Here is a 229,076-nt window from a genome sequence, read left to right as displayed (position 1 = left end):
TATTAAAATGTTTCCAGCCAGCCCATGGACTTTCCGCGATTCCTTTGAAAATGTTGTAATCCTTAAACGCCATTATAATTCCGTACATCGGAATGTAGCTAAAGATGAAAATGAAGATAATGGCAGGAATAACCATTAATTGGAGTTCCCACTGACGCGATAGTCTAAAGAAAAGCGATTTCTTTTTTGGCATGATTACAATATCTTTATTTACAACTGCCTTTTCCATTTCATCCCCCCATTTACCCCTTAATTTACAAATTTTTATCTATATAACAATTTAACATTATCAAAACGGGGGTAACTTACCTCCCGTACTCTCACTTTGCAAGATAAGGCAACTTTTCTTTTAAGTAGTTAATACTAATTTCCACGCTTTCAAAAGGGGTTTTTCGGCTTGCATCTTGCTCAACGATCCACCACTGAACATTAGCGCCGTCTCCGATATTTAATACTGCTTCTATATCGACACCGCCTGTACCTAGCTCAGCAAAAAACTTTTCATCATCAGTAGTCATATCTTTTAAATGTACGAGTGGTGTTCTATTATGATATTTTTTAATCCATTCAACCGGACTTTCTCCAGCTTTTGTTAGCCAATAAATATCAAACTCTGTTTCTAAATTTTCTGGGCTCACATCATCGAAAATACTTTCAAGTGCCGTTCTGCCATCTGATAAGCGGTCAAGCTCGAAATCATGATTATGATAACAAAGTGTAATGCCTTCCTTGCGACATTCCTCGCCTGCTTTTTCTAGAAATGGAATAAGTTTTTTGTAATCTTCTTCGCTTCTTTGGTCTGGCATAAGGAAAGGGCATACAATAAACTTACTGCCAAGTACTTTTTGTTCTTCAATTACTTTTGCTAAATCACTTTGTAATGCATCGAGTGAAACATGGCTTGAAGCTGCTTTAAGACCGTATTCTTCAAGTAAAGCTTTTACTTCTTTTACATCTAGGCCACCATACCCCGCAAATTCAACACCATCAAAGCCCAGCTCAGCAACTTTTTTCAGTGTACCTGCAAAATCTTCGGCACTTTCGTCTCGCAAAGTGTACATTTGAACTGCTACTGGAATCGTTCTCATCATACATCCCCATTTCTAATGTTTTTCAAAACGCAGATTTTCCGAATCTTGTAAGTCCAGGAATATTAACAGAAGATTTACTATTCTAAAATATTTATTATTAGTAGTTATGTAAATAGTATCTTACCTTCTAATAATATTTGCACTTAAGATTTGTTGAAAGAGTTTACTATTAAACGTTTACATATTTAGGTGTTTATTACTAGTTAATCGTTTCAACTGATGTAATTGTATTACAATTTTTTCTTTCTTTCAATACATTTTTACAATTTATTATATTTTTTGTTATAACCATTTAAAGTTCTTACTATTATCATACACATTTTTCGACGTAAATCTACATTTTTAAAAAATTTCTTTTAAACGATTAACTTTTTTCTGTTATTATAGTACAATAGCGAATATATGAAAGCGGTATCAAACTTTAATCCTATTTGGAGGTGGAATCATGGTAAGTATGAAGGATATTGCTAGAAAAGCGGGGGTCTCAATTGCAACGGTTTCTTATGCATTAAATGGAAGTTCTAAAATACCCGAATCGACGCGGAAAAGAATCATGGAAATTGCAAATGAATTAAATTATGTCCCAAATGCTGCAGCACGATCATTAAAAAAGCAAGAAACAAAAATTATAGGTATATTTTTCATTCTTGATTATAGCGGAAGTTTTTTTGGACCCATTTTGCAAGGAATATATGAAACACTTGCCGATACTGAATATGAAGTAATTGTTTGCTACGGCGAAAATTCACATCGCTTTTTACCTGAGCAGGTTATTGACGGTGCCATCATACTAGATGCCGGATTTTCTAGTGAAGAATTGATTAAGAATGCCAATCAAGGACATAAAATAGTAGTTTTGGATAGGGAGATTGATCATCCAAATATCAATCAAATTTTACTAGATAATCGAAGCGGTGCTGAATTGGCTATTAAGCATTTATTAGAAAAAGGGCACAGAAAGATATATATAGTAAAAGGACATGCCGATGCCTATGATGCAAACGAACGCCTATTTGCCGTTAGGGAGGCCATTAAACAATATAAAGATATCGAATATCAAGAAATTGAAGGATTTTTTGACAAAGAGTCCGGGGAACTAGCTGCAGAAAAAATGGTTCAGGAATACAGTGGACCAGTTGCTGTTTTTTGTTTAAATGACATGATGGCAATAGGAATGTATGATTATCTCGCAAAAACAAACTATCGTGTAGGAAAACATTTTCATATTATTGGGTTTGATCATACTGAGCTTTCTCAATATGTGACTCCGAAATTAGCAACCATAGATTATTCAAAACGTAAGTGGGGGGCTTTAGCTGCTCAGAATTTATTAAAATTACTTTCCGATCAACAAGTTTCAAATGATGTCATTCAAGTTTCCCTTATTAAAGGTGAATCGGTTCAAAATGCAAAAAATGAAATATTAAATTAAAAAGATGGACAGGGTCTTTTTTCAAAACCTTGTCCATCATTCTATTACTTTATTATTTTTGTCGAATCAACGTATTTTCTCGCCAAAGCTGTCAAACCTTTAAAATCCTTCTTCCCAAGCATATCCTTGTCAATTATATTACTTCCAATCCCTACACCGATAACACCATGTTTAAAATAATCTTGTATATTGCCTAGATCTACTCCGCCGGTTGCAATGATTTTCACATCAGATAAAGTCGCTCTAATTTCCTTTAAATAGTTTAAACCGAGGGCCCCCATTGGAAATAATTTAACAGCTTTTGCTCCCGCTTTTATTGCTTTCATAATTTCCGTTGGAGTCATGACCCCAGGAAATATTTCTATCCCTTCCCTGCAAGCTAGTTCCACTACATCCTCATCTAAATTAGGAGTAACAAGATATTGAGCCCCGGCACGAATCGCCGAAGAAGCCATCTCTACATCTAATACTGTTCCCGCACCAATAAAGACATCATCATGTTTAAAATGGGTCCTCCATTCGCTAATAATTTCTAATGCTCCTTCTGTATTCATCGTAACCTCTATAAAGCGAATGCCTCCCTCAACTAACGCTTCTGCAAGTGGGATACTGTCCTTATGATTTATTCCTCTAACGATGACAATAATTTTTTCTTTTTCTAACCTTTTTATAATATTCACTGGATGCCCTACCATTCTGCTACACTACCATCTCGATGTCGCCAAACGGGATTTTTCCAATCATGTCCTACTTCTGCCATTTTGCGGACAATATCCTCATCGACTTCAATCCCAAGACCATGACCTGTTGGAATATCAACATGGCCGTCACTATACGAAAATACAGAAGGATCTTTTAAATAATCAAGCAAATCATTTCCTTGATTATAATGAATTCCTAAGCTTTGCTCTTGAATAAATGCATTGTGTGCTGTCGCATCTACCTGTAAACAAGCTGCTAGTGCAATGGGTCCAAGTGGGCAATGAGGTGCAACGGCTACATCATAGGCTTCTGCCATAGAAAAGATTTTCTTGCATTCTGTTATTCCACCGGCATGTGATAGATCTGGCTGAATAATATCTACATATCCATCCTGGAATAAATTCTTAAAGTCCCAACGCGAAAACATTCTTTCACCTGTTGCGATTGGAATATTTGTCGAATTAGCAATTTCTCTTAATGCTTCATTATTTTCAGGTAGTACAGGTTCTTCGATAAACATTGGACGAAAAGGCTCTAATTCCTTTGCCAGTATTTTTGCCATCGGTTTATGTACACGACCATGAAAATCAATCCCGATCCCTAAATAATCTCCAACCGCTTCACGTACCGCTGCGATTCGCTCGACAGCCTCGTCAATTTTTTTATACGAATCAATATATTGCAATTCCTCTGTCCCATTCATTTTTACGGCTGTAAAACCATTATCAACTGCTGCTTTTGCAGCCAAACCAACATCAATGGGCCTGTCTCCCCCTATCCATGAATATACACGTATCGATTCCCGGCAAGCTCCACCCAATAATTGATATATAGGCGTTTGCAGGAACTTCCCTTTAATGTCCCAAAGTGCTTGGTCAATTCCAGCAATTGCACTCATAATGATTGGACCACCACGGTAAAATCCAGATCTATACATGACATTCCAATGATCTTCAATTCTTAAAGGATCTTTCCCTATTAAATAGGCCATTAATTCTTCAACACATGTTTTAACCGTGGCCGCTTTTCCTTCAACAATCGGTTCACCCCAACCAACAATCCCTTCATCCGTTTCAACTTTAAGAAAAAGCCATCTAGGAGGAACTTGAAATAGTTCAAAACTAGTAATCTTCATTTTACTCACCTTTTTCCTCGAAGATAAAAAGAGATGATGGCAAAGCCATTATCTCTTCCTAATAATAAATAGACTCTCGGGATTCACCGAGTCTGATGGTACAAGGTCTTCTTGTACTATTTTTATTTCTTCCCTACATTTAATAGGTAATATTTCACTTTTTATAAGTAGAATTGCCCGTTCTATATTGAACGAGATAATTATCTACATACTACGTACGAGCTAGCCACCGTTGATTTCCGTTCCAGGCGGGCGCTTTCCGGGGGGCGTACGGTGAGCCTCCTCGGTCGCTTCGCGCCCTGCGGGGTCTCCCCTTTCACGCAGATCCCCCTGGAGTCGCCGCCTTCCACTCCAATCAACTAGGATATTCTTTTGAATATGGGAAGGCCCCCGATTATACCTTGTTCTACATCCAAATACGGAAGAACATTCCATACTTTTGGGAAAGATAGTCCTAGACTTTTTTACTAAGATTACTGGAACATTCAAACAAACGAGAAAAAGTCGATTATTACATGAAATCTGTTCAAAATCAGTCTACAAAATGTGCTACAACCGCACTTATGCCATCATGACGTGTCATCACATTGACGCTTGGTATACTCATTAAAAAGATGAACTGTAGTTATCGTCAATCGCTTCATCTTGTTAAAGGGTCTTTCTTAATGGTTTGTTGCTTTTTAAACAAAATCTATTGAAGGTTGATTGTAGCGAAAGTGCGAGACTCCTGCGGGATCAGCGGGACAGGTGAGACCCCGCAGGCGTTTACGCCGAGGAGGCTTATAGAAATGCGTAAGCGCCTTGATTAGCCCCGACAAGCATAAGACAGATTAGGCAGTGGCTTGCCTTTTAGCCACGTAGTAATATGACTTATGACCTCGAGGGGCTAGGCGCTGCAGCTAGACAAACCGCCCGCCCCGCGGAAAGCGAGCAACTGTAGCGGAAATCAACCAAGCACTATCTTGGTAAGCACAGTATCTACAAAACTTTTAAAAAATTAATATGTCTTCAGCATGTCTTTTTTTGAAAAAGTTTTGAAAAAGCATACCAAACCTTCAATAAGGTTCAAGTTCTATTTATTTAACTGCAACTTTTTCTTCCTTGGCAAATTGTTGCATGTTTTCTCTGTAATGCATCCATATATCTACCATTGGTGCTTTCCAATCATTTTTAACATCTACATGATTGATTCTGAAAAACGTAGCATACCGGATATTTGGTGAAATATTCGGTCCTATACCATGTGCTAACTGGTAATGACACAGTATAACATCACCTGCTTTTCCTTTTATTTGAATAGGTTCCGGCATATCAATTGGCGGTATACCTTCTAACAAAGCCTCTGGACCGTGTTCCCTAAAATATTGTTCATACTTTAGATGAGTACCTGGCCAAACTGTGAAATTTCCTGAATCATCTTCCGGTAAATCACTTAGTAACATCCCAACTAAAGCAGTAAAATTCTGAATCGTACCTTCAGTAACACCGTTATTTGGTGAATACATTCCATCGATATGCGGGCTAGCAGGTGCAATCGGGTCCTCCATTCTTGGAAAACGGAGTGCGATTTGCGCTCCATTAATAGGATATGTTTTTTCCAAGTCTATGACCGAATTAACAAGGTCAAATACAGGTGTTTTGTTAAAAAGATCCGAGATGACAGACGAATATTGTATTTCAGGGCAGTACGACTGAGAGCGAAGAATGGGCAGATTCTCCTTATTCATCCCTTCTTCACCAAGCGAATGGTTTATTGCTTTTTTCACTTCGTCCAGCATAACTTGCGGGATAACCCCTGGGATCACTACAAAACCATTATCATATAACTCTTTTCTTTGATTATAAGATAATTTCACTTCCATCACCTCTCCAATTTGATTGCGCTTTCATTATAGTACAAGCCAAAGCATGTTGCAATAAAATTCAATTAATTCAAAAGAGTAAGTTTAAATTTAGAAAAACTATTTCATTTCTTTTTTTCATATTCTGACTTTGCTAAATGTACTGATCCAATCAGTCCTGCGGAATCTCCAAGACTGCCAATCGTAATGTTAGGAAATTCATTATTCGAATAGTGTTTTTTGAAAACCTTCTGTATTGGTTCTAAAATAAATTTACCTGCCGCCGCTGCTCCTCCTCCAATCACAATAGTTTCTGGATTCAATAAAAACGTAACAGTCAAGAGTTTATATGCTAACGTCTTACCAACATAATTAAATATCCCAATCGCTGCTTCATCATCCTGTAAACAAGCTAAATACACATCCTTAGAACTAATTGTTCCATCAGCCAACTTTAAAATTGTTTGTTCTCCAGATTGGATTGCTTCACTCGCTAATCGGCTGATACCACTTGCCGAAGCTATCGTTTCAAGACAGCCTGTTTTTCCACAATTACAAAGGTAATTTACCCCTTCGACCGGATCATGTCCTAATTCTCCAGCATAAAAATCGGACCCTGTTACCATTTGACCGTTTATCATAACTCCAGCGGCCATTCCTGTCCCCAACGTTAAACATATTAAATTTTTTGAGCCCTTACCGCTTCCAGCCAATGCTTCACCTCTCGTATAAACACGAACATCATTGTCAATAAACACAGGAACACCTAATCTCTTTTCCATTTCAGACGCAAACGGAACATCTTCATAACCTAAATTGACTGCTCTAATAACAATACCGATATTCGGATTCACTTTACCGGGAACGCCCATTCCGATACAGCTTATATTATTTTTATAGCCATTTCTTTCTGCCAATATATTAATCTCACTTGCAATTAAATTGAAAAATTCTTTTGGATTACTCGTCTTTTCTGGAAAATTAGGCTTCAAGGTTGGGATGCTTACTTTTTCTAGTAATTCTAAATCATGATTAAAGATTCCTATAACCGTGTTCGTCCCTCCGATATCTACCCCAATTACTCCCTTTTCCATAACATCGCCCCTTCTCTTAATTTTCTTATTAAGTTGAATTTTATCATGGTACTTCATCATTGAGCAATTTTTCAAAAAATATTTAAAGGTTTTTACCCATTATCCTGTTCAAACCATAAAATAGAAAAAGTATATTTAACTTTATTACCTTAAAAAAGGAGTGAAAATATCTTTGGAAACCATTATTTTTATTGGCTGCTACAAAACTGGAACAAGCGCGGAAGCACTATTCATTGCAAAAGAATTAGGCTATTTTATTGTTTTATTTACTAACAAAAAAACAATTAGCTTCTCCCCCATTGACCACCAAATTTATTCGAATAATATATTTGATGAAGATTTCATATTAAATGAGATTGATACTTTAATAGAGCAAGGATACCAAATTCGAGCATGTTTAAGTTTTATTGACCCCTTTGTTTCCTATGCCGCAAGCCTTTCGAATAAGTTAGGACTAACAAACTTATCAGTTGACTCCCTCTCCTTAATGGAAAATAAGCTCTTTGTCAGAAACAGATTAAAAGACCACCCCGGTACTCCTTTCTATACAGCTATCGATGAAGCGTGTTCACTAGAAAAATTGCTTAAGAATGGTAACCTCCCGCTCCCTTTCATTCTAAAAAACCCAATATCAACTGGAGCAAAGGATGTTATGTTCGTTGAAAGTTTAGAAACATTTAATAATGCAATTCATTATTTACAAAAATTCAAAAATCCTATGTTACTAGAAGAATACATTCCTGGGCCCCAATACTTAATTGAAATCATTGTACTTAATAGCAAGATTTTCGTCATAGCCGTTATTGAGCAGGAAGTTGTATACGAGGGGATTTTTCTAGTTGAAGGATATCACTATCCCGCTCAATTGGAGAATAAGGAATACGAAAGCTTGATTGAGTCGATAAAGGGTATTGTCGAAAGACTTGAATTAACAAATGGATCATGCCATGTCGAGATGAGAAATACGCAGGTCGGGTGGAAGTTAATTGAAATAAACCCAAGAATGTCCGGTGGAAATATGAACAGAATTATTGAAGAAGGAACGGGAATCAATCTTATTAAAGAAATTATTAAAATGTATGCAGGAGAACAACCTGCCATCATTCCTAAAAAAGCTAAATATGTATATGCCCGCTATTTAACCGTAAAATCTACAGGCATTCTTGTGAAAATACATGGAAAGGATGAAGCGTTGAAACACACCGGAGTAAAATTGGTAGACATTAAGGCAGATGAAGGAGATCTGCTTTCCATACCGTACTCTATGGGCAATCGATATGGTAGTGTGATTGCAGTCGGAAATTCTAAGGAAGAAGCAAAAGCAAATGCCAACAGAGCAGTAAAGGAAATAAGATTTTATATTGAACCTCTTGAGAAAATGGGATTATGAAATTGGGTAGTCTAATTAAGTCCATATTGTCACTTTATTTACACCATCCCTTCCCACCGCAATATAATAGTTAATAAAGGAACAACGAGGGGGACTGACATCTAATTGCCTAGTCAAAACGAAAAGCACACTATATACAACGCGTTAGTTGAACTAAAAGGATTGCAGGATTTATTAACAGAATCATCATCAAAATATTTCGGTAGTAAGCTCGCAGATTTAGTAGGAGTAGATACAATCCCTTTCATAATGTATACACATAACGGCTTATTACATCGAATCGGAAGGGATGCGATTTATAATAATGAAACATTTGTAACCAACTATTTTCGCATTGAATCGATCGATGATGAAAGCGGAAGAGCCAATATTTCTTTGCTTCGGCCATTCGATATCCACGGAAAAAATACCCTTTCAATCGACGAACTAATCGTATTAAAAAAAACATCCTCATCAACTATCATTGATTTATCACAAATAAACGGTATTCAGCCCTTAGATACAGATTATATAAAAAGAAAGATTATTATTGAACAAAAGTGGTAATACAGCAAATTCACTCTAGAAATATGTAGGGTGATTTTTTTATAGCTGCGATCACACTAAAACTACACGTCTGTCAGTTACAAAAGAAAAAGAAAATGAATCTAATATACAAGGATTTAAGAAATGAAAAAGGAGATTATGCAATGACATTGATAGGAATGTTACATCATCGGAAAGATCCAAAAACGGTCATTAAATCATATGCTTATGCCGCAGTGGCTAAAGCGGAAGGTGCAACATTTTTCTACTTTTCCCCCGGTAAAGTGAATTTTGCCAACAGTACAATTAAAGGTCAGGTGTACGAAAACGGAAAATGGGTAGAAAAGACAATGCCTTTCCCTGATGTTATTTATAATGCAGGGAGCCCAGAAAAGCTAAACAAGTCTAAAGATATCATACAAAAATTAAAAGATAAAATTCCTTTTACTACTCACTCAATCGGGAATAAATGGAATGTCCAAAAAAGATTGAATGATGCAAAGGAATTTTCGAATTATCTCATTCCATCGGAAATCATTAAATCCAGCGATAGTTTTTTTAAATATATTGCGGCCTTTGATAAAGTGGTTTTTAAACCAATAGATGGACGAAAAGGTAAAGGAATTTATTTCATTACTAAAAAATCAAATGGGTTCCAAGTACAAACAGATTCAAACAGCAGATTTTATACAACTCAACAATTAACTAATCTCATTAAGGATAAGGTAAAAACCGGTATATATATTTTACAACCATATATAACTTCGGTAACTGAGTCTGGGCAAGTTTTTGATTTTAGACTCCACGTTCAAAAAAATGGAGAAGGAAATTGGGTAATCACGACTATATATCCACGGATAGCTCCGATGGGATCCATAATTGCAAACATTAATAATGGTGGATATACGATTTATTTAGAGCCGTTCTTGGAACAGGAATTTAAAGATGAAGCATTTAATATTAAACGAACACTAGAGCATTTTGCTTTATCACTTGCTAAACACTTAGATGAGCTGCAAATGGTACTTTACGATGAAATCATCGATGAAATTGGCATAGATGTCGGGTTGGATAAAAATCATAAAATATGGATTTATGAAGTAAACTGGCGACCAGGTTGTCCTCCTGCTTTTTACTTAGAATTAGATGTTGTGACGAATTCTATTCGATACGCTATGTACTTAGCTAAAAATCAACAAACCATAAAAGCCAAAATTAGACAACTAAAAAGAGAAAAGAATAAAGAGCAAAGAGAACTTCCGATCATTGCGATTACAGGAAGTGCAGGTAAAACAACTTCAAAGGCTTTTCTTGCATCCATTCTTTCAAAAAAATGGAATGTTTTTGAATCGAAGGATTACTGGAATACAACTGATCATACGAAAAAGCATAAGGAACTAATCGACTCATCACATGAAGCAGTAGTATTAGAGTATGGAATGGCCTACCCAGGTATCATTACCGAACATTGTAAAATCATTAAACCTAATATAAGTATTGTAACAAATATCGGTCTAGCACATGTTGGAAACTTCAATAGTGATATTAGAGGAGTGGCCCATGCCAAGTCAGAGTTAATCCACGGAATGGATCAGCAAGGCTTGCTCATCGTGAATAAAGATGATGCTAATTCTAGGTATTTGGAGACTGATAGATTCAATGGGAAAATCTTAACGGTTGGAATTAAGTCAGCCGCGGATTATAGGGCCTATGATGTAAAATATGCTCAAGAAGGCATGGAATTTAAAATGAGATTGCAAGGTAAAGTAATCCAACTATATATTCCTATCCTAGGTGAACATCATGTTTATAATGCTCTTAATGCAATTGCAGTTGCAGACCAGCTAGGATTTTCCCCGATGGATATTAAAGCAGGATTAATCTTTAAAAAGCCACCAAGAAGATTAACCATTTACAATTTGAAAAATAACATTACCGTCATTGATGATACGGTTCACTCTCATCCCCAAGGGGTTCGTGCAGCGATTGATGTTCTATCCAATATTGGAAGGAACCGGTCAATTGCGATTATTGGACAAATGAGAGAACTCGGTGACTTAAGAGAAGCAGAATACCGGAAAGTTGCCGAGTATGTATTAAGCAAAAAAGTTGACTATCTAATCACATATGGTTTTAGAACAGATGAAATAAGCAATCACGCAAAAGCAAAAGGATTTTCTTCGCAAAGAGTGCATCATTTTACAGATAAGAATAAATTACATGATTTACTCTCAAAAATCGTTCGAAATAATGATACAATTTTAGTAAAAGGTGCAAGCAAAACAAATATGTTTGAAACCGTAAAGTTTTTAGAGAAAAAATACGGTTAATTAAGGAAAGGACACCGTTACTCGGTGTCCTCTTTTAAATGGAATGTAATTTCTTTTGCTGCTTTTTTGGCGTGTCTTTTTGCTTCAGCCAAATTGTTCCCTGTCGCAATGACATATGCGTATCGATGCCCTAAAGATAATGGAGGAGTTAGTCGAGTCCCTTTTTTCGGCTTAATATATACTTCAACCACACCTGGTGACTTTTTTGCTTTTCCTCTTCCTGTTACCCTTTCTAAAATACCTTTTTTTGTTAGAATCACATATTGTGTAAATATATGATTTTTTTCTTTACGTTCTATTAAAGGTGTATCTCCCAAATATAACTTTAATGTTTCCTCGACAAGACTAAAACCAAACGCTGCTTTTAGCATGTTGTTCATAGCCCCGCCAGAAATTCTAGGGTTAATTTCAATTATTTTTAATCCACGACCTGTACTTCTTAGTTCGAGATGGAGAACCCCATTTTTAATATTGAATTCCGAGACAACCGAATTCAATACCTTTTCAATTCCAGACTTTAAAAACCCTGGAGGATCTACTAGAACTCCATATCCTGTTATGATAAATCTTTTACCTCGAATAATTTCTTGCTCGATAATCCCTGCAATCATAATATTATTATTGTGAACCATTGCTTCAACTAAGTATTGTTTTCCTTCAATGTATTCCTCGACAATCATTGTTTCATTCTGGTTTTTTTCTTGCAAAATTTTGACATGTCTCATATATTCATTTTTATTCGCAGCATATAACACATCTTTAGATCCTGTTGATTTAGGAGACTTAACAATTACTGGAAAGGTCATTTTTTCAATAACGGAATCTAAAGAGTCACCTGGATTAATGATAGCGAATTTTGGCGTATAGCTTTGATCCTTTAAAAACGATCGAGTTTCTTCTTTATTTTCCATCATTTCTATTGCCCTCGTTGATGTATAATTTTTACAAAATTCATCACAAAGTTTGGAAGCAATATGAACATAGGAATCTAGAAAACTAACAACCGAGAGAATTTCATTCCCTCTTTGCTTTAATTTAATTATTTCATTTTTCATTTTAACAAAGTTATTTGTATCCACCAAAATCATTTCATGAACATCTTTATATTCTTCCCTTTGTTGAATCTGTCTTTCATTTTTCGTAAAAAGAATGATAAAGTAACCTAATTGTTCTGCAGCCTTAATTGCCTCCCTGCTTGATCCAGATTTATTTGTACCTATAAAGATTATCGTTTTCAACCGGCCCACTCCCTAATAAACTTCAATAAAAACAACTCGATATATATTTATGAAACAAACCGTTTTATGTATAGTTACCTATCATAAAGGACCGATTAATACGAAAATTAGTCTTTTTACGCAGTAATATTTATATGTTGATTTCTACTCAACCTTAGCATTGTAAAGATTAAGTATTTCGCAGCCATAAATTATAAAGGATGAATAAGGATATTCGTACAACCAAGATATTAATTCATTCATATTATGTCTAACGTGAAAGGGAGTGTATTTTCATTATGAAGCCCTTAGAGGTTAGACAGATCAGAACCATCCTTTCTGGAAATTTACTTTTCGGATCCGATGAGACCAAAGTTCATCATGGCGCATATCGCTTAAAACATATAAATAAGAAGCATACAATTTTTTTTTCAAAAAAGAGAATTGTTAATTTCAATCATATAAAAGAATTTTTTCCTTTAGTGATTGTCACGCATCGGAATATTAATCGGAGTATGCAAACTGATGGAGTAACGATCATACAGGTTGACGATACGGATAAAGCGTATTGGAAATTCGTCCGTTACTATCGCAGTCTTTTTAATTTGCCAGTTGTTGCAGTTACAGGTACTTCAGGAAAAACAACGACGAAAGAAATGATAAAGCACATATTGTCTTTTGATAAAAGTATTACAGCAACAGGCATAACTAGTAACTCCCGTACGGCACATTTACAATACTTATTAAGCATTGATGATAATACGGAAGCGGGGGTTTTTGAAACGGCTGTCGGTTCCCCGGGGGATGTTTTACGTGCTTGTGAATACTTCAAACCTACTATAGGCATTATTACAAATATAGGTGAACATCATTTAAATAAATGCAAATCCCCTGCAGAATACATTAAAGCAAAAGGCGAAATGCTGGATGCACTCGATAATAAAGGGGTACTTATCATCAACTCGGAAGATGAAAATAGTAAAAAAATTGATTTTACACATTTTCGCGGTCAAATAATCAAAGTTGGAAAATCAGCTTCTAGCCATTTTATCGCTAAAAATATTCAATATAGTAATAATGGGATGAAATTCACATTGGAGTTTAAACAAAAAGATTATCCGATTTATGTTCCTGGATATGGTGAGCACCAGGTATATAATGCTCTTGCCGCCCTTGCAGCCGTCAACGAAATTGGAATCAATCCTTCAGAAGCAGCTCTTCGCCTAAAAACATACCGTAAATTCAACAAACAATTACAAGTTGTAGATGGTATAAATGACTCTACAATCATAGATGATACATGGAGTATTACAACAACATCTCTAGAAGCAGCTCTCAAAGTATTAGATGAAATTGGGACAGGAAAAAAAAAGGTAGCCATCATTGGAACGATTACAGATGTAGGATCTTGGGGATTTTATATTCATGAGAAGGCCGGGGAAATTGTAAATAATCATAATATAGATGTACTTATAACAATTGGTATGCATGCAAAAATAATCGCAGACCATGCAGTAAAATGTGGTTTTAAATCAAAAGTTTATACATTTAACAATAAAATACTCGTTTACAATTTATTAAGAAAAATGGTAAATAAAAATACTATTATACTAATTAAAGGTGATATGTATAGTAACGCTATCATTGAACTTGCAGGGAGAATCAGGAAAAACCAATCAAAGAAAAATGTACAATCAACTAGGGACAAAGACATTGTCGAATAACGTTCCCCTGTAATATATTGTAATATCCTTTTAGAAAGGGGGTATCGTTTATGGGTGTAGTATGTAATTGTGGTGTTTTAGTAAATGCATTCTCCGCAAATAATAATGTAAAGTTTACTAGTCAAACGGGAACAACAAAAGGAGATCTAACCTACACTGCCGATGTGTGCGCAAACTCGCTCGAAACTTCAACACTAACATTGAGTTTCCATGAAGCGGAAGTTGGAATTAACAATTTCTTATTTACAGCAAATGCCATTACATCTGTGACATGTAAACAAGAAGGTCAAAACTGTGTTATTACAGTACAAGGAACAGGGCTGGTCAATGATCAACAATATTCCTTTGAAGCAGTATTTAGAGATGAAGTAGCATCAGCAGCTAATGACAATGTTCAGAGCTTTGTCATCACAGGTTTCTTTGACCAAAACGGCGCAGCTCCTGTACCTCAAGGGTCGATTGTAGCCCTCGGTTGTAACGAAGAAGCTTAATTAATTTTTAACCCCTCAGTAATCGACTGAGGGGTTTTCCATTTATGCTCTCCCCCCTTCTTTTTGCCAAAATATCCAAGAAATTTACGCTGAAACCGAATAAAGTAATATACACATATGTTAGGGGATGAATATTTTGCATATTAGTAGAGGGAGGTTTGGCCAATATAAGATCTTATCTTCTGAGAAATCTATACGGAAGTATCTATTAGAAACAATGATTTTTACAAGAAATTCATTGTTTACTTTTTTAGAAAAATATAAAGCTGTTGAGATTAGACCAACATATGGTCCTGGTGAAATATTGATAACAACTGAAAATAATGCATTTACAATACAAACGCAAACTAATACTTTGAAGTGTTTAGACAAAGAGAAGCTGTACCAAAACCTAAAAACTAGGACAATAAATCAAAAACATTATATTATTCAACCCAAAAAACTTCCTTCTCGCTTCTTTCAAAGCCCTTTTCAATATTATGTAACAGTCCATCGTGATTCAGCAAATTCAGATTGGAAATACATTTCAAAGACAGAAATGTATAGCTCGGTATTTGGTCGTTTTTTTTATATGTATTTTCTTCAAAAGATTGAACAGCTATCAATATTAACAGCAAAAAAACTGGGTGAGCACTTCCCAGATTGCAATACGATGGTAATAGAGATTCTGTACGATTTAAAAGGCGGAATTTGGATACGGGATGTGATCTTTCATTATTCCAATAGTAAATGGGACCAGAAGAATATTTTATCAAGTGTTGACACACTTTTTCCTTTAATTCCAAAAACAGATTTATTAACGAAAGTAACGTTCTATGATTATATAAAAAAGTACAATCAAGTAATCTTGAAACCATATAACGGACAAGAAGGAAAAGGAATCGTCAAAATCACCGCAAACGACAGTGAAACGTTTGAACTCCATTCTGGCAGAAAAAAGATAATTAGAACATCCATGGAAGAAATGTTTGACTATCTTCAAAGTCATTTTTTAACTAAAAAATATTATTTAATCCAAGAAAAACTACCATTGGCAACTATTAATGATTGCCCATTGGATGTTAGGGTTATTGTACAAAAAAGTAATGACTTATGGAAAGTAACCGGAAAAGCAGTAAAAGTAGCCAGCAAAGAATTCTTTATTACAAATGTAGCCGAAAAGGTGCTAATACTACATGATGCTATTCCTGCTTCAAATATTTCCCATTTAAATTCTTTTATCCTTGAAAGAAAAATTGGTGAGATCTGTATTTCTGCAGCTAGAAAACTGTATACAGGAAATACAAAAATTAAAATTATTGGCTTTGATATAGGTCTAACCAGTCAAGGCGACATTATGATAATTGAAGCAAATTTTGCTCCTGATTTAGCTATGTTTTACATGTTAGAGGATAAAACAATGTATCGCAATATATATCAATTTATAAAGGACGAGAGGCTTCTTGAACATTAATCGTATTCCTGCCCTATTCAGACAAAGATACAAGCAAAGCACCGAAGCAATGCATAAGGTGAAAAAGACAGATATGATTACTTAAAGAGGTGAACCTGATGAATGAAATTGGGTTGTTATACCCGAAAGGAATGCTTTTGAAGGATGATCTTTATCAATTATACGGCCAAGAGGCCAGAAACCTTGGGATAGAACTTATTTTTTTTACAGAGGAGACAATCAATTGGAGTACTAAGACCGTAAAAGGTCATATTTTTATTGATGAAGGATGGCGTAAGAAAAATTCTTCACTGCCCAAATTGCTGATTGTAGCGAATAACAATCTTATAAAAGAAGAGGATTCACGTTGGAGACAATTAATAGTGCCATTCCCGGCATTGGGTTACTTAGGAAAACATAGATGGACAATCTATGAAAAACTTCAAAATGATGGCTTTCAAAATGACTTAATACCTTGTGTAAAAATAAGATCATCTGGACAATTACTTAGAGTTCTTAAGGAATTTAGGAAAGTAGTAGTAAAGCCTACATTTGAATCTTATAACTACTTAATCGAACAGAAAGGGGATCACTATTTTATTACTGGCAAAGGTGAAACAAGGGAAGAAAGCCGGGAAAAATTAAGGGATTTTATTAAGGAATTACAAAGACAGGAAGAAAACATTGTCCAGCCTTATCTTCTTTTTCAAACGAAAGATGGAGGAGATTTTGATATTGAAGTAAATCTAAAAAAAGATGCGGATAAAAACTGGTCAATTAATTATATTGTTCCAAGATTTTATTTAAGAAATGTTCAGAAGTTTATAGCATATAAGGATATCAACAATTTTTTGAAACTCCAATACCCTTATAAATCCACGTTAATTTATCGAAACATTCGGGACTACTCCCTTGATTTTATCCATAGGCTTGAGAATGTATACAAGGATACAAATGAGCTTTCCTTATATGTAAAAGTGGATGATCTTCAGAAAATCTGGGTAGATGAACTTCAATGGAAGATAGAAGAAGTTGATATTGTACAAAGACATCTAAAGGATGCTCTCTCTTTGCAAAGAAGAAAGGAAGGGCTTAAATGACAATCGATTTTATGAAAGAAAAACCAATAATTGCTGTAACAGGCAGCGCTGGAAAAACGACCGTGAAAACAATGATAAGTTCCATCTTAAGAGAAAAATGGATTACGTATGAATCAAGTGACTACCATAATACAACAGAAAACACAATTCAACACAAAGAAAAGATAGGCCCTATTCACCGAGCTGTTGTACTGGAATATGGAATGGGTTTCCCTGGACAAATAACGGAACATTGCTCAATCCTTCAGCCTGATATTTCGGTTATTACGAATGTTGGATTAGCACATATCGGCAATTTTGATAGTAAACTAGAAAACTTAGTTGCAGCAAAATCCGAGATTATTAAAGGTATGAAACAAGATGGTGTGTTGTTCATTAATAGGGATGATCAAAATTCACAAATGCTTCATACATCTAGATTTAAAGGTAAAATTGTAACGGTAGGAATTCAAAAGGTTGGGACATATAGGGCTCAAAATATTCGTTTCGGCAAGGATGGAATGGAATTTACCGTAAAATTAAAAAGAAACAACTATACATTTAAAATCCCTGTATTTGGGCAACACAATATCTACAATGCTTTATTTGCAATTGCAGTAACAGATTTATTAGGATTCTCACCGAAAGACATGCAAAATGGTCTTAATTTCATCACCAAACCGGAACATCGATTATATTTTTACCATTTAAAAGATAATATTACTGTAATCGATGATACTGTTCACGCGCATCCACCTGCCATGAAAGCGGCAATTGATGTATTAAAACAGGCAGGGCGAAGAAAAAGAATTGCTGTTCTAGGAAGTATGAGTGAACTAGGCGATAGGAATGAAGCGGATCATCTTGATATTGGCAGATATGCAGCAATAAACGGAGTTCATCAATTATTTACGTTTGGAAACTATTCTAGAGATATTACTGAAGGTGCTTTGTCCGCAGGAATGACAAAGGATAAAGCAAAGCACTATACAGGATTATATAGAAAAAAACTTCATGAGGATCTTTTAGACGCAATTGAACCCGGAACAACCGTTCTTGTTAAAGGTGCAAGTAAACAGAATTTATTCGAAACAGTAGAATTATTACTTCAATATTATAGTGAAGAGACTAAGTAAGTTTTCAAACTTTTTTAGCGTTTGCCAAAGTATAAAAGGGCATTTATTATTATTGGTTCAGGGGAAAATCACATTAACACAAAGGTTAAAACTAAATTTTATCATTGTAAAAAGCAACTGAAATGGTATCAGTTGCTTTACTTTTTATTTGGAAAAGTATTAGTCGTACAGCCAATTATAATACTCTTCTCGCCGTAACATAATTTTTCTTTGCCCAATCAGAATTTAAGTTATCCTTCAATACAGCTCTTTCTCGCGATGATAAGTATATAAATTCATTGTTTCCTAAATAAATACCGACCTCCACAACTGTCTTTCCGCCGTTTGTGAAGTATAGCAAGTCCCCTTTTAGTAGGTTCGTCTTATTAACTTCTGTACCAACGCTTAATTGGCCACTTGCAAGTGTTGATTTTAGGTCAACTCCCTCATTTTTGTACAGATAATGTACAAATCCAGCACCTGTAAACGTCAAAGCATCTTTATCATAAGCGTATCCAAACTTAGCTTTATCGGCGACACTTAAAGCATAGTCTATAATTTTATCAGCTTTTGTTGATTTTTCATCAACTGCTATTGGATCTGATTTATCTTCTGTAGAAATAAATCTTCTTGCAGTTACGAAATTACCCGCTTCTTCTGAGTAATATTGATCAAACAACATTCTCTTCGATGTTTTTCCAGTATCAGCAACAATTATTCTATGCTCGCCAATGTATATTGCGGGAATAAGTCGCGTTCCGCTTGTCTTGTATAGGATAAGATCTCCTTCTTGCAATTTATCTCTTGTTACTGAATCCCCTTTTGTAAGGTAGTCTGTACTATTAGTTGCGTTTAAATCAATCCCATTTTGTTTGTATATCTTATTGATCAGTTCCATATTCTTCAAGTTACTATCCATCAACTCATAACTTGTCGTAACTATGTCATTTTTATTCGCTTCTAACAAGCTAGGGATTACTCTTCTTGATTCGATATAACTATCTGTATAATAAGATTTATTTGTCATGTCTGTTACTGTGATGCCGAGTTCCTTATTCGCTGCATGAACAACTTTATTGTCTCCAATATACATGGCTACATGATTAGGCAGTCCATCTTTTCGAGTTGTAAAAAATAGCAGATCACCCTTTTGTAAATCCTTGCGATCAACGTGTATCCCCTGTTTGATCATTTGTTTTTCATCCGCATTATGCAATTCTAATCCATTTTGCCCAAAAACATAATCGATAAAAGAAGCACAACGGAATTTTAATTCTTGATAATCCACTTGACCAAGATCAACATAAGTTGCTTTATCGACCAGATTGATAGCTGTCTTAATCAAACTATCTACCTTTTGTTCTACTTCTGATTGATTATTTTGTTGTACTGTTTTTGCGTCAACTTGAATTGAAGATAATGGTAATACACTTAGTGCCAGTCCTGCCGTTAGTACTATATTTCCAAGTCCTTTTTTCATTTTATTCGCCTCTCTTATGTAGTATTATGTGTTAACTATGCAATAGACTTATGTGAGTTTTACCTTTTATTTTCCAAGTAATCTTACAAATAGTAAAAAATATTAAAAACGAGTTCGGTCTCCTCCTCGTCAACCGAACCCGTTGCCTTGACTTGGTTGTTTTCTTTATTTTAAAGTACACGACGTGCAGTCACATAATTATTAACTGCCCATGTAGAGCTTAAGCTTTCTTTTACAACTTGTCCATTTGTCGATAGCGCAATATATTGGTTTGCACCGATATAAATCCCGCTTTGAGTTATATTTTTACCTTTGTTATCTGTTGAGAAAAAGATTAGGTCGCCTTTTTGTAAATTAGCTTTTGATACTGCCTTACCTGCTAGGGCCTGTCTGCTTGCTAATTTATATTTTAAATCAATTCCATTTTGTTGAAACACATAGTACGTAAACCCAGCACCAGTAAATGTTAATGTTTTTTCATTGTAGGAATAACCAAATTTTGCTTTACCCATTAGTCCAGATGCAAAATTAACAACCTTATCTGCTTTTGTAGAGCTTGTGCTAGTTGTCGTGCTTGTATTAGTTGTCGAGTTTGAAACTAGCTTTTCCGTAAAAACACGTTTTGCTGTAATGTAATGATCTTTGTAATATTGTACAAATAATACCCTAGTCAGTATGCCCGAGCTATTTGGAACAATAATTCTATGATCACCTGCATAAATTCCAACCATGTTCGGAGTTTTCGTTCCTTGTACACTATTAAAGAAGATTAAATCACCTTTCTTTAAGTTTGCTTTAGATACAGTCGTTCCTTTATTCATCATTTGTTTAATATCTGTTGTTCCGAGACTTACACCATTATTCTTATACACATAGTTCACAAACCCAGGACCTGTAAATCTTTTCGTTTGCTCATTATTTGTGCTGCCCATCGTCACTTTATTCATTAAATTATAAGCTTGAGAGACGATATTATCTCCTTTTGATGCAGGATTAGCAGACATAATGCTTGGTAATACTCTTCTTGCTGAAAAATACTTTTCGGTATAGTATGGTTTGCTGCTCATATCAGTAATAACAATATTTTGTTTGGAATCTGCCATATGAATAATTTTATTATCACCGATATACATTCCTACGTGATCCGGATCTGTTCCTGTTGTCTTATTTTTAAAGAATACAAGATCCCCTTTTTGCAATTCACTTCTTGGTACGTAATACCCTTGCTTTACCATATAATCCTCATTATAAGTAGCAAGGTCTACCCCTCCCTGTTTAAACACAAAGTCTATAAAACTAGCACATGCAAATTTATATGGATAAGTAGTTTTATATTCCTCTTGACTATAAGTAGCTTTCCCTATTAACCCTTTTGCAATATTAATTAATTGATTTGCTTTGGCATTCACCGCCGCTTGATTGTTATAAGGATTTACCGTTGCCGCTGATACAGTGTTTGGCTGAATTGTCGGTACTGCAATGGAGCTTAATCCTAGGGTAAGTGTTAAAGTAGTTGAAATTAATACTTTCTTCATAAGTAGCCTCCTGCTGTTCATTATTTTCCCTTGCAAAATGAATTCTATCATATTGAGTGTTTACAACTAGTGGAAAAACCTTACAATAGCTTGTGCTATATGCCATCAGCCTAAGTGCCCATTGGTTTTTGAAGCCATCTTTACAGTTTGGTAACAGCCGTTACTTAAAATTAATAATGGACATTAATACGTTGATTATTTAGGAGGGTGTTTGTAGACATTGTTGCATACTAAGATAGTGCTAGGTTGATTTCCGCTACAGTTGCTCGCTTTCCGCGGGGCGTCCGCCTGGAACGGAAATTATCGGTGGCTGGCTCTCGCGTTGTAGATTATTATCTCAGGTGTAACTTTACTAATAAAAAGTCATCTTTCCCCTATTAAATGTATGAGCAGGCTTGTCCATTATTTGATTTAGATATAAAGACCAACAAAACCGGCTCCCAAATGGATAGCCGGTTTTGTTTTTATAACTTTAATTCTCCCATGCGCAAGAGTTCCACGACAGCTTGGGATCGGCCCTTTACTCCGAGCTTTTGCATGGCGTTGGATATATGGTTTCGAACCGTTTTCTCACTGATAAATAGGTCTTTTGCTATCTCTTTAGTTGTTTTATCTTGAACCAACAGTTCGAAGACTTCTCTTTCTCTTTTTGTCAGCAGCGGTTTGTGTGTGAATTCATTCTCCTTCAACTATTGTAACCCTCCTTGCCTTCGCCAGCTTTAAACCGCGGGGATGGGTATTTTTTGATTGTCACCATATCATATGTGAAGCAAATAATGTGAGTGACATGATGAAGGCAAGAAATAGCGAAATAGGCGAAAAAAACACCCATTTTTTATTGACTTCATAATGGATGTCTGACGTATTATAAGCATGAAAGTGATAATCCATGCTCTTCATTATTACTGCCTACTCCATATAATGCAAACGTCTGGAAGTTGTGCTGAAAATTAAACAAGGATTACCCTCAAAAGGGTAATCCCAAATATTTTAATCTACCATATGGTCGCTTCCGAAGAAGTTTTTGAACATTTGAATGTTTGTAGCACGGTTCATTGCTGCAATGGATGTCGTAAGAGGAATTCCTTTTGGACAAACTTCTACACAGTTTTGTGAGTTGCCGCATTGGGATATACCGCCCTCATCCATTAACGCCTCAAGACGTTCGTCTTTATTCATTGCTCCTGTTGGATGAGCATTATATAGACGAACGAGCGAAAGAAATGCAGGTCCAATAAAACTTGTTTTACTATTTACGTTTGGACATGCTTCCAAGCAAACACCGCAAGTCATACATTTTGATAATTCATATGCCCACTGGCGTCTGCGCTCAGGCATCCTTGGTCCAGGTCCAAGATCATATGTTCCATCAATTGGAATCCATGCTTTAATTTTCTTTAATGAATCAAACATCCTGCTTCTGTCGATGACGAGGTCACGAACGACTGGGAAAGTATTCATAGGTGCTAAACGAATCGGGTGTTCAAGCTTATCGACAAGTGCTGTACACGATTGTCGAGGCTGCCCATTAATCACCATTGAACAAGCTCCGCACACCTCTTCCAAACAGTTCATATCCCAAGCGATAGGAGTTGTTTTCTTCCCTTCAGCATTAACTGGGTTTCGTCTTATTTCCATTAAAGCCGATATTACATTCATATTTGGACGATAATCCAACACAAACTTTTCTTCATAAGGCTGTGATTCAGGATTATCTTGACGAGTTATGATAAAGGTGACCTTTTTATTTTCACTCATCATTAATTCACTTCTTTCTGTTTTGAATAGTCGCGTTTACGAGGTGTAATGAGAGAAACATCCACATCCTCATAGCTAAATTCAGGGTTATTTGTACTTTGATTGTAATTCGCAATCGTTGTTTTTAGCCATTCTTCATCGTTACGATCAGGGAAGTCAGGCTTGTAGTGTGCTCCACGGCTTTCATTACGGTTTAGAGCACCAATTGTAATAACACGTGAAAGCTGAAGCATGTTCCACAATTGTCTTGTGAATAATGCACCTTGATTACTCCAGTTTGTTGTATCGTTAATATTAATATTTTTCCAACGTTCCATCAGTTCAACAATTTTATTGTCGGTATCTTGCAATTTATCATTGTAACGAACGACCGTCACATTGTTTGTCATCCATTCTCCAAGCTCTTTATGAAGGACATAAGCATTTTCTGTACCATCCATGGACAGAATATTAGCATATTTCTCTTGCTCATGTTTTGCAGCACCTTCATATAAAGAAGATGAAAAAGCATCAGAGCTTTTTTCCAACCCTTTAATATACTTAACCGCTTCCGGGCCAGCTACCATTCCACCGTATACTGCTGATAACAGGGAGTTTGCACCGAGACGGTTTGCTCCGTGTTGTGAGTAATCACATTCACCTGCAGCAAATAACCCTTGAATATTCGTATGCTGCTCATAATCAACCCAAAGACCACCCATTGAGTAATGGACAGCAGGGAAAATTTTCATAGGTACTTTATGTGGATCTTCTCCAGTGAATTTCTCATATATTTCAATAATACCACCGAGTTTCACATCAAGTTCATGTGGGTCTTTATGAGAAAGATCAAGATATACCATGTTTTCACCGTTAATTCCGAGCTTCATATCTACGCAAACATGGAAAATTTCTCGTGTAGCAATATCACGAGGAACAAGGTTACCATATGCAGGATATTTTTCCTCTAAGAAATACCATGGTTTACCGTCTTTATATGTCCAAATTCGTCCACCTTCCCCGCGTGCAGACTCACTCATTAAACGAAGCTTATCATCTCCAGGTATTGCGGTTGGATGAATTTGAATGAATTCAGCATTTGCATATGCAGCTCCTTGCTGGTATACAATAGAAGCAGCTGACCCAGTATTGATAACAGAGTTTGTTGATTTGCCAAAAATAATTCCAGGTCCACCAGTAGCCATAATAACAGCATCTGCAGGGAATGATTGAATTTCCATTGACGTCATGTTTTGTGCTACAATTCCACGACAAACTCCTGCGTCATCTTGAATAATTCCTAAAAAGTCCCAGCCTTCATATTTATTTACGAGGCCCGCGACTTCATGGCGCCTAACCTGCTCGTCCAATGCATATAATAATTGCTGACCAGTTGTTGCCCCCGCAAATGCTGTACGATGATGCTGAGTCCCACCAAAACGACGGAAATCGAGCAACCCCTCTGGTGTCCGGTTAAACATAACACCCATTCTATCGAATAAGTTAATGATCCCAGGAGCCGCTTCACACATTGCTTTAACAGGCGGTTGGTTAGCTAAAAAGTCTCCACCATAAACTGTATCATCAAAATGGATTAACGGGGAGTCCCCTTCTCCTTTTGTATTTACTGCACCATTAATACCACCCTGTGCACATACAGAGTGAGATCGCTTTACTGGTACAAGTGAGAATAAATCCACTTGACTTCCTTCTTCTGCTATTTTTATTGTTGCCATCAGGCCAGCTAATCCACCACCGACCACGATGATTTTCCCATTACTCATCGTATGACTCACTCCTTCTCACCGTTGTTGATTATCTTTCAGCCTGTTTATCCTATGAATAGATCCGGATAAGCGAATGCTAACGCCGCGCGAATTCCAATGACAGAAATAACTACAAATAACACTCCCATTACCCATGAAGAAATTCGTTGGGAGGTAGGGGATTGCGTAATTCCCCATCTAACGAGAAACGACCATAAACCATTGGATAAATGGAATGTAGCTGAAAGAATACCAATAAAGTATAAAATCAGTGCAACTGGATTAGATAAAATATTTGCCATCATATCAAAATTCACTTCAACATCAAAAAACGCCTTCTGAATCCGAGTTTCCCACACGTGCCAAGCGATAAAAGCCAATAAAATAACCCCTGTGATCCGCTGGATAGTGAACATCCAATTACGGAAAAAGCTTAGCCTAGCAGGATTATTGTTTGCCGTAAACGCAATATAAAGCCCAAGAATTCCATGAAAAAGAATTGGTATGTAAATAACTGCGAATTCTAGGAAAATGACAAATGGAAGATTCCCCATAAATCCTGATGCTTTATTAAATGCATCTTCGCCACGAGTAGCGAAATGGTTAACAATTAAATGCTGCACTACAAAAATGCCTACTGGGATAACACCCAACAAGGAATGCAGCCTACGCCAAAAAAACTCATTTTTACCTGCCACAATTTACCCCCCTTAGTGTTTAAGACTCTGTGCTGCAGACAAAGTGTGTTCGAAATGACTGCATGTCAAACAACACAAAATGTATTATAACAATTATGTGACATATCCATTCTACTCCCGACTTTCGGAAGCGTCAAGGCAACGGTTTCACCTTTTTAATACTAAAAAACAATATGGTTTCACAAATTTATTCTGTCCCATTGTAAAATATTTTTTCAATAACAACTCTTTTTGTATATAATAGGTCATAGAGAAAGAGGGGATTTTAGTGCAAACATCATTGAAACAAGGACTTCATAATTCACCTGAATCAGATACCCAAATGGACATTCCTGTATTCGGATATGAATTACTTAGGGATATATTAATTCCGGGAATTCTTGGCAAGGATACTAATGAAATCTCTTATTGGGCAGGAAAACATATAGCTCGCAAATTTCCACTGCTTTCTACTGAAGAAGTTAGTTCCTTCTTTCAAGAAGCATCGTGGGGGATGCTGAAGCTTGTTGAGGAAAGCAAAAACGAGATAAAGTTTGAGCTTAATGGAAAATTAGTGGATAGAAGAATTCAAATGAATTCGGACCCTTGCTTTACGTTAGAAGCTGGTTTTATTGCTGAACAAATTCAAAATCAAAAACAATTTATATGTGAAGCATATGCCGAATTAAATAAAAAGAAAAACCATGTTTTCTTTACAGTTCGTTGGGATAGGAAGGAGCCTATAAAATAACTTAAGCTGTTCAATCATTGTTATGATTGAACAGCTTATTATTTTACTGCACTTCCCCTACTACTTCACCTAACTGAAAAGCTTCATGAAGAATTTGGGCTGCCTCTTTCATCTTATCTTCGTTAATGACTACTGATACTTTAATTTCAGATGTACTAACCATTTTAATTTGAATATCTTTGTCAGCAAGTACTTGGAACATCTGAGCTGCAACTCCTGGATTTGAGATCATTCCTGAACCAACAATGGAAACTTTAGCGAGCCCAGCTTCATATTCGATGCTATCAAACCCGATTTTGTCTTTTTGATTTTCAAGCACTTGTACTGCTGCTTGGCGATCTTTATTTTTTATTGAAAAAGATAAATTGGTTTTATTTCCATCTGTTTGACTTTGGATAATGATATCTACGTCAATTTGATTGTTGGCTAGTTCCGAAAAAACAGCGGATAAGCCAGTCATTTCATTTTTCAATCCAAAAATAGTTAATCTTGTCATATCTTTTTCAAATGCTACGCCTCTTACTATGAGGTTATTTTCCATTGATACTTCCTCCTCGATGATTGTACCTTCTTTATTTTCTGTGCTTGATCTAACTTCAAGCGGCACACGGTGATTTTTAGCAAATTCAACTGCACGTGGATGTAGAACCCCGGCCCCTAGATTTGCAAGTTCAAGCATTTCATCATAAGAAATAGATGGAAGTTTTCTTGCTTGTGGGACGTAGCGAGGGTCGGAAGTAAATACGCCGGTTACATCTGTACAGATGAGGCAACGTTCCGCACCTAGTGCTGCTGCTAAAGCGACAGCTGTTGTGTCGGATCCCCCTCTACCTAATGTTGTAATCTCTCCATCCTCCGTAACTCCTTGAAAACCCGCAGCAACTATGATTTTTCCTTCATTTAATTTTTCTTTAATATGATCGGTTTTCACGTCAACAATGCGTGCATTGGAATGAACCTTTTCAGTAACGATCCCGGCTTGCCAACCCGTAAAGGATACAGCCGGAGCCCCCATTTCCGATAAAGCCATAGATAAAAGCGATATTGAAACTTGTTCTCCAGTAGCCAAAAGCATATCCATTTCACGTTTGGCAGGGTTATCTGTTATTTGACCTGCAAGCTCAAGAAGCTGGTCAGTCGTTTTTCCCATTGCAGAAACTACCACAACGACCTCTTTGCCTCCTTTTTTCAGTGAATGAATCCTTTGTGCTGCATTTTTGATTCTTTCGGTAGTGCTCAGTGATGAGCCTCCAAACTTGATGACTATTAAGCCCATGATTCTGCCTTCCTTCCAAATAAAATAAAAGCGTAAGCGCCTTGCCCATCGACGTACAGGCCCACAGGATGTGGGTCCGTCGACGTCGTCACAGGAAGTGACGGTTTTAGTCGACGTTCCTTATTTGACCTTCGACTGAGATAAAGGAAACACGATAAGCCTGCAAGGCGAATCTGGCTTCCTTATCGTAGGGAGAAGGCAAGAAGTTTGCTAGTCGATAGGCGCTGTAGCTAGAAAATAAAAAAAGCAATGAGCTTAAAACTCATTGCTTGTGAAACGCACATTAAAATGATCACAACATGAGATAGCTCTCCAAAAGGATTTAAATCCATTTTGACAATCCTACATTTCTTAAACGCAGGACCAGCGGAAAAGGAAAAGGAGCTCTTTATCCACTTCGGCAAACCAACCCTTTCAAAACCAATCATTGAAGCCCTTCTTCTCATGGTTTTTACTATTGAAAGTTTGCAACCTCTATCGAAATAATGAAATTGGAACAATTATAACATTGAGTTGTCATTTACTCAATAGCTATTTGTCCAATTGATCCTTTAATCCTTCAGCAATATTTCTTGGAATTCCCAAATTTATAATCTCTTCAACAGTCGCTTCTTTCATTTTTTTCAAAGATCCGAAATGACGGAGTAAGGCTTTTTTCCGGACAGGACCGATTCCTTCTACTTCATCAAGGGCTGATTGAAAAGCGGATTTTCCGCGTAATTGTCTATGAAAAGTTATGGCAAATCGGTGAACTTCATCTTGAATTCTTTGAAGCAAATAAAATTCCTGACTATTTCGTTCCAATGGAACAATTTCAAGTGGATTACCGAATAATAATTGTGAAGTTCGATGTTTTTCATCCTTTGCCAACCCGGCAATCGGTACATGCAAATTAAGTTCATTTTCCAAAATATCCTTCGCTGCATCAATTTGACCTTTGCCTCCATCAATAATAATCAAATCAGGCAATGGTAGATTTTCTCGCAGTACTCTCGTATATCTCCTTCTTACCACTTCGCGCATTGATTCATAATCATCTGGCCCTTTTACAGTCTTAATCTTATATTTCCTATACTCTTTCTTATCGGGTTTTCCATCCACAAATACGACAAGTGCTGAAACTGGGTCGGAACCTTGAATATTAGAATTATCAAATGCTTCAATTCGGTAGGGCGTATATATTTGCATGGCCACGCCTAATCTGTCTACCGCATGGATCGTTCGCTCTTCGTCCCTTTCAATTAAAGCAAATTTTTCTTTCAATGCAATTTGAGCATTTTTTGTAGCCAATTTAACAAGGTCTTTTTTCTGCCCTCTTTTTGGCTGAATGACCTTTACTTCTAGTAATTGCTCCGCCAACACTTGATTGACAGACTCAGGTAAAAGGATTTCTTTCGGTTTAAAATGGTTGGTTTGGGCATAAAACTGACCGAGAAAGGTTAGAAATTCTTCTTCATGTTCACTGTACACAGGAAAAAGCGAAACATCCCTTTCGATTAATTTACCTTGACGAATAAAAAATACTTGAACACACATCCAGCCTTTGTCTAATGCAAATCCAAATACATCGCGGTCTGTAAAGTCGGCTGACATCATTATTTGCTTCTCCATGGTAGTCTCGATGTGCGTAATTTGATCACGAAATTCTTTAGCTCTTTCAAACTCAAGACTTTCAGCTGCCTCATGCATCTTTTTTTGCAAATCTATTTTTATAGACGTAAAGCCTCCATTTAAAAATTTCGTTATTTCATCCGTCATTTGTTTATATGTCTCGGAGGCAATTTCATTCACACATGGAGCTAAGCATTGACCAAGATGGTAATAAAGGCAAACTCGATCAGGCAGGGTTTGACATTTTCTAAGAGGATAGAGGCGGTCAAGAAGCTTTTTCGTTTCATTTGCAGCCTGTGCATTCGGATATGGGCCAAAGTATTTACCTTTATCCTTTTTTACCTTCCTAGTGATGATCAGGCGCGGATGTCTTTCATTCGTTAATTTAATATATGGATAGCTCTTATCATCCTTGAGCATAATATTGTATTTTGGACTATGCTTTTTAATCAAATTCATTTCCAAAATAAGTGCTTCGATATTAGACCCCGTCACAATATATTCAAAGTCTTCAATTTCATTAACAAGACGCTGTGTTTTCGTATCATGTGTACCGGAAAAATAGGAACGAACCCTATTTTTTAAAACTTTTGCTTTACCAATATAAATAATCGTATCTTGGCGATCTTTCATCACATAACATCCTGGCTGATCAGGTAAAATCTCCAATTTATGTTTAATTATCTCGTTCATAAAAATCACCTCAATCTATCACAAACATATATCTTATTATATTGAAAAAAATCCGAGCCATAAAGCCCGGATTTTTACAATTCTTATTTCTTATAGATGTTTATTTACCAATTCTGCTAGTGCCTCTTTTGGTTGAAAGCCAACAGTTTTATCGACTAGTTCACCATTTTTTAGGACTACCAATGTTGGAATACTCATAATGCCGAATTTACTTGCAGTTTCTTGGTTATCATCAACGTCTACTTTAACGATTTTTGCTTTTTCACCAAGTTCTACATCTAATTCCTCCAAAACAGGAGCAATCATTTTACAAGGGCCACACCAAGGTGCCCAAAAGTCCACTAATACGACACCTTCACTCGTTTCAGCGGAAAAGCTTTCATCAGTTGCATGAGTAATTGCCATATGTCATACCTCCTAATTATACATTCGAATCTAGCGCAAGTATAACATCATCCATTCGTTCACGCTAATCATTTGCTCAATTTGAAGAACCTGCTTTCATTTTGCGAAATTCCTCTGTCAATAGTGGAACAACTTCAAATAGATCACCTACAATGCCATAGTCCGCAACATTAAAGATATTAGCTTCAGGATCCTTATTAATGGCAACAATCACTTTGGAATTGGACATGCCAGCTAAATGTTGAATAGCGCCTGATATTCCACATGCGATGTACAAATCTGGTGTCACAACTTTACCAGTTTGCCCTATTTGCAATGAATAATCACAATAGTCCGCATCACACGCACCCCTGGAAGCACCAACAGCCCCTCCAAGTACATTAGCTAATTCTTGGAGCGGTTCAAACCCCTCAGCACTTTTCACACCACGCCCACCTGCAATAATGACTTTTGCCTCTGATAAATCAACACCTTCACTTGCCTTCTTAACAACTTCTTTAATGATTGTTCGTAAATCCTTTATTTCTACAGATACGGATTGTATGTCTCCCGCTTTGTTTTCATCTTTGCTTAATGGATCGATATTATTTGGACGGATTGTAATAAAAACAATTCCTTCGATTATTTTTTTCTTTTCGAATGCCTTCCCAGAATAGATAGGTCTTATAAAAGTATAACCATCGTCCTTTACTTCAAGTGAGGTAACATCAGAAATCAGACCAATATTGAGTTTGCTTGCAATTTTTGGAGAAAGATCTTTCCCAAGAGCAGTGTGTCCGAACACAATGCCTTCGGGATTTTCTTTTTCTATAATTGTAAGGAGAGCCTGGGAATAACCATCCGAAGTGTAATGTTTTAATTTCTCATCTTCGACAGTTAAGACACGGTCCGCTCCATATTGAATCATCTCTTTCCCAAGGCTTCCTATTTGATCTCCAACTAAAACGGCAACCACTTCGCCGCCATTAGCGATTTGTTTTCCGGCTGCAATCGCTTCAAATGACACGTTTCTTAAAGAGCCTTCTCGAAGTTCACCAAGAACAAGTACCTTTTTGCCCATGTTTATTCCCTCCTTAAACTTTTCTTTTTAACAAACCTGCAAGTTCTTTCACTTGTGCTTCAATATCGCCTTCCAAAATTCTCCCAGCATCTTTTGCTGGAGGAAGAAAAATTTCAATCGTTTCTGTTTTCGCCTCTACATCCTCTTCCTCTAAATTCAGATCATCAAGTTCAAGTTCTTCCAATGGTTTCTTTCGGGCTTTCATAATTCCCGGAAGAGAAGGATAGCGCGGATCATTTAAACCTTGCTGTGCTGTGACAAGCAAAGGTAAGGATGTTTCAATAATTTCTGAATCACCTTCTACATCTCTAGTCAGCAATACCTTTTCTCCGCTAATTTCTAGCTTCGTAATCGTCGTAACATGTGGAATTCCCAGTATATCTGCAACCCGTGGACCTATTTGACCGGAGCCGCCATCAATTGCAACATTTCCAGCTAGAATTAAATCTGGCTCTTTATCTTTTAAATATTCTCCAATAATAGTAGATATCGTAAACTGATCGCTTTCTTCAATATCATCCTCTATATTAATTAATACAGCTTTATCCGTACCCATTGCGAGTGCAGTTCTAAGTTGCTTTTCTGCATCTTCCCCGCCTACGGTGACAACGGTTACCTCCCCGCCATGTTCATCACGGACTTGAATTGCTTCTTCTATAGCATATTCATCGTAAGGATTAATAATAAATTCTGCACCATCTTCATTAATTTTACCGCCGGAAATAGAAATTCTTTCTTCCGTATCGAAAGTTCTTTTCATGATTACAAAAATATTCATAAACCGCCCCTCCTAATATTGGAATCTTTTAATCACTTACCTGTAAATCTAGGATGACGTTTTTCAAGAAAAGCACGAATTCCTTCTTTGCTATCCTCTGAGTCAAATACGAAACCGAATTTATTGGCTTCTTGCTTAACTCCTTCATAAAACTCATCAGTCTTACAATATTGAAGTAAATCAATTGCAGCCTTTAACGCAATAGGACTTTTAGCTGCAATTTTTTGCACCATATCCTTTGCTTTGTCTAAAAGCTGATCCTCAGGAAATGAATGATTGGCTAAGCCCCATCTAACAGCATCAATCCCTGATAAAGGCTCACTTGTAAACAACATTTCCGCAGCTTTTGCTGTTCCAACTAAACGCGGAAGGCGCTGTGTACCTGCAAACCCAGGAATTAAACCTAATTGTAATTCAGGTAAACCAAGTTTGGCATTTTCACTAACAAGTCTAATATGACATGCCATCGCAAGTTCCAGTCCACCCCCTAGAGCTGCTCCATGGATCGCCGCAATAATTGGTTTTGGAAAATTTTCGATTTGTTCAAAGATTTCTTGACCATTTACTGCAAGTTTTGAAAATTCTTCTCCGTTTGCAATACCTGTAAACTCTTTTATATCAGCTCCTGCAGAAAAAAATCGACCTTCTCCATGAAGTAAAATCGCCCGTACTTCTGAGTCCTCTTTCAATTGATCAAGCAAATTACCAATCTCTTGTATTAATCCGGATGATAAAGCATTTGCGGGGGGGCGATTAATTGTAATAATTGCAGCGTTTCCGTCTTTAATAAGGGATAGATATGACATTTCATTTCACTCCTTGACCATATTATCTTGCCGCGCATCCATGTAAAAGTAGACTGTGAACAGAAGGCGCCAACGAAACCAAGTCATATTTTTGATCATTAATAACCCATGTTGTTACGGTTTCATCCATTGTCCCAAAAATCATTTGTCGTGCAAGACGTATATCCAGATTCTTATCAAATTCATTCCTCTTTTGTCCAAAACGTAAAATATCATCGACTACATGCAAATATTCTTTCAATACTTCATTAATTTCCATTCTAAGCTCTTTGTTTGATTGCCTTAATTCAAGTTGGGTAACAATCGCCAAATGTCTATCCTCTGAAAGTATCGTAAAATGATTTTCTATCATTACTAATAATTTCTCCGCAGCCGTTTCTTTTCCTGCAATAACTTCTTTCATTTTTTCTACGAAGTAACCCATTCTTTCACGGAAAACTGATATTAAAATATCTTCTTTACTTTCAAAATATAGATAAATTGTACCGTCCGCTACCCCCGCTTGCTTGGCAATTTTTGAAACTTGCGCTTGATGATAGCCATTTTCAGCAATGGCGATTACTGCGGCATCGATAATTTGTTTGTATTTAGGTTTATTTCTTTTCATTAACTTTCACCTGCTCACTGCTCATTACGAGCTAAATGAAAAAATGAATGATTATTCATTCATACTTTCATCATAAAGAGTGGCTTTTTTTATGTCAAGTATCGCCACTAAAAAAAGAGCCCCCTTCGGCTCATAATGTTCATTTTTTATTAACCGAGTTTTTCATCATGATGTAATTTATTTCTTTCTTCATCAACCAAAACACGGCGTAGTATTTTACCTACAGCTGTTTTGGGCAATTCTTTACGGAATTCGTAGATCTTTGGTACTTTATAAGCTGCTAAATATTTTCGTGCATATTCATCGAGTTCTTCTTCAGTAACTTTTGCCCCTTCCTTCAATACAATATATGCTTTTACCGTTTCGCCACGATAAGCATCAGGGACTCCAGCGACAACTAATTCTTGAATAGCCGGATGCTCATAAAGGACTTCTTCAATTTCCCTTGGATAAATATTGTACCCTCCAGCGATAATCATATCTTTCTTTCTATCCACTACATAAAAAAAACCTTCTTCATCCATATAACCCATATCACCCGTTAATAACCATCCATCCTTAAATGTAGCAGCGGTATCTTCAGGTCTATTCCAGTATCCTTTCATAATTTGAGGGCCTTTAACAGCTATTTCACCAATTTCGCGAGGTGCCGCGGGTTCTCCAGTTTCAGCGGAAATAATCGCAGCATCTGTATCAGGCCATGGAACTCCGATACTTCCTTTCACGCTTTTTTGTCCATAAATAAAATTAGCATGAGTTACTGGAGAGGATTCAGTTAATCCATATCCTTCAACTAACTTTCCTCCAGTGATTTCCTCAAATTTTTGCTGGACTTCAACAGGGAGAGGAGCGGAGCCGCTTAAGCATGATTCAATAGATGAAAGATCATATTTGTGTAATTCTGGGTGATTTAATATCCCGATATAAATGGTGGGAGCGCCAGGGAAAATAGTTGGTCGTTGTTTATGAATGGTTTTCAGCGCAGTGTCAACATCGAATTTTGGCAAAAGAATCATTTTATAACCTTGCATGACCGCTAAAATTAATACCGTAGTCATTCCGTATACGTGAAAGAAAGGTAATAATCCTAAAATGATTTCTTCACCTTTTTTCGCTTCATAGAGCCAAGCATCACACGCAGTAGCGTTGGCAATTAAGTTCTTATGGGTTAGCATGACCCCTTTCGGATATCCTGTTGTGCCTCCAGTATATTGCAGCAAAGCTAAATCGTTGTCAAAGTCAAAATCATATTCATATAAATCAGGCTTAGCTTCTACCATAATATTTTTGAATAAATGTTGATTCCCCTCATGTTTAACATTAACAACGATCCCGGTATTTCTTTTTTGAATAAACGGATAAATGATGTTTTTTGGAAAAGGCAAATAGTCTTTGATAGCGGTTACAACAATATGTTCAAGCTTTGTACGTTTCATTACTTTCGATATACGGGGATATAGAATATCGAGAGAAATAATCGCTTTTGCTCGGGAATCTTTCATTTGATACTCAAGTTCCCTCTCTGTATAAAGAGGATTAGTCTGTACGACAACCCCACCTGCATATAAAATTCCATAATAGCTAATAACACCTTGCGGACAATTTGGGAGCATTATAGCAACCCGATCACCTTTTTTGATGCCAATTCCTCGAAGATAATTAGACATCTTTAGGGAACATTCATATAATTCCTTATAAGTCATTTCCTTCCCCATAAAATGGATAGCAACTTTATCAGGGTATGATTTGGCTGCTTGAGTTAAATAAGATTGGACAGTTTTCGGTTCATATTCTAACGTTGTCGGTATTGATTCAGGATACAGTTTCAACCACGGCTTCTTTTCCATACAATCCCCCCTCGTTTTAAAATGAACAGTTTGAAAATTAGAACTTCTCTCCTATATTATATGATAAGAGTATCCTTCATTCAATTTATTCATGAAGGAATATTACATTCATTATATAATTATGAATAGAGCAATCAAAATACTCATATAAAGGTGATAAAAATGAAACTAGGGATGATTGGGATAGGAGATATCGCAAAAAAAGCTTATTTACCTATATTATCGCAAACGAAAGGTATTGAGCTACATATATGTACTCGGAATGAAGAAACACTAGCCAATGTTGCTTCTACATATCGAATAAATCAAGCTTATCATCACTTGGATGCGCTACTCTCAAGTGGCATTGAAGCAGCATTTGTTCATAGCTCCACGGAATCACACGAAGCGATTATTGATCAACTTCTGGATAACGGAATCCACGTATATGTTGATAAGCCAATCACTTATTTTAGTGAGTCCTCAAAAAGGCTTATTGAAAAAGCTAAAAGGAAAGGCCTCATACTCATGGTTGGTTTTAATCGAAGATATGCACCGCCATACAGAAAACTAAAGGAATTATCGACCCCAAATATGATTCTCATGCAGAAAAATCGTGGCCATCATCCTGCGGACACAAGAACGTTTATTTTTGATGATTTTATTCATGTTATTGATACATTACTGTATTTATTTCCCTATACAATTGAGGAAATAATCATACGTGGAAAACAAAAAGACGGGAAGCTGCATCATGTAACGTTGCAACTTGAATCAAATAAAGGTACGGCAATTGGAATCATGAATCGCGACGCGGGAACAACAGAAGAGATCGTAGAGGTAATGAGCTCGGATGAGACGCTAAAAGTAATGAATGTTAGGGATATTACTTCACATAAAGATAAAAAGATTCTTGACTATGGAAGTGATGATTGGCAGCCTACACTAGAAAAAAGAGGCTTCTATCATATTATTACTCATTTCTTAGATTTAGTGCGAAATGACGCACAACCATACAATGGATATGAAAGGGATTTAGAGACTCATTTACTTGCAGAAAAAATTGTTCAACATTTTATGAAATGACAAAAGAGGGGGAGTCTTTAATGAGGGCACTGAAAAAGTCCCCTTAAAATGAATGACAATTTTAAACGTAGTTGTTGATTTGCGCTTCAGGCGCTTCGCTTTCCGCGGGCGGTACGGGAAGCCTCCTCGGCGCAAGCGCCTGTGGGGTCTCCCCTGTTCCGTACTCCCGCAGGAGTCTACGCGCCTTCTGCTCCAATCAACAGTGTTAATAATCAGGGATGGCTTTTAACATAGCCAAAGAAAAAAAGGTATCAAACCTCTTAATTAAAGGGAATTATACCTTTTTTGCTGTATATTTTAGTATCAAATGTTAACGGGTGGTTGCTATGATTCAAAAACAACAATCAATGATTTTGAGTCCCTATATGGCTATTTACGATTTAGTTGTTCCAAAGGATAATATGATGCGTAAAATTAACTATCCGATAGATTTTTCATTTGTTTATGATGAACTTGAAGATAAATATTGCCATGGACAATGGTCGAAACGCTATCGATCCTATTCGTATGTTCAAATATTTATTGTTAAAGACGATTTATACACTTTCCAATGCTGATATAGTTGACCGGTCAAAATACGATATGTCATTAAAGGAAAAGCAAGCATTCTTAGACGGATAAACGGGTCATAGTATCCCAAAAAGTGGATACTATGGACCTTTTTTTTAAGGAGATATTCATTCTATCTATAAAACGAAAGAATTTCAGTACCCTCGTCTTTAATAGCCCCTCTTCATTTATACATTAATTAAATAAATAATACCTACAAGAATAAAAACGCCGCATAAAACAAGCAGCACTTTTGCAAGTTTTTCCACTAAATCCTACTCCTTATGGAATACCCGCGCCAATAACATAGGAAAGTCCAACTGAAATAACGAGGGAAATAAAACCTACAGCGCGGTTATCCTTTTCGATTTCTTTATCAATGTTAAATTTTGGAGTTAAAAATTCAAAAATAAAATATCCCGTCAACAGAAGGAAAAAACCAAATATCCCCCAACCAATCATGACGAACAGAGTGTCATGATGGAGGATTGAATGCCTAAAAACATTAGCTATTCCAAAAATTTTTCCTCCTGTAGCCATCGCAACAGAAATATTCCCTTTTTTGATTTCCTCCCAGTTTTTATACTTCGTAACTAACTCGAAAACAAATAAAAATAAGACGATGCATAGGACAGTTACGCTATAATATCCTGCTGTCTGAATAAATGCATTTTCCCAAAAAGAGTCCATTCGTTTTCCCCCTTTGTGTTTGGGAGGGTATGGCAATAGTAGAATTACTTAAATTCTACTATTGTCACACCGCTTCCACCCTCACCTGCTTCACCTAATCTTATACGTTTAACAGAGCGATGATGTTTCAAATATTCTGTAACTCCCGTCCTAAGCGCACCGGTTCCTTTCCCATGGATAATTGATACACGTGGATAATTCGCCAATAAAGCATCATCAATATATTTTTCTACCATAAAAAGTGCATCTTCATAGCGCTCTCCACGCAAATCCAATTCCAGTTTCACATGATAGTCTCTTCCTTTTACAGTTGCAAGCGGCTTTGTTTCTTTTTTCTCTTCCGCTTTAATAAATACTAGATCTTTCTCTTGTACTTTCATTTTCAAAATCCCTATTTGAACTTGCCATTCATCCTGACCCATTTTTTCAATCAGATGACCCTTTTGACCAAATGTTGTTACAGTCACTTCATCACCAGCTTGAAACTCACGCTTTTGTTTCTTACCTTTTAGGTTTTCGGTGCCTTTATCCAATTTTGGTAAGGCAGCATCTAGCTTCCTTCGTGCTTCGATCAATTCATGCTCTTTTATTTGTGTTCCGCCTTCAAGCCTCATTTGACGAAGTTCGCTCATTACTCCTTCAGCTTCAGCCTTTGCCTTTTCAATTACTTTCCCAGCTTTCGCTTCCGCTTCTTCATACATTTTTTCCTTACGCTCGTAAAATTCTATCATTTGCTTTTGAAGATCTTGAAAAAGCTTTTCAGCATTTCTTAAATAATCATGGGCTTCTTCATAATCATGCTCCGCTTCCCTTCGACTTTTTTCAAGCGAAGCAATCATATTCTCAACTTCATTACTTTCTGTATCTATTAATAAGCGAGCAGATGAAATAACAGATTCTGAAAGTCCAAGCCTTTTAGAAATCTCGAAGGCATTACTCCTACCAGGGACCCCTATTAGTAACCTATACGTTGGACGTAATGTCTCTACATCAAATTCTACACTTGCATTTATTACGCCAGGTCGATTATAGCCGTAGGCTTTTAGTTCGGGGTAATGTGTTGTTGCAACAACATGTGCTCCCCGCTGATATACATCATCCAAAATAGAAATGGCAAGGGCTGCACCTTCCTGTGGGTCAGTACCTGCACCAAGTTCATCAAACAGCACAAGACTGTCACGATCAACCTTTTTTAAAATATCAACTATATTAACCATATGGGATGAGAATGTACTTAAAGATTGTTCTATCGATTGTTCATCACCAATATCCGCAAATACCTTTCCAAAAACAGCAATTTCAGACCCTTCAGAGGCGGGAATTTGCAGTCCGGCCTGTCCCATAAGCGTCAACAAGCCAACTGTCTTCAAGGTAATGGTTTTCCCACCCGTATTCGGTCCAGTGATGACCATGGACGTATACTCTTCACCAAGAGTTATATCATTAGCAACCGCCTCTTCAATTGGCAGTAAAGGATGACGGGCCTTTAACAAGCGAATGATTCCATCTTGATTTATTTTAGGTTTCGTCGCCTTCATTTCTTTTCCAAAACGCGCTTTTGCAAATATAAAATCAAGCTCACCCAAAACATCTACTAAATGATATAAATCATCAGCTGATTCAGCTACTTTAGCTGAAAGTTCTGCAAGAATCCGATCTATTTCCTGCTTTTCCTTTAACTGCAATTCCCTTAATGCGTTGTTTAATTCAACAATAACTTGCGGCTCAATAAAAAGGGTTTGGCCGGAGGAAGATTGGTCATGGACAATTCCACCGTAATGCCCTCGATATTCCTGTTTAACTGGAATGACATACCTTTCATTTCTAATCGTAATGATCGAATCGGACAACATTTTTTGAGCATTCCGATTTCGAATTAAGCCTTCAAGCCTTTCCCTAATTTTCCCTTCGCTTCGTCTTGTTTGTTGCCTAATGCTTCTCAATGCTTCACTTGCAGAGTCAAGGACTTCTCCGCTTTCATCAATGGCATTTTTTATTTTCTTTTCAAGGTCAGTCAACAAAACAATTTGATCAGCTTTACTCTCAAGGATAGGAATGTCCACTTCATTTTCAAGCAATCCTTCAATGAACCGCTTCATGGAACGCCCAGCATAAATAGTGCTTGCCGTCTGCATGAGCTCAAGTGCGTTTAACATTCCGCCTATTTCCGCTCTTTTCACGTGAGGTTTAATATTATGAATTCCACTTAGTGGTGCATGTCCCTTTAGTCTAAGTACGTGGGCAGCTTCATCCGTTTCGTTTTGCATCACTACAACTTCATCCAATGTTACCGATGGCTTTAAACTTCTTATTTTCTCAGCGCCCAACACCGATGAAGCATATTCTTCTAATTGAACAAGGATTTTATTAAATTCAAGGGTTTTAAGTATTTTTGTATTCATCGTAAAACTCCGTCCCTAATCGTTTCTCTTTAAAAAATGCAGCAATTCATCTATTTCCATCGCATTGATGACAGATGCTCTTTTTACCCAACCTTTTATCGCGGCAGAAACACCGATTTCCATAAAATCTAGGCTGCGAATATTATGGGCATCCGTATTAATGGCTACCTTGACACCAGCTTCAATTGCTTTATTTATATGTTTGGCGCTTAAATCAAGTCTTTCTGGATTTGCATTCAGTTCAAGCGCAGTATTCGTCTCTTTCGCCCATTTAATTAATAAGTCAATATCAACATCGTATCCGTCCCGCCTTCCAATTATCCGGCCAGTTGGATGGGCAATCATATCCACATGTGGATTTTGAAAAGCATTATTTAGCCGCTCCATAATTTTCTCTTGCGGCTGCGAGAAACTGGAATGGATAGAAGCGATGACAAAATCGAGTTCTGCTAGCACATCATCTGCGTAATTTAAGCTCCCATCTGGAAGGATATCCATTTCAATTCCTGATAAAATGACAATATCATCATATTTTTCATTTAATGCGCGAATTTCTTCATTTTGCTGTTTAATTCGTTCCACTGACAAACCATTAGCAACCCGCAAAAATTCCGAATGATCGGTGATCGCTATATACTTATAACCTTTTTTCCTACACGCTTCTACCATTTCTTCCAAAGAATAGGCTCCATCTGACCATGTCGTATGCATATGGAGATCCCCTTTAATATCTTCTAACTTGATCAAATCAGTTTGAGCATTGTAAATTTCGATTTCCTGCCCATCTTCCCTTATTTCTGGTGGAATATAAGGTAAGTCAAAGTGGCGGAAAAAATCAAGTTCACTTTTAAACGTTAAAACCTCACCTGATTCTATATTTCCTACCCCATACTCACTGATTTTCTCTCCTCTTTCTTTTGCAAGCTGACGCATTCTTACATTATGATCTTTTGAACCTGTAAAGTGGTGTAAAGCTGTAGCATATTCTTCCTCTGCCACTATTCTAAAATCAACTGAGACTTCGTATCTTCCATTCATTACAATTGTCACTTTCGTTTCTCCAGCTGCAGTCGCTTCCTTTATTCCGTCCAGATTAAGAATTTTTTCCTTAACGGAAGCAGGTTTCTTTGTTGCAATAATAAAATCTAGGTCTTTAATAGTTTCTCTAGTTCGCCGTAAACTTCCTGCTCTAGAAAAAGCAGTAATTTCTTTTATTTCCTTAAGATGATTTTCAATATGCATGGCAAGAGGTAACATGTAAGCAATCGGCAGGCGGCTTGGCTGAGTACCGATTTGAGCAATTGATGAAAGAATGTTTTCTTGCGTTTTCTTCCCAAATCCTTTTAAACCTGCCACCCGATTAGACTCACAAGCTTCTTTTAATGATTGGATATCTTCTACGCCGAGTTCCTGATATAATTTAGAAATTTTCTTTCCGCCAAGCCCCGGCAACTGTAATAAAGGGATAAGTCCTTTCGGCACTTCTTCTTTTAGTTCTTGCAATACAGAAGAAGACCCTTCTTTTATAAATTCCTCAATAACTGCTCCAGTCCCTTTTCCAATACCTGGTATATCTGTAAAAATCGTCATTTCAGAGAGGCTCCGATCATCCGTTTCCAGTGCACCTGCGGCTTTTCTAAATGCCGCAATTTTAAACGGATTTTCCCCTTTGAGTTCCATATATACTGCGATTTGTTCAAGTAAACGTATGATGTCTTTTTTATTAATTTCCATTTTTTCACCAGCCGTTCTAATATTTCTCCTTTAAAACACATGATAACAAAAGAGGCCACCCTATAAAAGTTTAGACCCCTTTATGTAGAAGGGATCCCCACTCTTCCTAGGGACAGCCACTTATTGTTGAATATAATCAAGCCACCACTTTTGAACTTCTTCTGAGAAATACGGCGTATTTTTTAAGATTGCATCCGCTATAGTTGAATCGATTAAGGCGGTTTGAATCATAGCAATCGGAACTAATGCGGCAATGTATAAAAGAATGAATACTAATAAATACATTTCTATTAATCCGAGGATGCCTCCTGCCCAAACATTAATTACTTTAATGATTGGAAGACTGGCAACAATATCAAGCGCCGATCCAATTATCCCTAATACAATTCGTACAGCAAAGAAAATAATGGCAAAGGCAATTACTCGGTAAAAAGCTATATCAAAACTTACCCCGTCCAACACCATTTTTATAGTCTCATTACCGCCTAAATCCGGATATGGGATCCACAGCTTAAGCAATGGAGCAAGATCTTCATAATATTTGTACGCAATAATCAAGGAAACAATAAATCCTACCATGTGTATAAGTTGAAGGATGAAGCCTCTTCGTAATCCAATTAGAAAGCCAAAAACAAGAATAATCACTAAAATAAGGTCTAGCATAAAAAGTTCAGTCCTTTAATCGTTTAAATTCTTCTACTAATTCTTCATACTTTTCTTGTAGTTTAATATATTCATGAATGGTATTGACGGCTGTCAATACTGCAAGTGAGCTCGTATTAAGATTAGGATTTACTGAATTTATCTCACGCATTTTCTTATCAACAATCGCTGCCACTTGCTGCATATGCTCTGTCGTTTCAGTTCCGGAAATGGTATACTGTTGTCCATAAATCATGACCATGGCCCGAATCTTTTCATTTTCCGTCAAACCATTAGCCTCCAATCGATAGAATCCTATTACATATCATATCATGAATAAAAAAAGATGGGAATATATTGTCTAAACATGCGGGACTGATAATAGAGGAAGGATATAAAGTTTGTTTGAAATTTTCTTTAAAATAGAAAGGAAGTGTTCTTTTGGCAAATATCGTTATTCAAGTGACAACAGCTACTATAAAAAATATGGAATCCTTTTACGAAAAAAATAAAACAGATAAAACTCCTCCAGGAGCTATTTTTGCTGCCAAAAAAAATGGTTGCACAATTACCGCGTATCGTTCGGGAAAAGTGATGTTTCAAGGAACTAGAAATGAAGAGGAAGCGAAGCAATGGGGTCAATCCTTGAATCAGTTAACTAAACCAGTTCAGACAAAAACCTCTGGGGCGCCCCTCCCAGCTAACATCTCTTCTATGTCTGCAATCGGATCTGATGAGGTAGGGAAAGGCGACTATTTCGGACCAATGACCGTTGTTGCAGCATATGTAAAAAATGATCAGATGTTACTCTTAAAGGAGTTAGGTGTCAAAGATTCAAAGAATTTAACGGATTCACAGATTATTAAAATTGCCAAGGATTTACTTACATTTCTTCCGTATAGCCTATTAACATTATCGAATGAAAAATATAATAAATTACAGTCTTCTGGAATGACCCAAGGTAAAATTACAGCTCTTCTGCATAACCAAGCCTTAAATCATTTACTAAAAAAAATTGATCCTGAAAAGCCTGAAGCAATTCTCATTGATCAATTTGCAGAGGCGCCAATATATTTCCGCCATCTTCAAGGCCAGAAAGAAATCTTGCGTGAAAATGTTTATTTTAGTACAAAAGCCGAAAGCATACACCTATCTGTTGCTGCCGCTTCCATATTAGCTCGCTATGCCTTTTTAAAAGCATTTGATGAATTAAGTAAAAAAGCCGGTTTTTCTTTAACAAAAGGAGCAGGAGCTAAAGTCGATCAAGATGCAGCGAGATTAATAAAGGCAAAAGGAATATCAGCGTTGAATCAATTTACAAAGCTTCATTTTGCAAATACGAACAAGGCGAAAAAAATAGCGGGTATTACAAAAGCGTAAGCGCCTGTTCATTGACGTACAGGCCCGCAGGACGCGGGTCCGTTGACGTTGCCACAGGACGTGGCGATTTTAGTGACGTTCCTTTTTCGGCCCAAGACTTACGATAAAGGAAACACGGCGAGGAACGAGCAAGTGAAATTGGCATTTCAAATTTCACCTAATGTTGACTACGCAAGCGAAAAGGACAGGATGTTTGCTAGTCGATAGGCGCTGAAGCTAGACGAAAACTTAATAAGGTAAAGCTAATAAGCTCTACCTTATTTTAAATCTATTTTCATTAATCGATCATCATTTTCTGCGGGTGTGCCTCTTCCATCTGTATTATTTGTGATGAAATAGAGTGATTCGTCCTCGATGAAAACATCTCGTATTCGTCCGTATCCTTCGATTAAAATACTAGCTTTGTTTTGTTCAAGATCATAGACTCTAACGGCCTCTCCTCTTAAAGAGGCAATATATAACTTTCCATTAAAATACTCCGTTCCACTTGGTGCCCAAGTATTCCCATTTGTATGAAAGATAGGCGATTCCATCCCCGCTTTTTGCTCATCACCTTGAATATTAGGCCATCCGTAGTTTTTCCCTAAAGCAATCTTATTGATCTCATCATGAGCATTTTGGCCGTGTTCCGTTTCGAACAACTGGCCATTTTCAGACCATGCAAGTCCTTGCGGATTGCGATGGCCATATGAGTATATGGGCGAGCCTTTAAATGGATTATTCGCAGGAATCGAACCATCAAACTCTATTCTTAATATTTTTCCCGATAAACTCTCAGTATTTTGTGCTGATTCAGGAACAGCAGCATCTCCCGCCGTTATATATAATTTCTGATCTGGACCGATTTTGATTCTGCCCCCATTATGAATTTGTGCACCTGGTATTTTTTCTAAAAGAACTTCTTTTTCATTCCATATATTATTTTCTTTTACGATTCGAATGACACGGTTCCATACGTCTCCAGCTTCTTCGTAAGTATGATAGGCGAATGCTTCTAAATCCGTATTAGGAATAAGCTCTATTCCTAAAAACCCGCCTTCTCCTCCAGTGAAAAGTTTTTTTTGCAATTTGACCTGTAATCGTTGAGTCTCCCCAGTTGGTTCATGAACAGTAGTAATAGTTCCATGTCTTTCACTAACATAAAAAGTATCGTTCATTTTAGTTATGGCCCAAGGTACATTTAGGTTATCAGTAATCTGTAATTCACTTTCATTTCCTATTGCATGCAGATCTTCTTCTTTTGGAAGCGAATCAATTCTACCTTCATTTCCCGAACATCCCGCTAGAAATAAAAGCATGAAAAAAGGCCAAAAGCTACGACAAGAAAGACACTTCGGCAAGGGATTCATGATTTTCACTCACTTCCTCCAATTTAAGTAAAATCTTATCCAAATCCTTATCGTATAAATCAAGCTGGTAAAGATCCCATAAATACTTGTATAACTCCTCGATTGCATTCATTTGTGTTTCAGTTAATATGATACCGCCACTAGAAACTGTTTTTAACTCTTGGAGTGATAAATGAACCTGGTTTAATATGAATTCTGTTTTTGTATCTTGCTCCTCCATATAGCCAAACGTGGTCGCCATTGTTTTTAATTCAATATAACTTGAATAAACACGTTCGATTCCACCAAGAAGATGATCTAGCTGTGCTTCGGAAATTGTGTTATTCTCCCTAATATCATTGATAGGCACTTTTTTGTATAAATCTTGTATTCCCATACGAAGACCATTTATATAACTTGTGACCTTTTCAGGGTGGTATTCTTGGGATGAAGTTTTTTGGTAAATCGTCATAATACCAACCGCTAGAATAAATCCAACTAAATATAATAATAAACGTCTTTTCTTCATATTTTCCGTCCTCTAGAAGTTATTTTAATAATGATTGTATAGAATTTATTCTCAATTGTTAAGTACAATGCAAAAACGCGAGCATTTGGCTCGCGTTTTTTGTCTAGGTCCAGCGCCTATCGAATAGCGAACTTCCTGCCCTTCTCCCTTCGATAATTAAACATCGGCACGTTCCTCACCGTGTTTCCTTTGTCTCAGTCGAAGGCCCTGAAGTTCGCACGTCGATAAACAGGCGTTTCCGCTTTTCTTATTACCCTCTTAGTTCGGCACTTGCTTTTTCCTTAAGTTCGGCAAGTACTTTGTTATGCGCTTTTACAACTTCTTCATCTGTAAGGGTTCTTTCAGGATCTGAATAGGTTAAAGAAAAGGCGATTGATTTTTTTCCTTCTTCCATATGTTCGCCTTCATATAAATCAAACACATGGACTGATTTTAATAATTTTTTACCAGCTTCCTTAATAATCGCAGCTAGTGTTCCGGCACTTACATCCTTATCAACCACTAAAGCGATATCCCTGGTAATAGATGGGAAACGTGGAATCGGAACGTAAGCGAGCGGTGGAAGGTCATAATTGAATAAAGCACCAGCCTTAACCTCAAATACGAATGTGTTTTTTAAATCTAATTCTTTTTGTACGTTAGGATGAACTTGCCCGACAAAGCCAATCACTTCACCGGATAATAGTATTTCCGCTGTTCTTCCTGGATGCATACCTTCTATCTCTGCTCTCTGCCATTCAATATTCGCTGAAACTCCCAGTTTCGTAAACAAACCTTCTAAAATTCCTTTTGCTACATAAAAATCTACTGGTTTTTTTTCTCCTTGCCATTCGTTCTCCACCCAAAGACCGGTGATGGCACCCGCAATATGTTCACGTTCATCTGGTTGAACATCCCCGCCATTGCTTAAAAAGACGGAGCCAATTTCATATAATGCGATAGAATCATGTTGGCGAGCTAAGTTGTAAGAAACAGATTCTAAAAGCTGCGGTATAATGCTCAGTCTCAGCCTACTCCGTTCTTCACTCATCGGCATTGCAAGCTTTACCGGTTCACGTGTTTCAATGGCAAAACTTGTTGCCTTTTCCTCGCTTGTCAATGAATACGTAATAGCTTGGTACAGTCCAACCCCTTCAAGAAATCCTTTCGCCGCTCTCCTTCTTTCTTGTACCTGGCTTAACCCCCCAGGTACTGAAGCACCTTTTGGCAAGGTTTTAGGGATATGATCATAGCCGTATAATCTAGCCACCTCTTCTACTAAATCTTCTTCAATCGTGATATCACCGCGGCGTGTCGGAACTGTAACGATAAAAGTATCATCTTCAACCGTTGCTTCGAACTTTAAGCGACTGAAAATTTCGCTGACAGCTTCTCTACTCATATCTGTTCCAAGTACACGATTTATTTTTTCTAATGAAATCGAAACGACTGCAGGTTCAATTCGTAAATGATTAGCTTCTACTATCCCTTCAAGAACCTCGCCATTAGCAAGCTCTGCAATAAGCTGCGCTGCCCGTTCAGCTGCTGGGTGCACCCTTTCCGGGTCTACTCCTTTTTCATAACGGCTGCTAGCTTCACTGCGTAATCCGTGATGCTTTGATGTATTTCGAATCGACTGACCTGTAAAATAGGCAGATTCAAGCAGAATCGTTGTCGTATCATTTCCGACCTCAGAGTTTGCTCCTCCCATAACACCTGCAAGAGCAACTGGTTCTTTCCCGTTCGTAATGACAAGCTGTTCAGTAGTTAAAGTACGTTCCGCATTATCAAGAGTGAAGATTTTTTCTCCTTCATTTGCAAGTCGTACAACCACTTCTTTTGAAGCAAAGCGATCATAGTCGAATGCATGAAGCGGCTGTCCATACTCAAGTAAAATATAGTTCGTGACATCGACTACATTATTATGCGGTCTGATTCCAGCCGACATGAGTCGAGTTTGCAGCCATAAAGGTGATGGCCCAATTTTTACATTTTTAATAATTTTAGCTGTGTATAATGGATTTTCTTCGGTCGCATCTATTCTAACTGATATATAGTCTTCAGCTTTTTCGTTCGATTCTTTAGTCGTGATTTCAGGTAATTTAACTTCTTGATTTAAAATAGCGGCCGTTTCATATGCAACACCTATCATACTGAGGGCGTCTGCACGATTTGGAGTTAAATCAAGCTCTAAGATTTCATCGTCCAAATTTAATAGCTGTAAAGCATCCGAACCGACTTCCGTGTTTTCTGGAAATACGTAAATTCCTTCTGCGAATTCTTTTGCTACTAACTTTCCTTCAATTCCCAACTCCTGAAGCGAACAGATCATTCCATTTGATTCTTCACCGCGAAGCTTTGCCTTTTTAATTTTGAAATTTCCTGGGAGGACTGCTCCTACCTTTGCGACAGCAACCTTTTGTCCTTTAGCCACATTCGGTGCTCCGCAAATGATTTGAACAGGTGCCTCTTCGCCAATATCAACAAGACACTTATTCAGCTTATCAGCCTCAGGATGTTTTTCACATTCAAGGACATGACCAACAACAACATCTTTCATCCCAGCACTTAATTGTTCAACTCCATCTACTTCTATACCACTTCTTGTAATTTTTTCGGCTAACTCAAGCGCTGTTACATTGCTAAGATCAACGTAATCTTGCAGCCATTTATATGAAACAAGCATGTATTTTCCCTCCTAATCTTATTCCTGCACCGCAAATTGTTGTAAAAAGCGGATATCATTCGTGTAGAAATGACGAATATCCTCTACGCCATATTTCAACATTGCAATTCTTTCCGGACCCATTCCGAATGCAAATCCGGTATATTTTTTTGAATCAAATCCTGCCATTTCAAGGACGTTTGGATGAACCATGCCCGCTCCGAGTATTTCAATCCATCCCGTTTGTTTACATACACGGCAGCCATCTCCACCACATATTTTACAAGAGATGTCCATTTCAACTGACGGTTCTGTGAACGGGAAGAAACTTGGACGCAAACGAATTTCGCGATCTTCGCCAAACATTTTTTTGGCAAATACTTCAAGTGTTCCTTTCAAATCACCCATTGTTATATTCTCATCAACTACTAACCCTTCGATTTGTGTAAATTGATGTGAATGTGTTGCATCATCATTATCCCGACGATAAACCTTTCCAGGACAAATGATTTTTACTGGACCCTTGCCTTCATGCTTTTTCATTGTTCGCGCTTGAACAGGAGATGTATGGGTACGCAGCAAGATTTCTTCTGTAATGTAAAAAGAATCTTGCATGTCGCGAGCAGGATGCCCTTTTGGCAAATTTAAAGCTTCAAAATTATAATAATCTTTTTCCACTTCCGGACCTTCAGCCACTTTATATCCCATGCCAATGAAAAGATCTTCTATTTCTTCAATAATCTTTGTAAGTGGATGACGGCTTCCAGTTTTAGCTGGTCTTCCTGGAAGAGTAATATCAATTGTTTCTGATTCTAACTGTTTACGTACGGCAGCTTCTTCTAATTCTTGTTGTTTTTTCCCAATTTCAGCTGTAATCGTTTCTCGCACTACATTGACGAGAGCTCCCATTTTTGGCCGTTCTTCTGTAGATAATTTTCCCATACCCCGCAGAACTTCCGTAATCGGACCTTTTTTTCCTAAATAGGCAACCCGAACTTCATTCAATGCCTTTAAATCATGAGCGTCATTAATTTTAGCCAATGCCTCAGATTCCAATTGTTTTAACTTTTCTTCCACAAAAATTTCCTCCTTCGAATTTTTGAAATACAAAAAAGCCCCAATCCCAAAAAGGGACGAGGCTTTGGTCGCGGTACCACCCTTATAAACATGTGTCTAGCTCTATGCAAAGCACATTAGCTTTTCGTTTCATGCTCACTTCATTGTCATAACGGCAAGCGCCGGGGTATCTTTACGTTTAAACGGTCCCGATACCGACTCAGGAGGCGAACTTCACCTAGATTCCACTGAAAATGCTCACAGTCAAGGCATCTTCTTCCTGATAGCTTTCTCTTGGTTACTTTTCTCCATCACAGTCATTAACATTATTTAGATATACACAACATTATAGAGCTTATAAACAGCAATTTCAAATCTATTTTCGTAAATGATATAAAAGAATTCCCGCAGCAACGGCAACATTTAATGATTCACTGTTCCCATAGATTGGAATATAGAGGTTTTGATCAGTATTTTGCAGGATGGTTGAATCTACACCCGCCCCTTCATTTCCTACGATTAAGGCGTATGAATCAGTTGGCCTGACTTCCTTATAAGATACTGCGCCTTCAAGTGCGGTACCATAGACCGGCACATGAGATGCTTTAAAAGTTTCAATCCATGTATGCAAATTACCTATAATAATCGGCACATGGAAGTGGCTGCCTTGGGCAGATCTAATGACTTTAGGATTATATACATCACCTGATCCTTCTCCCATTATGACAACATCAATGCCTGCCGCATCTGCTGTTCGAATCATCGTCCCGATGTTGCCCGGATCTTGAACACCGTCAAGTAACAAAAATCGTTTATGTTTTTTCAAATCGATTGTGGAGTCACTTTTACGGCAAACTGCAAATACTCCTTGTGGTGTTTTCGTTGCTGAAATTACTTTGCTAATATCAGCTGTTATCTTTGTTACGGGAGGTATATCTTTAAAAAGCCATAAGTCTGGAACTTCATTGTTTTCTTGAAGCATTAGTTCCATCACATCATCAGTTTTCAATGCCTCTTCAATTAGATGTTCACCTTCAATGATGTATCTACCCGTCAAATCTCTATCCTTTTTCGATAAAAGTTTCTTCCACTCTTTTACACGTGAATTTTTTGGCGATTGAATATATTCCATCCGTTCATGTCCTTTCAAATTCATTCTTATTCTATTATACATATTCCTCGTAATTTGCGAAAAACTAAGATGAACTACATAGAAAGGAGTTTAAAATCCATGAATTTAAATTTACGCAATGCCGTTATTCACAATGTTTCTGGCAATAACCAATCACAATTGAAGGATACGATTGTAGATGCGATCCAACGTGGCGAAGAAAAAATGCTTCCCGGCTTAGGAGTACTCTTTGAAGTTATCTGGCAAAATGCCGATGAACAAGAGAAAACCATGATGCTTGAAACATTGGAGCAGGGCTTGAAATAAAAAGAAGGCGCATGATTTTTATGCGCCTTCAAACATTTATTGTTTTTCAAGCCGTTTTAAATAATCCAATACTTTTTTATGGTCAGAAAAAAGCGGATATTCTAATTTATTAGCGACAACTTCACATAAATCTTCAAAAAGTGAGCACATCGCGTAAAGCCCCCTCCAAATATCTTGATAATCTCCAGTAGAATAAGTGGAAACGAATTTGCCCCACACCTTCTTATCTAAATACCTTTCAAGCCATTTTCCGTCTTTTCCAGTGTTAACTTTAAATAAGTGCTTGCTTCCTATATACCAATCGAGCATAAGAACTAGCATACTACGAACTGGCCCCTCAATCATCGATTTAGCATAAGGTAGCTCAGAACGCTTTAACCCTTTGGCAACATATGTCGCGACCCACCAAAATTCATTTTGACAATCCATAAATTCTTCCGGTGTTGGCTTTTTCGTAATATAGTCAGATTCGTTAGGCTTCGGCAAATGGGGAAGTTTTTTGTCTTTATCAAGCAGTACAACACTTAAACTATCAAATTTTGATTGATTCTTAATCTCTTCTACTGGTAGTAATGTTAAATCAATCCGATTACCGTCAGCAAATTGCATTAAATAACTAAAACCCGGCCAGTCAGATGGGAAAAGGGACATCGCATCCGGCATTTGCATAATAATACGTTCACCGAATGCATTTACCCATGAATGATCGGCCAAAAAAGAATTTAATTCATGTACATAATAAACAATATCATAATCTTGATAACGATCTTTCTTTACATTTGAATTTACCCGAGAACCATTCATCATGACGGCTCTAATTCTTTCATCCTTTTCAGCAATCGAAAGGATGAGCGCTATCATGGTCTGCTCAGTTCGCATAATAACCCCTCCAAATTATTTAATTTTGCTTAACACTTAATGAGGAGGGGAACGCACTTTTGGCCAACGTTATAACTTGCAAAACAGCTTTTTCATGATTCCCTCCTTATTCAAACGTAATTGTATCAACCGTTTTTCGATCCAAACGCTTTACAACCTCTGTAATAAGCTTAACTGCATTTTCAAAGTCATCACGATGAAGAATTCCGGCGTGACTATGGATATAGCGAGTTGCGATTGTAATAGCTAAAGAAGGGGCTCCTTCGGCTGCTAGATGGATGGAACCCGCATCTGTTCCCCCACCCGGGATCGCCTCAAACTGATAAGGAATCCCAAGTTCATCTGCAGTATTTGTTACAAGATCACGCAGTCCTTTATGGGATACCATCGATGCATCATATAAAATGATTTGTGGTCCGTCTCCGATCTTACTCATAGCTTCCTTTTCACTGATTCCCGGTGTATCGCCCGCTATTCCTACATCAACCGCAATGGAAATGTCCGGCTGTACTTTATTCCCTGCCGTCTTTGCGCCTCTTAGGCCAACTTCTTCTTGTACTGTTCCTACCCCATAAACGATATTTGGATGGTTTTCACCTTTTAAGTTTTTCAATACGTCAATGGCAATCGCACATCCGATTCGATTATCCCACGCTTTTGCAAGTAAATGTTTTTCATTATTCATAACTGTAAAGTCAAAATAAGGAACAGCCATGTCTCCAGGACGGACTCCCCAATCCATCGCTTCCTCTCGGCTTGAAGCACCGATATCAATGAACATTTCCTTTATGTCGACTGGTTTTTTCCGTGCCTCGGGAGATAAAATATGTGGAGGTTTTGATCCAATCACACCTGTAATATCACCTTTTGCCGTAACAATTGTCACCCTTTGCGCGAGCATGACTTGAGACCACCAGCCGCCAACTGTTTGGAAACGTAAAAATCCTTTCTTATCAATTTGGGTGATCATAAATCCGACTTCATCCAAATGACCAGCAATCATGATTTTAGGGCCATTTGCATCACCCGTCTTTTTAGCAATCAAACTCCCTAGACCATCTGTTTCGATTTTGTCCGCATAAGGAGCGATATACTTTTTCATCACTTCACGCGGTTCATGTTCATTTCCTGGAATCCCCTTGGCATCCGTTAAATCCTTTAACATTGTTAATGTTTCATCTAGTTTTTGCATTTTGCAACCTCCATAATAAAATTAATTAATACCCCTCTTGCTGTCTTTTGTAGTTAACTTCGTTTTTAGCTTTATACGCATTGTGAACATCGTCAATCGAAAAACCTAAAGATTGCCCTAGAATAAAATATTGACGCATTAATTCTTCATAGCTATCGAACGTTCTTTTTTCCCTCAGATCATCTACAAGGGAAAATATTTTTAAAAAGCTTCGGACTAAATCTTCATTTCCTTCCGATGAAACAATTGAAATCGGCTCTTTGGAAAATCCGAGTTCTAATCCAATTGAGAGTATAAAATGAATTCCATCGACAAATTCTTCTAGTATGACATGACTTTCTGAAGCAGGTTTTTTACTCCAAAATTTAAAACATCTTGTTTCATTTGCCAGTTCACCAATTTCAACGAGCAAGGCTAATACTTTTTCTTCTAATAATTGATTATTTTCTAGCCCATGTTCGTTCTCTATGTATTTATCTAACTGAGCTTGCATGGAAAACATTTCTTCTAAAGTCATAATTTTATCCCTCCAAAAAAATTATAGCAGAAATTGAAACCTTTTCACTCTTTAAACGTATACCTGTTTAAGATTACTCGATTGGAGGCCTCTTCATGATTTACGTGCTGAGACTCGTAATTTTTGCATTTATTATTTACCTCATTTATAAAACTGTCAAGTTTATAATCGATCCAAAGAGAAAACTTGAAAGTGCCCACGAACAAAAAAAGTACTTTTTCTATGATAATCCTGAAAATATTAGAAAGAACTTCCTTGTTACGTATAATGGTGTTATGTTTGAGGGTGAAAAATACTTAGGAACGACAGAACGCTCATTTGAAGTAGTATCCATTTTCATATGGCCACATAATGCAGATCTGCTTAAAGGCTTGTCCTATGAGGACTTTGTCTATATTGAAAATGAGGTTAAACTGCGATATCCAGATAGCGAAATAGACTGGAAAAGTCCAATTAAAGAATTATTGGCGAAAAAGAGGTCCTAATGAAAACCCCTGTTTTTTAGCAGGGGTTTTTGCCTTGTTTAGGATGATTAAAAAAGTCCTCCCAGGAAACTGTAGCGATTTTTTCACGAAGAATGTAAAACAGGAGCAAAAGTGAACATATAATGATCACCGCAATAGTAGGTGTAAAATGAGTGATGAATTCACCGAAAACTGTGTAAAAAAATGCGAGCGGTAAGTTAGTAGCAAATGCCCCTTTCATGAAACCTTTAAAATCTGGTCTTCTCTCAAGCAGACATAAATTGAGTAAATGATAGTGAAAAAAAGGAATGAGTCTTAATACCGCAATTTGGCCAACCGTCATTTTAGTGTAACGTCCAAACCATTTATATTTAATCGTCATTAATTTAGCATGCGTTCCTGGCATTCTTCTTATACAGAAATAAAATAGTGCGGAAAGAAGCAGCAACCCCGCCATGGAATACACAGTCCCGAGAAAACTTCCGAAAAGAATTCCTCCTGCCATACAGAGGATAACGACAGGAATAAATAAAAATTGCCTAAGTACGTGAAAAAAGACAAAAATGAAAGGAGCGAGAATTCCGGTCCCTTCCATAAATGCAAGCATGATCAGTAGCTGTTCATCCATCATGATCACCTGCTTTCTTACCACTATTTTATTTTTCCTGCTCGTCTGTTATGACACGAGGCTAAATAAGTAAAAATAAATCAATAAATCGATGATTGCAAGAATCGGCAATCCATATTTAAACTGAAAATGCTTCGTTTTATGACGATACACCTTCATGCCAACAAAAGCCCCAGGCGCCCCTCCGATAAGTGCAACAATCCAAAGATTATTTTCACTGATCCTTCTTTGTTTATGTATTGCGCGATTTTTATCACTTCTCATTATTTGTACTCCGAAAACATTGATAATGATAAAATACCAAATTAATAAAAACCTCATATCTCCATTCCCCTTTCGTGATCCTATCTCGAATGTACATGGGATTCGAAAGGATATCCAGCTTTTTTAGTATTTGTTTCTATTAATCTGACTAAAACCAAGCAATTTATCAATTTCCGCTTCTATTGTAGAATGATCGCAACGCAAAACCAACTTTTGATGATTTTCCGTTGCGATTGAAGACGATTCGAAACGCAAAACTACCTTTTAAGCATTTTTCGTTGCGATTCACCTCGGGGTATGTAAAACTCTTTATTTTGTTTTCTAATCCCTTTATGCATGAATGAAACAAGCTAAAAGCCTATCTTTCTCCATATAATTTCAAACAGCAAAAAGCCATTCTCCAACTCGGAGAATGGCTTATGATAAGATTTCCGTCTAGCTTCAGCGCATGCCTAGCCCCTCGAGGTCAAATAACCTGATCCAATAAAAGTCAAGACCGGACTTTTGTTGGCTCAGAACATTTGCTTGTCGGGGCTGTCCGAGGCGCTTACGCTTTTGGATTATAGCGAAGCTTTTGCTTTGTTTGCTAATTCTGCAAATGCTTGTTGGTCTGATACTGCAAGATCTGCAAGCATTTTGCGGTTCACTTCAATGCCAGCTACTTTCAAGCCGTGCATTAAACGGCTGTAAGATAGTCCGTTCATACGTGCTGCAGCATTAATACGTGTAATCCATAGTTTACGGAAATCACGCTTTTTGTTGCGGCGATCGCGATAAGCGTACATGTATGATTTCATTACTTGCTGGTTTGCTACTTTAAATAATCTATGTTTGGAACCATAATAACCTTTTGCTAACTTTAATACCTTTTTACGACGTCTGCGGGTAACTGTTCCGCCTTTTACACGTGGCATATTATTTCCCTCCTATTGAATCTTAATAATTACTTCATGTTGTCAAGCATATGGCGGATACGGCGGAAATCACCTTTTGATACCATTGCGGCTTTACGAAGTTTACGTTTTTGTTTAGTTGTTTTATTTGCAAACAAGTGGCTTGTATAAGCTTGTGAACGTTTAAGTTTTCCAGATCCTGTTCTTTTGAAACGTTTTGCAGAGCCACGGTGAGTCTTCATTTTTGGCATAGAGCTTTCCTCCTCAAAACATTACTTTTCGATTTTTGGTGCTAAAACTAAGAACATGCTACGACCGTCCATTTTCGGCTTCGATTCAACTGTCGCTACATCGCTGCATTCTTCAGCGAAACGATTTAATACACGTTGTCCAATTTCTTTATGTGTAATCGCACGACCTCTAAAACGGATAGACGCCTTCACTTTATCGCCTTTTCCCAAGAATTTTCGGCCATTACGAAGTTTCGTATTAAAATCATGTTCATCAATTGTAGGACTCAAACGAACTTCCTTCACGTTGATCACTTTTTGATTTTTACGTGCTTCTTTTTCCTTTTTCTGCTGTTCGAAACGGAATTTCCCGTAGTCCATAATACGAGCAACGGGAGGTTTTGCGTTAGGAGCAACAAGAACAAGGTCAAGATTTACACGAGCAGCGATTTCAAGTGCTTCATTGCGGGATTTCACTCCCAGCTGTTCACCATTATGGTCGACGAGACGAAGTTCACGGGCACGAATGCCTTCATTTACCAACATATCTTTGCTAATAATTAGCCACCTCCAAGGTTTTTTCAAAGAATACGATGTTTGTTTCCAAGATAACAGAATGCTGCCCAAAAATGAGCATTAAAAAAGCACGGGCACAAAGCAACCCGCACTGTATTCACGCACAATAGTCGTTATGAATAACAATCAAACCATTAACCTGTCAACAGCAATGTTGCGTCAATCAGGCGAGAAGCGGGCAGCTCCTTCTTCTACAAACGAGTATTCAGTTCACCTTAGTTACTTTATCATAAACATAGATTTTAGTCAATGATGAATCCTTATAATCAACGTATTTCATCATAACAAAAGCATATTCATTTTGCAATGATTTTTTTGAAAATGTTTAAATTGGCTCTATAGGGAAAAACTTTTGATAATACGTTAAATGGAGGCATAAGAATGAAAAAAATTTTTTCTTCCCTACTTGTACTCACAGTCATTTTTGGTCTGGCGGCTTGTTCAAACGATCCATCTGTCGATAATAACCCAAAGGAACAAGTTACTCCCACTAAAACGAGTCAAAATGCTAATACCCCAGATGATGAAAGTAAGGACAATAGTGGAAATAAATCAGTTGGAACTGTAGCCGATGATCAAGATGCTGCAAAAAAAATGCAGGAGCTAAACTTTACAAAATTTGACTTAGATGTTGAGTATGACAATGACCAAGACTTTGAATTTGATTATGAGCAAGGTAGTCAAAATGGTGATTACGAAGCTAAAATGGAAGATACAATTAATAATAGAAGGCTAAAAGGAATGGAAGCATTTAATACGATCTATACACAATTAAAAGACTTAGGCATTGAGGCAAATACTCCAAAAGATGAAGTTATTCGAGAAGTCCTTCAAAGATTCAATCTAAGTGATAATTACCATTCATTTGAATTGGAATACATTTTTAAAGATGGTACGAAAATGGAGATAAAGGATCAATAAAAAAAAGCACCTTTTTCAATGAAGGTGCTTTTTTTATTAATTGTTTACTTCATTCTTTAATATGGAGATAAAATCGTTAAACGGAATTGTTTCAGAGTTCTGCTCCCCGTATTTCCTTACATTCACAGACTTAGTTTCAATTTCATTATCACCGACAACAAGCATATAAGGAATCTTTTGCATTTGTGCTTCCCTTATTTTATAGCCAATTTTTTCATCGCGCTTATCCAACTCCACACGGAATCCGGATGATTTCAATTGGTCCACAACTTGTTTTGCATAGTCAAAATGAGCATCAGGTGAAACAGGAATCACTTGTACTTGAACCGGTGCTAGCCATGTTGGGAACGCCCCTTTGTATTCTTCAATTAAAAAGGCTACAAAGCGTTCCATTGTGGATACAACCCCACGGTGGATAACGACTGGACGATGTTGCTTCCCATCCTCTCCGACATAAGTTAAGTCGAATTTTTCAGGAAGTAAGAAGTCAAGTTGAACAGTTGAAAGGGTTTCTTCTTTTCCTAAAGCTGTTTTCACTTGAACATCGAGCTTCGGTCCGTAAAAAGCCGCTTCACCTTCTGCTTCGAAATATTCAACGCCAAGGTCATCCATCGCTTCTTTTAACATCGATTGAGCTTTATTCCACATCTCATCGTCATCAAAATATTTCTCTTTATCCTCAGGGTCGCGATAGGAGAGACGGAATGAATAATCGTTAATGTCAAAGTCTTTATAAACTTCATTTACAAGCTGAACAACACGAATGAATTCATCTTTAATTTGATCTGGTCGAACAAATATATGTGCATCATTCAAAGTCATTCCACGGACGCGCTGTAATCCTGATAATGCACCTGACATTTCATAACGATGCATAGTTCCTAACTCTGCAATTCGAATCGGCAGCTCACGATAGCTGTGAATATCATTTTTATACACCATCATATGATGTGGGCAGTTCATAGGACGTAATACGAGCTGTTCATTATCCATATCCATGACTGGAAACATATCTTCACGATAATGATCCCAGTGCCCACTTGTTTTATAGAGCTCTACACTTCCCATAATTGGAGTGTAAACATGGTCATAGCCGAGCGCCACTTCTTTATCAACTATATAACGTTCGATGATTCTGCGGATAGTCGCACCTTTTGGCAGCCAGAGTGGAAGTCCTTGGCCGACCTTTTGTGAATTAGTAAATAAACTGAGCTCTTTCCCAAGCTTACGATGATCACGTTCTTTTGCTTCTTCTAACATTTTCAAATGGTACTTGAGATCTTCTTTCTTGAAAAAGGCTGTTCCGTAAATACGCTGCAGCATCTTATTATTGCTATCGCCGCGCCAATAGGCTCCAGCAATACTTAACAATTTAAATTCTTTAATTTTACCTGTTGAAGGTACGTGAACACCACGGCAAAGGTCTGCAAAATCTCCTTGCTCATAAATTGTTACTTTTTCGTCGGCGGGAATTGCATCAATCAATTCCTGTTTATATTCATCGTGAGCAAACATTTGCTTAGCTTCGTCACGGGATACTTCATTTCGAACAATTTCGATGTTCTCATTAATGATTTTTTTCATTTCTTTTTCAATAAGAGGCAAATCTTCCGGAGTAATGGAATGGTCTAAATCCATATCATAATAAAAACCATTTTCAATGACTGGACCTACTCCAAGCTTTACATTGGGAAACAATCTTCTTACAGCTTGTGCCATTAAATGAGCAGTACTATGGCGCAAAACTTCAAGCGCCCCGTCACTTTCAGGTGTAATAATTTCGATTGAACCATCTTGATTAATCGCTGTTTTAAGATCTATCAATTGTCCATTAATTTTACCTGCCAATGCTTTTTTACGTAAGCCCGGGCTAATGGAAGCTGCAATGTCTTCAGTTGTCGTAGTACTTGCAAACTCCTTAATTGTTCCGTCTGGGAAAGTAATTTTTACTTGTTCTGACATGACATTACACTCCTTTTTAAATTAAATTAAAATATAAAAAAACTCATCCCCGGAAAGGGACGAGTTTTATACACGTGGTTCCACCCTAATTTTCATTATGTGAAAATACATAATGACTTTGGATTGATCATAACGGAGTCTACCGCCAATCAATACTACACGCCTATGGCGGATTCATGATTGGAGTTCAAAGGTGGTAAGCATTTAGTTCGTGTTGGAAAGTTCGCAGCATTCCTTTCCTCTCTGGAAACCGTAACAAAATACTCATGTCCTTATCAATACTTGTAAAAGTTAAGATTATGTACGCTATTATATCCGTTTTAAAAAACAAAATCAAGTATCAGAATAGATATTTAACAAACTATTTAAATGTGTTATAGATAAGATCGACAAACGCTCCTCAAATATATTTTTCAATGTTCTAATAAGAGGTTGATCTTCTTCATCCGTGTACAAAAAAATTTTTTTTGGAGCCATCGATAAAAGGGGTGCTATAACAGATGAATCTACATATACAGGGTGGTTAGAAAGCAAACGGCGATCCATGATCTCTTTAATTTCTTCCTTCCCCATTTCTTTTAAGATTTCATTGAAAAATAAAATGGGCTTTTCCAGCAATACATGAACGATATCTAGCCTCGGACCACGATTTTTCAAGTAATCCCTCAACATATTTACAAACATCTGATATTCCTGTTCCATTTTATATTCATCTATTGCCACATTTAAATAGGCTAATACACGCTCAAAATACTTCTTTAAGCGGAATCGTAAAAAAGATTCAAAAAGAACTGCGCCATTATAATCCAATAAATCAGTTACAGCTTCCCGAATTACATCTTCTTCATCCAATTTCCCGACTAATGAAACCAACTCTATTCGCTCACCCATAAACATTTGATTCATAATGTTCAAAATTTCAATCCGTTCATCTTCAATATTATACTTATAAGTGTCGCGTAATACATTGTTCACCCATTCGTCCCTTTTAACATCTTGAATGAATTGTATTAAAGATTGAATATACTTCTCTTTTTTGACAAAGATAAAGTTAAAAGAATATATAAATTGGCTTTGCCTTTCCATAAAGGAGTCTTGCAAGCCATTGGCAGATAAAAAAGCTTTAAAACGTATAGCATCTTGAATGGATTTAAACATTAACTCCAAGCCTGCTCCCCCTTTTTCCTGCATTGTTACATATATATGAGAGCAAGCTTGGACTAGACCTGATAATATGATCAAGCAACAAAAAAAAACACCTGCTAAAAATTGCAGATGCTTAACCTTGTCTTCTATTTGGTCCATCTAGTCTTACAGGTATTGAAAGATATTTTATTCTCTCCATAATTCTTGCTGCTTTCATTTTTTCCTCTTCCCCTCTTTGGGAATAGGTCAAATGATGTTCGAGACCATTTAAATCAAAATTAGAAGAAAAAAAGGTAGGGAGCTGTTCATGCATTCTAAATTGTAAGATCGAACCGAGAATTTCATCTCTTGTCCAGCTCGACATTGCCTCTGCTCCTATATCGTCAAGCATAAGAATCTTTGCGTTCTTTACGGCCTCCAACTTTTCATTGAGCGTCTGATCGCTTAATGATTGTTTCATCTCACGCAAAAATTCTGGAACATATACAATTAAAGTTGAAATTTCTTTTTCAGCCAATTGATTTGCAATAGCTCCTAGTAAATAGGACTTGCCGACCCCAAAGCTCCCATGTAAAAATAATCCTTTCATCATTCCCTTTCCAGGTTCAAAGGAGGAAGCGAACTTCTCTGCATATTCAAAAGCATCGATTCGCCCGGGGCTGTTTAAAGAGAATTCAGCAAAAGATGCTTTAAGAATTTCTTTCGGTACATATATACTATTTATGAGTCTTTCCGCTTTTCTACGTTCATCATGAATCACTTTTGTTGGACAAGGACGATAATATAATCCGATTGATTCTCGCTCAATGAAAATTTCGGGTTCGTATCCAGGCATCATATTGCAACAATTTTCCAAACTAGTGCAGTTTGAGCATTTTTTTGTTTGCGACACGTACTCATAAAGTTTCATCATGTTTTTCTCAATCATATCATTTGTAAGCTGGTCGCGGTTTTCTTCTAGAAATGCCATAACTTCGGGATTTTGTAATACTTCTATTTTCATATCCTCATAGCGTTGCCTAAAACTCGGGTGTTGTGAGAGTTTCCCTATCGTATCATCAATTCTCTCCACCTTTTTCACCTCCTTTATTTTGATACTTTCTTTGAATGGCCTCAAGCCTGCGACGTCTTTCTTCCATTTCTTCTGTTTGAATTTGCTTAGTACTCTGGGCAGAATCATCTTGTGATACAAACCAATCCGGAAGTTTCTCTGTTCGAATTGGTTTATTTCTCCTTTGTGACGTTTCTTTCTTCCCACTCGCCCATTCTTGATATTGCCTATGTTCGTTTATCGCTAAATCCATGGCTGATTTAACGGTCTTTACTTTTTTCCTTGACCAATGTGATGCGATTTTTTCTAAATAGCTTTTCGAAAGCTTCATATCAGTTTTTAGCATGACATAATGAATAAGGACATTCGTTACCCCAGGCAATAGCTTTTGTTGAAACATTACATCTTCCACAGCTTGAAGATCGGATTTTGCTGGTTCTCCCCCATCAGAGAGATCGATTAAAAGCTGTCTCGGGGAAACTGTTTCTAAATATGAAATGAGCTTATCCTCTTTTGTTTCTAATCTTGCCTCTTTTTCAAGATGGGGCATTGGTTGTATTTTATCAACTAATTGAGGCAAACGGGCGTCGTTTTCCATTTGATACCAATCACGAGCATTTTTCCGAAGATCATCAATACTTATTTTTTGATCAGCAGTAAGACTTTGCAGAACGATGTTTTTCATGTCAACTGCGTTGATGGAATAAAGGAAGGACAGTTTGGCGATTGCTTCCTTAATAGCAGAAGTGAATAATTTTCGGGGCACCATGACCTCTGACAACCCGACAAAAAACAGATCAAAATCAAAATGGCTTATGTCTGTTGTAATGGGCTGTGATTTTTGTCTATGAAAATATTTTCCCCCATCATCTGGAATGCTTGCTGTATGGCCTTCACTATGTGCTAAAGTATTTGCTCCTAATGAGGTAAATACATCCTGAAAGCCCCTCGTTACTTCATTGAAATCCACCATATCCATATTTTTTTCCGTGAAGGATTTTTTTAATTTCAAAAAATGAGTTTGCCCTAGTTTTTGAAATAAATAAATATTTAACATTCCATCAGTAAAAAACTGCTCCGCGGAAAGAGGAGGCTGAAGTTCGTATATAAAGGATCGTTGATTGTCATTCGTTTTGGAATATGTTTTCAATAAACCGATGCCTTCAAGCTTTAGTCTGGCATGATATATTTCTTCTAGATTAAGATCAAATAAATTCATTAAATGATAGTGATTCCATTCTTCCGACAAGGTCCTGCCTTCATCAACCATTTCCACAAGCGTATTATATAAACTTGCGCAAACAGGTCCTATAAGAGGTTGATATAATAAAGAAATGATTTTTTTATCGTGATCATGCAAAATACCATTCATGACAATAGTAAATGCATCTATTGGCTGAACCTCATTCCAATATTGCTTCATTCCATACACACTTTCATTCCTTTTTAATTAAATCTTTCAGTTCATCTAAAAATACATTTAAATCTTTAAATTGACGATAAACAGAGGCAAATCTTACATAGGCCACCTCATCAATTTTAGCTAATTTGTCCATGACCATTTCACCGATCATTTCCGATTTCACTTCGGCTTGTCCAAGATTTCGCAAATCCCTTTCAATATCATGTGTGATTTTTTCAAGCTGCTCTAATGCAACAGGCCGCTTTTCACAAGCACGAATTAAACCGCGTAAAATTTTATCTCTACTAAATTCCTCTCGAATTCCTTCTTTTTTAACTACAATAAGAGGTGTTTCCTCTACTCTCTCAAACGTCGTAAAACGATATGAGCATTTTTCACACTCTCGTCTTCTTCTAATGGATCTTACTTCATCAGCTGGTCTTGAATCGACTACTCGCGTGCCATTATGTTGGCAAGACGGGCATTTCATGCTATCAGCTCCGATCAAAATACTTCTTTTCGTATATTATAACGTTTTTCGTCATAATTAAAAAGGAGTGTAAGTTTCCCATCACCCCTTTTTAACTAGTGTCCTTGTAGAATTTTGTTTATGGCTCTAATTTCCAATTTATGATCAATTCATTTATTTGCCTTTCCGTATCATCTATTGTCCTATTATTATTTATTATTGCATCTGCTCGATTTACTTTTTCTTGAAGAGGAAGCTGGGAATTTATTCTTGCTTTTGCTTCTTCCTCTGTTAATCCATTTCGTTTAAGCAACCTTTGCAGCTGCATATCGGGATCAACAAATACAACAATTACCTTTTCCACTAAATAAGTAAGATTACTTTCATATAAAAGGGGGATATCATATATGATTGTATTCTTTCCTTCTTCTAATGCCTGCATTTTCCAATCATTCAAACATTCTCTTACTGCCGGGTGGACAATGCTATTCAATATTTTACGTTTTTCATCATCATTAAAAATAATCGATCCCAATTTTGAGCGATTGATCGACTCATCGTCATTTAAAATACTTTGGCCGAATGTTTCGATGATTTGTCCATATGCATTTTGGCCAGGTTCCACGACTACTCGGGCAGCTATATCAGCATCGAGAATGGTAAATCCTCGCTTTTTCAACATATTGGAGACCGTACTTTTACCGCTCGCAATTCCTCCTGTGAGTCCGATCATTATTGTCATAAGCAACCTCTTTCATAATTTTAATATTCCTATTAGTATTAACAGGATCCCTGGGATAAAAGCAAATTTCTGCATCCAATTCAAATGGGAAAAAATTCGCCCCAGCTGTAGTCCTCCTAGAAGGAATATACAACTCATTAAAGCGGCTACCCCCGCCAGTAATAGAGGGGAAAATCCTAGCATTGCAGCACCTATACCCGCTCCAAACGCATCCAATGATAAAGCTGTTCCAAGAATTAGAGCTTCAAGACCCGTAATGGTACCCGAACCATCAAAATCTGCTCTTGTCGGCTTTTTTAATATATTAATGACAATTCCCAATGACTTGATTTCCCAATTAAGTACAATCTTTTCATGGACCAAAGTATGTTCTTTTTCTGTTTTAAAAAACTGATAAATGACCCAAGCACCAATCAGGATCAATATAGTTCCGCCAATACGGCTTGCCATCACAGGCGAAAGCATATTTAAAATCAACTGACCACCAAACATTGCAAGCCCTAAAGAAACTGCTGTGCAAGATGCAATAATTAAAATTGATTTTAAAGGAATCTTCATTTTTCTAAGTCCATACGCAAGACCAGTACTAAAGCTATCTAAGCTGATAGCCATCGCAAGTAATATAAGTGAAAACGAAAAATCCATCTTGAAGCCCCTTCCCCACCTGATATAGATAACCCAGTATATGAGGAAGGCTAGTTGATTGTTAAAAAGCTGAAACTCTGTTTAATCTCCACTTATTAACTATTTATTTGGCAATTTGGACAAAAATGTGTGCCCCTGCCCGTCACTTTCGTCTTTTGCACTAAGGAACCGCAGCGATAGCACTCTTGCTCTTTTCTGCCGTACACCTTTAATTGATTTTGATATGTTCCACTTTGCCCATGGGAATTCATATATGTGTTGACAGAACTTCCGCCTGCATTGATGGATTCCTTTAAAGTGGCGGCAGCTTGTTCTCTCAATGTCAAAACTTCTTCATTAGTCAATGTTTTGGCCTTCCGCTCAGGATGAACACCTGATCTGAATAAAACTTCATCTACATAAATATTTCCAAGACCTGAAACAATCGATTGATCTAGTAAGACAGCTTTAATTACCCTATCTGTATTCATGAGTTTTCCTTTAAAATATTCAAATGAAAATTCGTCAGCAAAAGGTTCCGGTCCCAGCTTTGAAAGTGGCGGTACGGTCCATTCCGAACCTTTTGCAAATAAATGCATCGTACCGAATTTACGAACGTCGCGATACCTTAATTCTTTTCCACCTGTAAAACGGAAGATCACATGTGTATGTTTATCAATGGGATCATCCTTCATATGCAAACTATAATTTCCTTCCATTCTTAAATGAGAAACAAGAGCATAATCGTCTAATAGAAAAATTAAAAACTTCCCTTTCCTATTGACATCATGGATTGTTTGTCCTTTTAGTGCATCTTGAAATTGCTCATATTGTTCGGGACTTTTTATTATTTTTGGCCAGCCAACTGTAACATCTAAAATCTTGTGCCCAGCTACAAGCTCTACAAGCGATCTTCTGACTGCTTCTACTTCAGGTAATTCAGGCATAATTATCAACTCTTTTCTTGCTTAATTCTATGATGATTACTTCGCGTCAAACCACGTTGGTCCATATGAATATTCAACTTTAAGCGGGACTGATAGAGGCAGAGCATTTTCCATTACGTCTGGAACTATTTGTATTAGCTTTTCAACCTCGTCGTTTGGAGTCTCAAAAATTAACTCGTCATGAACTTGAAGCAACAAGCGAGTTTTCAGCCCTTCCGATTTCAATCTTTCAGCCATATCAATCATCGCTTTTTTAATAATATCGGCCGCGCTCCCTTGAATTGGGGTATTCATAGCTGTTCTTTCAGCAAAGCTTCGTAAATTAAAATTACGGCTCGTGATTTCAGGGATATATCTTCTTCTATGGAGAAGCGTTGACACAAACCCTTTTTCCCTTGCCTCCACAATAATGTCGTCCATAAAGTTTTTGACTCCTGCGAAACTCTCCAAGTAGCGTTCGATGAATTTCCCGGCTTCTTTCCGTGTAATGCCTAAGTTTTGCGATAACCCATAATCGCTAATCCCATATACAATTCCGAAATTAACCGCCTTTGCCTGCCTTCTCATATTACTATCCACTTCTTCTTCTGCAACATGGAAAACATCCATAGCCGTTTTTGTATGAATGTCCATATTATGAGTGAAGGCGGATTTTAAATTATCATCTTGGGCTATTTCGGCCAACACTCTAAGCTCAATTTGAGAGTAATCAGCCGCGAATATCACCCAATCTTCCTCAGAAGGAATAAAGGCTTGTCTAATTTTTCTACCTTCTTCAAGGCGAATCGGGATATTTTGTAAATTGGGATCGATAGAACTAAGTCTACCTGTCGCAGCAAGAACTTGGTTAAAGCGCGTATGGACCTTGCTCGTATCCTTGTGGACAACCTTTAATAACCCTTCAATATATGTCGACTGTAATTTTCCAAGCTGTCTATATATCAAAATTTCCTTAATGATCTCGTGTTCATGCTCTAATTTTTCCAATACATCTGCAGAGGTTGAAAAGCCCGTTTTTGTTTTCTTTATTGCAGGAAGCCCAAGCTTTTCGAATAAAATAACCCCTAGCTGTTTAGGCGAGTTAATATTAAAGTTTTCGCCAGCAAGTTCATGAATTTTTGATTCAATTTCTGTCAATCTTTCAGCAAGCTCTATTTGCATATTTTCTAACCTGCTCACATCCACCTTTACCCCGGTATATTCCATTTCCGCAAGTACGAGTGAAAGAGGAAGTTCAAGATCATAAAATAATTCGGTTTGCTCATTTTGATCCAGTTCTTTTAAACATGGCTCGGTTAATGCTCCGATGCCAATTGCCTTACGAACAAGATGTTCAGCAAGTATATCCCCTTCTGCCGCTTTTTTCTTCGCACCTTTTCCATATACAGCTTCGTCTGTTTTTACGTTCGTATAGTTATGGCGCTTTGCGACACCTGCGAAATCCTCTGTCGACTCAGTAGGATTAAGTAAGTAAGAGGCTAGCAATAAGTCAAAATCAATTCCTTTTAAATCGATTCCTTTTCTTCTTAATGCAACGATGGAAAGCTTGGCATCATATACTCGCTTTTTCTTTTCTTCATCTTCGGCCCATTTTTTAAATGCCTCTGAACCCAACGCTTTGTCCACAGGTAAATAAAAATCGCCTTTTTCATTGGAAAGCGCAAACCCAATCATTTCGCCTGTAAAATAGTTATCATCTAAAATCTCAACATAAAAGGCATTTTCATCGGCAAATAAATCATCTGTAATCGTTTCTACCGTTTCGTACGTAATCTCTTTTACTTCTTCAGTGACAGAATCATCTGCACCATCGATTTTATCAAGCAAAGAACTAAAACCTAACTCCTTGAAAATGGTGCTTAATTTGGTTGGATCATAGCCTTCAAATAAAAGCTCATCAACCGTAATGTCAACAGGCGCTTCCTTTGTAATGGTGGCAAGCTCCTTGCTCATGATTGCCTGATCTTTAAATTCTTCCAGTCTTTCCTTTAATTTATTGCCGCTTACTTTATCAATATTATTCAGTAGATTTTCGAGCGTATCAAATTGAACAAGCAGCTTAATGGCTGTTTTCTCACCAACACCCGGAACTCCAGGGATATTGTCAGATTGATCCCCCATCAACCCCTTCATATCGATAATTTGATCAGCGGAAAGACTATACTTTTCTTTTATATACTCAGGCGTATAACTTTCTATATCTGTAATGCCTTTTCGTGTAATGCTGACAGTGATTTTATCTGTACTTAATTGTGTTAAGTCTTTATCCCCCGAAATAACTTGAACATCGAAGCCTTCTTTCTCAGCCTGTGTCGCAAGTGTTCCGATAATATCGTCCGCTTCATAATTCTCAAGTTCATAACGTTTAATACCATATGCATCAAGTAGCTCCCTTAAAAATGGAAACTGCTCCGAAAGTTCCGGCGGTGTTTTTTGCCGTCCACCTTTGTATTCTTTAAAAGTAGAATGACGGAAAGTTGTTTTCCCCGCATCAAATGCAACAAGAATATGGGTAGGTTTTTCTTCCTCGAGAACCTTCATTAACATCGTCGTAAATCCATAAACCGCGTTCGTATGTATCCCCTTGTCGCTACTTAGAAGCGGCAGTGCAAAAAAAGCCCGATACGCAATACTATTCCCATCAATCAACATCAATTTCTTCTTCATTAAAAAACCTCCTAGTGGAGCAGACTCGTCCAAATTATTCTATATATTATTTTAGCACGTAGGAATGGGAATGTGAAAACATACAGGTGGAGGTTGGTATTAACTTATTCCCGACTGTTACTGGTCGTTGAGCCGGGTTTACTGGCCGTCTCCGTTAGTTTACTAGCCGTTGTCCCAGATTCACTCGTCAACATTGAAGACTTGTCCAGTTATATTAGAATGAAAAAAATACCGCACAGTTTGACCGTGCGGTATCGTTTTTATTTTGTATAGCCCATCAATATACGGGCATATGGTGAATCGGAAGGAATGACGATGACGGTATCTTCGCCGATTGTTTTCTTATATGTTTCTAATGTACGGAAAAGATTGTAAAATTCCTTATCCTTTGAAAAAGCTTTATTGTAAATTTCAGCGGCTTCTCCTTCACCTTCTGAGCGAATGATTTCTGCATCTGCCTCAGCTTTCGAAAGCATTTCACGGACTTTTCGATCTGTCTCTGCAGTGATTTTGTTTTTTCTAGCATCACCCGTCGATAAATATTCCTGTGCTTTAGTTTCCCGTTCTGAAACCATTCTTGTATAAACAGATTTTTCATTTTCCTCTGGTAAGTCTGTCCGTTTTGTACGAACATCGGTCACTGTAATGCCGTATTGATCCCTCGTTAATAATTCATTTACTTTTTCTGTCACTCTATCATTTAAACTACCACGGGAGGATTTTTCATCATTTATGATTTCTTCATAATTTAATTGACCAAGCTCAGCACGAACGATGGAGTAAATGAACTCTTCCATACGGGATTCCGCATTTGCAACTGTTCTAGCATTGGAAATCATTTGTCTTGGATTATCGATCTTCCATATTGCATAATTATCAATGATCATACGTTTCTTATCTTTTGTATTTATTTCAGCCTGTGAAACATTATACGTCATTTGATATTTCGGTAAAGATGAGACACTTTGAATAAAAGGGACTTTAAATGCCAAACCCGGCTCACTTTTAATGTCGACTACTTCACCAAACTGACGAATAACTTTGTATTCACCTTCTTTTACGATAAAAGCGCTAGCCATTAGTAACATTAATAGAACTATCAGTACTAGGAAAAGCAATCCCGTCTTAACATATTTTCTCCATTGTAAATCCGCACTCTTCCGTGATTCCAAATCGACTACTTTTTTATCCATTATTCTTTTTTCCCTCCTTCTTCATTGGATGGCTTTGCCTGTTCTTTTTCCAATGGACGAATTGGGAAGTATTTCAATGTGTTTCCATCGTCGTTCATAATATAGATTTCTGCGCCGGGTAAAACTTGTTCAAGTGTTTCTAAAACCAATCGTTCACGAGTAATTTCAGGGTTTTTCTTGTACTGCTCATACAATTTATTAAAAACAGCTACGTCCCCACGGGCAGATTGAAGCCTAGCTTCTTTTTCCCCCAGCGCCTTGGAATTTATAGCTGCTTTTTCACCCTCTGCTTCATTCATACGCTTATTTTCATACTTCTTAGCTTCGTTAATCTTAGTGTTCATCGTTTCGCGCGCATCCGTAACGGCTGTAAAAGCACTGCGAACCTCTTGGTTTGGCAGCTCAACATCTTTTAAATTTACAGCCAAAATAGAAATCCCAATATCATATTTTTCGAGTAAGGTAGTCAGCAAATCTCGAACCTCTGCTTCAATTTCAGCCTTACCTGATGTTAAAGCATCATCAATTTTAGAACTTCCGATAATACTCCTCAGAGATGCAGATGTTGCATCATATAAAATTTCTTGCGGCTTTTCCGAATTAAATAAATATTTTTTCGGATCGGTGATTTTCCATTGGACAACTAAATCAGCTAGAACAATATTTTCATCACCAGTAATCATTTTGGTTTCATTCATCTTACCGTTTTCTTCTTTATAGCCGAAATCTAGCTTCAATGTTTCACGCGCCAATTTTTCTACATTTTGAATTGGCCAAGGTAATTTAAAATGAAGTCCAGGTTCGGTTATCGTTTCATCTGCTTTACCAAACGTCATAATTACAGCCTGATCCGATTCATCAACCGTATACCAAGATGTAAATACGACGACAGAAAGTACAATGATTGCGATGATAAGTCCTGTTACTGTATATACTCTCTTTAAACTCATGGTTCACTATCCTTTCTACTAATCTCTCAGTCATGTTATACGATTATGATCATAATAAGTTTCATTTTGCCTTAAAAATAAAAATAAGATCCAGATTGAATGAACCTGGACCTTACGGAATTATATTTTTATATTTGGATATTAATCTTCATCAGCAGTTTCAAGATGCTGCGGAGGGCACACTTCAAGGGCACCCTTAATGACTGTTTCCTCCTGTTCATCCGTTGCTAGGACTTGGATGATAACGCTGCTGCGGTCTCGATTGATTTTTACAACTTCAAATAAAAATTGGACAGTGTCATAGTGGTAAACAGGTTTAACAAACTCAATTTCCTGCTTTAAAATATGTGAGCCTGGCCCTGGCATGTACTTGGAAACTGCGGAGGTGATAATGCCGGTAAGCATAATAGCTGGTACAATCGGCTTTTTATAGTTTGTCTGTGAGGCATAATCGTGTTGAATGTATAACGGATTAGCATCATTTGTTAAACCTAAAAAAAGCAACAAATCCTTATCCTCAATTTTCTCCGTCAGCGTTAATTTCTCACCGGTCGAAATTTCCTCTAGCCTTCTGCCAAGCTTACGTTTTTTACCCAATAACAACACATCACCTCATCCTTAATCAATGACGCCTTGGCGGAATTGCGCCCGGATTTTTATCCAGCTTAGGCCAACACGACGTTGGTCACACAAGCGTTGCGACAGGACGTCGCGCTCTTAGCTTGTGTTCCTATAATTCCTTTAAAAATCCGTGGCATCCGCCAGAGGCGTTAACTAAATTCAGCAAATGTATTCTTTATTAGTAATGAAGGTTCAATTGCTCTTGCCACATTAATAATAGTAGGAATTCAGCTGAATTAGGTTAACCGCTTACATGTGGTTTGGAATTATAATACCATGAAATGAAGTGCTATAAAAGTAAAAATACCATTCAGAACAAAAATCAAACGAGGACTTTCATTACTTCACGAACAGAATCAGCAGATTTTTGTAAAGCAGACTTTTCTTCTTCAGTTAGATCGAGCTCGATGATTTTTTCAATGCCTTCTTTTCCAAGGATTGTAGGGACTCCGAGGTAAATGCCTTCAAACCCATATTCGCCTTCAAGATAAGCGATCGATGGCAAAACACGACGCTGATCTTTTACGATCGCTTCGACCATTTCAACTAACGAAGCAGCTGGAGCGTAATACGCACTTCCGTTACCAAGAAGATTTACGATTTCACCGCCGCCTTTTCTCGTTCTCTCTACAATAGCGTCAAGACGGTCCTGTTGAATTAATTTCTCAAGTGGAATTCCACCAGCGTAGGAATAGCGAACAAGAGGAACCATATCATCACCATGGCCTCCTAGAACAAATCCTGTTATGTCTTTTACAGAAAGGTTTAATTCATTGGCAACAAATGTTCGGAAACGTGCAGTATCGAGAACACCGGATTGACCAATTACTCGATTCTTAGGAAAACCTGATTCTTTAAATACTGTATATGTCATTGCATCTACAGGATTTGTTAAAACAATGATATAGCAGTTGGGAGAATGCTTTACGATTTCCTTCGTTACACTTTTCATTACCTTTTGATTCGTTTGCACTAAATCATCACGGCTCATACCTGGCTTTCGGGCAATTCCTGCAGTGATGACCACAACATCGGAGTCTTTCGTATCTTCATAATTCGAAGTACCGGTAATATTAGCATCAAATCCTTGGACAGGGCCAGCTTCAAGCATATCAAGTGCTTTTCCTTTTGTCGGATTTTCCATTTGCGGAATATCAACAAGGACAACATCACCGAGTTCTTTCTGTGCAAGTAAGAATGCTGTAGTGGCTCCAGTAAACCCACCGCCGATAACTGAAATCTTTTTCCGTTTCAAAGTCATGAGTTCCCTTACCTTCCTTTTTAGAATAAAAAATATATAAGATTCGAGCGCAAAGCCAAGAAATGGCGTTTGCGCTCGTAATCAGTATTTATAATATTTACTCCATATTTTCAATCAAAGCAGTTGCAAATTCGGAAGTTTTCACTTCAGTTGCGCCTTCCATCAAACGCGCAAAGTCATAAGTAACTACTTTGGATTCGATTGTTTTTTCAACTGATTTAACGATTAATTCAGCTGCTTCACCCCATCCAAGATGTTCAAGCATAAGTACACCTGAAAGAAGTACTGAAGAAGGGTTTACTTTATCAAGTCCTGCATATTTTGGAGCAGTACCATGAGTTGCTTCAAAAATGGCGTGTCCTGTTTCATAGTTGATGTTTGCTCCTGGAGCAATTCCGATTCCGCCAACTTGAGCTGCAAGTGCGTCGGAAATATAATCTCCATTCAGGTTCATTGTTGCAACTACATCAAACTCTTTCGGACGAGTTAAGATTTGCTGTAAGAAAATATCAGCGATGGCATCTTTAATGATAATTTTTCCAGCAGCTTCTGCATCAGACTGAGCTTTATTAGCTGCATCTGTTCCTTGCTCTGCTTTGATTTTATCATATTGATCCCAAGTGAATACTTTGTCGCCGAATTCTTCTTCAGCGAGTTCATATCCCCAGTTTTTAAATGCGCCTTCTGTAAATTTCATAATGTTGCCTTTATGAACAAGTGTTACAGATTTGCGGCCTTCTTTAAGGGCATAATTGATAGCTGCACGAACAAGGCGTTTCGTACCTTCTGCAGAGACAGGCTTAATTCCGATTCCAGAAGTTTCTGGGAAACGAATTTTGTTAACACCCATTTCTTCTTGAAGAAATGTGATTAATTTTTTTACTTCTTCGGAACCTTCTTTGTATTCGATACCAGCATAGATATCTTCTGTGTTTTCACGGAAAATAACCATGTCTGTATCTTCAGGGCGCTTGATAGGTGATGGAACACCTTGGAAATAACGAACTGGACGCAAGCATACAAATAGATCAAGCTCCTGGCGTAAAGCAACGTTCAATGAACGAATTCCTCCACCGATTGGAGTTGTAAGTGGTCCTTTGATTGCTATGAAATATTCACGAATTGTATCAAGCGTTTCTTCAGGAAGCCATTCGCCAGTTTTATTAAAGGCTTTTTCTCCTGCATAAACTTCTTTCCATTCGATTTTCTTTTCGCCTGCATAAGCTTTTTCGACCGCTGCATCCATTACTCTTTGAGCTGCAGCCCAAATGTCAGGACCGATCCCGTCTCCTTCAATAAAAGGGATGATTGGGTTATTCGGTGTATGTAAAACACCATTTTCTACAGTAATTTTTTCACCTTGTGACATAATTTTCCCTCCATTTACGATCTCAACTACTAATACTATCAGAAAAACAGACTATTTTCTAGATTAGCCTATCAACGTTCGTCGATTGGCACATACTTTCTCATGCCTGGACCTGTATATTCAGCACGAGGACGAATCAAGCGGTTATTCTCATATTGTTCAAGAATATGTGCGAGCCATCCTGATACACGTGATACAGCAAAAATAGGTGTAAACAAATCGTGGTCAATTCCTAGACTATGATAAACAGAAGCTGAGTAGAAATCTACATTTGGCGGCAATGGCTTTTGGGAAGTAAACACTTCATGCACTTTAGTAGAAATTTCATACCATTGTGGTTCACCAGTAATTTCAGTAAGTTTCTTCGACATTTCTTGCAAATGTTTTGCACGTGGATCCCCATTGCGATATACACGATGTCCGAAGCCCATAATTTTTTCTTTATTACTTAACTTGTCTAAAACATATTTTTCAGCATTTTCTGGGCTGCCAATTTCAGTCAGCATTTTCATAACCTGTTCATTTGCCCCGCCATGAAGAGGACCTTTTAAAGCACCAATAGCAGACGTTACTCCCGAATAAACATCGGAAAGTGTTGCTACACAAACACGCGCTGTAAATGTAGAAGCATTTAATTCGTGATCAGCATGAAGAACTAATGCTTTATCAAAAGCCTCGATTTCAATTTGTTCCGGCTCTTTACCTTTTAACATATACAGGAAGTTTTCAGCAAAGCCGAGGTCTTTACGTGGAGCAATCGGAGTAAGTCCTTTCCTCACTCTCGCAAAAGCCGCTACGATAGATGGTAATTTCGCTTGCAAGCGAATTGCTTTTCGGTAATTAGCTTGCTTTTCCATTACATCCGCTTCTTCATCATAAAGGCCGAGAGCAGAAACCGCCGTACGAAGGGCTGCCATTGGGTGGACTTTATCGATTGGGTATGTTTTAAAGCTATCAATTATTTCTTGAGGGAGTTCCATATTATCCACTAATTGTTGTTTAAGCTCTTGTAACTGATCACTATTTGGCAATTCTAAATGCCATAATAAGTAAATGATTTCTTCAAAGCTTGCTTTTTCCGCCAAGTCATCAATATTATAGCCAACATATGTAAGAGTGTCGTCTATGATTGAACTTATAGAGGAGGTAGTTGCCACTATACCTTCTAATCCGCGTGTTGCCGTCATAAAAATAATCTCTCCTTTATCTTTCTTTTCTAACAAAAATAACTATAAAATCTTAATAAAAAGACGATGTGGATGCATACATATTCTATTATAGAGGTAGCTTGTCTATAAATTCAATATATGTATTCTTCTTCCTTAGACATTATAACCAAAACTATCCTGTTTGGAAATGGAAACGCTTATTAATACATTAAAAACAATGGTATAATGATTGAAAGTTAGAGCGTATTTGAAGTGAGGTGGCGATATGAAGCGTGAAAATGTTGATAAGATAGTCCGTTTTTTTCTTGTTGTCGGAGTAGTATTCCTATCTTTAGTCTTACTTTATTATATTTCTAAAGTAACGTATCCCTTTATAATAGCGATTGCCATTGCTATGATGATCAATCCCGCTGTTCACTTCTTAGAAAAAAAGTGGAGATTCCCTAGGGCACTGGCTGTACTAACTTCATTGCTCTTAGTAATTGCAATATTTACCGGTCTGATCACATTATTAATTGCAGAGATTGTGTCAGGGGCAACTTATTTCTCTAACGTTGTACCAGAACATGCAAAAACATTAATCAATTATTTCGAAGATCTATTTGCAGGACAAGTTATTCCTTTTTACAATAATATTGCCAGTATGTTCAAAGGACTTGATAGTGGTCAGCAAGAAACGATAATGGAAAGTATAAAAAATACTGGAAATAAAATTACGGAAAGCGCCACAGCGTTTTTGCAAAATTTCTTTCTGAAGTTGCCCGCCCTTGTTTCTTGGATTCCAAATGCTGCTACTGTTCTAGTATTTTCTCTATTGGCTACCTTTTTTATTAGCAAGGATTGGGATAAACTTTCGAATTGGTCTAGTCGTTTCCTTCCCGAGAAAGCAAAATCAAGTGGCAAAACTGTTTTTGCAGACTTAAAAAAAGCACTTGCCGGATTTATAAAAGCACAGTTAACCTTGATTTCTATTACACTCGTTATCGTTTTAATCGGACTTCTGATTTTACGTGTTAATTATGCCATTACAATTGCTCTTGTAACAGGAATTGTAGACTTGCTTCCTTATTTAGGTACTGGAATTGTGTTTATTCCTTGGATCATTTATGAATTATTAACAGAGAATTATGGAATGGCACTGGGGCTCGGCATTCTATACACAGTCGTCGTCGTTCAGCGGCAAGTGATGGAGCCAAAAATTCTTTCTTCAAATATCGGTATGAATCCATTAGCTACCCTTGTTGCCTTATTTGTTGGCTTTAAGATCTTTGGATTTTTAGGGCTTATTATAGGACCTGTAACACTAGTATTAATTACGACCCTCCATAAAGCAAATGTCTTTAAGGATATTTGGGCGTATATTAGAGGAACTCCTACAATAATAAAATAAAGAGAGCCTTTGAACGAGGCTCTCTTTATCTATAAATACGAATATGCTTGCTGCTTATCCAATTTTTAATTATTTTTAATAGAAACGGTCTCATAGTATTTCTAGTAACGGGAAGAAGAAGAAGCAGACCAACGATATCGGTCATGAAGCCCGGACTTAATAATAGGATGCCTGCAAGAATGCATACTCCGTCTAGCATAGCAATTCCTGGAGGGATTCCTGAACGCAAATCATTCTGGACCCTTTTCAATGCTTCCAACCCTTGCTTTTTAGCTAAGTATGCACCCAGTATTCCTGTAATAATGATTAATCCTACAGTGGGGAAGATTCCAATTGTTTTCCCAGAAAGAATAAAAAGCCCAATTTCTAGAGCTGGAAGAACAATAAAGATAAGAATAATATATTTCAAACGGACTCACATCCCGTCATTTTTTTTACATTATAACATTTTCTGCCTTAAAAAATAAAAATGTCGGACTTGAGAATCCGACATTTTTTTATTGTTACAGTACGCTTGCATGTCCGTTGTAAATTATACCTCTAGTGGCGTCAACTGTGATTTCCTGACCATCTTTAATGACTTTTGTCGCTTCTTCAACACCCACGATTACAGGGATGCCCAAGTTTATGCCCACTACAGCTGCATGGCTTGTTAATCCGCCTTCTTCAGTAATCAACGCGGAACAATTTTCTAATAAGGATACCATTTCCCTATCAGTCCCGATCGCAACCATGACGGAGCCGGGAACTATCTTTTCTTTTGCTTCATTTGCATCTTTCACTATTACGGCTTTTCCAAATGCTGATTTTCTTCCAATTCCTTGTCCTTTAGCCAATACATCGCCGACAACATGGACTTTCATTAAATTGGTTGTCCCTTTCTCACCTACCGGAACGCCACCTGTAATAATGATCAGATCTCCGTGTTGAACTAGACCAGTATTTAAACTTTCAGAAACTGCGCGCTCAAGCATTTCATCCGTAGAGGAAACTTTTTGTCCCATTTGAGGGTAAACGCCCCATTTCAAGGATAGACGGCGAACAATTGCTTCGTTATACGTAACGGCAATAATTGGAGCTTTAGGACGATATTTAGAAATCATGCGAGCTGTATGTCCACTTTCAGTAGGCGCCACAATAGCATTAACTTCTAAATTAATAGCAGTATGGGCAACAGATTGGCAAATTGCATCTGTCATATTCGGCTCACTGTTTTTTCTTAAATAATTGACTATTTCTTGATGATCCAGAGCTTTTTCAGTTGAAACAGCAATATTATGCATCGTTTGAACGGCTTCGACTGGATAAGATCCTGCTGCTGTTTCTCCCGATAGCATAACTGCATCAGATCCGTCTAAAATAGCATTTGCAACATCACTTGCCTCTGCTCTAGTAGGTCTTGGGTTACGTTGCATAGAATCAAGCATTTGTGTGGCAGTGATGACTGGTTTGCCTACTTCATTACACTTTCTAATCAATTGCTTTTGAACTAAAGGTACTGCCTCAGTAGGAATTTCCACACCTAAATCGCCACGTGCCACCATTAGTCCGTCGGAAACGGCTAAGATTTCGTCGATATTGTCTACGCCTTCTTGATTTTCAATCTTAGGAATAATATTAATATAGGAACCGCCATTTTCTTCAAGCAGCTGTCTAATCTCTAATACATCCGTCGCTCTTCTTACAAATGAAGCGGCGATGAAATCAACGCCTTGCTCAATTCCAAATAAAATATCCTTTGCATCCTTTTCGGTCATTCCAGGAAGATTAACAGAGACACCCGGAACATTTACACCTTTTTTATTTTTCAATGTACCGCTATTTAACACTTTCGTAACAAGTTCACTTGTCTCTCTCTTAATTTCTACAACTTCAAGAGCAATAAGACCATCATCCAATAGGATTTTAGAGCCTTTATGAACATCATTGACTAATCCAGGATAAGAGATTGAGAATTTTTCTTCTGTTCCCTCGACCTCTTCCATTGATACGATGGTGGTTGAACCTTCTATTAGTTCAATTGCTCCATTTTTCATGTCATGTGTTCTTATTTCCGGACCTTTTGTATCTAACAAAATCCCGATATTTTTTCCGGTTTTTTTGGCAACTTCTCGAATATTGATAATTCTGTTTAAATGTTCTTGATGATCACCATGCGAAAAGTTTAATCTTGCTACATTCATGCCCGCATTGATAAGCTGAAGTAATGTTTCTGGATTTTCACTTGCTGGTCCGATAGTACAAACTATTTTTGTTTTCTTCATTATTTTTTCCTCCTAAGATCTAAAGACGCTTACTAAATATGTAAATTAGGTTAAATGGATAATACTTGTGATAAATCATACATGTCTTGGGAGAATGTTCGTGGCTGCCCAAGTACACTTAAAATATCATTATCAATAATTTTATCCTTCTCAATTCCAACTGTTCTTCCGCCTTTTCCTTCCATAAGCAGTTCAACCGCTCTCGCACCAAGTCTACTTGCTAGAACACGATCGAAACCTGTCGGAGTTCCTCCCCTTTGGATATGTCCTAAAACAGACACCCTCGTTTCAATATCAATTGATTTTTTAAGTTCTTCAGCAAAATCGTTGGCACTCATTACGCCTTCAGCAACAATGATAATACTATGTTTTTTACCACGTTTTTGTCCACTGCGCAGGCGCTCAGCAATATTTTCCATATCGTGTTTTTCTTCTGGTACTAGTATCGTTTCAGCTCCGCCTGCAAGACCAGACCAAAGTGCGATATCTCCTGCATCTCTTCCCATTACTTCGATAATAAAGGTCCGCTCATGAGATGACGCCGTATCACGGATTCTGTCAATTGCATCTAAGACGGTGTTCAATGCGGTATCAAATCCAATAGTAAATTGAGTTCCGGCAATATCATTATCGATTGTAGCTGGTACACCGATGCAAGGGAAGCCTTGTTCAGTCAATGCTTTAGCACCCATAAAAGATCCATCTCCACCGATAACAACTAGGGCATCAATGCCGAATTTTTTTAGTTGCTCAATTCCTTTTTGCTGCCCTTCCTTCGTCTTAAATTCATTGCAGCGTGCTGAGCGGAGCATCGTACCACCACGATGAATAATATCTCCGACCGAACCAAGTTCAAGCTGTTTTATATTTCCATTGATTAAACCACTATATCCTTGATATATCCCATATGCCTCGAGTCCATTATATATTGACTTTCTTACTACGGCTCTTATGGCTGCATTCATGCCTGGGGCATCTCCGCCACTTGTTAAAATCCCTATTTTTTTCACTATTGCCACCTCGATGTTCGAATATAATAAAAGATCTTAGTCTTACTATGAATAAAAATAGATTTCAATTACTTTAAAAATACCATTTTATCGACAGTTTCTCAAATTTTTCACTAAAATGATACAAAAAGCTCGAAACATAAGAAAAGCGCAAGCGCTTGCTCATCGATGTAAAAACTTCAGGGCCTTCGACTGAGATAAAGGAAACACGGCGAGGGACGAGTTAGTGAAATTGGCACTTCAAATTTCACCTGATGTTGACTTATCGTAGGGAGAAGGACAGGAAGTTTGCTAGTCGATAGGCTGCTTGCGCTGGACAGCGAAAGCCTAAATTCAAAAATTCCGACTAAAAAAACTTATACCTTCTCGAAACATTAAAGAAGGCATTGCGCTAAGAGGCAATACCTTTAAAAATGAATATTTTCATATTGGTTTGTTTCCGTATATTTACCCATACGTTTATATTTTTGATATCGATCTTCAATTAGTTTTTCGACTGGGACTGTTTGAAGCTGTTGAAGAGCTTTTAATAGCACTTGGTCAATTTCCTTCGCTTGTCCTTCCACATCCTTATGGGCCCCACCTTTTATTTCTGGAATGACTTCATCAATTATACCAAGTTCGATTAAATCAGTAGCTGTGATTCTCATTGCTTCTGCTGCCTTCTTGGCCAAAGATGCGTCCTTCCATAATATTGATGCCGCTCCTTCTGGAGTAATAACGGAGTAGGTCGAATTCTCCAGCATAAAAATGCGATCACCCACTCCTAAGGCTAGAGCACCACCACTTCCACCCTCTCCGGTTACAATACAAATTATTGGAACCGTTAGTCCGGCCATTTCAAAAAGATTTCTTGCAATAGCTTCACTTTGTCCACGTTCCTCAGCAGCTTTTCCTGGATAAGCACCTTTCGTATCAATAAAGCAGATAACTGGACGGTTGAATTTCTCAGCTTGCTTCATGAGTCGTAATGCTTTCCGATATCCTTCGGGGTGAGGCATCCCAAAATTACGGCGGATATTTTCCTTCGTATCTCTTCCGCGCTGATGTCCCACAACGGTCACTGGAATCCCTTTATACTTCGCGATTCCACCAACGAGGGCGGTGTCATCACCGAACACCCTATCCCCATGAAGTTCTAGAAAATCAGTAAACAGTAATTCGATATAGTCTAATGTTGTCGGCCTGTTGGCATGTCTGGCGACTTGGACACGATCCCAAGGGGCCATATTTTCATATACATCTCTCTCAAGGTTCTCTAATCGCGCTTCAAGTTTATCAATTTCTTCCGATAAATCTACTTCAGAATTTTTCGTGAACTCCCTGAGCTCTGCAATTTTATTTCGAAGTTCAAGTACAGGTTTTTCAAATTCCAATCCATTTACCATGTGAGTTCACCTTCTTGCTGATGGATTTCAAGTACAGTCGTTAATTTTTCTTTTATATCTTTTCGGTGAATTACAGCATCGAGCTGGCCATGTTCAAGAAGAAACTCTGCGGTTTGGAAATCATCGGGAAGCTCTTCTCGGATTGTTTGCTCAATTACTCTACGGCCGGCAAACCCAATTAAAGCACCAGGCTCTGCAAAATTATAATCTCCTAAAGAAGCAAAGCTAGCCGATACTCCACCAGTTGTTGGATGAGTCATAAACGATATGATCAATCCACCCTTATCACTAAACATCTTTAACGCCGCACTTGTCTTAGCCATTTGCATTAATGACAAAACACCTTCCTGCATTCTTGCTCCACCAGATGCGGTAAAGATTAAAAATGGAACTTCCATCTCCGCGGCCTTCTCAATAGCCCTTGCTATTTTTTCACCTACGACAGAACCCATACTCCCCATTCTGAAATGCGAATCCATAATAGCGATGACAACATTTAAGCCGTTTATAGCACCTTTTCCAGTTAAAACCGCTTCATCCAAATTCGAGTTCTTCTTGTCTTTTTCTAATTTCTCTAAATAGCCTGGGAATCCAAGTGGATTTGCAGACGAAATATGTTCTTCAAACAGAACGAATGACCCTTCATCAAGAAGACTTTCCGCACGTTCATATGCGGTCATTCTCATATGATGATCACAGTGCAGGCACACTTTTAAGTTTTTTTGTAAATCTTTTGTATACATTATTTTTCTACATTCTGGACATTTTGTCATAATTCCTTCTGGAACATCTTGTTTCGCTGCTTCAGATGGAATGGCTGCATATTTTTTCTTTTTAGGTTTAGAAAAAAGGTCCTTAAGCAATCTGAGTCCCCCTAAAAAACGACTTTTATTAATTAATGATTATTTTAATCTACTAGATGCGGAAACGACTAGAGTCCTTTCTCTCATAAATAGCGATTGCCTTTTCCGAATTCCCTTCAATAAGTGCATCTAGAAATGATATTGCACTACTCTGATCAAGCTGGACATGGTCGTCCATAATTTCCGCAGAATAGCTTTTCAATACATCCCAAATCCTATATAGAAGGCGATTACTTTCCAACTCCATAATCCTATCAAAAAGGATTGCACTATCAAGATCATCATTCTTTTTGAGGATTTGTAACTGCCCTTTATCTGACATAGAACAAATATTTCGAATGATATCTTTTTCAAGGAGTTTTTTAGTTTTTGTTATATCATTTTTTACATTTGGATCTTCTAATATAAACATGCCAAGCAGTTTGATAAGTTGGTTATTTTTAAAGTCTCCCAAAAAGGTTCCTTCTCCTCTTCGGGTTTCAATCAGTCCTAAAAGTTCAAGTGATCTAAGAGCTTCACGGACTGAGGAGCGGCCAACCTTGAGCCGCTCTGTTAATTCACGTTCAGATGGAATTTTATCTCCCTGCTTTAAACCATCGTTCGTTATCATCTGCCTTATATCTTTTACGATGCTTAAATATACTTTTGATTGGCTCAATATTCTCACTCGCCTTTTCCTATCACTGCGAGCCTCATCGTCTTTTTCCTAACTTCTTCCGGATCGACCTTTATACGAGCAACCCCTGTTTCCATTGCGGCTTTCGCGACTGACGCTGCAACTTGAGGAGCCACTCTAGGATCAAATGGAGCTGGTATGACATATTCGGCTGTCAGTTCTTCTTCGGAAATCAAATTAGCAATGGCCGAAACCGCTGCTTGCTTCATTTTTTCATTGATATGAGTGGCCCTAACATCAAGAGCTCCCCTAAAAATCCCCGGGAATGCAAGAACATTATTTACTTGATTGGGAAAATCTGATCGTCCGGTTCCAATCACTTTTGCTCCTGCTTCAATAGCATCTTCGGGCATTATTTCAGGTTCCGGATTTGCCATTGCAAAAATGATTGGATCTGGATTCATTGATTGAATCATTTCTTTTGTCAGTGCTCCAGCAACCGAAACACCAATAAAAACATCTGCATCCTGAATAACATCCTTCAGGCTGCCACTCATTTTATCCCGATTCGTATATTTGGAAACAGCTGTTTTGACATCATTCATGCCTACTGGGCGACCTTCATAAATCGCACCTTTCGAATCGCACATGATAATATCACGCACTCCATAGCTATATAAAAGTTTAATTATGGCAATACCTGCAGCTCCTGCCCCATTTGCCACGACTTTTATCCTTGACATTCTTCGCCCGGTTATTTTGAGTGCATTCACGAGACCTGCCACTGTTACAATCGCTGTACCATGCTGATCGTCATGAAAAACTGGGATATTGGCTTCTTTCTTCAATCTTTCCTCAATAACAAAACAATTAGGAGCAGCGATATCTTCCAGATTCACTCCCCCAAAATTAGGCTCTAGAATCTTGACAGTTTGTATAATTTCTTCGATATTATTTGTATTTAAACAAATGGGAAATGCATCAACACCGGCAAAACTTTTAAAGAGAACTGCCTTTCCTTCCATAACAGGCAAGGCTGCTTCCGGACCGATATTCCCTAGTCCTAAAACGGCAGTCCCGTCAGAAACAACTGCTACCATATTGCCTTTCATTGTATAATCGTATACCGTTTCAGGTTTTTCGTAAATTTCCTTACAAGGCTCTGCTACACCAGGTGAATATGCAAGACTTAAATCTTTTGCATTTTTCACTTCAACTTTTGATTTGGATTCCAGCTTCCCTTTGTGAACCTTATGCATATGCAGTGCTTCTTCACGCAAAGTCAAAGAGTTTCACTCCTTCTTTTTCACTGAAAGTGCCGCCTTGATCAAAAATAGTCGCTACATCATCCTAAGTCAAGAGTGGTCTGACCACAAAAGCTTCTAAAACAATATATCATATTTTTGTCCATTTGAAAAAATAATTTTAGGCTCTTTTCTCTAAATGGTCGCTGTAATAAAAATTTTAACGAAGAAAAATCAAAAATGAGCCTTATTTTAAGATGACACAATCATTTCCGAGCAGGGCCTTTATTTCATTTAATACTTCACTTGAGGGATCTATCCAGTCTTCCACCGATAATTTAATTGTTTTCCTTGTCGTTTCATAATGGAGGACAATAGCAGTTTTTCCTTTATACTTTCGAATAAGTTCATGTAATGAATGAAGTGTTTCCCTTGTATGCAATTCAGCTCTGATTTTCAAATATAAGATTGCGGGATCTTTCAATTCACTCGCTAATTGAATATGCTGGATAATAAATTGAAGGCCGCCATCCCTACTCTCAATATTCCCCGAAATGAGGACAATTTCTCCTTCTTTACAAACTAAGCTGAAACGTTTATAAGTTTCAGGAAAAACCACTCCCTCCATATCTCCCGTCTGATCACTTATCTTAATAAATGCCATTAAATCCCCTTTTTTTGTTCTGATTGTTTTTACGCTCGTTATATATACTCCTGCAGACACTTTTCTTTGATTTGGTTTTAATTCGATGAGCGGGGCTGTTCCCTCGGACTGGAAACGTTCACTGTACATTGTAACAGGATGATCTGAAATATATAGGCCGAGCGCTTGTTTTTCGAATAACAGTTTTTCAGTAGAACCGATCGGCTCTACATCAATATATTTAGGTTGAATGTGGAACATCTCCGTGTTTTCAAATAGATCAGGCCCATCTTCAATTGGCCTCATCAATTCAGCATGTTCCATAGCTACATCTAAGGTGGCTAATAAAACTGCTCGGTCATACCCAAATTCATCAAATGCTCCAGAGTGAACTAGAGCCTCCAATATATTTCGATTAATAGCCCTTTGGGGAACTCTTAGGCAAAAGTCAAAAAGATCCTTAAATGGTTTAACGCTGCGTATTTTGATAATTTCTCTTAATGTAGCGACGCCAATCCCTCGAATAGCTGCAAGGCTAAATCTAATTCGAGTTTTTTCAGCAATAAATGGATATTGACTACTATTTACGGATGGGGGCAAAACCTTAATCCCCATATGCTTCACTTCTGAAATGTATTCGGCCATTTTATCTTCATTTCCAATGGCGGAAGTGAGTAATGCTGCCATAAAATCATTAGGAAAATTGGCTTTTAAATAGCTAAGTTGCCATGAAATCATACTATAAGCTACTGCGTGACTTCTGTTGAATCCGTAATTTGCAAAACGAACAATTAAATCGTAAGTCGCATTTGCTATTTTTTCATCATGTCCTTTTTTTAATGCTCCATCAACAAAGTGTTTTCGTTCACGGTCCAAGACCTCTTTCTTTTTCTTACTTACCGCCCTGCGTAGTAAATCAGCTTCACCAAGTGTAAAACCCGCCATAACAGAAGCAATTTGCATAATTTGCTCCTGATATACGATGACACCATAAGTCAACTCTAATATAGGTTTTAAATCGGAATGAAGAAACTGAACTTCTTTTTTGCCATGTTTGCGGGCAATGTAATCAGGTATTTTCTCCATCGGTCCGGGTCTGTATAAGGCATTGACTGCTACAATATCCTCGAATTCAGTAGGACCTAGTTCACGAAGAACTTTTCTCATTCCTTCCGATTCCAATTGGAAAATACCAGTAGTTTCCCCTTTTATCAGCATGGCAAATGTTTTCTCGTCATAGAAGGGAATTTCTTTCGGGTTTATTTTTTTCCCTATTCGTTTTTCAATGCTTTTAATGACCCTTTCAAGCAAAGACAAATTGCGCAGGCCAAGGAAATCCATTTTTAATAAACCTATTTCCTCTAAATCCTCCATTGGAAACTGAGTTAAGTATGTACCAGTCTCGTCACCCTGAATCGGAATGATATTTGTAAGAGGATTCTCGGAAATGACAAGCCCAGCCGCATGTGTGGACGTATGACGAGGAAGGCCTTCTATTTTTAATGCTGTTTCATAAAGTTTTCGATTGAGCTCCGACTCGTTTACGAAAGCCTTTAAGCCATCTGACACTATATACGCTTGCTTAAGGCCTGCACCGCCTAATCGTGAAGGAATAAGCCTAGATAACTGATCCATTTCCTTCGTGTTCATCCCAAAAACGCGGGCGGTATCCCGCATAGCAGCTCTAGTGGCGAAAGTTCCAAACGTAATGATTTGCGCTACATGCAACTTGCCATATTTTTTCATAACATATTCAATGACTTCATCACGTCGATGGTCGGGAAAATCAATATCGATATCTGGCATACTGATCCGTTCAGGATTTAAAAACCGTTCAAATAACAACCCGTGTTCAATTGGATCTACATCTGTAATACCTAAAACATATGCGACTAATGATCCTGCAGCAGAACCACGACCAGGTCCAGTTAAAATGGAATGTTCCCTTGCGAATTTCATAAAATCCCAAACAATTAAAAAATAATCATTAAAACCCATTCTTCCTATAATGTCTAATTCGTATTTTAAACGATCAAAATAGCGTTGGTCGGGATGAACAACTCGCTTTTTCAACCCGCTTAAACTTAATTCTTGCAGTAATACTCCCGCTTTTTCCCCATCTTTTAGTGGGTATTTCGGCAAAAGCTCTTGATTTGTTTCAATCATGACATTGCAGCGTTCAACGATTTTCAGCGTATTTTCTAATGCGTCTGGCATATCAGAAAATAAATCCGCTATTTCTTGCTGACTTTTAAAGTAATATTCGTTTTCTTCACCTTGTTGTTCCTGAAAATTCGATAATTTTTCACCGTCGCGGATGGCTTTTAAACATGTGTACGCAAATGAATCAGTTTTTTCTAAAAAGCGAACATTATTCGTTGCTGCAAGCGGTATGTTCATTTTTCCGGCTAATGAATGAATGGCTTTATTCAGTAAATTATCTGATGCAGTTCCAAAGTTTTGTACCGACAAATAAAAGGAGTCAGCCTCAAATAAATCGGAAAAAGTATTTACATACGCAGCTGCCTTATCCATATGACCTTGAGAGATAAGTTCTCCAATTTCTCCATTACGCCCCGGAATTAAGCCAATTAACCCACTAGAAAGAGATTGAAGCTTATCTAGAGAAATACGCTCTTCTTGGGAAGTTTTAATATAACTCGATATTTTCAATAAGTTTTGATAGCCTTTATTGTTTTTCGCTAACAAAACAACAGGATAAACTTCATCTTTCTCTACAAATATTACATCGGCAGTCATACCTATAATCGGCTTAATCTTAGCCTTGACACAAGCTTTATAAAATGGCAGTACACCATACATTGCATTATGATCAGTAATGGCAAGTGCGGGGAAGTTTAATTCTTTCGCCTTGTCCACAAGGGATGAAATGGAGATGGTACTGGATAACAAACTGTATGCGGTTGAAATTTGCAAATGGGAAAAAATCATTTTCCTCACCTTTCCCTATTTCTATCTTCTTTCAAAAATATTAAATGTATCTTCATCCTTCTTCTATTATGGACCAGCACGCAAAAAAAGAAAATATGTTCGATTTCTCTTTTTCATACAATTACGCTTTGTCCCATATATTCAATAATAATGGAATCTTATGAAATTGGAGATGGTATCATGGATGAGGCTTTCTTTCCTACTTTTTTTAATAGCTTTTTTATTGCCTTTGGTGTCATGCTGGGAGGTTCATTGATTGGGGGTCTCGCTGCTTTTATTACGGGTGAGCCGCTACTAACGGAAATATATAAAATTGGTGGCAGAATAAGAATTTGGGCCATTGTTGCAGCTATAGGCGGGACATTTGATACGGTTTATAGCTTTGAAAGGGGATTTTTAGAAGGTGGTACTAAAGATATCTTCAAACAATTTTTATGGATTTTATCGGCAATGGGTGGTGCAAAATCCGCAGCCCTTATTATTAGCTGGCTTACACAGGAACATATATCATGAGAATTCCACCTCTTTACAGAAAGCCCACATGGCAGCGTTTTTTGGGAGGCGCCGCTGTTGGCGGTTGTATTAGTTGGTTCATATTTTTATTTATGTTTGGTGTGATGCAGGAAAGGAATGGCATCTTATTAGAAGAACAGTCTAAACAAATAAATATATTACAAAACCAAATAAAGATTTGGCAGGAGGATTACCAGGAACTTAATAAGAAAAATGAGGATATGCTGACGGTTCAAGAAATAAATGTAAGATTAGTCAACTATGAAAAGTATAACATACAAGATAGGCAAAGTATTTTCAATGTTGAAGAAGACGTACAAGAAGATTTAAAATCCTTGCTGGCAAAAGATTTAAGTACAGTCAATAAAAATAAAGATATTATTAAAAAAACAATTGAAAATAAGGTTATGAGTATTAATGGAAAACGATTCAAGCTAGTCGTAAAGGAAATGTACTTTTATACGACCATTCAAATTACAGTTGAACTAAGGTTGGCCGGATAACGTTCCGGCCCCTTTTTTACTTTTTACAGATTTCTTCAATTGCCATCTTAACTTTTTCCACTTCGGTCCAGGAATAGACAGATGCTCCGGCAGCAAGCGGGTGGCCTCCGCCATTATATTGCATTGCAATTTTATTGACAATCGGCCCCTTCGATCGCAGCCTAACTCGAATTTCCTTCTCTTCTTCTATAAAAAAGCACCAAGCCTTAATTCCTTTTATGGTGCCGAGTGAGCTAACGAGAATCGATGCTTCCGAAGCAGATACATCAAAGGAAAGAAGTGTATCTTTCGTTAACTCAATTGTTGCAGCCCCATCTGCATTCATTTTAAAATTTTCATATACGTAACCTTGCAGCTTGATTAATTTTGGCTCCAGCTCATACATATCGTTGAATAATAGAGTTCGATCAAACTTGTAGCCGATAAGCTCACCTGCATAGTCAAACGTCTTTTTTGTCGTACTTGGATATATAAACCGGCCAGTATCCCCTACAATACCTGAAAAAATGAGTCTCGCTGCTTCGTCCGTCATTTTTAACCCTTCGTTTTTCCCATGAAGATACAATTCATATATCATTTCGCTTGTAGAAGATGCGGAAGTATCAACCCAAAGTAAATCCCCATATCGATCTTCATTTGGGTGATGGTCAATTTTAATTAGCATATCCCCTAATGTATAGCGCTCATCGCAAATTCGTTCTTGATTCGCAGTATCACAAACAATGACTAGCGATCCCTTATAATGTTGTTCAGTAATCGTATCAGGTATGAATAAATAATCTAGCGATGTATCCCTCTTTCCTACAACATAGATCTTTTTTTTAGGAAATGAAGCTTTTAAAATTTCCGCAAGCCCCCCTTGTGAACCATACGCATCAGGGTCCGGCCTTACATGCCGGTGAATAATGATCGTCTCGTATTGTTTTACTGCCTCTAATATTTTTTGCTTCATAGTGTGCCCCCTTTTCTAATTGGACATTTTGTCATTCAATGTTCATTTCTCTTAAGTAGAATTTTAGCCTTTTTATCGTTACAATAAAAGAATAATAACGTTTAGACAGAAATGGAGGCCATTCATACGATGCCCTTTTTGGTTTTCTTTATCATATTATCGTTTTCTTTTTATGTATTTTACAAAATAAAGTATGTACGCAGTAAAAGACCGATGGAGAAAAAAATGCTGAATGGAAAATCTAGCGTAGCGCTGGGACTATTCGTCGCATTATTTGGTATAAACCAGCTCTTTCTTTATCATACAACAATTACATATGTGATCGCTGCTGTTTTTATTTTGCTTGGTGGATTTAGCGCATGGGTCGGATTTAAGGCATATCGTCACCACGTTCCATATGCAATAAGAGAAGCAGAAGAGACGAAATAAGAATGTCGAGAGGCTATTTCAATTATGGAAATAGCCTCTTTATTTCTAGGTACAGCGCCTTCCTCTTTTCGTTTTTACTTATCTATTAACTTACACATTAAAAGAGCCTTCCCAATTAACTCAGTTCCATTTAGCACTTCTACATCTACCTTGCCAAATTTCCTTCCAGCTTCAAGGATTTTAGGCTGAACTACAAGAACACTTTCCATTTGGGCTGGTTTCAGAAAATAAACAGTCATGTTTTCGACGGCAAGTTCTCCTTTTTTTTGTTGCCTGAAAATACGGTTTGCTGCTTCTACTACAATAGATGTAAATACCCCATAAGAAATCGTTCCAAGCTGGTTTGTCATTTGCGGTGTGACCTCAAACAAAAATGAAGTATCCCCAGTGTTTTCCCAAGCTGAAAGCTGTTTCGAAACCGTGTCGTCAATCGTCTCTCCGACATGAGGCTGACGCTGAATCATTTGTAGGGCTTTTAACACATCTTGCCTACTGATAATCCCTTCGAACCGCTGTTGTTCATTGACGACAGGCAATACTTCAATCCCTTCCCATATCATCATATGTGCTACTGAGGCAACACTTGTTTTCATTCCTACGGTTAATGGATTTTTCGTCATAACCCGATCAATAGACAATAATTCATCTTGTCCAATTACATCTTTTCCCGTCACGATCCCGAGCACTTTCTGATTAGAATCAATGACGGGAAAGCGGCTATGGTTCGTTTCTTTTTTCTTATTATACCAATCTTCAACAGTATCCTTAACTGTCATCGATGCTGCTTTATCTGGTGTAGTTAGAATATCTTCCACTAAAATTATTTCTTTTTTTATAAGCTGGTCGTAGATGGCCCTGTTAATCATGGTAGCTACTGTAAACGTATCATAGCTTGTCGATAAAATAGGGAGCTCCAACTCATCGGCAAGTTTTTTAACAGCGTCACTCGTATCAAAACCACCTGTAATTAAAACTGCTGCACCTGCTCTTAATGCATGCTCATGTACTTCCGTTCGATTTCCAACAATCAATAAATTTCCGGCACCTGTATACCTCATTATCGCGTCAATTTTCATTGCACCAATGACAAATTTCGTAAGTGTCTTGTGAAGACCTGCTTTCCCCCCAAACACTTGACCATCAATGATATTAACAATTTCAGCAAATGTCAGCTTTTCAATATTTTCTTTTTTCTTTCGCTCTATACGAATCGTCCCAACACGTTCAATTGTACTGACGTATCCTTTATTTTCGGCATCTTTGATTGCTCTATATGCTGTTCCTTCACTAACTTTCAGGACCTTAGCAATTTGCCTTACCGATATTTTTTCCCCTATCGGAAGACTATCAATATGGCGAATAATCTGTTCATGCTTTGTCGACAAGCTTTTCACCCTTTTCTCCTACCAATCAATGTATCTTTATTATAGCGAGAAAAGGCACTAATTAGCAATTTAATAAGAAATGCGTAAGCGCCTTGCTCATCGACGTACAAACTTCATGGCCTAAGACTTGCGATAAAGGAAACACGACGAGGGACGAGTTAGTGAAATTGGCACTTCAAATTTCACCTGATGTTGACTTATCGTAGGGAAGAGGACTGGAAGTTTGCTAGTCGATAGGCGCTGAAGCTGGACAGAAAATGCCTATGTTCAAAATAGAACTACTAAAGGCTTATACTTTCTTTCCATAGTGCACCTCAACGTGCACGTACTCGCTTTATTTCAGAATTTGTCAATTGTTTTAAACCAACTGGATTTCTTCTTTTTGGTAAAAAGAGCAGCGCCGATAAATTGCCTGCAATGACGATAAAAGCAAAAACTAGCCATGAAATAGCAAAAATCCTTTCCATTCCGATTGCGTTAATAGATAAACGCGGCACAGCAATATACAATAATGCCCCACATAGAAGTAAACAAAGCAAAAATCGATTTTTCATGGAAAAGCCTCCTTGCATACTTTTTGTTATTGTATGCAAGGAGACCGTAGTAAAAAACCTAGTTTGTGATTTAAAGTTCCAACGTTTCTCCGACTTCCAAGATTTTTCCTTTTAAAGAATCTTCTAATAGATCAAGAAAGTTTTGGGGATTTTGCCTAATGGGCGGAAATGTATTGTAATGAACCGGCACTACTAGTTTAGCGTTTATAAGCTTAGCCGCTACGGCTGCATCCCGAGGACCCATCGTAAAATTATCTCCAATAGGCAAGAATGCGAGATCAATTGGATGTTGTTCCCCGATCAATTTCATATCCGAAAACAAGGCTGTATCCCCCGCATGATAGATTGTCTTTCCTTCAGCGGTGAAGAGGACTCCTGCAGGCATTCCCATATAAATAATTTGTTGGTTCTCCGTCACAACCGCTGAACTATGAAAAGCTTGTGTATATTTGACCGTTCCAAAATTAAATTCATAGGCACCACCGATGTTCATTCCGTGTGTATTCAATCCTTTCCAGCCCAAATAAACAGCAAGCTCATTCGGAGCGACGACAAGAGAATTACATCGGCTTGCAATTGCTTCAGTATCGCCTACATGATCCCCATGCCCATGCGTTAAAATAATTACATCCGCTTTTTCTTTTTCCACTTGTAAATCGGTTAAAGAGTTTCCCGTAATAAAGGGATCGAATAATATCGTTTTACCTTCTGTTTGAACCTTTACAACTGAATGACCATGATAAGAAACTTTCATTATGAAAACACCCCTTCATAGATTCTTCCTTATATCTCTTCGAGCCATTCTAGTCATTTCCCTCCTATTGCTTTTCATAATCTAAAAAAACTGATAATCTTTTATCAATAAAAGTAATTTGAAGGAGTTGTAAACTTTTGAATGAAAGACTAACAAAACTGACAAATTGGCTTAAACAAGAACAAATTGACGCTGCATTCATTACATTACCCGATAATATTTTTTATTTATCAGGCTTTCAGAGTAATCCCCATGAACGCTTACTTGGACTTGCGGTATTCCCTGAACAAGAACCCTTTTTAATTTGTCCGAGCATGGAAGTCAATGATGCTAAAAATTCAGGATGGAAATATGAAGTCATCGGATATAGTGATACAGAAAGACCGTGGGATTTTGTTGAGGAACGGGTAAAGGCTCGTATCAAAAACATTCAAAAATGGGCAGTGGAAAAAGAGCATTTAAATGTTGAAAGATATGAAGAACTTTTATCTAGATTTCCGGGTGCCATTTATAAAAGTGCGGAAGCGATCCTTAACGAACTAAGAATGATAAAGGATCAAGAAGAAATTGCCTTACTTCGAAAAGCATGTGAACTTGCTGATTTTGCTGTTCAAGTAGGAGTTCATGAAATTAAGGAAGGTAAAACCGAGCTTGATATCATTGCAGCCATTGAATACGAAGTGAAGAAAAAAGGTGTATCCGGCATGTCGTTTGACACGATGGTGCTAACAGGAGCAAACGCAGCTTCACCTCATGGAACACCAGGAAATACAAAAATACAAAAAGGAGATTTCGTTCTGTTCGATCTTGGGGTTATTTACGAAGGATATTGTTCAGATATTACGAGAACTGTTGCTTACGGTGATATTAATGATGAGCAAGAAAAAATATATAGAACCGTTTTAGAAGCAGAAGAAACAGCTGTGAATGCTACTAGGCCCGGAGTGCTTGCCAAAGATCTTGATTCTATCGCACGGAATATCATTCATCAAGCTGGATATGGAGATTACTTCCCACATCGACTTGGCCATGGACTTGGAATCAGTGTTCATGAGTATCCATCCATGACGGCAACGAATGAACTGGAACTTAAGCCAGGGATGGTTTTTACCATTGAACCAGGAATTTATGTACCGGGAGTCGCTGGTGTAAGGATTGAAGACGATGTGTTAGTAACAGATGGCGGCGTCGAAGTTTTGACTAAATTTCCGAAATCACTTAAATTATAATTTCTAAAAAGAAGACCAAATCAGTGATTTGGTCTTCCCCTTACTTGACTTATAACAGGTACTTTTGTATAACTTTTGCTACCCCGTTGTCATCATTTGAAAAAGTAATTTCATTTGCGATTTGCTTGACAGGCTCAGGTGAATTCCCCATAGCGATGCCTAGTCCTGCATATTTAAGCATATCTATATCATTGAAATTATCTCCAACAGCAATAATCTGGTTTTGCTTTAAGGTATATTTTTCTTGCAAGAGGTGTATTGCGGAGGTTTTATTTGCTGTATGGTGCATTATTTCTAAATATGTAGGTTTAGACCGATAAACGGTTAGTTCTCCATTACAAATATTTTGTAAATCCTGTTCTAGTCTTTCAATCTCCTTTTCTTGACCCATACATAGTACTTTATTAGCTCCAGTATTTTGCTGTTCCCACATATGAAACAATTTTTGATAATCCATTATTTTAGGTTCTGTTTTGGCAATTTCTTGTTCTTGAATCGCCCAATCATCCATTTTATTAACATACCATTCATTGTCTTTATAAAAGCCTATATGAACATCACGAATTTTAGCTTGACTAGTAATTTTCTTAATCTCGTCTAAAGTCATTGTTTTATTTAAAATAGGTTTATAAGAGGTATCTGTCGTAACATCTACCACCAGTGCACCACTGTAACAAATAATTGGTGTATTCAACTCTAACTCGTTATGAAGAAACATTATTCCCTTAGGCATCCTTGCAGAAACTAGGATTACAGGAAAGCCTTCAGGCAAGGATTGAATTGCTTTTTTTGTCTCGAAAGAAATTTTATGATTTGAGTCGAGAAGAGTACCATCTATATCTAAACATAGCATCTTATAAGTCATTTCCATATCCCCTAAAACATGTTAGTTTGCAATCATTTACTAACAAATAAGGCTTGGATTTTTTATCCAGGCCTTATCTGTTTCATTATTTTCATTTCTAGTTACTTTATTATTGCAATAGCTTTTTAGCATCTTGATAAGGGTACTGAAATGCTTCTGCCACTGCTTTATACGTAACATGACCTTTTAGAGTGTTAACACCTTTAAACAATGACTCGTTTTCAAGACATGCTTGTTTATACCCTTTATTGGCAATTTGAAGTGCATATGGTACAGTCACATTTGTTAAGGCGATTGTGGACGTACGTGGAACAGCCCCTGGCATATTCGCTACCGCATAGTGAACAACACCATATTTTTCATATATTGGATCGTCATGAGTCGTGATACGATCGCTTGTTTCGAAAATTCCTCCTTGATCAATGGCGATATCAATGACAACCGACCCTGGTTTCATCTTCTTAACCATATCTGCCGTTACAAGCTTAGGTGCTTTTGCACCAGGAATTAAAACTGCCCCTACTACAAGATCTGAATCTTTGACGGCCTGAGCAATGTTAAAAGGATTTGATATTAATGTTGTGACATCATGGCCAAATAAATCATCAAGCTGACGCAACCGATCCGGTACTAAATCAATGATCGTAACATCTGCACCAACACCAATAGCGATTTTTGCCGCATTCGTACCAGCGACACCGCCCCCGATTATTGTCACCTTTCCTCTTGGAACGCCAGGTACTCCCGATAGAAGAATCCCTTGACCACCATTTTTTTTCTGAAGGAATTGAGCACCTATATGTACAGCCATTCGACCAGCTACCTCACTCATCGGTGTTAAAAGCGGCAAGGTTCTATTTGGCAGCTGAACTGTTTCATAAGCGATTCCCGTTACTTTATTTTCGATTAACGCATCCACTAGTTTTTGCTCATTTGCTAAGTGTAAGTATGTGAAGAGTATTAAGTCTTCTCGCAAAAATCGATATTCTTCTTCTAGTGGTTCCTTAACCTTCATAACCATTTCCCCGGCCCAGGCTTCTTCAGCGTTATTAACAATTTGGGCTCCAGACTGTATGTAATCTTCGTCCGTGAATCCCGAACCTAGACCAGCACCAGCTTCAATAAATACGTTGTGCCCAGCTGTCGTTAAAGTTACAACTCCCGCAGGGGTCATCGCAACTCGATTTTCGTTATTAATAATCTCTTTTGGAATACCAATTCTCATCACTCTGCCTCCTGTTCGATGATTCTATACATTCCATCATAACATTATGGCAGAATCATGACAGCACTTTTTTCCTTTTAGCCAAAAAAAATTCGAGGCTTTTTGCGAACAAAAAGCCCTGATCATTACCCTTCAATTGTATCTTGAACCTTTTCATCATTGATTCCGCTTTGTTCAATGGCTCCACTAATATAAACATCTTTTATTTGTTCAATTGTTTCAGCATTATTTTCTTCATTATATTGAAACTCGTGTTGGACATCCTTCTTTTTCATCTAAACAGCTCCTATTCCATTTTTATATATTATTCGATATTTCAAAACAGAAATTCCTTCCTTATTATGCTAAAATAAAAGAAAGAGTATTAGGAGACTGGTAAAAATGACACTTGGATATCATAACATTTTAGTCGCAGTCGACGGGTCCAAATCTGCAGAATGCGCCTTCAAAAAAGCTGTTCAAATTGCCAAACGCAATAACGCCAAGCTAACTCTTATTCACGTCATTGACACAAGATCCTTTGCGACCATTGACGCCTATAACGGGACGATGGCTGAAAGAGCGGAAACATATGCAAAAGAATTATTGGATGAATACAAAAAAGATGCCGAAGCAGCGCAGTTTACCAATTTTGAAATTCTTGTTGAATATGGCTCGCCTAAATCTGTCATTCCAAAACAGGTAGCAGAAAAAATAAATGCAGATCTTATCATTTGCGGAGCTACTGGTCTTAATGCAGTTGAGCGATTATTGATTGGAAGTGTATCAGAACATATTATGCGTTCCGCTTCTTGCGATGTTTTAATTGTAAGAACTGAGGAAGAAGAATATGAATAAAAAAAGGAGCATATTCCTGTGAAGGTAACGGGTTCTCCTTTAAAGGTGCAATGCAGTAAATCGCAATGCAAATAGGGTGAGAAATCTAAATGATTTTCTCACCCTATTTTTTGTTAATGTATCAATTTTGTTGATACATTAACATATAAAATTGCAATATTGAAAATAGATATTCTCTATCTTTTTATTGAATAACTAAAGTTGATTTAAATTACCATCTGATTCCCTATTGTTTGAAATAAACGGAAAAATTCCGTTTATGTTGGGAAATGCTTATATTTCCCTCGAATTAAAGGAAGTTTTTCCGCTTATTTTATCCATATCCTTCGTTTTTGCCTTATTTAAAGGTATTAATCGGAAATTCTCCGCTTATATCTGCTTATTCAGCTTCAAAATTTACATTAGGCGGAAATTTTCCGCTTATAGATTCTCATACCTTTGGTGAATCCCTGTTACTGGCCTCACATTGCAAGTTATAGGCGATCGATTTGAGTTTACTGGCTGTTGCGTATGGTTTACTGGCCATCCACGCTAGTTTACTGGCCGTTCTTTCGGTTTACTGGCCATCGGCGCGGGTTTACTGGCCGTTCTTTCGGTTTACTGGCCGTCGACGTGGGTTTACTGGCCGTTCTTTCGTTTTACTGGCCGTCGACATGGGTTTACTGGCCGTTCTTTCGTTTTACTGGCCGTCCTTTCGGTTTTACTGGCCATCGACATGGGTTTACTGGCCGTTCTTTCGGTTTACTGGCCGTTCTTTCAGTTTACTGGCCATCGGCGCGGGTTTACTGGCCATCCACGCTAGTTTACTGGCCGTTACGTGTGGTTTACTGGCCATCGAAGCGACTTTACTGGCCGTCATCACGATTTACTAGCCGGATTCTTACTTTACGTATTGTTTCGCTTTTTCCAATTGGACTTTTACCTGCTCAAAGCCTGTACCGCCGTATGAATTTCTGCGTTTAACCGCTTCTCTTGGTGAAAGGATGACATACACGTCTTGATCAATTTTAGAACACGCATCTTGCAGTTGATCTAAAGGTAAGTCCAGTAAATAACAATTTTGCTGAATGCAAGTCAATACGAGCTTTCCGACGATTTCATGTGCTTCACGGAAGGGAATTCCTTTTGCAGCTAGATAGTCGGCAAGTTCAGTTGCATTCGAAAAGTCTTGGTTTACTGCGGATTCCATTTCATCATCTTTCACTGTCATTGTTTGAATCATGCCAGTGAATATTTTTAATGATCCGATCATCGTATGGACTGTATCAAACATGCCTTCTTTATCCTCTTGCATATCTTTATTATAAGTAAGCGGCAACCCTTTTAGCACCGTCAACATACCGACAAGGTTCCCAATCACTCGTCCACTTTTCCCTCTAATTAACTCTGCCATATCCGGATTTTTCTTTTGAGGCATGATGCTGCTTCCTGTTGCATACGCATCATCCAGCTCAATAAAACTGAATTCCTTGCTTGTCCAAAGGATAATTTCTTCAGCAAGTCTAGATAGATGTGTGATGGTCAAGGCTGAATTACTGAGAAACTCAACAACAAAGTCACGATCACTTACTGCATCCATACTATTTTCATACACACTAGAAAAACTTAATTGTTCCGCAGTATAAAAACGATCGATTGGGAATGTTGTTCCTGCTAGTGCACTTGCTCCAAGCGGAGATATATCGATTCGTTTTAAGCTATCTTCGAATCGATCATAGTCGCGTTTTAGCATCCAGAAATAAGCAAGCATATGATGAGCAAATGAAACAGGCTGTGCACGCTGCAAATGGGTATATCCCGGAAATACTGTTTCAACGTTTTTCTCTGCTTGTTCAACTAGTGCCGATTGCAATTCCTTAATATGCTCCATAATGATATGTACTTGTTTTTTTAAATACAAATGCATATCTGTTGCAACTTGGTCATTCCTACTTCTCCCGGTATGAAGCTTTCCTCCAACAGGACCGATTTTCTCAGTTAGCATTTTTTCAAGATTTAAATGAATATCTTCCTCAGACACAGAGTAGTGTAATTCGCCTGCTTCAGCTTTTTGCTTTAGCTTCAGTAAACCAGCGACAATTTGTTCACTTTCTTCAAGTGGGATTATATTCGTTTTTCCGAGCATTTTCACATGGGCAATGCTGCCTTCAATATCTTCCAATACTAGCTCCTGATCAAAGGAGATGGAGGCGCCGAATTCTTCGATCCATTGTTCGGATGACTTCGAAAAGCGCCCTCCCCATGCTTTTTTCATGCTTTAACCCCATCCTTTTTGTGAATCATGCTGTGAACCTCAGTTGGAAGACCCCACAGCTTAATAAATCCAACAGAAGCTGATTGATCAAATTCGTCATCCGCTGTATAAGTAGCAAGTCTTTCGTTATATAGAGAATTTGGTGATTTTCTGCCTTCAACAATGGCGTGGCCTTTAAATAGCTTCACTCTAACTGTCCCATTCACATACTGTTGTGTTTCTTTTAAAAATGCAGTCAATGCTGGATTTAAAGGTGAGAACCAGAGCCCATCATATATTAATTCAGTCAATTTTTTTGAAATAACTGGCTTGAAATGAGCTAACTCCTTAACTAGAGTTAAATCTTCCAACTCTTTATGCGCCGTTAATAGAGTCATTGCTCCTGGGCATTCATATACTTCACGGGATTTGATGCCAACTAATCTGTTTTCAACATGATCGATTCTACCAACTCCGTGTTTACCTGCAAGTGCATTTAATTGCAAGATAAGATCACTCAAAGGATAATTTTTACCGTCGATGGAAACAGGAACCCCTTTAACAAATTCAATTTCGATGATATCAGGCGTATTCGGTGTATTTTCCAATGCAGCCGTTAAATCATAGGCATTTTCAGGTGGAGCGGCCCAAGGATCTTCTAATATTCCACATTCATTTGCTCTACCCCATAAGTTTTGGTCCACTGAAAAAGGACTATCTAAATCGATAGGAATCGGAATTCCTTTTTCTTTTGCATAGGCAATCTCTTCTTCACGTGACCAGCTCCATTCACGTACTGGCGCCAGCACCTCAAGATCTGGATTCAATGCTTTTATCGATACTTCAAAACGTACTTGGTCATTACCCTTACCAGTACATCCATGTGCCACAGCATCTGCATTTTCTTGTTCAGCGACTTCAACTAATTTTTTTGAAATGAGTGGTCTTGATAAGGCAGAAACGAGTGGATATTTATTTTCATACATTGTGTGAGCTTGTAGGGCAATCAATGCATATTCATTCGCAAATTCTTCTTTCGCATCAATGACATAACTTTTTGAAGCTCCCATATCCAATGCTTTTGATTGTATAAATGCAAGGTCTTTTCCTTCACCTACATCTAGGCAGCAAGCTACGACCTCATAGCCTTTATCAATAAACCACTTTATCGCAACGGATGTGTCCAAACCTCCTGAATAGGCTAGCACGACTTTCTTACTCATGTGAATTCCTCCTGATTGCTGAATGTATACTTATGCACAGAATTTAATTTTTAATCATTTAATATTAGGATATTAACATAATAGATTTATATTTTCAATACTTATTCATAAAAATATATATAAATAAATGCAAAAAAAGAAGGCCCCTAAAAAAGCAATACTGGCGTTTTTAGGTTGACCTTCGCTTTGTTTATTTATTCAATTCCCTTACAACATGTCCTAATTCCTTCAATATCAATTTCTCCATTGCAAGCTTAACAGCTCCTGATGAACCTGGCATGACAAATATAGCTTTGTTGCGAAATGTACCGGCACATGCCCTAGACATGATTGCAGCCGATCCGATATCCTCCATATAACTTAGCATGCGAAATAGTTCCCCAAATCCGACAATCTCTTTTTCAAATAAAGCTGAAACTGTTTCGATTGTAACATCTCGTTTGGCAATCCCTGTTCCACCTGTCATCAAAATCACATGCACATCTTCTACCCCGGCTGCTTCTTCAATCACCGCTTCGATAGATGTTTCATCATCCTTCACGACTTTATATAAGGATGTATGATGTCCCTTTTCTTTTAAAAGCTTTGAAATAAGATTTCCGCTTTTATCGTCCTCCACCGTTCTTGTATCGCTAACAGTAATGACCGCACAGTTCACACAAAAAGGGGCTTCTCTTTTATGTTCTGAAACGCTCATTTTAGTTCTCCACTTTTTTCGAGCAAGTACTTATATTGATAATATTTAATTGCAAAGTGAGTTACCTTCCTTGTTATCCGATAGTTCATTCCGGCGCCAATCGCAACTGAAATAAGAGGAAAACCTGAAATGGTTTTTTTCGAAAGTAACATAATAAGGCTTATTTTCAATGCCTCTTTTAATGGTTCGTCAACCCATGTATGATCTGTTATCCGCTCATGAATGTCGAAATAAAATTGTTCATCTTCCTTTTGCAGATCCTCCATTAAATCTTCCCAGCCAAACATTTTCATTCGTTCCGGCATCGTTGCAACATTAAATACTTTCAATGTTTCCAGCAAACCCGCAGGAGATTGAACGTCATATCCAAAGGACATGGCTGTAAGCTGAACTGCTCGCAAATTAATGACGAGCATAGCCAAAAAATCACTTGTCACAAATAAAGGCTTTCCGGATCCAGCCATGCCTCCTTGAACTAAGGAATAGATTCGATGACGAGAAGCCTGTTGCTCAGCTAAAAATGTTAGTTGTGCAACGGGCATTTTCGTTCTCATATCTGAAATAGAGTTTACTTCTTCATTCATGGATCTAGCAGCATTTAATATTCTTACACTTGCTTCTTGTTGCAGCTTCGTTCCACGCAACAGTGAATTCAATTGAAATAGCCAATCGTCAAGCTTCTCGAAAAATTGAATTTGCAACGAATCAGGGAGAAGTGAAAATGCTTGATCGATCCATTTATCATAAGAATTTTCCAAATCGGTTGCTTCGTACTCAAAAAAGGATTGGCGCCATGTATGCAGTTCCTCCAAAAGTACTTCTTCTCTTTGCGTTAAGGTCATTAATACCACTCCCTTAATCATTAGGTTACTGTATTATTGATTACCTGAAAGACTAACTACATCACGTGCAATCATTATTTCTTCATTTGTCGGAATGACGATGACTTTCACTGGAGAATGTGGATAATTAAGGAATATTTCTTTCCCACGAATTTTATTTAAATCTTCATCCCAGTATACGCCCATAAATTGAAGTCCATTCAATACCTTAGCTCGAATTGCGCTGCTATTTTCTCCAATCCCCGCTGTAAAGATGATTGCGTCTACTCCAGACATTTTTGCTGCATAAGAGCCTAAATATTTATGGATTCGATCTGCAAATATATCAAGGGCCAGTTCCGCGCGATGATTTCCAGCAGTTGCTTCAAGTTCTATATCGCGCAAATCACTTGAAAAGCCCGACACACCAAGCATACCCGATTTTTTATTCAATACTTCAAGTACTTCTTCAGCTGACTTGCCTGTTTTCTCCATTAAATAAGGAATCAAGGCAGGGTCAATATTCCCAGATCTAGTCCCCATCGTCACCCCTGCAAGCGGAGTAAAGCCCATGGAAGTGTCGATCGACTTACCGCCTTTAATTGCCGCTATACTCGCACCATTCCCTAAATGACAGGAAATGAGCCTTAACTGTGATAAAGGACGTTGCAGTAATTGTGCTGCTCTTTGTGATACGTATTTATGCGAAGTTCCATGAAATCCATATTTCCTAATCCCGTAATTTTTATAATAATCATATGGAAGGCTATATAAAAACGAACTTTCTGGCATTGTTTGATGAAAGGCCGTATCAAAAACAGCCACTTCAGGAACTCCAGGCAATGCTTTTTGAAACTCCTTTATTCCCGTTACATTCGCGGGATTATGAAGAGGAGCTAACTCTGAAAGTTCCTCTATTTTTTGCAAAACTTCAGGAGTAATCATGACCGATTCATTAAATACTTCTCCCCCGTGTACAACACGGTGACCTACACCTTCAATTTCATCAAGAGAAGAAATAACTCCATTTTTTATAATTCGATCCAATAATAATGCCACGGCAATTTCATGGTTCGGAATATCAAGCGTATCCTTAACATTTTTTCCCTCGACACTCATTGTAAAAATGGAATCATTTAAGCCAATTCTTTCAATTACTCCTTTAGAGATAACCTTTTCCTCAGGCATATCGATAAGCTGATATTTCAATGATGAACTGCCTGCATTAACCGCAAAAATTTTGGACATAAGAATCACCTTTCTTTTACGTATTATCATATTTGTCGGTAGTAACTCTTATTTATTTTCCTTAAACCATTTTTCCATTCCCAGCATCATTTTATCAAGGGCTTCCTTATTAGATAGTTTCGGCAATGTCGCAAGTAGTACCTCTTTCGGTGCCTCAATCCCCGGTTTTTTCTTTTGAAGAATAAGAATGCTTTTCCCGGCGTTTTTGGCTTTAAACAGAGAGAGAGGCAGCTGTAAAATACATTGTATATAAGCTGTTCGTTTTAAAAAGCTGTGAAGTTTTGCAGCCTCTTCAGATTCAAATAAATTGTTAGGTATAAGAAAAAATAAATAACCTCCTGATTTTGTATGGTTCATACTTTGTTCAATAAATAAATGGTGAGCATAAGCATGACCTTTTGAAGCGTTAAGTTCGTATTTTCCCGCTTGTACATCATTTGGATAATAACCGACTGGCAAGTCACATACAACTAAATCGACCGGGTCAATAAACAATGGTTCCAATGCATCTTGGTGAAAAAACTCGGTCCCTTGTTTTTGAAGATTCGCTCCTACGAATGCAAGTTTGATTAAAAGTTCATCAACCTCAACCCCGAAAGCTCGGATATGACTTGCATTTCCTTGGCGATTGATAATCGTTGATAATAAATTACCAGTGCCGACAGCAGGATCCAATATGGATAAATCAGTTTTTGCGCCTATGAATTTTTCAGTAAAGTAGCTAATAATAAATCCAATCGTATCCGGAGTCATTTGATGATTAGGCTGTATGTTTCCCTTCATCCCTTTTAAAATAGACAATTGAAAAGCCTTCCGGATATCTTCCGAGGCATACGATGCAATGATGATGTCGTCATATTTTTTCTTAAGCCTTTTTTTTGTTATTTCGCTTAATGAATCCTGTAATATATCTTCATGAAAAAGGTTATCGCCGGTTTCGGCAAGCGCCTCTAAATATGTACAATCCAGTTCATCTTGCAAAATTTCTGTCGTTTCATTAAACAACATGAATAATCTTTCCACTGGAGTAACTTTCAAATTCATCCCCCCGTAACCTTCTATACCTATAGTTTAGCTTTCGTTACCTTCGCAAACAAGAAATAAGTATAAAACTCCAAAATACTTTTCATTTATGCATATTAAAGCAAAAAGCAAGAAAGCCTTGCTAGCTTTTTTCAATAGTTGTGAGAAAATTTAAACACAGGAGGGAAAGGTATGAAAATTGGCGAAAAACTGAAAGTAAGGAGAAAAAAAGCAGGGTTAACTCAAGAACAAGTAGCAGAAAAAATGAATATAACGAGGCAAACTCTTTCAAATTGGGAAGTCGGAAAAAATTATCCAGATATTGATTCCATCATTGAGCTTAGTCATATATATAAACTCTCCTTAGATGAACTGCTGTTAGGAAAAATTTATTTTAAAGGAGCGGTTACTTTGAGTAAAAAAATGTCTGAAGTAGAGATTCAAAAGCTAATTAAAAAGAATTATCCATCTGCAAGTAATTTTAAGGAGTTAAATGGTGGGCTTGTATCCCAAACATACTCCTTTCATGCAGATAAGGGCCAATACGTTTTTCAAGTTGGAAATCGCCTCGAAGTATATGAAAAAGAGAGATGGGTTTACAACCAGTTTAATCATCTACTTCCTATAAGAAATGTATTAGAAGTATCGGTGGAAGATGATATTACGTACTCTATTTCGAAGTATATTGAAGGCAATAAATTGTTCGACTTAAATAGCCAGGAATTACTTGATACTTGTCCTTCCATCATGAAAACCCTTGAATTATTAGAGTCAATTAAAGTACCTGAACAAACTGGATATGGAAGATATGACAATACAGGACAGGGTGGATATCCAACATGGGAGGATTTTATTAAAGCTGTATACAACGAGAATATTTATAATTGGTCGGCACTAGAACAAAAAGGTCTAGATTCAAGTGTAGTTAAACACGCTTTACAAGAATTAAAAAATCACATTAACAGTGTTTCTTTAAGCAAAAAAAATATAATACATGGAGACTTAGGATCATTTAATCTAATAGCCAAGAACGGACAAATTACAGGTATTATCGATTGGAGCCTTTCCATGTATGGAGATCACTTATATGATAAGGCCAATATTCTGTTTTGGAATGAAGTTAAACTTCAGCCATTAATCCAGCGGATAAATGAAAAATATATTAATTCTCCCGAAACAAAGGAAAAAATATATTGTTATATACTTCGAATTGGGCTAGAAGAAATATATAACACAGTTATACTAAACGAAGTAGGATATGACATAGAATGGGTAGCAAATAGACTGCAAAAAGTGATTAACAGTTTTTTATAAGGATTTGTAAAAGAAAGATTTAATCGCCTATCACGACAACGAAATATTACACGATGATGAATGTTAAAGAGATTGGAACTTATCCAATCTCTTTGCGAGTGCTATTTGTATAGTTGTTATTCTTTCCTTACTTTGCTTGTTTCGCAGCAGCCAAAGCTGAATCATAGTCAGGATGGTTAGTTACTTCACTGACATATTCTGCATGGACAACATTGTCTTCACTATCAATAACAAATACACTGCGGGCCAACAGGCGGAGTTCTTTCATTACAACACCATAAGCTTCTCCAAATGAGAGATCACGATAATCGGAGAATATTTTAGCGTCATTCAGTCCATTTTCGTTTGCCCAACGAGCTTGTGCAAATGGTAGATCAGCTGATATTGTAAGCACTTGAACATTTCCTAGATTCGCTATTTCTTCATTAAAACGTTTTGTTTGGACTGCACACACTCCAGTATCAACTGATGGGACAACACTAATAAGGCGAACGGAACCTTTGTAATCACTGAGTTTTACTTCTGATAAGTCATTTGCTAATACTGTGAAATCCGGTGCTTTATCTCCAGTTTTTATTTCTGTCCCTACAAGCGTCATCGGATTCCCTTTAAACGTAACTTCTGCCATAAATGATTCCTCCTTCAAAATGAATATATCTATATCATTGCCTAAAATTTCCACTACTGCAAGAAAGATGTTTCATAAAAATAAAATAACTCGCCCTTATAAAGCGAGTTATTGGGGTTACATTTCAAAATCTAAACTTTCCTTATTCGATTGTCCCTGCTGTTGCTGTTTTTTATTTGAAAAATTACTTGTCATCTTCTGTATTTTTTCGAAAGCAGTTGGAGCGAGATCGATCATTTTTTCGATCAAGTGTGTATTTTGCTCGAGATGAAGCATGTTTACGCCATGTTTATTGACGACTAAAAAGGCAATAGGCGTAATCGAAACACCGCCGCCACTTCCTCCTCCAAACGGTAAATATGAATTTTGTCCACCTTGTTCATCTGAACCGCTGCTGGAGGATCCGCCTCCATCTGATGAGCTTCCACTCGACTTGAACTCGCTGCCGCCCATCGCAAAACCGAACCCTACCTTTGAGACCGTTAAAATGACTCCTCCATCGGGTGTTTCTACTGGATCACCAATAATTGTATTAACATCGATCATTTCTTTCAGATTTTCCATTGCCGTTGTCATGACGCCTTGAATTGGATGCTCATCCATTAATGGTCCTCCTGTCTATCTTTTGATTTTGCCCCTCAAATTGTGGGGATCTTTGATACTTTTTCCATTCTTTATACAAATTATATCCAGCTAATATAGCTTCTCCTGTTTTTAAATCAACCATACATTGCATACTGGTCTGTGCTGAAAATCCTTGAAAATTAGGAACCACGGATATAATTGGCCGTTTTTTTAATGTCAGAAAGCTTCTGACATAAGATAATACTGTACCTTTAATAGCCCAAACCGCTCCTGCTACTGTTGCCGAAGATGCGGCATCTCCTGTCCCGATTGTTGAATGCCATTCCAGTTTGCGAACTCTAATTTTAAGCAAAAATGATTTAAGTATATGTAAAATAGACTGATCCTTTAACATTGCTTTCATTGAATCATAATCATGGATATGATCATTCATTTCATCTGCTGCTTTCTCAGATAATAAATCATTAAAGGTAAATTTCTTTTTTATCCTTATAATGCCGAAAAAAGTTACAACAGCAACTGATATATATGATTCAGAAAAACTTAGTAAAATAAACAGCTCTATTTTTATTTTCATAAAAATAAATATCCAAAAGATTAATAACAAAAAAAGGCCGCCTAAAACAGGAAGAGTCATAACCATCCCTCCGGCCTTCATTATTTCCAACTGCAAATAAAATAAACCCGCTTATGAATATGCGGGTTCAACTATTTTCGTTCGTTCATGAATCACGGTCGTATCAGCAAAAATATCATGTAGACCTTGTTTTTTAGGAGTAAAGGCGACTACTGCATATAAAAAGTTAAAAGTAGCGGAAATATACCGGCCAATCCCTTCCCTAAAAATAACCGTTCCCCATGTTAATCGTTCTCCTTTAAGTGGAATCACCTTTAAACCGAAAACCATTTTTCCTAGAGTTTGTCTGAATAATTTCGTCATTAAAATAAAATACAAATAAAAGATGAGCCCCGCGGTTATTCCATATGGCGAGATGATACCTGAATCCGAAAGGGATATGCCAATAGTTCGGAAAAGCGGTTTTACGAGAATTCCATTAATACTGAATACAATGATGCCGTCAAGCAGATAAGCCCAAAAACGCATCCAAAATCCTGCGTAATGATATGATACTAACGGCGGTTGAACTTTTTCAACAAGATTATCATTTTCCGTCATGGTTTCCCCTCCTTATTCAGAGTATAAATACAGAAGTCTAGGAGAATTTGGTTTAGAAAGAAGATTTACAATCCCCGTCATTTCTGCTTGCTTTCCACCAATTTTTTGTGCAGCCACTCCAAATAAGGATCCAAGCCCTGCATTTGATGTATAACGGACTACTTGAGCACCAGCTAGTTTATGATCTTTTTTCAGCTGCTCTACCACATCTTCTTGATAGCCAAAATCATCTATTAATCCAACTTCTTTAGCTTGTCTTCCATCATATATTCTTCCATCTGCAAGCTCGCGCACTTGTGCTTCTGTCATGCTACGACCTTCTGAAATAATTCTAACAAATTCTTCATAAGAGTTTTTCAACATCGATTGTAAAATATCTTCCTCCGCTTTTGTCATATGGCGATAAGAACTCATGATATCTTTATATGGACCGCTTTTAATAGTCATAAAATCGACTCCATATTTATCAGCGAGTTCGCTAATGTTAACACCTTGCATGATGACGCCGAGGGAACCTGTCAATGTTTCTGGACTTGCAAAGATTTTATCGGCGGGAGCTGAGATATAATAGCCTCCGGAAGCTGCCATTGAACCCATAGACACATAAATTGGTTTTTTCGTTTCTTCCTTAATTTGAACGAGTTTATGGTGGATTTCCGCTGACTCATTTGTTCCACCCCCCGGCGAATTTACACGAAGGACGATCGCTTTAATACTTTTATCATCCTTTACGGTATTTAATTGCTTCATAAATTCCCTATGTAGATAGCCATTTGTTGAAAATATCGATGATGCCTCACCCGTATCCTGGATTACCCCATCTACTTCAAGTATGGCGATTTTTTTCGCGGCATTTCCCGATTCCACAATTTCCTCAGAAAATGCTTTATTTGCTGAAAAGTTTTCTCCGAACACCTTGGAAATATCCGAAGTAAAAAGAGCGCTTGCCATGTTGACCATACTTGATACGAAAAAGACTGCGGCTGCGATTCCTAGGGCCGCCCAACGTTTACCATTCATCTGTTTTCCTCCTTTTAGTGCGTTCCCTTATTTATATACGGCTCTTTCTTTTAAATAGTTTCAAACTAATGATAAAATAAATACGTAAGATCTACTTAACTCATAAATTTCTTCCATTCAGCCAATCATTGCAACTAATCAAAGGGGGATATTTTGAAATGGAACAGCGCAATAAAATTTTCTTTTTCCATAAAAATAGTTCGGAAAGCATTGAAAAGATTTCCGTTCTAAAGGAGCTTGCGGAAAGATATGGATTCAGTATTGTAAACAATGCACAGGAAGCAAATCTTATCGCAAGTCTCGGTGGAGATGGTATGTTTTTACAAGCAGTTCGTAAAACAGGGTTCAGACAGGATTGTCTCTATGCCGGGATTGCAGATGATGGGATCCAGGGACTCTATTGCGATTTTCATATTGATAATTTACATGATATGATTGACGCCATGACGACCGAACAAATTGAAGTTAGGCGCTACCCCATTATTAAAGTGGATGTAGACAAGGAAGGCTCTTTCTATTGTTTAAATGAATTTACGATTCGATCAGGAATCATCAAGACACTTGTGATGGATGTTTTTATTGATGGCTTGCATTTCGAAACATTCCGCGGCGATGGAATGGTTATTGCAACCCCAACTGGAAGCACGGCTTATAATAAATCAATCAAAGGTGCTGTTGTGGACCCACTTCTTCCTTGTCTCCAAGTGAATGAAATGGCTTCTTTAAACAACAATCGTTATCGTACACTTGGTTCACCATTCATTCTAAGTGAGGGCAGAAAACTCGTATTGAAGGTTGTTCAAGATGGAAATGACTACCCAACTATGGGAATGGATAACGAAGCATTAAGTACTCAACGTGTTGAACAAGTCGAAATCCTTTTATCAGATAAGCGAATTAAAACCGTAAAACTAAAAAACAACTCGTTCTGGGAGAAAGTGAAAAGGACATTTCTATAATAAAAAATGAGGAAAAAGTTTTTAAAACTTTTTCCTCATTTTTAATTAAGCCGCTTTTCTTTTGTGAGTTCCCTTAATTTGCTTCCAATTTACGGATGTTAATGTGACTAAGGCAAGTGCGCTCCAGATGAAGGCAAATGCAATGAGACGGGTCGCACCAAATGGTTCTCCGTAAAGGAAAACTCCCAAAATGAGCATCATGGTTGGAGCAATATATTGAATAAAACCCATTAGATACAGTGGGATTTTTTGTACGCCTTTTGCAAAAAAGAGCAATGGTATCGCAGTTACTGCTCCTGATGCTATGAGCATGGCATCAGTTTTAAACGACCCAGAAAATAATGCACTGCTTCCTCTATACATATGAATAGAAAGATAGATAAATGCAACTGGCATAATAACGAGTGTTTCCAAAGCCAAACCGATAGAGGAATCGACCTTAATCATTTTTTTAACCAAGCCGTATACTCCAAAAGAAAAAGCAAGACCGAATGATACCCATGGAAATTTTCCATAAGAAATGGTTAATATAAGTACGCCAATCAAAGCTAGGAAAAACGAATAAATTTGAATTTTGGATAAGGTTTCTTTTAAAAAGAGCAGTCCCAGAATAATGCTTACTAACGGATTTATATAATACCCTAGGCTAGACTCTACTACTTTATCTGCATTAACCGACCAAATAAATAGAAACCAGTTTCCACTAACTAATACCGAGGCGGCTGCAAGTGCCAAGAACAATTTTGGCTGCTTCCGAAACTGTTTTAAGCTTGTTATTAATAATGGGAGCTTCTTGCTAAAAACCAACAATAAAATCATGAACCAAAATGACCAAAATATTCTATTCGCTAATACTTCATGAGCAGTCACATCGCCGATAAGTTTCCAGTATATCGGAAGAATTCCCCATGTAGTGTACGCCGCGATTGCATATAAAATTCCTTCCCGATTATGGTTCTCCATCGTATAATTCCCCTGTTATTTAGATTTACGAAATAACTTTTATTATATACGATTTATTTAAAGAAAGCTTTAGATTTTTTATTTTGAAAAACGATATTACCATCAACAATTGTCATCTCTACAATTGTTTTTAATATATCTTCTTTATCTATTGTAAATAGATCTTGATTAAATATTGTAAAATCTGCGGCGTATCCAGCCTTAATCATTCCCCGATCATGTTCATGCCCACAAGCAAATGCACTCCCTGTTGTGTAAAGGGAAATGGCTTCGAACATGGACAATCTTTGTTCAGGCATATAAACATTATGTTGTGGATCATACGGCTTTTCCCGTGTAACGGCAGCATGGATGCCAAGTATTGGATTTACCGCCTCAATCGGAGCATCTGACCCGCCTGAACAGTGAAAGCCGCTTTCAAGAAGCGTCTTCCATGCATAATTATTAGCCATATTTTTTTCCCCAATACGGTCAATGACCCATGGGAAATCAGAAGCTGTAAATCCAGGTTGAATATCAATTTCAACTTGTAGTTTTTTCGCCCTTTCAATCAAATCGGCGCGTAAAATTTGTGCATGAATCAGCCTGTCCATTGTCCCGTTTGGCGGCGGGAATTCCTCAATTACATCCAATACATATTCAAAAGCCAGGTCGCCTATTACATGAGTGGCAATGGGCATATTGTATTCGCGTGCCTTTACCAAAAGCTCTTTCAGTTCAGATAATGTGTGGATAGCCATTCCTTGAGTAGTTGGATCGTCAGCATATTTTTTACTTAAAAGTGCTGTTCTGCCGCCTAATGATCCATCAATAAATATTTTCATCGCCCCGAATTCAATATTTCCGATTTTGGACATAAATCGATAGCCATCTTTTCTCCATTCATCCACTACTTTATGGTGAACGAGTAAATGGGCTTTAAACGGCAATGTGCCATCCCCTAATACTCTTAAAAAGGTAGTTATAGCTTTTTCATATGTATCGTAATAACTTAAGTCTTCTGTATGTGCACCTGTCAAACCATATTTCCAGCAGTTTTCAATCCCTAATCTTAATGCCTTTTCAACGTATTCGCCCCCAATATTTGGCATTTTAGACAAAATAATATCTTGTGCTTCATCCTTAAAAATCCCTGTGAACTCTCCGCTTTTATCCCGCTCTATTATGCCGCCGGCAGGACCTATTTTTAAAGGATTTATATTTGCCGCGTCTATCGCTAGGGAGTTAACAGCAATTACATGCCTGCACACTCTTCTCATCACAATAGGATTGTCGGGCGCCACTTTGTCCAATTCTTTTTTTGACAGGGGCGTATTATCGATCCAAAGATTCTCATTCCACCCCTCGCCAATAATCCATTCACTTGGAGAAGATCTTTTTACTTTTTCCTTAATCGCATTCAAGACATCCGCCTTTGAAGTCATTCCCGAAACATTGAGCTGTAAAAAAGTTTCCCCATATCCAATCAGGTGCATATGACTGTCAACCAATCCCGGAATCATCATTGCACCATTTAAATCAACCTGGCGCTCAATATTGTATTTCTCTTTTAATATTGAAACGGGACCTGTTTCAATTATTTGATCATCATCTGTGAGCACCGCTTCAACCGTTTCTCCCTCTATTTCCATCGGATAAATCATTCCGTTAAACCAGATCGTTTTCATTTTATTCTCCTTCTACCATGAATATAGAAAATAATATACAAAATCAGTTTGATTTTCCAGTTAGCAGACGAAAAAGAGGCGGGGAAATTCCCGCCTCTTCAGCCATTTATATTTATTTTTTAGTGGGAGTGGCCACCAAGTTGTTGTTCAGCCATTTGTACAAGACGCTTAGTGATTTCACCACCTACAGAACCGTTGGCACGTGAAGTTGTGTCTGCACCAAGATTAACACCAAATTCTGATGCAATTTCAAATTTCATTTGGTCTAGTGCTTGTTGTGCACCAGCGACTACTAGTTGATTGCTATTACTATTTGGCATGTGTTTTCACCTCCTTGTAATCATAGAATGTGCGAAAACACTTGCCTTCATTCAAGCATTCACTGGTAATTGTTCCTTGCAATTCATAATCTTTCTAACTCAAAATAGATCCTGAACATCATTATCATTTTGTTTTTTTCTTTCACTGACCATAATGGTTTCAGTATTCTCAATAGCTTCACTCAATAAAGGTTCCCATTCATATTTTTGTTCAAAAGAAACAACCTTTTCCAATCTTGGACGAGTTTTTGGAGAGGGCGGAGTAAAAATGGTACAGCAATCTTCATATGGCCGGTTCGATATTTCTAATGTATCAATCTCTTCAGCAATCTTAATAATATCAATTTTATCCATCGTAATAAGCGGGCGTAATATTGGCGTGCTCGTCACATCATTGATCGCATACATACTATCCATTGTTTGACTTGCCACTTGTCCCAGGCTCTCTCCTGTAATTATCGCTAGTCCCTCATGTTTTTTTCGAAGTTCTTCGGTAATTTTAAGCATCATTCTTCTAGTTGATGTCATCGAATAACCTTCGGGAATTTCTTTATGGATTGTTTCCTGTATTTTTGTAAATGGAACAATATGAATTTTGACACTCCCTGAATATTCGGCTAGCTTATGAGCTAGATCAATAACCTTTTGTTTTGCCCTCTCACTTGTAAAAGGAGGGCTATGAAAGTGAACTGCTTCTATCGCCACTCCACGCTTCATTGTCAAAAAACCAGCAACCGGGCTATCAATTCCACCTGAAAGCATAAGCATCGCTTTCCCAGATGAAGCAATCGGAAAACCGCCCGCTCCTTGAATAACTTCACCGGAAATATACGCAGCATCATGCCTAATTTCAACAATCAAATTTATATCCGGATTTTTCACATTCACTTTAATATCTTCAACATTTATTAGAATATGCGCACCAACGGCATGATTTAATCCATTCGTATCGTATTCAAACGATTTATCCGATCTTCGGGCACTTACTTTGAACGTATTTCCAGATTTGTGAGCCCGGTTGATAATATGCAAAGCTGCACTTCGAATTGCATCGATATTTTTCTCCGTTTTAATAGCAGGGCTAAATGATTGAATGCCAAAAACCTTTTTAAGTCCTAGCATAACAGGTTCAACTGGTTCCCCGTTTAATTGTATATACATACGATCCCATTCAGATTCAATGCGGATGTTTTTAAAATTCCTTAGAATAAATTTTATATTTTTCTTCAATTTTAAAACAAAATGTTTTCGGTTTCGGCCTTTCAGTGACATCTCACCATATCGTATTAATATTCTGTCATAGTTCATTTATTTCGCCCCATCACTTTATTTAATCGCTCTAACACTTCATCTAGAGCCTTTAAAAATTGTTTTGCTTCATCTATATTATTTTCATACGAGAGACTAATGCGAACTGCAGCATTAGCAATTTTCTCATTTATACCAAGCGCCAATAACGTACTGCTAGGGGCATTGTCCTTGGAAGAACATGCACTCGTTGTTGAAACGATAATCCCTTCTTCTTCAAGCGCGTGAACAATCACTTCCCCTTTATATCCAACGACGGAAAAATTCACTATATGGGGGGCTCCGTACTGTGGTGATTGAATGGCAATTCGCGGGTCCTTCTGAAGTTCGGAAAACAAAAAGTCACGAATTTTTTGAAGAGAATCACTCTTGTTTTGTTGATCTAATAATTCTATTCTGAGCGCTTTCGCCATAGCCACGATTCCGCCCGTATTTTCTGTACCGCTTCGCAATTTTTGCTCTTGATTTCCCCCCGTTACTTGGGGATCAAGCAATATACTTTGTCTTTTATATAAAAAACCGTTTCCTTTAAGACCGTGAAACTTATGTGCAGAAAATGTGCATAGATCAACATAAGATCCATAAAGATCAATGGGGATTTTCCCCACTCCTTGTACATGATCAATATGGAAAATCACTTTCGGATATCGGGTTAGCATTTTTCCAATTTCTTTAACGGGCTGTATCGAACCGATTTCGTTGTTAACGTGAATAGTCGAAACCAAAATCGTATTGTTCGTGATCGCTGCTTCAATATCATCTACTGAAACTCTTCCTTCCTTATTGACAGGCAAATATGTCACGTCAAACCCCATTTGTTCCAACTGTCTACAGGGTTCTGTTACAGATGGATGTTCAATAGAGGTCGTAATAATATGATTTCCTCTACCTCTATACTTTAGAGCTACTCCTTTAATGGCTAAGTTATTTCCTTCCGTGCCTCCAGAAGTAAAGATGATTTCGGACGTCTTTACACCGATTAGATTAGAGATTTGTTCGCGTGCTTTACTAATCAAACTTTCAGCCCTTCCTCCAAAATTATGAAGTGAGGACGCATTTCCGTAGAAATCACGATTTACTTTTACATACGTATCCAATACTTCCTCATAAGGCTTTGTTGTCGCACTATTATCGAAATATATCATTATCAACACACCTTCAAAAAATCTATGTAGCAATTTTAAATCATAACATTGAATATAAAAAAGAAAAAGGACTTATCTTATGATTTGAAAGTTTTCAAAATTCATCCAAAAAAGCTTGTAGAGTCTCTACAAGCTTTCACTTTGGAATTATTATTGATTGACCAATTCTTCTTTGAAAATTTCTTCGATCCGCTTTAATGCACCAGGTTCAATTTCTTCCACCGCAGTAGCAGCCTGTTCAAGAGCTGATTTATATTCGTAATTTCTAAATGCCTGCTCAGCTTTCTCAAGATTGGCCCGTAATTGCGGATTTCGTCCCCTATACCTGTTTCCATATTGAATAACTTGTTCAGCAAGACGAGCATTTTCAATGTGTTCTTCTGTCCTTGAATATAAATAATCAACAGTGTCTGTCGCGTCATATAAAAATTTTTGGACTGAATTAATATTAAGCGGCTTTCCATCTAAGCTTTTATAGACGTCGTTAATTTGTTCCTCAGCCTGTTCATAAAGGGATTCAAAATCTCCCGGCAGCCCTGGCATCCGACTTTTCTTAACGAGCCAAATGATTTCCTTAATTTTCTTCTGCAAAATCTCTATATTCCTTCTAACTTCCAATTCATCTTTCCTAAGGTTTTGCAGCTTTTCTATAAAGTCATTTTGTTCCTGTTGCAATGCTTTGATTTGAGTATCAATCTCTTTTAATTCTTCACTTAAAAGAGTGAAAGCAGTATGCTCCTCAGATATTTTTGCTTGCAAAAGCTCATAGCGTTTGGAAAGCTGGCTTAAATTCTTTTCAAACTGAATTGGCGAAGCTAGATCATCCTCTAATAATTGATAACTATGTTGAACAATTTTTGTTTCATTGCCTATTTCAGCGTTAACTTCTTTTAGATGATTGATTGTCGCGTCAGCATTTTCATTTTCCTGCAAAATATAATGTTTGGCGTACACTTCTTTTTCAAGTAAATCGTAGAGCGTTTCAATCTTTTCCTTTATTTCAATCAGGCCATTTTCAACGTCTTCCGTTTCTGTTTCTTTGAGAAACCCGATATATGTCTCAAGTTCTTTATCAAGCTTCTCAAACTCCCGATCAATATCCAAATGCTCCAATACAAAACCTTGCTGCTTCATTTCATGAAACCCATCTTTAAGCTCACCTTTTTGTGAAGGTATCACTGTTTGACATTCAGTCAATAAGTCAGGTATTTTTTCCATTTTAATTATCAATTGTTCCAATTCAGAAGCAAGGGTTATTACAACTTTACGGGCATCCAAATAATTTCCGTGATTCGTCAATTCTTCATAGTTAGCAATTTTTTCACCCATTACATCAAGCAATTGCTCAAGCTTCTCAGCCGCAACACCATAAATATGTCGGTGAGCCAGCACATTCTTTTTTGAATTGCGATACTGATCAAGCAATCCTTCGATTTCTTCCCTGTTTTTCTCTTCACTGCCGATCAGTTCAGCTAACTCTTCTAGGATCAGATTGATTTGGGCTTCAGTGTCTTCAAGCATTTTTTCAATTTTAATGTGAGTTTCTTTCGCCTTATTAAATCGGTATTTATCCGAATATTCTTCCGCGTAGAATAGCATTTCATCGATATTAGGAAGTTGAACAGCAATAATATCATCCCACAGCCCACGCCAGCGCTCGAACATCTCTTCTGTTTGACCCGTCATATTTAACTTTTTCACTTTTGCCATTTCTTCCATGACAGGGCGATTCATTAATTCCATTTTTCTTGATTCGAGCTTGTCGATATCCTTGTAATATTTTTTTCTCATAATATATCCTACAACAAAAAAAATAAGGACTATAATAATCGAAGCAATCACGATTTCCACACTGTATTTCATAGTAAGCCCCCTGTTCCTTCCATCTTTCAACCGATCATCTATGTAAAATACGTTCGTTAAGAATGAATTTAAAGTTTATGTTCTTCTATAATACCACGAAGGCGACAATTTTTGACTAATAAAAGCATTTTTTACGCAATAAAATTGAAAATTTTACTAAAAGGAAATTATAACAAATCTTGAAAATAAAAAAACGCCTAAAGTAGGCGAATATTGATAATTAAACCGGTAATTTTTTTATGTTTGATGAAACACTTTCTTCTTCAGATCCAATTAAAACAAGGAGCCAGTTTTTGATAGAATTAAAATATTTTTCAGCAAAATACGGCTCTTGGGGAATCATCCCCCACACTTCACGAACGTATAAATTATTTAGATAGGGCATCATAAGCATCCCTTTTAATTGAATGACAATCATACTGATTGAAACAGGAGTCTTGTTTTCTTTTAAGGCAGATTGAATCATCGTCGTAAAAAAATATTGCTCTTTCATCAAATATAACGAAATCATTTCACGGGAAGTTTGGGAATCAATTGTCACTTCTCTCCAGACAAACCGTGCTAGTTGATAATGTTTACTTTGAAAATACATGACTTTTTTAATCGACCTTATTAAGCATAGTTGGGCAGAATCATTTTCAAGCTTTTCCGTCTCTTGTTCCAAAAATGATAAGTACGGTTCAAAAAAATAGATAAGGCATTCTTCCAGTAACCCTTGCTTATTTTTAAAATAATATGCAATATTAGCAGGATTTACATTAGCTCTTCTAGCAATATCACGAATCGACGTGCCTTGATAGCCTTTTAAATTGAACAATGCAATGGCCGCTTCTATAATAGATTCTTGTGTATTCATACGATCCCCGCTTTCAAAGTCTTGAATATTACGAAAAAATATGTAAAAATAGTTCAACAGTTAAACTATAGATTCTACTAATATATATGTACATTTCGAGAGAAAAGCGCGAACTCCTCCGAAGACTTATCGACAGTTTGTGCGAGGATCTCGGTGTGATGAAGATATTTGTAAAAATTTGTTGCGAAAGGGTGGAAACAATGTTTGAAGTAAAAGAATATAGTAAAGATCGAGTAAAAAATTATGAGCTAGTGACAAAGCAATTGGCTGCACTATTAGAAGGAGAGCCTAATCAGATTGCAAATTTAAGCAATTCTTCTGCGTTGCTAAATCAATTTCTAGATCGAATCAATTGGATCGGTTTTTATTTACTTGAAGATGGCGAACTTGTACTTGGTCCCTTCCAAGGCTTGCCAGCATGTGTAAGAATTCCATTAGGAAAAGGTGTCTGTGGAACATCTGCAGCAAACCAAGAAACCATCGTCGTCGCTGATGTTAACCAATTCCCTGGCCATATCGCATGCGACGCCGCATCCCAATCTGAAATTGTCATACCTTTAGTTAAAAATGGTGAACTGCTAGGAGTCCTCGACATCGATAGCCCGGAAAAGAACCGATTTGATGACTTGGATAAAGAATATTTAGAAAAGTTTGCTGAGGAATTGTTGCGTCATATTTAAAAATGTGTGTGATTCGGACTGAAAATCACAGCAAAGCTTGATTTCAGTCCGAATCAGCACCGAATTCGAACTGTATTCAGAGCAATTCTTAATTTCAGAACGAATCAGCACCGGATTCGTACTGTATTCAGAGCAATTCTTAATTTCAGAACGAATCGGCACCAAATTCGAACTGTATTCAGAGCAATTCTTAATTTCAGAACGAATCGGCACCGGATTCGAACTGTAATCAAAGCAATTCTTAATTTCAGAACGAATCAGCACCGGATTCGTACTGTATTCAGAGCAATTCTTAATTTCAGAACGAATCGGCACCGGATTCGAACTGTATTCGGAGCAATTCTTAATTTCAGAACGAATCGGCACCGGATTCGTACTGTATTCAGAGCAATTCTTAATTTCAGAACGAATCGGCACCGGATTCGTACTGTAATCAAAGCAATTCTTAATTTCAGAACGAATCGGCACCGAATTCGAACTGTATTCAGAGCAATTCTTAATTTCAGAACGAATCAGCACCGGATTCGTACTGTATTCAGAGCAATTCTTAATTTCAGAACGAATCAGCACCGGATTCGTACTGTAATCAAAGCAAAGCTTGATTTCAGGACGAATTAGAAACGGATTCGAACTGAAATCGGGGCCCACCCCGATTTCAGCCCGAATCATTACATATTTGGACTATAATTAGGAGTACACCTGTATTTAGTACGAATCAACTCGAATTTGAACTGTATCTATGATAAAGATTGGACGGAATTAAACCGGTTCCAAGATCAATTAATATTACTCTTTCTTTACATAATACGAAGATTTTGTATTTCCCATTTGAATATAATTTTTTAAAAGAATCCTTCTAATTGTTCCTCTTGCCTTTATCCCCATACACCATTCATAAATAGCATTTGTTGTAATCTTTTCATCCTGGAAAAGAAGGCTATATTCGTCTACGCTCCGTAAAATAGCAGACTCAATATCCTCGGTGCTACCGCAATTTTTACATACTATTAAAGACTTTTTGCTCTCAATATTAAATGAATAACAACAACACCTAAACCCTTTCCTTAGCTCCCCATAACTATATTCCGGCATTTTTTTAAACCGGGATTCTTTCTTGTGCAATGAAATAAGTTTATGTGCTAATTTCTGATGGCGGGCGCTCATACTTGACGGAATTTTATTTAATTTATCAAAAAAACGATTTAATTGGGTTGGAAATATAATCGGTAGATTTTGCGGGGCGTTATATAAGTGGAAACCGGGATTAACGAAGATGAGGTAAGATTCGATGGGGGTGTTATAGCCGTGGTCACGAAGCAGACGCTGTAAGAGGACTTCACTTCTTTCCAGTTGAGACACCGGGTTCTGTATTTTTGTTCCATTGTTGTAATACCATTGATCATCTTTAATATAATAGTCTCCTTCGAAATTTTTAATCTCGAATAATAATATCGGTTTTTGGGCTATGATAACTGAATCAATTTGAAATTCGGAATGATTGATTTCAAGTTGCATATCATTGAGAACAAGCCATTCCTTCGATAATCTTTCTACCCTTTTATCAAAAATCACCTCTCCTTCATAGCCTTTTTCAAGTCTGGCTAGGTGTGCCGCATCCTCATCAGATAACACCTTCCTGCTATTTAAAATCCGATATACGTTCAACTCCTTACTTTCAACTCTCTGTTTAATAATCATTTTTCACATCCTTCTTTGTAATTATCTTAATTGTATGAAATATCATCAGAAAAAGCCACCCAGTATATTTCAACATTCTGAAAATACAGTGTAGGGTAGGCTCTTTTTCATTGTATGAAAATATCTTTTACTACTACTTGATTTTTTCCGGCATTTTTTGCTTCGTAAAGCGCCGTATCAGCGCGGCTAAATAAGTGGGTCACTTCGTCAGGTTGACTGGAATCCCAATTCGAAACGCCGCAAGACATGGTGACAGATGGTTTCGTGTGTTTTGATACATGATTCAGGAGTCGTTGTGCGATAGAAGACCCTTTTTCTATAGAGACACCAGGAAGATAGATGGCTAGTTCTTCCCCTCCCCAGCGTGCACCTATATCTGTAGATCTCAGACTACTTTTAATTAGGTTAGCAACTTGTATGAGGACCAGATCACCAGTTTGGTGGCCGTATGTATCATTAATTTCTTTAAAGTCATCCAAATCAATGAGGATAAATGTACCTTCTCGATCAGTTTGCATTGATTTTTCAATCATATCATTTAAATAGTTTCTAGCATAAAGCTGTGTCAGGTGATCTGTAATCACCATTTTCTCCAACTTTTTCCGAAGCATTAAATTCGCTACTGCCAAGGAAGATCGTTGAATTAAGGATTGAAGAAGCTTAAATTTTTCAAAAGAAAAACTATAAGGCTCATCACCAAGTACAATAGCTATTCCATTGACTGCATTACTGTGGATCATCGGGATTGCCATTAATGAGCCGAATTGCAACTGAACAGACTCTGGCATTTGCTTGATTTCTCCCATAAATAGAGCCTCATTGTTATTTTCAATTCTCCGTAATACTGCCTGTATAAGTTCCTTCCCCGGTTCCTGCTCAAAGTAATTGGAACTTCCTTCCAACACCCTTGACTCATCATCTTCTAGAATAATGAAACCAACCGCAGTTGCCTGAAATGATTTTCTAATTTGTTGATGTAAATAATTTATAGTTTCAGCTAAACTAGAAGTCGAATTCAGCTTTTGTGATATTTCGTCAATTAATCGCAAGTCCTCTACGAGCTTTTGTGATTGTTGATATAATTTAGCATTTTCCAATGCACTCCCCGCTGTATTGGCCAATAAACGAATAAAATCAATTTGCCTATTTTCAAGCGGGTAAGTTAAATGGGACTTGACCTGCAGAACCCCGTACACTCCTTGTTTTCCTTTTAAAGGTGCATACATAACAGGATATTCAATATCTTCCAGCTCGACAGCAGCATTTACATAAGACGCAATAGCTGAAGCGTTTTCAGAATTATATTCCAAATTTTTGATAGGTAAATCTTCACTCGCATCATGATCATTCGATAGGAGCAAAAAATAGTCATATGCAGGAAAAACTCTTTTTAGCGTTTGGATTATTTCTGCTAATACACTATTAATATCCATGCTAGAATGAAATTTTTCAGTTACTCTATATAATTCCCTATACTTAATTTCTTCAGATGTTTCTATGGGATTTGTCCGATTTGGCATCCATATCAACCTACCCATCAAATACTTAATAGTTCTAACTGTAACTTCTCACCTGTAAAATTTATATTAGATTATATAATTAATAATAATTATAACATAGTATAGAACTTTTTACCTATATATATTGATAACTCATTTTTCATATATTGACTTTTTATAATAAAAATAATATAATGATCGTTGTGTAAAATAATGCAGCCTAGATGAACACTTTATGAGCGTATTTTGTTCCTCGTCAAAATCGAGGTGCATCACGTAACCCGCCGCTGCTAGGGCGAAGGTGCATGAAAACAAAATACACATATATGCTGTCTCATAATCGGTTTTTATTTTACAACTAAATAAAAACGAAGGAGGAGACTACTATGTCTCGTTATACCGGCCCAAGCTGGAAACTTTCCCGTCGTCTTGGAATTTCTCTAAGCGGCACAGGAAAAGAATTAGATCGTCGCCCTTATGCACCTGGACAACATGGTCCAAACCAACGTAAAAAACTTTCTGAATATGGCTTACAGCTTCAAGAAAAACAAAAGCTTCGCCATATGTACGGAGTAAATGAGCGTCAGTTCCATAATACATTCGTAAAAGCTGGTAAAATGAAAGGTAAACACGGCGAAAACTTCATGATTTTACTTGAACAACGCCTTGATAACCTTGTTTACCGTCTTGGTCTTGCGCGTACTCGTCGCCAAGCTCGCCAATTAGTAAACCATGGCCACATCCTTGTTGATGGACGTCGCGTTGATATCCCATCTTACAAAGTGGTTCCTGGCCAAACAATCAGCGTTCGTGAAAAATCACGCAACCTTGATATTATTAAAGAATCTGTAGAAGCTACAAACTTCGTACCAGAATTCGTATCTTTCGATGCAGACAAGCTTGAAGGAACATTCACTCGTATTCCAGAGCGTTCTGAACTTCCTGCAGAAATTAACGAAGCGTTTATCGTTGAGTTCTACTCACGTTAATTTTAAAGCTTAATAAAATCCAGTAACTAAAACCCTAGAAACAGCGTTATATCAATGTTTCTAGGGTTTTTTATTTTTTCTTGTTTCACTAGCACCAATTTGACCTTTACTTATGTCATTGGTTTTGTCTTCATTAATAATTTTTAACTTAAGTGTATCTTCAAACTCGCCTCTTTTCCCCTATGTTTTTAAGTGCCAAAAATATTAATAAATTTAAGGGAGTAGTTATAGAATTTTTTCACTCAGGACTGCAAGCAAGTCTTCTTTTTTAACCCAACTATAAAGCTCCTTAATTAATACATCATCGTTCCCAACCTGTTGAATCGTATAAGACTTATTTTTGTATTTGCTTGGTATTGAAACTGTGGATCTTGAATATTTTTTTGCTTTGGATTTGATTTTTACTTTTTGACCTACTTTAAAATCACCTTCAACTACAACGCTATACGGATTAATCCATGAACCCGGGGTACCGTTTTTTGTTGTGACGTTTATCATTCCGCCTGATGTCTTATAAACTAAATATATTCCGGGCTTAACAGTAGTCTTTTTGTTCTTACCAGCTTTAGCATCCGCAGCAGTAACGTAGCCAGAGGTCTCCTTTTTAACTTCATATTTCATAACGTGTATAGGTATGTTTTCGGTTGTCTTTGCCTCTTCGTCCAACAATTTTAAATAAGCGATAGGATCTATCGTTGATGCGGATTTATCGCTAGTCCAGCCATAACTAGGCGATGTTTCTCTTCTAATCTCGTAATGTAAATGAGAACCTGTCACCTGCCCAGTTGCACCTTGACGTCCTATCATTTGGCCTTTTGACACCTGTGCTCCCGTGGTAACTACAACGCTGTCTAAGTGAGCGTATAAATGACCATGACCATTCAGATCTTTTATTAGTACAACATTTCCATAGCCGCCAAGACCGCTGCCTGTTTTCCCTAGTCCCGCAAACACTACAGTTCCTCCTGCAAAGGCGTATATAGGTGCTTTATGCTCATTGACCAAATCGATACCGGGATGGAATACATCTTGTCCGCCGCCAAACGGATCTATTCTATAGCCGTAGCCTGAAGTTACCGTATAGCCTTCAAGCAGCATAATAATCGCCTCCTTTCATATATCAAATGATATTGTCCTTTAAATTGGAAAGGCTGATTGATTGATGAAATTGATTATTTTAGCAAAATAAAGTAGGGAAACCTCTCTCGAGGCTTCCCCCTTATCAAACCGTACATGCCCTATTAAGGCATACGGCTTACCAAATGTTACAATGTTTATCAAGAGGATGCGTTCCAAGCATTTTGCATCTTTTGTAGTCGGTGAGGTGTATAATATTCCTCGCCTTTTGCTTTTGCACGCTTAATTCTATTCTTAAGGTCTCGTTTTGCATTACTGGACATGTCATTTAGATATTGTTCCTTTGTGTATCCATATACCTTATTTAAATAAAGCCAGTATGTTGGAATCAGATTTATCTTAAGGAAGAATGCATTATTCCAAAGACTGCGCATCTTCTTCTCTTTTCTTTGAGAGGGATGTTTATGAATAAAAGCTGCTCTCAGTCTTCTTCTTATGTAACCATCCAGTGAAGAAAGGGTTCTTCGAACCCACCGTGTAATGCAGTGGTTTGGACTACCTAATTTTATGTTTTCCTTTATTGCATTAACTATTGTTAGGTAGTAGTTAACTTTTCCTCGAATAATCGGGTTGACACGTTTAATCCACTCTTCCTTACTTAACGTGAGTGTTTTGCGGGTCTTTTCCTTTATTTTAAGGCGAAAGTCTTTGATGGATTCTTCCTTTGGTGTTACATGAAAGACTAGCTTTTTATCTTTCTTGCCTTCCCTCCAGTGATGAAAAGTGAAGCCTAGAAAATCAAAATCATCCTTCTTAAAGTCAACAATCTTTGTCTTTTCCTTAGAAATTTCTAGTCCAAGTTCTTTCAACTTATCCTTAGTGATAGAAGCAGCTTTCTTGATATCTTCCTTCGATTTTGCAAAAAGCAGAAAGTCATCTGCATAGCGGACAAAACGAATGTTATTCAAGTCCCATTCCCAATCCATTTCAGACAAATAAACATTTGCTAAAAGAGGTGAGATTACACCGCCTTGGGGTGTCCCATAATCAGAGTGAATAAGTTTTCCTTTTTCCATATGTCCAACTTTGAGCCATTGCTCAATCAACCCTAGGACCGTACGGTCCGAAACATACTTCTTAAGAACTGCAATAAGTTTCTTATGAGGAATATTGTCAAAGAATCCTTTTATATCACAATCGTAAATATGATTGTACCCTTGTTCAATATTCCAAAGGATTATTTGCAGAGCCCTTTGAACTCCACGATTTGGTCTGTAGCCTACTGACCAATTATGAAAAAGGTTGTCTTCAAATTTTGGCTGAAGTACATTCACCACACTTTGTTGAACAATGCGGTCTTCAATTGTTGGTATTCCAAGTGGTCGCTTCTTTTCATTCTTCTTCGGAATGTATACTCTCCTGACTGGCTGGGCTTGATAGGTTTTTGACCTTAACTTATCTAGAAGTGCCATGATGTTTTCTTCTAATTTATCGTCATAACTTTCTATTGTCTCACCGTCTACTCCACCCGCTCCTTTGTTTGCTTTAACTTGTTGGAAGCTTTGGGTTAGTTTTCGGTCAAATAATATTTGTCCGTAGACACTGTGTAATTTAAATTTCCACTCTTGATTCATTGCGTATTCCACGCCTTTCCTCGATGTACATTCAAACGGTTTTACCGCAGTAACATGATTGTTGGCATTACATCTTGTTCATGACTTGGAGCCATAGGTCATTCCCCTTCCGTTCACTTGATGTTATGGTCATCAAGTTACTTCCGTACTATGAGAATGTCTGACTACTCCACCAGTTCATCGTCACTTCGGATTACCCTTATAGACTAGAACCCTGCCTGTTCGGTAAGGTGGAGTCCTCACGGGGTCATCACATTTCCCTTCTAGGCATACCCTGCACCATCACGCTATAAGTCACATTTTCTCGTTCTGACTTCTAAAGAAAATGCCTCCTGAGTGGGCTTCCTCACTTTTCGAAAAGTCGCCAACTTATCCCGCCGCCGTGCTTCACACTTATTGCATTAGGGTCTACCTATTCGCCTACGGGTCTCTCGACTTTCCGCATCTCCTTCAGACAACACCTCGCGGTGCTGCCCTAGATTAGGCTTCCCAAGCTAGGTCAGTCTCCTTGGGTATGGACTTTCACCATCTGGGATTCATATTCATTATCCTCTCTAAGTCGTTTCATCGAAATGACGTCTCTTTCAGATAATGAAAAGAAGAGTGTTGACTGAGTCAACACTCCATACGACTGCCCGTCGCACAAAAAGAGCAACGCCTAAACGTCGCTCTAAAACTATGGGTAGCGGGATAATCCCATGCCATATCAAATTACGTTCATTCTCTATACATAAAGATCTTAGGTTTTAATTTTTCATCAAAAAAAGAGCCTATTTTAATCAATAGACTCTTAAAAATTGTTCCTTATATTAATGGTGCTATTAATGTCCAGATTACACGTGCTTCCTCAGGACTATCAGGGGTTATTACAACGTATTTAGGAAATTCCAGTATAGCTGCTTTATCGCGAATATACTTAGATACGTAGCCATTATCCATCATTGCAGTTTGATAGAATTCTTCGGTTTCTTTTCCGAAGAAATTTTGTTTGCGGCTTATTGCCCAACGGAACCAACTAAAAAATGCATTATCCGATTCACGGTAATGTTCCATTAAGCGATCAGCTTCTTCAAAGCGATTTAAGGCAATTAAAGATGCTGTGGCTGGATATCGAACACCTTGGTGATCTCCAGGATTTAGAATTAACACTTGATTCATTAATTCAAATGCCTTTTCGTACTCGCCTTTTTCAAAACACCACATTCCGTATTTATATAAGGCACGTAAATAAGGGCGGTTCGTAACTAATCCCCACGCTACTTCGACTGAATCATCAAATAATGCTTTGGCCTGATCCACTGCCTTTTCGTACATGCTCTCATCATCATGCATTTCTGCACTTAACAGTAAACCATCAGCGTTTTCCGGATCAAGAAGATGCGCTAATTTAGTTGAGTTTTCTCTTAACTCTGGAAATCCTGCATAATATGCCTCATATGCATAGATTTGCGCTTCTTCCAGCTTATTTTTTGGTTTATAATCCACATTCATATAAGCATCAATCAAACGTTTCATTTCATTTTCAGAATGTATTTCGTGTGATTTTAAATGCATAAGAAGTTGCCAATTCGGATATTCTGATGGACGTGCATCGGTTCCCACTTCAAAGGCAATTCCTTGATATTCTGAATCACCATCGGCATCGACCCATTCATTTTCCGCAAACTCAAGTATTTTATTTTCATAATTGGCTGCACTTGATGTTGATACATCATAAAATTCAGCGACTTTTTTCTTCGTCCAAACGGACTCAATTAATTCTGTTGTCATCCCGAATTGCAACACTCCTGCTGCAAGTACTCCTGGCTTTTTTAAACCTTCCACAACATTATGCCTATGCATATAGGCAATCAGAATCGCCATTAATTTATCCGATTTTACCTCCATCTCAATCATGCCTTCATATACGGCATATAATACTTGTTGTTCGTTATTCGACATTTCACGATCTTCTAACTTTTGCTTTACACCAAAGATATAAAAGGCTTCAATCATTGCCTCATCCCAAAATTGATTTATTGATGTAAATCGGCTGGCTAACTCTTTCAACTCATTTTCAACATGAGAATACTCGGGAATCAATGTCAATACACTATTCAATGGTATGATCGTATTATTTTGAGCAGATGGTACGAAATGCGCCAATACATAGTCTCCCTGATTTACCACAAAATTTTCACTCATATTTACGTTATATGTACCTTCATCCACCCCGTTTGCCAAAGTTGCACGGCCATTTTCAATGTTAGTAATCTTGCCAAAAACGCGCAAAGGGTTTTTCCATTTACTTAAAATCCCCTTTGCCTCAGCTGAAATATATCCAGCTTCCATTTGTTTATCAATAAATTCATTCCAAATATCAACACGATGAGTAAAGAAATAAGCATCGCCTAGGATTGTACTTAAACGCTCATTATCGTAGCGTTCAGCCAATGCTTCTTCTTTCTTATTCGTCCACCGATACAAGTCAACAATTTCTTTTTGAGTCGGGTGTGCATTGAAGAATTGCTGCATAATCTCTTGAAAGGTGATATTTAATTGTTCTTTATTCATACAACATTTTTTATATTTTTTACCACTGCCACATGAGCAAAGATCATTTCTACCTATCATTTAAGAAAAAGCTCCTTTTCCACAAAAAGTGTCCGCTCCTCTTCACGGCTATGCAATTCGTTAACTGTAATCAATGAATCGAATTTCATCATCACTTCACGAGTTATTCCTTCCTCTTTTAAAATCACGCGAATATCTTGCAGAATCATACGTAAGATGTCATGGTCACGTTTTAAACCGATGACTGCTTCTTTCAATTCAGGGTTTTGTTCTACCATTTCTTGATAGAAACCCGATTCTTCTGAATCAGCATGAGCAATAATCCGTGTTTCCCAATAGTCGATTAAATCATCAGCAGTTAGTTTTGCTGCTTCGGCCTCCCCCTGCTTCAAGTATCTAAGAAGATCCTCCGTTTTCTGAATCGCACCAGTTAAAGCCCCTTCATGTATCGCATGATGGGCATGTTTTTGCCCAAGTGATGGACCGTATTTCGCCATACTAACCTTCTCCCTTAAATGAAATTGTCTCGTTTCAATGCCACTTTTATTTAACCGCCTATATAGGACATATTAATCTTCTTATATTTTTTTGATGAATTTTCTGTTCGTTCATCTGAATATCGATCTGACCGTTTTTGCCAAACACCTTTAATGGCCTCTTCTAATTCCTCGTTGGTTGCGTCGCTGCGAATTAGTGATCGTAAGTCAAAGCCATTCGATGCAAACAAACAAGTATATAATTTTCCATCCGATGATAAACGTGCTCTAGTACAAGATGAACAAAAAGATTCTGAAACAGATGTGATAAAGCCAACCTGAGTATCGGAATCATCATATCGGTAGCGCGTAGCCACTTCACCAAAATAATCTTTTTTCACTTCGTCTAATACAAATTCTTTTGACAGTAATTCAATAATTTCCTTTTTCGTTATCACTTTTTTAAAACTCCATGCATTGTCGTTTCCGACGTCCATAAACTCAATAAAACGCAGCTCTAATTGTTGCTCCTTACAATATTTTGCCATCGGAACAATTTGGTTGTCATTTAAACCTTTTTGAACGACCATATTTACTTTCACACGAAAACCTAATTGTTTCGCATATTCAATCCGCTCTAAAATGATGTCTGGGGATACCCCACGTCCATTGATTTGTCCGAAAACTTCCGGATCAAGCGCATCCAAACTAATATTAATTCGCTTCAAACCTGCATCCAGCAGTCGCTTACCATATTGTTTCAATAACATGCCATTCGTCGTTAAACCAATATCTTCAATGCCGTCTATAGTGTAGAGCCGTTTAATCAATTGGTCGATATCACGGCGCATTAGCGGTTCCCCGCCTGTTAATCGAATTTTCTTCACACCAAGTTTTGCAAAAATAGTAGCGAATCGTTCGATTTCTTCATAAGATAATAATTCACTTTTCGGCATAAATGCGTAATCGTCCCCGAATATTTCCTTCGGCATACAGTATGTGCAGCGAAAATTGCAACGATCGGTAACTGAAATTCGTAAATCACGCATCGGCCTATTCCATTGATCATGTATCGTTTGAATCATCATCACTTTTCACTACTTTCTATATTCATTTTAATTAGAATCAGCTTTTATTAATCGATCTTGATAATACATCCAAATAACTAGAATTAAGCTTGCTAACGCTACCTCTGATAATAGCATAAAACCAATTGCATAGTGGCCGGTAATCGAATGAATCGATGCTAGCATTAAAGGTGGGAAAAATCCGCCAAGCCCCCCCATCATAGAGACGATCCCATTTACAATTCCGGCTTGTTTATTAAAGTATAACGGTACGAGTTTAAATATGACACCATTTCCAATACCAGCAGAAATTGCAATTAATATACATCCGACCGTATACAGACCGATGCTTGGTGAAAAGGCTAAAATAATGGCAGCAAACGTATAAATAGAAAATACACCCATTAATAAGAAAAGAGGTTTAAATTTATCTCCTAACCATCCCCCAAGCGGACGAATAAATGTCGCAACTGCGATAAAGCCGGCTGTTCTCATTCCAGCATCAACCTTTTGCAAATCAAATTCTGAAACAAGGAAATTAGGCAAATAAACCGTAAATGCAACAAATGAGCCAAATGTAATAAAGTAAAATAGGGAGAAAAACCAAAGTTTGTAATTTTTATATACACCTTTAATTTGGCTAATAATCGGCGCTTTCACCTTTGGTTCATGGCGATCACCAAAGAAGAAGTTTAATAATGCAAAAAAGAGCAACAGGACTAAATATAACTTAATCGTTAACGACCAACCGAATTGTGTGGCAACAATCGGAGCAGCAAATGTTGAAATTGCCGTTCCTATATTCCCTACCCCATATACCCCATTGATTAATCCATGTTTTTCTTTTGAATAATATTTCGGCAAAGACGTTACCCCTACTGAAAAGACCGCCCCTCCAACACCAAGAAGTAATCCTCCTATTACTAAGTCACCATATGAATTTGCTTCACTTAAGTAATAAACTGGGAATAACAAAACCACGAAGCTAAGTAAAAATACCATCCTTGCTCCTATAATATTAGCGTAATACCCAAGTGGAATACGTAATACAGAGCCTAATACAACAGGGATCGCTGTTAATAATGCCAACTTTTCATGAGGGATATTAATATCTTCACTTATAAACGGTAATAAAGAAGAAATAATAACCCAAACCATGAAACCAACGACTAAATTTAATGTTTGCAGCGGGAGTTGTACTTTTTTAATCATGTTCCTCACCCTTCTTTTTCGAAATCGTTTCTTTATACATTTATTTTAAAGGTGAGGCAGCTTCCGGGTAATAGGGAACATCCCTGATTTCCAGAGGGGATTCCCTATATTGTGAAGCAATGATCAAAAGTAAAAAAAGACTTGCCAATTAGGAAAGTCCGTTAAATGATTTTTGTATTTAATTGTTCCGTTAACTTCTTTTGATCGACTGCTTTCATAACCCTATCCGTCATCGGAAATAACACACTTTCCTCTTTTACAAAATGAACCATAAGTACTTCATAAGCCTCTCCAGCATCTTTTACCACATTTGTCATATCCTCCAGCGTCATCTCGGAGGTCCCATGTAGTGTATGATGTAAAAAATGACCGATATAACCATCGATTTCATCATGTTCTGCTTCTATTGTTACAATCGGACCTTGTTCCTTCCCAATATATAGACCTAATAACGGGAAAAAGTATTGTTCTTCTTTCTCGGAATGGTTTTTCCACGGATCAATAAATTCTATCAATAATTTCCTAAGCTGTTTGATTGCGGCTAGGCCTTCATCTTTTGTATATTTTCCATTTTCAAAATTTAAGACAATTGAGTGCCATTCATTCATCAAATGAGTTAAATATAAGTGCTCATTTTCTAGAATTCGCATAGAAGCATCTTTAAATCGAAATGTTGTAGACTCCATCGGCATCTCCTTTTAAAAATCTAGTAATTTCTTTTTCAAAGCATATTCAACTAATTCCGGACGATTTTTCAAATGTAATTTCTCCATGATTTTTGCTTTATGAGCTTCTACCGTTTTTACAGAGACATATAGCATTTCAGCAATTTCCTTGTTTCCATACCCTTTAGCAACTAATGGTAAAATTTCAAGTTCTCTTTTAGTCAATATTTTATATGGATCATTCTCAACAATATCCTGATCCCGCTTAATAAACTCACGTACTAAAGAAGTCGCCATTGTTGGATGTATATATGTTCCACCGTTGTACACGATGCGAATGGCTTTTAATAACTCTTCATCAGGTGAGTTTTTAAGTACATAGCCAGATGCACCATTTTTTAATGAATGGAATAAATATTCTTCATCATCGTACATTGTTAGGATAATGATTTTCGTATTTGGGAAATCTTCGCTAATTTTTCCAACAGCGATTAAGCCACTTTCACCTGGAGGCATACTTAGATCCAGCAGTAAAATATCAGGCTCGTATTTTGCCACTTGGCGATGGGCTTCAATACCATCCGCTGCTGTTCCTACAACTTCCATATCATTTTGCATATTAATAATCATTGAGAAGCCGCTTCGTACTACTGCGTGGTCATCTGCAATCACGATTTTCAAGTTTTTCACTCCTTCCACTATAAGGGGAATATTTTACTATAAATAGAATTGCCCATTCAATATTGAACGAGAAATAATCAAAATACAACGTAAGAGCCATCCACCCGTTGATTTCCGTTCCAGGCGGACGCTTTCCGGGGGGCGTGCGGTGAGCCTCCTCGGTCGCTTCGCGCCCTGCGGGGTCTCACCTGTCACGCTAATCCCCCAGGAGTCGCCGCCTGGAACGTAGATCAACTGAGATATTCTTTTGCTCATAGTAAGGACACTGATCTTACTCTAGTCCAGAATCCCTTCCTTTTCATTCGATTTCCGTAAAATGCTTATGTTCGTTATTTTATAATGAAACACTACTTAACTTAAAACGAAATCAAATAGTTTTATAAATCACAAAATAGGCGAGTGACGAACGTCGGTAGAACGTACAAACAAACTGGAAAAAATCGATCTATACTTAGAATCTGGTTAGTATCGGTATACAAAAATGTAGTATATAAGGGCTTACGCCATCGTGATATGTTAAAGCCATAGGCGCTTGGTATGCTTATCTAAAAAATGAACTGTTGTTCCTTTAAGTTCATATTTTCTCCTTCAATGCCTATATCTTTTTAAATGATCTTTTCCATGGGAGTATTGCTTTTAAAACAAATTCTGTTGGAGGTTGATTGTAGCGAAAGTGCGAGACTCCTGCGGGACCAGCGGGACAGGTGAGACCCCACAGGCGTTTACGCCGAGGAGGCTCACCGCTCGCCCCGCGGAAAGCGAGCAACTGTAGCGGAAATCAACCAGGCACTATCTCAGTAAGCAAAAAAATAAATATGTGACACTTCTTTGCATGTCCTTTTGAAAAGGTTTTGAAAACGAATACCAAATCTCCAATAAAGCTTTTGGAAATTCAACAAATTTACATCTCGAAATTCCGAAAGCATCTATAGTTTTGATAATGGAATCTTCAAATGAACGACAGTTCCTTCTCCTACTTTAGAGTCAACCGAGATGTCAGCTTCAACCAGCTCAGCGCGTTCCCTCATCCCATACAATCCAATGCCGGTGCCTTGCGATTCGTATGAATTAGTGTCAAATCCTACTCCATCGTCTTCTACTATTAATTCAAGAAGTTCCTCTGATTGGAACAATCTTACTGTCACTTCATCTACCTTTGCATATTTCAACGCATTAAAAACAGCTTCCTGACAAATACGATAGACGATCGTTTCGACTTCATTATTAAAGCGGGTACCGCCCATTTCTGCGGTAAAATGTACAAGCAAGCCATAATTTTTTTCTAACCACTTAAAATGTGTCCGAAATGCGGCTTCGAGACCTAAATCATCTAAGAGGGCAGGTCGTAATTCTACTGATAAATTACGCACTTCTTCTAATAAGCGATTGATCGATGTTTCTGTCTGAAAAATTTTATCCCGTACCTCTGCTGATATATTCATATATTTCAATACACGAAGCTCCACTAATGAACTAATTAATTCTTGGGCAATGCTATCATGTAATTCTCTTGATATTCGTTTTCGTTCCATTTCCTGGGCATTAATTGTTTTTTTCATTAAATTACTTTTATACAATGTATCTTTCACTTCAAGCTGTTTTGTTAAATCCCTTAACATAAATGCATGAACTCCGGATTCTTTATCAATCAATTGATAACTCGCGATATAAGGAACTATCCCTCTATTACGTGTTTCCAAATAAACTTGAAAGGATGAAAAATCTTTTTGCTGATTCATCATATAGCAACCTTGGCACGTCATTTCTTCGTGTTCATTCATATACCCACGGCAAACTAAACACATCCCGCCATCTAATCTTGAAAGCAAACTCTTTTGCACTTTAGGATCCAAAATCTCTTTTGCGGCAGGATTCATGTCAATAAGCTTATTGTCTTTATCAAAAAAGAAAATCGGTTCTGAACTATTTTGGTACAGCTTTAGCACCAAGTTCATCTTAGATGAACTTTCCATTATAAAATCACCTCTGAAGAACCATCTTGCCGATATTCATTTAAAAATGATTGATAAATTTTATTATAATTTTCGCGCTCTATCTGATTATTTTCACGAGTACCAAATAAAATAACCCCTTTTACAAGTTCAGATTGATTTTCATGAATTGGAAAGGCAGCAAGGTTCGTTAATTCCTCAGAAATAACAATTGGATAATTAAATAAGTCTTCTTTGGCAATATCTACTGAAACATCATCTATATACAACGCCTTACCTGATTTAAAAACTAATCCAGCAATACCTTTACCCGAACGCAAGACCACACGTTTATAACGATTACTTATATTACCCGATACGTATTGCCATTTAAGAACATAATCAAGTTGTGCAGACTGAACGAAGGCAACTGAAATAAAATTCAAACCATAATGCTCTCGTAATGTATCGATTAGTTTTTGGTAATCCGGTTTTTCCATCAAAACGTTTTCCTTTCTATGCACTTTTATAAATAAAGAAGACATAAAGTCTTCTTTATTTGTCTAAAAGGTACGATTTTTCCTATACAAAATATAACTTCTTCCCACGTAATTTAATGGTACACTCCAAACATGTACAAGTCGAGTAAATGGCCAAAATGCGAAGATTAAAAACCCTGACAAAATATGAAATTTAAACGATAATGGTACGCTGCTCATTAATGCTGGATCAGGATGAAATGTTAATAAATCTCTGAACCAAATAGAAATTGAGCTTCTGTAATCAAAATCTGGCTGAACAGCATTTGTAACAAGTGTGGCATACATACCTAAACAAATAATGAGCAATAGCAAGAAATTTACGATTAAATCTGATAAAGAACTTAGGCGCCTGACACTCTTTATCGTAAATCTGCGGGCCGTTAAAATCAGCATTCCTACTAAGGTGACGATTCCAAAGAACCCACCGATATAAACCGCACCCATATGATATAAATGATCATTTACTCCCATTGCATGCATCCATTCTTTTGGGATTCCAAGACCTGAAATATGTCCAAAAATAACTGGAATTATTCCAATATGAAAAAGAAGGCTGCCTATCATTAACTGCTTTTTTTCAATAAATTCACTTGATTTTGCTGTCCAGTTGAATTGATCGTTTCGATAGCGAAAAATATGCCCGACAATAAAGACAGCGATACAAATATACGGAAAAATAACCCACAAAAATTGATCTGCCATCTTATGGCGCCTCCTTCACTATGCAAAATTTAACGGTTTCCCGCAATCCTTTTATTAAAGGCGCATATGGGCTTTGAAATTCCTCAAGCGCATTTAATAAATGGTATGTCCCATCTTCTAGAACTGCGAGCAAAATGTTAAAGCTTTCTTCTGAACGAGGATCACCTAGCCAATCTGCAGCATAAATAAATTCACAAATTAATGGAAGGTAGTCAGATAGTTCACCATTAGGCATTTCCAGACCATACATTTCATACAATACTTTCAAACGGGCTAACATTTGACCGCGTTCTTTACTATCTTCAAATTTCACGAATGTCATATACAACGTTGATTTCTTTTGAAAATCAAAGGTCTGTACATACAATTCTTCCAGTTTCTCTAGGCTGTATTCATGGACCAATTCCCAGAATTTCAAAATATATTCGTATGATGGGCTAGAAGGGGAAACGATTCCTTCTAGCATATTTGGATGAAATGTTCTTTTTTCCGGGTATGATAAGACTTGCGCTATAAACCCAAATAATGGTTTATGATTATGCAACTGGTTGAGATCAATCACGCCAGATCCCCCCATAAAAGTTTTCTTCATATAATTCTTTCCCAGATTTTGTTGGAACAACTTGTGGGCCACAGCCGTCACAGCCATCCTCAAATCCTGTTAAACCTTGAGCGCGATATGGATCTGTATACCCTTCACGATGTGAGGTCGGTACAACAAAACGATCTTCATATTTAGCAATCGCTAAGAGGCGATACATTTGCAAAGTTTGGTTAGCGGTTAAACCAACACGTTCCAGTCTGCTTTCATCAAACTCTTTTCCGGAAGAAATGGCACGCATATAAGAACGCATCATCGCCATTCGTTGCAATGCTTCTTTTACTGTCTTAGTATCTCCAGCCGTCAATAAATTCGCTAAGTATTGAATTGGTGTCCGCATTTCTTCAATTGCAGGGAAAATCATATCAGGATTTTTAATAGAATCTTTCCCTTCAAAATAGTTCATGATTGGACTTAATGGCGGAACATACCATACCATTGGCAATGTCCGATATTCCGGATGAAGCGGGAAAGCTAAACGATATTCGATCGCCAGTTTATATACTGGGGAATTTTGTGCTGCTTCAATCCACTCCACTGCAATCCCATCTTTTCGTGCTTGGCGAATGATTTCTGGATCATGCGGATCTAGAAATAATCCACACTGTGCTTCATATAGATCTTTTTCATCCGGTGTTGCAGCTACTTCGAGCACGCGATCCGCGTCATACAATAACACACCTAAATAACGAATCCGTCCTGTACATGTCTCTGAACAAACTGTAGGTAATCCAGCTTCAATTCTTGGATAGCAAAACGTACATTTTTCTGCTTTATTCGTTTTCCAGTTAAAATATACTTTTTTGTATGGGCATCCCGTCATACAGTAGCGCCAGCCACGGCATGCTTCTTGGTCAACCAACACAATTCCGTCTTCATCACGTTTGTACATCGCACCAGATGGGCATGATGCCACACAGCTTGGATTCAAACAATGTTCACAAAGCCGTGGTAAATACATCATGAAAGATTGTTCAAAGTTGAATTTAATCTCTTCTTCAATTTTTTCAATGTTTGGATCCATTGGTCCTGTAATATGCGCCCCTGCTAAGTCATCCTCCCAGTTCGGACCCCAATCGAGATTCATATATTCACCTGTAATCACGGATTTAGGCCGCGCTACCGGAGTATTCTTTTTCTCGGGTGAATTGGTCAGTACTTCATAGTCATATGTCCAAGGTTCATAGTAATCTTTCATTGCTGGCATATCAGGGTTGTAAAAGATTTTACCTAGGGCCACTTTTGATAGTTTATTACCCGAACGTAGTTCGAGTTTCCCATTACGTAATTGCCAGCCGCCTTTATAAAGTTCTTGGTCTTCCCATCGTTTCGGATAACCAATCCCTGGTTTTGTTTCAACGTTATTAAACCACATATATTCTGCACCTGGACGATTTGTCCAAGTACTCTTACATGTGACACTGCATGTATGGCAGCCAATACATTTATCTAAGTTCATAACCATTGCAATTTGTGCCTTAATCTTCAAGCCAGTTCACCTCTTTCATTTTACGTACAGCCACATATTCATCGCGTTGATTTCCAATTGGTCCGTAATAGTTAAATCCATAACTTAATTGCGCGTATCCGCCAATCATTTGGGTTGGTTTCATATGGATGCGTGTAGGCGCATTATGACTTCCACCACGTTGATCTGTAATCTCAGAACCAGGAACATTAATATGTTTGTCTTGAGCATGATACATAAACATCGTCCCTTGAGGCATTCTGTGACTGACAACAGCTCTAGCAGTTACGACGCCATTACGGTTATATACTTCTAACCAATCATTATCATCAATGCCATGGGCATCGGCATCCACATTACTAATCCAAACAGTTGGACCGCCGCGGAAGAGCGTAAGCATGTGCAAATTATCTTGATACGTACTATGAATATTCCATTTTCCATGCGGAGTTAAGTAGCGTAAAATTAAATCGTCCTTCTGACCTACAATCCGTTTATCTTTATTGCCAAATACCATTGGCGGCAATGTTGGTTTATAAACAGGCAATGCTTCTCCAAACTGTAGGAAAACCTCATGGTCGATATAAAAATGTTGGCGTCCTGTTAACGTTCGGAACGGTACTAATCTTTCAATATTAGTTGTAAACGGTGAATAACGTTTTCCCTGTTTATTTGACCCGCTAAATACTGGTGTAGGAATGACCTCTCTTGGTTGTGCTGTTATACTTGCAAATGTAATCTTCTCTGCGGCACGATCTTGTGAAATATCAATTAATGGAACTCCTGTATCTTTTTCAAGTGACTCGTATGCCTTTTGCGATACCCTACCATTCGTTGCGGAGGATAGATGCAGCACCGCATTAATTGCCTCTCTAGCTGTATGAAGTTTAGGCAATCCATTTTTTATCGATTCATCGATATGGATCTCATTTATTTTTTTCAAATCTTCATATTCTTCAGCAACAGGGAAACTGACACCATGTGCCCCTACCTTGCCTTCACTTAAGAGGGGCCCTAATGATATATATTTATTGTAAATTTGTGTATAGTCGCGGTTGATGATAGTGAAATTTGGCATTGTCCTGCCTAGTTCAGGTGTTATTTCCCCTTTTTTCCAATCTTTCACATGTCCGAATGGTTGAGAAATTTCGCCTTTAGAATCGTGTGCAAGTGGTGTTGTAAGGAGGTCTTTATATACACCAGGCATTTCTGTTTCAGCCATTTTGGAGAATACCTTCGCAAGCTCACGATAAATATCCCAGTCAGAGCGAGATTCCCAAAGTGGATCAACAGCAGGATTAAACGGATGTACAAACGGATGCATATCCGTTGATGAAATATCATGTTTTTCATACCATGTAGCAGCTGGCAGCACGATATCCGCATACATAGGCGTTGCCGTCATTCGAAAATCTAAGGCGACGAGTAAATCCAATTTCCCCTTTACTTCCTCACGCCACTTAATTTCCTCCGGTTTTTCTTCCTCATTTGGAGTTGCAAGCAATCCGTCGCTTGCTCCAAGTAAATGTTTCATAAAGTATTCTTGGCCTTTAGCAGAACTGGAAATTAAGTTTGAGCGCCATACGAATAATGTTCTCGGGAAGTTTTCAGATGCATCCGGATCTTCAACTGCAAACTCTACTTTTCCTGAAACAACTTGATCGTATGCTTCTTTTACAATCTCATCATCCGACGTTTTCCCCTTTTTTACAGCATCTTCGGCGAACAATAAGCTATTTTTATTAAACTGTGGGTATGATGGCAACCACCCAAGCCTTGCTGCCAATACGTTGTAATCAGCTGGGTGTTTATATCTTAGGCTTGAGCCTGTTGGTGATTTTAGCGATTCTGTACCAGATTCTTCATATTTCCATTGATCAGTTGCGAAGTAAAAAAACGATGTTGCATTTTGTTGACGGGCGCCTTTCTGCCAATCTTTAGCAAATGCAACTGAACTCCAGCCCTCAATTGGACGAACCTTCTCTTGCCCAACATAATGAGCCCATCCCCCGCCATTAACGCCTTGAGAAGCCGTTAAAATGACTAAATTTAAAATTGAACGATAAATCGTATCACTATTGAACCAGTGATTTATTCCGGCCCCCATAATAATCATCGAACGTCCTTCTGTATCGATAGCGTTTTGCGCAAATTCTCTTGCAACTTGAGTAACGATAGAAGCTTTTACACCGGTTACTTTTTCCTGCCAAGCTGGTGTGTAAAACGATTCCTCGTCATCATATCCTTTTGCAGCAAATTTGCTGTTTGCCCGATTAATTCCATATTGGCTGAGCATTAAATCATAAACGGTTGCCGCGAAACATGTTTTTCCATCTGCCAAAGTAATTTCTTTAACAGGAATATCACGCATAAATGTACCGTTTTCTTGATTTTTAAAATAAGGGAAAATGATTTTTTTCCATTGTGAATCCGAGCCTTCAACAGTCATAGCCGGATTTATTTTTGATCCATCCTCATTTTCAAGAATTAGATTCCAATTTTTCTCTTCTTCCCAGCGTTGACCCATTGTTCCGTTTGGTACAATGATTTGCTCTGATATTTCATCATATATAACAGGTTTCCACTCGGCGTTTTCTGTAACTTCACCTAAATCGCTCGCTCGTAGAAAACGGCCGGCTTTATAATCATCCTCGTGTTTATCCAACATGATCAAGAATGGCAAGTCCGTAAATTGTTTCGCATAATTGATAAACATTGGTTCTTGGCGCTTAATGTAGAATTCATCCAAAATAACATGAGTCATCGCTTGAGCAATCGCTGCATCTGTTCCAGGATGTGGGGCTAGCCAGTTATCGGCAAATTTTACGCTTTCCGCATGGTCAGGTGCTACAGATACTACCTTCGTGCCTTTGTATCGGACTTCGGTCATGAAATGGGCATCTGGGGTACGTGTTAAAGGTACGTTTGATCCCCACATAATCAAATAGCCAGCATTGTACCAATCTGATGATTCTGGTACATCTGTTTGTTCGCCCCAAATTTGTGGAGAAGCAGGCGGCAAATCTGCATACCAGTCATAAAAACTTAACATTTCCCCACCTAGAAGCGAGATGAAACGTGAACCTGATGCATAACTTAACATCGACATCGCTGGGATTGGGGTAAACCCTGCAATGCGGTCGGGACCATGTTTACGGATGGTGTAAATGAGCTGGGCTGAAATTAATTCCAACGCATCTTCCCAAGAAACCCGAACGTGTCCCCCTTTTCCACGGGCTTGTTTATAGGAGTTTGCTTTCTCACTGTCTTCTACAATACTTGCCCATGCATCTACTGGACTTTTGTGATGATGTAAAGCTGATTTCCATAAACGCCACAGTCGTCCACGCATATACGGATACTTCACGCGTAAAGGACTATACTCGTACCATGAAAAAGAGGCCCCCCTTGGGCAGCCGCGCGGCTCAAATTCCGGCATATCAGGACCGCAAGAAGGATAATCAATTTGTTGATTTTCCCATGTAATGATTCCGTTTTTAACAAACACTTTCCAGCTGCAAGAGCCTGTACAGTTAACTCCATGAGTAGTACGAACAACCTTATCGTGGGACCAACGCTGACGATACATATTCTCCCAATCTCTACTTTTTTCCTCAAGTAAGGACCAGTTTCCAGAATATCGTTCAGTTGGTTTAAAAAACCTCAATCCAAATTTACCTTTCATGAGTACCTTCACTCCTTATCTATACGGACAACGGCTAATAATCCGTGATACTTATTAATAAGTATGGTAGATAGCAAGTTTTCCTCCCATTAGGGATATACCTATAGTTAGGGGTAGAATCCCTATAAATGAAAAATAAGGCTATCAATAGACAGCCTTATTTTTATTCACAATTTGTTCATTCCTCTTATGTAAACTGCTTACCAATCTCCCAATGATGGCCGAATGGATCAATGATGCGGCCGATTCTCCAACCATGTTCTTCAGTTACGGGGTAAACTTCTTCTGCTCCTGCGGAAATAGCTTGTTCAAATACTGTGTCGGGATCATCAACAGTCAAAATCATCCTAATCGCCCCTCGTCCTAATACTTCAGGATTTGAACTATGGTCTTCTTGAATCCAAAAGACTGCTCCATTGATAGACAACTGGGCAATAAGGACCATCCCATCGTCCTCAAGACTGTATATCACCTCAGCTCCAAAACCGTTTTTGTAGAATTCAATCGCCTGTGTTGCATTACTGATTGCTAACCAAGGTGCAATATTCGTTAATTCTGCCATCCAAAAGACCCCCAAACTTATCATTATTTTCAATATACTCCAAAAGTTGCATAAATAACACTTTTTATTGGTTGAAATTGTAAAAAAGTGTTGTACATTTATAACCATCATAGTAAGATTTAGCTAAATTACAGGGAAAAGAGGTAGAGGCTTGGAATATTTAACGACACATTTGCTTTTTAATTTATCCCTCTTAATTGTATTGCTTTTTCCTTTTTTCATATGGTCAAAGCTGTATGGAAGTTTTCAAAACTATAAAGGGATTGCTCTTTTATATTGTTTCGTTTCTGTCATTCTATGTTTTCTGCTTTCTTATAGAATTAGTGATTCAGTCGTGCTGGATTTGCGTATGGTTCCATTCATCATTGGGGCGCTTTATATAAGGCAAAGCCCTTTACTAGCTTTGCTTATCATTATACTTCGAGCTAATCATGGCATAGACTTAGGATTCTATTTTGTTCTCGGCATTTATGGGTTTTTTGGTATTTTCTGTTGGTTTATTTCACCTTGGTTTTTAAAGCTGCAATTTATCCAAAGAATTCTATTTTCTACCGGTTTTACATTTTTATTAAGTTTTTTTATTATTAGTTTTTCTAAAATGGTTCACCTACCTTATTCAGTCCTCGATTTGTGGGCTGCATGTACAATCGTACCACCTCTAGGAGTTGCAATGCTTTCATTTATCATTGAAATAATTGAGAAAAACCAACTGCTTTATCATCAATTATTAAAATCGGAAAAGTTGGAAGCTGTTGAACAAATGGGGGCCGCAATATCACATGAAATTCGCAACCCATTAACATCTGCAATCGGATTCGTTCAGCTGCTAAAAGAGGATTCATTGGATACAAGTAAAAGATTGCAATATCTTTCTATTATTAAAGGAGAGTTAGAGGCAGCTGAGCGTGTAATAAAAGATTATTTAACCTTTTCAAAACCCCAAATTGAATCAGTGGAAAAACTGAATGTAAATGAAGAACTTTATCATCTCTTGCACTTACTTGAACCTTTAGCGAATCTGTATTCCATTAAAATCTCCGGCAACTTTTCATCAACCATATACATAGAAGGAGACCGTCAGAAATTTCACCAATGTTTTATTAATATTATTAGAAATGTTATTGAATCATTGCCAAATGGGGGAGATATATCAATTAAAACTGAATCTACTAAAAAAAATATCATCATTTATATCGAAGACTCCGGATTAGGGTTGAGCAAAAAACATTTAAACCGTCTTGGAGAACCTTACTATTCTACGAATGGGAAAAAAGGGACGGGTCTTGGGATTATGGTCGCATATAGTATTGTAAGAGCGATGGGCGGGACGGTCGATGTGCAAAGTTCAATTGGAATTGGCACAACGTTTCGATTTTCCTTTAAGCGCGTTACATAAGTAACTTTCTAAGATTGTATGTTGTAAAGGAAATTGGTTGGATTAATAAGGGGGATTACCTATTGGACATTACGCTACACTTCTTTTTTAATCTTTCATTACTAATCATATTACAATTCTTTAGTATATTATTGATAGGAATATCTAAAAACCAACATTCTTTTAAAGTTCAAGCTATTGTGTTTTCAATTCTTAGCTTAATTACTTGTTTTGCATTTACTTATCAATTACACGAAAATATCTTATTAAATTTATATTTAATCCCCATTTTAGTTGGCGGTCTATATGTAGGGCTAGGCCCGTTATTAGGACTGCTTGCCATTATTTCTAGTGGTATATATGGATTTGATATTGGATTCTTTTCTACTGTCATAGTTGCAATAGTTAGTGCACTATTATTTTGGAGAATATCGCCTTGGTTTTTTAAGCGTTCCGTAAAACAAAGAATGGCGATTGTAACAGTGATGGCTTTGATAGTAGGTATCTACCCTCCCATCATCATGCAAATCAATCAAATTCCATTCCCTGTTTTTGATGTCTATTTTGCTTATTTAGTCATTCAGCCTCTCGGTGCAGCAATGATAGCATTCGTTATTGAACTAACATGCAATACAGTTCATCTCCGTCATCACGTAGTGAAATCACAAAGATTGGAAGTAGTTGAGAAAATGGCTGCTGCTATTTCCCATGAAATTCGGAATCCACTAACAGCTGCAGTAGGCTTTGTCCAACTTATGCAAGATGCATCAATCTCAAAAGATAAGAGTGATCAGTATCTTTCCATTATAAATAGTGAACTTAATTCCGCCGAAAAAGTCATTCAAAACTTTTTAACTTTTTCTCAACCTCAAATCGAAAGCGCCGAACCACTTAATATTAATAAAGAATTACAATTTGTCATTGATATTCTTCAGCCTTCCGCAAATAAAAACAAAGTATTTATTGAACTGAATGGCTCCGATATTTACTGGGTGATTGGGGATCGGCAAAGCTTCCATCAATGCTTTGTAAATATTATTAAAAATTCTATTGAAGCTATGGAGAACGGGGGAACGATAACCGTTGAGGCTGATTCCGTTCCATCTGAAGTGAACATTCGTATTCATGATACTGGAAAAGGAATGACCCCGGAGCAAGTAGAACGTTTAGGAGAGCCGTATTATTCTACGAAAGGAGAAAGCGGCACGGGCCTTGGAATAATGGTAGCTTATAATATCGTAAGAGCTATGAAAGGTACAATATCTGTTAAAAGCGAGGTTGGGAAAGGTACAACGTTTGAATTTACTTTCCCTGCTGAAATATCATAAAAGCCAGCTACGCAGCTGGCTTTTATCATTTAAAATTGAATTAAATAGTATTTTTTCTTGCCACGGCGAATGATCGTAAATTTATTTCCAATTTTATCTTCATCCACCAAACTGTATTGGATATCATTCACTCGTTCACCATTGATGGAGATTGCACCAGATTGAATGTCTTCCCTCGCCTGACGCTTAGAGGAAGAAATTTTTGCAGCAACAAGAAGCTCAACTAAATTCAAATCGTCTCCATCTTGATGCTCATAAGAAGGTACATCCTTAAACCCTTGCTCAATCTCATCTACATTCAATTTCTTAACATCTCCACTAAAAAGAGCCTCTGTAATACGGATTGCTTGTTGTAAAGCAGACTCACCATGAATAAGGCGTGTCATTTCTTCAGCAAGTGCTCGCTGCGCTTTCCTTAAATGCGGCTCCTCCTGAACTGACGTCTCCAATTCTTTAATCGTTCCCTTATCAAGGAAAGTAAAGAATTTCAAGTATTTCACTACATCGGCATCTGCGGTATTAATCCAGAATTGGTAAAATTCATATGGAGTTGTCTTTTCTGGATTTAGCCAGATTGCTCCCCCCTCAGTTTTTCCGAACTTCGTACCATCCGCTTTCGTGACGAGCGGTATGGTCATACCATATGCTTTTGCTCCTTCACCCGCCATTTTTCGGATCATTTCAAGACCAGTCGTAATGTTCCCCCATTGGTCACTTCCACCAATTTGCATTTTGCAATCCAAGTTTTGATATAGCTTGAAGAAATCAATCGCCTGTAGAATTGTGTACGAAAACTCTGTAAAAGAAATTCCAGTATCTAGTCTTGAGGCTACCGTATCTTTTGCAAGCATGTAATTAACACCGATGTTTTTACCAAAATCTCGCAAAAATGTAATAAGGTCCATCGAACCGGCCCAGTCAAAATTATTTGTCATGACAGCTGCATTTTCGCCATCAAAGTCAAATATTTGCTCAAGCTGTTTCTTAATTCCTTGAACATTTTTCTCAACTTGCTCAATCGTTTGTAATTGGCGTTCTTCCTTTTTCCCGCTTGGATCACCAATTAACCCAGTGGCACCACCAACTAGGACGATTGGTCGATGACCATGTTGTTGAAAACGCCTAAGTGTTAAAAATGGAAGTAAATGTCCAATATGCATACTATCTGCTGTAGGGTCGACACCACAATATAAGGAGATTTTTTCTTTATTAAGTGTATCTTCCATTCCTTCAGCGTCAGTTTCTTGATAAATGATTCCACGCCATCTTAAGTCTTCTAATAATTGCACCATCATTATCCCCACTTTCCATGATATTAAAGGCTATTTTCTTAAAATTTGTTGTTTTTGTAAAAGCCCAAAAACCGGCTTTACGCCTAATAAGGAAGTTTAGCGGTTCTTATTAAGCTAGTAGCTCTTTTCCCACATTAATATTAGTATCAAGGATAAAGTCTATTTCTCGTTATTGAGATTTACATAATAGCAATATATTTGGGAAAAGAGCCAAATTAAAAAACGCCCCTTCGTAAAAACGAAGGGACGACTATTTACCGTGTTACCACCCAACTTAGGAATATGAAAAATAACTATTCCTCACTTCATTCCATTAACGATGATTTTCACCGTTTGCCGCTACTTTATATTCACAGCAAAAGCTCAAGGAGGTAATTCGTCATACTGTTTGTGCCAGTTTTCACCAAACACTGGCTCTCTTCATACAGGGACAGCTGACTACTCATTCCTGTCAATGCTTGTATTTATTAAATTTCATGTTTAATATATCGTATTTTAAACATAATTCCATAATAATGTCAATCACGACGCGGAAATTACTCTAATTTTACATACCATTCCTTTCAATTATGCTATAATAGGAATGATTTTGGGGGGATTAAAACTTATGACAAATCGCGAAAATAGAAGCAAGGAACGGAAATTTGAACTCGCTTCCGCTTTTAAATTTAAAAATGTCGGTAAGGGAGTCCGCATCACATACGGTGTCGTTTGGAATTTATTGCTTCTGCTTTTACTCGTCATCATGATTGGCGGTGCATTTGCCGGAGGAGTTGGCGCTGGGTATTTTGCAGCTCTTGTAAAAGATGAAAAAGTACGTGCTGAAGCTTCAATGGTAAAAGACATTCATCAATATGAAGAAACTTCTACTTTATATTTTGCAAATAATGTTCCACTTGGTAAATTGCGGTCTGACATTGACCGTGAGGAAGTTAGTATTAAGGATGTATCAGATTATCTAAAGAAAGCTGTTGTCGCTACGGAAGATGAATATTTTTATGAACATAAAGGTGTCGTTCCGAAAGCATTATTCCGTGCAGTTTTTCAAGAGTTTACAAACTCAGCAGTTCAATCTGGTGGAAGTACGCTGACACAGCAGCTTATTAAAAACCAAATTTTAACAAATGAAGTTTCCTTTGACCGTAAAGCAAAGGAAGTACTCCTTGCGTTAAGGGTTGAGAGATTCCTAGAAAAAGATGAAATTTTAGAAGCATATTTAAATGTCTCAACATTTGGCCGAAATTCTTCTGGGCAAAACATCGGAGGAGTCCAAGCTGCTGCTAAAGGAATTTTTGGGGTGGAAGCGAAAGACTTAAATTTACCGCAAGCTGCCTTTATAGCAGGTTTGCCGCAAAGTCCGTTCGGATATACACCTTTTACGAATAAGGGTGAAGTAAAGAGCCCAGAAGGACTTGAACCAGGGCTAAACCGAATGAAAACCGTTTTAACTAGAATGAAAAAAGAAAAGTATATTACTGACAAAGAATTTAACAAAGCTATAAAATACGATATTACGGCCGACTTTATCCCTAAACAGCAAAGAACATTTGAAGAATACCCTGCCTTAACGTTTGAGATTGAGGAAAGAGCTGTCGATGTCCTTACAGAGGTTTTAGCTAAAAAGGATGGGTATAAGAAGGCAGATTTAAAAAAGGATAAAAAGCTATACGGGAAATATTGGACATTAGCCAATAGAGATATAAGGCAAAATGGATATAATATTCATTCAACTATTAGTAAAGATATATATGATATTCAACAAAAAGCCAAAGAAGAGTACCAAGATTACGGACCAACGTATAAGGCCGAAGTGAAAAATGAAGAAACGGGTGAGTTGGAAACAGTAGATGATCCTGTTCAAATTGGTTCTATCTTAATTGAAAATAAAACTGGGAAAATATTAAGTTTTGTTGGTGGACGCGATTATGAACTAAATCAAAATAATCATGCTACTCATACAAAGCGTCAAAATGGTTCAACAATGAAGCCACTTCTTGTTTATGCTCCTGCTTATGAACTTGGGGTGAGTGCGCCGGGGGCAATTGTCGCAGACCTTCCATATAATATACCTGCAGGTGGCAAAGCTTATACACCTAACAACTTCTCAAGAGGAAAGTTCTATGGACTTGTTTCGACAAGATATGCTCTTGCCAAATCATATAATGCTTCAGCTGTTGCAACGTATATGAAAATTATTGATCAAAAACCTACGAAATTTTTAGAAAAAATGGGCTTTACGAGTTTAGAGCCAAATGAGTATGCCAACCCTTCCCTAGCTTTAGGTGGATTAACAGTTGGTGTTACCGTTGAAGAAAATACAAATGCATATACTACTTTTGCAAATGGCGGTAAATTTACCGACGCTTACATGATTGAAAAAATTACCGACCAAAAAGGGAAAATTATATTCGAGCATAAAGCAAAACCAGTGGATGTATTCAGTCCTCAGACAGCCTATTTAATGACAGATGTCATGCGTGATGTATTAAGACCCGGGGGTACAGCCGCCGCTTTACCGAGTAAGCTGAAATTCTCAGCTGATTGGGCAGGTAAAACAGGGACATCCAATAATTCACAGGATTCTTGGCTCGTTGTTTCGAATCCAAATGTAACGATGGGAACTTGGATTGGATACAATTCCAACCGATCCCTCAGTCTTGGATACAGTGATACAGTATCATTTAGAAACTACGGTATTTGGGCCAAATTAATGAACGCTGCGTACGATGTCGCCCCAGACATTGTTAAGCCGAAAGATAATAAGCGGTTCGAAATGCCTGGCGGTATCGTAAATAGATCATATTGTGCTGTATCAGGTATGCTTCCATCCGAAGCATGTTCTAAAGCCGGGCTCGTACAAGCGGATATTTTTAATGCAAAATATGTTCCGTCCAAGACGGATGATAGCTTAGGTGCAGGTGGACGATATATTTCAGCTGGTGGAAAAAGATATGCAGCATTGCCATCTACTCCGGAAGAATTTACGAAGGAAGGCTTAGTGATTAATCCTGAATTCCTAAAACGAATAACGATGGGATATGTTAAAGATTACTCGCAACTCATTCCAGACAATCCTAAATGGAAAGATCTCTTAGTTGCAGATGACAAACTTGCGGATGACGGAAAGGCACCTGCTGCAGTTAAGGCGTCCTTCTCCGATGGAACGTTAAAATGGGGTGCCTCTTCAAGTAAGGATGTAATTGGTTACCGAATTTATACAGAAGAAGGCAAAAAGATTGCGTCCATCAAGTCTGATGAAGACCTTGCACATAAAGTCGGAGACGGAATGTTCCACGTTGTCGCAGTCGATATTGCTGGCAAGGAGTCAAAACCATCCGAAAAAGTTGGAAATGGCGATGAACTGAAGAAAAAAGAAGAAGAAGAAAAGAAATTAGAAGAAGAGAAGAAAAAAGCTGAGGAAGAGAAAAAAGCGGAAGAACAGAAGAAAAAAGAAGAAGAGAAAAAGAAACAAGAGGAAGATAAGAAAAAGGCACAAGAGGAAAAAAAGAAAGATAAAGAAAAGAAAAATAACAATGGAAGCGACTCTGGTGAGAGCGATTCGTGATAGTAGCCGGGCTAAAATGCCCGGTTTTTTTCTGTCTATATTTTTTCTTGTCTTATTTTTTGATCCTATTATGTATCTATAAATTTCTATCGATATTATATAAATTCTACACTGTTCGCCCTTTAAAAATTCCCTCTCTTCCATACAAAAAGTCCTGTATCATCTTAAAGATGATACAGGACTTATAATAATTAGTCCTCCATTGTAGACAAATCGCCAGTTGGCAAGTTTAATTCCCAAGCTTTTAAAACGCGACGCATAATTTTTCCACTGCGTGTTTTTGGCAATTTATCACGGAATTCAATTTCACGAGGTGCTGCATGGGCAGCAAGCCCCTTTTTCACAAATTGTCTAATATCCTCAGCCAATTCCTCTGAAGGCTCATTTCCATCAAGCAGTGCAATAAACGCTTTAATGATTTCCCCGCGAACAGGATCTGGTTTTCCAATAACACCAGCCTCTGCTACTGCAGGATGTTCAAGTATTTTGCTTTCTACTTCAAACGGTCCGACTCGTTCTCCGGAAGTCATGATAACATCATCTACTCTTCCTTGGAAGAAGAAATAACCATCTTCATCCATATAGGCAGAGTCTCCCGAAACATACCAATCACCTGGCAAGAAATAAGAATTATATTTCTCCTTGTTATTCCAGATTTCGTGCATCATGGACGGCCAGCCTTTTTTGATTGCAAGGTTGCCCATTCTATTTTCCGGAAGCACATTTCCTTGGTCGTCAACAATCGCTGCTTCAACCCCAGGGATTGGCTTACCCATAGAACCAGGCTTAATTTCCATACTAGGATAATTTGCAATTAACATAGCTCCCGTTTCTGTCATCCACCATGTATCATGAATGCGTTTTTGGAATACCTTCATTCCCCAACGGATTACTTCAGGATTCAGTGGTTCCCCCACACTCAAAACATGACGCAATTCAGATAGATCAAATTGTTTTACAAGCTCATCCCCGGCACTCATCAACATTCTATAGGCTGTTGGTGCACTATACCATACGGTTACCCCGTAATCTTCCAATGTTTGGTACCAATTTTCGGGCTTAAAGCGGCCACCAACAACCACGTTTGTTGTTCCTGTCAACCAAGGTCCAAACATGCCATATGAAGTCCCTGTCACCCAACCAGGATCAGCTGTACACCAATAAATATCTTCTTCTTGTAAATCTAATATCCAACGTGCTGTTTCATGTTGCTGAATCATAGCATTATGAACATGAAGCACACCTTTAGGACGTCCGGTTGATCCTGACGTATAATGGAGGATCATTCCATCCTTTCGGTCAACCCACTCGATATCAAGATTTTTGTCCGCCTCTTTTAAACGTTTATTAAAATCAATATAGGGACCTTCTTCTTCCACTTCATCGCCTACTAGAAGGATATGCTTCAACGCGGGCAATTCCTCAACCGGCACCCTTTTTAGCAATTCTGGTGTCGTTACAAGTACCTTTGCCTCACTATCTTCCAATCTATCTTTTACTGCACCCTCCATGAAGGCTTCAAATAGCGGCCCTACAATTGCACCAACTTTAATCGCTCCAAGGATTGCAAAATAAAGTTCAGGAGATCTTGGCATAAAAATAAATACACGATCACCTTTTTCCACATTTCCGAACTCTCTTAAAACGTTTCCAGCTTTATTCGTCCATTTTTTCATGTCATGAAACGTATATGATTCATCCCTAACACCATCTCGGTAATAAAGCGCAACTTTATTTTTGCGGAATGTTTCTGTATGACGATCAATAGCTTCATAAGCCATATTGACGCGGCCAGTTTCATACCATGAAAAGTTTTTTTCTGCTTCGGACCAATTAAAGTTTGCATACGTTTCATCGTAGTTTTGTAAATTGTAATGTCCTTCTATAACTGGCAACGCTTCCAATTTCATGTTTACAGCTCCCCTTTGTATCTAGAAATTACTTTTTATATTATAATATAAATAGCTATTATTCTCAATTTTTTTTACAATTCATCGAACATTATTTTGATTTCTAATATCTTTTAAAAGGTTATTGTTGCTATACCAAGGTAGTGCTTGGTTGATTTCCGCTACAGTTGCTCGCTTTCCGGAAAGCGTCCGCCTGGAACTGAAATCAACGGGTAGTTGGCGGACGCGACGTTTTTAGCTTATTACCTTGTTCTATAAAATTAAGCAATTCTACTTATAAAAGTGAATTATCCCTCCTTTAAATATAGGAGGAAAAATAAAAAAGTGGTATAAGGGTGCATTGTAATATCTAACTCGGTGAATCCGAAAGTCTATACTAAAATAAGGAGGCTTGTTGTGTGGAGCATATAAAGACGTATAATGCGATGGAATTAAGGACGAAAAATGGCCATTTGCTCATTGAAGGACCGATATCGGCAGCTCAGCTTAGTAAGCTTGAATTTCATGAGGACCTTGTTGCTTTTCGACCGGCAAAACAGCAACATGATGCGTTAATCGGGATTGCAGATCTCCCTGAAGGAAGAATCATCATCGCTAGAGATGAGAATGAAGTAGTTGGCTATGTTACATATTTATATCCAGATCCTTTGGAAAGATGGTCGCAGGGGAATATGGAGAACTTAATCGAACTTGGCGCAATAGAAGTCATTCCGAGATATCGAGGATCAGGAGTAGGAAAAGGCTTATTGCATGTCTCCATGATGGATGATGCGATGGAAGATTATATCATTATCACGACTGAATATTATTGGCATTGGGATTTAAAAGGTACAGGCCTAGACGTGTGGGAGTATAGAAAAATCATGGAGAAAATGATGAACTCCGGTGGTTTGGAATGGTATGCGACCGATGATCCTGAAATTACGTCCCACCCTGCCAACTGCTTAATGGTCCGAATTGGAAAAAGAATTGATACAGATTCAATACAACAATTTGATAGCATTCGCTTTGTTAATCGCTTTATGTACTAGCCCATGTGAAAAAGGAGTGAACATATTGATAGTAGAACATATTATGAGTAAGGATGTCATTACATTATCCCCTGAGGATTCCATTAGATCAGCCATCCATCTCATGCGCGAAAAAAATATAAGGCATCTCCCACTTCTTAATGCTGATAAAGAGATGGTTGGCCTTGTGACAGATCGGGATATTAAAAGTGCCACACCCGTATTTTCTGAAAGTGAGAAAATGAATGAACAACTTGAAATGCCACTCTCCACCATTATGACAACTGATATCATTACAGGGCATCCACTTGATTTTGTAGAAGAAGTGGCTGTCATTTTTTATCATCATAAGATTGGTTGCCTCCCTATTTTAAAAAGCGGGAAGTTAGTTGGGATTATTACAGGTACAGATTTATTACATACGTTAGTTGAATTGACAGGTGCGAATAAACCTGGTTCCCATATTGAAGTGAAAGTTGAAAACCGCCCAGGAGTACTTCATGAAGTAACACGTATTTTCCAGGACTTCCAAGTCAATGTTCATAGTGTTCTTGTGAGTCCAGATCTAGACGATGAAAGGTATAAAATTCTCGTTTTTCGGGTTGCCACCATCAATCCCCTTTTACTCATCGCAAAATTAAGAAAAGAAGGACTTCAAGTGATGTGGCCTAATATGCCAGGGATGGAGACATGAAAAAGGATTCGGTATTTATTTACTCCGATTCATTATTATCATACCGTTTTTCGGATCATCATCCTTTTAACCAGCATCGCTTAACATTAACAATAGATTTATTAAAAGAATTGGGTGCAATTCAAACAAATGATATTATTGTGCCCAGAATGGCATCTGATGAGGAACTTCTCTTGAATCATGAACGCTCTTTTATTGAAGCGATTAAATTAGCGAGCAGTGGAAATCTTTCAAAGGAAAAAGCTGAGGGATTCGGCTTGGGTACTGAAGATACTCCTATTTTCAAAGGGATGCATGAGGCAAGTGCGGGGCTTGTCGGCGGAACATTGACGGCAGTAGATTATGTTTTACAAGGCAAAGCGAATCATGCACTTCACCTTGGTGGTGGCCTGCATCATGGCTTTCCTGGGAAGGCTTCGGGATTTTGTGTTTATAATGATAGTGCTGTTGCGATAAAATACATTTTAGAAAAATACAACGCACGGGTTCTATATGTCGATACAGATGCACATCATGGAGATGGTGTGCAAGGCTCATTCTATGACGACAATATGGTATGTACCCTTTCCATCCATGAAACAGGCAGATACTTATTTCCCGGGACAGGAAATGTAAATGAATGGGGCCAAGGAAATGGCTATGGCTATTCTTTTAATATTCCCCTAGATGCTTTTACGGAGGATGATTCATTTTTAGAATCATATAGAGCTGCTTTTACGGAAATTGCGGAATATTTTAAACCGGATGTAATTGTAACACAGAACGGTGCAGACGCTCATTATTTTGATCCTTTAACCCATCTTTCCAGTTCAATGGAAACATATCGGGCCATACCTAGATTGGCCCACGAACTTGCACATCAATATTGTGATGGAAAGTGGATCGCTGTTGGCGGAGGGGGCTATGATATATGGAGAGTTGTTCCAAGGGCTTGGTCACTTATTTGGCTTGAAATGATAGGTTGGCCAAATGTTTCAGGACCGCTTCCAGAAAATTGGCTAAAGCGCTGGCAACCAAAAGCTCCGGTCTCATTAATTGACCAGTGGGATGATCCGGTAGATATGTACAAACCAATTCCTCGAAAAAATGATATTGAAGAGAAAAATAGGCAAACAGTTGATCGTGCACTTTATATAGTTAGGCAACAACTAAAAAGAAACCATCAAAAAAACGGGCTTTAATCAATAGCCCGTTTTTCCTGATTAGCTCAATCAACTGTTGCTTTTCGTTGTACCCCTATATTCAATGCGATGAGGAAGAACAACGGTTTGCTCGTCCACTTTTTCCTTATTCATAAGCTTAGTCAACAATCTCATTGCAACTGCACCAATATCATATAAAGGCTGAACAATGGATGTGAGCTGCGGCCTTACCATTAAAGTGAGTCTAGTGTCATCAGATGAAATAACTTCCAAATCATTTGGGATAGACAACCCTTGATCCTGAGCACCATGCATAATCCCCAGTGCCAGCTCATCATGACCTGCAACAACTGCAGTTGGCCTTTCGTTCATTTGGCTGAGTTTTACCCAAGCTTCAAGCCCCGAATCATATGAGTCATCACCTTCAACAACATAATCCTCATTGTATTCCAAGCCGGCCTTTTCAAGTGCTTCTTTATAGCCAATTAGTTTTTGATCACGATTAATCGTATCATTCAATGAACCAATCGCATATGCGACTTTTTTATGCCCTTTATCAATAAATTCTGTTACAGCATCAAATGATGCTTGACGGTAATCGATATTGACAGACGGTACAGATCCAGTCTCCTCGATAGAGCCCGCCAATACAATTGGAACCGGAGAACGATTGAATTCATTTCTTAATTCTTCATTAATATTTCCACCCATAAAGACGATTCCGTCCACTTGCTTTCCAAGCATTGTATTGAGTAGATGTAATTCCTTATTCAAGTTTTGGTCGGAATTACTCAATATAATATTGTATTTATACATTGTTGCGATGTCTTCAATTCCACGTGCTAACTCTCCATAAAATATACTAGAGATATCAGGAATGATAACACCTACCGTTGTTGTTTTTTTACTAGCAAGACCCCTAGCCACAGCATTCGGTCTATACTCTAAACGTTCAATTACCTCTAGAACCTTTTTTCTAGTAGTCGGCTTTACATTGGGATTTCCATTAACCACCCTAGAAACCGTAGCCATCGATACATTTGCTTCTCTTGCAACATCATATATTGTTATATTCATTTAACAATTCACACTCCTCTATTACATCTTTCGACAAAACGATCAATAACCGTTTAATTATACTTAAATAATCATACGATACAGAGCTTCTACCTGCAAATTTTTTCCCTTGTTTGTGAAAAACTTTTCATATTTATGTGTATATATACAAAATATACCCTTTTTCTTCATAATTATGAGATTTAGAAGAAAAACTTATCGGTTTCAATCTTCTTTTCAGTTCGAAGTTATGATACATTTTTAAATAGCACATATACATATTTGTATCTTTTCTGGAAGGTGAATTTCTGTGCAAATCAATAAAATTTTTGCGTTGGATATTGGTACTCGTTCCGTTGTAGGACTCATACTTGAAGAATACGGGGAACAATATAAAGTATTGGATTTAGTCGTAAAAGAACATAAAGCGAGAGCAATGGTCGATGGACAGATTCATGATATTCATGCTGTCTCACATGTAATAAAAGAAGTAAAAGAGCAATTAGAAAAAACGCACGGGAAGCTTACTAAAGTTTGTGTAGCTGCTGCAGGAAGGTCGCTGAAAACAGAACGTGCAAAATCTATTGTCAATATAAAAGGTAAACCGATGATCAATCAGGAGGATATTCTCTATCTAGAATTAGCTGCTGTCCAAAACGCCCAAGCTGCCGCAGCCGAACGACAAGCAACTGAAAAAATTCAATCCTATTATTGTGTAGGATACTCTGTTCTCCATTATTTTATTGATAATCAGCTCATAGGTAATTTAATTGATCAACAAGGTGATGAAGCTTCTGTAGAAATTATTGCTACATTCCTTCCTCGCGTCGTTGTGGACTCCCTCATAAAAGCTTTGCAGAGAGCTGATTTGGAGCTTGATGCACTTACATTGGAACCAATTGCAGCTATTAATGTACTTGTACCTGTTTCGATGCGGAGACTGAATGTCGCTCTTGTTGATATAGGCGCTGGTACATCTGATATTGCGATTACAAATGCCGGAACTGTCGTTGCCTATGGGATGGTCCCTACAGCAGGTGATGAAATTACGGAAGCTGTAAGTGATCAGCTGCTTCTAGATTTTCCAGACGCTGAACGAGCAAAGAGGGAGCTTTGGGAAAATGAATCCATTATCGTTCAAGATATACTTGGTTTCAAAAATGAAGTATCTAAAGTGGATGCCGTTAAACAAATTTCACCAGCAATAGATAAATTAGCAAGTGAAATCTGTATGGAAATTAGGGAATTGAATAACGGACAACCACCAAAAGCCATTATGCTTGTTGGAGGGGGAAGCAAAACTCCTGAACTGCCGAAAAGATTGGCTGCGATGATGAATTTACCCGAAAATAGAGTGGCTATTAGGGGAACTGAAGCAATTCACGGATTATCATTTGCCGAACATATCCCTGGCGGACCCGAACATATTACTCCGATTGGAATCGCCATCTCTGCCCGTAAATCACCGATCCAATATGTTACTGTTACGGTGAATAATCAAACTACCCGTATGTTTGAAGTAAAGGATTTAACGGTTGGCGATTGCATTCTTGCCTCAGGCATTCTGATTAATAAGCTTTATGGAAAACCTGGTATGGCGATATTCGTGACATTGAATGGCCAGCAAATTACAATCCCAGGCTCATTTGGTGAACCTCCTATTCTATTAAAAAATGGAATAGAATGCAGTTTAGAAGATCGGGTAGAAAATGGTGATGAGATTATCGCTCAAAGAGGAGCGAATGGCGAACAATCCCATATTGGAATAAGAGATTTAATTGATGAGATTCCAAAAAAGCATGCTGTTATTAATGGGAAATCATATAATATCACAGCAATGGTCAGGAAAAATGAAAAAAAAGCATCACTCAATGATATGATTAAAGACCGTGACATCATTGCCGTTCAAATTCCAGAGACTATTTCCGAACTACTTTCAACTTTGAATATGAATGAATCATTAAATATACTTCATCCTTTTAAGCTGTACATTAACGGAAAGGAAACGGTTATTCCTAATTTTGCGGGTGAAATTCGACTTAACGGAAGGAATACAACAGAAAACGAGCCACTTCCCTCGATTATTGATCTTTCCATTGCAAGGAAATTGACGCCAACTATTAGTAATCTAGCTTCATCTATGGGACATTTGTTAAAACGATCCATTACTGTTTTTTTTAATCACGAAAGGATTACTATATCTAAAACAACAGGCGAATACAAATGTAATGGAGAGTTGTTAAAACAAGAGGATGAATTGTTTTCAGGAGACCATATTGAATGGAACGAAACGAGTGAAACTACTTTTATTTTCCAAGATATCTTCAATTATGTAGAAGTTAACAAGCCGGAAAATGCATCGGGCAATTTTTCACTTTTATTAAATCATGAGGAAGCCACTTTCTATTCTCCCATTCAAAATGGAGATCATTTAGAAATTAAATGGCCGATAATATCCACATAAAAATAAACAGGCAGCCTCGGCTGCCTGTTATTAGTTAATTATTCATGGAGTTATTAATTTGTTCTGCCATTTCTTTTGTTTTTTCAGTTACTTCTTCTGTTGAAGTTTCCGATTGGGCTTGTACTTCATCTATGCTTTCTTTCGCTTGATCTGCTATGTCATCAGTTGATTCGTGTACGGTTTCTCTCCATCCATCCGTCATATCTTTCGTGTCTTTGGCCAGCTGATCGGATGCATTGTTTGTCGCAGTCTTTAATTGATCTGCTTTTTCCTTTACAACTTCTACTACAGTATTGCCTTTTTCCATAGCGACTTGACGAAGCTGATTTGTTTTTTCCACTGCTGTCGTGGTAAATTCTGATCCTTTTTCCATTACAGTTTCTTTCCATTCACCGGACTTTTCTTTTAAAGTCCCTACTTGATTATTAATGTCCGTTCTTAACTCTTTTCCCGATTTCGGAGCCATTAGCAACGCGGTAACCGCCCCTACAATACTCCCGACGATAATCCCAGTCATGAAATTGCCACTATTATTTTGATTGTTACTCATGCTATCATCCTCCATCCTTTTATTTACTTTTTTTAGCTATTACTGCGTTCCAGTTGATGGGTGTGGATTTTCACTTCAGAATCAAATGGCTTATTGTCTTGATGTTTGTTTTTTTCACCAAACCATTTATCTTTTAACTCTTTTGCTACTGCGCCCCATTGCACAACTTGAGCGACCTTATCTTGATTTCTAACCATTGCCGATGAAACAGATGTAGATACTTTTCTAAGCGAGTCATTCATATCTTGGATTGTATTTCCTACACCTTGAACAGCATGAACGACAGTATCCAACTTCTCAACTTTCCCTTGAATATCGTCCGCTAGGGCATTTGTTTTATGTAATAGCATCGTTGTTTCCCCTGTGACACCCTTTAGCTGCGACTCGAGTCCATCTAGTGTATGCGAAACACTTTCCAGCGTTTCTTTCATTGCTTTTAATGTTTTAGTTAAGCTTAAGACTAAAATAAAAAACGCAATCGCAATTAATGCTACACTTAAATATAAAATAATCTGCATGATGCAGCACCTCCCAATGTACAATTCACTTTACCCTTGTTCAACTATTCATAAACAGATAATTTATACTTCGTTATTAATGCGAAGATTTCCTTCCTAATTATGTATTATAATTCACTTATTTAAAATGAAGTATTCCAAAATAATATAAAAGAGGTTGACCCAAAGTCTTGCTAGTACAAGGCCAGAGGGGCAACCTCTTATTCATCTGTGTTTGTCCAGCTCCAGCGCCTAGCCCCTCGAGGTCAAATAACCTGAGTCAATAAAAGTCAAAAAACGGACTTTTTTTGACTCAGAACATTTGCTTGTCGGAGGCCCGCAGGATGCGGGTCAGGAAGGCGGTGCAACGTACACGGATGTACTAGTGCAGGCGAAGCGACAGGACGTCGCAGCATGAGCCTGCCAACAGGACGTTGCGTTCTTAGCCTTCCTTCCTCTTCTCAAGGCGCTTTTCGCTTTATTGTGCTTTTTTCAATTGCTGTTGCAAAAGGCTCTCGTAAGCTGATTGAAATTTTTGAATATCGCCAGCCCCCATAAAGAGTAGAACAGAGTTATCTAGCATTAACAGTGGAGACGTATCTTCTTCAAGTAAAATTTCCGCCCCATCTATTTTTGCTTTTAGATCATTAATGGATAACTTCCCGTGATTTTCCCGGGCAGAACCAAAAATTTCACATAAATATACTTTATCCGCTTCCCCTAAGCTTTCACCAAATTCCTGTAAGAACGTTTGGGTACGTGTAAATGTATGCGGCTGAAATACAGCGACAATTTGACTATTCGGGTATTTTTGACGAGCAGCATTGATAGTAGCTTTAATCTCAACTGGGTGATGTGCATAATCATCTACCAATACTTGATCTCCTACTACTTTTTCTGTAAAACGACGCTTAACACCGCCAAAAGTTTTCAATTGACTTTGCAGCACTTCTACGTTGATTTCCTCATAATGACATAACGCAATTACCGATAAGGCATTTAATACATTATGGTCGCCAAAGGTGGGAATTTCAAAAGTCGCATAAAAATGATTACGTACAAAAACATCAAATTTTGTACCACTTGTGGATTTTTGAAGATTCCGAGCTTGGAAGTCATTTCCATTCCCAAATCCATAAAATAATACCGGTACCTCAGCTTGTATTTTTTGTAGCTGATCATCATCCCCATAAGCAATAATTGCTTTATTTACTTGCATTGACAGCTCTTGAAAAGCTGAATACACATCTTCAATATTTGAAAAATAATCAGGATGATCAAAATCGATATTTGTCATAATGGCGTAATCTGGATAATAAGAAAGGAAATGTCTTCGATATTCGCAAGCTTCAAACACAAAGTATTCCGCATTTTTCACGCCACTTCCAGTTCCATCACCAATCAGATAAGAAGTGGGCTTGGCGCCACCCATGACATGGGAAAGCAAGCCTGTAGTGGAAGTTTTCCCGTGGGACCCAGTAACAGCAATACTAGTGAACTTATTCATAAATTCTCCTAGGAATGCATGGTATCTTATAACGGGAATCCCTTGTCTCAATGCTTCATCAATTTCTTCATGAGTATCAGGAAAAGCATTTCCGGCAATTACCGTCATGCCTTGTGTAATATTTTCGCGCTGAAATGGTAATATTTTTATTTTTGAGTCCTCAAGAGCCGCCTGAGTGAAAAAGTATTTCCCCACATCCGAGCCTTGCACATTATATCCCATATCGTGAAGAATTTGTGCAAGTGCGCTCATCCCAGAGCCCTTAATACCTACGAAATGGTATACAGTCATATTTGAACCTCCAACAATCGTCTGTCTATTTGCATCATATGATGATTAACTACATTTTGCTCAAGTCGCTTTTATCAATCCTTGCCATTATTATTAACGGCAAGAAGATTAGTATGTAAAAGCTTAAAAATGTTTATGATATTTTGTATTTAGACATTATAACATTGATTATGTGTATTGACCATTTGTCATCTACAAAACATAAAAAACATCTAAAAATAAGAATAACATTTTCAGTTCAGTTATTCTAGAGAATCTTTTAATACTTTTAATTCTCGCTCATTGATTAGAACATCTCTAGGCTTGCTTCCTTTTGCCTCAGAGATGATTCCTTGCTGCTCCATCATCAACATTAAGCGAGCGGCACGATTATAACCAATTCTAAATTGTCTTTGAAGTAGTGAAGTTGAGGCACTTCCTTGATTAACGACAAAATCGCATGATTCGAAAAATAATTCATCTTCATCTTCTTGTACTTGAGCTCTTTTCAATAATTCTTCCTGCTCAAACATATAGTTAGGCTTTCCTTGAGTACGCACAAATTCTACTACACGATCAATTTCTTGATCTGAAACAAAAGTGCCTTGAAGCCTGACAGGTTTGGATGACCCACTTCCTAAAAAGAGCATGTCACCTCTACCAAGTAATTTTTCCGCCCCACTTATATCAATAATAGTCCGGGAATCAACTTGAGATGAAACGGAAAAAGCAATTCTCGTTGGTACATTTGCTTTGATTAAACCGGTAATGACATCAACGGAAGGTCGCTGTGTTGCAATAATTAAATGAATTCCACATGCTCTCGCCTTTTGTGCTATACGACAAATAGATTCCTCAACATCTGTTGGTGCCATCATCATTAAATCAGCCAGCTCATCAATCACAACGACGATATATGGAAGTTTATCACTATAATGCCCGCTTTCCATTGCCAACTCATTAAATCGCCCAATATCCCGAACACTTGCATGAGAAAACAATTCATACCGGCGTTCCATCTCGTCAACTGCCCATTTTAAAGCAGCAGTTGCTGCTTTTACATCCGTAATCACAGGACTTACGAGATGTGGGATGTGATTGTAAGGAGCGAGTTCAACCATTTTAGGATCGATTAGTAAAAGCTTAAGCTCATCAGGTTTCGCTTTATAAAGCAAGCTGACCAAAATGGAATTAATACAAACACTTTTACCTGATCCTGTAGCCCCTGCAATTAATCCATGTGGCATTCTTCTTAAATCTGTCACCACAGGATCACCTGAAATATCAAGGCCAAGCACAGCTGTAAGAGGGGATTCGTTTTCTAAAAATGCGTTACTTCCGATAATTTCACTAATTTGTACAGGACGGCTTTCTTGATTTGGAATTTCAATGCCGATCGAACGCTTTCCTGGTATTGGCGCCTCTATTCGTATATCCCTTGCTGCCATACTTAGTTTAATATCGTCGCTTAAATTTGTGATCTTACTTACTTTCACTCCCCTTTCAGGCTGAACTTCAAACCTAGTGACGGCTGGACCTTGACTTACATGAACAACAAAAGCATTAACATTGAAATTAATAAGCGTTTCATTCAGCAGTTCCTTTTGTTCTTCCAGCCATTCCTTATTTGCCGATTTAATAATAGGTGGTTGAAGCAGTCTTAATGCAGGGAAATGGTAAATTCCTTTTTCTTTATTTGTTTCTTGAATTGCCGAAGCCGTTTCGGACCTTGCAATTTGAATTTGTTCTGGTATCTCTTCTTTTCTATTTCCTTCTAGTTGTTTTTGTTGCCATTTTTCTTTATCTTTTTTTAACATTAAAACATTAAAAGGCAAGTGTGATCTTTGACGAGGAGATTCGCTTTTTATAATAGGTTCTTCATTCTTTTCCGGTTCCTTTTTTTCCTTAGGCTCTTCCTTTAAGATTAAGGTGGGAGATTCACTTTTCGCCTTAGGAACCTCGTGAATATCTGCGCTGCTGCTCTCGATTTCTTCCTTTATTATCATTTCTTCTTGGGTTTCTTCATCGGTTTCTTCATCGGTTTCTTCATCGGTTTCTTCATCGGTTTCTTCATCGGTTTCTTCATGGGTTTCTTCATGGGTTTCTTCGTGATTTTCTACATAATCAAATTCAAGTTCCGTTTCTTTATCGACGTCTTCTATTTCCAAAAAAGAATCATTCAGTTCGTATTCAAATTCCTTTTTCCCAGGTCGTCCGAATCCAAATATTGGAGAAGGTATCTCTGTCGCACGAAAAGGTTGTTTATTAGCTGGTTCAATTTTTTTGCTTGCGGCCTTATTATGGTTTGCTTTTTGTTGGTTTGCTTTTTGTTGGTTTTCTCTTTCGAGCTCAACATTTTGCAAATTTTTCTTTGTTCTTCTGACATGTATATTTTCAGACATATTAGTACGATTTTGCGGAATTCTATCTTCATTCATTCGTATTGGCCTATTTTCCTGTCTCCGAGGCGGATCCTCAATCAATGGGAAACGAAATGGACCTTTAGGATATTGATATTTCATACGTGTATCCATTTCTGTATGCTGAAAAACATGGTTAGATTTTGAAATATATTCTTCTTCCGTTTCTTCGGATGTTATTTTAGATAGTAATTTTTTCAACCAGGACATCTTATCCCTCTATTCTTTCAATTCTGTATAAATACGGTCTTTTTACCAGATACCGTCATAGCTGTCATTTATTCATTATAACAAAAAATAAGGATAAAAATTGAGGCAAATGGAACATTATAAAAGAATCACGATTAAAAGGAGGAGAATGAATGAAATTTGCAAAATCCATTGCTTGTGTAGGTTTGGTTTCCGTAATGCTGATGGGTGGATGCGGAACTAACAATAAAAATAATGACCAAATTGCAAATAATGATGCAAATACACCACTTGGTGTTCGCTATAACCCTAATGTTGATACAAACAGAAATTGGACAAATAATAATCGGAATATGGCAACAAGAGATGGTGTAGGTGTCGATAACGGATTCAATGTTAACAATGCTCGAAATGGTGTTAATAATAATGGAAATGGATTTGGTGTAAACAATAATCGGGATTTCAATGACAATGATCGAATCGATGTAGCTGATCATATTGCAGATGATATTGCAAAACTAAAAGAGGTTGATTCTGCGAATGTTCTTGTGACAAGAAGAAATGCGTATGTAGCTGTAAAGCTAAGCAATAAAGGTAATAACGAAATGACCAGTACAGTACAAAGGAAAATCGCTAAACAAGTTAGAGATGTCGATAATAATATCGATAATGTCTATATATCAGAAAACCCGGATTTCTTTAATCGTATGACTGGCTATCGAAATGATATTAACGCCGGACGTCCAGTAAGTGGGTTCTTTAATGAGTTTAGCGATACTGTAAGACGAGTGTTCCCGAACTCACGTTAAGTAAAGTAAAACACATGCCCTTTTGCATATCGCGAAGGGCATGTTTCTTTCACCAAAATATCCCGATAATGGCAAGTGCCCCTAAAATGATACCTCCGACGGTTCCGATTGTCCCCGAATCAAGAAGTGGTCTTTTTGTAAAAAATTTAATATCCTCTATTTCAGATTCTAATTTTCTGACCATTTCTTTCAATTCAGCTATCTCTTTTATTAATTGATCTTGATTTTGATCACTCATTTTCCGCCCCTCCGATCTAATATATATACGACTTAATTTACCTTTAAGTTTCAAGTTCTATTTTTAATTATATTGAATATAAGGTAACGTTTAAAGTCATTAATGGGATAAGAAAAAGGTGTACAATAAAATATAAGGATTTTAACATAATGAAAGGGTTGAATGGTTTTGTTAACTTTAATTAAAAACGGGGAAATCTATTCTCCTAATTATATTGGAAAAAAAGATGTTCTGCTCGTTGATCAAAAGATTGGTTTTATTCAGGACAAGATTGATGTTCCTAGGGATTTTGTTCAAATAAATGTTGTGGATGCTACAGATAAAATACTTGTTCCTGGATTTATCGATGCTCATGTACATATCACTGGAGGCGGCGGCGAAGGCAGCTATCGAACAAGGACACCAGAACTCCAATTGACAGATGCAATACTTGCCGGCGTTACGACAATTATCGGAGTAATTGGTACTGATGGGACGACAAGAACGATGTCTAATTTAATTGCCAAAGCACGCGGATTAGAAGAAGAAGGAATTACTTGTTATGTTCAAACAGGCTCCTACCAAGTTCCTGTCAAAACATTAATGGAAAAAATTGAAGATGATCTTATCCTTGTAGATAAAATTATTGGTGTCGGGGAAATTGCCATTGCCGATCATCGTTCCTCCCAACCAACTGTCGAAGAATTGGCCAAAATTGCATCTGCTGCTAGAATTGGAGGCATGCTGTCCGGCAAAGCTGGAGTTGTGAATGTTCATGTTGGTGACAGTTATGAACATCTGCGATTAATTGAAGAAGTCGTGAAAACAACCGAGATTCCAATTCAGCAATTTTATCCAACCCATATGAATCGCAACCCGCATTTATTTGAAGCAGCGATTGAATATGCACGAAACGGTGGCTATATAGATTTTACAACAAGCTCGATACCAAATGATATGGAAGATTGGAATATTAAATGCAGCAAAGCTTTAACAAGATTGCTAGATGAAGGGATTAATATTGAACAAATTACATTCACTTCTGATGCTCAAGGAAGTCTACCGAAATTTGATGAAAATGGGAATTTTACCGGATTAGGAATTGGAAAGGTTTCCTCACTTTTTGCCGAAGTCCAAGATTCTATTTTGAAAGAAGGAATTCCTCCTGAAATAGCTTTTAAAGTGATTACCCAAAATCCAGCTGCCATTTTAAAACTGGACCAAAAAGGTAGGATTCAAGAAGGTAAGGATGCTGATTTGGTTTTATTAAATAAAGACGATTGGTCGATTAATACAGTTTTTGCAATGGGTAAGATTATGGTTGAAGATGGTGAGGCGATTGTGAAGGGGACGTTTGAATAATTGAAAAGCCGATTCTTTTTGTGAATCGGCTTTTTACCTTACATTATTTTTGGACAAAATCCAAGATTGAATCTATCACTTCATTTTCCCATTGATATGAATTGAATGTGTGATCTCCGTCCTCAATAGTATGTAGAGTGGCTTGATCTCCATAACAATGTTCAATATATAATTTAGATACCTCATATGGGACGGCATCGTCTTTTGTTCCGTGGATTAAGAGAACTTTTCCTTCATATTTTGCTGCACGCGCCCACACATTTAAGGTTTTTAAATCTTCTCCGAAAGCTTTGCCGACAAGGTTTCCACCATGATCATATGCATCGTGGCTAGCGATATATGGAACATTTGCCTCCATTGGCTCTACGATTTGATCCATTGTTCCTGCTGGTGCAAGTAGGACTAATTTCTCGAGTTCGTTATTCAATTCTCCCGCTAATAAACTAGCTACGAGTCCTCCCATGCTAAGGCCCAATAATATAATTCGATTTTCGTCAATTTTTGGATGGGATTTTACATACTCGAATATCGTGCCTGCTTCTTCAAACTCTTTCGTTACAGTCATATCCTCGAAATCGCCATCACTTTCTCCACTGCCTAGGAAATCGAAGCGAAAACTGGCAAAGCCTTGTTTTTCCAACGCTCTTGAAATTTTTAAAAATAAGCGATGAGGTTCGAGCTTATTTCCCGTAAATCCATGGAATAAAATAACTGCAGGTAATTTTTCTCCTGCTGGAATATGTTCCATTCCACGCAGTTTAAAACCATTATGAGAAATAGATACAGCCTGTTGCAAATAAGGTCACCCTTTCTATTTTAAACTACTCTTATTTTAGCACTTTTATATCATAACAACGAGTATTAATATGGTATATAATGGGATTAACCTGGAAAGAGGAGGGAATGCAAATTGGTTACATTAAAACAGTTTCAATTTGCTCGTACTTATACGATAAGAGCACTTAATCAGACAAATATGGATAATTGGGATGATATTCCAAATGACTTTTCTAATTCGATTCGCTGGAATGTTGGACATATATTTATTACTGCAGAAGCATTATTGAAAAAAGCTGATGAACAGTATGAAATGAAAAATCCCGAATGGGGAGCATTTTTTGCGCCTGGAACACGGCCATCTGATTGGACGGGTACCCCTCCTTCCGCGGAAGAATTGATAGAGGCCTTGAAAATACAAAGCCGATATATTGATAAATTTTTCGTAGGAAAAATAAATAATAAGGCTTCTAAATCATTTGCAATTGCAACGTATGGGATGGACAGTGTTAATGCTTTTCTTCAATTTATCAATTTTCACGAAGGTCTCCATGCCGGAATTATTAAATCAATTGATAATGCTTTAAAATAACATCAAAATCCCCTATCTCTAGTTTGAGAAAGGGGTTTTTAGATGTTTTCAATCCATATACCTTTTATATAAAATAATGTTTTACTTTCTTCAGTTCCCGCTCATACGGAATTCGTTTCTCCCTCAAATGACGTTCTAATTCTTGAAGTTTTTCTAATTGCCAATCTTGCATCGATTCCGGATGCCATTTTTCCTTGAATAAATTGTATAAAAACAGCTCTCTCATTTGCAAAAGAATTAAAAGCTGTTCGTACATATCTTCTGTAAGTCGTCGTTCAGAAAGATAACCTTCTAAAAAATGAGTTAGAAAATAATTAGGAAAGTCCTCCCACTCGGGATGAAAAGAAGTTCCTGTCCATAAGGAATGATAGACTGAAACAGCTAAATCTTGGGCCAAAAATTGATATCCACAATCATCAAAGTCAAAAAGAACAATCTCACCTTGTGTGATATGAAAATTCCCTTGGTGAAGATCATTATGTATAAGTCCAAAGTTATTGGCGGTCTTTGGAAATTTATTGAGCTGGTTTTCTAAATATTCCTTACATTCATTCAGCCAATTTTCCTCGGAATGGAAATTTGCCGAACCTTTTGGCCGATCGAGTGAAGATGCAGAAATATAATGTAAGGATCCGATCGTCCGCCCCCACCGATAAAAGAATTCACCATTCCATTCAGTACTATCCAATACATTTACCGGCTGTCCACAAGTATGTTGGAAAAAAGTAAGCAAATAACTTTCTTGATTCATGGCGACTTCAATTATTTTATCCAAGCCATTAAACTGAACAGGTGCTGCAAGACGAATCCCATTGTCTTGCAAATAATTCAACCATTTAATCTCAGCTTCAATCCATTCTTTTTTCTTATTGCTTAACCGTGCAACATAATAATTGCCATCTATATTAAACGTAGCAACGATATTTTGAAATCCTTCTGATTCTAAGCTAAGACCTCTTATATCTTTATCTAATACTCTATTAAGAATGTCATTTATTTTATCATTCACTATAGAATCCCTCTTTTAAAAAAATGCTGGCGGGTACCTTAACTCCCCTTTAACAAGAGAAAGTTCCCCCGGTTTGACTTCACACACCATAAAAACATCATCCGGCACATTAAATTGATGCAATTCTATTCCATATTGCCGAGCTGGCTTAAACCCAAAATTCGGATAATAGGAAGGATGCCCAATCAATAATACGAGTCCATAACCTAATTCTTTCACTATTTTTAATCCTTCAAGAATTAATCGACTTCCGATTCCTCTTTTTTGAAAGCTTGGTTTTACAGCTACGGGAGCGAGAACAATTACTTCGGTAATATCTTCTCCATCTATAACATTTGCTTTACTTAGCAAAATATGGCCAACGATTTCTCCATTTGTTTCAGCTACAATTGAAAGCTCGGGAATAAAGCCAGAAGATTCCCGAATCCGCTCTACTAATTTTGACTCGTTATCACGGTTGCCAAACGCCTCATAATTCAAATCATAAATAGCTTTAAAGTCATTGGATGTTTCAGTCCTGATATTCATTCATCACTAAACCTCGCTTAGCTTCCTTCAAAATTCCTTCGTGTACTCCATTCCACCCATCATAATACTCAGGCACTTTATTAGGAGCAATAAATATTCTCTTGGAAGATTCATATTCTCCCGCAAAAGGATGAAGCTTTTGAATATCCATTCGATAAAACACTTGATAGCCTACTTCTGGATAAGGGCTGCTATCATTCCAATTAATATTCTCCTGATGATTCACCTCAATATAACCTAAAAAGTGACAATCTCCTTCTACATACCCTTCCTCCATTGCCTCACGCTTAAAACACTCTTCTGGCGTTTCCTCTACTTCAATATGTCCGCCTGGAAAATCCCAGCCTCTATCATTCAAATCGATCATTAATAATTTGCTATTATAAAAACAGAAACCATGCACACTCGTAATTAAGTTCCGTTCCGGAAGAACAGAGCTAGTGTTCCAAGTTAATTTGACTTTTCCATTCCAGTTTACGTATGTTGAATGCATAATTTCACCTCTTCACTGGGATCATAATCGTGAATTCAGGATCGGTCGAATATGGATCTTGAGTCATCGGGTATTTTTCAAAATGTGTTAAATGGTCCACATTATTCTCTTTTAATCCTTCCTTTAGAATCCACTCATAAACATTATCATAGGAACGTTTTATATTTTGTCCCTTCCGATGTTCGCATGTTGCATATGTCAAAGTTGGGACAGCTATGCTGACCATGCCTGAAGGAATTTCATCCACATTATCGACTTCAACTGCAGCATAATGCGTAAAGCCGTTGCCTCCGAGAGTTGCATGATAAGAAAGACCAAGCAAAATATCTGGATTCACAATTCGAGGTATCTCATTCAACCTATTTATCAACTCCATTTGAATTTTACGAATTCCCCCTTCACCTGCTTCAGCAAATGTTCCTTCCCATTTAAATCCAATTGCTCGGAACGATTCTTTTGAAGTAAGAGCGCCATCATTTTTCTGTTCGATTGTCATTTCCCCAACTCCCTTTGTGTTTATTTTTTTTCCAGAACTACAAGTAAAAATGTAGCAACCGGACCAAGAATAATTGAAAGTAAAAACCAATTAAATCCACTTCTATTTTTCGCTTGAGCTAATCCTGCGTTTATTAATGTCAGTGTCCCCCAACCAACAAAGTATCCATTATCTCCCAATATATTTCCACCCTTCTTTACAATTTTAATTCATTGTATTAGCAATATTTAATTAATATAATTATAGATGATGCCTTTAAAAAATTGGTAATTTTTTTGTTTTACTAAGGAGGAAACATGGAGATACCTTCCAAAAACTTTAGTTTTCTTGAAAAAGAAATTCAAAAAGAAAAAATTAACTCCTGTCTAATTCATCATAAAGGCGAAACTATTTTCCAATATTATAAAAATCGGAAAATGGAAAATAAATTGCATAAGGTGAATTCTGTGACAAAGAGTTTTGTTTCTATTTTGGTTGGAATTGCGATTGATGAAGGATTAATTAAAAGCGTACAAACGCCGATTTTCCCTTACTTCCCTGATCTTGAAGACGACATTAAGAAACAAATTACGATCGAACACTTGCTGACGATGACGCCGGGATTCAAATGGGAAGAATTCGGCGATTGGGGCGGACGACCTTTCCCGATGATTAATAGTAATAATTGGGTTCAATTTGTATTGGAGAAAGAATTGGTCACTGCACCTGGTGAAATCATGTCCTATAATTCAGGCTGCTCTCACCTATTAAGCGCAATTATCCAAAAAGCATCCAATATGACATTAGAAAAATATGCATTCGAAAAACTTTTTAAACCGTTGGAAATTACTGATTATCGCCTACACCAGGATTCCAAAGGGATTGGAATTGGTGGCTTTGGTTTGTCCTTAATATCAAAGGATTTATTAAAAACTGGCATTTTAATGTTACAAAATGGGGTTTGGAAAAATAAACAAATCGTCTCTAAAGATTGGATTGAAGCATCTACTTCAAAGAAATATGAGGGTTATGATTGGATCGGCTCATATGCCTATCATTGGTGGGTTCTAGAGGATGCGCGACTTAGTTCCTCCATCTATTTCGCAATGGGATATGGAGGTAATTTTATCATCATTAATCCTGCATTTGAATTTGTTATCGTATTCACTAGCGAATTATTCAATCATACATTTCTTCCTATGGATTTATTTAAAAAATTTTTCTTTGAATAAAAGAAATCATGAAACAGCGTTCAACTTATTTAATAGGTAAAAATATAGGGTATAAAATCCTGCCGATTTCATACCCTAGTTACGTTTATTTCTATTTTTTATATAATTACTTTACTATCATAACCGGACATTTTGCATCTTTCGCTACTTTATGACTGACACTGCCAAGTACCATTTCTTGAAGTGTATTTAAACCCCGAGTGCCCATCACAACCATATCACATGATTGCTTATTTACATATTCAACAATGACTGGACCTGGATCACCATGGAGCAATGTCATTTTATGTGATACATTCGCTTGATTAAACATTTCCTCGATTGGCAAGAGTTTTTTTCGACGTTCAAACTCCAATGTTTCAGCATCCTTGCTTTGGAGTATGTCACTTGACGCTCTCGAAAAGTCCATGACGAAGACGATTTCTACGACGGAGTCTTCCGAAATAGATGCAATTTTAACTGCTTCCTCAGCTGCACGAATAGAGTTTTCGGAACCATCAGCTGCAAGTAATATTCTTTTGTACATTTTGTTCCCCTGCCTTTTTATCTTATTTTCTCCTACATAATTCTACTAAAATTTATGTATTCTGCAGTATGAGAATTATCCCAGAAAAAATGATTTTGCACAACCTAAAAAAGATGGGAACAAAAAATTGTCCCATCTTTTTTCATGCTAAAACGGATATTCACGTGTAGTATCTTGAGTGGAGATCCATTGATAGGTTGTAAATTCATCGAGTGACCATCTTCCTCCAAATCTGCCTATACCTGATTGCTTTTCACCGCCAAATGCTATCAGCGGTTCATCATTAACACTTTGATCGTTTACATGCACCATTCCAGTTTCCAATTTCAAAGCCACTTGAACTCCTTTTTCAATTGTACCGGCATGCACTGCTCCACTTAATCCGTACTGTGTATCATTTGCAATTTCAATGGCTTCTTCTTCTGTTTTAAATGGAATAACTGTTGCAACGGGACCAAACATTTCATTTTTAGCAGTTGCTACATTGTTTGAACTCGATGTTAAAATTGTTGGATGCATGATGCTTCCTTCCACTTTCCCTTCATGAACTACTTTTGCTCCTTCTTGTTTCGCTTTTTCTATTTCACCAAGTATACGTTCAACAGCACCTGCATTTATAAGTGGTCCTATTAAATTTTCCTTATTCGTCGGATCACCAACAGGTATTTTTTTAGCCATTTCCACAAACTTTTCTAAAAATTCATCGTGGATTTTTTCATGAACAATTATACGATTGATTGCCATACAAATTTGGCCATTATGCATAAACTTTCCGAAAATAGCCGAATGAACTGCCTTATCCAAATCTGCATCTTCCAATACTATCATTGCATTATTTCCGCCTAGCTCCAATGCAACCTTCTTTATATTTTTCCCGCATAACTCTCCAATGTGTTTTCCTACAGGTGTAGAGCCTGTAAAGGAAATCATTCGGGGAATGGGGTGATCAACAAATCCGTCTCCCACTTCTTCTATCGAAGCCATTACTACATTAAATAATCCTTTCGGAAGACCTGCCTCTTCAAATATTTTACCGATAATCGTTCCTCCCGACATCGCCGTTTGTTCATCGGGCTTGAGAACAACCCCATTCCCTGCAGCTAACGCGGGTGCAACAGAACGCATTGAAAGATACATTGGAAAGTTAAAAGGACTAATGACACCTAGCACGCCCAAAGGTCTTCTAAACAGACGATTTTCTTTTCCTGGGACAAGTGATGGAACCATTTCCCCGCCCATACGCATTGGATAGCTTGCTGCTTCTCGCGTTATGGAAATACAGAAGTCTACTTCTACATTTGCTTTTACGAAAGAAGATCCTGACTCTTTCATAAGCAGCTCTACCAATTCATTACGGCGATTTTTCATAATTTGTACTGCTTTTTCCATAATATCCGCTTTTTCAAATGCATTGACTTTTTCCCAACTTTTTTGTGCATTTTTGGCAGATGTGTAAGCCTCATCTATATCATTATAATCAGCCATTTGAATGGTAGTGATCACTTCCTGATTATATGGATTCATATCCTCATATTTGGTTTTACTCTTTCCATCTCGCCATACACCAGATATAAACTGTTTATTTAACTCATTGTATTTTTCCATATGCATCCTCCTATATGATTCTATTTATACTCTTCCTTGATAGAATCTAAATTAAACATAAAAAAAAGCCATCGCCCCTATTAGGTTTGATGGATTTACATATTATTAATGATTTAGTTTTTAAATTCCTGTCCTACCTCATACTTTTCGTCTTCCAAAACTAGAATCCCTTTTTCCTGCGGTGCATTAGGAAGTTGCAATTCTCTTGCTGAACAAATCATCCCACTGGATGGCACTCCACGCAGTTCTGCATCTTTAATAATCATTCCACTAGGCATGACCGCACCCACTTTAGCTACGACAACTTTTTGTCCAGTATCAACGTTAGGCGCACCACAAACGATTTGAAGTTCTTCCGTTCCGATATCCACTTTACAAACACTAAGCTTGTCTGCATTTGGATGCTTTTCTTTTTCTTTAACAAATCCGACAACGAATTTGGGAGAAAAATCGGGATCCAGCTTTCCTTCAAATCCGTTTTTAGTTAGGGCCTCATTAATTTTTCCAACGATTTCTTCGTTTAACTCTACCTTACCTTTTGCCTCTATTTGAACATATTGTGAAGCATTAAACACATTAAATCCGCCCGTTTTATTAGTTTTTTCATCATATATACGAGCAACATCCCCTTTACGCTCAAACGTTCTATGCTCGATATCTCCCAAATTAATTAGTAAACAATCGCCTACACCTTCAAAATTATAAAATACATTCATGTTGCCTTCCCCTTTCAGTCTTCTTTTTTATGATCCTTCGCTAAAACAAAGATTGGTTCCAATTTTCCGTTTTCATATATAAATGAAAGTGCTGTAATGGGAACTGTCCCCGAGGTAAAAAAGCTCATCGTTAATTCGGCAAGAATATCGTAACCTGTTCCGTTGCGGATATCCCCAATAATCAGTACATCTTGGTGAGGGACGGCCACTATCATATCTCCTTCTATCGTTTCAGCTTTTTCTTGAAGGAACTTTTCATTTAGGATTCTACTTGCATCATAACCATCATTCGAATTTAGGAAAAAAAAGTCATTTCCGGCAAGTGAATCTTTTTTCATTTGAGTAGATAATGACCTGACATTAAAACGCGCCATTTCTCGAATTTTTTGTGGATCCAGTCCTTCTTTTTCAATCAATTTATCATCCAACATTCGATATGTATTACCAAGATCAAGTGCATAATAGATTCTCGTTTCAGCTGTATGGTCATCCGTCATAAACGGAATAGCATCACTTGTTTCAAGTGGAAAAGAAGTAGAGCGAATGACAGGGTATATTTTCTTTTCACTTCCTGCCAAGGTTTGCTCTTTCCCCATCACATTTAATGCTTCTTCGACATAATAAACAACTTCATCAATCGCTTTGTCTTTCTGTTCATGCCACTTCGCAACGATTCCGGAAAGAGCAACATCAATCCCTTTTCCTGTTTCATCATTTTCAATCCGAAGTGTTTCTTTCCCGCGATCATATGTAAAAGAGCGGCCTTGTTTTTCAAGCCTTTTCTCCAATTCTCTTCTTAATTTTTTTTCATCCATTTTCATCCATTCACCCCTCCTTGGGCTTAAATAAACTATCCTTCATTTTACACGAAAGTATTCGGAGTCTCAAAGTTCGTGTAAGAATTTATTGCAAAAAACCTCCACAAAATTGTAGAGGTTTTCAATATTATTTATCAACAGAAGTTACAGCCCGTTTATAAATTCCTCAATCTCTTCCAAAGTCTTACGGTCTTTGCTCACGAAACGGCCTGCTTCCTCACCATTATGATAGGCAATAAAACTTGGAATACCAAAAATATTGAGCTCGCCGCATAAATCAATAAATTGATCGCGGTCTACCTCGATAAACGTATATTCAGGATAATCCGCTTCGAGTCTTGGTAAAAATGGTTCGATGAATTTACAGTCACCACACCAGTCGGCAGAAAACATAAAGATTGTTCGTTCTTCATTTTTTAATGCTTCAAATTGTTCAACAGATTGTAATTTATCCATTCTTTTTCCCTCCTGTGTTGATTAACATTTGGCCGGGTTTGATCCAGCAGAGCTTCCTTATATATTCCGATTTGATTAAGTTTATCACAGCAAGGCCGATAGTATGGAATAAAATGACTTGAAACAAAACGTTAGTTGTGTTTCAAGTCATTTTTTAAAAAAAGGATAAAAAAATAGACGGATTCGCTCCGTCTATTTTATTCCTTAAAAGAGGTAGAATTAACGATTTCCATCAATAGTTCCGCGTCAGCTGCCAAAGTTTTTAAGTCTGATTCAGAAGTCGCCTTAAATCCGCCAATACCTGCGGTAACCTCATATATATCTTTATCCATTTCATTGATTACTAAGTAACCAAAGCGTTCTTCATCCGCAAATGTTTTATTCGTAATTACCTTATTGGCATGCTCGACGACACCATCATAAAGGGCATTACTTTTTAGATCTTCGTTAGGGTTATAAAAAAGGATATAAGGATGATCTCCTTTTTCCAAAATAATATTATTAGGTGATTCATCTTTTATTGTAAATCCTGATGGTAGATTGAACTTAATGGACTGAATTTCTTCGTTTGCATTTTCAGACTTAGTTTGAAAAGCCTTTTCAACGTTTTCCTCAGCTTTTACTTTTTCTTCTTCTATCGTTTTCCCACAAGCGGCAATGATCAAAACTCCTAACAAGATCACTGTACTTGCCATAATTTTTTTCATGATCTTTCCTCCTATACTACTTAACTCACATGTCTATCATACTACTCTTAAAAACAGCTTGACAACCCCGTGCAAGGACAAAGAAAGTAATGGAAATTAATGATACAATACTTTTAATACATATAGGAGGGATCAATTATGAGGTTAACCGTCTATTTAGCAGGTGAAATTCACAGTAGCTGGCGTGAAGAAATAAAAGAAAAGGCAAAAGCATTGCAGCTTCCTATTGATTTTGTCGGACCAATGGAAGATCATGATCGTTCTGATGCTATAGGTGAAGAAATACTAGGTGAACAACCTAATGCGATTTTCCGTGATGCTGCAGCTTCAAGCTTTAATAATTTGCGTACACAAGTGCTCATGCAAAAGGCCGATTTAGTTATTGCGTTATTTGGTGAAAAGTATAAACAATGGAATACCGCTATGGATGCGAGTTCCGCTGTTTCACTAGGGAAGCCATTAATTCTCATACGCCCTGAAGAATTGCACCACCCCCTAAAAGAATTATCAAGGAAAGCGAATGCAACAGTAGAAACAGTCAACCAAGCAATTAAAGCCCTTGCTTATATTTTTGATTGATTTGAGTTGGACCTGATCGAGACGGAATTTGATGGTTTTTATGATTTGCGTCTCGATTGGGCTTCAATCGAGACGCTAAGCAGCGGGTTTCCCATTTTGCGTTGCGATTCGGATTCAATCGAAAGGCTAAGCAATGATTTTTCCATTTTGCGTTGCGATTCGGATTCAATCGAGACGCTAAGCAGTGGGGTTTCCATTTTGCGTTGCGATTCGGATTCAATCGAAACGCTAATCAGTGATTTTTCCATTTTGCGTTGCGATTCGGATTCAATCGAGACGCTAAGCAGTGGGGTTTCCATTTTGCGTTGCGATTCGGCTTCAATCGAGACGCTAATCAGCGGGTTTCCCATTTTGCGTTGCGATTCGGATTCAATCGAGACGCTAATCAGCGGGTTTCCCATTTTGCGTTGCGATTCGGCTTCAATCGAGACGCTAATCAGCGGGTTTCCCATTTTGCGTTGCGATTCGGCTTCAATCGAGACGCTAATCAGCAGGTTCCCCATTTTGCGTTGCGATTCGGCTTCAATCGAGACGCTAAGCAGTGATTTTTCCATTTTGCGTTGCGATTGGGCTTCAATCGAAACGGAAATCCATCATTTTCTCAATTTAAGTCTCGATTAAGCTTCTTCAGTTTCTCCCATTTCTTTAGAAACCAATAGATTCTTCCCTCTTTGTCCAACAAGTAATTTCATTATATGCATAAACATTTCATCACGATTAACCATACCGTGGGTAAAAATGCCAATTGCTCCTTCTTTAGAACGCACATTTTTCTTTTTGCTGTAATCTTCCATAACGGGACCTAATTCTTCCCCCGCTCTAAGGCGTTCGGCAATTTCATCAGGGAGCATAATTCGTGCTCCGCCTGCAACGATCGTCTCCTTGCCTTTTTCGGCCAGTGCTCCATAGTTGATCAAAAAAAGTCCTTTCGGGGTTTCGGTTACCCCACCCTCAAGACCTATTGCAATTTCCACATCTCCTTGAGCTATACAATATTCCGCACGATTCATTGCCCCTTTCATCGTTTCTTCATCTGAAAACGGCATTCCGCTTACATTCGAAGGAGCATCTAATGGAATAAGTTCATTACTATAACCGATATCACGCAAAACCGTTTCTGCAGCTTTAATTTTTGCTGCGTTTTTTGAGCCAACAGCTATTCTCATGTTGTACCACCTCATAAACTTTTTCTCATAACAAAGAGGCGAAGTTTACTCCACCTCTTATCATTTCTTATTTTTGAATAATAGAATCCACAGTAGAGCGATCGCTCGCCTTCACTAGCTTCACAAGCAGTTCTTTAGCTGCTGCATAATCATCAACGTGAACGATTGATGCATGAGTATGAATATAACGCGAGCAAATCCCAATTACACCGCTTGGAACCCCTTCGTTTGAAAGATGGACCTTCCCAGCATCCGTTCCACCTTGGGAAACGAAATATTGATACGGAATATTATTCGTTTCCGCCGTATCTAGAATAAATTCCCTTATTCCTTTATGTGTCACCATGGAGCGATCATAAATTCGTAGAAGTGCGCCTTTACCGAGCTGACCAAATTCATTTTTGTCGCCTGACATATCATTTGCCGGGCTCGCATCAAGTGCAAAGAAAATATCAGGTTTAATCATATTTGCAGCAACCGTGGCGCCTCTTAGTCCTACTTCTTCTTGAACATTTGCCCCTGAATAAAGGATGTTCGGAATTTTTTCACCATTTAATTCTTTCAAAAGTTCAATTGATAATCCGCAACCATAGCGGTTATCCCATGATTTAGCCATAATTTTTTTAGGATTCGCCATAGGAGTAAATGGACATACTGGAACGATTTGTTGACCAGGCTTGATGCCAATTTTTTTTGCATCCTCTCTGTCATCTGCACCAATGTCAATCATTATATTTTTAACATCCATAGGCTTTTTCCGTTGCTCGTCGCTTAATAAATGTGGCGGAATAGAACCAATAACACCATCTACCGGTCCATTGTCAGTAATAATTTGAACGCGTTGAGCAAGTAAAACTTGGCTCCACCAACCACCTATCGTTTGAAAACGAATCATTCCATTTTCGGTAATATTCGTAACCATGAAGCCAACTTCATCCATATGCCCCGCCACCATGACAGTTGGTCCATTCTCATCTCCACGTTTCACTCCAAAGATGCCGCCTAAACGGTCTTGAACCACTTCATCCGCATATTTTTCCAATTGTTCGCGCATGAAGCTGCGGACAGCATGCTCATTTCCAGCAATTCCGGGGAGTTCGGTAAGTGTTTTAAATAAGTCGAGTGTTTCTTGATTCATTTTCAGACCTCCTGATCTTTCCAATCTATGTACATTTATTATTTTACAGAACTTCGTTTTTTCTTGCCATTATTCCGTATGTTAATAATTGTTCTAAGCTAAATGTCGAAGAAATAAAGTGTTTCCTGTATACTTAAATTACTTACCAAATTCGGAGGTGCACTCGTTTGAATTGGAAATCTTTTTTAGTTGGAACGGCTGCTGGTGTAGTCGGAGGTTACTGTTTAAGCAAAAAACTAAAAGATACGATGCCAAAATCTGGAGAAGAAGTTCTCGCTAATGTAAAAAACGCATTTAAAAAAGAAGGGAAAATTGATGGCTCTTGGCTGCAAATGAAGCCAGAGGATTATAAAAAATATGCGATTCAAACAAAAGTATATCGAGGCGGAATAACGACGAGACAAAACGGAGAACGTCAGCAATATGAATTCATCGCTGACGCTTATACGGGAAGTATTATCGATATTTACCCTTTATAGAAAAATCAGAGGTTCACAAGCCTCTGATTTTTACTTGTCTTCTCTATTTCTTTTCACCGCATCCAAAATATTTCCTTCCTCATCCCACTTTAAAGCGCGATAATGACCGTCATGGTAAAAAGTAAACCAATTTTCATCCTTCATCGTAGATGGAATCCATTCTTGTTTTGCTCGAATCGAATCCATTGGATAATCGTCATAAGCAAGCACCCATAGGGCATTTTGATGGGCATGGGTTGGCATAAGGTCCCCCATATGGACGAGACGCTCCCCTTTACTTTCGACCACAATAATAGAATGTCCATCACTATGCCCACCCGTATGAATCATCGTGATGGTCCCTTCTATTTCCTGCTTATCTTTAAATGTCACAATTTGCTCTTGAATTGGCTCCCAGTTCTCTTTCCAATATGTATTCCGCGAACGAATATTTGGATTTCTCATCTCATTCCATTCGACCTCTGATGTGTAGATAACTGCATTGGGAAAAACGGAAGTAAAGCCCTCTCCATCCGGCTTCGTCAACCCACATGCATGATCAAAATGAAGATGTGTCATACAAATAATATCAATATCCTTAAGTGTTAAACCAAGTTCAGCCAATGACTCTGATACCATTGATTCCTCAGTCACACCAAAATTTCTTCTTTGCTTATCGGTTAATTTTCCATTTCCGATGCCAGATTCAATTAATATATTTTTATTATTTATTTGTAAAAAAATAGGATCTGTCCGCAACTCTATTTGATTTCTGTCATTCACAGGATATTTTTTAGTCCATAATGGTCTTGGGACAACACCAAACATCGCGCCGCCATCCATATGAGTAACTCCGCCATTCAGCCAAGTCAAGGTGATTGCTCCTAGTTTAAAAAACTCCACGATACCCACATCCTTCCATCTCTTTATGTTGATTTTAGCATAAAAAAAATCCACTATATATGATTAGTGGATTCGCGCTATTAGTATTTTACTTCGCACCGATAAATTGGATGACCTTTTGATGAAAATTTTTCTTCGTATTCAGTCATGATATTTCCTTCGAAATCGCTATTATGCAAGTCAAGGCTTACATATTTTAACCTAAGCCCATATTTTGAAAAGCTTACTAATGAATATTCAAATAAACCACGATTATCCGTTTTAAAATGAATTTCACCATGTTTTATTAAAATCTTTTCATATAAACTTAAAAATGATTCATGGGTTAATCGTCTTTTTTCATGACGATTTTTTGGCCATGGATCGGAAAAATTCAAATAGACGCGTTCTACATCGGCTCTTGCAAAAAACTTTTGTAAATCCTCGCCGTTTGTATTCATTAGTTTTACGTTAGGAAGCTCAGCTTCTATTAATCTATCAAGTGCCGCTACAATCACACTTTCTTGGAGTTCAATCCCTATATAATTAATATCGGGGTTTGCTTTTGCCATTTCAGTTACAAAGCGCCCTTTACCAGTGCCTACTTCAATATGGATAGGCTGATTATTTTCAAACAACGCACTCCAGTTGCCACGAAATTGCTCGGGATTAGGAATTACGTACTGTGGATAGTTTTCAATTTTTTCTCTCGCCCAAGGCTTATGTCTTAAACGCATGTAAGTTACACCTCATTATTATGTTGCTTGCCAACTACGTCTTATGAATAAATACAAGACTTTCTCCGTACACTAGCATCAATATTATTAGTTAAAAAAGGAGAAATTCGTATGTCACTTAAGTTTCAAGATCAAATGGGTTTACTTCAAGATATTTTGGTTAATCACCTTGAAGATTGCTGTGGATCTGTTTCAGAATGTGAACAGCTTGGAAGACTTATAAAATCCTTACTTGCGGGCAATTCCATATCTCCGGATATGCAGCCACTTTTAGAAGAAATATATACATATTGCCAGTCAGGAAAAAACTCATCTGATCTCACGGGTCATATAAATGCCCACCAGGAAGAGCTCTCCCAGTGGGTAGGACAAATTAATTCTTATTCATAATGAAAATGATCTAAATAATTTACCCAATATTCCATTTCACGGAATCGTTTTTTGTTTTTATGCCATTGGATGGATAATAATGTATGGGCAATAGTATACCACTTCATTCTAAGTTCAAGCTCAGCAGTCAATGGCTTGCCGTATTGTTCAAGCCATTTTTCCCATTGGTCTTTTGGGATATACCAATGGAGAAGCAATCCAAGGTCAAACGCTGGATCGGCAATCATCGCGCCATCCCAATCAATAAGATAAATTTCATTTTTATCCGAAATCAGCCAATTATTATGATTGACATCGCCATGGCAAACAGCCCATTCTTCACAATATATATTCGCAATTTCTTTTTGAAGAAATAGATGGGCGGCTTTCACCAACTGTACATTTAATAACCCTTGATCAATGGTGGATTCCACCTCATCAAGCAGTTGGGCAGGACCGTATGGCGTTTTCCCCATACGCATGAGCATCGTTAAAAGTGGCTGCGATTCATGTATCTTTTTTAACAATTTCGCTGCCCTTTTATCAGCCATTTCAGTAGGTTTGAACTCTCGCCCAATTAAATACTTTTGGGCCGTGATGACATCACCATTTTCCATTCTTTTTGTCCAAATTAACTTTGGAACAATCCCCTCCGCTGATAACACGGCAAGAAATGGTGAAGAGTTACGCTTTAGAAACAGCTTTTTATTATCTTTTTTTGCAAAAAAAGCTTCTCCTGTTGCTCCGCCAGCAGGAGTGATCTCCCAATCCTGCCCTAATAAAAAATCCACTTTATGTTCACCTTCGTTTATATCAACGGAGTCAATACCCCGAAATGTCGTAATAAAAGCGCATAAAAATTTGATAACCTTATTCAATAAAAAAAGACAGCTATTGTAACTAATTTGACTGCAATAGCTATCAGTTATTAAATTTTATCGCTAATTGTCGTTTTTCGTCAAGACGTTTTTACGGAAATCATAAAATAGCGAAAGAATTTAATAATATTATTCTGCATTTTGGATGAGTCCCCAGCTTTTGGGAGAGATTTTTACAAAAAAAGGTGTTTCCGCAATATCCTCTCCATCTGCATGAACTCGTACAGGCTGTTCGAAACGAATGGCAATATCTTGTCCAGTGAATGAATCTACTTCTTTATATTTTAAATGACCGCCCCAAAATACTGTTATGAAGATAAAAAGAAGTTTCACCTTGGATAAATTATGGACTACCGTAATATTAAACTCGCCATCCCGTGGATCTGCAGAAGGTGCGATTTTCATTCCACCACCGAAATATTGCTGATTAGATACAGTGGTAAACCAAGTTTTTTCATAAATCTTCGTTTCCCCATCCACCACAAGTGTTAACGTATTTGGCCGATAACGAAATAGCTCTGTAATAATAAGGTAGACGTATACGAGCTTACCTAAGGAAATGTAATTGAGCCATCTTTTTACTTTAGAGCGATTTGCCTTCATGGAAAGCAAGGCATCAAATCCTGCCCCAACGCTATTTACAAAAAATCCACTTTCATCAAGATTCGTCTTATACATACCGGCATCAAATAAAGTAGATGGCGAATGCATATGCTTTACGATGAAATCGATGCTCTTCAGTGGATCAGTCGGGAGCCTGTACCCTCTCGCAAAATCATTTCCAGATCCTGCTGGGATGTAAGCAACCGTTACATGAGGAAAATGCATTATCCCATTCATCACTTCATGAATCGTCCCATCCCCACCGACCGCAACAATAAGAACCGGATTAGAATTTTTCATCGCTACCTTTTTGGCAATTTTAGCTCCATCCATTGTTTTTTCGGTAAAATAAACTTCATGGGGAATATCTGTTAATTGTTTTTTTAATTTCTTCCAAACCCGTAAGCTATATCCGTTTTTGGCGGCAGGATTCACGATAAAAATAAGTTCCCTTTGTTCATTCCTCTTCATTTTCTCTGTCCCATTCTGGCCTGCGAAAGGAGGTTGTCTGGCAATATTCCAGAAGAGCTTTCGCGCCTTTAATTTGCATCATTTTTATAGGAGAAGCTATAATTCTCATCCTTTGAAACCAGTCTTCATAAGAACGCTTATCTAATAAAAATAAATCCCCTGGCACTTCCGGAAAATCGATGAAACCATTTCTTGAAACAATCGCCTTACGAATCGGCAGTTCCACTTCGTATAATTGAAAAAGCTGGTTGACTATTTTTCCCATTCGATTCGCAGACATCGTAGGATTCAAAACTTTCGCTTCTTGATTCTGGAATTTTTTTATCCAAAAGTGCTCGTTTGATCCGATGTAAGCTGCATCATCTTCATTCTCCAAAAAAGCAAGACACCATATTTCGGTGGGAGTAAGCACTATAACCTCTGCTTCAACTGGTGCTTTTTTCAGTAGAAAAATAGGTTCATACAGTACTAGTAAATTATCCGGCAGTCGCTGCAAAAAATGTTGCAGCTTTTCATGTTCATAATATTCTTCATTCACAAATGATTTTTCTTGAATCGTTGAGCTCGCCCATTTAATTTGGAAACGTAGAAGTTGATCCAGAAATTCCTTTTTTAATTCTTCTTCTGTTTTTGCATTGGTAAAATTCAGGAAATTAAAGTCTTTGTCTTCATTATCAGGCTGAAGATCAAGCTGCTCTACATCTACTCTCGAAAATATATTCTTCACTTTTTTGAAGAAGCTTTGTCTTTCCTGAGACGCTATCGGTATTGAAATCTCTCTTTCATTATGAAACGAACCGGATTCCCAAGCCTCCTTTACCTTCTCCCACTGCTGCTTTTTCAAGCGAACGTATTGGGATGGGTACCGGGACAGATCCGTTTCATAGCGAGAAATATAATCTTGTAATTTGATGAGCTGGGCCATCGTAAGATCATCCTTTACTTAGGTCGCTAACAAAACTACTCTCTATTATAATATGTAATATAACGATTAGAAAGGACGTTTACCTAATCATTGTATGGCAACAAAGATATAAATTAAAAAGATGCATTTCTGTTGTGAAGAAGTGCATCTTTTTTATATTAGTCATTAGCCCATTTTTACTTCATCAAATTCATTACCACATGGAGTCGATTCGCTTATTTCCATTTCAACTTCTTCTTTACCATCTTGATGATAAAGTGGTTTGTAAAAATTACCAATTTTAGTCGCTGATATTCCTGTATAATGGCAAATAAATGATCTTCTAAATTTATCTTTTGAAACATTCGGATAAGATCCATGTATGACATTTCCATTAAAAAATAATACATCTCCTGGTTCAAGGATGGCAGGAATAGGTTCTAATCCTTCTGGAACGGTCACTTCTTCACGGGTAAATGATTTTTCAGGATCTGCTTCATGTGGACACTGCAGCTCGGAATATTGTGAATTAGGAACTACATAGAGACCACCATTTTCTTCATTTGAAGAATCAACCGCTGTCCATGCTGCTATGCAAGTGCCTGGCTCCACTTTTAGATAAAAATTATCTTGATGAAGCGCCTGCCCTTTTGCCCCTGGAGGCTTAAAATAAAACATGCTTTGTGCCGCAAGCGGCTCCTCTCCCAGAAGATTCGTGAGTACTTCAAAAACTCTTGTATCTAGCATATAATCCATCGAGAGTTGGTCAACCTTATGTGGATGCATGATTCTCGGATACATTTTTAGCACATCCCCATTTGCCTCTTCCATAGATTTAGGTGAAAAATGTCCCGGGATTGGTCCATTTTTATGGATGTTCATGAAATGTTCTTTTAATCGCTCCGTTTCTTCCCAGGTAAAAAGGGATTTCACAATTAAGTAACCTTCTTTATCAAAAAATTCCTTTTGCATATTAGAGGTATCTTCAGTAATCAATCGGTTTCCACTCCTTTTTGTTCGAATATTATCTATAATTAAATAATAAAGGGTTTTTATACAAAAGGCACCCCTTTTTATGGATTAAATCCCAGCATGTTTCGCAAACAGGTTTACTGAGCAAACAAAAAGCACCAGATTGATTAAACGAGGTGCTTTTCATCATGCTATTTAAAGGAGTGTGTTAATCGAGTCGAAACGACTCTACTTTTTCATATTTAGGTGTTTTTTCAGGATGTGTATGATAAAGAACAACCTCATCTGCACTAAATTTGAAATCATTCGGTAGCTTCTCAGAGTATTGTTGGAAATACGCAGTAGAAAAAGGTTCTTCATTATTCCATTTTCTTGCTAACGTAATATGTGGTTTAAACGGTCGTGTTTCAAGTTGAAATCCAGGTTGTATACAGCTGTCATAAACTTTTGAACGGAGACTATGTAGATTTTCCGAGTGACTGACCCCAGCCCATAATATTCTCGGTGCTTTTGGACTACCGAAAATACCTGTGTTAGTTTGGATTAATTGAAATGATCGAAACTCCTTAATTCCTTTTTCGATAAACCGTACGGATTCCGCCAATTTTGTTTGATCTGCATGACCAAGAAACGCAAGTGTAATATGGTAATCTTCATGATGAACCCATTTTTTAAAAGGAAATTCCTTATTTATTTGTTCACTTACTTTTAATAAATATTGCTTTACTTCATCCGGGAGCGCTAGGGCGTAAAAATAATGTCCCGTCATTATCTCACTTCCTTTTTATCATTATTATAACCTTTAAAACGTAAGTTCATCGCTTGTATAGAAATTGAAATGCTTGAACGAGAATTGATTGCGATGGAAAGGCATTGAATGTGCACGAACGGGAATTAATTGCGCTTGAGCGGGAATTGAACTCGATTGAACGAGAATTGATCGCACTCGAAATGATTGGACATGCCTGAACGGGAATGAAACATCTGAACGGGAATTGTACTCACTTGAACGAGAATTGGTCGCCCTTGAACGGGAATAGAACTCACTATAACGAGAATTGGACACGCCCGAACTGGAATTGACCTCAACCAAACGACTATAGAGCTACAAAAAAGGATGGCACCTCTTTAATGTAAAGCCGCCTCCACCAAAAAAATCGGCAATTCCCATATTTCCGGGGATTGCCGATTTTTAATATTTATAATGTATGAGCTTTTTTCACAGACTCGAATTCCTGGACAAATAATGTTTGGAGTTTTCTTGTAAGTTCTCCAGGCTTGCCGTCGCCAACTTCTTTTCCAGCTAATTTTACAACAGGCATTACTTCAGAAGTTGTACTTGTTACGAAAATTTCGTCAGCATTTTGTAATTCATCTAATGTAAATGCTTCTTGTTTAAAAGGAATATTATTTTTTTCACACAAACGGGCAACGACCTGGCGTGTAATTCCATTTAAAATTAGGTTTGTAGCTGGATGGGTTTTTATTTTTCCATCTGTGACAATGTAAGCATTCGAAGCGGATCCCTCTGTAACGAGCCCATCACGGTGAAGAATTGCTTCATAACACCCTTGTTCTGTTGCTGCTTGCTTTGCCAATAAATTTGGGAGAAGATTTAAGCTTTTAATGTCGCAGCGGAGCCAGCGAATATCGTCGGCAATCAATGCGGCAACACCATTTTCCAATGATTCAACAGGTCTTGCTACCTCTTTTGTGTAGGCAGTTAGGACTGGTTTCGTATCTTTGCCAGGAAAAATATGGTTTCTTGGCGATGCACCTCTAGTCAGCTGCATATAAAGAGAACCATCTTTTACTCTATTTTCTTGAATAAGTCGCAGAATTAATCCAAGCAACTCTTCTTTTTGAAATGGTACAGTAATCTGAATTTTTTCCGCACTGCTATAAAATCTCTCTAAATGCTCGTCACCAGTAAAAAGTACTCCATCGTATATGCGGATTACTTCGTATACACCATCTCCGAACTGGTAACCACGGTCTTCAATATCAATAGCTGCTTCTAATCTATCTATAATTTTATCGTCTACCATTACTTTTACCATTTTTTTCATCTCCCTATTTTTCACGTGCAAGCTCATAGATGGCTTGTGCATAAATGGCTGTAGCTTTTACTAAATCGTCTAGTTCCATATATTCATCCTTCTGATGGGCAACATCTGGGCGTCCAGGGAATAATGCCCCGAAAGCGACCCCTGATTTTAAGGATCTCGCATAAGTCCCCCCGCCTATTGCCATTAAAGAAGCAGGATCATGTGTTTGTATTTCATAAACATTTTTTAAAACTTGAATCAATTCACTATTTTCTGGGACATGATGTGGTTTTGAGTCTGAAAAATTGGCTACAGAAAATCCTTTTTCTTTTACAGTCTTTGTAAAGGTTTTAAGCCCTTCTTCCATATTAAAAGTTACAGGATAGCGCATCGTTAAACCGAATTTTCCGCCATCTTGTTCATTGTATGAAATGATGCCTACATTAATTGTCAGTTCACCGGAAATTTCATCTTTGTATTGAACTCCGAGGTTGCGTCCCCGCGAATCCCCAAAAAAGAAATCAACAGCAGCTGACACGAAGGACATTCCTTTTTTATCCAAATCCACGGTGGATAAAAAACTAGCCAGCAATAAACCAGCATTTTTTCCTTTATCCGGCTCGCTGCCGTGGGCAGAAACACCTTCAAGTTCAATGATGGAATAACCACTTTCCACATAATATTGTCCTTGTAAATCTTGACTGTTTAAAAAATCGTTATACGTTTGCATAAGTTCTGTATGATTTTCTTTCACATCGAGAACAGCTTTTGCTTTATCAGGTACCATGTTATAACGCAACCCCGATACGAATGACAAAAGTGAAATCGTAGAGGGTTGATCATTCGTTACTTGTCCGATTTGAACTAGATCGAAATCAGCGATACCCTTTTCCGCATTAATGATAGGAAAATCTGCATCTGGTGCAAATCCCATATCAGGCATTTCTTCATGCTTAAAATAATGATCTACACAGCGCCACTTGCTTTCCTCATCCGTTCCGATAATCAACCGAACACGCTTTTCGAGAGGCAATTCCAATTCTTTAATGATTTTCATCGCATAATAAGCCGCCATTGTTGGCCCCTTATCATCAATTGCGCCTCTTGCAAAAATTTTACTATTCTTTATGATGCCTTCAAACGGATTGACAGACCAGCCATCCCCGGCAGGCACTACATCGACATGACCTAATACTCCAATCAACCCATCGCCAGACCCCATTTCCAGGTGACCTGCTACATTCCCTGTGTTTTTTGGTGTAAATCCGTCTTTTTCACCTAATTTCAACATGTAATCCAATGCTTGTTTTACATTTACTCCAAGAGGTGCATCTTCCGTAGCATGATTTTCATCCAAAACACTTTCAATTTTTAATAGACCTTGCAAATCAGTGATTAAGTCTTTTTTTCGTTTTTCAACTTCTTTTATCCAATTGATTGAACCCATGATCATACTCCCTTTCAAAGGCCCTTTCTTTGTTTGCCTTAACTAATCAACACTCTGTTTTATATTGTACCTCTTTTTTAACAATCAGAAAAAGAAAAAATGATTTCGAATCCATATATTTAAGAAAAATGAAAAAACGACCATAACGATGAACGGAATAAGAAGAAGAGTCGTCACAACTTTTTTTCCTTCAAAATAAGCTGCATCCTCTGCATATTTTTTTGTAAAAGAATGGCTGCCTATCACCTTGTGCCATACAGAACCGAGCCAGATGAGTAAAAATAAAGTTCCTAAAGATGCCATCGTTATTTTTAACCATATAGGCGGTAGTACTACCGTTGCAGCAGATGTCACACCCATTATTTTAAAGTATCCGAAAATATATTCTATATTCCTAGTTGTAGCCTTAATAAAAAGTTCAATAAAACCATTTTTAGGAGTTCGATTTTTAAATATCCGATTGGACCTCGAATATAGACGTGGACTTTTTCTAACTGGAACAGGCTTCGACATCTTTTCCATATCCATTGATAGCCCGAAAATGATTTCTATATATTTGTTTTTTTCATGTTCACCAATTGCCAAATCCTGCTCGAAAGTATGTACAGATTTAAAGCGTGGCCTTACAAGCCAGATGGAAACAATTGTATTGAAAAAAATAAATGCAATAATTAATAGTATATTTTCACTAATGAATGCTTTATAACACCCTATCCAAAAAAGGACTGCTCCAAGAAATAGAGGAATCCCTCTTACCAGACTTCTCCATCCTCTTAACTCAACATCCAATCTCCCTCTAACGGCCATAATCAGCCATTTCAATGAGACCCACAGCGCGGCGAATAATATAATCTGCCCCAAAGGTAAATGAAAATGCTTTAACCATAGAGGCGCTATGATTATACAGAGTGTTGCGGAGGACAAAATTTGAAATGCATACGAATATAAAATGCCTCCTCGCTTCATTCCAAGGAAAAGTCTTTCCTTTTTCTTAAAGAAGATTTGATCTGCCTCACGTACATAAGTTAAAAAATGGTCACCCCATAAAAAAAAGAAAAAAAGGACAAAGATTATAGGAAAAGGTAAAATTTTCATCCAATCCGGAATTTGAATCCACCAAGATCGATATACAAAAAATGAAATGACAGCTGCAGGAATGACTAAATAAACGAGGACTGTCCAATCAACAACTCTTTTCACAACTGAAAACTGTTGCTTCCAATTTTGACTAATTCTTTTAAACAATAGCTGTCTACTATTCATTTACGTCATCCTCAATGGTAATACAAGAATAAAGACTCCCATCCTCTGCCCCGCATTCTTCTAACACTTTTTCCAAAGACCCCGTCGCTTTCATCGTTCCTTTTTCGATAATGATGAAAGAATCACATATTCGCTGCGCGGTATCTAAAATATGTGTACACATAAGAATGCCCGTCCCTTTCGCACGTTCCTCCTCTAGCATATTCAATAATAGTTTTGTAGATCCCGGATCCAAGCCCATAAATGGTTCGTCAATAATCAATAATTCCGGTTCTGTAAATAACGCTAGAGCTATCATTCCCTTTTGCTGCATCCCTTTTGAAAAAGTTCCTGGAAATTCATGAATTCTATCGAATAATCGAAATTTTTTCAAGAGTTCCTTTGCATAGGCAAGTGAGGATTCATCTAGTTCCTCTACTGCTGCTACAAATTCGAAATGCTCCCATAATGTTAATTCCTGATAAAATATTGGTCTTTCAGGTATGTATGAATAATTGCTGCCATCTTTTCTCTTAATCTCTCCATTTAAAAAAGGAAGCTCGCCAAGGAAAGCTTTTATTGTCGTACTTTTCCCCGCACCATTTGAGCCGATCATGCCAGCTAATTCTGACCTTTTTATCGAAAAATGGATATCATGAATTGTTTCTACATTGGATTTATATCCGGCTTGCTTAATATTAACTTCTAATAAAGACATTTTTGTTCACACCTTATATGTAATTATCATTAATTTATACGGTTGTGCCGGACAGAAGGTTTCGACATTTTTCATGTATGAATGGATACTTTTGAAAAACCCTTTAAATTTTCGCACTAATGCGTTAAAATAGAACTGTCTGATTAGTTGCTTAATGACTTTTGGATAATCATTATTAGTGAAAAATATTTAAGGAGTTGTCTATACGGAAAAAAATAATAGCCCGTTCTGTCCGGGACATTAAGCCGACCGTACCATCTGCCAAGGAATTTAAGATGAGGGAGTGGTTTTTTGAAACCTTCGACGAACAGAATGCTAACCCGAATCAAAGCGATCTATTTGTACATTAAGGAAAATGGAACCGTTACGACACGGGAGCTTGCGGATGAATTTGGGAGCACTCCTCGCACCATTCAAAGGGATTTGAATGTGTTAGAATACAATGACCTAATTAGCAGCCCACATCGGGGAAAATGGACAACAACACAGAAAAAAGTAAAAATCACATCATAGCAAAAAATATAAACCGTTGTAGTGTTGTTTATCGAAACGTTTAACATTAAAAAGCCATCCGAAGGTGCGATTTCCATTTTATAAGGAGATCGTGTTAAAGGATGGCTGTTTATTTTTTATCGGTGTTCAAATTAAATAAGGGTATTTATCCCTCTAGCGTTTAGCCGTACGTAAATCTAGACACTAGTCAATGATTTTACATGGGTTGTGTCCCGATTCGGAACATTCATAAAAAAATTATCATTCACTAGGTACAAAGTCCCTTAACAACTGCACTTCTTCTTCGGTAAGTTCCCTGTACTCTCCATTTTCCAGTGTTTCATCCAGCTTAATTGGTCCCATTGAGATTCGCTTTAAAAAAATTACTTTTTTTCCAACCGCTTCAAACATTCTTTTTACTTGATGAAATTTTCCTTCAGTAATCGTTAATTCAATATCCGAATACTGACTGGATTTCAAAATTACTAATTTTCCTGGTTTTGTCTCATAGCCATCATCTAGTGTAACACCTTTGGCAAATGCCTCGATATCGACCTCAGTAACGGGGCTGTTGATGACGGCAAAATACGTTTTAGGAACATTTTTTTTCGGAGATAACAATTGATGTGCAAGCTTTCCATCATTTGTCAAAAATAATAAGCCTTCTGTATCTTTGTCAAGTCTGCCAACCGGAAATGGGTTAAAAATGGCTTCCTCTTCGTTCAATAAGTCTATGACTGTTTTATCTCTGTTATCTTCAGTTGCAGATATGACTCCAGCAGGTTTATTCATTAAGAGATAAATAAACTCACGATATTGAACTTCTTCTCCAAAAAGAAAAACAGAATCTGCGATTGGATCAACGTGAAATTTAGCATCTTTTACAGTCGTCCCATTCACTGTAACATTTCCATTTTTTAAAATCTTTTTTACTTCTTTTCTGCTTCCATATCCTATATTTGAAAGCAATTTATCGATTCGCATTGAACTCCCCCTTTTTATAAAAAGTTTTCTGGGCTGTTGCCCAAACATAATCTAGTTGGAATCATAGGCTAATGATGCAGGTGACTAATGAATGGAGTGATTACACACATGAAATTCCGACAACAAATGCAACCCCAGTTTCATGGAGAAATGCTTCCTCAACAATTCCCTGGCTCAGCTGGGAGCTCGGGATTGACCCAAAGAATAAGCCAATTAGAAAAAAGATTGCAACGCCTTGAACGTGAACATGAGCGGCTAAGTTCACGTCTAGGAAAACTAGAAGGCATGGGCGGCGGTATGACTGGATTTCCGGGGCAATCAGGTTTTCCGGGACAAACAGGGTTTCCTGGGCAATCTGGGTTTCCTGGGCAATCTGGGCTTCCTGGGCAATCTGGATTTCCGGGACAAAGTGGATTTCCTGGGCAAATGACCTCCCCTGGAATGGGCTTTTCTGGCCAAATGAATTTTCCCGGAGGGCGCCCTGGATACGAAGATTACTTCTAAGTAAATGAAGAACTGACTGAAATGGAAAGATTCCAAACGGTCAGTTCTTTTTTTCAGCATTTTCTTCAAGCAAACTTTTTTTAAATACTATTAATCCCTAATTTACGTTTTACCTTTTTTAACTTTTCCCCAAATAAGCGATCGGCCAATCCTGATTTAAGACCTAAATACCCATAAATCACTCCACCAATGGAAGCGCAGATGATGATGATTAAAATGGATTGAAACCTAGATTCCGTCGTTAAGAAATACGATAATCCTTCATATGCAAAATAAACTGGAACCACCATAAAGACGTTAAAAATAATAATTAATAGCGAGCGCCTAAAGATGAGCTTAAATGGATAACGAGCAAAGCTTCTGATTACAAATAAATTTATGATGATGGAAACAGTATACCCTAATGATGTTGCATATATGGCTCCTTCTGTTCCAAATGCTTTGATAAATGAAGTATTAAACGTTAATTTAATCAGTATTCCTGTTAATAAACTTAAAATGGTAAAACGTTGTTCATTGATACCTTGTAAAATGGCCGCCGTCACTGAGTAAAGTGCAAAAAGGATGGCTACCGGCGCATATGCTCGAAGCACCTCTCCACCGAAAGGATTGTATGTGAAAAATGCTGAATAAATCGGCTCCGCAAGTATAGACATACCTAGCGCAGCAGGCACCGTAATAAACAATAATACTTGTATCGTTTGATCAAGCTGACGAAACATGACTTTTCTGTCTTCATTTACGAACGCTTCTGTAACGAGGGGAACGAGTGTCATTGCGAAAGCTGTAGCAAGGGACACAGGAATGATGACAAGTTTATGAGTAGTTCCATTTAATGTCCCAAGAGCAATTAGGCTTTCCGCTGCTTTACCAGCTTGTTCCATTGCAGTCATAAAAGTGGCCTGATCGATAAATTGATAAAGTGGATTTGCAATACCAACCAAGACAAACGGAAACGCATAAACAATTATTTCTTTATACATATCTTTTAAAGAAATATGTAATGTTCCCTTATCGTGCTGCAATAATTCATCAAGCCCACGTTTACGTTTTTTCCAATACACTAATAGGACAATAAGACTTGCAATTCCCCCGATAAACGCTCCAAAGGTTGCAATACTAATAGCCGTTACGATACTTCCTTTTAATATGAAAACGACGATAAAACTTCCAGCAAGCAAAAAGATAATACGAGCAAGTTGCTCTATCACCGTTGACACAGCAGATGGGCCCATAGACTGATGTCCTTGGAAAAAACCGCGTATTAAACTCATTAATGGTATAACCAATAAGGCAAAGCTGACTGCCTTAATTACCTTAGCTACATCGGCAATAGAATATGTTGTCTTGACTCCTCGCAAAACTAGTTCCGCTAATGGTGTGGCTAATGCATACATAATCAGGAAAGAAATGACTCCCGTCGCGGTCATGACTAGCATACCAGAGCGAAATAATCTGCGTCCTACCTCATATTCCTCTAAAGCATTATACTTTGCAATATATTTAGAAACCGCTAACGGTACCCCTGCCGTTGCAATACTTATAAAAATCGTATAAGGCACGTACCCAAAGTTATATAATGCATATGGTCCTTCCCCACCGATAATTGCATAGAAAGGAATGACATATAGCAGTCCCAACACCTTTGACAAGATTGTTCCTAACGTTAAAATAAATGTTCCCCGTATTAATTTAGATGACATACATTCTCTAACTCTCCATTTTATATTTTATGTGAAAAAGATAATAAGTATATTTTACTACTGAATACGTACAACTTGCTATATTTGATTTACTTTCAGTTAAGCTCTATTGATAGTTTACAGTTATCGACGCTATTTGACAATGAACGCAACATGAACTGTTTGCTTTTCATCGAATCTAATTTTACAATTGTAACAGCAAATAACAAGGTGTTGAAAAGATTATGTATGATGTCATTGTAATTGGCGGGGGGCCTTCTGGATTGATGGCTGCCATTGGTGCAGCGGAGAATAAGGCGAAGGTACTTCTAATTGATAAAGGAAATAAATTAGGGCGGAAGCTTGCGATTTCGGGTGGTGGTCGCTGTAATGTTACGAACCGACTGCCGATTGATGAAATAATCCGCCATATACCTGGAAACGGGCGCTTCTTATATGGTGCGTTTTCAGTTTTCAATAATGAGGATATTATCAGCTTTTTTGAAAATCTAGGCATTGAACTAAAGGAAGAAGATCATGGAAGAATGTTTCCTGTTTCGAATCGGGCACAATCTGTTGTGGATGCACTTTTAAACCAATTGGAACAACTTCGTGTTGAAATAAAAGTTAATAGCCCTGTGAAAGAGATTTTATTTAAGGATCACCAAACAACCGGAATTGTTCTCGAAACTGGAGAGAAAATTTCAAGTAAATCTGTTGTCGTCGCTTCTGGTGGAAAGTCCGTTCCTCAAACGGGTTCAACGGGAGATGGCTTTCCTTGGGCCATTGCCGCTGGCCATACAATTTCAGAGCTATTTCCGACTGAAGTTCCTGTCACTTCATCGGAAAATTTTATAAAAGATAAAACATTGCAAGGATTATCGTTGCGAGATGTGGCTTTAAGTGTTCTGAATCCAAAAGGAAAACCGCTTATTACCCATCAAATGGATATGATTTTCACTCATTTCGGCATTTCGGGACCAGCTGTTCTTAGATGCAGCCAATTTGTTGTAAAAGCCCAGAAAAAGTGGAAGCTTGATGAGGTGACACTTGCTTTGGATGCTTTGCCAGAACGCCGGAAAGAGGATCTGTATAATGAATTAATAAAAGTTATTAAAGATGAGTCCAAAAAGACTGTAAAGAATGCCTTAAAAGGGATGTTGCCCGAGCGCTACTTATTATTTTTATTAGAACGAAGTGGAATCGATCCAGGGGCAATATGCTCTTCAATTTCTAGTGAAAAATTACGTACGTTTGTGGAAATGTGCAAACAATTCTCCTTTAGAGTTAATGGCACTTTGCCTCTTGAAAAAGCCTTCGTTACGGGTGGAGGTGTATCTGTAAAGGAAATTGAACCAAAAACAATGGCTTCAAAACTGATGCCCGGTCTTTATTTTTGTGGAGAGGTATTGGATATTTACGGATACACGGGTGGCTATAATATCACCTCCGCTTTAGTTACTGGAAGATTAGCCGGTACGAATGCTGCACTTTCAAGTAATTAAAAAATGATAGAAGCTGTCACAGTGTAGACAGCTTCTATCATTTAACATATAACACCATTGCACTAAAGCAATATACTTGTTCAGAACCAGCTTCTCCAATCGCCGCTACATTGTATTTAATGTCGATGATATCTCTTTCCTCTAAATCTACAAGAAAGTCATTCATTTCATCTTCAAGATCTTGCTCATGTTCACAATCGAATAATTTCACTTGAACCATCGCTCTCACCTTCCCGGGATTTTTAACTATTCTTCCCGAAAAAGAAACTTTTTATACAATTCAGAATTTATTCTAAGTGGCGATTAAAAAAACGTCTTAGCCCTTCTCCTAATATATTGAAAGTGAAAATTACATAGGCTAATGCAAGTGCTGGGAAAAATGGAATCCAAAATGCGGTAACAACGTCCTTTCTCGACTCTCGCATCATCGTTCCCCATTCGAGGCTTGTATTTACAATTTCGGTTACTCCATAACCTACCTGCACAAAATCTACTTTCATAAAAATTCCAAAAATCGCTAACTGCCCCATTAATAATGCAACTCTACCGACATCTAGGCAGAAGTTAGTTGCGATATCAGGTGCTAGATTAGATAAGTAATAGTTTTTTAGAAGATTTACTGGCTTCATCCCTAATGTAATCCCAGCGTCCATATATGGTTTTTTCGAAATTAAATAGGCTTGTTGTTGAATAATATAACTTACTCTCCCAACTTCTACGAGCGCAATCGTCAAGATCGCCCAATACATTCGATGCTCAGAAAAAACAAGAAATGGCATATTCAACATAATTATGGCTATAAAGATAATTGGAAGACTTGAAAAAAGTTTATGCCACCCATTTATTATCTTAGGCAAGATTCCTTTATTCTTATACCCTGATAATCCGAGCGGGATAGCGATGAGATACCTAAGAATCGTAATTCCAAAAATAAGAAGCATGGTTTCGCGGGCTCCCATTACAAGTAAGCTAAAAATATCTCTTCCATCGCGATCAGATCCTAACCATTGGCGTTCAGAAGGAGCAAAAGGCGCTTTTTGAAACTTCCCATTTTCAGGAAAATAAAGCCTTTCAGGCTCTAATTTAGTGTCTACAAATGGCATGTATGGTCCAATAAACATAACGGCCAATAGAAACGCTAGCAATATACTTCCTGTTATTAAATATTTATTTCTCATGAATCTCTCTCCCATTCTAGCTTTATACTTTTTCTAATAATAAAAGCAACGAGTTGGGAGAACATGACAAGCACGATAAAGCAAAGACCAGACCCGATAATAATTCCGGGCTCGTATTGTGGCCAACTAACCGTTCGCGCTACACCTATCGCTGTAAAAACACGGTAAGATATTCCTTGATAGCCAACTAAATATTCAGTAATAAGAAGGCTAGAAAGGATAAAAAGCATTAAAGGCGTAATATGCGTTAAAATTGTTTGCATACTATTGCGCATAATATGTTTATACAAAACTTTCTTATCGCTAAACCCTTTAGACTTCGCTACCTGAATATATAATTCCCCTTCTTCAGCTGCAATCGCTGCAAACGTAATACGTGCGATATACATCATTGGATAGAGAGAAACTAATACTCCAATCACTAAGAAATTATACCAGACAGAATGATTAAACATACGCAACGAAGGAACCATGAAAATCGTTAGCCAATGAACACATAGGATGATAAAAAAATCAGGAATCGATTGTAGGAACCAAGTGCTTCCATTTCCAAAAATTTTAAGTTTGCTATCTTTAACCCTATAGTCAAAAATACCTTTTAATATTCCAAACACAATACTAAAAAGGAAGGCAACCGCAATTACTTTTAAACTTTTTGGGAAATACCTCCTAATCTCTTCTTCTGCTGTAAGATCATATTGAGTCATTCCTAATGAATGATCATCTTTTAGAGAATGATAAAAATTCAGTAAATTGCTTTTATATTGATCCCAATGAAATTCATATTTAAGGATGGGCGTCATTGCCTTCCCATCAAAATCATAAACAGGATCACGTGGAAATAACACAATTAAGATAAGTAATAAAATAACTATTATGTATAAAGTTATAGATTTTAAAGCTTCTACCAAAGTAATAATGATAACCCCTCCTTTATCACAATAATAAAAGGCTATCTAGAAAGATTCAATCTATTTCTAGATAGCCTTTTGTAAAATATTAATCCTTTTGTTCAAGCGGTCCTTCCCATTCAAGCATTCCGCCCACCATATTACAAACATTAAAGCCTTGATTAATTAAATATTCACATACTCGGCCACTTCTGCCGCTAGATCTGCAAATAAAAATATATTCCTTATCTGGATCTAGTTTATCAAGGTTTTCGGGAATATCACCCATTTTGATATGAACTGCCGTTGGTATCATTCCTTCGGCAACTTCATCATCTTCTCTCACATCAATAAGGTTTAAGGTTTTCCCTGCTTCGAGTTGCTTTTGAACTTCCTCGGGAGTAATTGTTTTAAAAAGCTCCATTCTTTATCACCTTTCCATTGTATTAATTGGCAACAATATTTACTAATTTACCTGGGACGGCGATAATTTTTCTAACCGTTTTTCCTTCGATTATTTCTTTGATCTTTTCATCGCTCAATGCAACTTCTTCCAGTTCTTCGCGTGTCGCAATGCGTGAAATCATTAATTTTGAACGAACTTTGCCATTCAATTGAACAACGATTTCCACTTCATCGTCGACAAGCTTTGTTTCATCAAAAGATGGCCATGGTTCATATGCAAGTGTGCTTGTGTGCCCAAGCTTTTCCCATAATTCTTCTGAAATATGAGGAGCAATTGGGGAAAGCATTTTTACAAAGCCTTCAACATATTCTTTCGAAAGAACATCAGCTTTATATCCTTCATTGATAAATACCATTAATTGGGAAATGGCAGTATTGAAATGTAAACCTTCATAATCATTCGTTACTTTTTTCACTGTCTGATGATACACTTTCTCAAGATCTGGGCCAGCGCCATCCTTAACTTTTTCAGTAAGGGCACCATTTTCATCTATAAACAGTCTCCATACACGATCAAGGAAACGGCGAGATCCATCAAGACCTGTAGTGGACCAAGCAATTGAAGCGTCTAGAGGTCCCATAAACATTTCATATAAACGCAATGTGTCGGCACCGTGGCTTGCTACGATATCATCCGGGTTAACAACATTCCCTTTTGATTTACTCATTTTTTCATTGCCTTCACCAAGAATCATCCCTTGGTTAAATAGCTTTTGAAAAGGTTCTTTTGTAGGAACTACACCAATATCATACAAGAATTTATGCCAGAAACGTGCATAAAGCAAGTGTAGAACCGCATGCTCCGCTCCACCAATATAAATATCTATCGGAAGCCATTTTTTCAAAAGCTCCTCATCTGCAAGTGCTTTATCGTTATTCGGGTCGATGTAACGAAGATAATACCAGCAGCTTCCTGCCCATTGCGGCATTGTATTCGTTTCACGGCGTCCTTTTTTACCTGTTTCAGGGTCTTCTACATGAAGCCAATCTTCAATATTCGCAAGTGGCGATTCTCCCGTTCCCGATGGTTTAATGTGATCAGTTTCTGGAAGAATGACAGGAAGCTGGTCTTCAGAAACAGTTGTCATTGTTCCATCTTCCCAATGAATAATCGGTATCGGTTCACCCCAATAGCGCTGACGGCTGAATAGCCAATCTCTTAGGCGATAAGTGATTTTCTTTGTCCCTTTTCCTTCTCTTTCAAGCCAGTCAATCATGGCAGTAATCGCGTCTTCTTTGTTCATGCCGTCAAGGAAATCGGAATTTACATGTTTTCCATCACCAGTGTAAGCAGCTTCTTCGACATTTCCGCCTGCTACAACTTCAATAATTTCCAAACCGAATTTCATTGCAAACTCATAATCGCGTTCATCATGCCCTGGAACAGCCATAATAGCTCCTGTCCCATATGACATCAAGACGTAATCAGCGATCCAAATAGGAATTTTTTTACCATTCACTGGGTTTACCGCATATGCCCCTGTAAACACACCTGTTTTATCTTTTGCAAGATCTGTTCTTTCAAGATCACTTTTTGATTTGATTTGATCGATATATGCTTGAACCGCTGATTTCTGATCAGCTGAAGTAATTTGATCAACGAATGGATGCTCAGGTGCAAGGACTGCATAAGTCGCACCGAAAAGTGTGTCTGGACGAGTAGTAAAAACCGTGAACGTTTCCTCATATCCGTCAATACTAAAAATGACTTCTGCCCCTTCTGAACGACCAATCCAATTTCGCTGCATATCTTTAATACTTTCTGGCCAATCCAATTCTTCTAAATCATCAAGTAGGCGATCAGCGTATTTTGTAATCCTTAAAATCCATTGCTTCATGGGACGACGCTCGACTGGATGTCCTCCACGTTCACTTTTCCCATCTATGACTTCTTCATTTGCAAGCACTGTACCTAGAGCGGGACACCAGTTTACAGGCACCTCATCCACGTAGGCAAGCCCTTTTTCAAACAACTTTGTGAAAATCCATTGTGTCCATTTATAATAATTCGGGTCAGTCGTGTTGATTTCCCGATCCCAGTCATAAGAAAATCCCAGCTCTTTAATTTGCCTTTTAAATGTATCAATATTATGCTGTGTAAAATCAGCAGGGTTATTCCCTGTGTCCAGAGCGTATTGCTCAGCAGGTAGACCAAAAGCATCCCAGCCCATTGGATGAAGGACATTATATCCTTGCATTCTTTTCATTCTTGAAAGAATATCCGTTGCTGTATAACCTTCCGGGTGTCCGACATGAAGCCCCGCTCCAGATGGATACGGAAACATATCAAGAGCGTAAAACTTTTCACCCTCCCCATATGCATCTGTTTTAAATGTTTTATGATCTTCCCAATATTTTTGCCATTTTTGTTCAATTTCTTTGTGGTTGAAACTCATGTTCGTTCCTCCTAATTTAGAAAAGCGTATGCGCCTGCTCATCGACGTATAAACTTCAGGGCCTAAGACTTGCGATAAAGGAAACACGACGAGGGACGAGTTAGTGAAATTGGCACCTCAAATTTCACCCGATGTTGACTTACGCAAAAGAAAAGGCCAAGAAGTTTACTAGTCGATAGGCGATGAAGCTAGACAATTTTAAATAAACAAAAAACCCCTCATCCCAGAAAAAATAATTTCTTGGGACGAGAGGTTGAATTCTCCCGCGGTACCACCCACATTAGTGTTAGTAACACTCACTTCATTCATCCTTAACGCGGAATACGGCATGAATTACTAAGATTTTCGGCAATTTCAGCAAATTGCTTCCACTCAAAATCCGTTTACACATGCAACTCGAAAGGTGAGTTCGTGATTCTCCCCGATTGGCTTGCACCCTCCGCCAACTCTCTGAACGGGCTTTTTAATCATTACTGATCCTTCGTTAACGTTTTAATTATGCTATTCATGATATTACCAATTGTAATGAATATTATACATACTTGCAACAAAAAATCAAAAGTTCGTGCAATTAGGTAGTGGCATTATTTCCTTTTTTCATTACTTTTAGTGGTCGGTCATATATATACGTGAGAATAAGAGCTGCGACAAGGAGGGCAATCAAATAATAGAAAAGTGAATTCATCCCATTTAAATCAACAATCAGTCCTCCAAGCACAGGACCAATCATCCTGCCTCCAGTGGCGGTGCTATTTACAATCCCTTGATAAAAGCCTTCTCTCCCTTTCGGTGCCAATTTATCAGCGACTGTCGGTACGATTGGCCATACAAGCATCTCTCCAACGGTTAAAATAATCATGGCAGCGAGGAATCCTTTAAATTCATTGACTGCACCTGCTATAACAAATGAAATAATAAAAATAACAAATCCTACGATCATTTGTCCTTTTAGTTTTTCTCCATATTTTCGCAGCGCTCTTTGAAGAAAAGGCTGTGCTATGACAATCAATGCACCGTTCACTGTCCAAAGTAAGCTATATTGTTTTAAAGTAATATTGATTTCCAGTGTGTAAGCCGCAATCGTAGATTGCCATTGAACATAACAAACCCACCCCAATAAATAGGCGGAACATAATATGATAAGTGCGTAAAACTTATTTTTGCTTATTAATGTCTTTCGCTCTTGCAATACATTCGTTTGAACTAACTGGTTTCCAGCCAAATTTTTATATCCAAAAAGAGCTAAAAATAAAAAAATGACGTACATAAATAAATTTGCTAAAAATATATAGTCAAAGGAATAAAATGCGACAAACCCTCCCAAAGCAGAGCCAATCGCAACTCCGGCATTTTGAGCAACATACACTGCGTTAAAAGCCTTCCTGCCCCCTTCTTTCCAAACAGCTCCCGCCATTGCAAACATGGATGGAAATACAATGCCTCCTCCGAAACCGATTAAAACTAAGAAATAGACATAATGTGGCCACCCGTGCCAAAATGTTAATCCGGTTAACGAAATGACTGAAATAATAATTCCAAGCAATATAGAACGGTAACCACCGATTTTATCGTAAAGCATTCCACCTACTAAATTTCCTACTACACTTGCCGCGGAATTCAACATTAATACTAATCCTGCTACGGATAACGATTTCCCTAAATGATCGTGTATATAAATGGCATTGAGAGGCCATAAAAAAGAAGATCCGGTCACATTTACGAGCATCCCTATGACTAACAGCCATAATGCTTTTGGCATGTTTGCCAGCACCCTTTCCACGCTAATATTTCGTGTACCAAAGCAATTCTATTCTTTTATGTAGATGCTGGCAAGTGGAGTAAAGATTTAAATAAATTCAGTAATTTGGAGGAAGTTGAAAGATCTGGCATCTAGAAGAGCCAGATCTTTCTTAATTAATGCCAAGTACTATACAACGGATGATCATGGTTTTGGAGAATCATTTTGTTTTGCAGTTGCTGTACTTTTAAGCGAATTCGATGCAATTGTTCCCGCTGCTGAGCATTGGAGCTATCCGTTAATTTTTCAAGCTCCTGGACGGCATTTTCCAATCCTTGCTGGGCTTCACTGAATTCTACATCATAATAATGTTCCTGTTTATTCGCTTCAGTGAACTGCCCGTTCGCGAAAAGAATTGCGGACTCACAACGATTAATACAGTCTTCAATCGATTGCCTAGTTGCCACTAACAATCCTCTCCTTTCAACCTGTCCCTTTGAAAAAGGGTCTTGTTTAGTTTGTTCTCATCCACCTACAGTTATGTTACAATTTTTTGTATGTTCAGTAAGGAGTTGGATATAGTGTCTTTAGAAAATATTCTTTCATTTGCACGATCATTGCTTGAAAAAGTCGTAAAGCCTGGTGATATCGTAATAGATGCGACGATTGGAAATGGACATGATACTTATTTTTTAGCAAAGCTTGTAGAGGATACTGGCCACGTATACGGATTTGATATCCAAGAAAATGCATTACATGAAACAAAAAAATTACTTTCTTCAAAAAAATTACTGCACCGTGCCACCCTTTTTCATACAGGACATGAACATGTATTAGATGTCATTCCTGGAGATGAACATCGCCATATCAAAACTGCCATTTTTAATTTAGGTTATTTACCAAAAGGTGATAAATCCGTCATTACTAAACCTGAAACGACCATCATTGCTGTTCATAAACTTTTGGAAAATATGGCATCAGGTGGTGTTATAATCCTTGTTGTCTACTATGGACATGAGGGAGGAATAATCGAACGTGATGCATTACTTCGCTACACTACAAGCCTGGATCAAAAAGAGTATCATGTCTTGAAATACTCTTTTATTAACCAAATTAATAATCCACCCTTTATCATCGCCATAGAAAAAAGAGGCAATCATTGAGAATGCCTCTTTTTTCTATCTCCAGCGCCTATCGACCAGCAAATTTCTTGGCTTTTCGCTTGCGAAGCCAACATCGACTCGTCCCTTGCAAATCTTAGACCGTTTAAAAACGTCATATCCTGTTGCAATGTCGGCGGACCTACATCATGTGGCCTTGTACGACGATAAGCAAAACACTTCTGCTTTTCCTTCTATTTTGCATCCGTCAAAAACCTACCTGAGCCGCTTACTACTTGTTGTATCCGCCTATACAGCCTTCCATTCCAATAAAAGAAATAACTTGTGACGCCGCCGCGTTTCATTATTTTTTTGGCGAGTGTTCTGACGTCCTTTTGTTCATTTACTTTTGTATCGGATAAATAAACTCCGAGAAGACCGCGATTTATTAATTGATGGAATTTTTTATCGGGCAAATTTTTCGTATGCTTGTCCGCTTCATCTAAAAAGTGAATAAATCGATTAAGCATTTGGTCTTTGTTTTCGTAATAAAAACAAAAATTCAAGTCTCCACCAGCCCGGTCTTCATCTTGGTCAATAAAATAATCGAGTAAAATATGAAGCCCTTGTATATAAGGAAAATATCCTTCCCGGATCATCTCTGCATGCTTTTCCTCAAAATCATTCCTTAATGCATACGATATTAAGCAAAAAATTCCAAGGGTTGATCCGGAACAAGCGGAAAATTCATGCCAGCCCATCTCCGGCAATAAATCCTTGTATCCGGCAAACCATTCCTTTAAACGGACTTCACGTTCTTCCAATCTAACATGTTTATGTATTTGCAAATCACAATAATACTGACATAGCTCGAGAAGAAATGGCTTTACAGCATTATAATGAGGTACTGTGGCTAAAACGTTTTGACACGTTTGAACAAGCTCCGTTAAATAGCCGCCATCTTCCCTCTCCGCTCGAAAACGATAATATTGTTTTGGCTTTTCACCAACCGTCAAAGCATCCTTCATCGATTCATGCAATGCTGCAAAATCTTTTGGGTCAAGAGATGTACTACGATCACAGAGATTGTCTAAATAGTCGCTAATCGTCTGGTACGCAACAATAAACTTAACCGCTGATTTCTTCCCTTCATGAGCCGTTAGTGCCATTATGGCGCCACCCTCACAATGAAAAATTTTATGCTCAATACTAGCAAGTGCCTGCTTCCTTAATTCCCCATCAGGGATAGCAGCTGCCCGCTCTTTCCAATATGCTAATTCAGAATGAACGGCCGGCATTATTTTTCTATAAACTTGATTCATTAATGCTATTGGATGCGATGGCAACGTCATCTTCCAATCACCTCATTATTATCTATGGCTCTATTATTCATTATAACCTATTTGGCGCAGCCTTATTTCAACAAAGCTTTGTGCGTAATCAAATATACGATCTCTTTCAGGTTCATTAAAAATTTCATGGTAACAATTCTCCCATTCTTTATAAAGCTTTTCTGAGATCGTTAACTGATTAAACCAATCCATAACATCCAGCTTATTTACAATTTTATCATCTCCACCTTGAAGAACCAATAATGGCACATTAGGAAAGTTTGTAAGTTTTGTAAATGCTGTTTTCATCGCCTTTAAAAGTTCACGATACCAGCGGACCGATACTTTTGTAACGTACAGGCTGTCATTAAGTGCTCTCTCCTTTATATCATCACTTCTTGTCACAAGATCAATATCCATATTACTGCTTACCTTTAATTCAGGAAGAATCCAATTTAATCCTACTGAAAGAGCGTTAATTGGGATGGCGGGATAATCTACAAGCCCTAAACAGGGAGAAGATAGAATTACCCCATCTATGTAGACCTCGATATCCTGCAATAATCTAATAACCGTAAGTCCACCCATACTATGTCCGAGGACAAAAATTGGTAGTGCAAAAGTTTGTGCCTCTTTTATCCATTCATGGATTTCTTTTATATATTCATCAAAGGAATCGACATGTCCCCGTTTCGATCTCGTCGTCAATCCTTGTCCTGGCAAATCACCCATAATTACATGAAAACCATTTATTCTCCACATCTCTGTCAGCCATCCGTATCTGCCATGATGCTCCATCGCCCCATGGACAATGACCATGACGCCTTTAGGTTCATTAAAAGCTTCCCATTTTCGCACTTAACCACCTCGGAATGTTGATAATAGTATATTACCCCGTTTTCACGATAGAAAAATCATTTGAGTTTCTACAAATATCTGCAATTTTTGTTACACTGTTAATAGAAATATGAGGAGAGGAAGATTTTATTTGGCTATTTACCCTTATAATGGAAAAAGACCTGATATCCATCCTTCCGTTTTTATTGCCGATTACGCAACGGTTACCGGTGATGTCAAAATTGGAGAAAACTCAAGTGTGTGGTTTAATTGTTCAATCCGCGGTGATGTTGCACCAACGATCATAGGTAAAAAAGTTAATATTCAAGATAATTCTGTTTTGCACCAAAGTCCTAATAATCCACTTATTATTGAGGATGAAGCAACAATAGGGCATCAAGTTGTTTTACATAGCTGTAAAATCAGAAAGAAAGCATTAGTCGGTATGGGTTCCATCATTTTGGACGGAGCGGAAATTGGAGAAGGTGCATTTATTGGAGCAGGAAGCCTTGTCCCGCAAGGTAAAACCATTCCACCGAATACGCTTGCCTTTGGACGACCTGCAAAAGTCGTACGAGAATTAACAGTTGAAGACAAAAAAGATATGGAGCGAATTTCGAGAGAATACGTCGAAAAAGCCAAGTACTATAAATCGATTCAAGAAAACTAAAGATACTTGTTTAGTTTCCGATAGTATACTTAAGGGTTAAACTCTGCGAAATAGCTTGTTATTATTTTAAAAGGTGATTGATTTTATATGGAAACACTGCAGTTCATATCGATAGCATGTGCTGTCGGTGTATTCATCTATCTTTTCAGCAAATATAAAAAACATGAGTTTTCAAGCTTCATTTCTTTTTTGGTTATCTTAACTTTTGTGGCTACCATTTATTTATATGGAACACATAGAACATATAGTGAAAAATCCGAAGAAACACTACAACATGTTCAAGAGACAAAGCTGAGTGAACAAAAAGACAAAGTGGAGCTTATTAAAGTTAAGGATAAAATGTTAATTGATGCTCCTGTCATCAAACAATTTCCAGAGCTTCCGCGAGGCTGTGAAGTCACAACATTAGCCATGCTTTTAGGAGATGCCGGTGTCAAAGTCGACAAAATGACTCTTGCAAAAGAAATCAAAAAAGACCCGACACCTCGAACCGTGAAAAACGGAGAAATCTATTTCGGAAACCCACATAAAGGTTTTGTTGGCAATATGTACACTTTCAACGAACCAGGACTTGGGGTTTACCATGAACCTATTATGGAACTTGCACAATCATATTTACCAGATAAAATCGTTAACTTATCAGGGCAATCTTTCGATGAATTAAAAATTCCCCTTTCTGATGGTCGTCCTGTTTGGGTCATTATCAATTCTCAATATCGGGAATTGGAAGATTCATATTTTCAAACATGGAATACAACAGAGGGAAAAATAAAGATTACGATGAAGGAACATTCCGTTCTCATAACTGGTTATGATGATCAATTTGTTTATTTTAATGATCCATTAACAGGTTTGAAAAATAAAAAAGCACCCATTAAAGATTTTGAAAAATCTTGGGTGCAAATGGGCAGCCAGGCACTCACTTATTCCTATTAGGAAGTATGCTTTAGCATACTACTCAATGAGCGGCTGCTTTTTTATACTCGTTTTGAAAGTCATATTGATTTTCCATATAGACGGAATGCCAGATCATGAACACAATTACTGTCCAAATCTTACGGCTATAATCCATCTTTCCTTGGCAATGATCTTCAAGCAAATTCAGTACATATTGCTTGTTAATAAGATGATCTGTGTCGCTATCTTTAATAATATTTTTCACCCAGTCGTGCATTTCATTCTTCAACCAATGACGGATTGGAACTGGGAATCCTAACTTTTTTCGGTTTAATACATGATCCGGAACAATGCCTTCCGCAGCTTTCCTGAGGATGTATTTCGTTGTCCCTTCCGCGGTTTTTAAACTTGTCGGGATATTCGATGCAACATTGAACACTTCCTTATCAAGAAAAGGAACTCTAAGCTCCAATGAATGAGCCATCGTCATCTTATCGGCTTTAAGAAGGATATCCCCTCTCATCCACGTGTGTATATCAATATATTGCATTTGATCGACAGGATCATAGCCAACTGTATCGGCATATAAAGGTCTCGTGATATCACGATAATCGATGCCTTCATTATAAAATTTCAACAAATTCCTTTTTTCTTCTTCTGAATACATTTTTGCATTTCCGATATAGCGCTCTTCCATCGGCGTGAGACCACGTTCAATGAAGCTCTTCCCTTTCACACCTTCTGGCAATACATTTGCTAAACCACGAAGAAGCGACTTTCCGACGGCAGGAATTTTATTAAACATTTCTAATGATTGTGGCTCACGATAAATATTATATCCACCAAATAACTCATCCGCACCTTCACCAGAAAGAACGACAGTTACATGCTTCCGTGCTTCCCGTGCTACAAAATATAAAGGAACACAAGCAGGATCTGCTAGCGGATCATCCATAAACCACATAATTTTCGGTAGTTCGTTCATGTATTCTTCAGGAGTAATGACATAGCTGATGTTCTCGACTCCGAGCTTATCAGCCGTTTCTTTTGCAACATCAATCTCACTAAAACCATCCCGCTCAAAACCGACAGAGAATGTTTTGATACTCGGATGGAATTGCTTTGCAATCGAAGCAATGATTGATGAATCAATCCCGCCTGACAGGAAGGAACCGACAGGAACATCACTGCGCATATGAAGATTCACAGAATCAAATAATACTTCTTTTATTTCTTTAATATATTCATTTTCAGATTTATAAACTGGGTGGAATGTCGCTTTCCAGTAACGAGAAATCTGCATCGGTTCACCAATTTTTTTGATGAAAAAATGTCCTGGCTCTAACTTCTTAATGCCACTTGTCATTGACTCTGGTTCTGGAACGAATTGATACGTCATATATTGCTGTAATGCATCACGATTCAATTCATTTTTCTCAAGGGCAAGCAAGATGCTCTTTTTCTCTGAAGCAAAGAAAGTCCGGTTATTTTCTTCATAGTAAAAGAATGGTTTAATACCGAATGGATCACGTGCACCAAAAAGCTCTTGATTTTCTTTGTCCCAAATCATAAAAGCAAACATGCCGCGAAGCTTTTCAACGGATCTTTCCTTCATTTGACTATAAAGAGCAATGATGACTTCTGTATCAGAAGCGGTTTCGAAAGATAATCCTTCTTTTACAAGCTCTTCTCTTAATTCTACAAAATTATATATTTCACCATTAAAAATAATCCAATAGCGTTCATTTTCATATGATAAAGGTTGTTTACCACTTTCAATATCGATAATACTAAGCCTACGAAAACCAAATTGTATATGCTCATCTGTAAAATATCCCTCATCATCCGGCCCACGATGAGTGATGATTTGATTCATTTGTTTAAATAATTCCTGATCAGACTCTTGGTATTCCCTGGCCTGATCATGAATGCAACCGATAAAACCACACATTTCCTTGTCACCTACTCTGTAATATTTCAAGCGAATTGCCTGCAGCAATGCGTTGCATACTTGTTAATACTAACATTATTTTATCAGTTTTGGCAGTAAAATTTACAAAAAAAAGAGCCGCATTTTTCATACAGCCCCAATTTTCATCATTATTTTGTTACGCTTGTGCCGATTTTCGAATCGCTTCTGCTTTATCTGTTCTTTCCCACGGTAAATCTAGATCCGTACGTCCGAAATGTCCGTAGGCTGCAGTCTGTTTGTATATTGGGCGGCGAAGATCAAGCATCCGGATAATTCCAGCCGGCCTTAAATCAAAGTTCTTTCTAATCGCTTCAACTAAAACTTCTTCAGATACTGTACCTGTACCAAAAGTATCGACTGAAATAGAAACAGGTTTAGCAACACCAATTGCGTACGCAAGTTGAACTTCACAACGATCAGCTAGGCCTGACGCGACAATATTTTTTGCAACGTAACGAGCAGCATATGCAGCTGAACGGTCTACTTTCGTGGGATCTTTACCAGAGAATGCACCGCCGCCATGGCGAGCATATCCACCGTACGTGTCTACAATGATTTTTCTACCGGTCAACCCTGCGTCCCCTTGTGGACCACCAATTACAAAGCGACCTGTCGGGTTAATAAAATACTTAGTCTCTTCATCAATTAGTTCAGCTGGGACTACTGGTGTTATAACAAATTCCTTAATATTTCGTTGAATTTGCTCAAGGCTAATTTCCGGGTGATGCTGTGTCGAAATGACAATCGTATCGATTCTAACTGGATTATTTTGTTCATCGTATTCGACAGTCACTTGCGTTTTTCCATCAGGTCGTAAATAAGGTAAAACTTCTTCCTTACGAACTTCGGACAATCTTCTAGATAATTTATGAGCGAGCGAGATTGGGAGCGGCATGAGTTCCTTTGTTTCATTACATGCATACCCGAACATCAAGCCTTGGTCCCCCGCTCCAATAGCTTCGATTTCTTCCTCCGACATAGAACCTTCGCGTGCTTCAAGCGCTTGATTAACTCCCGCAGCAATATCAGGGGATTGTTCGTCAATTGAAGTAATGACCGCACAAGTTTCTGCGTCAAATCCATATTTCGCACGCGTGTAGCCCACTTCTTTTATTGTATCTCGAACAATTTTTGGAATGTCTACATAAGTAGTTGTCGTAATTTCACCTGCAACGAGTACAAGGCCAGTCGTGACAGATGTTTCACATGCTACACGTGCATTTGGATCTTTCGATAATATAGCATCAAGGATTGAATCCGAAATTTGGTCACAAATTTTATCGGGATGACCTTCTGTTACAGATTCTGATGTAAATAAGTGGCGAGTTTTAGACAAGGTGTTTCCTCCTTTTAACAGTATGCTTATCAATATTTATAAATAACGGTACTCAATTCCTTCATGATGACAAAGACTACGTATTGATTATTAAGGCTTCTTTTACTACAATTTATTCTTAAAAAACATAAATCGCCTTATAAAATAATAAAAACCTTTCCTATTTAAAAAAGTAGAGGAAAGGTTTTTTTAATCATCCGAGCCCTTCACTCTTATCGCCCAAGGCAAATGCCTTGCAACAGGTTAGCACCTTGCTTACAAAGTGTCAGTAGGTTGCTGGGTTTCATAGGGCCTGCACCCTCCACCATCTCAGGATAAGAGTATCCGTTCAATCTAAAATAATAGCGTAATGAGCTTGACCTTGTCAATTAAGAATGACTGAGAATTAATTACTTGAATGTAATGCCATAAGCTGATATAGAATGGTAGTCTTTTCATTTTCCCATTCAACTTTTTTAATAACGGCCGTGGCATGATAATCGCTTTCTCTTGAATGTCGAACCTCTACAGGAATATCAATTGGGTATAATCGGTAACCATTTTTATCGAGCGTGAACAAATTATCTTTTTGCCTTTTTTCCTTACCTTTTGTCACAATCATCGTATTTAATTCAAACGGCATTCCCATTCTTTATTCCCCCTTATCCTTTCTTCTCATTATATACCATATTTTTGATTTTTCATCCAAAGGCAAAGGTCTTGAACGACTTCTCGATTAATAGAAGGGGGAAAATAGTGAGTAAAGTTTTTAAAATACCACGTTTCCACATGCTTTTTAAGGGATTGCAGCCTTTGTTCAAGACGTTTTGCATGTTCAACTGAAACGTTATGATCTAGTTCACCGTGAATAATGAGAACAGGTGGTTTTAGTTTTTCCAATTCATACAATGGGGTTCGAGATTCGTATTCCGCTGTTTTCGTTTTCGGAGAACCGCCAATGACACGCTTCATCATTCTTCTCATATCTTTCCGTTCCATATAAGTAAGCGCAAGGTCCGATACCCCTCCCCATGTAACAATGGATGCTGCTTCTGGATATTGAATAGCCGTAAAAAGTGCCATGACACCCCCTCTTGAAAAGCCAAAAACATGAACTCTGTTTTCTTGTACGTTTGGGAGGTTTTTCAATAAATGAAATGCAGAAAATGCATCATTTCGATCTTCACCAGCAAAATCCTCATTCCCTTCTCCGCCGCGATTCCCCCTATAAAATGGCGCGAATACGACAAATCCTTCTGAGGCAAATTGAGCAATTCTTGCCGGTCGTACCATTCCGACGTTTTTAATCCCACCCCGCAAGTAAAGAAACCCTTCATATATCCCTTTCTCCTTTGGCTCGGCTAGTAAACCTTTAACTTTTAGTCCTTCCGACATATAGGTGACTAAAAAAAGCCGTACAAGTGGGTTGGGAGATGGGAAATGTTGTTTATTGATTATAGTAGCATTCGTGTTCATATAAAATCCCTTCTTATGTATGAATTCAATCTACTTACAGCCTCAGTGTCAACATGACAGCACGACTTCAATCTCAATCAAGGCAGAAAATCACGCATTTTTCACTTTTCAGTCCTGATTTAACCTTAATCGAGACTGAAATCATGCATCTCTCACTTTTCAGTCCCAATTCAACCTTTATCGAGACTGAAATAACGCATTTCTCACTTTTTAGTCCCGATTCAACCTTTATCTAGACTGAAATCACACATTTTACACTTTTCAGTCCCGATTCAACCTTTATCTAGACTGAAATCACACATTTTACACTTTTAAGTCCCGATTCAACCTTTATCTAGACTGAAATCACACATTTTACACTTTTCAGTCCCGATTCAACCTTTTTCGAGACTGAAATCACTCATTTCTCACTTTTCAGTCCTGATTCAACCTCTATCGAGACTAAAATCACGCATCTTACTGCCATCGACGCAACTTTACTAGCCGTCAACTACTTAACAGACGCTTCCGCTTTTCTATATAGGCTATCACACATTTTTGCCCAATTCATACTATATGTTAGCCCAGATTATTTCATAAGGAGGATTGCTTGATGAAGACATGGATGAAAACTGGAATTGTAATCATCATATCAACATTTATGCTCATAGCCATAACAGCCTGCTCTCAAAAAGAAAGTAAGGTAAGGATTGCGGAAGTAACTCGATCGATATTTTACACCCCACAATATGTCGCCATTGAAAAAGGATTTTTTAAAGATGAAGGACTTGATGTTGAACTGATGACTGCATGGGGCGGAGATAAAACAATGACGACACTGTTAGCAGATGGTGCTGACATCGCATTGGTCGGCTCGGAAACATCAATTTATGTGTATGCGCAAGGAGCTTCTGACCCAGTTATCAATTTCGCGGGCTTGACTAAAACTGATGGCACCTTCCTAGTTTCGCGCGAAAAAATCGATAATTTTGAATGGGATATGTTGAAAGGATCGACGTTTTTAGGTCAGCGGAAAGGCGGAATGCCACAAATGGTCGGTGAATTTGTCTTGAAAAAACATGGTATTGATCCTCATGCTGATTTGGAATTGATTCAAAATATCGAATTTGCAAACATCGCTAGTGCTTTTGGCTCCGGCACCGGGGAATATGTTCAACTTTTCGAACCAACTGCATCGGTTTTTGAAAAAGAAGGAAAAGGACACATCATCGCTTCTTTTGGTGAAGAGTCAGGCGAAGTACCTTACACATCGTTTATGGCAAAAGAAAGCTATATTAAAAATAACGAAGAAATAGTTGAGAAATTTGTTCGCGCCCTCTATAAAGCCCAACAATGGGTCGAAGAAAATAGTGCAAAAGATATAGCAAAAGTCGTGCAGCCATTTTTTGAGGATTCTGATCTTGAAACATTGGAAGTCGTGGTAGACCGATATAAAAGCCAAGGATCCTTTGCTAAAGAAATGAAAATAACAAAAGAAGGCTGGGATAATTTACAAGCCATTATGGAGGAAGCTGGTGAGCTTCCAGAAAAAGTTGATTACGAAAAGCTTGTCAATACAGAGATTGTTGATAAAGTAGTCAAAAAATAAAGGAGGGCTTACGATGAGTTTTTTGGAAGTTAAGCAGGTCGCCCACTTTTATTTTTCACCCTCCAATGCCACGAAAGCTTTGGAGGATATTTCCTTCTCCATTAAAGAAGGGGAATTCATATCACTATTAGGTCCGAGTGGATGTGGAAAAACGACAATGCTGTCCATTCTAGCCGGTCTTTTTCCTCCAACAAGCGGAAGTATAACAATTGATCACGAAGCACCAGATGCCAATTCTAATTTAATTGGCTATATGCTTCAACAAGATTATTTATTTCCGTGGAAAACAATTGAAGAAAACATTTTATTAGGTCTTAAACTTAATGGTCGGCTTAATGAAGAAACAAAACAAACTGCCCTCCACTTTTTAAAACAAATTGGTTTGGAGGGCGTCGAGAAACAATTTCCAAGGCAGTTATCAGGTGGAATGAGGCAGCGTGCTGCATTGGCAAGGACAATGGCCGTCAACCCGAAGCTCCTCCTATTGGATGAACCTTTCTCCGCCCTTGATTATCAAACTAAGCTAAAGCTTGAGGATTTAGTGTTTGAAACATTGCTAGATTATAAAAAGACAGCAGTTCTTGTAACACACGATATTGGAGAAGCCATATCTATGAGTGATCGAATCTTCCTTTTCTCGGCTAAACCTGGCAGAATCCATAAGGTATTTGACGTACCAAGGGAACTTCGTGATGTGACCCCATTTGATGTTCGCAGTAAAGACGCCTACAATGATATATTCCAAACGATCTGGAAGGAGTTGGAGAATCTTGAAGAAAATAATTGACCACCATCTCCTTCATATAAAATACAAACAAAAACTAGCATCGGAGAAAAAATGGGTATTTTTCTACCAGTTCTTAATCTTTATTGCTTTTTTCTCCTTATGGGAGGCAGCGAGCAGACAACAATGGATTGATCCGCTAATATTTAGCTCGCCGTCAAAAGTATGGCATTTATTTGTTGAAAAGGTTGCAGACTCCAGCTTGTTCACTCATCTTGGGGTTACAGTTTTTGAAACATTGCTGGGATTTATTCTTGGTACAGTGCTTGGTACGATTTTAGCGGCAATTCTATGGTGGTCTCCTTTTTTATCAAAAATTCTCGATCCTTATCTCGTCATATTAAATGCGATGCCAAAAGTGGCACTCGGCCCCATCTTAATTGTAGGACTTGGTCCAGGATTCACGTCTATCATCGCCATGGGGGCCATCATTTCAGTCATCATTACGACTATTGTCGTATATACTTCATTTCGAGAAGTGGATGATAATTATTTAAAAGTCCTGCGTACATTTGGTGCATCCCGGGGCCAGCTGTTTCAAGAAGCCATTTTACCAGCCTCTTTTCCAACTATTATTTCCACATTAAAAGTGAATGTAGGCTTATCTTGGGTAGGCGTTATTGTTGGTGAATTTCTAGTTTCGAAAGAAGGACTCGGATATATGATCATTTATGGTTTCCAAGTATTTAACTTCACTCTTGTCATGCTGTCCCTGCTGCTCATCGCTATTTTTGCCACAATCATGTATAAAGTCGTGGAGTGGATAGAAAAAAAGCTGATAAAAGACGATGGGGAATAATAGGCTGTCTCACGTGAGGCAGTCTCCCTATTCCCCTTTTAATTTCGCCAGTGAAAGGGTAACCACTTCATCTTTCATAATAAAACTATATTCGGGATTCATTAACTCTTCTTCTAGAACATCTTTTTCTTTTAAAACTGGGCCGTTTGTTTCCATAAAGTTTTCTTTTTTCTCCAATGTATTAACTACAGCATATAAAATTGCTTTTACAAATGGACTGTTCTGCTTGTCTTCAACATAATACTCACCAATATAGTCCAAGGTTTTTATAATTCCGCCAGTCTCTTCATACACTTCTCTTGCTGCCGCTTCTTCTACAGTTTCTCCTGCTTCTAATTTCCCGCCTGGAAACTCCAAACCTCTGATAGGATGATCTGTTAATAGCCATTTCCCTTCAAATCGGCATATGATCAACACATGGCGCGGTTCTAATGGAAATACATGTTTTTCAAATGAAATAAATACTTTGTTTCCATTTGCATCATAAAATTGCCTCAAGAAAATCACTCCTCTATCTCACTATACGCTACCATTTTTTTAGAGAAAAGAGGAGTGCCTATTCTTATTCACTTGTAAAGTTATTTAAAATTCCCATGCTTTCAATATGGTTTCTTGCCTCTTCATCTCCAAGCATATGAATCATTTCATATACCTTCAGTAAATTTTCATCATGAATATCATTCGTTGAATCATTATGATATTCTACAAAAGGAACATGAGCACGTAAAAAATCATCTACACTATTTGCTTGATTAGAATCAAATAATTGTCTGAGGCGTGTGATTTCATCGTCTGTCGCTTCTATTTTAAACTGCCAAGGAGAGGCACTTGGGGTTGTCAATATTTCTCCCGCCCCAACGGATATGTAATACGTCTTTTTATTTTCCAAAGTATTGTACCTCCTGATTTACTAAAATTACTATGCATATTTTACCGCTTACCTACCTATTTTATTCTTAACAGGAATTCTCTAAAATTTTTCGATTGCAGAGTTTATATTTCGGGTATAGAAAAATATGGGTTGATAGAAGCTTGTATATATGGGATGATATTCTAAGATAAAAGAGGTGACATGCATGAGATTGGTGGACGAATTATTCGCCATGTATCGTAATAAAATAACGGACGACGAAGAAGATTTAGATATGATTACATTTGCAGTTCTCGAACATTATGACCGCAATGAATTAATGGAGATTGTAAAAGATATGGACCAGCATGAACTCCAATATTTCATTCGTTTATACTTATTAGAAACGCTTAAAGGAAAGTTTGCCCAAATGGAAGGTAATCAATATACAAATTCCAGACACTTGCATTGATACATAAAAATAAACTTAAAAAACTTGGCATTTGCGCCAAGTTTTTTATTTTTCGAGATATGCTTTTAACATCCAATTATGTTTTTCCAAGCCTTGGTGAATGGCGATTAACATATCACCCGTTGATTCGTCACCCATATTAGCAGCAACCTCAATTCCCTCGTTCAATTCAGTAATTAAGACTGAAAAGTCGTTTGTAAGCGACTGAACCATTTGATTTGTGTCTTCCTTCCCTTCAGCTTCGCCAACACTCGCGATTTCAAGTGCTTCCTTTAATGTTCCGATAGGGCTTCCTTCGAGGGCTAGAATTCTTTCAGCTAATTCATCAATATGAACAGCAGCTTCGTTATACATTTCCTCAAACTTTACATGAAGTGCAAAGAAATTAGTTCCTTTTACATACCAATGAAAATTATGTAGCTTCATATATAGGACCGTCCAATTAGCCACTTGCTTATTTACAATTTGAATTAATTTATTTTCTTCTGCCACTTTTATCACTCCTCCTATAAAAACTTTACCCTACAACGTAGCAAACAAACGTATTTTCTCCCTACCTTCATGAAATTATGCTACACTAACATGAATTCGAACTATATTCTTCCTGAAAGAAGAGATCATTTTGAAAAAAGTGTTCATCCTCATTATTAGATTTTATCAAAAGGTCATTTCACCTTTAAAACCACCAACTTGTCGTTTCTATCCAACTTGTTCACAATATGGACTTGAAGCGATTCAGCGTTTTGGCGCTTTGCGCGGTGGCTTTCTAACGATAAAGAGAATATTAAAATGTCATCCTTTCCATCCAGGGGGCATTGATCCGGTACCTGAAAAAAAGAAATAATTTTTGGCAGGATTGGAAAAGTCATTTATATTATCGTTTCATTCCCTCGTATAACTATACTAACTTAGCCAAAACTATTCGTGTATCTTATTCTGAAAGAGGAGTGATACAAGATGGCTGATGATGTGTTATGTGAAGTGGAAAACTGTCATTATTGGGCCAAAGGGAACCGGTGCTCAGCGGACCAAATATATGTAGTAAGCCATACAGGGAAAAAAGCGGAAACGGAGCAAGAAACCGACTGCCAGACCTTCCAACATAAATAATGCAAAAGGGAAGGTGAGTGGTTAAACTCCCTTCCCTTTTTTATATTCTTCATTGAAAATCGTGACTTCCTTTAATCTTTTTCGATTTATCGAAAAGCCAATTCCAGCTTCAACTGGTACAGAGATTATTCCATTTTTTACTTCTATAATTGGTTCGATTATATCTTCTTCCCAGTAATGATTCGATGAAACTAGATCACCAGGGATTGTAAATCCTGATAGCGATGCAAGTGCAATATTATGTGCACGAGAGACGCCAAATTCAATCATTCCACCACACCAAACTTGAATTTGATGATCCACACATAAATTATGAATACGTCTCGCATTTTCCATGCCGCCTACACGCCCCATTTTTATATTCATGATCCTGCAGCTGCCAAGCTTGATGGCACTATAAGCATCATGAAAGCTTGTTATACTTTCATCCAAACAAATCGGAGTCGAGATTTGCTTTTGTAACATTGCGTGATCAATTATATCCGTTACGGAAAGGGGCTGTTCAATCATCATTAATTTGAATTCATCTAGGGCCTTTAAATGATCTGCATCAGCTAGGGTATATGCTGAATTTGCGTCAGCCATGAGTGGAATATCGGGATAGACCTTTCTAATCTCCTTCAAAAGAACTACATCAATTTCAGGATTAATTTTTACTTTTATTCTTTGATAGCCTTGGTTTTGAAAAATCTCTATTTGTTTCAATGCTTTATGAATATCCTGTGTTGCGACAACAGCTCCCGCCGGAATTTCCCTTCTCGTACCACCAAGCAAACGGGAAAGCGACTGATTTTGCTTTTTTGCATACAAATCCCAAATCGCTGATTCTATGCCCGCCTTCGCCATTTCGTTCCTTCTTATTGAATCAAACAAACTAGATACTTCTTTTGGATGATTGATTTTTTCTTTGAAAAGCTTTGGAATTAAAAAATCCTTTAGCATATGTAATACGGTTGCCGTTGTTTCTTCTGTATACCATGGGGATGAAAAGGCGACTGCCTCTCCAAATCCAGATACACCATCCGCATCTACCACTTCAATTATAATCGATTGCCTTTTTTTCACCGTACCAAGATGAGTTGTAAATGGCTTTTTTAAAGGCATTTCAATGAGCGACAAGCAGACACGATTGATATGTAACATTTAATTCCTTCCTTCAATGAAAAGCCGTAATTTTTCTCGTACCAATTTATTCGCTGCATTTCGGGGCAATTCCTTTACTTTCATAATCTGTTTTGGAATTTTATAGGCAGCAAGCCTGCCGCTGCAAAAGTCGAGCAGTTCCTCTTCCGACACGTCTTCATGACTAACAATAAAAGCATACGCTACTTGCCCCCATTTTGGATCACTTACACCAGTCACTCCTGCCTCATGTACTGCTTCATGCGCCATTAGCACAGCTTCAATTTCAGCAGGATACACATTCTCTCCACCAGAAATGATCAAGTCTGAGCGCCGATCCTGGACATATAAAAATCCTTCTTCATCCAAATATCCAAGATCCCCCGTTAAAAACCATCCATCCTGAGAAGACTGTTCACGATTTAAATATCCAGGTGTAATGTTTGGACCTTTTAACGTGATTTCTCCAGTTTCTCCGGCTTTAGCCTCTTTCCCAGTACTGGTAAGGATTTTAATTTGCGCTGGAAATAGTGGCTTTCCAGCAGAACCAAGCTTGTTTAAACTGTCTTCAGGTGACAAAGTAACGATTTGTGAAGCTGTTTCAGTCATCCCATATGATTGAAAAACAGGGATTTGTTTTGCAACACATTCTTCAAGAATTGGTAGTGGTGCTGGCCCGCCGCCAAGGAGCATACAGCGGAAGTTTTCATGGTATACTTCATCTTTTAATTGTGTAAGCATGCGATTGAGCATGGCGGTGACAACAGACATGATTGTCACTTTTCCACTCTGTAAGATCGTATTAGCCAGCTTTTCATCGAACTCTTCTAATAAATATACAGGAATTCCATAAATTACACTTCTCATTAATATGGAAAGCCCACTTATATGAAAAATTGGAACTGAACAAAGCCAAGCATCTTTTTCTTGTATGCCAAGATTTAAAGATGATCCAATAGCACTCCACCAATGATTTCCATATGTTTGTTGGACTCCCTTTGGTTTACCGGTCGTTCCCGAAGTGTACATAATGGAACAGGTTTCATTGAGATTAAACTCAGAGCATATATAGACTGACTTTTTCTGAGAGGCAGTGAGATTCTTGATTGAACAAGTTTTGAATTCAGCGGAAAGTTCTATTTCATTCACAATTGCATCAAAATCACAATCGTAAAATAAACTGACAGCATGGCTATCTGTTAGTTGATAACTTAATTCAGATGCTGTAAGACGGCTATTCAGAAATACTATTTCTGCCCCAATCAATTGTAAGGCATGGATTAGGAAAACCGCATTTGGCCGGTTTTTCATTAGGATTGCAACCCTAGAATGACGAGAAATAGAAAGTCCACTTAGTTTCATTGCGAATTCTTGAACGATTTCCTTCATTTCTTCAAAAGACCAAGTTTGATCATTAAACACGATTGCAGTCCGTTTTGGTGTCAAATGTGCTCTTTGTAACAGCCAATTTGGAATCATTTCTCCCATTATTACATCTCCTACAATAAAATAAGGGCCTGAAGGATATTCCATCAGGCTTTAAACTTCAAATATTAAGGGAATCTAGGGAATTGTCCGAAGTCTGGCTTACGCTTCTCTTTAAACGCATCTCGGCCTTCCTTCGCTTCATCCGTCGTATAATAAAGGAGTGTTGCATCTCCAGCTAGCTGTTGAAGTCCTGCAAGACCATCTGTATCTGCATTAAATGCTGCTTTCAAAAAGCGTAATGCAGTAGGGCTTTTCTCAAGCATTTCTTCACACCATTTAACTGTTTCTTCTTCTAATTGTTCTAGTGGAACCACTGTGTTGACTAAGCCCATATCAAGTGCTTCCTGGGCATTATATTGACGGCATAAAAACCAGATTTCCTTCGCTTTTTTATGACCGATAATACGTGCCAAGTAACCAGCGCCATATCCTGCATCGAAACTACCCACTTTTGGACCAGTTTGTCCGAAAATAGCATTATCAGCTGCGATTGTTAAATCACAAACGACGTGAAGAACGTGTCCGCCGCCAATTGCATACCCGGCTACCATGGCGATAACTGGTTTCGGTATGACTCGTATAAGTCTTTGCAAGTCAAGGACATTTAGGCGCGGGATATTATCGTCGCCAACATATCCTCCATGTCCACGAACTTTTTGGTCCCCGCCTGAACAGAAAGCTTTACCTCCTGTACCAGTTAAAATAATCGCACCCACATTTTCATCATCTCGTGCATATGCAAAAGCATCGATTAGTTCCATGACGGTTTTTGGCGTAAATGCGTTATGTACTTCTGGTCGATTAATCGAAATTTTAGCAATCCCATTATATGTTTCGTATAAAATATCTTCGTATTCTCTTTCTTTCGTCCAATTAAATGACATCTTTATTTCCTCCTTTATCAATTCTTACGTAAAAACTCCCTTACCATTGTACCAAATTTTCTTGGATCCTCCACGTGAATTGCATGTCCAACTCCATCTACTTCGATAAGTTCCGATTTTGCCATTAATAATTTCATTTCTTTAGATATCGAGCAAAATTTAGGATCTTTCTCACCACATAGTAATAAGGCTGGTATTTCTATCTTATTTAGATCATCCCACCACGAAGGTTGCACGCCTGTCCCCATCCCTTTTAAACTATTTACTAATCCAATTGGGTTGTTTTTAAGCCGTTGTTGTCTAATTTGAAGCTTTACAGATTCTTCTATGCTTTTTTGTGTTTGAAACAAAGAGATGCTTTCCCAATAATGAACAAAGGCCTTTAATCCTTGTTGCATAATCATTTGACATAACTGATCATCTGCTTGTATACGTAAACTACGTTCTTCATCCGTCTTTAATCCTGGAGAGGCACTTTCAAGAATTAAGCTTTTCACCCGCTCAGGAAAAGCTATAGAGAAACTTAGGGCAAGTCTTCCTCCCATCGAATAGCCAAGAATATGTGCTTTATCTAATGAAAGGTGATTCATCAACAAACATATATGTGCAGTGACTTGTTCCATTGTATATTTACTTGATTCTATCGGTGATGCTGTGTTACCATGGCCGATAATATCAATTGAAATGATTTTGAAGCTTTCAATTAAATACGATTTAATTGAATCCCAAGTGGAACTATCTCCTGTAAATCCATGTAAAAGAATAAGAGGTTCCCCACTTCCAGAGACCTCATAATAATAATCAATGCCATCGACTGTAAATATCATTATTCAACATCCTGTAATAAAAGACTTATTTCCTGGGAAACCTTCTTCCACATTTCACGATGGGAGGACAAATTTTTTTCGCGATCTGTCGGAATCTCAATAACATTCAAACCCTCGTAGCTGACAGCATCTAGAACGGCCATTTTTAAACCTTCCCAATCCAAGATTTTTGTATACATGCCATGATACATTTGTACAGCATGTTCATAATTTAAGCCGGTAGGCGTCCCAAATAATATTTCAAAATGCCTCGGTTCACCATATTGTGGTAAATAGGAGAATATTCCTCCACCGTCATTATTAAGCAAGATGATGTTAATGTTTAATTTTTGCAATTTGGCCATCAGCAAACCGTTCAGATCATGAAAAAAGGAAAGATCACCAATAATGAGAAAAAGAGGTCTTTTATATACCGCTGCACCTAAAGCGCTGGAAACAACACCGTCAATTCCATTCGCACCTCTGTTTGCCATGACCGTAATATTTTTATTATTTTTATGAAAAAACGTATCCATATCCCTAATCGGCATACTATTTCCTACAAAAACAGTGCTCTCTACGGGAAGGAGATCGACTAACTCATAAACTGCTTTTCCTTCTTCAAGCTCTTCTGTTAATTCCATATGAGCAGCAATAACCTTCTTCGCCATTTCATCCATTTCCAGCCACTTTGATAGCCAGTTGAGTGAATGTGGCTCCACAATTAACGAAGCTAGTCCAGTACAAAAAGCTGTTTCGTTACTATGAATCATCGTTGTTCCAGAGTAATTTGGATCTCGCCAGCGCGATCCATTATCTACAACATAATGCTCGGCATCCATTTGTTTTTTTAAATATAGGGAAAGCGACTTCGATACTGGCATGCCCCCGAAGCGGATAATGACCTCAGGTTTTAACGCTGTTGCAGCCTCCTCTGTCCTTAAAATTGCATCATAGCTATCTATCACGGGCGTTTCAGACATAGAACTACTTCTAAGTTGAGAGAGTGGATCCGCTAAAATCGGGAAACCAAGTTTTTTTGCTAATATCGTAACAGCCTCGGTAAAATCATGTTCTTCTATTGGACCACAAATAATTAGTCCCTTCTCTTTTCCCTTTAATTGTTCTGCAATATTCTTTAATTTTCCATGTGGTAAAAAAAGGATGCCATCTTCAATAGCAATTGATTCCTCTTCTTCATTAAAAGGATAAGGGTCAAGCACCGGTAGAAGTGGTTCCCGTAAAGGGAAATTTAAATGAACTGGGCCTTTATTTTGTCCTAACGCTTCTTTCACAGCTCGTCTCGCTGTTGTTTTAGCATATTTAAACTGTTCCATTCCAGTTTCCGGCAACGCCATTTCTGCAAACCAGTTTACATGGCTCCCATATAAATGAAGTTGGTCAATCGCCTGTGGAGCTCCAACATCACGAAGCTCATGGGGGCGGTCTGCCGTCATCACAATAAGAGGGACACCGGAAAGACTGGCCTCGATTACAGCAGGATAATAATTAGCGGCTGCAGTTCCAGAAGTACAAAGCAGGCCAACCGGATTTTCTGAAGCCTTTGCGATCCCTAAAGCGAAAAATCCAGCGGAACGTTCATCAACATTCATAAATACTCTTACATCTCGATGCTCTGAAAACATTAAAGCAAGAGGAGTAGAGCGTGACCCAGGACTAATGACAACATCCTTAACACCAGCCTGGACGAGACCTGTTATAAATGCTGCTAAATATTTAGTGAGTGCTTCCTGATGGCTCATACATTCTCTCCTCCGGTTGCCTTTAGCATAGGTTGAAACTTAATCCTTGTTTCTTTTAATTCTTCCTTTGAAACAGAGTCTGATACTAATCCACATCCTGCATATAAATATGCTTTATTTCCATTTAATAATCCGGAACGAATACCCACAGCAAACTCACCATTCCCTAAATAATCAGTCCATCCAATTGGAGCCGCATAAAACCCTCTGTCCATATTTTCCTTTTCTCGAATGATTTCTAGGGCTGCTTTCGTCGGAACTCCACCTAAAGCAGGTGTGGGATGCAGTTTTTCCACAACATTTAATAATGAAAATTCCTTATTTGCTATCCCTACTACTGGAGTATATAAATGCTGGATATCGGGCATTTTCATAAGAATCGGTTCTTCAGGAATCTCGAGTTCAGTACAATAAGGCTTTAGTGCATCCTCAATCATTGATACGACTAATTCGTGTTCAAATAAGTTTTTTTGATCTTTTAAAAGTGCTTCTCCAAGCAATTGATCTTCATGGTCATTTTCATTACGGCCAATCGATCCCGCTAAACATGTAGATAAAACATGATTACCTGTCTTTTTAATTAGCCTCTCCGGCGATGCACCAAGAAAACAACTGCCACCGACTTCTAAAGCAAATACGAAGCTCGTCGGCTGCTGTTTAAGCAGTTGTTTGATTATATAAGATGATTGTGCACGCTCCTCAAACTCAAGCAGCAATTTTCGCGCTAAAACAACTTTTTTAACATTAGACTTCTTTAATATATTTACGATCTCTTCTACGGAATGAACCCAATCCTCCGGTGCTATTTCTTTACATGCCTTTATTTTAATAGGATTTTCCTGATATAAAATGCTGTCATTCGTTAATTGTTGCACAAAGTTATTCGCTTTTTCCCGCAATGTTTCAATAGAAAAGGAATCATTACATACTGCATTTACCGTTATATAATACTGATCTTCAGCGACGGTTAGCATATAAGAGGGCAAGTATAAAGTGGAGTGTCCAAATTTCTCCCATTCCATCTCTTTTTCATTATCTGGATCAAATGAAAAACCTCCAAATAACAGCGGCCCTGTGCCCCGGACTCCCGAGGAATTTTTAATTTCGGCATCCCTTAAGAGCTGATACCATAGCTCGTTTGTCACTTGGAACCTGTTTTCGTCTCCATCTACTGAAAGCATGGCAGCAATTCCTAATCCTACTGCCCCAAAAAGACCATCAGAGCTTTTCCAAAAAAATCTTTCTCCAGTAAACGATGATGATTTATAATTAAAAAAATCCATAGGATCATAAGAATCTATTGGAAGGGTAATACTGTAAAGTTTGTTTTCCCCATTAGGTTTGCTATGTAAAGCATCATCATTGATTGTCTGCAATATTTTTGTCAATATAATCTCTCCAAAAACTTTAATACTTTTTTCACTTCTTTATTATATATGAATATCGAATCTAAATGTAGCATTCATACTTACTGAAAACATTTCCCTTATTTCCCTAATTAAATGGATTGACACAAGCGCACTCATTACCTACACTTTATAGGGGATTGATTTTTCTTAGTTTGATTTTAAATGCTTCGTTTTATTTGTACTATTTTAAGGGAGAGACAAGCAATGAATATACAGACAAATTCTGTCGTTCCAGCAGATAAAGGTTGGCGGGTTTGGTGGCAATTAAGCCGTCCACATACATTGACTGCCGCTTTTATCCCTGTTTTATTAGGAACGGCCTTAGCCATAAAAAGTGGCCCATTTCATATTCCATTATTTATCGCTATGCTCGTGGCGAGCTTACTCATTCAAACTGCGACTAATATGTTTAATGAGTATTTTGATTATGCCAGGGGGCTTGATCATGAAAACTCCGTTGGAATCGGTGGGGCCATTGTCCGAAACGGAGTAAAACCGAAGACGGTGCTATACTTAGGTTTCGTTCTGTTCGGCATAGCCATCGGATTAGGATTGTATATAACAATTAACAGCAGTTGGTGGATCGCTGTCATCGGAGTGATCTGCATGGCTGTAGGATACTTTTATACAGGTGGGCCTAGACCCATTGCCTACACCCCTTTCGGCGAATTAATGTCCGGTTTCTTTATGGGTGTCGTCATCATCCAAATTTCTTATTTTATTCAGACTAGCTATATCTCAAAAATCAGTATTCTTGTATCTATCCCCGTTTCTATATTGATTGGAAGCATCATGCTAGCAAATAATATACGGGATTTGGATGGAGATCAAGAAAATGGCCGTAAAACCCTCGCAATTATTATTGGGAGACAAAAAGCAATTGGCCTTTTAGCAGGTATGTTTATCCTTTCTTACAGCTGGATTATCTTTTTAATCTTTTTTACAGAAACATCATTTTGGCTGTTAATTACATTTATTAGCATTCCTAAAGCTTTAAAAGCAGTCAAGGGTTTCATTGGAAAAACGGAACCAATTCAGATGATGCCGGCGATGAAAGCAACCGCTCAGACGAATACAATCTTCGGTTTTCTTATGGCAATCGGACTTTTCATAAGTTATTTTGCTTAAACACTTGTCTTAATGACAAGTGTTTTTTTATATTTAGGCTACCCTGAAAATAAACGGAACAATTCCGTTTATTTTGGGAAATACCCATATTTCCTTAAATATAAGGGAAGATTTTCCGTTTTTATGGTCCAAGTCTTTGGATTTTATTATATTTAGAGCAGTTTACCGGAATATCTCCTCTTATTTCTGCTTCATAAGCTGGTTTATTTACAATAACCGGAAATTCTCCGCCTATTTATTCTCAATACCAACACGAAAATCAACAATAAATAATAACGGAGCCTGTATTTAAAAAGAAAATATAGATTTCTAAAAGGTCTTATTTCTTGATGTGATGACATTTTTGTCCAGCTCCAGCACTTCCGCTTTTCAAAAGATGTTTACCTCTTTGCAAAAAAAGGAAACTATAAGGAAATGGTTGTTTGCAAACAATAGGTCATACTAGAAATGAATTGATATAAAGGATGTGATGGAAATGCTGACACAACAACAATTAGCAAGTTTAAAAAATGAACTTTTAGAGATAAAGAAGGAATTGACCCATAATATTCATGAAGATGAAGAAACAGTTGGAAGCGGCAATGCAAGAGAAAGTGAATTATCGATGTATGACAATCACCCCGCAGATATGGGAACAGAACTATTCGAACGGGAAAGAGACTTTGCTCTTGCCATCCATTCTGAATCAGAACTAGTGAAGGTGGATCAAGCACTTGAAGCAATAGAAGCCGGGACGTATGGAAAATGTGAAGAATGTGGCAAAGAAATACCTTATGAACGGCTCCAAGCAATACCGAATACAACCTTTTGTGTAGAGCATTCCCCTGAACAAATTTTACCTACTGACCGCCCAGTCGAAGAAGAACTATTAAAGCCTGCTGTTGACAATTCATTTGCCTACCGTGACAAAAGAAGTGAAGTTAAAGATTATCACGATAGTTTTCAGGAAGTAGCCAGGTACGGTACATCAGAAACTCCCTCCGATTTTGAAGGAGACTTTAATGACTATGATGATTTATACGAAGGTGAAATAAAAGATGGGTTTACGGAAGAATACGAAACCTTTATTGGAACAGATTTAGACGGAAAAGGTGTTAAAACATATACGTCTGAAGAAAAGATGGAATACGAAGAAATATTGGATAAAGAAGGAATTGAAGCGCCATTTGGAGATGTTCCGTATAAGTATACCGATGGCTATGTAGATGAGGACGAATAAAAAATATAACAAAAAACCATCTTATTGATGGTTTTTTTGTTATATTGATGACCCCTACGGGATTCGAACCCGTGTTACCGCCGTGAAAGGGCGGTGTCTTAACCGCTTGACCAAGGGGCCAATAAAAAATGTATGGCGGAGAAGGAGGGATTTGAACCCTCGCGCCGCTTACGCGACCTATGCCCTTAGCAGGGGCACCTCTTCAGCCTCTTGAGTACTTCCCCATATTAACTACTCCGCAGGTAGGATTCGAACCTACGACCGATCGGTTAACAGCCGATAGCTCTACCACTGAGCTACTGCGGAATGGTGGGCCTGAGTGGACTCGAACCACCGACCTCACGCTTATCAGGCGTGTGCTCTAACCAGCTGAGCTACAGGCCCATATTTTAAAATATGGAGCGGGTGAAGGGAATCGAACCCTCATCAACAGCTTGGAAGGCTGTGGTTTTACCACTAAACTACACCCGCATGTATTAATATCATAACACAAAATAATTTGGGGCGACTAGTGGGAATCGAACCCACGATGTCGGAGCCACAATCCGATGCGTTGACCATTTCGCCATAGCCGCCATTCTTTTGCACCGTATGATTTAAATGGTGGCTCAGGACGGAATCGAACCGCCGACACAAGGATTTTCAGTCCTTTGCTCTACCGACTGAGCTACTGAGCCACTATTATGGCGGTCCGGACGGGACTCGAACCCGCGACCTCCTGCGTGACAGGCAGGCATTCTAACCAACTGAACTACCGGACCAGGGTTTTTTCAAATGAAATTTGAAAATAACCTACATTACCTTCGAGTTCACTCGAAAATAACTTACATTATTTTTCAAATGAAATTTAAAAATAACCTTCATTACCTTCAAGTTTATTTGAAAGCAACTTAATTGCGGGGGCAGGATTTGAACCTGCGACCTTCGGGTTATGAGCCCGACGAGCTACCGGACTGCTCCACCCCGCGATAATAAAAAGATAAATCATATGGCGGAGGAAGAGGGATTCGAACCCCCGCGCGGTTTAACCCGCCTGTCGGTTTTCAAGACCGATCCCTTCAGCCGAACTTGGGTATTCCTCCATATGTCAAGAATAATGGTGGACCTTGTAGGACTCGAACCTACGACCGGACGGTTATGAGCCGTCTGCTCTAACCAGCTGAGCTAAAGGTCCAATAAATGGTAGCGGCGGAGGGGATCGAACCCACGACCTCACGGGTATGAACCGTACGCTCTAGCCAGCTGAGCTACGCCGCCATTATTGTTGTTCTTTTACATAAAAATGGTGGAGCCTAGCGGGATCGAACCGCTGACCTCCTGCGTGCAAAGCAGGCGCTCTCCCAGCTGAGCTAAGGCCCCAAACATAATTTCAGTAGTGGTCGGGAAGACAGGATTCGAACCTGCGACCCCTTGGTCCCAAACCAAGTGCTCTACCAAGCTGAGCTACTTCCCGAAATTTTATATATTTTATAAAGTTATATTGGCGCGCCCGAAAGGAGTCGAACCCATAACCTTCTGATCCGTAGTCAGACGCTCTATCCAATTGAGCTACGGGCGCATGTATAGAAAGTTACTTGCTTGAGAAAAATTACTCTGAGAAATATTTATACTGTTAGGTTATTTTGCTGAAGCAAATTTTAATGGAAGGTTATTTTGCTGAAGCAAAAAACCTTAATGCCGAGAACCGGAATCGAACCGGTACGGTAGTCACCTACCGCAGGATTTTAAGTCCTGTGCGTCTGCCAGTTCCGCCACCCCGGCATAAGTTGGAGCGGAAGACGGGATTCGAACCCGCGACCCCCACCTTGGCAAGGTGGTGTTCTACCACTGAACTACTTCCGCGTGGTTTAACAACTCTCAACAAAAGCTAATAATGCGGGTGAAGGGAGTCGAACCCCCACGCCTTACGGCACTAGATCCTAAGTCTAGCGTGTCTGCCAGTTCCACCACACCCGCAAAGGGTAATTTATTTGCTGTCGCAAATTAAGGTAAGTTATTTTGCCTGCGGCAAAAAACTTTGGTGAGCCATGCAGGATTCGAACCTGCGACCCTCTGATTAAAAGTCAGATGCTCTACCGACTGAGCTAATGGCTCGTACAATTAAACAGGACTGGTGCCGGCCAGAGGACTTGAACCCCCAACCTACTGATTACAAGTCAGTTGCTCTACCAATTGAGCTAGGCCGGCATATGGTGGAGGATGACGGGATCGAACCGCCGACCCTCTGCTTGTAAGGCAGATGCTCTCCCAGCTGAGCTAATCCTCCAAAATCAAAATGTTAAAATTATGTATGCCTGGCAACGTCCTGCTCTTGCAAGGGGAGTCCCCTTACTACCATCGGCGCTGAAGAGCTTAACTTCCGTGTTCGGGATGGGAACGGGTGTGACCTCTTCGCCATCGTCACCAGACA

At 37.8% G+C, this 229,076-nt stretch carries 216 protein-coding genes, 21 tRNA genes, 1 rRNA gene, 2 pseudogenes, 2 riboswitches and 4 other annotated features; of the genes and pseudogenes, 55 read left to right on the top strand and 185 right to left on the bottom strand.

Going from position 1 to position 229,076, the window contains the following annotated elements:
* Positions 1–193 (bottom strand): annotated as a pseudogene (locus tag NQ185_RS10025) (sugar ABC transporter permease); the annotation flags it as partial.
* 127 nt (positions 194–320) lie between these two features.
* Positions 321–1,088, bottom strand: a complete 768-nt coding sequence (locus tag NQ185_RS10020; RefSeq protein WP_257581539.1) for a sugar phosphate isomerase/epimerase family protein — start codon at positions 1,086–1,088, stop codon at positions 321–323.
* Positions 1,089–1,536: 448 nt separating this feature from the next.
* Here NQ185_RS10020 and NQ185_RS10015 point away from each other — a divergent pair, with 448 nt between their 5' ends.
* Complete coding sequence (locus tag NQ185_RS10015) at positions 1,537–2,523, top strand: LacI family DNA-binding transcriptional regulator (RefSeq protein WP_257581538.1); 987 nt, start codon at positions 1,537–1,539, stop codon at positions 2,521–2,523.
* A 44-nt stretch (positions 2,524–2,567) separates the two neighbouring features.
* Here NQ185_RS10015 and NQ185_RS10010 read toward each other — a convergent pair whose 3' ends face one another.
* The 4 genes from NQ185_RS10010 to NQ185_RS09995 all read right to left on the bottom strand — a co-directional run bounded on the left by NQ185_RS10010 (position 2,568) and on the right by NQ185_RS09995 (position 7,295).
* Positions 2,568–3,203 carry a bifunctional 4-hydroxy-2-oxoglutarate aldolase/2-dehydro-3-deoxy-phosphogluconate aldolase gene (locus tag NQ185_RS10010; RefSeq protein ID WP_257581537.1) on the bottom strand — a complete coding sequence of 212 codons (636 nt, stop codon included), beginning with the start codon at positions 3,201–3,203 and terminating at the stop codon, positions 2,568–2,570.
* An 8-nt stretch (positions 3,204–3,211) separates the two neighbouring features.
* Positions 3,212–4,360, bottom strand: coding sequence for a galactonate dehydratase (dgoD, locus tag NQ185_RS10005; RefSeq protein ID WP_257581536.1), 1,149 nt, complete (start codon positions 4,358–4,360; stop codon positions 3,212–3,214).
* Positions 4,361–5,436: 1,076 nt separating this feature from the next.
* Complete coding sequence (locus tag NQ185_RS10000) at positions 5,437–6,216, bottom strand: phytanoyl-CoA dioxygenase family protein (protein ID WP_257581535.1); 780 nt, start codon at positions 6,214–6,216, stop codon at positions 5,437–5,439.
* Between the two features lie 110 nt (positions 6,217–6,326).
* Positions 6,327–7,295, bottom strand: coding sequence for an ROK family protein (locus NQ185_RS09995; RefSeq protein WP_257581534.1), 969 nt, complete (start codon positions 7,293–7,295; stop codon positions 6,327–6,329).
* A gap of 172 nt (positions 7,296–7,467) precedes the next feature.
* Here NQ185_RS09995 and NQ185_RS09990 point away from each other — a divergent pair, with 172 nt between their 5' ends.
* The 3 genes from NQ185_RS09990 (at position 7,468) to NQ185_RS09980 (ending at position 11,540) form a co-directional block, all read left to right on the top strand.
* On the top strand, positions 7,468–8,685 hold the full coding sequence (locus NQ185_RS09990) for an ATP-grasp domain-containing protein (protein ID WP_257581533.1): 1,218 nt from the start codon (positions 7,468–7,470) through the stop codon (positions 8,683–8,685).
* Positions 8,686–8,790: 105 nt separating this feature from the next.
* Positions 8,791–9,231, top strand: a complete 441-nt coding sequence (locus NQ185_RS09985; protein WP_257581532.1) for a CotY/CotZ family spore coat protein — start codon at positions 8,791–8,793, stop codon at positions 9,229–9,231.
* 143 nt (positions 9,232–9,374) lie between these two features.
* Entirely contained in the window at positions 9,375–11,540 is a 2,166-nt protein-coding gene (locus tag NQ185_RS09980; protein WP_257581531.1) for a YheC/YheD family protein, read from the top strand.
* Positions 11,541–11,557: 17 nt separating this feature from the next.
* Here NQ185_RS09980 and NQ185_RS09975 read toward each other — a convergent pair whose 3' ends face one another.
* Positions 11,558–12,778 carry an ATP-grasp domain-containing protein gene (locus tag NQ185_RS09975; protein ID WP_307000638.1) on the bottom strand — a complete coding sequence of 407 codons (1,221 nt, stop codon included), beginning with the start codon at positions 12,776–12,778 and terminating at the stop codon, positions 11,558–11,560.
* Positions 12,779–13,056: 278 nt separating this feature from the next.
* On the opposite strand from NQ185_RS09975, the gene NQ185_RS09970 reads away from it, so the two are divergent.
* From NQ185_RS09970 to NQ185_RS09950, 5 genes are all read left to right on the top strand, one after another.
* Entirely contained in the window at positions 13,057–14,481 is a 1,425-nt protein-coding gene (locus NQ185_RS09970) for a Mur ligase family protein (RefSeq protein ID WP_257581527.1), read from the top strand.
* A 50-nt stretch (positions 14,482–14,531) separates the two neighbouring features.
* Positions 14,532–14,972 (top strand): hypothetical protein, encoded by a 441-nt coding sequence (locus tag NQ185_RS09965; RefSeq protein WP_257581525.1) that lies wholly within the window; start codon positions 14,532–14,534, stop codon positions 14,970–14,972.
* A gap of 136 nt (positions 14,973–15,108) precedes the next feature.
* Positions 15,109–16,425 (top strand): YheC/YheD family protein, encoded by a 1,317-nt coding sequence (locus NQ185_RS09960; RefSeq protein WP_257581524.1) that lies wholly within the window; start codon positions 15,109–15,111, stop codon positions 16,423–16,425.
* Between the two features lie 98 nt (positions 16,426–16,523).
* Positions 16,524–17,504 carry a YheC/YheD family protein gene (locus tag NQ185_RS09955; RefSeq protein ID WP_257581523.1) on the top strand — a complete coding sequence of 327 codons (981 nt, stop codon included), beginning with the start codon at positions 16,524–16,526 and terminating at the stop codon, positions 17,502–17,504.
* Positions 17,501–18,619 carry a UDP-N-acetylmuramoyl-tripeptide--D-alanyl-D-alanine ligase gene (locus NQ185_RS09950; RefSeq protein WP_257581522.1) on the top strand — a complete coding sequence of 373 codons (1,119 nt, stop codon included), beginning with the start codon at positions 17,501–17,503 and terminating at the stop codon, positions 18,617–18,619. Before NQ185_RS09955 ends, NQ185_RS09950 begins: the two co-directional genes overlap by 4 nt.
* A gap of 175 nt (positions 18,620–18,794) precedes the next feature.
* Here NQ185_RS09950 and NQ185_RS09945 read toward each other — a convergent pair whose 3' ends face one another.
* The 6 genes from NQ185_RS09945 to NQ185_RS09920 all read right to left on the bottom strand — a co-directional run bounded on the left by NQ185_RS09945 (position 18,795) and on the right by NQ185_RS09920 (position 25,814).
* On the bottom strand, positions 18,795–20,078 hold the full coding sequence (locus NQ185_RS09945; protein ID WP_257581521.1) for an NlpC/P60 family protein: 1,284 nt from the start codon (positions 20,076–20,078) through the stop codon (positions 18,795–18,797).
* A 170-nt stretch (positions 20,079–20,248) separates the two neighbouring features.
* On the bottom strand, positions 20,249–21,613 hold the full coding sequence (locus tag NQ185_RS09940) for an NlpC/P60 family protein (RefSeq protein ID WP_257581520.1): 1,365 nt from the start codon (positions 21,611–21,613) through the stop codon (positions 20,249–20,251).
* Between the two features lie 464 nt (positions 21,614–22,077).
* Positions 22,078–22,302 carry a helix-turn-helix domain-containing protein gene (locus NQ185_RS09935; RefSeq protein ID WP_213097590.1) on the bottom strand — a complete coding sequence of 75 codons (225 nt, stop codon included), beginning with the start codon at positions 22,300–22,302 and terminating at the stop codon, positions 22,078–22,080.
* Positions 22,303–22,603: 301 nt separating this feature from the next.
* Complete coding sequence (gene sdhB / locus NQ185_RS09930) at positions 22,604–23,371, bottom strand: succinate dehydrogenase iron-sulfur subunit (protein WP_257581519.1); 768 nt, start codon at positions 23,369–23,371, stop codon at positions 22,604–22,606.
* A gap of 2 nt (positions 23,372–23,373) precedes the next feature.
* Positions 23,374–25,134 carry a succinate dehydrogenase flavoprotein subunit gene (sdhA, locus tag NQ185_RS09925; protein ID WP_257581518.1) on the bottom strand — a complete coding sequence of 587 codons (1,761 nt, stop codon included), beginning with the start codon at positions 25,132–25,134 and terminating at the stop codon, positions 23,374–23,376.
* 47 nt (positions 25,135–25,181) lie between these two features.
* Positions 25,182–25,814 (bottom strand): succinate dehydrogenase cytochrome b558 subunit, encoded by a 633-nt coding sequence (locus NQ185_RS09920; RefSeq protein ID WP_257581517.1) that lies wholly within the window; start codon positions 25,812–25,814, stop codon positions 25,182–25,184.
* Positions 25,815–26,082: 268 nt separating this feature from the next.
* Between NQ185_RS09920 and NQ185_RS09915 the strand changes: the two genes are divergently transcribed.
* Positions 26,083–26,544, top strand: a complete 462-nt coding sequence (locus NQ185_RS09915) for a YslB family protein (RefSeq protein WP_257581516.1) — start codon at positions 26,083–26,085, stop codon at positions 26,542–26,544.
* A 43-nt stretch (positions 26,545–26,587) separates the two neighbouring features.
* On the opposite strand, the gene NQ185_RS09910 is transcribed toward NQ185_RS09915, so the two are convergent.
* From NQ185_RS09910 to NQ185_RS09875, 8 genes are all read right to left on the bottom strand, one after another.
* Positions 26,588–27,820, bottom strand: a complete 1,233-nt coding sequence (locus NQ185_RS09910) for an aspartate kinase (RefSeq protein ID WP_257581514.1) — start codon at positions 27,818–27,820, stop codon at positions 26,588–26,590.
* A gap of 297 nt (positions 27,821–28,117) precedes the next feature.
* A riboswitch (Lysine riboswitch) is annotated at positions 28,118–28,305 on the bottom strand.
* A gap of 46 nt (positions 28,306–28,351) precedes the next feature.
* Positions 28,352–30,124, bottom strand: coding sequence for an excinuclease ABC subunit UvrC (uvrC, locus tag NQ185_RS09905; RefSeq protein WP_257581513.1), 1,773 nt, complete (start codon positions 30,122–30,124; stop codon positions 28,352–28,354).
* A 90-nt stretch (positions 30,125–30,214) separates the two neighbouring features.
* Positions 30,215–30,529 carry a thioredoxin gene (gene trxA / locus NQ185_RS09900; protein WP_257581512.1) on the bottom strand — a complete coding sequence of 105 codons (315 nt, stop codon included), beginning with the start codon at positions 30,527–30,529 and terminating at the stop codon, positions 30,215–30,217.
* Between the two features lie 76 nt (positions 30,530–30,605).
* Entirely contained in the window at positions 30,606–31,589 is a 984-nt protein-coding gene (locus NQ185_RS09895; RefSeq protein WP_257581511.1) for an electron transfer flavoprotein subunit alpha/FixB family protein, read from the bottom strand.
* Positions 31,590–31,602: 13 nt separating this feature from the next.
* Entirely contained in the window at positions 31,603–32,367 is a 765-nt protein-coding gene (locus tag NQ185_RS09890; RefSeq protein WP_257581510.1) for an electron transfer flavoprotein subunit beta/FixA family protein, read from the bottom strand.
* A 32-nt stretch (positions 32,368–32,399) separates the two neighbouring features.
* The gene (locus NQ185_RS09885; protein WP_257581509.1) at positions 32,400–33,173 is read right to left on the bottom strand and encodes an enoyl-CoA hydratase; all 774 of its coding nucleotides are present in this window, start codon (positions 33,171–33,173) and stop codon (positions 32,400–32,402) included.
* A gap of 22 nt (positions 33,174–33,195) precedes the next feature.
* Positions 33,196–33,780, bottom strand: a complete 585-nt coding sequence (fadR, locus tag NQ185_RS09880; RefSeq protein WP_257581508.1) for a fatty acid metabolism transcriptional regulator FadR — start codon at positions 33,778–33,780, stop codon at positions 33,196–33,198.
* A 149-nt stretch (positions 33,781–33,929) separates the two neighbouring features.
* Positions 33,930–35,627, bottom strand: coding sequence for an AMP-binding protein (locus NQ185_RS09875; RefSeq protein WP_257581507.1), 1,698 nt, complete (start codon positions 35,625–35,627; stop codon positions 33,930–33,932).
* 162 nt (positions 35,628–35,789) lie between these two features.
* On the opposite strand from NQ185_RS09875, the gene NQ185_RS09870 reads away from it, so the two are divergent.
* Complete coding sequence (locus NQ185_RS09870) at positions 35,790–36,692, top strand: Gfo/Idh/MocA family protein (RefSeq protein ID WP_257581506.1); 903 nt, start codon at positions 35,790–35,792, stop codon at positions 36,690–36,692.
* Positions 36,693–37,018: 326 nt separating this feature from the next.
* Positions 37,019–37,286, top strand: a pseudogene (locus NQ185_RS09865) (transposase); the annotation flags it as partial.
* A gap of 237 nt (positions 37,287–37,523) precedes the next feature.
* On the opposite strand, the gene NQ185_RS09860 reads toward NQ185_RS09865, so the two are convergent.
* The 5 genes from NQ185_RS09860 to zapA form a co-directional block, all read right to left on the bottom strand.
* Positions 37,524–37,931 carry a DUF350 domain-containing protein gene (locus NQ185_RS09860; protein ID WP_257581505.1) on the bottom strand — a complete coding sequence of 136 codons (408 nt, stop codon included), beginning with the start codon at positions 37,929–37,931 and terminating at the stop codon, positions 37,524–37,526.
* A 44-nt stretch (positions 37,932–37,975) separates the two neighbouring features.
* Complete coding sequence (locus NQ185_RS09855) at positions 37,976–40,333, bottom strand: endonuclease MutS2 (RefSeq protein WP_257581504.1); 2,358 nt, start codon at positions 40,331–40,333, stop codon at positions 37,976–37,978.
* A 15-nt stretch (positions 40,334–40,348) separates the two neighbouring features.
* Positions 40,349–42,067, bottom strand: a complete 1,719-nt coding sequence (gene polX / locus NQ185_RS09850; RefSeq protein ID WP_257581502.1) for a DNA polymerase/3'-5' exonuclease PolX — start codon at positions 42,065–42,067, stop codon at positions 40,349–40,351.
* A gap of 120 nt (positions 42,068–42,187) precedes the next feature.
* On the bottom strand, positions 42,188–42,730 hold the full coding sequence (locus NQ185_RS09845; RefSeq protein WP_257581501.1) for a CvpA family protein: 543 nt from the start codon (positions 42,728–42,730) through the stop codon (positions 42,188–42,190).
* A gap of 7 nt (positions 42,731–42,737) precedes the next feature.
* Positions 42,738–42,998, bottom strand: a complete 261-nt coding sequence (gene zapA, locus NQ185_RS09840; protein ID WP_257581500.1) for a cell division protein ZapA — start codon at positions 42,996–42,998, stop codon at positions 42,738–42,740.
* Between the two features lie 152 nt (positions 42,999–43,150).
* Between zapA and rnhC the strand changes: the two genes are divergently transcribed.
* Positions 43,151–44,089 (top strand): ribonuclease HIII, encoded by a 939-nt coding sequence (gene rnhC / locus NQ185_RS09835; protein ID WP_257581499.1) that lies wholly within the window; start codon positions 43,151–43,153, stop codon positions 44,087–44,089.
* Between the two features lie 257 nt (positions 44,090–44,346).
* Here the strand turns inward: rnhC and NQ185_RS09830 are convergent, their stop codons facing one another.
* The 5 genes from NQ185_RS09830 to NQ185_RS09810 all read right to left on the bottom strand — a co-directional run bounded on the left by NQ185_RS09830 (position 44,347) and on the right by NQ185_RS09810 (position 50,778).
* On the bottom strand, positions 44,347–45,438 hold the full coding sequence (locus NQ185_RS09830; RefSeq protein ID WP_257581548.1) for a PQQ-dependent sugar dehydrogenase: 1,092 nt from the start codon (positions 45,436–45,438) through the stop codon (positions 44,347–44,349).
* Complete coding sequence (locus tag NQ185_RS09825) at positions 45,404–45,946, bottom strand: hypothetical protein (protein WP_257581498.1); 543 nt, start codon at positions 45,944–45,946, stop codon at positions 45,404–45,406. The genes NQ185_RS09830 and NQ185_RS09825 overlap by 35 nt, the downstream gene beginning before the upstream one ends.
* A gap of 250 nt (positions 45,947–46,196) precedes the next feature.
* Positions 46,197–48,611 carry a phenylalanine--tRNA ligase subunit beta gene (gene pheT, locus NQ185_RS09820; RefSeq protein WP_257581497.1) on the bottom strand — a complete coding sequence of 805 codons (2,415 nt, stop codon included), beginning with the start codon at positions 48,609–48,611 and terminating at the stop codon, positions 46,197–46,199.
* Positions 48,612–48,629: 18 nt separating this feature from the next.
* Positions 48,630–49,667: a phenylalanine--tRNA ligase subunit alpha gene (gene pheS / locus NQ185_RS09815; RefSeq protein WP_257581496.1), complete on the bottom strand. Its 1,038-nt coding sequence runs from the start codon at positions 49,665–49,667 to the stop codon at positions 48,630–48,632.
* 49 nt (positions 49,668–49,716) lie between these two features.
* Positions 49,717–49,970: a binding site (T-box leader), on the bottom strand.
* Positions 49,971–50,022: 52 nt separating this feature from the next.
* Positions 50,023–50,778, bottom strand: a complete 756-nt coding sequence (locus NQ185_RS09810; protein WP_257581495.1) for a TrmH family RNA methyltransferase — start codon at positions 50,776–50,778, stop codon at positions 50,023–50,025.
* Positions 50,779–50,877: 99 nt separating this feature from the next.
* Here NQ185_RS09810 and sspI point away from each other — a divergent pair, with 99 nt between their 5' ends.
* Positions 50,878–51,084 carry a small acid-soluble spore protein SspI gene (gene sspI, locus NQ185_RS09805; protein ID WP_257581494.1) on the top strand — a complete coding sequence of 69 codons (207 nt, stop codon included), beginning with the start codon at positions 50,878–50,880 and terminating at the stop codon, positions 51,082–51,084.
* Positions 51,085–51,120: 36 nt separating this feature from the next.
* Here sspI and NQ185_RS09800 read toward each other — a convergent pair whose 3' ends face one another.
* From NQ185_RS09800 to NQ185_RS09790, 3 genes are all read right to left on the bottom strand, one after another.
* Positions 51,121–51,963: an aminoglycoside 6-adenylyltransferase gene (locus NQ185_RS09800; protein WP_257581492.1), complete on the bottom strand. Its 843-nt coding sequence runs from the start codon at positions 51,961–51,963 to the stop codon at positions 51,121–51,123.
* Positions 51,964–52,069: 106 nt separating this feature from the next.
* Entirely contained in the window at positions 52,070–53,155 is a 1,086-nt protein-coding gene (locus tag NQ185_RS09795) for a M42 family metallopeptidase (RefSeq protein ID WP_257581491.1), read from the bottom strand.
* Positions 53,156–53,180: 25 nt separating this feature from the next.
* Positions 53,181–53,672, bottom strand: a complete 492-nt coding sequence (locus NQ185_RS09790; RefSeq protein WP_257581490.1) for a dUTP diphosphatase — start codon at positions 53,670–53,672, stop codon at positions 53,181–53,183.
* 95 nt (positions 53,673–53,767) lie between these two features.
* Between NQ185_RS09790 and NQ185_RS09785 the strand changes: the two genes are divergently transcribed.
* On the top strand, positions 53,768–54,157 hold the full coding sequence (locus NQ185_RS09785; RefSeq protein WP_257581489.1) for a sigma-w pathway protein ysdB: 390 nt from the start codon (positions 53,768–53,770) through the stop codon (positions 54,155–54,157).
* Positions 54,158–54,173: 16 nt separating this feature from the next.
* On the opposite strand, the gene NQ185_RS09780 is transcribed toward NQ185_RS09785, so the two are convergent.
* The 5 genes from NQ185_RS09780 to infC form a co-directional block, all read right to left on the bottom strand.
* A complete protein-coding gene (locus NQ185_RS09780; protein WP_257581488.1) occupies positions 54,174–54,764 on the bottom strand; it encodes a TVP38/TMEM64 family protein in 591 nt (196 codons plus the stop codon).
* Positions 54,765–54,812: 48 nt separating this feature from the next.
* A complete protein-coding gene (locus tag NQ185_RS09775) occupies positions 54,813–55,085 on the bottom strand; it encodes a DUF1294 domain-containing protein (RefSeq protein WP_257581487.1) in 273 nt (90 codons plus the stop codon).
* A 503-nt stretch (positions 55,086–55,588) separates the two neighbouring features.
* Positions 55,589–55,942: a 50S ribosomal protein L20 gene (rplT, locus tag NQ185_RS09770; protein ID WP_257581486.1), complete on the bottom strand. Its 354-nt coding sequence runs from the start codon at positions 55,940–55,942 to the stop codon at positions 55,589–55,591.
* Between the two features lie 29 nt (positions 55,943–55,971).
* Complete coding sequence (gene rpmI / locus NQ185_RS09765) at positions 55,972–56,172, bottom strand: 50S ribosomal protein L35 (RefSeq protein WP_257581485.1); 201 nt, start codon at positions 56,170–56,172, stop codon at positions 55,972–55,974.
* A gap of 21 nt (positions 56,173–56,193) precedes the next feature.
* The gene (gene infC, locus NQ185_RS09760) at positions 56,194–56,697 is read right to left on the bottom strand and encodes a translation initiation factor IF-3 (protein ID WP_257581484.1); all 504 of its coding nucleotides are present in this window, start codon (positions 56,695–56,697) and stop codon (positions 56,194–56,196) included.
* A gap of 411 nt (positions 56,698–57,108) precedes the next feature.
* Between infC and NQ185_RS09755 the strand changes: the two genes are divergently transcribed.
* A complete protein-coding gene (locus NQ185_RS09755) occupies positions 57,109–57,648 on the top strand; it encodes a YusW family protein (protein WP_257581483.1) in 540 nt (179 codons plus the stop codon).
* A 36-nt stretch (positions 57,649–57,684) separates the two neighbouring features.
* On the opposite strand, the gene thrS is transcribed toward NQ185_RS09755, so the two are convergent.
* From thrS to citZ, 15 genes are all read right to left on the bottom strand, one after another.
* Positions 57,685–59,610 (bottom strand): threonine--tRNA ligase, encoded by a 1,926-nt coding sequence (gene thrS, locus NQ185_RS09750; RefSeq protein WP_257581482.1) that lies wholly within the window; start codon positions 59,608–59,610, stop codon positions 57,685–57,687.
* 52 nt (positions 59,611–59,662) lie between these two features.
* Positions 59,663–59,898: a binding site (T-box leader), on the bottom strand.
* A 45-nt stretch (positions 59,899–59,943) separates the two neighbouring features.
* Complete coding sequence (locus NQ185_RS09745; RefSeq protein ID WP_257581547.1) at positions 59,944–60,768, bottom strand: putative sporulation protein YtxC; 825 nt, start codon at positions 60,766–60,768, stop codon at positions 59,944–59,946.
* 121 nt (positions 60,769–60,889) lie between these two features.
* On the bottom strand, positions 60,890–61,828 hold the full coding sequence (dnaI, locus tag NQ185_RS09740; RefSeq protein ID WP_257581480.1) for a primosomal protein DnaI: 939 nt from the start codon (positions 61,826–61,828) through the stop codon (positions 60,890–60,892).
* Entirely contained in the window at positions 61,815–63,230 is a 1,416-nt protein-coding gene (locus tag NQ185_RS09735; RefSeq protein ID WP_257581479.1) for a replication initiation and membrane attachment family protein, read from the bottom strand. The genes dnaI and NQ185_RS09735 overlap by 14 nt, the downstream gene beginning before the upstream one ends.
* 13 nt (positions 63,231–63,243) lie before the next feature.
* Complete coding sequence (gene nrdR, locus NQ185_RS09730) at positions 63,244–63,699, bottom strand: transcriptional regulator NrdR (RefSeq protein ID WP_257581478.1); 456 nt, start codon at positions 63,697–63,699, stop codon at positions 63,244–63,246.
* A gap of 118 nt (positions 63,700–63,817) precedes the next feature.
* Complete coding sequence (coaE, locus tag NQ185_RS09725; RefSeq protein WP_257581477.1) at positions 63,818–64,420, bottom strand: dephospho-CoA kinase; 603 nt, start codon at positions 64,418–64,420, stop codon at positions 63,818–63,820.
* Between the two features lie 12 nt (positions 64,421–64,432).
* Positions 64,433–65,065, bottom strand: coding sequence for a sporulation membrane protein YtaF (gene ytaF / locus NQ185_RS09720; protein ID WP_257581476.1), 633 nt, complete (start codon positions 65,063–65,065; stop codon positions 64,433–64,435).
* A 95-nt stretch (positions 65,066–65,160) separates the two neighbouring features.
* Complete coding sequence (gene mutM, locus NQ185_RS09715) at positions 65,161–65,991, bottom strand: DNA-formamidopyrimidine glycosylase (RefSeq protein ID WP_257581474.1); 831 nt, start codon at positions 65,989–65,991, stop codon at positions 65,161–65,163.
* A 36-nt stretch (positions 65,992–66,027) separates the two neighbouring features.
* Positions 66,028–68,658 (bottom strand): DNA polymerase I, encoded by a 2,631-nt coding sequence (polA, locus tag NQ185_RS09710; protein WP_257581473.1) that lies wholly within the window; start codon positions 68,656–68,658, stop codon positions 66,028–66,030.
* 260 nt (positions 68,659–68,918) lie between these two features.
* On the bottom strand, positions 68,919–69,851 hold the full coding sequence (gene hflC, locus NQ185_RS09705) for a protease modulator HflC (RefSeq protein ID WP_257581472.1): 933 nt from the start codon (positions 69,849–69,851) through the stop codon (positions 68,919–68,921).
* A complete protein-coding gene (hflK, locus tag NQ185_RS09700; RefSeq protein ID WP_257581471.1) occupies positions 69,851–70,801 on the bottom strand; it encodes an FtsH protease activity modulator HflK in 951 nt (316 codons plus the stop codon). The genes hflC and hflK overlap by 1 nt, the downstream gene beginning before the upstream one ends.
* Positions 70,802–70,942: 141 nt before the next feature.
* Positions 70,943–71,404 (bottom strand): MaoC/PaaZ C-terminal domain-containing protein, encoded by a 462-nt coding sequence (locus NQ185_RS09695; protein WP_257581470.1) that lies wholly within the window; start codon positions 71,402–71,404, stop codon positions 70,943–70,945.
* A 340-nt stretch (positions 71,405–71,744) separates the two neighbouring features.
* Positions 71,745–72,683 carry a malate dehydrogenase gene (gene mdh / locus NQ185_RS09690; RefSeq protein ID WP_257581469.1) on the bottom strand — a complete coding sequence of 313 codons (939 nt, stop codon included), beginning with the start codon at positions 72,681–72,683 and terminating at the stop codon, positions 71,745–71,747.
* A 97-nt stretch (positions 72,684–72,780) separates the two neighbouring features.
* Positions 72,781–74,052: an NADP-dependent isocitrate dehydrogenase gene (gene icd / locus NQ185_RS09685; protein ID WP_257581468.1), complete on the bottom strand. Its 1,272-nt coding sequence runs from the start codon at positions 74,050–74,052 to the stop codon at positions 72,781–72,783.
* Between the two features lie 71 nt (positions 74,053–74,123).
* On the bottom strand, positions 74,124–75,239 hold the full coding sequence (gene citZ, locus NQ185_RS09680; protein ID WP_257581467.1) for a citrate synthase: 1,116 nt from the start codon (positions 75,237–75,239) through the stop codon (positions 74,124–74,126).
* 247 nt (positions 75,240–75,486) lie between these two features.
* Between citZ and ytvI the strand changes: the two genes are divergently transcribed.
* Positions 75,487–76,611 carry a sporulation integral membrane protein YtvI gene (gene ytvI, locus NQ185_RS09675; RefSeq protein WP_257581466.1) on the top strand — a complete coding sequence of 375 codons (1,125 nt, stop codon included), beginning with the start codon at positions 75,487–75,489 and terminating at the stop codon, positions 76,609–76,611.
* Between the two features lie 25 nt (positions 76,612–76,636).
* Here the strand turns inward: ytvI and NQ185_RS09670 are convergent, their stop codons facing one another.
* The 8 genes from NQ185_RS09670 to dnaE form a co-directional block, all read right to left on the bottom strand.
* The gene (locus tag NQ185_RS09670; protein WP_257581465.1) at positions 76,637–77,020 is read right to left on the bottom strand and encodes an FxsA family protein; all 384 of its coding nucleotides are present in this window, start codon (positions 77,018–77,020) and stop codon (positions 76,637–76,639) included.
* A gap of 94 nt (positions 77,021–77,114) precedes the next feature.
* A complete protein-coding gene (gene pyk / locus NQ185_RS09665; RefSeq protein ID WP_257581464.1) occupies positions 77,115–78,875 on the bottom strand; it encodes a pyruvate kinase in 1,761 nt (586 codons plus the stop codon).
* A gap of 50 nt (positions 78,876–78,925) precedes the next feature.
* Entirely contained in the window at positions 78,926–79,885 is a 960-nt protein-coding gene (pfkA, locus tag NQ185_RS09660; protein ID WP_257581463.1) for a 6-phosphofructokinase, read from the bottom strand.
* 407 nt (positions 79,886–80,292) lie between these two features.
* Positions 80,293–81,273 carry an acetyl-CoA carboxylase carboxyl transferase subunit alpha gene (gene accA / locus NQ185_RS09655; RefSeq protein ID WP_257581462.1) on the bottom strand — a complete coding sequence of 327 codons (981 nt, stop codon included), beginning with the start codon at positions 81,271–81,273 and terminating at the stop codon, positions 80,293–80,295.
* Positions 81,267–82,136: an acetyl-CoA carboxylase, carboxyltransferase subunit beta gene (gene accD, locus NQ185_RS09650; RefSeq protein WP_257581461.1), complete on the bottom strand. Its 870-nt coding sequence runs from the start codon at positions 82,134–82,136 to the stop codon at positions 81,267–81,269. The genes accA and accD overlap by 7 nt, the downstream gene beginning before the upstream one ends.
* Before the next feature lie 52 nt (positions 82,137–82,188).
* Positions 82,189–82,803, bottom strand: coding sequence for a FadR/GntR family transcriptional regulator (locus tag NQ185_RS09645; RefSeq protein WP_373370797.1), 615 nt, complete (start codon positions 82,801–82,803; stop codon positions 82,189–82,191).
* A complete protein-coding gene (ystJ, locus tag NQ185_RS09640; RefSeq protein ID WP_257581458.1) occupies positions 82,800–84,038 on the bottom strand; it encodes an NADP-dependent malic enzyme in 1,239 nt (412 codons plus the stop codon). Before ystJ ends, NQ185_RS09645 begins: the two co-directional genes overlap by 4 nt.
* A 205-nt stretch (positions 84,039–84,243) precedes the next feature.
* Entirely contained in the window at positions 84,244–87,591 is a 3,348-nt protein-coding gene (gene dnaE / locus NQ185_RS09635) for a DNA polymerase III subunit alpha (protein WP_257581457.1), read from the bottom strand.
* 180 nt (positions 87,592–87,771) lie between these two features.
* Here dnaE and ytrH point away from each other — a divergent pair, with 180 nt between their 5' ends.
* A complete protein-coding gene (gene ytrH / locus NQ185_RS09630; RefSeq protein ID WP_257581456.1) occupies positions 87,772–88,104 on the top strand; it encodes a sporulation membrane protein YtrH in 333 nt (110 codons plus the stop codon).
* Positions 88,101–88,607, top strand: coding sequence for a sporulation membrane protein YtrI (gene ytrI, locus NQ185_RS09625; RefSeq protein WP_257581455.1), 507 nt, complete (start codon positions 88,101–88,103; stop codon positions 88,605–88,607). The genes ytrH and ytrI overlap by 4 nt, the downstream gene beginning before the upstream one ends.
* 16 nt (positions 88,608–88,623) lie before the next feature.
* On the opposite strand, the gene NQ185_RS09620 is transcribed toward ytrI, so the two are convergent.
* Positions 88,624–89,559 carry a DHH family phosphoesterase gene (locus tag NQ185_RS09620; RefSeq protein ID WP_257581454.1) on the bottom strand — a complete coding sequence of 312 codons (936 nt, stop codon included), beginning with the start codon at positions 89,557–89,559 and terminating at the stop codon, positions 88,624–88,626.
* Between the two features lie 129 nt (positions 89,560–89,688).
* On the opposite strand from NQ185_RS09620, the gene NQ185_RS09615 reads away from it, so the two are divergent.
* On the top strand, positions 89,689–89,988 hold the full coding sequence (locus tag NQ185_RS09615; protein WP_257581453.1) for a YtpI family protein: 300 nt from the start codon (positions 89,689–89,691) through the stop codon (positions 89,986–89,988).
* 74 nt (positions 89,989–90,062) lie between these two features.
* On the opposite strand, the gene NQ185_RS09610 is transcribed toward NQ185_RS09615, so the two are convergent.
* The 3 genes from NQ185_RS09610 to NQ185_RS09600 all read right to left on the bottom strand — a co-directional run bounded on the left by NQ185_RS09610 (position 90,063) and on the right by NQ185_RS09600 (position 92,681).
* Complete coding sequence (locus tag NQ185_RS09610) at positions 90,063–91,373, bottom strand: CBS domain-containing protein (RefSeq protein WP_257581546.1); 1,311 nt, start codon at positions 91,371–91,373, stop codon at positions 90,063–90,065.
* Positions 91,374–91,687: 314 nt separating this feature from the next.
* Positions 91,688–91,927: a hypothetical protein gene (locus NQ185_RS09605; RefSeq protein ID WP_257581452.1), complete on the bottom strand. Its 240-nt coding sequence runs from the start codon at positions 91,925–91,927 to the stop codon at positions 91,688–91,690.
* Between the two features lie 70 nt (positions 91,928–91,997).
* Complete coding sequence (locus NQ185_RS09600) at positions 91,998–92,681, bottom strand: metal-dependent hydrolase (protein WP_257581451.1); 684 nt, start codon at positions 92,679–92,681, stop codon at positions 91,998–92,000.
* A gap of 137 nt (positions 92,682–92,818) precedes the next feature.
* Here NQ185_RS09600 and NQ185_RS09595 point away from each other — a divergent pair, with 137 nt between their 5' ends.
* Positions 92,819–93,910, top strand: a complete 1,092-nt coding sequence (locus NQ185_RS09595; RefSeq protein WP_257581450.1) for a M24 family metallopeptidase — start codon at positions 92,819–92,821, stop codon at positions 93,908–93,910.
* Between the two features lie 49 nt (positions 93,911–93,959).
* Here the strand turns inward: NQ185_RS09595 and NQ185_RS09590 are convergent, their stop codons facing one another.
* The 3 genes from NQ185_RS09590 to NQ185_RS09580 all read right to left on the bottom strand — a co-directional run bounded on the left by NQ185_RS09590 (position 93,960) and on the right by NQ185_RS09580 (position 96,275).
* Positions 93,960–94,775, bottom strand: a complete 816-nt coding sequence (locus NQ185_RS09590) for a Cof-type HAD-IIB family hydrolase (protein WP_257581449.1) — start codon at positions 94,773–94,775, stop codon at positions 93,960–93,962.
* A 109-nt stretch (positions 94,776–94,884) separates the two neighbouring features.
* Positions 94,885–96,000, bottom strand: coding sequence for an alanine dehydrogenase (gene ald, locus NQ185_RS09585; RefSeq protein WP_257581448.1), 1,116 nt, complete (start codon positions 95,998–96,000; stop codon positions 94,885–94,887).
* 125 nt (positions 96,001–96,125) lie between these two features.
* Complete coding sequence (locus NQ185_RS09580) at positions 96,126–96,275, bottom strand: hypothetical protein (RefSeq protein ID WP_257581447.1); 150 nt, start codon at positions 96,273–96,275, stop codon at positions 96,126–96,128.
* A gap of 106 nt (positions 96,276–96,381) precedes the next feature.
* Between NQ185_RS09580 and NQ185_RS09575 the strand changes: the two genes are divergently transcribed.
* Both NQ185_RS09575 and NQ185_RS09570 read left to right on the top strand, forming a co-directional pair.
* Complete coding sequence (locus tag NQ185_RS09575; RefSeq protein ID WP_257581446.1) at positions 96,382–96,837, top strand: universal stress protein; 456 nt, start codon at positions 96,382–96,384, stop codon at positions 96,835–96,837.
* A 488-nt stretch (positions 96,838–97,325) separates the two neighbouring features.
* Positions 97,326–97,709, top strand: a complete 384-nt coding sequence (locus NQ185_RS09570; RefSeq protein ID WP_257581445.1) for a hypothetical protein — start codon at positions 97,326–97,328, stop codon at positions 97,707–97,709.
* 8 nt (positions 97,710–97,717) lie between these two features.
* Here the strand turns inward: NQ185_RS09570 and argH are convergent, their stop codons facing one another.
* The 6 genes from argH to NQ185_RS09540 all read right to left on the bottom strand — a co-directional run bounded on the left by argH (position 97,718) and on the right by NQ185_RS09540 (position 104,097).
* Complete coding sequence (argH, locus tag NQ185_RS09565; RefSeq protein WP_257581444.1) at positions 97,718–99,091, bottom strand: argininosuccinate lyase; 1,374 nt, start codon at positions 99,089–99,091, stop codon at positions 97,718–97,720.
* A complete protein-coding gene (locus NQ185_RS09560) occupies positions 99,088–100,299 on the bottom strand; it encodes an argininosuccinate synthase (RefSeq protein ID WP_257581545.1) in 1,212 nt (403 codons plus the stop codon). Before NQ185_RS09560 ends, argH begins: the two co-directional genes overlap by 4 nt.
* A 184-nt stretch (positions 100,300–100,483) precedes the next feature.
* The gene (locus NQ185_RS09555; RefSeq protein WP_257581443.1) at positions 100,484–100,990 is read right to left on the bottom strand and encodes a MogA/MoaB family molybdenum cofactor biosynthesis protein; all 507 of its coding nucleotides are present in this window, start codon (positions 100,988–100,990) and stop codon (positions 100,484–100,486) included.
* Positions 100,987–101,832, bottom strand: a complete 846-nt coding sequence (locus NQ185_RS09550) for an EcsC family protein (protein ID WP_257581442.1) — start codon at positions 101,830–101,832, stop codon at positions 100,987–100,989. The genes NQ185_RS09555 and NQ185_RS09550 overlap by 4 nt, the downstream gene beginning before the upstream one ends.
* A 33-nt stretch (positions 101,833–101,865) precedes the next feature.
* Positions 101,866–103,059, bottom strand: a complete 1,194-nt coding sequence (locus NQ185_RS09545) for an acetate kinase (protein ID WP_257581441.1) — start codon at positions 103,057–103,059, stop codon at positions 101,866–101,868.
* Between the two features lie 48 nt (positions 103,060–103,107).
* Entirely contained in the window at positions 103,108–104,097 is a 990-nt protein-coding gene (locus NQ185_RS09540) for a class I SAM-dependent methyltransferase (protein ID WP_257581440.1), read from the bottom strand.
* A gap of 177 nt (positions 104,098–104,274) precedes the next feature.
* On the opposite strand from NQ185_RS09540, the gene NQ185_RS09535 reads away from it, so the two are divergent.
* Positions 104,275–105,396, top strand: coding sequence for a helix-turn-helix domain-containing protein (locus tag NQ185_RS09535; RefSeq protein ID WP_257581438.1), 1,122 nt, complete (start codon positions 104,275–104,277; stop codon positions 105,394–105,396).
* A 127-nt stretch (positions 105,397–105,523) separates the two neighbouring features.
* Here NQ185_RS09535 and tpx read toward each other — a convergent pair whose 3' ends face one another.
* From tpx to sppA, 5 genes are all read right to left on the bottom strand, one after another.
* Positions 105,524–106,024, bottom strand: a complete 501-nt coding sequence (tpx, locus tag NQ185_RS09530) for a thiol peroxidase (RefSeq protein WP_257581437.1) — start codon at positions 106,022–106,024, stop codon at positions 105,524–105,526.
* A 117-nt stretch (positions 106,025–106,141) separates the two neighbouring features.
* Entirely contained in the window at positions 106,142–106,627 is a 486-nt protein-coding gene (gene ytfJ / locus NQ185_RS09525) for a GerW family sporulation protein (RefSeq protein WP_257581436.1), read from the bottom strand.
* The gene (locus tag NQ185_RS09520; protein WP_257581434.1) at positions 106,620–107,246 is read right to left on the bottom strand and encodes a DUF2953 domain-containing protein; all 627 of its coding nucleotides are present in this window, start codon (positions 107,244–107,246) and stop codon (positions 106,620–106,622) included. The genes ytfJ and NQ185_RS09520 overlap by 8 nt, the downstream gene beginning before the upstream one ends.
* A gap of 51 nt (positions 107,247–107,297) precedes the next feature.
* Positions 107,298–107,786, bottom strand: a complete 489-nt coding sequence (locus NQ185_RS09515) for an RDD family protein (RefSeq protein ID WP_257581433.1) — start codon at positions 107,784–107,786, stop codon at positions 107,298–107,300.
* A 12-nt stretch (positions 107,787–107,798) separates the two neighbouring features.
* The gene (gene sppA, locus NQ185_RS09510; protein WP_257581432.1) at positions 107,799–108,806 is read right to left on the bottom strand and encodes a signal peptide peptidase SppA; all 1,008 of its coding nucleotides are present in this window, start codon (positions 108,804–108,806) and stop codon (positions 107,799–107,801) included.
* A gap of 158 nt (positions 108,807–108,964) precedes the next feature.
* On the opposite strand from sppA, the gene NQ185_RS09505 reads away from it, so the two are divergent.
* Positions 108,965–109,765, top strand: a complete 801-nt coding sequence (locus tag NQ185_RS09505; protein WP_257581431.1) for an NAD kinase — start codon at positions 108,965–108,967, stop codon at positions 109,763–109,765.
* Between the two features lie 45 nt (positions 109,766–109,810).
* On the opposite strand, the gene rarD is transcribed toward NQ185_RS09505, so the two are convergent.
* The 7 genes from rarD to refZ all read right to left on the bottom strand — a co-directional run bounded on the left by rarD (position 109,811) and on the right by refZ (position 117,887).
* A complete protein-coding gene (gene rarD, locus NQ185_RS09500) occupies positions 109,811–110,728 on the bottom strand; it encodes an EamA family transporter RarD (protein WP_257581430.1) in 918 nt (305 codons plus the stop codon).
* A 53-nt stretch (positions 110,729–110,781) separates the two neighbouring features.
* Positions 110,782–112,395 (bottom strand): amidohydrolase, encoded by a 1,614-nt coding sequence (locus tag NQ185_RS09495; protein WP_257581429.1) that lies wholly within the window; start codon positions 112,393–112,395, stop codon positions 110,782–110,784.
* A 119-nt stretch (positions 112,396–112,514) separates the two neighbouring features.
* Entirely contained in the window at positions 112,515–112,715 is a 201-nt protein-coding gene (locus NQ185_RS09490) for an alpha/beta-type small acid-soluble spore protein (RefSeq protein ID WP_257581428.1), read from the bottom strand.
* 99 nt (positions 112,716–112,814) lie between these two features.
* Positions 112,815–114,023 carry a tRNA uracil 4-sulfurtransferase ThiI gene (gene thiI, locus NQ185_RS09485; RefSeq protein ID WP_257581427.1) on the bottom strand — a complete coding sequence of 403 codons (1,209 nt, stop codon included), beginning with the start codon at positions 114,021–114,023 and terminating at the stop codon, positions 112,815–112,817.
* Positions 114,020–115,168, bottom strand: coding sequence for a cysteine desulfurase family protein (locus NQ185_RS09480; RefSeq protein ID WP_257581426.1), 1,149 nt, complete (start codon positions 115,166–115,168; stop codon positions 114,020–114,022). The genes thiI and NQ185_RS09480 overlap by 4 nt, the downstream gene beginning before the upstream one ends.
* A gap of 150 nt (positions 115,169–115,318) precedes the next feature.
* A complete protein-coding gene (ezrA, locus tag NQ185_RS09475) occupies positions 115,319–117,031 on the bottom strand; it encodes a septation ring formation regulator EzrA (RefSeq protein WP_257581425.1) in 1,713 nt (570 codons plus the stop codon).
* Positions 117,032–117,251: 220 nt separating this feature from the next.
* A complete protein-coding gene (gene refZ, locus NQ185_RS09470; RefSeq protein WP_257581424.1) occupies positions 117,252–117,887 on the bottom strand; it encodes a forespore capture DNA-binding protein RefZ in 636 nt (211 codons plus the stop codon).
* Between the two features lie 200 nt (positions 117,888–118,087).
* Here refZ and msrC point away from each other — a divergent pair, with 200 nt between their 5' ends.
* A complete protein-coding gene (gene msrC / locus NQ185_RS09465; protein WP_257581422.1) occupies positions 118,088–118,567 on the top strand; it encodes a free L-methionine (R)-S-oxide reductase MsrC in 480 nt (159 codons plus the stop codon).
* On the opposite strand, the gene NQ185_RS09460 is transcribed toward msrC, so the two are convergent.
* From NQ185_RS09460 to NQ185_RS09450, 3 genes are all read right to left on the bottom strand, one after another.
* The gene (locus tag NQ185_RS09460) at positions 118,529–119,215 is read right to left on the bottom strand and encodes a hypothetical protein (RefSeq protein ID WP_257581421.1); all 687 of its coding nucleotides are present in this window, start codon (positions 119,213–119,215) and stop codon (positions 118,529–118,531) included. The genes msrC and NQ185_RS09460 overlap by 39 nt on opposite strands.
* Before the next feature lie 138 nt (positions 119,216–119,353).
* Positions 119,354–120,265 (bottom strand): nuclease-related domain-containing protein, encoded by a 912-nt coding sequence (locus NQ185_RS09455; protein ID WP_257581419.1) that lies wholly within the window; start codon positions 120,263–120,265, stop codon positions 119,354–119,356.
* A 107-nt stretch (positions 120,266–120,372) separates the two neighbouring features.
* Complete coding sequence (locus NQ185_RS09450; RefSeq protein ID WP_257581418.1) at positions 120,373–121,785, bottom strand: sensor domain-containing diguanylate cyclase; 1,413 nt, start codon at positions 121,783–121,785, stop codon at positions 120,373–120,375.
* Between the two features lie 365 nt (positions 121,786–122,150).
* Here NQ185_RS09450 and rpsD point away from each other — a divergent pair, with 365 nt between their 5' ends.
* A complete protein-coding gene (rpsD, locus tag NQ185_RS09445) occupies positions 122,151–122,753 on the top strand; it encodes a 30S ribosomal protein S4 (protein WP_257581417.1) in 603 nt (200 codons plus the stop codon).
* Between the two features lie 225 nt (positions 122,754–122,978).
* On the opposite strand, the gene NQ185_RS09440 is transcribed toward rpsD, so the two are convergent.
* The 15 genes from NQ185_RS09440 to NQ185_RS09370 all read right to left on the bottom strand — a co-directional run bounded on the left by NQ185_RS09440 (position 122,979) and on the right by NQ185_RS09370 (position 141,609).
* The gene (locus tag NQ185_RS09440) at positions 122,979–123,851 is read right to left on the bottom strand and encodes a M23 family metallopeptidase (protein WP_257581416.1); all 873 of its coding nucleotides are present in this window, start codon (positions 123,849–123,851) and stop codon (positions 122,979–122,981) included.
* A gap of 179 nt (positions 123,852–124,030) precedes the next feature.
* Positions 124,031–125,464, bottom strand: coding sequence for a group II intron reverse transcriptase/maturase (gene ltrA, locus NQ185_RS09435; RefSeq protein ID WP_257581415.1), 1,434 nt, complete (start codon positions 125,462–125,464; stop codon positions 124,031–124,033).
* Between the two features lie 804 nt (positions 125,465–126,268).
* Positions 126,269–128,077 carry an SEC-C metal-binding domain-containing protein gene (locus NQ185_RS09430; RefSeq protein WP_257581414.1) on the bottom strand — a complete coding sequence of 603 codons (1,809 nt, stop codon included), beginning with the start codon at positions 128,075–128,077 and terminating at the stop codon, positions 126,269–126,271.
* A complete protein-coding gene (locus tag NQ185_RS09425) occupies positions 128,074–128,514 on the bottom strand; it encodes a hemerythrin domain-containing protein (protein ID WP_257581413.1) in 441 nt (146 codons plus the stop codon). Before NQ185_RS09425 ends, NQ185_RS09430 begins: the two co-directional genes overlap by 4 nt.
* Before the next feature lie 50 nt (positions 128,515–128,564).
* A complete protein-coding gene (gene moaA, locus NQ185_RS09420) occupies positions 128,565–129,581 on the bottom strand; it encodes a GTP 3',8-cyclase MoaA (RefSeq protein WP_257581410.1) in 1,017 nt (338 codons plus the stop codon).
* Positions 129,582–129,608: 27 nt separating this feature from the next.
* Positions 129,609–130,772: a nitrate/nitrite transporter gene (locus NQ185_RS09415; RefSeq protein ID WP_257581408.1), complete on the bottom strand. Its 1,164-nt coding sequence runs from the start codon at positions 130,770–130,772 to the stop codon at positions 129,609–129,611.
* 161 nt (positions 130,773–130,933) lie between these two features.
* A complete protein-coding gene (locus NQ185_RS09410; RefSeq protein ID WP_257581407.1) occupies positions 130,934–131,458 on the bottom strand; it encodes a hemerythrin domain-containing protein in 525 nt (174 codons plus the stop codon).
* Between the two features lie 12 nt (positions 131,459–131,470).
* Positions 131,471–132,118, bottom strand: coding sequence for a response regulator (locus tag NQ185_RS09405; RefSeq protein ID WP_257581406.1), 648 nt, complete (start codon positions 132,116–132,118; stop codon positions 131,471–131,473).
* 926 nt (positions 132,119–133,044) lie between these two features.
* Positions 133,045–134,091, bottom strand: a complete 1,047-nt coding sequence (locus tag NQ185_RS09400; protein ID WP_257581405.1) for a sensor histidine kinase — start codon at positions 134,089–134,091, stop codon at positions 133,045–133,047.
* Positions 134,091–134,552, bottom strand: a complete 462-nt coding sequence (locus NQ185_RS09395) for a GAF domain-containing protein (protein WP_257581404.1) — start codon at positions 134,550–134,552, stop codon at positions 134,091–134,093. The genes NQ185_RS09400 and NQ185_RS09395 overlap by 1 nt, the downstream gene beginning before the upstream one ends.
* 60 nt (positions 134,553–134,612) lie before the next feature.
* Positions 134,613–135,293, bottom strand: a complete 681-nt coding sequence (narI, locus tag NQ185_RS09390; protein ID WP_257581403.1) for a respiratory nitrate reductase subunit gamma — start codon at positions 135,291–135,293, stop codon at positions 134,613–134,615.
* A 1-nt stretch (position 135,294) separates the two neighbouring features.
* Positions 135,295–135,855 (bottom strand): nitrate reductase molybdenum cofactor assembly chaperone, encoded by a 561-nt coding sequence (narJ, locus tag NQ185_RS09385; protein WP_257581402.1) that lies wholly within the window; start codon positions 135,853–135,855, stop codon positions 135,295–135,297.
* Positions 135,848–137,383 (bottom strand): nitrate reductase subunit beta, encoded by a 1,536-nt coding sequence (narH, locus tag NQ185_RS09380; protein ID WP_257581401.1) that lies wholly within the window; start codon positions 137,381–137,383, stop codon positions 135,848–135,850. The genes narJ and narH overlap by 8 nt, the downstream gene beginning before the upstream one ends.
* Positions 137,373–141,047: a nitrate reductase subunit alpha gene (locus tag NQ185_RS09375; protein WP_257581400.1), complete on the bottom strand. Its 3,675-nt coding sequence runs from the start codon at positions 141,045–141,047 to the stop codon at positions 137,373–137,375. The genes narH and NQ185_RS09375 overlap by 11 nt, the downstream gene beginning before the upstream one ends.
* A 187-nt stretch (positions 141,048–141,234) precedes the next feature.
* A complete protein-coding gene (locus NQ185_RS09370) occupies positions 141,235–141,609 on the bottom strand; it encodes a VOC family protein (RefSeq protein WP_257581399.1) in 375 nt (124 codons plus the stop codon).
* 151 nt (positions 141,610–141,760) lie between these two features.
* Between NQ185_RS09370 and NQ185_RS09365 the strand changes: the two genes are divergently transcribed.
* Both NQ185_RS09365 and NQ185_RS09360 read left to right on the top strand, forming a co-directional pair.
* Entirely contained in the window at positions 141,761–143,005 is a 1,245-nt protein-coding gene (locus tag NQ185_RS09365) for an ATP-binding protein (RefSeq protein WP_257581398.1), read from the top strand.
* Between the two features lie 62 nt (positions 143,006–143,067).
* The gene (locus NQ185_RS09360) at positions 143,068–144,312 is read left to right on the top strand and encodes an ATP-binding protein (RefSeq protein ID WP_257581397.1); all 1,245 of its coding nucleotides are present in this window, start codon (positions 143,068–143,070) and stop codon (positions 144,310–144,312) included.
* Positions 144,313–144,341: 29 nt separating this feature from the next.
* Here NQ185_RS09360 and tyrS read toward each other — a convergent pair whose 3' ends face one another.
* Entirely contained in the window at positions 144,342–145,601 is a 1,260-nt protein-coding gene (gene tyrS, locus NQ185_RS09355) for a tyrosine--tRNA ligase (RefSeq protein ID WP_257581544.1), read from the bottom strand.
* Between the two features lie 242 nt (positions 145,602–145,843).
* Positions 145,844–146,068, bottom strand: a binding site (T-box leader).
* Positions 146,069–146,211: 143 nt separating this feature from the next.
* Between tyrS and NQ185_RS09350 the strand changes: the two genes are divergently transcribed.
* Complete coding sequence (locus NQ185_RS09350; RefSeq protein WP_257581396.1) at positions 146,212–149,169, top strand: transglycosylase domain-containing protein; 2,958 nt, start codon at positions 146,212–146,214, stop codon at positions 149,167–149,169.
* Between the two features lie 191 nt (positions 149,170–149,360).
* On the opposite strand, the gene acsA is transcribed toward NQ185_RS09350, so the two are convergent.
* Positions 149,361–151,079, bottom strand: coding sequence for an acetate--CoA ligase (gene acsA, locus NQ185_RS09345; RefSeq protein WP_257581395.1), 1,719 nt, complete (start codon positions 151,077–151,079; stop codon positions 149,361–149,363).
* Positions 151,080–151,477: 398 nt separating this feature from the next.
* On the opposite strand from acsA, the gene NQ185_RS09340 reads away from it, so the two are divergent.
* The 3 genes from NQ185_RS09340 to NQ185_RS09330 are packed head-to-tail and all read left to right on the top strand — an operon-like array spanning position 151,478 to position 153,964.
* The gene (locus NQ185_RS09340; protein ID WP_257581394.1) at positions 151,478–152,110 is read left to right on the top strand and encodes a GNAT family N-acetyltransferase; all 633 of its coding nucleotides are present in this window, start codon (positions 151,478–151,480) and stop codon (positions 152,108–152,110) included.
* Between the two features lie 25 nt (positions 152,111–152,135).
* The gene (locus NQ185_RS09335; RefSeq protein ID WP_257581393.1) at positions 152,136–152,783 is read left to right on the top strand and encodes an acetoin utilization AcuB family protein; all 648 of its coding nucleotides are present in this window, start codon (positions 152,136–152,138) and stop codon (positions 152,781–152,783) included.
* Entirely contained in the window at positions 152,780–153,964 is a 1,185-nt protein-coding gene (locus NQ185_RS09330) for an acetoin utilization protein AcuC (RefSeq protein ID WP_257581392.1), read from the top strand. The genes NQ185_RS09335 and NQ185_RS09330 overlap by 4 nt, the downstream gene beginning before the upstream one ends.
* Positions 153,965–153,994: 30 nt before the next feature.
* On the opposite strand, the gene ccpA is transcribed toward NQ185_RS09330, so the two are convergent.
* Complete coding sequence (gene ccpA, locus NQ185_RS09325; RefSeq protein WP_257581391.1) at positions 153,995–155,002, bottom strand: catabolite control protein A; 1,008 nt, start codon at positions 155,000–155,002, stop codon at positions 153,995–153,997.
* Positions 155,003–155,291: 289 nt separating this feature from the next.
* On the opposite strand from ccpA, the gene NQ185_RS09320 reads away from it, so the two are divergent.
* The gene (locus NQ185_RS09320) at positions 155,292–157,445 is read left to right on the top strand and encodes a cell division protein FtsA (protein ID WP_257581390.1); all 2,154 of its coding nucleotides are present in this window, start codon (positions 155,292–155,294) and stop codon (positions 157,443–157,445) included.
* Between the two features lie 34 nt (positions 157,446–157,479).
* Here NQ185_RS09320 and NQ185_RS09315 read toward each other — a convergent pair whose 3' ends face one another.
* The 4 genes from NQ185_RS09315 to NQ185_RS09300 all read right to left on the bottom strand — a co-directional run bounded on the left by NQ185_RS09315 (position 157,480) and on the right by NQ185_RS09300 (position 162,899).
* Complete coding sequence (locus tag NQ185_RS09315) at positions 157,480–157,995, bottom strand: YtxH domain-containing protein (RefSeq protein WP_257581387.1); 516 nt, start codon at positions 157,993–157,995, stop codon at positions 157,480–157,482.
* Between the two features lie 32 nt (positions 157,996–158,027).
* Positions 158,028–158,513 carry a DUF948 domain-containing protein gene (locus tag NQ185_RS09310; protein WP_257581385.1) on the bottom strand — a complete coding sequence of 162 codons (486 nt, stop codon included), beginning with the start codon at positions 158,511–158,513 and terminating at the stop codon, positions 158,028–158,030.
* A gap of 457 nt (positions 158,514–158,970) precedes the next feature.
* Complete coding sequence (murC, locus tag NQ185_RS09305; protein ID WP_257581384.1) at positions 158,971–160,290, bottom strand: UDP-N-acetylmuramate--L-alanine ligase; 1,320 nt, start codon at positions 160,288–160,290, stop codon at positions 158,971–158,973.
* Between the two features lie 242 nt (positions 160,291–160,532).
* The gene (locus NQ185_RS09300; protein WP_257581383.1) at positions 160,533–162,899 is read right to left on the bottom strand and encodes a DNA translocase FtsK; all 2,367 of its coding nucleotides are present in this window, start codon (positions 162,897–162,899) and stop codon (positions 160,533–160,535) included.
* 152 nt (positions 162,900–163,051) lie between these two features.
* On the opposite strand from NQ185_RS09300, the gene NQ185_RS09295 reads away from it, so the two are divergent.
* Complete coding sequence (locus NQ185_RS09295; protein ID WP_257581382.1) at positions 163,052–163,687, top strand: YhcN/YlaJ family sporulation lipoprotein; 636 nt, start codon at positions 163,052–163,054, stop codon at positions 163,685–163,687.
* A 49-nt stretch (positions 163,688–163,736) separates the two neighbouring features.
* Here NQ185_RS09295 and NQ185_RS09290 read toward each other — a convergent pair whose 3' ends face one another.
* A complete protein-coding gene (locus NQ185_RS09290) occupies positions 163,737–163,925 on the bottom strand; it encodes a hypothetical protein (protein ID WP_257581381.1) in 189 nt (62 codons plus the stop codon).
* Between the two features lie 168 nt (positions 163,926–164,093).
* Here NQ185_RS09290 and iadA point away from each other — a divergent pair, with 168 nt between their 5' ends.
* Positions 164,094–165,266 carry a beta-aspartyl-peptidase gene (gene iadA, locus NQ185_RS09285; protein WP_257581380.1) on the top strand — a complete coding sequence of 391 codons (1,173 nt, stop codon included), beginning with the start codon at positions 164,094–164,096 and terminating at the stop codon, positions 165,264–165,266.
* Positions 165,267–165,309: 43 nt separating this feature from the next.
* Here iadA and NQ185_RS09280 read toward each other — a convergent pair whose 3' ends face one another.
* On the bottom strand, positions 165,310–166,062 hold the full coding sequence (locus NQ185_RS09280) for an alpha/beta hydrolase (RefSeq protein WP_257581379.1): 753 nt from the start codon (positions 166,060–166,062) through the stop codon (positions 165,310–165,312).
* A 114-nt stretch (positions 166,063–166,176) separates the two neighbouring features.
* Here NQ185_RS09280 and NQ185_RS09275 point away from each other — a divergent pair, with 114 nt between their 5' ends.
* Entirely contained in the window at positions 166,177–166,635 is a 459-nt protein-coding gene (locus NQ185_RS09275; RefSeq protein WP_257581378.1) for a DinB family protein, read from the top strand.
* Positions 166,636–166,699: 64 nt separating this feature from the next.
* Here the strand turns inward: NQ185_RS09275 and NQ185_RS09270 are convergent, their stop codons facing one another.
* The 5 genes from NQ185_RS09270 to NQ185_RS09250 are packed head-to-tail and all read right to left on the bottom strand — an operon-like array spanning position 166,700 to position 169,340.
* Positions 166,700–167,644 carry a phosphotransferase enzyme family protein gene (locus NQ185_RS09270; RefSeq protein WP_257581377.1) on the bottom strand — a complete coding sequence of 315 codons (945 nt, stop codon included), beginning with the start codon at positions 167,642–167,644 and terminating at the stop codon, positions 166,700–166,702.
* A 15-nt stretch (positions 167,645–167,659) separates the two neighbouring features.
* Positions 167,660–168,172 carry a GNAT family N-acetyltransferase gene (locus NQ185_RS09265; protein ID WP_257581376.1) on the bottom strand — a complete coding sequence of 171 codons (513 nt, stop codon included), beginning with the start codon at positions 168,170–168,172 and terminating at the stop codon, positions 167,660–167,662.
* A complete protein-coding gene (locus NQ185_RS09260; protein WP_257581375.1) occupies positions 168,156–168,665 on the bottom strand; it encodes an NUDIX hydrolase in 510 nt (169 codons plus the stop codon). The genes NQ185_RS09265 and NQ185_RS09260 overlap by 17 nt, the downstream gene beginning before the upstream one ends.
* A 4-nt stretch (positions 168,666–168,669) precedes the next feature.
* Positions 168,670–169,161, bottom strand: coding sequence for a GyrI-like domain-containing protein (locus NQ185_RS09255; protein WP_257581374.1), 492 nt, complete (start codon positions 169,159–169,161; stop codon positions 168,670–168,672).
* A 20-nt stretch (positions 169,162–169,181) separates the two neighbouring features.
* Positions 169,182–169,340 carry a hypothetical protein gene (locus NQ185_RS09250; RefSeq protein ID WP_257581373.1) on the bottom strand — a complete coding sequence of 53 codons (159 nt, stop codon included), beginning with the start codon at positions 169,338–169,340 and terminating at the stop codon, positions 169,182–169,184.
* A gap of 117 nt (positions 169,341–169,457) precedes the next feature.
* Here NQ185_RS09250 and NQ185_RS09245 point away from each other — a divergent pair, with 117 nt between their 5' ends.
* Entirely contained in the window at positions 169,458–170,372 is a 915-nt protein-coding gene (locus tag NQ185_RS09245; RefSeq protein ID WP_257581372.1) for a serine hydrolase domain-containing protein, read from the top strand.
* Between the two features lie 106 nt (positions 170,373–170,478).
* Here the strand turns inward: NQ185_RS09245 and NQ185_RS09240 are convergent, their stop codons facing one another.
* The 6 genes from NQ185_RS09240 to NQ185_RS09215 all read right to left on the bottom strand — a co-directional run bounded on the left by NQ185_RS09240 (position 170,479) and on the right by NQ185_RS09215 (position 175,200).
* Positions 170,479–170,898 carry a universal stress protein gene (locus tag NQ185_RS09240; protein WP_257581371.1) on the bottom strand — a complete coding sequence of 140 codons (420 nt, stop codon included), beginning with the start codon at positions 170,896–170,898 and terminating at the stop codon, positions 170,479–170,481.
* 147 nt (positions 170,899–171,045) lie between these two features.
* Positions 171,046–172,503 (bottom strand): aldehyde dehydrogenase family protein, encoded by a 1,458-nt coding sequence (locus NQ185_RS09235; RefSeq protein WP_257581370.1) that lies wholly within the window; start codon positions 172,501–172,503, stop codon positions 171,046–171,048.
* Between the two features lie 113 nt (positions 172,504–172,616).
* Positions 172,617–173,219: a YtpR family tRNA-binding protein gene (gene ytpR, locus NQ185_RS09230; protein WP_257581369.1), complete on the bottom strand. Its 603-nt coding sequence runs from the start codon at positions 173,217–173,219 to the stop codon at positions 172,617–172,619.
* A 14-nt stretch (positions 173,220–173,233) separates the two neighbouring features.
* Positions 173,234–174,040, bottom strand: coding sequence for a DUF1444 domain-containing protein (locus tag NQ185_RS09225; protein WP_257581368.1), 807 nt, complete (start codon positions 174,038–174,040; stop codon positions 173,234–173,236).
* 141 nt (positions 174,041–174,181) lie between these two features.
* Complete coding sequence (locus NQ185_RS09220; protein ID WP_257581367.1) at positions 174,182–174,493, bottom strand: thioredoxin family protein; 312 nt, start codon at positions 174,491–174,493, stop codon at positions 174,182–174,184.
* Positions 174,494–174,690: 197 nt separating this feature from the next.
* Positions 174,691–175,200: a hypothetical protein gene (locus tag NQ185_RS09215; RefSeq protein WP_257581366.1), complete on the bottom strand. Its 510-nt coding sequence runs from the start codon at positions 175,198–175,200 to the stop codon at positions 174,691–174,693.
* A 138-nt stretch (positions 175,201–175,338) separates the two neighbouring features.
* Between NQ185_RS09215 and NQ185_RS09210 the strand changes: the two genes are divergently transcribed.
* On the top strand, positions 175,339–175,779 hold the full coding sequence (locus NQ185_RS09210) for a YtoQ family protein (protein ID WP_257581365.1): 441 nt from the start codon (positions 175,339–175,341) through the stop codon (positions 175,777–175,779).
* 38 nt (positions 175,780–175,817) lie between these two features.
* Here NQ185_RS09210 and NQ185_RS09205 read toward each other — a convergent pair whose 3' ends face one another.
* From NQ185_RS09205 to NQ185_RS09195, 3 genes are all read right to left on the bottom strand, one after another.
* Positions 175,818–176,282: a hypothetical protein gene (locus tag NQ185_RS09205; protein ID WP_257581364.1), complete on the bottom strand. Its 465-nt coding sequence runs from the start codon at positions 176,280–176,282 to the stop codon at positions 175,818–175,820.
* A 114-nt stretch (positions 176,283–176,396) separates the two neighbouring features.
* Positions 176,397–176,945, bottom strand: coding sequence for a DUF84 family protein (locus tag NQ185_RS09200; RefSeq protein ID WP_257581363.1), 549 nt, complete (start codon positions 176,943–176,945; stop codon positions 176,397–176,399).
* A gap of 67 nt (positions 176,946–177,012) precedes the next feature.
* Entirely contained in the window at positions 177,013–178,083 is a 1,071-nt protein-coding gene (locus NQ185_RS09195; protein WP_257581362.1) for a M42 family metallopeptidase, read from the bottom strand.
* 167 nt (positions 178,084–178,250) lie between these two features.
* Here NQ185_RS09195 and NQ185_RS09190 point away from each other — a divergent pair, with 167 nt between their 5' ends.
* Entirely contained in the window at positions 178,251–178,562 is a 312-nt protein-coding gene (locus NQ185_RS09190) for a PepSY domain-containing protein (RefSeq protein WP_257581361.1), read from the top strand.
* A 30-nt stretch (positions 178,563–178,592) separates the two neighbouring features.
* On the opposite strand, the gene NQ185_RS09185 is transcribed toward NQ185_RS09190, so the two are convergent.
* Positions 178,593–179,444 (bottom strand): YtnP family quorum-quenching lactonase, encoded by an 852-nt coding sequence (locus NQ185_RS09185; protein WP_257581360.1) that lies wholly within the window; start codon positions 179,442–179,444, stop codon positions 178,593–178,595.
* A gap of 80 nt (positions 179,445–179,524) precedes the next feature.
* Entirely contained in the window at positions 179,525–180,160 is a 636-nt protein-coding gene (trmB, locus tag NQ185_RS09180) for a tRNA (guanosine(46)-N7)-methyltransferase TrmB (protein ID WP_257581359.1), read from the bottom strand.
* A gap of 111 nt (positions 180,161–180,271) precedes the next feature.
* Here trmB and NQ185_RS09175 point away from each other — a divergent pair, with 111 nt between their 5' ends.
* Positions 180,272–180,550, top strand: coding sequence for a YtzH-like family protein (locus NQ185_RS09175; protein ID WP_257581358.1), 279 nt, complete (start codon positions 180,272–180,274; stop codon positions 180,548–180,550).
* On the opposite strand, the gene NQ185_RS09170 is transcribed toward NQ185_RS09175, so the two are convergent.
* The 9 genes from NQ185_RS09170 to NQ185_RS09130 form a co-directional block, all read right to left on the bottom strand.
* A complete protein-coding gene (locus tag NQ185_RS09170; RefSeq protein WP_257581357.1) occupies positions 180,541–181,320 on the bottom strand; it encodes a phosphotransferase in 780 nt (259 codons plus the stop codon). The two genes, NQ185_RS09175 and NQ185_RS09170, sit on opposite strands and share 10 nt — an antisense overlap.
* Before the next feature lie 216 nt (positions 181,321–181,536).
* The gene (locus NQ185_RS09165; RefSeq protein ID WP_257581356.1) at positions 181,537–182,481 is read right to left on the bottom strand and encodes a diacylglycerol/lipid kinase family protein; all 945 of its coding nucleotides are present in this window, start codon (positions 182,479–182,481) and stop codon (positions 181,537–181,539) included.
* Positions 182,468–183,406, bottom strand: a complete 939-nt coding sequence (locus tag NQ185_RS09160; RefSeq protein WP_257581355.1) for an NERD domain-containing protein — start codon at positions 183,404–183,406, stop codon at positions 182,468–182,470. Before NQ185_RS09160 ends, NQ185_RS09165 begins: the two co-directional genes overlap by 14 nt.
* A 165-nt stretch (positions 183,407–183,571) precedes the next feature.
* Positions 183,572–184,381, bottom strand: a complete 810-nt coding sequence (locus NQ185_RS09155; protein ID WP_307000567.1) for a phytanoyl-CoA dioxygenase family protein — start codon at positions 184,379–184,381, stop codon at positions 183,572–183,574.
* A gap of 184 nt (positions 184,382–184,565) precedes the next feature.
* Positions 184,566–185,126: an RNA 2',3'-cyclic phosphodiesterase gene (gene thpR / locus NQ185_RS09150; RefSeq protein WP_257581354.1), complete on the bottom strand. Its 561-nt coding sequence runs from the start codon at positions 185,124–185,126 to the stop codon at positions 184,566–184,568.
* A gap of 430 nt (positions 185,127–185,556) precedes the next feature.
* Complete coding sequence (gene dat / locus NQ185_RS09145) at positions 185,557–186,417, bottom strand: D-amino-acid transaminase (protein ID WP_257581353.1); 861 nt, start codon at positions 186,415–186,417, stop codon at positions 185,557–185,559.
* Between the two features lie 13 nt (positions 186,418–186,430).
* Positions 186,431–187,852, bottom strand: a complete 1,422-nt coding sequence (gene pepV, locus NQ185_RS09140) for a dipeptidase PepV (RefSeq protein ID WP_257581352.1) — start codon at positions 187,850–187,852, stop codon at positions 186,431–186,433.
* Between the two features lie 84 nt (positions 187,853–187,936).
* Entirely contained in the window at positions 187,937–189,115 is a 1,179-nt protein-coding gene (locus tag NQ185_RS09135) for an ABC transporter permease (RefSeq protein WP_257581351.1), read from the bottom strand.
* Positions 189,108–189,812 (bottom strand): ABC transporter ATP-binding protein, encoded by a 705-nt coding sequence (locus tag NQ185_RS09130; protein WP_257581350.1) that lies wholly within the window; start codon positions 189,810–189,812, stop codon positions 189,108–189,110. The genes NQ185_RS09135 and NQ185_RS09130 overlap by 8 nt, the downstream gene beginning before the upstream one ends.
* A 291-nt stretch (positions 189,813–190,103) precedes the next feature.
* Here NQ185_RS09130 and NQ185_RS09125 point away from each other — a divergent pair, with 291 nt between their 5' ends.
* Positions 190,104–190,325 carry a DeoR family transcriptional regulator gene (locus NQ185_RS09125; RefSeq protein ID WP_257581349.1) on the top strand — a complete coding sequence of 74 codons (222 nt, stop codon included), beginning with the start codon at positions 190,104–190,106 and terminating at the stop codon, positions 190,323–190,325.
* A 240-nt stretch (positions 190,326–190,565) separates the two neighbouring features.
* Here the strand turns inward: NQ185_RS09125 and NQ185_RS09120 are convergent, their stop codons facing one another.
* Positions 190,566–191,288: a pseudouridine synthase gene (locus NQ185_RS09120; protein ID WP_257581348.1), complete on the bottom strand. Its 723-nt coding sequence runs from the start codon at positions 191,286–191,288 to the stop codon at positions 190,566–190,568.
* A gap of 108 nt (positions 191,289–191,396) precedes the next feature.
* Here NQ185_RS09120 and NQ185_RS20145 point away from each other — a divergent pair, with 108 nt between their 5' ends.
* The gene (locus NQ185_RS20145; RefSeq protein ID WP_307000561.1) at positions 191,397–191,792 is read left to right on the top strand and encodes a hypothetical protein; all 396 of its coding nucleotides are present in this window, start codon (positions 191,397–191,399) and stop codon (positions 191,790–191,792) included.
* Between the two features lie 80 nt (positions 191,793–191,872).
* On the opposite strand, the gene NQ185_RS09110 is transcribed toward NQ185_RS20145, so the two are convergent.
* The gene (locus NQ185_RS09110) at positions 191,873–193,495 is read right to left on the bottom strand and encodes a putative polysaccharide biosynthesis protein (RefSeq protein WP_257581347.1); all 1,623 of its coding nucleotides are present in this window, start codon (positions 193,493–193,495) and stop codon (positions 191,873–191,875) included.
* 221 nt (positions 193,496–193,716) lie between these two features.
* Here NQ185_RS09110 and NQ185_RS09105 point away from each other — a divergent pair, with 221 nt between their 5' ends.
* Entirely contained in the window at positions 193,717–194,979 is a 1,263-nt protein-coding gene (locus NQ185_RS09105; RefSeq protein ID WP_257581542.1) for a BaiN/RdsA family NAD(P)/FAD-dependent oxidoreductase, read from the top strand.
* A 37-nt stretch (positions 194,980–195,016) separates the two neighbouring features.
* Here NQ185_RS09105 and NQ185_RS09100 read toward each other — a convergent pair whose 3' ends face one another.
* The 7 genes from NQ185_RS09100 to NQ185_RS09070 all read right to left on the bottom strand — a co-directional run bounded on the left by NQ185_RS09100 (position 195,017) and on the right by NQ185_RS09070 (position 202,113).
* The gene (locus NQ185_RS09100; protein WP_257581346.1) at positions 195,017–195,199 is read right to left on the bottom strand and encodes a sporulation protein Cse60; all 183 of its coding nucleotides are present in this window, start codon (positions 195,197–195,199) and stop codon (positions 195,017–195,019) included.
* Positions 195,200–195,266: 67 nt separating this feature from the next.
* A complete protein-coding gene (locus NQ185_RS09095; protein WP_257581345.1) occupies positions 195,267–196,157 on the bottom strand; it encodes an ABC transporter permease in 891 nt (296 codons plus the stop codon).
* The gene (locus tag NQ185_RS09090; protein ID WP_257581344.1) at positions 196,154–197,068 is read right to left on the bottom strand and encodes an ABC transporter permease subunit; all 915 of its coding nucleotides are present in this window, start codon (positions 197,066–197,068) and stop codon (positions 196,154–196,156) included. The genes NQ185_RS09095 and NQ185_RS09090 overlap by 4 nt, the downstream gene beginning before the upstream one ends.
* Positions 197,069–197,156: 88 nt before the next feature.
* On the bottom strand, positions 197,157–197,471 hold the full coding sequence (locus NQ185_RS09085) for a rhodanese-like domain-containing protein (protein WP_257581343.1): 315 nt from the start codon (positions 197,469–197,471) through the stop codon (positions 197,157–197,159).
* 22 nt (positions 197,472–197,493) lie between these two features.
* Positions 197,494–199,908 carry a leucine--tRNA ligase gene (gene leuS, locus NQ185_RS09080; RefSeq protein WP_257581342.1) on the bottom strand — a complete coding sequence of 805 codons (2,415 nt, stop codon included), beginning with the start codon at positions 199,906–199,908 and terminating at the stop codon, positions 197,494–197,496.
* 238 nt (positions 199,909–200,146) lie between these two features.
* Positions 200,147–200,405: a binding site (T-box leader), on the bottom strand.
* 74 nt (positions 200,406–200,479) lie between these two features.
* Positions 200,480–201,667, bottom strand: a complete 1,188-nt coding sequence (locus tag NQ185_RS09075) for an MDR family MFS transporter (RefSeq protein WP_257581341.1) — start codon at positions 201,665–201,667, stop codon at positions 200,480–200,482.
* Between the two features lie 155 nt (positions 201,668–201,822).
* Positions 201,823–202,113, bottom strand: a complete 291-nt coding sequence (locus NQ185_RS09070; RefSeq protein WP_257581340.1) for a YtzC family protein — start codon at positions 202,111–202,113, stop codon at positions 201,823–201,825.
* A gap of 114 nt (positions 202,114–202,227) precedes the next feature.
* On the opposite strand from NQ185_RS09070, the gene mnmM reads away from it, so the two are divergent.
* Entirely contained in the window at positions 202,228–202,809 is a 582-nt protein-coding gene (gene mnmM / locus NQ185_RS09065; protein WP_257581339.1) for a tRNA 5-(aminomethyl)-2-thiouridylate-methyltransferase MnmM, read from the top strand.
* A gap of 191 nt (positions 202,810–203,000) precedes the next feature.
* Here the strand turns inward: mnmM and tbcS are convergent, their stop codons facing one another.
* The gene (gene tbcS / locus NQ185_RS09060; RefSeq protein ID WP_257581338.1) at positions 203,001–204,098 is read right to left on the bottom strand and encodes a tetraprenyl-beta-curcumene synthase; all 1,098 of its coding nucleotides are present in this window, start codon (positions 204,096–204,098) and stop codon (positions 203,001–203,003) included.
* Positions 204,099–204,131: 33 nt separating this feature from the next.
* Positions 204,132–204,935 carry an alpha/beta hydrolase gene (locus NQ185_RS09055; RefSeq protein ID WP_257581337.1) on the bottom strand — a complete coding sequence of 268 codons (804 nt, stop codon included), beginning with the start codon at positions 204,933–204,935 and terminating at the stop codon, positions 204,132–204,134.
* Between the two features lie 109 nt (positions 204,936–205,044).
* On the opposite strand from NQ185_RS09055, the gene NQ185_RS09050 reads away from it, so the two are divergent.
* Together NQ185_RS09050 and NQ185_RS09045 are read left to right on the top strand one after the other, a co-directional pair.
* On the top strand, positions 205,045–205,584 hold the full coding sequence (locus NQ185_RS09050) for a gamma carbonic anhydrase (protein ID WP_257581336.1): 540 nt from the start codon (positions 205,045–205,047) through the stop codon (positions 205,582–205,584).
* Positions 205,585–205,671: 87 nt separating this feature from the next.
* Entirely contained in the window at positions 205,672–206,520 is an 849-nt protein-coding gene (locus NQ185_RS09045; protein ID WP_257581335.1) for a C39 family peptidase, read from the top strand.
* A gap of 22 nt (positions 206,521–206,542) precedes the next feature.
* On the opposite strand, the gene asnB is transcribed toward NQ185_RS09045, so the two are convergent.
* The 4 genes from asnB to NQ185_RS09025 form a co-directional block, all read right to left on the bottom strand.
* Positions 206,543–208,432, bottom strand: coding sequence for an asparagine synthase (glutamine-hydrolyzing) (asnB, locus tag NQ185_RS09040; protein ID WP_257581541.1), 1,890 nt, complete (start codon positions 208,430–208,432; stop codon positions 206,543–206,545).
* 157 nt (positions 208,433–208,589) lie between these two features.
* Complete coding sequence (gene metK / locus NQ185_RS09035; RefSeq protein ID WP_257581334.1) at positions 208,590–209,789, bottom strand: methionine adenosyltransferase; 1,200 nt, start codon at positions 209,787–209,789, stop codon at positions 208,590–208,592.
* A 209-nt stretch (positions 209,790–209,998) separates the two neighbouring features.
* Positions 209,999–210,110: riboswitch (SAM riboswitch) on the bottom strand.
* 64 nt (positions 210,111–210,174) lie between these two features.
* Positions 210,175–210,417, bottom strand: coding sequence for a DUF2584 domain-containing protein (locus NQ185_RS09030; protein ID WP_257581333.1), 243 nt, complete (start codon positions 210,415–210,417; stop codon positions 210,175–210,177).
* 29 nt (positions 210,418–210,446) lie between these two features.
* On the bottom strand, positions 210,447–211,244 hold the full coding sequence (locus NQ185_RS09025) for an alpha/beta hydrolase family protein (protein ID WP_257581331.1): 798 nt from the start codon (positions 211,242–211,244) through the stop codon (positions 210,447–210,449).
* A 592-nt stretch (positions 211,245–211,836) separates the two neighbouring features.
* Here NQ185_RS09025 and NQ185_RS09020 point away from each other — a divergent pair.
* The 3 genes from NQ185_RS09020 to NQ185_RS09010 are packed head-to-tail and all read left to right on the top strand — an operon-like array spanning position 211,837 to position 214,415.
* Positions 211,837–212,832: an ABC transporter substrate-binding protein gene (locus NQ185_RS09020; protein WP_257581329.1), complete on the top strand. Its 996-nt coding sequence runs from the start codon at positions 211,837–211,839 to the stop codon at positions 212,830–212,832.
* Between the two features lie 13 nt (positions 212,833–212,845).
* The gene (locus tag NQ185_RS09015; protein ID WP_257581327.1) at positions 212,846–213,619 is read left to right on the top strand and encodes an ABC transporter ATP-binding protein; all 774 of its coding nucleotides are present in this window, start codon (positions 212,846–212,848) and stop codon (positions 213,617–213,619) included.
* Entirely contained in the window at positions 213,603–214,415 is an 813-nt protein-coding gene (locus NQ185_RS09010) for an ABC transporter permease (RefSeq protein ID WP_257581325.1), read from the top strand. The genes NQ185_RS09015 and NQ185_RS09010 overlap by 17 nt, the downstream gene beginning before the upstream one ends.
* A gap of 27 nt (positions 214,416–214,442) precedes the next feature.
* Here the strand turns inward: NQ185_RS09010 and ytkD are convergent, their stop codons facing one another.
* Complete coding sequence (ytkD, locus tag NQ185_RS09005) at positions 214,443–214,913, bottom strand: RNA deprotection pyrophosphohydrolase (protein ID WP_257581323.1); 471 nt, start codon at positions 214,911–214,913, stop codon at positions 214,443–214,445.
* Positions 214,914–214,977: 64 nt separating this feature from the next.
* Positions 214,978–215,304 (bottom strand): hydrolase, encoded by a 327-nt coding sequence (locus NQ185_RS09000; RefSeq protein ID WP_257581322.1) that lies wholly within the window; start codon positions 215,302–215,304, stop codon positions 214,978–214,980.
* A 187-nt stretch (positions 215,305–215,491) separates the two neighbouring features.
* On the opposite strand from NQ185_RS09000, the gene NQ185_RS08995 reads away from it, so the two are divergent.
* Positions 215,492–215,737 carry a DUF6154 family protein gene (locus NQ185_RS08995; protein WP_257581321.1) on the top strand — a complete coding sequence of 82 codons (246 nt, stop codon included), beginning with the start codon at positions 215,492–215,494 and terminating at the stop codon, positions 215,735–215,737.
* A gap of 45 nt (positions 215,738–215,782) precedes the next feature.
* On the opposite strand, the gene NQ185_RS08990 is transcribed toward NQ185_RS08995, so the two are convergent.
* A complete protein-coding gene (locus NQ185_RS08990) occupies positions 215,783–216,229 on the bottom strand; it encodes a Dps family protein (protein WP_257581320.1) in 447 nt (148 codons plus the stop codon).
* A gap of 130 nt (positions 216,230–216,359) precedes the next feature.
* On the opposite strand from NQ185_RS08990, the gene yidD reads away from it, so the two are divergent.
* Together yidD and NQ185_RS08980 are read left to right on the top strand one after the other, a co-directional pair.
* Positions 216,360–216,581, top strand: coding sequence for a membrane protein insertion efficiency factor YidD (gene yidD, locus NQ185_RS08985; RefSeq protein ID WP_257581319.1), 222 nt, complete (start codon positions 216,360–216,362; stop codon positions 216,579–216,581).
* A gap of 113 nt (positions 216,582–216,694) precedes the next feature.
* Entirely contained in the window at positions 216,695–216,847 is a 153-nt protein-coding gene (locus NQ185_RS08980) for a DUF1540 domain-containing protein (RefSeq protein WP_257581318.1), read from the top strand.
* Between the two features lie 21 nt (positions 216,848–216,868).
* Here NQ185_RS08980 and menC read toward each other — a convergent pair whose 3' ends face one another.
* From menC to NQ185_RS08950, 6 genes are all read right to left on the bottom strand, one after another.
* Entirely contained in the window at positions 216,869–217,990 is a 1,122-nt protein-coding gene (gene menC, locus NQ185_RS08975) for an o-succinylbenzoate synthase (RefSeq protein WP_257581317.1), read from the bottom strand.
* A complete protein-coding gene (locus NQ185_RS08970; protein WP_257581540.1) occupies positions 217,991–219,448 on the bottom strand; it encodes an o-succinylbenzoate--CoA ligase in 1,458 nt (485 codons plus the stop codon).
* 74 nt (positions 219,449–219,522) lie between these two features.
* A complete protein-coding gene (menB, locus tag NQ185_RS08965; RefSeq protein WP_257581316.1) occupies positions 219,523–220,341 on the bottom strand; it encodes a 1,4-dihydroxy-2-naphthoyl-CoA synthase in 819 nt (272 codons plus the stop codon).
* Between the two features lie 17 nt (positions 220,342–220,358).
* The gene (menH, locus tag NQ185_RS08960) at positions 220,359–221,168 is read right to left on the bottom strand and encodes a 2-succinyl-6-hydroxy-2,4-cyclohexadiene-1-carboxylate synthase (RefSeq protein WP_257581315.1); all 810 of its coding nucleotides are present in this window, start codon (positions 221,166–221,168) and stop codon (positions 220,359–220,361) included.
* A complete protein-coding gene (menD, locus tag NQ185_RS08955; RefSeq protein WP_257581314.1) occupies positions 221,168–222,910 on the bottom strand; it encodes a 2-succinyl-5-enolpyruvyl-6-hydroxy-3-cyclohexene-1-carboxylic-acid synthase in 1,743 nt (580 codons plus the stop codon). The genes menH and menD overlap by 1 nt, the downstream gene beginning before the upstream one ends.
* Complete coding sequence (locus NQ185_RS08950; RefSeq protein WP_257581312.1) at positions 222,907–224,298, bottom strand: isochorismate synthase; 1,392 nt, start codon at positions 224,296–224,298, stop codon at positions 222,907–222,909. The genes menD and NQ185_RS08950 overlap by 4 nt, the downstream gene beginning before the upstream one ends.
* 225 nt (positions 224,299–224,523) lie before the next feature.
* Here NQ185_RS08950 and NQ185_RS08945 point away from each other — a divergent pair, with 225 nt between their 5' ends.
* Both NQ185_RS08945 and NQ185_RS08940 read left to right on the top strand, forming a co-directional pair.
* On the top strand, positions 224,524–225,447 hold the full coding sequence (locus NQ185_RS08945) for a 1,4-dihydroxy-2-naphthoate polyprenyltransferase (RefSeq protein ID WP_257581311.1): 924 nt from the start codon (positions 224,524–224,526) through the stop codon (positions 225,445–225,447).
* A 475-nt stretch (positions 225,448–225,922) separates the two neighbouring features.
* Complete coding sequence (locus NQ185_RS08940; protein WP_257581310.1) at positions 225,923–226,666, top strand: TraR/DksA C4-type zinc finger protein; 744 nt, start codon at positions 225,923–225,925, stop codon at positions 226,664–226,666.
* Between the two features lie 48 nt (positions 226,667–226,714).
* Here the strand turns inward: NQ185_RS08940 and NQ185_RS08935 are convergent.
* The 22 genes from NQ185_RS08935 to rrf all read right to left on the bottom strand — a co-directional run bounded on the left by NQ185_RS08935 (position 226,715) and on the right by rrf (position 229,074).
* Positions 226,715–226,786, bottom strand: a tRNA-Glu gene (locus NQ185_RS08935).
* A gap of 13 nt (positions 226,787–226,799) precedes the next feature.
* Positions 226,800–226,890: transfer RNA gene (locus NQ185_RS08930), tRNA-Ser, on the bottom strand.
* Between the two features lie 10 nt (positions 226,891–226,900).
* A tRNA-Asn gene (locus NQ185_RS08925) sits at positions 226,901–226,972 on the bottom strand.
* A gap of 1 nt (position 226,973) precedes the next feature.
* Positions 226,974–227,050 (bottom strand) — tRNA-Ile (locus tag NQ185_RS08920).
* Between the two features lie 13 nt (positions 227,051–227,063).
* Positions 227,064–227,137, bottom strand: a tRNA-Gly gene (locus NQ185_RS08915).
* A 29-nt stretch (positions 227,138–227,166) separates the two neighbouring features.
* A tRNA-His gene (locus NQ185_RS08910) sits at positions 227,167–227,241 on the bottom strand.
* A 26-nt stretch (positions 227,242–227,267) separates the two neighbouring features.
* Positions 227,268–227,343, bottom strand: a tRNA-Phe gene (locus tag NQ185_RS08905).
* Between the two features lie 7 nt (positions 227,344–227,350).
* A tRNA-Asp gene (locus NQ185_RS08900) sits at positions 227,351–227,427 on the bottom strand.
* Positions 227,428–227,560: 133 nt separating this feature from the next.
* Positions 227,561–227,634 (bottom strand) — tRNA-Met (locus tag NQ185_RS08895).
* Positions 227,635–227,655: 21 nt separating this feature from the next.
* Positions 227,656–227,748, bottom strand: a tRNA-Ser gene (locus NQ185_RS08890).
* 15 nt (positions 227,749–227,763) lie between these two features.
* A tRNA-Ile gene (locus NQ185_RS08885) sits at positions 227,764–227,840 on the bottom strand.
* A gap of 6 nt (positions 227,841–227,846) precedes the next feature.
* A tRNA-Met gene (locus NQ185_RS08880) sits at positions 227,847–227,923 on the bottom strand.
* Between the two features lie 26 nt (positions 227,924–227,949).
* Positions 227,950–228,025 (bottom strand) — tRNA-Ala (locus tag NQ185_RS08875).
* Positions 228,026–228,042: 17 nt separating this feature from the next.
* Positions 228,043–228,119, bottom strand: a tRNA-Pro gene (locus NQ185_RS08870).
* A 28-nt stretch (positions 228,120–228,147) separates the two neighbouring features.
* A tRNA-Arg gene (locus tag NQ185_RS08865) sits at positions 228,148–228,224 on the bottom strand.
* Positions 228,225–228,341: 117 nt separating this feature from the next.
* A tRNA-Leu gene (locus NQ185_RS08860) sits at positions 228,342–228,427 on the bottom strand.
* Positions 228,428–228,433: 6 nt separating this feature from the next.
* Positions 228,434–228,508 (bottom strand) — tRNA-Gly (locus NQ185_RS08855).
* Positions 228,509–228,540: 32 nt separating this feature from the next.
* Positions 228,541–228,622: transfer RNA gene (locus tag NQ185_RS08850), tRNA-Leu, on the bottom strand.
* 62 nt (positions 228,623–228,684) lie between these two features.
* Positions 228,685–228,760: transfer RNA gene (locus NQ185_RS08845), tRNA-Lys, on the bottom strand.
* Between the two features lie 17 nt (positions 228,761–228,777).
* Positions 228,778–228,853 (bottom strand) — tRNA-Thr (locus tag NQ185_RS08840).
* Between the two features lie 3 nt (positions 228,854–228,856).
* Positions 228,857–228,932: transfer RNA gene (locus tag NQ185_RS08835), tRNA-Val, on the bottom strand.
* Positions 228,933–228,958: 26 nt separating this feature from the next.
* A 5S ribosomal RNA gene (gene rrf / locus NQ185_RS08830) occupies positions 228,959–229,074 on the bottom strand.
* Positions 229,075–229,076 lie beyond the last annotated feature (2 nt).

Origin of the sequence: Lederbergia panacisoli, assembly GCF_024626525.1 — a bacterium.
GTDB lineage: Bacteria > Bacillota > Bacilli > Bacillales > Bacillaceae_C > Lederbergia > Lederbergia panacisoli.
This window is presented reverse-complemented; position numbering and strand designations above follow the sequence as displayed.

Bases quoted from the DNA above. Each gene is read 5' to 3' on its own strand.
- polA (WP_257581473.1), bottom strand. From the start codon at position 68,658: ATGAAGAAGAAATTGATGTTGATTGATGGGAATAGTATTGCGTATCGG.
- ytfJ (WP_257581436.1), bottom strand. From the start codon at position 106,627: ATGGATGAGCATCCAATTCAAGGCGTCATGACAACGGCAATGGAAAAT.
- NQ185_RS09370 (WP_257581399.1), bottom strand. From the start codon at position 141,609: ATGGCAGAATTAACGAATATTGCACCTTGGTTAGCAATCAGTAATGCA.
- NQ185_RS09505 (WP_257581431.1), top strand. From the start codon at position 108,965: ATGGAACAGCGCAATAAAATTTTCTTTTTCCATAAAAATAGTTCGGAA.
- NQ185_RS09955 (WP_257581523.1), top strand. From the start codon at position 16,524: ATGAATGAAATTGGGTTGTTATACCCGAAAGGAATGCTTTTGAAGGAT.
- tbcS (WP_257581338.1), bottom strand. From the start codon at position 204,098: ATGACGTTGCCATCGCATCCAATAGCATTAATGAATCAAGTTTATAGA.
- NQ185_RS09135 (WP_257581351.1), bottom strand. From the start codon at position 189,115: ATGAATAGTAGACAGCTATTGTTTAAAAGAATTAGTCAAAATTGGAAG.
- NQ185_RS09430 (WP_257581414.1), bottom strand. From the start codon at position 128,077: ATGATAGGTAGAAATGATCTTTGCTCATGTGGCAGTGGTAAAAAATAT.
- NQ185_RS09870 (WP_257581506.1), top strand. From the start codon at position 35,790: ATGAAACTAGGGATGATTGGGATAGGAGATATCGCAAAAAAAGCTTAT.
- NQ185_RS09780 (WP_257581488.1), bottom strand. From the start codon at position 54,764: ATGGATGAACAGCTACTGATCATGCTTGCATTTATGGAAGGGACCGGA.
- NQ185_RS09225 (WP_257581368.1), bottom strand. From the start codon at position 174,040: ATGAAAATGGATGAAAAAAAATTAAGAAGAGAATTGGAGAAAAGGCTT.
- pheT (WP_257581497.1), bottom strand. From the start codon at position 48,611: ATGCTTGTTTCATATAAATGGCTGCAAGATTACGTTGATCTTAGCAAT.
- NQ185_RS09045 (WP_257581335.1), top strand. From the start codon at position 205,672: ATGGAAACACTGCAGTTCATATCGATAGCATGTGCTGTCGGTGTATTC.
- NQ185_RS08970 (WP_257581540.1), bottom strand. From the start codon at position 219,448: ATGATTCCAAATTGGCTGTTACAAAGAGCACATTTGACACCAAAACGG.
- NQ185_RS09295 (WP_257581382.1), top strand. From the start codon at position 163,052: ATGAAATTTGCAAAATCCATTGCTTGTGTAGGTTTGGTTTCCGTAATG.
- NQ185_RS09050 (WP_257581336.1), top strand. From the start codon at position 205,045: ATGAGGAGAGGAAGATTTTATTTGGCTATTTACCCTTATAATGGAAAA.
- NQ185_RS09785 (WP_257581489.1), top strand. From the start codon at position 53,768: ATGATTTACGTGCTGAGACTCGTAATTTTTGCATTTATTATTTACCTC.
- dat (WP_257581353.1), bottom strand. From the start codon at position 186,417: ATGGTAAAAGTAATGGTAGACGATAAAATTATAGATAGATTAGAAGCA.
- NQ185_RS09175 (WP_257581358.1), top strand. From the start codon at position 180,272: ATGTCACTTAAGTTTCAAGATCAAATGGGTTTACTTCAAGATATTTTG.
- NQ185_RS09535 (WP_257581438.1), top strand. From the start codon at position 104,275: ATGAAAATTGGCGAAAAACTGAAAGTAAGGAGAAAAAAAGCAGGGTTA.
- NQ185_RS09515 (WP_257581433.1), bottom strand. From the start codon at position 107,786: ATGACGGAAAATGATAATCTTGTTGAAAAAGTTCAACCGCCGTTAGTA.
- NQ185_RS09215 (WP_257581366.1), bottom strand. From the start codon at position 175,200: ATGAAAAAAATTATGGCAAGTACAGTGATCTTGTTAGGAGTTTTGATC.
- accA (WP_257581462.1), bottom strand. From the start codon at position 81,273: ATGGTAAATGGATTGGAATTTGAAAAACCTGTACTTGAACTTCGAAAT.
- NQ185_RS08945 (WP_257581311.1), top strand. From the start codon at position 224,524: ATGAATATACAGACAAATTCTGTCGTTCCAGCAGATAAAGGTTGGCGG.
- NQ185_RS09165 (WP_257581356.1), bottom strand. From the start codon at position 182,481: ATGAAGAGGAATGAACAAAGGGAACTTATTTTTATCGTGAATCCTGCC.
- rpsD (WP_257581417.1), top strand. From the start codon at position 122,151: ATGTCTCGTTATACCGGCCCAAGCTGGAAACTTTCCCGTCGTCTTGGA.
- NQ185_RS09755 (WP_257581483.1), top strand. From the start codon at position 57,109: ATGAAAAAAATTTTTTCTTCCCTACTTGTACTCACAGTCATTTTTGGT.
- NQ185_RS09825 (WP_257581498.1), bottom strand. From the start codon at position 45,946: ATGAAGAAAAGACGTTTATTATTATATTTAGTTGGATTTATTCTAGCG.
- NQ185_RS09550 (WP_257581442.1), bottom strand. From the start codon at position 101,832: ATGACCTTAACGCAAAGAGAAGAAGTACTTTTGGAGGAACTGCATACA.
- NQ185_RS09995 (WP_257581534.1), bottom strand. From the start codon at position 7,295: ATGGAAAAGGGAGTAATTGGGGTAGATATCGGAGGGACGAACACGGTT.
- hflK (WP_257581471.1), bottom strand. From the start codon at position 70,801: ATGAGTTTAAAGAGAGTATATACAGTAACAGGACTTATCATCGCAATC.
- NQ185_RS09455 (WP_257581419.1), bottom strand. From the start codon at position 120,265: ATGATTATTAAACAGAGAGTTGAAAGTAAGGAGTTGAACGTATATCGG.
- nrdR (WP_257581478.1), bottom strand. From the start codon at position 63,699: ATGAAATGCCCGTCTTGCCAACATAATGGCACGCGAGTAGTCGATTCA.
- NQ185_RS09545 (WP_257581441.1), bottom strand. From the start codon at position 103,059: ATGTCCAAAATTTTTGCGGTTAATGCAGGCAGTTCATCATTGAAATAT.
- NQ185_RS09030 (WP_257581333.1), bottom strand. From the start codon at position 210,417: ATGGGAATGCCGTTTGAATTAAATACGATGATTGTGACAAAAGGTAAG.
- NQ185_RS09235 (WP_257581370.1), bottom strand. From the start codon at position 172,503: ATGGAAAAATACAATGAGTTAAATAAACAGTTTATATCTGGTGTATGG.
- NQ185_RS09885 (WP_257581509.1), bottom strand. From the start codon at position 33,173: ATGTCATATCTATCCCTTATTAAAGACGGAAACGCTGCAATTATTACA.
- NQ185_RS09830 (WP_257581548.1), bottom strand. From the start codon at position 45,438: ATGAATCCCTTGCCGAAGTGTCTTTCTTGTCGTAGCTTTTGGCCTTTT.
- NQ185_RS09310 (WP_257581385.1), bottom strand. From the start codon at position 158,513: ATGCAGATTATTTTATATTTAAGTGTAGCATTAATTGCGATTGCGTTT.
- NQ185_RS09795 (WP_257581491.1), bottom strand. From the start codon at position 53,155: ATGCAAAAACTAGATGAAACATTAACAATGTTAAAGGATTTAACGGAT.
- murC (WP_257581384.1), bottom strand. From the start codon at position 160,290: ATGACTGTATACCATTTCGTAGGTATTAAGGGCTCTGGGATGAGCGCA.
- pyk (WP_257581464.1), bottom strand. From the start codon at position 78,875: ATGAAGAAAACAAAAATAGTTTGTACTATCGGACCAGCAAGTGAAAAT.
- NQ185_RS09480 (WP_257581426.1), bottom strand. From the start codon at position 115,168: ATGATATATTTCGATAATAGTGCGACAACAAAGCCTTATGAGGAAGTA.
- NQ185_RS09200 (WP_257581363.1), bottom strand. From the start codon at position 176,945: ATGAGAATAGCTGTTGGCTCAAAAAACGCAGCAAAAATTAAAGCTGCA.
- coaE (WP_257581477.1), bottom strand. From the start codon at position 64,420: ATGACAATAATGATCGGACTCACAGGAGGAATTGCGAGCGGTAAAAGT.
- NQ185_RS09940 (WP_257581520.1), bottom strand. From the start codon at position 21,613: ATGAAGAAAGTATTAATTTCAACTACTTTAACACTTACCCTAGGATTA.
- NQ185_RS09210 (WP_257581365.1), top strand. From the start codon at position 175,339: ATGAGGTTAACCGTCTATTTAGCAGGTGAAATTCACAGTAGCTGGCGT.
- NQ185_RS09240 (WP_257581371.1), bottom strand. From the start codon at position 170,898: ATGTACAAAAGAATATTACTTGCAGCTGATGGTTCCGAAAACTCTATT.
- msrC (WP_257581422.1), top strand. From the start codon at position 118,088: ATGTTTGAAGTAAAAGAATATAGTAAAGATCGAGTAAAAAATTATGAG.
- sdhB (WP_257581519.1), bottom strand. From the start codon at position 23,371: ATGAGTGAAAATAAAAAGGTCACCTTTATCATAACTCGTCAAGATAAT.
- mdh (WP_257581469.1), bottom strand. From the start codon at position 72,683: ATGACTTTGAAACGGAAAAAGATTTCAGTTATCGGCGGTGGGTTTACT.
- NQ185_RS09410 (WP_257581407.1), bottom strand. From the start codon at position 131,458: ATGGAGTCTACAACATTTCGATTTAAAGATGCTTCTATGCGAATTCTA.
- NQ185_RS09160 (WP_257581355.1), bottom strand. From the start codon at position 183,406: ATGGCCCAGCTCATCAAATTACAAGATTATATTTCTCGCTATGAAACG.
- menH (WP_257581315.1), bottom strand. From the start codon at position 221,168: ATGATATTTACAGTCGATGGCATTGATTATTATTATGAGGTCTCTGGA.
- NQ185_RS09120 (WP_257581348.1), bottom strand. From the start codon at position 191,288: ATGCGAATCGATAAATTGCTTTCAAATATAGGATATGGAAGCAGAAAA.
- ltrA (WP_257581415.1), bottom strand. From the start codon at position 125,464: ATGAATCAAGAGTGGAAATTTAAATTACACAGTGTCTACGGACAAATA.
- NQ185_RS09085 (WP_257581343.1), bottom strand. From the start codon at position 197,471: ATGGAGCTTTTTAAAACAATTACTCCCGAGGAAGTTCAAAAGCAACTC.
- NQ185_RS09800 (WP_257581492.1), bottom strand. From the start codon at position 51,963: ATGCGAACTGAGCAGACCATGATAGCGCTCATCCTTTCGATTGCTGAA.
- rpmI (WP_257581485.1), bottom strand. From the start codon at position 56,172: ATGCCAAAAATGAAGACTCACCGTGGCTCTGCAAAACGTTTCAAAAGA.
- NQ185_RS09015 (WP_257581327.1), top strand. From the start codon at position 212,846: ATGAGTTTTTTGGAAGTTAAGCAGGTCGCCCACTTTTATTTTTCACCC.
- NQ185_RS09130 (WP_257581350.1), bottom strand. From the start codon at position 189,812: ATGTCTTTATTAGAAGTTAATATTAAGCAAGCCGGATATAAATCCAAT.
- dgoD (WP_257581536.1), bottom strand. From the start codon at position 4,360: ATGAAGATTACTAGTTTTGAACTATTTCAAGTTCCTCCTAGATGGCTT.
- NQ185_RS09875 (WP_257581507.1), bottom strand. From the start codon at position 35,627: ATGGAAAAGAAGCCGTGGTTGAAACTGTATCCTGAATCAATACCGACA.
- menD (WP_257581314.1), bottom strand. From the start codon at position 222,910: ATGAGCCATCAGGAAGCACTCACTAAATATTTAGCAGCATTTATAACA.
- NQ185_RS08980 (WP_257581318.1), top strand. From the start codon at position 216,695: ATGGCTGATGATGTGTTATGTGAAGTGGAAAACTGTCATTATTGGGCC.
- NQ185_RS09025 (WP_257581331.1), bottom strand. From the start codon at position 211,244: ATGAACACGAATGCTACTATAATCAATAAACAACATTTCCCATCTCCC.
- icd (WP_257581468.1), bottom strand. From the start codon at position 74,052: ATGTCACAAGGTGAAAAAATTACTGTAGAAAATGGTGTTTTACATACA.
- NQ185_RS09260 (WP_257581375.1), bottom strand. From the start codon at position 168,665: ATGCATTCAACATACGTAAACTGGAATGGAAAAGTCAAATTAACTTGG.
- NQ185_RS09950 (WP_257581522.1), top strand. From the start codon at position 17,501: ATGACAATCGATTTTATGAAAGAAAAACCAATAATTGCTGTAACAGGC.
- moaA (WP_257581410.1), bottom strand. From the start codon at position 129,581: ATGATGATTCAAACGATACATGATCAATGGAATAGGCCGATGCGTGAT.
- fadR (WP_257581508.1), bottom strand. From the start codon at position 33,780: ATGAAAAGAAATAAACCTAAATACAAACAAATTATCGATGCCGCAGTA.
- polX (WP_257581502.1), bottom strand. From the start codon at position 42,067: ATGGAAATTAATAAAAAAGACATCATACGTTTACTTGAACAAATCGCA.
- NQ185_RS09735 (WP_257581479.1), bottom strand. From the start codon at position 63,230: ATGAAGCAATATTGGAATGAGGTTCAGCCAATAGATGCATTTACTATT.
- NQ185_RS09890 (WP_257581510.1), bottom strand. From the start codon at position 32,367: ATGAATATTTTTGTAATCATGAAAAGAACTTTCGATACGGAAGAAAGA.
- narI (WP_257581403.1), bottom strand. From the start codon at position 135,293: ATGGCAGATCAATTTTTGTGGGTTATTTTTCCGTATATTTGTATCGCT.
- ccpA (WP_257581391.1), bottom strand. From the start codon at position 155,002: ATGAATATAACAATATATGATGTTGCAAGAGAAGCAAATGTATCGATG.
- asnB (WP_257581541.1), bottom strand. From the start codon at position 208,432: ATGTGTGGTTTTATCGGTTGCATTCATGATCAGGCCAGGGAATACCAA.
- sdhA (WP_257581518.1), bottom strand. From the start codon at position 25,134: ATGAGTAATGGGAAAATCATCGTGGTCGGTGGTGGATTAGCTGGCCTG.
- NQ185_RS09555 (WP_257581443.1), bottom strand. From the start codon at position 100,990: ATGAGCGTTTCAGAACATAAAAGAGAAGCCCCTTTTTGTGTGAACTGT.
- leuS (WP_257581342.1), bottom strand. From the start codon at position 199,908: ATGAGTTTCAACCACAAAGAAATTGAACAAAAATGGCAAAAATATTGG.
- NQ185_RS09580 (WP_257581447.1), bottom strand. From the start codon at position 96,275: ATGAAAAAGAAGGATGTCCAACACGAGTTTCAATATAATGAAGAAAAT.
- thiI (WP_257581427.1), bottom strand. From the start codon at position 114,023: ATGAACTATGACAGAATATTAATACGATATGGTGAGATGTCACTGAAA.
- NQ185_RS09300 (WP_257581383.1), bottom strand. From the start codon at position 162,899: ATGTCCTGGTTGAAAAAATTACTATCTAAAATAACATCCGAAGAAACG.
- NQ185_RS10015 (WP_257581538.1), top strand. From the start codon at position 1,537: ATGGTAAGTATGAAGGATATTGCTAGAAAAGCGGGGGTCTCAATTGCA.
- NQ185_RS09400 (WP_257581405.1), bottom strand. From the start codon at position 134,091: ATGGAAAGTTCATCTAAGATGAACTTGGTGCTAAAGCTGTACCAAAAT.
- ytvI (WP_257581466.1), top strand. From the start codon at position 75,487: ATGAAGCGTGAAAATGTTGATAAGATAGTCCGTTTTTTTCTTGTTGTC.
- NQ185_RS09095 (WP_257581345.1), bottom strand. From the start codon at position 196,157: ATGAGAAATAAATATTTAATAACAGGAAGTATATTGCTAGCGTTTCTA.
- NQ185_RS09945 (WP_257581521.1), bottom strand. From the start codon at position 20,078: ATGAAAAAAGGACTTGGAAATATAGTACTAACGGCAGGACTGGCACTA.
- NQ185_RS09020 (WP_257581329.1), top strand. From the start codon at position 211,837: ATGAAGACATGGATGAAAACTGGAATTGTAATCATCATATCAACATTT.
- mutM (WP_257581474.1), bottom strand. From the start codon at position 65,991: ATGCCTGAATTACCTGAAGTAGAAGCAGTCAGAAGATCGCTTGTAGAG.
- NQ185_RS09350 (WP_257581396.1), top strand. From the start codon at position 146,212: ATGACAAATCGCGAAAATAGAAGCAAGGAACGGAAATTTGAACTCGCT.
- menB (WP_257581316.1), bottom strand. From the start codon at position 220,341: ATGTCATTTAATTGGACGAAAGAAAGAGAATACGAAGATATTTTATAC.
- NQ185_RS09590 (WP_257581449.1), bottom strand. From the start codon at position 94,775: ATGACTTATAAGATGCTATGTTTAGATATAGATGGTACTCTTCTCGAC.
- pepV (WP_257581352.1), bottom strand. From the start codon at position 187,852: ATGGGTTCAATCAATTGGATAAAAGAAGTTGAAAAACGAAAAAAAGAC.
- NQ185_RS09075 (WP_257581341.1), bottom strand. From the start codon at position 201,667: ATGCCAAAAGCATTATGGCTGTTAGTCATAGGGATGCTCGTAAATGTG.
- NQ185_RS09895 (WP_257581511.1), bottom strand. From the start codon at position 31,589: ATGGGCAAAAAGGTACTTGTTCTTGGTGAACTTCGAGAAGGCTCTTTA.
- NQ185_RS09980 (WP_257581531.1), top strand. From the start codon at position 9,375: ATGACATTGATAGGAATGTTACATCATCGGAAAGATCCAAAAACGGTC.
- ezrA (WP_257581425.1), bottom strand. From the start codon at position 117,031: ATGAAATACAGTGTGGAAATCGTGATTGCTTCGATTATTATAGTCCTT.
- NQ185_RS09615 (WP_257581453.1), top strand. From the start codon at position 89,689: ATGCCCTTTTTGGTTTTCTTTATCATATTATCGTTTTCTTTTTATGTA.
- NQ185_RS09195 (WP_257581362.1), bottom strand. From the start codon at position 178,083: ATGAATCAAGAAACACTCGACTTATTTAAAACACTTACCGAACTCCCC.
- NQ185_RS09255 (WP_257581374.1), bottom strand. From the start codon at position 169,161: ATGACAATCGAACAGAAAAATGATGGCGCTCTTACTTCAAAAGAATCG.
- trxA (WP_257581512.1), bottom strand. From the start codon at position 30,529: ATGGCAATTACTCATGCAACTGATGAAAGCTTTTCCGCTGAAACGAGT.
- ytpR (WP_257581369.1), bottom strand. From the start codon at position 173,219: ATGAATGTATTTTATAATTTTGAAGGTGTAGGCGATTGTTTACTAATT.
- argH (WP_257581444.1), bottom strand. From the start codon at position 99,091: ATGAAAAAAGCATGGGGAGGGCGCTTTTCGAAGTCATCCGAACAATGG.
- NQ185_RS09845 (WP_257581501.1), bottom strand. From the start codon at position 42,730: ATGCTAGACCTTATTTTAGTGATTATTCTTGTTTTTGGCTTTCTAATT.
- NQ185_RS09970 (WP_257581527.1), top strand. From the start codon at position 13,057: ATGAAGCCCTTAGAGGTTAGACAGATCAGAACCATCCTTTCTGGAAAT.
- ald (WP_257581448.1), bottom strand. From the start codon at position 96,000: ATGAGAATTGGTATTCCAAAAGAGATTATTAATAACGAAAATCGAGTT.
- NQ185_RS09440 (WP_257581416.1), bottom strand. From the start codon at position 123,851: ATGCTGCTTGAAGGCTATACGGTAACTTCAGGCTACGGCTATAGAATA.
- NQ185_RS09245 (WP_257581372.1), top strand. From the start codon at position 169,458: ATGGAGATACCTTCCAAAAACTTTAGTTTTCTTGAAAAAGAAATTCAA.
- NQ185_RS09600 (WP_257581451.1), bottom strand. From the start codon at position 92,681: ATGAAAGTTTCTTATCATGGTCATTCAGTTGTAAAGGTTCAAACAGAA.
- ytaF (WP_257581476.1), bottom strand. From the start codon at position 65,065: ATGGATTTTTCGTTTTCACTTATATTACTTGCGATGGCTATCAGCTTA.
- refZ (WP_257581424.1), bottom strand. From the start codon at position 117,887: ATGAATACACAAGAATCTATTATAGAAGCGGCCATTGCATTGTTCAAT.
- NQ185_RS09425 (WP_257581413.1), bottom strand. From the start codon at position 128,514: ATGGCGAAATACGGTCCATCACTTGGGCAAAAACATGCCCATCATGCG.
- rarD (WP_257581430.1), bottom strand. From the start codon at position 110,728: ATGGAGAACCATAATCGGGAAGGAATTTTATATGCAATCGCGGCGTAC.
- NQ185_RS09520 (WP_257581434.1), bottom strand. From the start codon at position 107,246: ATGACTCTTCCTGTTTTAGGCGGCCTTTTTTTGTTATTAATCTTTTGG.
- NQ185_RS10020 (WP_257581539.1), bottom strand. From the start codon at position 1,088: ATGAGAACGATTCCAGTAGCAGTTCAAATGTACACTTTGCGAGACGAA.
- NQ185_RS09110 (WP_257581347.1), bottom strand. From the start codon at position 193,495: ATGTCATCTAAATTAATACGGGGAACATTTATTTTAACGTTAGGAACA.
- NQ185_RS09315 (WP_257581387.1), bottom strand. From the start codon at position 157,995: ATGAGTAACAATCAAAATAATAGTGGCAATTTCATGACTGGGATTATC.
- NQ185_RS09450 (WP_257581418.1), bottom strand. From the start codon at position 121,785: ATGCCAAATCGGACAAATCCCATAGAAACATCTGAAGAAATTAAGTAT.
- NQ185_RS20145 (WP_307000561.1), top strand. From the start codon at position 191,397: ATGAAATTCCGACAACAAATGCAACCCCAGTTTCATGGAGAAATGCTT.
- NQ185_RS09620 (WP_257581454.1), bottom strand. From the start codon at position 89,559: ATGAAGCAAAAAATATTAGAGGCAGTAAAACAATACGAGACGATCATT.
- NQ185_RS09220 (WP_257581367.1), bottom strand. From the start codon at position 174,493: ATGGATAAATTACAATCTGTTGAACAATTTGAAGCATTAAAAAATGAA.
- citZ (WP_257581467.1), bottom strand. From the start codon at position 75,239: ATGACGGCAACACGCGGATTAGAAGGTATAGTGGCAACTACCTCCTCT.
- NQ185_RS09605 (WP_257581452.1), bottom strand. From the start codon at position 91,927: ATGAAAAATCGATTTTTGCTTTGTTTACTTCTATGTGGGGCATTATTG.
- menC (WP_257581317.1), bottom strand. From the start codon at position 217,990: ATGTTACATATCAATCGTGTCTGCTTGTCGCTCATTGAAATGCCTTTA.
- NQ185_RS09790 (WP_257581490.1), bottom strand. From the start codon at position 53,672: ATGACTTTAGAAGAAATGTTTTCCATGCAAGCTCAGTTAGATAAATAC.
- tpx (WP_257581437.1), bottom strand. From the start codon at position 106,024: ATGGCAGAAGTTACGTTTAAAGGGAATCCGATGACGCTTGTAGGGACA.
- thrS (WP_257581482.1), bottom strand. From the start codon at position 59,610: ATGTCAGAACAAGTAAAAATTACTTTCCCAGACGGAACAATTAAGGAG.
- infC (WP_257581484.1), bottom strand. From the start codon at position 56,697: ATGTTGGTAAATGAAGGCATTCGTGCCCGTGAACTTCGTCTCGTCGAC.
- NQ185_RS09205 (WP_257581364.1), bottom strand. From the start codon at position 176,282: ATGGGGAACCTGCTGATTAGCGTCTCGATTGAAGCCGAATCGCAACGC.
- NQ185_RS09745 (WP_257581547.1), bottom strand. From the start codon at position 60,768: ATGTTTAAATCCATTCAAGATGCTATACGTTTTAAAGCTTTTTTATCT.
- hflC (WP_257581472.1), bottom strand. From the start codon at position 69,851: ATGGATAAAAAAGTAGTCGATTTGGAATCACGGAAGAGTGCGGATTTA.
- NQ185_RS09860 (WP_257581505.1), bottom strand. From the start codon at position 37,931: ATGGACTCTTTTTGGGAAAATGCATTTATTCAGACAGCAGGATATTAT.
- NQ185_RS09575 (WP_257581446.1), top strand. From the start codon at position 96,382: ATGACACTTGGATATCATAACATTTTAGTCGCAGTCGACGGGTCCAAA.
- sspI (WP_257581494.1), top strand. From the start codon at position 50,878: ATGAATTTAAATTTACGCAATGCCGTTATTCACAATGTTTCTGGCAAT.
- NQ185_RS09415 (WP_257581408.1), bottom strand. From the start codon at position 130,772: ATGATTAAAAAAGTACAACTCCCGCTGCAAACATTAAATTTAGTCGTT.
- NQ185_RS08995 (WP_257581321.1), top strand. From the start codon at position 215,492: ATGAGATTGGTGGACGAATTATTCGCCATGTATCGTAATAAAATAACG.
- NQ185_RS09495 (WP_257581429.1), bottom strand. From the start codon at position 112,395: ATGAAAACGATCTGGTTTAACGGAATGATTTATCCGATGGAAATAGAG.
- NQ185_RS09375 (WP_257581400.1), bottom strand. From the start codon at position 141,047: ATGAAAGGTAAATTTGGATTGAGGTTTTTTAAACCAACTGAACGATAT.
- ytrH (WP_257581456.1), top strand. From the start codon at position 87,772: ATGGATGAGGCTTTCTTTCCTACTTTTTTTAATAGCTTTTTTATTGCC.
- dnaE (WP_257581457.1), bottom strand. From the start codon at position 87,591: ATGATTTTTTCCCATTTGCAAATTTCAACCGCATACAGTTTGTTATCC.
- rplT (WP_257581486.1), bottom strand. From the start codon at position 55,942: ATGCCACGTGTAAAAGGCGGAACAGTTACCCGCAGACGTCGTAAAAAG.
- uvrC (WP_257581513.1), bottom strand. From the start codon at position 30,124: ATGAACGAGATAATTAAACATAAATTGGAGATTTTACCTGATCAGCCA.
- NQ185_RS09490 (WP_257581428.1), bottom strand. From the start codon at position 112,715: ATGCCAAATAGTAATAGCAATCAACTAGTAGTCGCTGGTGCACAACAA.
- NQ185_RS09100 (WP_257581346.1), bottom strand. From the start codon at position 195,199: ATGGTTCAAGTGAAATTATTCGATTGTGAACATGAGCAAGATCTTGAA.
- NQ185_RS09775 (WP_257581487.1), bottom strand. From the start codon at position 55,085: ATGAGGTTTTTATTAATTTGGTATTTTATCATTATCAATGTTTTCGGA.
- thpR (WP_257581354.1), bottom strand. From the start codon at position 185,126: ATGACGGGACATTATTTTTACGCCCTAGCGCTCCCGGATGAAGTAAAG.
- NQ185_RS08940 (WP_257581310.1), top strand. From the start codon at position 225,923: ATGCTGACACAACAACAATTAGCAAGTTTAAAAAATGAACTTTTAGAG.
- NQ185_RS09810 (WP_257581495.1), bottom strand. From the start codon at position 50,778: ATGGAATATATTCAATCGCCAAAAAATTCACGTGTAAAAGAGTGGAAG.
- NQ185_RS09910 (WP_257581514.1), bottom strand. From the start codon at position 27,820: ATGGGCTTAATAGTCATCAAGTTTGGAGGCTCATCACTGAGCACTACC.
- NQ185_RS09265 (WP_257581376.1), bottom strand. From the start codon at position 168,172: ATGAATATCAGGACTGAAACATCCAATGACTTTAAAGCTATTTATGAT.
- sppA (WP_257581432.1), bottom strand. From the start codon at position 108,806: ATGAATGGTAAACGTTGGGCGGCCCTAGGAATCGCAGCCGCAGTCTTT.
- acsA (WP_257581395.1), bottom strand. From the start codon at position 151,079: ATGAAATTGGAAGCGTTGCCAGTTATAGAAGGACATTACAATTTACAA.
- NQ185_RS09855 (WP_257581504.1), bottom strand. From the start codon at position 40,333: ATGAATACAAAAATACTTAAAACCCTTGAATTTAATAAAATCCTTGTT.
- NQ185_RS09965 (WP_257581525.1), top strand. From the start codon at position 14,532: ATGGGTGTAGTATGTAATTGTGGTGTTTTAGTAAATGCATTCTCCGCA.
- trmB (WP_257581359.1), bottom strand. From the start codon at position 180,160: ATGCGTTTAAGACATAAGCCTTGGGCGAGAGAAAAAATTGAAAACTAT.
- ytrI (WP_257581455.1), top strand. From the start codon at position 88,101: ATGAGAATTCCACCTCTTTACAGAAAGCCCACATGGCAGCGTTTTTTG.
- NQ185_RS09330 (WP_257581392.1), top strand. From the start codon at position 152,780: ATGAAAAAGGATTCGGTATTTATTTACTCCGATTCATTATTATCATAC.
- NQ185_RS09290 (WP_257581381.1), bottom strand. From the start codon at position 163,925: ATGAGTGATCAAAATCAAGATCAATTAATAAAAGAGATAGCTGAATTG.